The organism is Microvirga puerhi, assembly GCF_020089865.1.
GTDB classification, from domain to species: domain Bacteria; phylum Pseudomonadota; class Alphaproteobacteria; order Rhizobiales; family Beijerinckiaceae; genus Microvirga; species Microvirga puerhi.
In genome coordinates this window covers 55,193-285,878 of sequence record NZ_JAIRBM010000001.1, presented here as the reverse complement: position 1 = coordinate 285,878, position 230,686 = coordinate 55,193, and the positions used below count along the sequence as shown (strand labels likewise).

The 230,686-nt window shown below is 61.4% G+C and carries 199 protein-coding genes (2 of these 199 cut by a window edge); 91 read left to right on the top strand and 108 right to left on the bottom strand.

The features are described 5' to 3' along the window. The 4 genes from sufD to K9B37_RS01290 form a co-directional block, all read right to left on the bottom strand. A protein-coding gene (sufD, locus tag K9B37_RS01305; protein ID WP_224310985.1) for a Fe-S cluster assembly protein SufD crosses the window boundary here: on the bottom strand, positions 1-206 show its 5' end (the start). 1,108 nt of this gene lie to the left of the window's left edge; 206 of the gene's 1,314 nt are visible here — the first part of the coding sequence; it begins with the start codon at positions 204-206; its stop codon lies off the left edge, out of view. A 1-nt stretch (position 207) separates the two neighbouring features. Then, on the bottom strand, positions 208-960 hold the full coding sequence (gene sufC / locus K9B37_RS01300; RefSeq protein ID WP_224310984.1) for a Fe-S cluster assembly ATPase SufC: 753 nt from the start codon (positions 958-960) through the stop codon (positions 208-210). 129 nt (positions 961-1,089) lie between these two features. Further along, positions 1,090-2,562: a Fe-S cluster assembly protein SufB gene (sufB, locus tag K9B37_RS01295; protein WP_224310983.1), complete on the bottom strand. Its 1,473-nt coding sequence runs from the start codon at positions 2,560-2,562 to the stop codon at positions 1,090-1,092. 68 nt (positions 2,563-2,630) lie between these two features. Continuing rightward, positions 2,631-3,803, bottom strand: a complete 1,173-nt coding sequence (locus K9B37_RS01290; protein WP_224310982.1) for a cysteine desulfurase family protein — start codon at positions 3,801-3,803, stop codon at positions 2,631-2,633. Positions 3,804-4,033: 230 nt separating this feature from the next. Between K9B37_RS01290 and K9B37_RS01285 the strand changes: the two genes are divergently transcribed. After that, positions 4,034-4,690 (top strand): alpha/beta hydrolase, encoded by a 657-nt coding sequence (locus K9B37_RS01285; protein WP_224310981.1) that lies wholly within the window; start codon positions 4,034-4,036, stop codon positions 4,688-4,690. A gap of 120 nt (positions 4,691-4,810) precedes the next feature. Here the strand turns inward: K9B37_RS01285 and K9B37_RS24755 are convergent, their stop codons facing one another. Both K9B37_RS24755 and K9B37_RS01270 read right to left on the bottom strand, forming a co-directional pair. Next, positions 4,811-6,487 carry a calcium-binding protein gene (locus tag K9B37_RS24755; RefSeq protein WP_305072118.1) on the bottom strand — a complete coding sequence of 559 codons (1,677 nt, stop codon included), beginning with the start codon at positions 6,485-6,487 and terminating at the stop codon, positions 4,811-4,813. Between the two features lie 389 nt (positions 6,488-6,876). After that, positions 6,877-8,805: a M10 family metallopeptidase C-terminal domain-containing protein gene (locus tag K9B37_RS01270; protein WP_224310980.1), complete on the bottom strand. Its 1,929-nt coding sequence runs from the start codon at positions 8,803-8,805 to the stop codon at positions 6,877-6,879. A 262-nt stretch (positions 8,806-9,067) separates the two neighbouring features. On the opposite strand from K9B37_RS01270, the gene tyrS reads away from it, so the two are divergent. After that, positions 9,068-10,330 (top strand): tyrosine--tRNA ligase, encoded by a 1,263-nt coding sequence (tyrS, locus tag K9B37_RS01265; protein WP_224310979.1) that lies wholly within the window; start codon positions 9,068-9,070, stop codon positions 10,328-10,330. A gap of 65 nt (positions 10,331-10,395) precedes the next feature. Here tyrS and K9B37_RS01260 read toward each other — a convergent pair whose 3' ends face one another. From K9B37_RS01260 to K9B37_RS01250, 3 genes are all read right to left on the bottom strand, one after another. After that, the gene (locus K9B37_RS01260) at positions 10,396-10,929 is read right to left on the bottom strand and encodes an SRPBCC family protein (RefSeq protein ID WP_224310978.1); all 534 of its coding nucleotides are present in this window, start codon (positions 10,927-10,929) and stop codon (positions 10,396-10,398) included. Next, positions 10,926-11,291 carry an ArsR/SmtB family transcription factor gene (locus tag K9B37_RS01255; RefSeq protein WP_224310977.1) on the bottom strand — a complete coding sequence of 122 codons (366 nt, stop codon included), beginning with the start codon at positions 11,289-11,291 and terminating at the stop codon, positions 10,926-10,928. Before K9B37_RS01255 ends, K9B37_RS01260 begins: the two co-directional genes overlap by 4 nt. 114 nt (positions 11,292-11,405) lie before the next feature. Further along, positions 11,406-14,879 carry a DUF3971 domain-containing protein gene (locus K9B37_RS01250; RefSeq protein WP_224310976.1) on the bottom strand — a complete coding sequence of 1,158 codons (3,474 nt, stop codon included), beginning with the start codon at positions 14,877-14,879 and terminating at the stop codon, positions 11,406-11,408. A 155-nt stretch (positions 14,880-15,034) separates the two neighbouring features. On the opposite strand from K9B37_RS01250, the gene K9B37_RS01245 reads away from it, so the two are divergent. After that, positions 15,035-15,499 carry a peroxiredoxin gene (locus tag K9B37_RS01245; RefSeq protein WP_224310975.1) on the top strand — a complete coding sequence of 155 codons (465 nt, stop codon included), beginning with the start codon at positions 15,035-15,037 and terminating at the stop codon, positions 15,497-15,499. A gap of 58 nt (positions 15,500-15,557) precedes the next feature. Here the strand turns inward: K9B37_RS01245 and prfB are convergent. The 3 genes from prfB to K9B37_RS01230 all read right to left on the bottom strand — a co-directional run bounded on the left by prfB (position 15,558) and on the right by K9B37_RS01230 (position 20,637). After that, a protein-coding gene (gene prfB, locus K9B37_RS01240; RefSeq protein ID WP_224310974.1) for a peptide chain release factor 2 occupies positions 15,558-16,686 on the bottom strand; the annotation gives its coding sequence in 2 pieces (ribosomal slippage) (positions 15,558-16,616 and positions 16,618-16,686; 1,128 coding nt in all). Between the two features lie 138 nt (positions 16,687-16,824). Further along, positions 16,825-19,245: a penicillin-binding protein 1A gene (locus K9B37_RS01235; RefSeq protein ID WP_224311188.1), complete on the bottom strand. Its 2,421-nt coding sequence runs from the start codon at positions 19,243-19,245 to the stop codon at positions 16,825-16,827. Positions 19,246-19,389: 144 nt separating this feature from the next. After that, positions 19,390-20,637: an N-acetylmuramoyl-L-alanine amidase gene (locus K9B37_RS01230; RefSeq protein ID WP_439651655.1), complete on the bottom strand. Its 1,248-nt coding sequence runs from the start codon at positions 20,635-20,637 to the stop codon at positions 19,390-19,392. 602 nt (positions 20,638-21,239) lie between these two features. Here K9B37_RS01230 and K9B37_RS01225 point away from each other — a divergent pair. After that, positions 21,240-23,888, top strand: coding sequence for an Rne/Rng family ribonuclease (locus K9B37_RS01225; protein ID WP_224310972.1), 2,649 nt, complete (start codon positions 21,240-21,242; stop codon positions 23,886-23,888). An 83-nt stretch (positions 23,889-23,971) separates the two neighbouring features. Here the strand turns inward: K9B37_RS01225 and K9B37_RS01220 are convergent, their stop codons facing one another. Next, positions 23,972-25,162 (bottom strand): pyridoxal phosphate-dependent aminotransferase, encoded by a 1,191-nt coding sequence (locus K9B37_RS01220; protein ID WP_224310971.1) that lies wholly within the window; start codon positions 25,160-25,162, stop codon positions 23,972-23,974. Between the two features lie 207 nt (positions 25,163-25,369). Between K9B37_RS01220 and K9B37_RS01215 the strand changes: the two genes are divergently transcribed. The 5 genes from K9B37_RS01215 to aat all read left to right on the top strand — a co-directional run bounded on the left by K9B37_RS01215 (position 25,370) and on the right by aat (position 29,584). Next, entirely contained in the window at positions 25,370-26,146 is a 777-nt protein-coding gene (locus tag K9B37_RS01215; protein WP_224310970.1) for a DsbA family protein, read from the top strand. 175 nt (positions 26,147-26,321) lie between these two features. After that, positions 26,322-26,789, top strand: a complete 468-nt coding sequence (gene aroQ / locus K9B37_RS01210) for a type II 3-dehydroquinate dehydratase (RefSeq protein ID WP_224310969.1) — start codon at positions 26,322-26,324, stop codon at positions 26,787-26,789. Positions 26,790-26,816: 27 nt separating this feature from the next. Continuing rightward, positions 26,817-27,296, top strand: coding sequence for an acetyl-CoA carboxylase biotin carboxyl carrier protein (gene accB / locus K9B37_RS01205; protein ID WP_224310968.1), 480 nt, complete (start codon positions 26,817-26,819; stop codon positions 27,294-27,296). Positions 27,297-27,301: 5 nt separating this feature from the next. Further along, on the top strand, positions 27,302-28,666 hold the full coding sequence (gene accC / locus K9B37_RS01200) for an acetyl-CoA carboxylase biotin carboxylase subunit (RefSeq protein WP_224310967.1): 1,365 nt from the start codon (positions 27,302-27,304) through the stop codon (positions 28,664-28,666). 234 nt (positions 28,667-28,900) lie between these two features. After that, a complete protein-coding gene (aat, locus tag K9B37_RS01195; protein WP_224310966.1) occupies positions 28,901-29,584 on the top strand; it encodes a leucyl/phenylalanyl-tRNA--protein transferase in 684 nt (227 codons plus the stop codon). A gap of 10 nt (positions 29,585-29,594) precedes the next feature. Here the strand turns inward: aat and K9B37_RS01190 are convergent, their stop codons facing one another. Continuing rightward, on the bottom strand, positions 29,595-30,212 hold the full coding sequence (locus tag K9B37_RS01190; RefSeq protein ID WP_439651654.1) for a DUF2155 domain-containing protein: 618 nt from the start codon (positions 30,210-30,212) through the stop codon (positions 29,595-29,597). Positions 30,213-30,371: 159 nt separating this feature from the next. Here K9B37_RS01190 and K9B37_RS01185 point away from each other — a divergent pair, with 159 nt between their 5' ends. Next, positions 30,372-30,995: a hypothetical protein gene (locus K9B37_RS01185; protein WP_224310965.1), complete on the top strand. Its 624-nt coding sequence runs from the start codon at positions 30,372-30,374 to the stop codon at positions 30,993-30,995. Positions 30,996-31,003: 8 nt separating this feature from the next. Here the strand turns inward: K9B37_RS01185 and K9B37_RS01180 are convergent, their stop codons facing one another. The 4 genes from K9B37_RS01180 to K9B37_RS24830 all read right to left on the bottom strand — a co-directional run bounded on the left by K9B37_RS01180 (position 31,004) and on the right by K9B37_RS24830 (position 36,676). Continuing rightward, positions 31,004-31,237, bottom strand: a complete 234-nt coding sequence (locus tag K9B37_RS01180; protein ID WP_224310964.1) for a hypothetical protein — start codon at positions 31,235-31,237, stop codon at positions 31,004-31,006. A gap of 24 nt (positions 31,238-31,261) precedes the next feature. Further along, on the bottom strand, positions 31,262-31,675 hold the full coding sequence (locus tag K9B37_RS01175; protein ID WP_224310963.1) for an NADH:ubiquinone oxidoreductase subunit NDUFA12: 414 nt from the start codon (positions 31,673-31,675) through the stop codon (positions 31,262-31,264). 358 nt (positions 31,676-32,033) lie between these two features. Continuing rightward, the gene (locus K9B37_RS24750) at positions 32,034-34,667 is read right to left on the bottom strand and encodes a calcium-binding protein (protein WP_305072117.1); all 2,634 of its coding nucleotides are present in this window, start codon (positions 34,665-34,667) and stop codon (positions 32,034-32,036) included. Positions 34,668-34,975: 308 nt separating this feature from the next. Further along, a complete protein-coding gene (locus K9B37_RS24830; RefSeq protein WP_224310962.1) occupies positions 34,976-36,676 on the bottom strand; it encodes a M10 family metallopeptidase C-terminal domain-containing protein in 1,701 nt (566 codons plus the stop codon). 728 nt (positions 36,677-37,404) lie between these two features. On the opposite strand from K9B37_RS24830, the gene K9B37_RS01150 reads away from it, so the two are divergent. The 5 genes from K9B37_RS01150 (at position 37,405) to K9B37_RS01130 (ending at position 44,347) form a co-directional block, all read left to right on the top strand. Beyond that, positions 37,405-41,103: a vitamin B12-dependent ribonucleotide reductase gene (locus tag K9B37_RS01150; protein ID WP_224310961.1), complete on the top strand. Its 3,699-nt coding sequence runs from the start codon at positions 37,405-37,407 to the stop codon at positions 41,101-41,103. Positions 41,104-41,237: 134 nt separating this feature from the next. Next, positions 41,238-42,236: a BstA C-terminal domain-containing protein gene (locus tag K9B37_RS01145; RefSeq protein WP_224310960.1), complete on the top strand. Its 999-nt coding sequence runs from the start codon at positions 41,238-41,240 to the stop codon at positions 42,234-42,236. 11 nt (positions 42,237-42,247) lie between these two features. Next, positions 42,248-43,303, top strand: coding sequence for a GTP pyrophosphokinase (locus K9B37_RS01140; protein ID WP_224310959.1), 1,056 nt, complete (start codon positions 42,248-42,250; stop codon positions 43,301-43,303). Between the two features lie 114 nt (positions 43,304-43,417). Beyond that, entirely contained in the window at positions 43,418-43,729 is a 312-nt protein-coding gene (locus tag K9B37_RS01135) for an NADPH-dependent FMN reductase (protein ID WP_224310958.1), read from the top strand. A gap of 138 nt (positions 43,730-43,867) precedes the next feature. Continuing rightward, positions 43,868-44,347 (top strand): hypothetical protein, encoded by a 480-nt coding sequence (locus tag K9B37_RS01130; RefSeq protein ID WP_224310957.1) that lies wholly within the window; start codon positions 43,868-43,870, stop codon positions 44,345-44,347. Positions 44,348-44,677: 330 nt separating this feature from the next. Here K9B37_RS01130 and K9B37_RS01125 read toward each other — a convergent pair whose 3' ends face one another. Both K9B37_RS01125 and K9B37_RS01120 read right to left on the bottom strand, forming a co-directional pair. Next, positions 44,678-44,986 carry a hypothetical protein gene (locus K9B37_RS01125; protein ID WP_224310956.1) on the bottom strand — a complete coding sequence of 103 codons (309 nt, stop codon included), beginning with the start codon at positions 44,984-44,986 and terminating at the stop codon, positions 44,678-44,680. A gap of 10 nt (positions 44,987-44,996) precedes the next feature. Next, a complete protein-coding gene (locus K9B37_RS01120) occupies positions 44,997-45,371 on the bottom strand; it encodes a helix-turn-helix domain-containing protein (protein ID WP_224310955.1) in 375 nt (124 codons plus the stop codon). Positions 45,372-45,981: 610 nt separating this feature from the next. Here K9B37_RS01120 and K9B37_RS01115 point away from each other — a divergent pair. Then, positions 45,982-46,359 carry an EF-hand domain-containing protein gene (locus K9B37_RS01115; protein WP_224310954.1) on the top strand — a complete coding sequence of 126 codons (378 nt, stop codon included), beginning with the start codon at positions 45,982-45,984 and terminating at the stop codon, positions 46,357-46,359. Between the two features lie 157 nt (positions 46,360-46,516). Beyond that, positions 46,517-47,896 (top strand): ArgE/DapE family deacylase, encoded by a 1,380-nt coding sequence (locus K9B37_RS01110; RefSeq protein WP_224310953.1) that lies wholly within the window; start codon positions 46,517-46,519, stop codon positions 47,894-47,896. A 29-nt stretch (positions 47,897-47,925) separates the two neighbouring features. On the opposite strand, the gene K9B37_RS01105 is transcribed toward K9B37_RS01110, so the two are convergent. Next, entirely contained in the window at positions 47,926-48,738 is an 813-nt protein-coding gene (locus K9B37_RS01105) for an IclR family transcriptional regulator (protein WP_224310952.1), read from the bottom strand. A 350-nt stretch (positions 48,739-49,088) separates the two neighbouring features. Here K9B37_RS01105 and K9B37_RS01100 point away from each other — a divergent pair, with 350 nt between their 5' ends. From K9B37_RS01100 to K9B37_RS01080, 5 genes are read left to right on the top strand one after another with little or no spacing between them, the layout of a single operon-like run. Then, a complete protein-coding gene (locus tag K9B37_RS01100; RefSeq protein WP_224310951.1) occupies positions 49,089-50,684 on the top strand; it encodes an ABC transporter substrate-binding protein in 1,596 nt (531 codons plus the stop codon). Between the two features lie 40 nt (positions 50,685-50,724). Then, positions 50,725-51,666, top strand: coding sequence for an ABC transporter permease (locus K9B37_RS01095; RefSeq protein ID WP_224310950.1), 942 nt, complete (start codon positions 50,725-50,727; stop codon positions 51,664-51,666). Further along, the gene (locus K9B37_RS01090) at positions 51,663-52,535 is read left to right on the top strand and encodes an ABC transporter permease (protein ID WP_224310949.1); all 873 of its coding nucleotides are present in this window, start codon (positions 51,663-51,665) and stop codon (positions 52,533-52,535) included. Before K9B37_RS01095 ends, K9B37_RS01090 begins: the two co-directional genes overlap by 4 nt. After that, positions 52,532-53,350, top strand: a complete 819-nt coding sequence (locus K9B37_RS01085; protein WP_224310948.1) for an ABC transporter ATP-binding protein — start codon at positions 52,532-52,534, stop codon at positions 53,348-53,350. Before K9B37_RS01090 ends, K9B37_RS01085 begins: the two co-directional genes overlap by 4 nt. Next, a complete protein-coding gene (locus K9B37_RS01080; RefSeq protein ID WP_224310947.1) occupies positions 53,347-54,321 on the top strand; it encodes an oligopeptide/dipeptide ABC transporter ATP-binding protein in 975 nt (324 codons plus the stop codon). The genes K9B37_RS01085 and K9B37_RS01080 overlap by 4 nt, the downstream gene beginning before the upstream one ends. Before the next feature lie 140 nt (positions 54,322-54,461). Here K9B37_RS01080 and K9B37_RS01075 read toward each other — a convergent pair whose 3' ends face one another. The 7 genes from K9B37_RS01075 to K9B37_RS01045 all read right to left on the bottom strand — a co-directional run bounded on the left by K9B37_RS01075 (position 54,462) and on the right by K9B37_RS01045 (position 63,804). Continuing rightward, positions 54,462-55,409 carry an ABC transporter permease gene (locus K9B37_RS01075; protein WP_224310946.1) on the bottom strand — a complete coding sequence of 316 codons (948 nt, stop codon included), beginning with the start codon at positions 55,407-55,409 and terminating at the stop codon, positions 54,462-54,464. A 3-nt stretch (positions 55,410-55,412) separates the two neighbouring features. Beyond that, entirely contained in the window at positions 55,413-56,288 is an 876-nt protein-coding gene (locus tag K9B37_RS01070; protein WP_224310945.1) for an ABC transporter permease, read from the bottom strand. After that, positions 56,285-58,345 carry a dipeptide ABC transporter ATP-binding protein gene (locus K9B37_RS01065; protein ID WP_224310944.1) on the bottom strand — a complete coding sequence of 687 codons (2,061 nt, stop codon included), beginning with the start codon at positions 58,343-58,345 and terminating at the stop codon, positions 56,285-56,287. Before K9B37_RS01065 ends, K9B37_RS01070 begins: the two co-directional genes overlap by 4 nt. Positions 58,346-58,379: 34 nt before the next feature. Further along, positions 58,380-59,927, bottom strand: coding sequence for an ABC transporter substrate-binding protein (locus tag K9B37_RS01060; protein ID WP_224310943.1), 1,548 nt, complete (start codon positions 59,925-59,927; stop codon positions 58,380-58,382). A 262-nt stretch (positions 59,928-60,189) separates the two neighbouring features. Beyond that, a complete protein-coding gene (locus K9B37_RS01055) occupies positions 60,190-60,987 on the bottom strand; it encodes an IclR family transcriptional regulator (protein WP_224310942.1) in 798 nt (265 codons plus the stop codon). A gap of 61 nt (positions 60,988-61,048) precedes the next feature. Continuing rightward, complete coding sequence (locus tag K9B37_RS01050) at positions 61,049-62,350, bottom strand: alanine racemase (protein WP_224310941.1); 1,302 nt, start codon at positions 62,348-62,350, stop codon at positions 61,049-61,051. After that, positions 62,341-63,804 carry a M81 family metallopeptidase gene (locus K9B37_RS01045; RefSeq protein ID WP_224310940.1) on the bottom strand — a complete coding sequence of 488 codons (1,464 nt, stop codon included), beginning with the start codon at positions 63,802-63,804 and terminating at the stop codon, positions 62,341-62,343. Before K9B37_RS01045 ends, K9B37_RS01050 begins: the two co-directional genes overlap by 10 nt. A 333-nt stretch (positions 63,805-64,137) precedes the next feature. Between K9B37_RS01045 and K9B37_RS01040 the strand changes: the two genes are divergently transcribed. The 4 genes from K9B37_RS01040 to K9B37_RS01025 all read left to right on the top strand — a co-directional run bounded on the left by K9B37_RS01040 (position 64,138) and on the right by K9B37_RS01025 (position 69,000). After that, on the top strand, positions 64,138-65,637 hold the full coding sequence (locus K9B37_RS01040) for a M81 family metallopeptidase (protein ID WP_224310939.1): 1,500 nt from the start codon (positions 64,138-64,140) through the stop codon (positions 65,635-65,637). Continuing rightward, positions 65,634-66,017 carry a RidA family protein gene (locus tag K9B37_RS01035; RefSeq protein WP_224310938.1) on the top strand — a complete coding sequence of 128 codons (384 nt, stop codon included), beginning with the start codon at positions 65,634-65,636 and terminating at the stop codon, positions 66,015-66,017. Before K9B37_RS01040 ends, K9B37_RS01035 begins: the two co-directional genes overlap by 4 nt. 117 nt (positions 66,018-66,134) lie before the next feature. Continuing rightward, complete coding sequence (locus tag K9B37_RS01030) at positions 66,135-67,502, top strand: aspartate aminotransferase family protein (RefSeq protein ID WP_224310937.1); 1,368 nt, start codon at positions 66,135-66,137, stop codon at positions 67,500-67,502. 28 nt (positions 67,503-67,530) lie between these two features. Beyond that, entirely contained in the window at positions 67,531-69,000 is a 1,470-nt protein-coding gene (locus K9B37_RS01025) for a M81 family metallopeptidase (RefSeq protein WP_224310936.1), read from the top strand. A 114-nt stretch (positions 69,001-69,114) separates the two neighbouring features. Here K9B37_RS01025 and K9B37_RS01020 read toward each other — a convergent pair whose 3' ends face one another. The 5 genes from K9B37_RS01020 to K9B37_RS01000 form a co-directional block, all read right to left on the bottom strand. Further along, the gene (locus tag K9B37_RS01020; protein WP_369414198.1) at positions 69,115-69,879 is read right to left on the bottom strand and encodes an amino acid ABC transporter ATP-binding protein; all 765 of its coding nucleotides are present in this window, start codon (positions 69,877-69,879) and stop codon (positions 69,115-69,117) included. 11 nt (positions 69,880-69,890) lie between these two features. After that, positions 69,891-70,544, bottom strand: a complete 654-nt coding sequence (locus tag K9B37_RS01015) for an amino acid ABC transporter permease (RefSeq protein WP_224310934.1) — start codon at positions 70,542-70,544, stop codon at positions 69,891-69,893. Positions 70,545-70,562: 18 nt separating this feature from the next. Beyond that, entirely contained in the window at positions 70,563-71,222 is a 660-nt protein-coding gene (locus K9B37_RS01010; RefSeq protein ID WP_224310933.1) for an amino acid ABC transporter permease, read from the bottom strand. 17 nt (positions 71,223-71,239) lie between these two features. Continuing rightward, positions 71,240-72,082 (bottom strand): transporter substrate-binding protein, encoded by an 843-nt coding sequence (locus K9B37_RS01005; RefSeq protein WP_255616340.1) that lies wholly within the window; start codon positions 72,080-72,082, stop codon positions 71,240-71,242. Positions 72,083-72,519: 437 nt separating this feature from the next. After that, positions 72,520-72,987 carry a hypothetical protein gene (locus tag K9B37_RS01000; RefSeq protein WP_224310931.1) on the bottom strand — a complete coding sequence of 156 codons (468 nt, stop codon included), beginning with the start codon at positions 72,985-72,987 and terminating at the stop codon, positions 72,520-72,522. A 455-nt stretch (positions 72,988-73,442) separates the two neighbouring features. On the opposite strand from K9B37_RS01000, the gene K9B37_RS00995 reads away from it, so the two are divergent. From K9B37_RS00995 to K9B37_RS00970, 5 genes are all read left to right on the top strand, one after another. After that, positions 73,443-74,462: a sensor histidine kinase gene (locus K9B37_RS00995; RefSeq protein WP_224310930.1), complete on the top strand. Its 1,020-nt coding sequence runs from the start codon at positions 73,443-73,445 to the stop codon at positions 74,460-74,462. Between the two features lie 84 nt (positions 74,463-74,546). Next, the gene (locus tag K9B37_RS00990) at positions 74,547-75,089 is read left to right on the top strand and encodes an FAD binding domain-containing protein (protein ID WP_224310929.1); all 543 of its coding nucleotides are present in this window, start codon (positions 74,547-74,549) and stop codon (positions 75,087-75,089) included. A 1-nt stretch (position 75,090) separates the two neighbouring features. Continuing rightward, on the top strand, positions 75,091-77,367 hold the full coding sequence (locus tag K9B37_RS00985; RefSeq protein WP_224310928.1) for a xanthine dehydrogenase family protein molybdopterin-binding subunit: 2,277 nt from the start codon (positions 75,091-75,093) through the stop codon (positions 77,365-77,367). A gap of 1,098 nt (positions 77,368-78,465) precedes the next feature. Beyond that, positions 78,466-80,343, top strand: coding sequence for a DUF1254 domain-containing protein (locus tag K9B37_RS00980; protein ID WP_369414196.1), 1,878 nt, complete (start codon positions 78,466-78,468; stop codon positions 80,341-80,343). Positions 80,344-80,405: 62 nt separating this feature from the next. Then, the gene (locus tag K9B37_RS00970) at positions 80,406-80,690 is read left to right on the top strand and encodes a hypothetical protein (RefSeq protein WP_224310927.1); all 285 of its coding nucleotides are present in this window, start codon (positions 80,406-80,408) and stop codon (positions 80,688-80,690) included. Between the two features lie 102 nt (positions 80,691-80,792). Here the strand turns inward: K9B37_RS00970 and K9B37_RS00965 are convergent, their stop codons facing one another. Further along, positions 80,793-81,986: an amidohydrolase family protein gene (locus tag K9B37_RS00965; protein ID WP_224310926.1), complete on the bottom strand. Its 1,194-nt coding sequence runs from the start codon at positions 81,984-81,986 to the stop codon at positions 80,793-80,795. A 198-nt stretch (positions 81,987-82,184) separates the two neighbouring features. On the opposite strand from K9B37_RS00965, the gene K9B37_RS00960 reads away from it, so the two are divergent. The 7 genes from K9B37_RS00960 (at position 82,185) to K9B37_RS00930 (ending at position 91,185) form a co-directional block, all read left to right on the top strand. After that, entirely contained in the window at positions 82,185-82,883 is a 699-nt protein-coding gene (locus tag K9B37_RS00960) for a GntR family transcriptional regulator (RefSeq protein ID WP_439651665.1), read from the top strand. Positions 82,884-83,086: 203 nt separating this feature from the next. Next, the gene (locus K9B37_RS00955; RefSeq protein WP_224310924.1) at positions 83,087-84,655 is read left to right on the top strand and encodes an ABC transporter substrate-binding protein; all 1,569 of its coding nucleotides are present in this window, start codon (positions 83,087-83,089) and stop codon (positions 84,653-84,655) included. 52 nt (positions 84,656-84,707) lie between these two features. Next, complete coding sequence (locus K9B37_RS00950) at positions 84,708-85,679, top strand: ABC transporter permease (protein ID WP_224310923.1); 972 nt, start codon at positions 84,708-84,710, stop codon at positions 85,677-85,679. Further along, positions 85,676-86,605: an ABC transporter permease gene (locus K9B37_RS00945; RefSeq protein WP_224310922.1), complete on the top strand. Its 930-nt coding sequence runs from the start codon at positions 85,676-85,678 to the stop codon at positions 86,603-86,605. Before K9B37_RS00950 ends, K9B37_RS00945 begins: the two co-directional genes overlap by 4 nt. Next, complete coding sequence (locus K9B37_RS00940) at positions 86,602-88,332, top strand: dipeptide ABC transporter ATP-binding protein (protein ID WP_224310921.1); 1,731 nt, start codon at positions 86,602-86,604, stop codon at positions 88,330-88,332. The genes K9B37_RS00945 and K9B37_RS00940 overlap by 4 nt, the downstream gene beginning before the upstream one ends. Positions 88,333-88,350: 18 nt before the next feature. Beyond that, complete coding sequence (locus K9B37_RS00935; protein WP_224310920.1) at positions 88,351-89,805, top strand: amidohydrolase family protein; 1,455 nt, start codon at positions 88,351-88,353, stop codon at positions 89,803-89,805. Between the two features lie 102 nt (positions 89,806-89,907). Beyond that, positions 89,908-91,185, top strand: coding sequence for an MFS transporter (locus K9B37_RS00930; RefSeq protein WP_224310919.1), 1,278 nt, complete (start codon positions 89,908-89,910; stop codon positions 91,183-91,185). A gap of 19 nt (positions 91,186-91,204) precedes the next feature. Here the strand turns inward: K9B37_RS00930 and K9B37_RS00925 are convergent, their stop codons facing one another. From K9B37_RS00925 to K9B37_RS00900, 6 genes are all read right to left on the bottom strand, one after another. Then, complete coding sequence (locus K9B37_RS00925) at positions 91,205-92,095, bottom strand: 2-hydroxyacid dehydrogenase (protein ID WP_255616315.1); 891 nt, start codon at positions 92,093-92,095, stop codon at positions 91,205-91,207. A gap of 133 nt (positions 92,096-92,228) precedes the next feature. Next, positions 92,229-92,948: a ribonuclease activity regulator RraA gene (locus K9B37_RS00920; protein WP_224310918.1), complete on the bottom strand. Its 720-nt coding sequence runs from the start codon at positions 92,946-92,948 to the stop codon at positions 92,229-92,231. Between the two features lie 16 nt (positions 92,949-92,964). Beyond that, the gene (gene araD, locus K9B37_RS00915) at positions 92,965-94,701 is read right to left on the bottom strand and encodes an L-arabinonate dehydratase (protein ID WP_224310917.1); all 1,737 of its coding nucleotides are present in this window, start codon (positions 94,699-94,701) and stop codon (positions 92,965-92,967) included. Positions 94,702-94,749: 48 nt separating this feature from the next. Next, entirely contained in the window at positions 94,750-95,613 is an 864-nt protein-coding gene (locus tag K9B37_RS00910) for an ABC transporter permease (protein WP_224310916.1), read from the bottom strand. Positions 95,614-95,624: 11 nt separating this feature from the next. Continuing rightward, on the bottom strand, positions 95,625-96,386 hold the full coding sequence (locus K9B37_RS00905) for an ABC transporter ATP-binding protein (RefSeq protein WP_224310915.1): 762 nt from the start codon (positions 96,384-96,386) through the stop codon (positions 95,625-95,627). A gap of 65 nt (positions 96,387-96,451) precedes the next feature. Continuing rightward, on the bottom strand, positions 96,452-97,459 hold the full coding sequence (locus tag K9B37_RS00900) for an ABC transporter substrate-binding protein (RefSeq protein ID WP_224311183.1): 1,008 nt from the start codon (positions 97,457-97,459) through the stop codon (positions 96,452-96,454). Positions 97,460-97,606: 147 nt separating this feature from the next. On the opposite strand from K9B37_RS00900, the gene K9B37_RS00895 reads away from it, so the two are divergent. After that, complete coding sequence (locus tag K9B37_RS00895) at positions 97,607-98,329, top strand: GntR family transcriptional regulator (RefSeq protein ID WP_224310914.1); 723 nt, start codon at positions 97,607-97,609, stop codon at positions 98,327-98,329. A 161-nt stretch (positions 98,330-98,490) separates the two neighbouring features. Here K9B37_RS00895 and K9B37_RS00890 read toward each other — a convergent pair whose 3' ends face one another. Continuing rightward, positions 98,491-99,456: an ornithine cyclodeaminase family protein gene (locus K9B37_RS00890; RefSeq protein ID WP_224310913.1), complete on the bottom strand. Its 966-nt coding sequence runs from the start codon at positions 99,454-99,456 to the stop codon at positions 98,491-98,493. A gap of 439 nt (positions 99,457-99,895) precedes the next feature. Next, the gene (locus K9B37_RS00885) at positions 99,896-100,918 is read right to left on the bottom strand and encodes a PQQ-dependent sugar dehydrogenase (RefSeq protein WP_224310912.1); all 1,023 of its coding nucleotides are present in this window, start codon (positions 100,916-100,918) and stop codon (positions 99,896-99,898) included. Positions 100,919-101,522: 604 nt separating this feature from the next. Here K9B37_RS00885 and K9B37_RS00880 point away from each other — a divergent pair. From K9B37_RS00880 to K9B37_RS00870, 3 genes are all read left to right on the top strand, one after another. Beyond that, positions 101,523-102,638, top strand: a complete 1,116-nt coding sequence (locus tag K9B37_RS00880) for a DUF2778 domain-containing protein (protein ID WP_224310911.1) — start codon at positions 101,523-101,525, stop codon at positions 102,636-102,638. Positions 102,639-102,936: 298 nt separating this feature from the next. Next, entirely contained in the window at positions 102,937-104,448 is a 1,512-nt protein-coding gene (locus K9B37_RS00875; protein WP_439651652.1) for an alpha/beta hydrolase, read from the top strand. 163 nt (positions 104,449-104,611) lie between these two features. Continuing rightward, a complete protein-coding gene (locus K9B37_RS00870; protein ID WP_224310910.1) occupies positions 104,612-106,066 on the top strand; it encodes a GntP family permease in 1,455 nt (484 codons plus the stop codon). Between the two features lie 5 nt (positions 106,067-106,071). Here the strand turns inward: K9B37_RS00870 and K9B37_RS00865 are convergent, their stop codons facing one another. After that, positions 106,072-106,533 carry an RbsD/FucU family protein gene (locus tag K9B37_RS00865; protein ID WP_224310909.1) on the bottom strand — a complete coding sequence of 154 codons (462 nt, stop codon included), beginning with the start codon at positions 106,531-106,533 and terminating at the stop codon, positions 106,072-106,074. A gap of 84 nt (positions 106,534-106,617) precedes the next feature. Then, a complete protein-coding gene (locus tag K9B37_RS00860) occupies positions 106,618-107,310 on the bottom strand; it encodes a FadR/GntR family transcriptional regulator (RefSeq protein ID WP_224310908.1) in 693 nt (230 codons plus the stop codon). A 491-nt stretch (positions 107,311-107,801) separates the two neighbouring features. Between K9B37_RS00860 and K9B37_RS00855 the strand changes: the two genes are divergently transcribed. From K9B37_RS00855 to K9B37_RS00835, 5 genes are all read left to right on the top strand, one after another. Next, positions 107,802-108,815 carry an aldo/keto reductase gene (locus tag K9B37_RS00855; protein ID WP_224310907.1) on the top strand — a complete coding sequence of 338 codons (1,014 nt, stop codon included), beginning with the start codon at positions 107,802-107,804 and terminating at the stop codon, positions 108,813-108,815. A gap of 5 nt (positions 108,816-108,820) precedes the next feature. Further along, on the top strand, positions 108,821-109,678 hold the full coding sequence (locus K9B37_RS00850) for an amidohydrolase family protein (RefSeq protein ID WP_224310906.1): 858 nt from the start codon (positions 108,821-108,823) through the stop codon (positions 109,676-109,678). 167 nt (positions 109,679-109,845) lie between these two features. Beyond that, on the top strand, positions 109,846-110,586 hold the full coding sequence (locus K9B37_RS00845) for an ATP-binding cassette domain-containing protein (protein ID WP_224310905.1): 741 nt from the start codon (positions 109,846-109,848) through the stop codon (positions 110,584-110,586). Continuing rightward, entirely contained in the window at positions 110,586-111,641 is a 1,056-nt protein-coding gene (locus tag K9B37_RS00840; protein ID WP_224311181.1) for an ABC transporter permease, read from the top strand. Before K9B37_RS00845 ends, K9B37_RS00840 begins: the two co-directional genes overlap by 1 nt. A gap of 119 nt (positions 111,642-111,760) precedes the next feature. Next, a complete protein-coding gene (locus tag K9B37_RS00835) occupies positions 111,761-112,696 on the top strand; it encodes a sugar-binding protein (RefSeq protein ID WP_224311180.1) in 936 nt (311 codons plus the stop codon). Positions 112,697-113,045: 349 nt separating this feature from the next. Here K9B37_RS00835 and K9B37_RS00830 read toward each other — a convergent pair whose 3' ends face one another. The 3 genes from K9B37_RS00830 to K9B37_RS00820 all read right to left on the bottom strand — a co-directional run bounded on the left by K9B37_RS00830 (position 113,046) and on the right by K9B37_RS00820 (position 115,736). After that, positions 113,046-113,558 (bottom strand): EF-hand domain-containing protein, encoded by a 513-nt coding sequence (locus K9B37_RS00830; RefSeq protein ID WP_224310904.1) that lies wholly within the window; start codon positions 113,556-113,558, stop codon positions 113,046-113,048. Between the two features lie 179 nt (positions 113,559-113,737). Further along, positions 113,738-114,331, bottom strand: coding sequence for a Dps family protein (locus tag K9B37_RS00825; protein WP_224310903.1), 594 nt, complete (start codon positions 114,329-114,331; stop codon positions 113,738-113,740). 256 nt (positions 114,332-114,587) lie between these two features. Next, positions 114,588-115,736: an amidohydrolase gene (locus tag K9B37_RS00820; protein ID WP_224310902.1), complete on the bottom strand. Its 1,149-nt coding sequence runs from the start codon at positions 115,734-115,736 to the stop codon at positions 114,588-114,590. 186 nt (positions 115,737-115,922) lie between these two features. Between K9B37_RS00820 and K9B37_RS00815 the strand changes: the two genes are divergently transcribed. Next, a complete protein-coding gene (locus tag K9B37_RS00815) occupies positions 115,923-116,627 on the top strand; it encodes a glutathione S-transferase N-terminal domain-containing protein (protein WP_224310901.1) in 705 nt (234 codons plus the stop codon). A gap of 29 nt (positions 116,628-116,656) precedes the next feature. On the opposite strand, the gene K9B37_RS00810 is transcribed toward K9B37_RS00815, so the two are convergent. The 6 genes from K9B37_RS00810 to K9B37_RS00785 form a co-directional block, all read right to left on the bottom strand. Continuing rightward, positions 116,657-117,925 carry an ABC transporter permease gene (locus tag K9B37_RS00810; RefSeq protein WP_224310900.1) on the bottom strand — a complete coding sequence of 423 codons (1,269 nt, stop codon included), beginning with the start codon at positions 117,923-117,925 and terminating at the stop codon, positions 116,657-116,659. Then, a complete protein-coding gene (locus K9B37_RS00805; RefSeq protein ID WP_224310899.1) occupies positions 117,922-118,605 on the bottom strand; it encodes an ABC transporter ATP-binding protein in 684 nt (227 codons plus the stop codon). The genes K9B37_RS00810 and K9B37_RS00805 overlap by 4 nt, the downstream gene beginning before the upstream one ends. Before the next feature lie 2 nt (positions 118,606-118,607). Next, positions 118,608-119,048 (bottom strand): hypothetical protein, encoded by a 441-nt coding sequence (locus K9B37_RS00800; protein WP_224310898.1) that lies wholly within the window; start codon positions 119,046-119,048, stop codon positions 118,608-118,610. 65 nt (positions 119,049-119,113) lie between these two features. Next, positions 119,114-120,877 carry an alkaline phosphatase gene (locus K9B37_RS00795; RefSeq protein WP_224310897.1) on the bottom strand — a complete coding sequence of 588 codons (1,764 nt, stop codon included), beginning with the start codon at positions 120,875-120,877 and terminating at the stop codon, positions 119,114-119,116. A gap of 137 nt (positions 120,878-121,014) precedes the next feature. Continuing rightward, complete coding sequence (gene hutC / locus K9B37_RS00790) at positions 121,015-121,785, bottom strand: histidine utilization transcriptional repressor HutC (RefSeq protein WP_224310896.1); 771 nt, start codon at positions 121,783-121,785, stop codon at positions 121,015-121,017. Beyond that, on the bottom strand, positions 121,782-123,155 hold the full coding sequence (locus K9B37_RS00785) for a formimidoylglutamate deiminase (RefSeq protein ID WP_224310895.1): 1,374 nt from the start codon (positions 123,153-123,155) through the stop codon (positions 121,782-121,784). Before K9B37_RS00785 ends, hutC begins: the two co-directional genes overlap by 4 nt. A gap of 127 nt (positions 123,156-123,282) precedes the next feature. Between K9B37_RS00785 and hutI the strand changes: the two genes are divergently transcribed. The 15 genes from hutI (at position 123,283) to K9B37_RS00710 (ending at position 144,005) form a co-directional block, all read left to right on the top strand. Beyond that, on the top strand, positions 123,283-124,491 hold the full coding sequence (gene hutI, locus K9B37_RS00780; RefSeq protein ID WP_224310894.1) for an imidazolonepropionase: 1,209 nt from the start codon (positions 123,283-123,285) through the stop codon (positions 124,489-124,491). Then, on the top strand, positions 124,488-126,035 hold the full coding sequence (hutH, locus tag K9B37_RS00775) for a histidine ammonia-lyase (protein ID WP_224310893.1): 1,548 nt from the start codon (positions 124,488-124,490) through the stop codon (positions 126,033-126,035). The genes hutI and hutH overlap by 4 nt, the downstream gene beginning before the upstream one ends. Continuing rightward, positions 126,032-126,868: an N-formylglutamate deformylase gene (gene hutG, locus K9B37_RS00770; protein WP_224310892.1), complete on the top strand. Its 837-nt coding sequence runs from the start codon at positions 126,032-126,034 to the stop codon at positions 126,866-126,868. The genes hutH and hutG overlap by 4 nt, the downstream gene beginning before the upstream one ends. Before the next feature lie 12 nt (positions 126,869-126,880). After that, positions 126,881-128,545 carry a urocanate hydratase gene (gene hutU, locus K9B37_RS00765; protein ID WP_224310891.1) on the top strand — a complete coding sequence of 555 codons (1,665 nt, stop codon included), beginning with the start codon at positions 126,881-126,883 and terminating at the stop codon, positions 128,543-128,545. Positions 128,546-128,554: 9 nt separating this feature from the next. Continuing rightward, on the top strand, positions 128,555-129,157 hold the full coding sequence (locus tag K9B37_RS00760) for a HutD/Ves family protein (protein WP_224310890.1): 603 nt from the start codon (positions 128,555-128,557) through the stop codon (positions 129,155-129,157). Between the two features lie 171 nt (positions 129,158-129,328). Then, positions 129,329-130,270: an ABC transporter substrate-binding protein gene (locus K9B37_RS00755; protein WP_224310889.1), complete on the top strand. Its 942-nt coding sequence runs from the start codon at positions 129,329-129,331 to the stop codon at positions 130,268-130,270. Positions 130,271-130,377: 107 nt separating this feature from the next. Next, positions 130,378-131,154: an ABC transporter permease gene (locus K9B37_RS00750; protein ID WP_224310888.1), complete on the top strand. Its 777-nt coding sequence runs from the start codon at positions 130,378-130,380 to the stop codon at positions 131,152-131,154. Then, positions 131,151-131,942: an ABC transporter ATP-binding protein gene (locus tag K9B37_RS00745; protein WP_224310887.1), complete on the top strand. Its 792-nt coding sequence runs from the start codon at positions 131,151-131,153 to the stop codon at positions 131,940-131,942. The genes K9B37_RS00750 and K9B37_RS00745 overlap by 4 nt, the downstream gene beginning before the upstream one ends. Positions 131,943-132,178: 236 nt before the next feature. Further along, a complete protein-coding gene (locus K9B37_RS00740; RefSeq protein WP_224310886.1) occupies positions 132,179-133,327 on the top strand; it encodes an efflux RND transporter periplasmic adaptor subunit in 1,149 nt (382 codons plus the stop codon). Positions 133,328-133,338: 11 nt separating this feature from the next. After that, entirely contained in the window at positions 133,339-136,542 is a 3,204-nt protein-coding gene (locus K9B37_RS00735) for an efflux RND transporter permease subunit (protein ID WP_224310885.1), read from the top strand. A gap of 136 nt (positions 136,543-136,678) precedes the next feature. Continuing rightward, a complete protein-coding gene (locus K9B37_RS00730) occupies positions 136,679-137,179 on the top strand; it encodes a GAF domain-containing protein (RefSeq protein WP_224310884.1) in 501 nt (166 codons plus the stop codon). Between the two features lie 73 nt (positions 137,180-137,252). After that, complete coding sequence (locus K9B37_RS00725) at positions 137,253-138,479, top strand: carboxylate-amine ligase (RefSeq protein WP_224310883.1); 1,227 nt, start codon at positions 137,253-137,255, stop codon at positions 138,477-138,479. Positions 138,480-138,676: 197 nt separating this feature from the next. After that, on the top strand, positions 138,677-140,383 hold the full coding sequence (locus K9B37_RS00720; RefSeq protein ID WP_224310882.1) for a hypothetical protein: 1,707 nt from the start codon (positions 138,677-138,679) through the stop codon (positions 140,381-140,383). 28 nt (positions 140,384-140,411) lie between these two features. After that, positions 140,412-140,765, top strand: a complete 354-nt coding sequence (locus K9B37_RS00715) for a VOC family protein (protein ID WP_224310881.1) — start codon at positions 140,412-140,414, stop codon at positions 140,763-140,765. A gap of 168 nt (positions 140,766-140,933) precedes the next feature. Further along, positions 140,934-144,005: an autotransporter outer membrane beta-barrel domain-containing protein gene (locus tag K9B37_RS00710; RefSeq protein ID WP_224310880.1), complete on the top strand. Its 3,072-nt coding sequence runs from the start codon at positions 140,934-140,936 to the stop codon at positions 144,003-144,005. A gap of 9 nt (positions 144,006-144,014) precedes the next feature. Here K9B37_RS00710 and K9B37_RS00705 read toward each other — a convergent pair whose 3' ends face one another. The 4 genes from K9B37_RS00705 to K9B37_RS00690 are packed head-to-tail and all read right to left on the bottom strand — an operon-like array spanning position 144,015 to position 148,302. Further along, on the bottom strand, positions 144,015-144,905 hold the full coding sequence (locus tag K9B37_RS00705) for a GNAT family N-acetyltransferase (RefSeq protein WP_224310879.1): 891 nt from the start codon (positions 144,903-144,905) through the stop codon (positions 144,015-144,017). A gap of 15 nt (positions 144,906-144,920) precedes the next feature. Beyond that, positions 144,921-146,408: a radical SAM family RiPP maturation amino acid epimerase gene (locus K9B37_RS00700; protein ID WP_224310878.1), complete on the bottom strand. Its 1,488-nt coding sequence runs from the start codon at positions 146,406-146,408 to the stop codon at positions 144,921-144,923. Positions 146,409-146,421: 13 nt separating this feature from the next. Then, on the bottom strand, positions 146,422-147,900 hold the full coding sequence (locus K9B37_RS00695; protein WP_224310877.1) for a radical SAM family RiPP maturation amino acid epimerase: 1,479 nt from the start codon (positions 147,898-147,900) through the stop codon (positions 146,422-146,424). A 9-nt stretch (positions 147,901-147,909) separates the two neighbouring features. Beyond that, positions 147,910-148,302, bottom strand: a complete 393-nt coding sequence (locus K9B37_RS00690; protein WP_224310876.1) for a Nif11-like leader peptide family natural product precursor — start codon at positions 148,300-148,302, stop codon at positions 147,910-147,912. 197 nt (positions 148,303-148,499) lie between these two features. On the opposite strand from K9B37_RS00690, the gene K9B37_RS00685 reads away from it, so the two are divergent. Together K9B37_RS00685 and metX are read left to right on the top strand one after the other, a co-directional pair. After that, entirely contained in the window at positions 148,500-150,488 is a 1,989-nt protein-coding gene (locus tag K9B37_RS00685) for a RiPP maturation radical SAM C-methyltransferase (RefSeq protein WP_224310875.1), read from the top strand. Then, entirely contained in the window at positions 150,488-151,618 is a 1,131-nt protein-coding gene (gene metX, locus K9B37_RS00680) for a homoserine O-acetyltransferase MetX (protein ID WP_224310874.1), read from the top strand. The genes K9B37_RS00685 and metX overlap by 1 nt, the downstream gene beginning before the upstream one ends. On the opposite strand, the gene K9B37_RS00675 is transcribed toward metX, so the two are convergent. The 4 genes from K9B37_RS00675 to K9B37_RS00660 are packed head-to-tail and all read right to left on the bottom strand — an operon-like array spanning position 151,587 to position 159,347. Further along, complete coding sequence (locus tag K9B37_RS00675; protein ID WP_224310873.1) at positions 151,587-153,113, bottom strand: AprA-related methyltransferase; 1,527 nt, start codon at positions 153,111-153,113, stop codon at positions 151,587-151,589. The two genes, metX and K9B37_RS00675, sit on opposite strands and share 32 nt — an antisense overlap. Then, positions 153,110-155,899, bottom strand: a complete 2,790-nt coding sequence (locus K9B37_RS00670) for an NHLP bacteriocin export ABC transporter permease/ATPase subunit (protein ID WP_224310872.1) — start codon at positions 155,897-155,899, stop codon at positions 153,110-153,112. The genes K9B37_RS00675 and K9B37_RS00670 overlap by 4 nt, the downstream gene beginning before the upstream one ends. Further along, positions 155,896-158,091 carry an NHLP family bacteriocin export ABC transporter peptidase/permease/ATPase subunit gene (locus tag K9B37_RS00665; protein ID WP_224310871.1) on the bottom strand — a complete coding sequence of 732 codons (2,196 nt, stop codon included), beginning with the start codon at positions 158,089-158,091 and terminating at the stop codon, positions 155,896-155,898. The genes K9B37_RS00670 and K9B37_RS00665 overlap by 4 nt, the downstream gene beginning before the upstream one ends. Further along, positions 158,088-159,347 carry an NHLP bacteriocin system secretion protein gene (locus K9B37_RS00660; protein WP_224310870.1) on the bottom strand — a complete coding sequence of 420 codons (1,260 nt, stop codon included), beginning with the start codon at positions 159,345-159,347 and terminating at the stop codon, positions 158,088-158,090. Before K9B37_RS00660 ends, K9B37_RS00665 begins: the two co-directional genes overlap by 4 nt. A gap of 221 nt (positions 159,348-159,568) precedes the next feature. Between K9B37_RS00660 and K9B37_RS00655 the strand changes: the two genes are divergently transcribed. Then, positions 159,569-160,345, top strand: a complete 777-nt coding sequence (locus tag K9B37_RS00655) for a CPBP family glutamic-type intramembrane protease (RefSeq protein WP_224310869.1) — start codon at positions 159,569-159,571, stop codon at positions 160,343-160,345. A 30-nt stretch (positions 160,346-160,375) separates the two neighbouring features. Here the strand turns inward: K9B37_RS00655 and K9B37_RS00650 are convergent, their stop codons facing one another. Continuing rightward, positions 160,376-161,746: a serine hydrolase domain-containing protein gene (locus K9B37_RS00650; protein ID WP_224310868.1), complete on the bottom strand. Its 1,371-nt coding sequence runs from the start codon at positions 161,744-161,746 to the stop codon at positions 160,376-160,378. A 133-nt stretch (positions 161,747-161,879) separates the two neighbouring features. On the opposite strand from K9B37_RS00650, the gene K9B37_RS00645 reads away from it, so the two are divergent. After that, positions 161,880-162,161: a porin gene (locus K9B37_RS00645; protein WP_224310867.1), complete on the top strand. Its 282-nt coding sequence runs from the start codon at positions 161,880-161,882 to the stop codon at positions 162,159-162,161. A 33-nt stretch (positions 162,162-162,194) separates the two neighbouring features. Here the strand turns inward: K9B37_RS00645 and tolA are convergent, their stop codons facing one another. Together tolA and K9B37_RS00640 are read right to left on the bottom strand one after the other, a co-directional pair. Further along, positions 162,195-162,551, bottom strand: a complete 357-nt coding sequence (gene tolA / locus K9B37_RS25095) for a cell envelope integrity protein TolA (RefSeq protein ID WP_500796455.1) — start codon at positions 162,549-162,551, stop codon at positions 162,195-162,197. Between the two features lie 181 nt (positions 162,552-162,732). Then, the gene (locus K9B37_RS00640) at positions 162,733-163,149 is read right to left on the bottom strand and encodes a hypothetical protein (protein WP_224310866.1); all 417 of its coding nucleotides are present in this window, start codon (positions 163,147-163,149) and stop codon (positions 162,733-162,735) included. A gap of 218 nt (positions 163,150-163,367) precedes the next feature. On the opposite strand from K9B37_RS00640, the gene K9B37_RS00635 reads away from it, so the two are divergent. Continuing rightward, on the top strand, positions 163,368-163,901 hold the full coding sequence (locus K9B37_RS00635; RefSeq protein ID WP_224310865.1) for a DUF2231 domain-containing protein: 534 nt from the start codon (positions 163,368-163,370) through the stop codon (positions 163,899-163,901). A gap of 21 nt (positions 163,902-163,922) precedes the next feature. On the opposite strand, the gene ilvD is transcribed toward K9B37_RS00635, so the two are convergent. After that, entirely contained in the window at positions 163,923-165,764 is a 1,842-nt protein-coding gene (gene ilvD, locus K9B37_RS00630) for a dihydroxy-acid dehydratase (RefSeq protein WP_224310864.1), read from the bottom strand. Between the two features lie 218 nt (positions 165,765-165,982). On the opposite strand from ilvD, the gene K9B37_RS00625 reads away from it, so the two are divergent. Beyond that, positions 165,983-166,150 carry a hypothetical protein gene (locus K9B37_RS00625; protein ID WP_224310863.1) on the top strand — a complete coding sequence of 56 codons (168 nt, stop codon included), beginning with the start codon at positions 165,983-165,985 and terminating at the stop codon, positions 166,148-166,150. A gap of 19 nt (positions 166,151-166,169) precedes the next feature. Here K9B37_RS00625 and K9B37_RS00620 read toward each other — a convergent pair whose 3' ends face one another. Further along, positions 166,170-166,688 (bottom strand): Lrp/AsnC family transcriptional regulator, encoded by a 519-nt coding sequence (locus K9B37_RS00620; RefSeq protein ID WP_224310862.1) that lies wholly within the window; start codon positions 166,686-166,688, stop codon positions 166,170-166,172. Between the two features lie 124 nt (positions 166,689-166,812). Between K9B37_RS00620 and K9B37_RS00615 the strand changes: the two genes are divergently transcribed. Then, entirely contained in the window at positions 166,813-167,754 is a 942-nt protein-coding gene (locus K9B37_RS00615; RefSeq protein ID WP_224310861.1) for a DMT family transporter, read from the top strand. A 73-nt stretch (positions 167,755-167,827) separates the two neighbouring features. After that, a complete protein-coding gene (locus tag K9B37_RS00610) occupies positions 167,828-168,238 on the top strand; it encodes a four-helix bundle copper-binding protein (RefSeq protein WP_224310860.1) in 411 nt (136 codons plus the stop codon). Between the two features lie 67 nt (positions 168,239-168,305). On the opposite strand, the gene K9B37_RS00605 is transcribed toward K9B37_RS00610, so the two are convergent. Both K9B37_RS00605 and K9B37_RS00600 read right to left on the bottom strand, forming a co-directional pair. Beyond that, positions 168,306-168,827: a DUF6790 family protein gene (locus K9B37_RS00605; protein ID WP_224310859.1), complete on the bottom strand. Its 522-nt coding sequence runs from the start codon at positions 168,825-168,827 to the stop codon at positions 168,306-168,308. 136 nt (positions 168,828-168,963) lie between these two features. Next, positions 168,964-169,758: a hypothetical protein gene (locus K9B37_RS00600; RefSeq protein WP_224310858.1), complete on the bottom strand. Its 795-nt coding sequence runs from the start codon at positions 169,756-169,758 to the stop codon at positions 168,964-168,966. 415 nt (positions 169,759-170,173) lie between these two features. Between K9B37_RS00600 and K9B37_RS00595 the strand changes: the two genes are divergently transcribed. After that, complete coding sequence (locus K9B37_RS00595; protein ID WP_224310857.1) at positions 170,174-170,329, top strand: DUF1127 domain-containing protein; 156 nt, start codon at positions 170,174-170,176, stop codon at positions 170,327-170,329. A 67-nt stretch (positions 170,330-170,396) separates the two neighbouring features. Here the strand turns inward: K9B37_RS00595 and K9B37_RS00590 are convergent, their stop codons facing one another. Continuing rightward, entirely contained in the window at positions 170,397-171,155 is a 759-nt protein-coding gene (locus tag K9B37_RS00590; RefSeq protein WP_224310856.1) for a glucose 1-dehydrogenase, read from the bottom strand. An 87-nt stretch (positions 171,156-171,242) separates the two neighbouring features. On the opposite strand from K9B37_RS00590, the gene trmFO reads away from it, so the two are divergent. Continuing rightward, the gene (gene trmFO, locus K9B37_RS00585; protein WP_224310855.1) at positions 171,243-172,658 is read left to right on the top strand and encodes a methylenetetrahydrofolate--tRNA-(uracil(54)-C(5))-methyltransferase (FADH(2)-oxidizing) TrmFO; all 1,416 of its coding nucleotides are present in this window, start codon (positions 171,243-171,245) and stop codon (positions 172,656-172,658) included. Positions 172,659-172,842: 184 nt separating this feature from the next. Here trmFO and K9B37_RS00580 read toward each other — a convergent pair whose 3' ends face one another. From K9B37_RS00580 to yajC, 5 genes are read right to left on the bottom strand one after another with little or no spacing between them, the layout of a single operon-like run. Continuing rightward, complete coding sequence (locus K9B37_RS00580) at positions 172,843-173,691, bottom strand: phytoene/squalene synthase family protein (protein ID WP_224310854.1); 849 nt, start codon at positions 173,689-173,691, stop codon at positions 172,843-172,845. Between the two features lies 1 nt (position 173,692). Further along, positions 173,693-174,079, bottom strand: coding sequence for an Mth938-like domain-containing protein (locus K9B37_RS00575; protein ID WP_224310853.1), 387 nt, complete (start codon positions 174,077-174,079; stop codon positions 173,693-173,695). Between the two features lie 5 nt (positions 174,080-174,084). After that, positions 174,085-175,023, bottom strand: coding sequence for a protein translocase subunit SecF (secF, locus tag K9B37_RS00570; protein WP_224310852.1), 939 nt, complete (start codon positions 175,021-175,023; stop codon positions 174,085-174,087). A 12-nt stretch (positions 175,024-175,035) separates the two neighbouring features. Next, positions 175,036-176,643, bottom strand: a complete 1,608-nt coding sequence (secD, locus tag K9B37_RS00565) for a protein translocase subunit SecD (RefSeq protein ID WP_224310851.1) — start codon at positions 176,641-176,643, stop codon at positions 175,036-175,038. Positions 176,644-176,676: 33 nt separating this feature from the next. Then, positions 176,677-176,964: a preprotein translocase subunit YajC gene (gene yajC, locus K9B37_RS00560; protein ID WP_224310850.1), complete on the bottom strand. Its 288-nt coding sequence runs from the start codon at positions 176,962-176,964 to the stop codon at positions 176,677-176,679. A 237-nt stretch (positions 176,965-177,201) separates the two neighbouring features. Here yajC and K9B37_RS00555 point away from each other — a divergent pair, with 237 nt between their 5' ends. Beyond that, entirely contained in the window at positions 177,202-178,116 is a 915-nt protein-coding gene (locus K9B37_RS00555; RefSeq protein ID WP_224310849.1) for an ATP-binding protein, read from the top strand. Positions 178,117-178,371: 255 nt separating this feature from the next. Here the strand turns inward: K9B37_RS00555 and K9B37_RS00550 are convergent, their stop codons facing one another. From K9B37_RS00550 to K9B37_RS00485, 14 genes are all read right to left on the bottom strand, one after another. After that, positions 178,372-179,643, bottom strand: coding sequence for a M23 family metallopeptidase (locus K9B37_RS00550; protein ID WP_224310848.1), 1,272 nt, complete (start codon positions 179,641-179,643; stop codon positions 178,372-178,374). Positions 179,644-179,764: 121 nt separating this feature from the next. Continuing rightward, the gene (locus K9B37_RS00545; RefSeq protein WP_224310847.1) at positions 179,765-180,472 is read right to left on the bottom strand and encodes a protein-L-isoaspartate O-methyltransferase family protein; all 708 of its coding nucleotides are present in this window, start codon (positions 180,470-180,472) and stop codon (positions 179,765-179,767) included. Between the two features lie 16 nt (positions 180,473-180,488). Beyond that, a complete protein-coding gene (surE, locus tag K9B37_RS00540; protein ID WP_224310846.1) occupies positions 180,489-181,250 on the bottom strand; it encodes a 5'/3'-nucleotidase SurE in 762 nt (253 codons plus the stop codon). Between the two features lies 1 nt (position 181,251). After that, positions 181,252-182,613, bottom strand: a complete 1,362-nt coding sequence (serS, locus tag K9B37_RS00535) for a serine--tRNA ligase (RefSeq protein WP_224310845.1) — start codon at positions 182,611-182,613, stop codon at positions 181,252-181,254. Between the two features lie 92 nt (positions 182,614-182,705). After that, the gene (tatC, locus tag K9B37_RS00530; RefSeq protein ID WP_224310844.1) at positions 182,706-183,506 is read right to left on the bottom strand and encodes a twin-arginine translocase subunit TatC; all 801 of its coding nucleotides are present in this window, start codon (positions 183,504-183,506) and stop codon (positions 182,706-182,708) included. Next, entirely contained in the window at positions 183,503-184,081 is a 579-nt protein-coding gene (gene tatB / locus K9B37_RS00525) for a Sec-independent protein translocase protein TatB (protein ID WP_224310843.1), read from the bottom strand. Before tatB ends, tatC begins: the two co-directional genes overlap by 4 nt. 75 nt (positions 184,082-184,156) lie before the next feature. Next, on the bottom strand, positions 184,157-184,405 hold the full coding sequence (locus K9B37_RS00520; protein WP_224310842.1) for a twin-arginine translocase TatA/TatE family subunit: 249 nt from the start codon (positions 184,403-184,405) through the stop codon (positions 184,157-184,159). A 57-nt stretch (positions 184,406-184,462) separates the two neighbouring features. Then, entirely contained in the window at positions 184,463-185,584 is a 1,122-nt protein-coding gene (locus tag K9B37_RS00515) for an ABC transporter ATP-binding protein (protein ID WP_224310841.1), read from the bottom strand. Further along, positions 185,581-186,300, bottom strand: coding sequence for an SMC-Scp complex subunit ScpB (gene scpB, locus K9B37_RS00510; protein WP_224310840.1), 720 nt, complete (start codon positions 186,298-186,300; stop codon positions 185,581-185,583). Before scpB ends, K9B37_RS00515 begins: the two co-directional genes overlap by 4 nt. 1 nt (position 186,301) lies before the next feature. Continuing rightward, on the bottom strand, positions 186,302-187,102 hold the full coding sequence (locus K9B37_RS00505; protein ID WP_224310839.1) for a segregation and condensation protein A: 801 nt from the start codon (positions 187,100-187,102) through the stop codon (positions 186,302-186,304). 39 nt (positions 187,103-187,141) lie between these two features. Continuing rightward, positions 187,142-188,161, bottom strand: coding sequence for a beta-N-acetylhexosaminidase (gene nagZ / locus K9B37_RS00500; RefSeq protein WP_224310838.1), 1,020 nt, complete (start codon positions 188,159-188,161; stop codon positions 187,142-187,144). Between the two features lie 78 nt (positions 188,162-188,239). Further along, positions 188,240-189,607 (bottom strand): SPOR domain-containing protein, encoded by a 1,368-nt coding sequence (locus tag K9B37_RS00495; protein ID WP_224310837.1) that lies wholly within the window; start codon positions 189,605-189,607, stop codon positions 188,240-188,242. Positions 189,608-189,726: 119 nt separating this feature from the next. After that, positions 189,727-191,487, bottom strand: a complete 1,761-nt coding sequence (argS, locus tag K9B37_RS00490) for an arginine--tRNA ligase (protein ID WP_224310836.1) — start codon at positions 191,485-191,487, stop codon at positions 189,727-189,729. A gap of 81 nt (positions 191,488-191,568) precedes the next feature. Continuing rightward, the gene (locus tag K9B37_RS00485) at positions 191,569-192,777 is read right to left on the bottom strand and encodes a deoxyguanosinetriphosphate triphosphohydrolase (protein ID WP_224310835.1); all 1,209 of its coding nucleotides are present in this window, start codon (positions 192,775-192,777) and stop codon (positions 191,569-191,571) included. A gap of 94 nt (positions 192,778-192,871) precedes the next feature. Between K9B37_RS00485 and erpA the strand changes: the two genes are divergently transcribed. Together erpA and K9B37_RS00475 are read left to right on the top strand one after the other, a co-directional pair. Further along, positions 192,872-193,198, top strand: a complete 327-nt coding sequence (erpA, locus tag K9B37_RS00480) for an iron-sulfur cluster insertion protein ErpA (protein WP_224310834.1) — start codon at positions 192,872-192,874, stop codon at positions 193,196-193,198. An 87-nt stretch (positions 193,199-193,285) separates the two neighbouring features. Next, a complete protein-coding gene (locus K9B37_RS00475) occupies positions 193,286-195,157 on the top strand; it encodes an aq_1923 C-terminal domain (protein WP_224310833.1) in 1,872 nt (623 codons plus the stop codon). Positions 195,158-195,237: 80 nt separating this feature from the next. Here the strand turns inward: K9B37_RS00475 and K9B37_RS00470 are convergent, their stop codons facing one another. After that, positions 195,238-197,538, bottom strand: coding sequence for an NADP-dependent malic enzyme (locus K9B37_RS00470; RefSeq protein ID WP_224310832.1), 2,301 nt, complete (start codon positions 197,536-197,538; stop codon positions 195,238-195,240). Positions 197,539-197,640: 102 nt separating this feature from the next. On the opposite strand from K9B37_RS00470, the gene K9B37_RS00465 reads away from it, so the two are divergent. Then, positions 197,641-198,261: a CatB-related O-acetyltransferase gene (locus tag K9B37_RS00465; RefSeq protein ID WP_224310831.1), complete on the top strand. Its 621-nt coding sequence runs from the start codon at positions 197,641-197,643 to the stop codon at positions 198,259-198,261. Here the strand turns inward: K9B37_RS00465 and K9B37_RS00460 are convergent. The 3 genes from K9B37_RS00460 to aspS are packed head-to-tail and all read right to left on the bottom strand — an operon-like array spanning position 198,233 to position 202,025. Further along, the gene (locus K9B37_RS00460) at positions 198,233-199,330 is read right to left on the bottom strand and encodes an acyltransferase family protein (protein WP_224310830.1); all 1,098 of its coding nucleotides are present in this window, start codon (positions 199,328-199,330) and stop codon (positions 198,233-198,235) included. The two genes, K9B37_RS00465 and K9B37_RS00460, sit on opposite strands and share 29 nt — an antisense overlap. Beyond that, positions 199,327-200,220: a glycosyltransferase family 2 protein gene (locus K9B37_RS00455; RefSeq protein WP_224310829.1), complete on the bottom strand. Its 894-nt coding sequence runs from the start codon at positions 200,218-200,220 to the stop codon at positions 199,327-199,329. The genes K9B37_RS00460 and K9B37_RS00455 overlap by 4 nt, the downstream gene beginning before the upstream one ends. Continuing rightward, positions 200,217-202,025 (bottom strand): aspartate--tRNA ligase, encoded by a 1,809-nt coding sequence (aspS, locus tag K9B37_RS00450; protein WP_224311179.1) that lies wholly within the window; start codon positions 202,023-202,025, stop codon positions 200,217-200,219. The genes K9B37_RS00455 and aspS overlap by 4 nt, the downstream gene beginning before the upstream one ends. Here aspS and K9B37_RS00445 point away from each other — a divergent pair. Both K9B37_RS00445 and K9B37_RS00440 read left to right on the top strand, forming a co-directional pair. After that, positions 201,927-202,238 (top strand): hypothetical protein, encoded by a 312-nt coding sequence (locus tag K9B37_RS00445; RefSeq protein WP_224311206.1) that lies wholly within the window; start codon positions 201,927-201,929, stop codon positions 202,236-202,238. The genes aspS and K9B37_RS00445 overlap by 99 nt on opposite strands. 137 nt (positions 202,239-202,375) lie before the next feature. Further along, on the top strand, positions 202,376-202,537 hold the full coding sequence (locus tag K9B37_RS00440; protein ID WP_224310828.1) for a hypothetical protein: 162 nt from the start codon (positions 202,376-202,378) through the stop codon (positions 202,535-202,537). 447 nt (positions 202,538-202,984) lie between these two features. Here the strand turns inward: K9B37_RS00440 and K9B37_RS00435 are convergent, their stop codons facing one another. Continuing rightward, entirely contained in the window at positions 202,985-203,260 is a 276-nt protein-coding gene (locus tag K9B37_RS00435) for a hypothetical protein (RefSeq protein ID WP_224310827.1), read from the bottom strand. 322 nt (positions 203,261-203,582) lie between these two features. Here K9B37_RS00435 and K9B37_RS00430 point away from each other — a divergent pair, with 322 nt between their 5' ends. The 5 genes from K9B37_RS00430 to K9B37_RS00410 all read left to right on the top strand — a co-directional run bounded on the left by K9B37_RS00430 (position 203,583) and on the right by K9B37_RS00410 (position 209,588). After that, on the top strand, positions 203,583-204,821 hold the full coding sequence (locus tag K9B37_RS00430; protein ID WP_224310826.1) for a beta-barrel domain-containing protein: 1,239 nt from the start codon (positions 203,583-203,585) through the stop codon (positions 204,819-204,821). Beyond that, the gene (locus K9B37_RS00425) at positions 204,818-206,998 is read left to right on the top strand and encodes a peptidase domain-containing ABC transporter (protein WP_224310825.1); all 2,181 of its coding nucleotides are present in this window, start codon (positions 204,818-204,820) and stop codon (positions 206,996-206,998) included. The genes K9B37_RS00430 and K9B37_RS00425 overlap by 4 nt, the downstream gene beginning before the upstream one ends. 101 nt (positions 206,999-207,099) lie before the next feature. Continuing rightward, a complete protein-coding gene (locus K9B37_RS00420; RefSeq protein WP_224310824.1) occupies positions 207,100-207,486 on the top strand; it encodes a hypothetical protein in 387 nt (128 codons plus the stop codon). A gap of 102 nt (positions 207,487-207,588) precedes the next feature. Beyond that, the gene (gene rnd, locus K9B37_RS00415; RefSeq protein ID WP_224310823.1) at positions 207,589-208,755 is read left to right on the top strand and encodes a ribonuclease D; all 1,167 of its coding nucleotides are present in this window, start codon (positions 207,589-207,591) and stop codon (positions 208,753-208,755) included. A 179-nt stretch (positions 208,756-208,934) separates the two neighbouring features. Beyond that, complete coding sequence (locus K9B37_RS00410) at positions 208,935-209,588, top strand: hypothetical protein (RefSeq protein ID WP_224310822.1); 654 nt, start codon at positions 208,935-208,937, stop codon at positions 209,586-209,588. Between the two features lie 96 nt (positions 209,589-209,684). Here K9B37_RS00410 and K9B37_RS00405 read toward each other — a convergent pair whose 3' ends face one another. The 6 genes from K9B37_RS00405 to K9B37_RS00380 all read right to left on the bottom strand — a co-directional run bounded on the left by K9B37_RS00405 (position 209,685) and on the right by K9B37_RS00380 (position 216,647). Then, positions 209,685-210,308, bottom strand: coding sequence for a 2OG-Fe(II) oxygenase (locus tag K9B37_RS00405; RefSeq protein WP_224310821.1), 624 nt, complete (start codon positions 210,306-210,308; stop codon positions 209,685-209,687). A gap of 137 nt (positions 210,309-210,445) precedes the next feature. Next, the gene (ppx, locus tag K9B37_RS00400) at positions 210,446-211,969 is read right to left on the bottom strand and encodes an exopolyphosphatase (RefSeq protein WP_224310820.1); all 1,524 of its coding nucleotides are present in this window, start codon (positions 211,967-211,969) and stop codon (positions 210,446-210,448) included. Position 211,970: 1 nt separating this feature from the next. After that, on the bottom strand, positions 211,971-214,295 hold the full coding sequence (locus K9B37_RS00395; RefSeq protein WP_224310819.1) for an RNA degradosome polyphosphate kinase: 2,325 nt from the start codon (positions 214,293-214,295) through the stop codon (positions 211,971-211,973). After that, a complete protein-coding gene (locus tag K9B37_RS00390; protein ID WP_224310818.1) occupies positions 214,282-214,974 on the bottom strand; it encodes a P-loop NTPase family protein in 693 nt (230 codons plus the stop codon). The genes K9B37_RS00395 and K9B37_RS00390 overlap by 14 nt, the downstream gene beginning before the upstream one ends. Beyond that, positions 214,967-216,088 (bottom strand): AI-2E family transporter, encoded by a 1,122-nt coding sequence (locus K9B37_RS00385; protein ID WP_224310817.1) that lies wholly within the window; start codon positions 216,086-216,088, stop codon positions 214,967-214,969. The genes K9B37_RS00390 and K9B37_RS00385 overlap by 8 nt, the downstream gene beginning before the upstream one ends. A gap of 25 nt (positions 216,089-216,113) precedes the next feature. Then, positions 216,114-216,647: a CDP-alcohol phosphatidyltransferase family protein gene (locus tag K9B37_RS00380; protein WP_224310816.1), complete on the bottom strand. Its 534-nt coding sequence runs from the start codon at positions 216,645-216,647 to the stop codon at positions 216,114-216,116. A gap of 326 nt (positions 216,648-216,973) precedes the next feature. Here K9B37_RS00380 and purM point away from each other — a divergent pair, with 326 nt between their 5' ends. Both purM and purN read left to right on the top strand, forming a co-directional pair. Then, positions 216,974-218,041 (top strand): phosphoribosylformylglycinamidine cyclo-ligase, encoded by a 1,068-nt coding sequence (gene purM, locus K9B37_RS00375; RefSeq protein WP_224310815.1) that lies wholly within the window; start codon positions 216,974-216,976, stop codon positions 218,039-218,041. Further along, positions 218,041-218,688 carry a phosphoribosylglycinamide formyltransferase gene (gene purN / locus K9B37_RS00370; protein ID WP_224310814.1) on the top strand — a complete coding sequence of 216 codons (648 nt, stop codon included), beginning with the start codon at positions 218,041-218,043 and terminating at the stop codon, positions 218,686-218,688. The genes purM and purN overlap by 1 nt, the downstream gene beginning before the upstream one ends. Before the next feature lie 119 nt (positions 218,689-218,807). Here the strand turns inward: purN and K9B37_RS00365 are convergent, their stop codons facing one another. The 3 genes from K9B37_RS00365 to ndk form a co-directional block, all read right to left on the bottom strand. Further along, positions 218,808-219,170, bottom strand: a complete 363-nt coding sequence (locus K9B37_RS00365) for a hypothetical protein (RefSeq protein WP_224310813.1) — start codon at positions 219,168-219,170, stop codon at positions 218,808-218,810. An 86-nt stretch (positions 219,171-219,256) separates the two neighbouring features. Then, a complete protein-coding gene (locus tag K9B37_RS00360; RefSeq protein ID WP_224310812.1) occupies positions 219,257-221,416 on the bottom strand; it encodes a molybdopterin-containing oxidoreductase family protein in 2,160 nt (719 codons plus the stop codon). Between the two features lie 220 nt (positions 221,417-221,636). Further along, positions 221,637-222,059 (bottom strand): nucleoside-diphosphate kinase, encoded by a 423-nt coding sequence (gene ndk, locus K9B37_RS00355; RefSeq protein ID WP_224310811.1) that lies wholly within the window; start codon positions 222,057-222,059, stop codon positions 221,637-221,639. A gap of 202 nt (positions 222,060-222,261) precedes the next feature. On the opposite strand from ndk, the gene K9B37_RS00350 reads away from it, so the two are divergent. Then, on the top strand, positions 222,262-222,666 hold the full coding sequence (locus K9B37_RS00350; RefSeq protein ID WP_224310810.1) for a DUF2147 domain-containing protein: 405 nt from the start codon (positions 222,262-222,264) through the stop codon (positions 222,664-222,666). A 16-nt stretch (positions 222,667-222,682) separates the two neighbouring features. On the opposite strand, the gene K9B37_RS00345 is transcribed toward K9B37_RS00350, so the two are convergent. Beyond that, positions 222,683-223,390 (bottom strand): glutathione S-transferase N-terminal domain-containing protein, encoded by a 708-nt coding sequence (locus K9B37_RS00345; protein ID WP_224310809.1) that lies wholly within the window; start codon positions 223,388-223,390, stop codon positions 222,683-222,685. A gap of 199 nt (positions 223,391-223,589) precedes the next feature. Here K9B37_RS00345 and K9B37_RS00340 point away from each other — a divergent pair, with 199 nt between their 5' ends. Next, entirely contained in the window at positions 223,590-223,844 is a 255-nt protein-coding gene (locus tag K9B37_RS00340; protein ID WP_224310808.1) for a hypothetical protein, read from the top strand. A 39-nt stretch (positions 223,845-223,883) separates the two neighbouring features. On the opposite strand, the gene K9B37_RS00335 is transcribed toward K9B37_RS00340, so the two are convergent. The 3 genes from K9B37_RS00335 to K9B37_RS00325 all read right to left on the bottom strand — a co-directional run bounded on the left by K9B37_RS00335 (position 223,884) and on the right by K9B37_RS00325 (position 225,675). Next, positions 223,884-224,501, bottom strand: a complete 618-nt coding sequence (locus tag K9B37_RS00335) for a LysE family translocator (protein ID WP_224310807.1) — start codon at positions 224,499-224,501, stop codon at positions 223,884-223,886. A gap of 77 nt (positions 224,502-224,578) precedes the next feature. Continuing rightward, complete coding sequence (locus tag K9B37_RS00330) at positions 224,579-225,037, bottom strand: GNAT family N-acetyltransferase (RefSeq protein ID WP_224310806.1); 459 nt, start codon at positions 225,035-225,037, stop codon at positions 224,579-224,581. Further along, the gene (locus tag K9B37_RS00325; protein ID WP_224310805.1) at positions 225,034-225,675 is read right to left on the bottom strand and encodes a glutathione S-transferase family protein; all 642 of its coding nucleotides are present in this window, start codon (positions 225,673-225,675) and stop codon (positions 225,034-225,036) included. Before K9B37_RS00325 ends, K9B37_RS00330 begins: the two co-directional genes overlap by 4 nt. 131 nt (positions 225,676-225,806) lie before the next feature. Between K9B37_RS00325 and K9B37_RS00320 the strand changes: the two genes are divergently transcribed. Together K9B37_RS00320 and K9B37_RS00315 are read left to right on the top strand one after the other, a co-directional pair. Beyond that, the gene (locus K9B37_RS00320; protein ID WP_224310804.1) at positions 225,807-226,211 is read left to right on the top strand and encodes a DUF4345 domain-containing protein; all 405 of its coding nucleotides are present in this window, start codon (positions 225,807-225,809) and stop codon (positions 226,209-226,211) included. 149 nt (positions 226,212-226,360) lie between these two features. Then, a complete protein-coding gene (locus K9B37_RS00315; protein WP_224310803.1) occupies positions 226,361-227,773 on the top strand; it encodes an adenylate/guanylate cyclase domain-containing protein in 1,413 nt (470 codons plus the stop codon). Between the two features lie 630 nt (positions 227,774-228,403). Here the strand turns inward: K9B37_RS00315 and gatB are convergent. Then, positions 228,404-229,879, bottom strand: coding sequence for an Asp-tRNA(Asn)/Glu-tRNA(Gln) amidotransferase subunit GatB (gene gatB, locus K9B37_RS00310; RefSeq protein ID WP_224310802.1), 1,476 nt, complete (start codon positions 229,877-229,879; stop codon positions 228,404-228,406). Positions 229,880-230,102: 223 nt separating this feature from the next. On the opposite strand from gatB, the gene K9B37_RS00305 reads away from it, so the two are divergent. Beyond that, entirely contained in the window at positions 230,103-230,426 is a 324-nt protein-coding gene (locus K9B37_RS00305) for a hypothetical protein (RefSeq protein WP_224310801.1), read from the top strand. Between the two features lie 88 nt (positions 230,427-230,514). On the opposite strand, the gene K9B37_RS00300 is transcribed toward K9B37_RS00305, so the two are convergent. Then, positions 230,515-230,686: the final stretch of a DMT family transporter gene (locus K9B37_RS00300; RefSeq protein ID WP_224310800.1), read on the bottom strand. The gene runs 746 nt beyond the window's last position; 172 of the gene's 918 nt are visible here — the last part of the coding sequence; its start codon lies off the right edge, out of view; the stop codon is at positions 230,515-230,517.

Genomic DNA, 230,686 nt, shown 5'->3' with positions numbered 1-230,686 from the left:
GCGAACGGAGCGGCCTCGCGCATGAGAGAGCGCAGGTCCGTATACTTGAACTCCTCGACACGCCGATGCGGCAGGCCACGGAGATTGAACTGCTCGAAGGCCTGGGCGCGCGATTCTGCATTCCCCGGCAAAAGAGCCTTGGCGCCTTCGAATGCCTGCGCCAAGCCGGTCTCGGCCGGAGTCTTCATGAGAGTGACTTCGGCCATGTCAGGCGGCCTCGCTTTCCCGGTAATCGGCATAGCCGTTTGCCTCGAGCTCGAGCGCCAATTCCTTGCCGCCGGACTTCACGATGCGTCCAGCCGACATCACGTGCACGGTATCCGGCACGATGTGGTTGAGCAGGCGCTGATAATGGGTGATGACGAGGAAGGAGCGATCCGGCGAGCGGAGGGCATTCACGCCCTCGGAAACGATGCGCAGCGCGTCGATATCGAGGCCGGAATCCGTCTCGTCCAGGATGCAGAATGTCGGCTGGAGCAGCGCCATCTGGAGAATCTCCATGCGCTTCTTCTCACCGCCGGAGAAGCCGACATTGAGGGCGCGCTTGAGCATGTCCTTCGGGATCTCGAGCTGCGTCGCGGCTGCGTTCACGCGCTTGATGAAGTCGGGCATGGTCAGCTCCGCGTCGCCGCGTGCCTTGCGCTGAGCGTTCATGGCGGCCTTGAGGAAGGTCATCGAGGCGACGCCCGGGATCTCCAGCGGGTATTGAAAGGCCAGGAACACGCCTGCAGCCGCACGCTGGTCTGGCTCCATCTCGAGCAGGTTCTGACCGTCGAGGAGGATTTCGCCGTCGAGGACTTCATAATCCTCCTTGCCAGCGATCACGTAGGACAGGGTCGACTTGCCGGAGCCGTTCGGCCCCATGATGGCAGCGACTTCGCCATTGTTGACGGTGAGATCGAGGCCATTGAGGATTCGCTTGTCCTCGATCTGGACCACGAGGTTCTTGATTTCGAGCATTGTAGAATTCCATCCACGTCATCCCGGGTGAGCATAGCGAGACCCGGGATCATCATCCGAATTGAACTGGTTTCAGCGATCCCGGCTCTTCGCTGCGCTTCGGCCGGGATGACACCACAAGGTTGTCGATTAACCGACCGAGCCTTCGAGCGAGATCGAGATCAGCTTTTGCGCCTCGACAGCGAACTCCATGGGAAGCTGCTGCAGCACGTCCTTCACGAAGCCGTTGACGATCAGGGCCGTCGCTTCCTCCTCCGAGAGGCCGCGCTGCTGGCAATAGAACATCTGGTCTTCGGAGATCTTGGACGTTGTCGCCTCGTGCTCGAACACGGCGCTTGCGTTCTTCGACTCGATGTAGGGCACCGTGTGCGCACCGCATTGGTTGCCGATCAGGAGCGAATCGCAGTTCGTAAAGTTGCGCGCGCCGGTCGCCTTGCGATGAGCCGAGACAAGGCCGCGATAGGTGTTCTCCGACCTGCCGGCGGCAATGCCCTTCGAGATGATCCGGCTCGTGGTGTTCTTGCCCAGATGGATCATCTTGGTGCCGGAATCGACCTGCTGCATGCCGTTCGACACCGCAATCGAGTAGAACTCGCCGCGGGAATTGTCGCCACGGAGGATGCAGGACGGATATTTCCAGGTGATGGCCGAGCCGGTCTCCACCTGTGTCCAGGTGATGACCGAGTTCTTGCCTCGGCAATCGCCGCGCTTGGTCACGAAATTGTAGATTCCGCCTCGGCCCTCGGCATCGCCCGGATACCAGTTCTGGACCGTGGAATACTTGATCTCGGCATCGTCGAGAGCAATCAGCTCCACCACGGCAGCGTGAAGCTGATTTTCGTCACGCTTCGGAGCCGTGCAGCCTTCGAGATAGGAAACGTAGGAGCCCTTGTCGGCGATGATGAGGGTCCGTTCGAACTGGCCGGTATTCTTCTCGTTGATCCGGAAATAGGTCGACAGCTCCATCGGGCAGCGGACGCCCGGCGGCACATAGACGAAGGATCCGTCCGTGAAGACGGCCGAGTTCAGCGTCGCGAAGTAGTTGTCCGTCACCGGGACCACGGAGCCGAGATACTGGCGGACCAGATCCGGATATTCGCGGATTGCCTCGGAGATCGGCATGAAGATCACGCCGGCCTTCTTCAGCTCCTCCTTGAAGGTCGTGGCGACGGAGACCGAATCGAACACCGCGTCCACCGCCACCCGGTTCCGCGGCTCGACGCCGGCCAGGATCTCCTGCTCGCGCAGCGGAATACCGAGCTTCTCATAGGTCTTGAGAATCTCGGGATCGACCTCGTCGAGCGACTTCGGCGCCGGATTGTTCTTCGGCGCGGCGTAGTAATAAATATCGTTGTAATCGATCTTGTCGTACGAGACCCGTGCCCAGGTCGGCTCTTTCATGGTGAGCCAGCGCTTGTAGGCATCGAGGCGCCATTGGAGCATCCACTCCGGCTCGCCCTTCTTGGCCGAGATAAAGCGAATGACGTCCTCGGACAGCCCCTTCGGAGCCTTTTCCATCTCGACTTCGGTCTCGAAGCCGTACTTGTACTGATCGACATCGATCAACCGGACTTGATCGATCGTCTCCTGCACTGCAGGCATTTGTCTCTCCCACCTCTCACGGCTTCAAGGGCCGCGGGTTGATGACATGGAAATGCAAGCGTCGCCGGTCAGGCTGCGCTTGCCCTCCGCTTATATAGGGTGCTGACCACCCTTTCGCACGCTTCCGCGAAGCAGATCACGTCCTCTTTTACGGTCTTCCACCCCAAACTGACTCGCAACGCACCTTCGGCCAAGGCCGGATCGACCCCCATGGCCTCAAGAACATGCGACCGTCTGACCTTGCCGGAGGAGCAAGCCGAGCCGGAAGACAGGGCAATTCCCTCCAGGTCGAAGGCGATCAATGCGGTTTCGGCCTTCAGGCCGGGTATCGCAAAAGCAAAGGTATTGGGCAACCGTCCAATCTCTTCGGCGATGATCGAAACGTCGGGCGCGACCTGCCGAAGCCGGACCTGCGCCTCGTCGCGAAGGGTGGAGAGCCGCGCACTCTCGCGCTCAAGCTCTGCGCGGGCCAGTTCGGCGGCCTTCCCGAAACCCACAATGGCCGGCAGGTTCTCGGTTCCGGCCCGATGGCCCTTCTCCTGTCCTCCGCCGCGGATCAGCCGGTCGGCGATCTCAAGCTGATCCGAGGCAAGGATCAAAGCGCCGATTCCCTTCGGTCCGCCGATCTTATGGGCTGAAAGCGTCAGAGCATCGACGCCGAGTGCGGCCATATCGACGGCAATCTTACCCGCAGCCTGAACCGCATCCGTGTGGATAAGGCCACCATGGCGATGCACGAGGGCAGCAATCTCTTGGATTGGCTGGATGACACCGGTTTCGTTATTGGCAAGCTGAACGGTGACCAGAATCCGGTTCGCGTCGGCGCCCTCCAGTCGGCGGCTCAGCCAGTCGAGGTCGACAAGGCCCGAGGCGTCGACGGGAATGGTCTCCACCGCGCCCACGGAAAAGCGGTGACCGCTCAGCCCGCACGGATGCTCGGTTGCCCCGATCAGAAGGATGGTGGAGGCAGGCTCGCCGAGGCGGTGGAATGACGGCGAGAGGACCATGTTGCTGGCCTCGGTCCCACCGCTGGTGAAGATAACATTCTTGGGCCGCGCCCCGACGAGGCCCGCGACCTTCTCGCGCGCGCGCTCGATTTCGGCCCGAGCGGCCCGTCCCTCGGAATGCACGGAAGAGGCATTTCCGGGAAGCTGGAGCGCGCGCAACACCTCGTCCGCGACATCAGGGCGGACCGGTGACGTTGCGTTATAATCAAGGTAAATGCGTCTATCCGCTGCCATCCCGACCGCCGAATGCACGAATGTCTTGCAATTGCCCCTGGTTGCCATGCTAAAGCACCGCAACCACATTCTCTTAAGTTATGCCCGGCTGGCTGACGCCCTGGGCGGCAAAGAGAACACAATTACAATTTAGAACAGTTCTAAGACTTTACCGAAGTCAGGGGCCTGAAGTCAAGGCTGCAGCACTTTCGCCCTCGTTAGACGAGAGGTCGGTTGAGAGGTTCGTATTCATGCCTGAAGTCGTCTTCACGGGGCCCGCCGGCCGCATCGAGGGTCGGTACCAGCAAGCGAAGCAAAAAGGCGCCCCCATTGCCATCGTGCTTCATCCGCATCCGCAATTCGGCGGCACGATGAACAACCAGATCGTGTACAACTTGTACTACGATTTCCTGAATCGGGGCTTCTCGGTACTGCGGTTCAACTTCCGCGGTGTCGGACGCAGCCAGGGCGCGTTCGACCACGGCCAGGGCGAGCTCTCGGACGCCGCCGCTGCCCTCGACTGGGCCCAGGCGATGAATCCGGATGCCCGCGCCTGCTGGATTGCCGGCGTCTCCTTCGGCGCCTGGATCGGTATGCAGCTCCTCATGCGCCGTCCTGAGATCGAAGGCTTCATCTCCATCGCCGCCATGGCGAACCGCTACGACTTCTCGTTCCTCGCACCCTGCCCGTCCTCCGGCCTGTTCGTGCACGGCTCGGAGGACCGGGTCGCACCGGTGAAAGACGTGGTCAGCGTCATCGAAAAGGTGAAGACGCAAAAGGGCGTCAAGCTCGAACACGCGGTTGTCGAGGGAGCCAACCACTTCTTCGACGGCAAGATCGACGAGTTGATGGTCTCCGTGGATCAGTATCTCGACAAGCGCCTCGGAAAGACGGAAGAGGCGGCCTGACACTAGGCCTTTTAACGGCTCGCCCAGGAGCACTTTCTTCTTTTCCAATAAAAAGGCGCGGCCTTCCGGTCGCGCCTTTCTTCGCTTCAGTGTCGCCTGTTCCGGCGACGCATGTTCCGCTTACACGAACTGGAAGTCGGAGGCGGCGAGCGCCGACAGCTGCACATGCTTGAGCAGAATGTCGAGCCCCTGCCGGGCAATCAGCACATCGTCGCCCTGCTGCACCGCCCCGGCCTTGATCGCCGCGAAGTCCTTGAACAGGCTGGTCGAGAGCTGAATGTGATCCTCGCCATGCTTGAAGTCGTTGAGGATCGCATGCTGCGTCGTCGCCCAGATCGCAAACAGATCGTTGCCTGAACCGCCCTCCAGGATATCGGTACCCCAGTCGGCGATCAGCGTGTCGTTGCCTTCCCGGCCAAGCAGCAGATCGTTGCCGCCAAAGCCGATCAGCAGATCGCCGCCACCGCAGCCGTCGAGCACGTTGTCGTTGTTATCGCCCTCAAGCCAATCGCCGCCTGAACCGCCACTGACATTCTCGAAGCCGGAGATGGTGTCACCTTGCGCGATATCGCCGGAGACGCTGTTCGCCCACAGCTTCACCGTCACGCCACCTTGGGCATCGAAATAGCTCAAGGTGTCGTTGCCGTCGCCGCCGCTGAGCATGTCCGCGCCGGCACCGCCATAGACGATGTCATTGCCGGCCCCGCCATAGATCGCATCGTTGCCGTCGCCACCCATCAGCGAGTCGTTGCCGTCACCACCGTTGAGGCTGTCGTTGCCGGCCCCGCCCGTGACGGTGTCGTTGCCCTCCGCCGCCAGGATGAGGTTGTTGCCGCTGTTGCCGGTGAGCACGTTATTGTAGCAATTGGCAACGATGTTCACATTGCCGGAGCCGTCGAGGATGACGTTCTCGATCGCCCAGGCGGCGATGTTGAAGTCGACCGTCGAGTGCACGGTGTCGGTGCCCTCGTTGCCGAGTTCGAACACCACATCGTTCACGCTGTCGACATAGTAGGTATCATCGCCGGCACCGCCGGCCATGGTGTCGGCACCCGTGCCGCCGTCGAGAACGTCGTTACCTGCCCCGCCATCGAGGCGGTCATTGCCGGTGCCGCCATTGAGCATATCGTCGCCGGAGCCGCCGTTGAGCGTATCATTGCCGGCACCGCCTGCCAGCAGACCGCCGCCCGAGATGACATCGTTGCCGTCGGTGCCGAGCAGTGTTGTGATAACGACATAATGCTGTTGCTGCTGGTCCTGCCAGTGCGGAACGACGAGGAGTCCCTTCTGGACCGTCGTTCCGTCGTCTGTCGGTTGAAGGGCGGGGGGAATGTGATCGTCGGGAATATAGTTGTGAACCCTTTGATACTCCAGGTCTAGAAAGTCAGGAGTAAGATGCGGCAGGATGGGATCGACCTCATCATCATAGTCGAAATTATGTGTGCCATTATCATAGTTCCAATCTGGACCCACATAATAATAGTAACTAGGATTGTCTTGGGTCTGGATGACGCCTGCCGAAGGATCGAGCCATATGTGACCATCCTCGTAGACTATCCACTTGTTTCCGTGGCTGTCCGTCATGTATGTGCGCCCCTGATCGTCCGGGACGACTTCCCATCCGGCCTGGCCCGTGCCGCCATCATTGGCGCTGCCGCTTCCCGAACCGCCAGTCGGATTGCCGGTGATGGTTCCGGTCTGGCCCGTGCCGCCATACTGGACGCCATGTGTCCCGTCCGGATTGGTGCCACCGCTATTGTCGAAGTACGCTTCCAGCGCTTGCTCGATTGAGAACATCTTTACCCCCGTTTTGCCGACCCATCCCGCGATCGGTCGCGCGACCGCCCAAACCTGTCACTCAGGATAATAAATGTTATATCATGCCCTAATACGGTCAAGGTGTGCCGACACACACGCACTTGTCCGTCCAGTGCACATTCGGGCCTCAGAACGTGCGTAAGTTGCGATCGCCAAACGGCAGCTCACCGCAAGCGTTGTGCCCCCGATCGCCAACCGCTGATATTTGCCGTGTTGGTCCAACTGAGCGCTTTGCGCGTCTGCAAACAGCCTATGCGACGATGCCATCTCAGCCTGATCGATTCTGTTCCGGCACAACAAAAAGCGCGGCCCTCCGGCCGCGCCTTCGTTCATCTCAGTGTCGCCTTTTCCGGAGACGGATATACCGCTTACACGAACTGGAAGTCGGAAGCGGTCAACGTCGCGAGCTGGACGTTCTTCAAGGTGATGTCGAGATGCGCACCGGTGATCACCACATCGGCGCCGTGCTGCACCGCCGCCGCTTTGATGGCGGCAAAGTCGGCGAACAGGTTGGTCGCGAGCTGAATGTGATCCTGCCCATGCGCGAAGTCGTTGATGATCGCATGGTCGATCGTTGCCCAGATCGCAAACAGATCGTTGCCTGATCCGCCTTCGAGGATATCGGTGCCCCAATCGGCGATCAGCGTGTCGTTGCCTTCGCGGCCGAGCAGCAGGTCGTTGCCGCCAAAGCCGAGCAACAGGTCGCCGCCACCGCAGCCATCGAGCACGTTGTCATTGTTGTCGCCCTCGAGCCAGTCGCCGCCGGTGCCGCCGCTGACGTCCTGGAAGTGGGAAATGACGTCACCTTGCGCAATGTCGCCGGCGGCGCTGTTGGCCCACAGCTTGACGGTCACGCCGCCCTGCGCATCGAAATAGCTCAAGGTGTTGCGGCCCGCGCCACCGTCGAGATGGTCCGCACCGGCGCCGCCATAGATGATGTCGCTGCCGTCCCCGCCGTCGATCCAGTCGTTGCCGCCACCCCCGAGCAGCGAGTCGTTGCCGTCACCACCGTTGAGCGTGTCGTTACCTGCATAGCCTGTCAGGGTGTCGTTTCCACCGTTGCCCGTCAGCACATTGTTTGCGGCGTTACCCTTGATGATGTCGTGGCCATTGCCTCCGATGGCGTTCTCGATCAGGGAACGCGGATCTCCGTGATATTGGAAGGCATTGTAGACATTGCCGTTGACGTTGATGTTCGCCGATTTGAGCGCGAGCTGGTTCGGCGAAAAGCGCACGAAGCCACCAGGAGCAAGATCGATCTCGGCATTGCTGGAATAGTTGGAGAGGTCGTATGTGTCGGTTCCGCCGCCGTCCCAGATCGTCAGGAAGATCTTGTTCCCGGCAGTCACGCCCTGGCCGACTCCATTGACGAAAGTTTCGCCCGACGTCGACCACTTATAGACCGTATTGCCGCTATTGGTCGTAAAATCGGCCCCATAGAGTTCCTGAAGAGCAGCAATATCGTACTGCATGTATGTCTGCGGATAATCGATCATATCCCCATACGACATCACCGTATATTCAGGAGAATCGTGCGCGCTGCTCATAGTGGGCAACGTACCGCCGTAATCATGCGGATGTTTGAGACCGAGCGAATGACCGAGTTCGTGAAGCACGATCATGTAACTGGCGGATCCGGGAGCATCGGCAGATGTCTTTTCCAGCCAGACATCGCCGTGATAGACGGGAACACCCGGATAATAGCTGTGGCTCCTATTGATGACCGCTCCGGGCGTGAAGCCGGAGATCTGCAATGTTCCGGAATCGGTGCCCGAATAAACGAGCGAGAGATTGGTGAGTCCCTCGACCGAACTCAGGCTCATCTTGGTGGGTCCACCCGCATAGGGGCTATACCCCTCGAGCGCATAGCGGACGGCCTGCTGGGCATTGAAGTTCAACGAACGATACCCGTTGGCACTCGGATTGAGCACCTCGTAGTCCCACCGCGAATCCGGGAGACTGTAGGTAATGGTCCCGCTCGTCCATTGAGACCCCGATAGGAGGGCAAGGACATCATGATCAAGCCCGGATGGAACCGAGAAACGGACGCCCGGCATGATATTGGGCGCCGTCTGCGCCAAGGTCGTGAAATAGCCGAGCGGCACCGCAGAAACATTTCCGGTCACCAGGCTATAGACGCTGCTGTAAACATTCTTGGCCTCCGAAGAGACCCAATTCCAAGCATCGCTAAACGGCGAACCCGCCGCCATTTGAGCATAGAAATCGTACTGCTGAAACGTTGTCCCTTCGGAATAGCTCTGCCCTACCGACCATTCCGCCGGCGCTGAGCCATTCATGCCCATGCCTGATGCGTCATGATCGAAGCTGGACCAAGAGGAAACGCTCTCACCCGACAAACAGAGATAGCACACATCTTCCCCCTATCGTTTACGATATATAGTAACATAGTTTGCCTCTAAACCTTTCCTGTCAAGCTTCCTTGTCGTCGAAACCCTGCCGGAAGTTGCTACCTGGCATTGCAGATGAAGAGGATGAAATAAGTGCATGAACCTGCTACAGGCATCGCCTGATATGGTTGCCTAAAAACGAGATCATGCGATGAGCGCCCCGAAATCCGAGTTTCTAAGAGTCCTGACGGAGCGGGGGTATATTCACCAGACCTCCGACTTCGAGGGCGTCGATGCGGCCGCGCTAGAGGGTCGCCTTACGACTTATGTGGGCTATGACTGCACAGGCCCGTCGCTTCATGTGGGCCACCTTCTGTCGATCATGATGCTGCACTGGCTCCAGAAGACGGGGGCCGGCAAGCCGATCACTCTCATGGGCGGCGGCACCACCCGTGTCGGCGATCCATCCGGCAAGGACGAGAGCCGAAAACTGCTCACGCCGGAGCAGATCGAGCAGAACAAGGAGAGCCTGAGAGGCGTCTTCTCCCGCCTGATCCATTTCGGCGACTCGCGGCATGACGCGATCATGGTCGACAATGCCGAATGGCTCACCAAGCTCAATTACATTGACTTCCTGCGCGATATCGGCCGCCATTTTTCGGTCAACCGCATGCTGTCCTTCGACAGCGTGAAGCTGCGCCTGGACCGCGAACACGAGCTGTCCTTCCTGGAATTCAACTACATGATCCTCCAGGCCTACGATTTCGTGGAATTGCACAAGCGCTATGGCTGCGTTCTGCAGATGGGCGGCTCAGATCAATGGGGCAACATCGTCAACGGGATCGATCTCGGCCGACGGCTCGGCACGGCGCAGCTCTTTGCGATCACCTGCCCGCTCCTCACGACAGCGTCCGGCGCCAAGATGGGGAAGACGGCCTCCGGCGCGGTCTGGCTCAACGCGGACATGCTCAGCGCCTATGATTACTGGCAGTTCTGGCGCAACACCGAGGATGCGGATGTGGGCCGCTTCCTGAAGCTGTTCACGACGCTCCCTTTGACCGAGATCGCCAAGCTCGCATCGCTCCAGGGGGCCGAGATCAATGAGGCCAAGAAAGTGCTCGCCACGGAGGCGACAGCCCTCATCCATGGCCGCGAGGCAGCGGAGCGCGCCGCCGAAACGGCCCTGAAGACATTCGAGCAAGGCGCTCTCGCCGAGAGCCTTCCGACGATCGAGATCCCTTCGTCTGCATTGAAAGACGGCCTCGGCGTTCTGGCAGCCTTCGGCCCCAATTACGCAAAGCTCGTTCCCTCGACGAGCGAGGCACGGCGGCAAATCAAGAGCGGTGGATTGAAGGTGAACGATCAGACCGTCACCGATGAGAACGGCACCCTCGGCCTGTCCGACATGACGGTCGAAGGAGTCATCAAGCTCTCATTCGGCAAGAAGAAGCACGTGCTTCTACGCGCTGTCTAAGGCGCGTGTGATTGGCACACATGTTCCGCCCGGCTCGACCCGGGCGGAATCTTGCAACAGAAGTGTTAGACCGGGATCCGGCTGTCGTATTCCGCCTTCAGGCGGCTCCAGCCCTCCCAGAACGGTGCCGGCTCCCTGCCTTCTGCAAGCGCAGCGAGCAGGTCGAGATGCATATGCCAGCCAGCGCTGACGTTGAGCAGAGTCGAGCGGTCGGGCACGCGGCGATGAATGATGGTGAGCAGCACCTCGCCATCCCGTGGTTCCAGCTCGAAGGATACCCCGCCGGTGCTCCCCCAGGTGATGGTGAGTCTGTGGGGTGGATCGAGCTCGGTGATCCGACTCTGCATCCGGTGTTCCTCGGGAAAGCCAGCCGGTCGCGGGCTCGTCGGGCAGGACAGTTCGTCGTTGCGCCAGACGAACTCGAAGGTCGCGCCTTCCTTCAGCTCCATCTCACCGGCGGCCAGCCAGCGGCGGCGCAGATTGCTTTCCGTGAGATAGGCCCAGATGCGTTCGATCGGTCCCGGCAGAAGCCTCTGGATCGTCAGGGTGGTCGGCTCCGTTAATACGCCATAGGCGTCCAGGGTCGCGAGATCGGTCATTGGTCGTCTCCTTTGGGGGCGGGGGGATTGCGGACATCCTCTTCGCGGAGGAGCCGTTCGAGGACATCCAGACGGTCGGTCCAGAAGCCTTCGTAGAAACTCAGCCACTGATGCGCACTGGCGAGCGGCCCAGGGGCAAGGCGGCACAGATGGGTGCGACCGCGGATTTCGCGATGGATCAGTCCTGCATGCTCCAACGCCTTGATGTGCTTCGAGGCCGCCGCAAGCGAGATCGCGAACGGTTCGGCAAGCTCGCTGACCGTCCGCTCGCCCCTGGCAAGCTCGCGAAGCATCCGACGGCGCGTAGCATCGCCGAGGGCGTGAAAGACTGAATCCAGCTGAGGTGTTTCTAATTCAACCATGTGGTTGAATATAAGCGCATGCCTTGAGATAGTCAACCGATTGGTTGAATGATTAACCTCATCTGCCAGACAAGGGCGCCGCGACAGGCAGTGCGGACATTCTTGGGGGAGCGCCTATCGCTCCGGCGTGGCAGGCAGGTCGCCCGCTTGCGCCTCCCCTCCTCCGCCTGCCCCGAAGAGCTTGCGCAGGAAGCCAGGCGCGACTGCGGAGAGCGGATTAACCGTCAGCGTCGGCGAGTCGCTCGGGCCGGACACGCGGAAATTGACGGCGAACAGCCCCTCATATTGGCTTCCGCCGAGCAACGGCCCGAACAGCGGCACCTGAGCGAAGGCGTTGTTGAGGCCGTAAGCTGGAACGAAGGTACCGGAAATGTCCATGCGTTCACGCGCATTGTCGATGTAGCCGCCGAGCGTGAAGCCGACCTGATTGCCGAAGATCGCCGCATCCTTGAAATCCAGTCTGCCGCCCGTTCGCGTGAAATCGACCCGTGCCTTGGTGAAGACGACTTCATTGACATCCATCCGAACCGCTTGCGGGTTCCCCGCCTGATCCCGACCTGTCACCATCTGGGTCTGTGTCGGGATGATGCGCCTCAAGGCAGGTTCGTTCTTCAGGGCGAAATCGCGCAAGGTCAGCGTTCCGGTCTGCGGCCCGTCGCCGGCAGCCATCTGGAGCACAAGGTCGCCGCCGGTCATGCGCTTGTAGATGTCGAGGAACCGCAGGAGCGAACCGGCGTCCTGTGCCTGGAGTACGATCGTCGGCCCCATTGCGCCCTGGTTGACGGTCTTTGCCACAATGTCGGTTGCCCCAAGCCGCCCCTTCATATCGAGCAGCCGGATATTGTCTTTGCGCACCGATACTTTCAGCGATGCATTGGTGATCGCCTCGCTGTTGTAGCCGGCGAGAATGTTGAGCACGACATCGAGATCAAAATCCTTGGCATCACGTTGCGCTGGGCTCCCGCGTCCATTGGATGGGGGCGAAGATGCCATCGCCTTCGAGAACGGTCGTGCATCGCCGACATTGCCGCGCACGACGACCTTGTAGGCCCCGTTCACCCGATCGATCTGAGCGCGCATGTCGTCGCCGGGAGAGAGCTTGAAGGTGGATAGATCAGCCTTATCAAGCCCACCGTCTCCCGACAGCACAGCACTGCCGTGGATCTGGACCACTCCGGCGTCGAGCTGAAGATCACGGATCTCCGTGGCGGCGCCGTCCATCATGACAAAGGACAATTTGCCGGGCCGCCCTGCCGCCTTGACCCAACCGGGGATCAGCTGGTCCACGCCTGCCTTCGTCAGATCCGCCTCGACCCGGATCCCCTGCTTGGCAGCAGTCCCGAGCGGCATGCTTGCCTTCAGTGCGAGCGTTCCGGTCAACTGGGAGCCGAACGACAGACCGCGCCGTGCACGCCCCGCCTCGTCCAGGCTGAAGGCCACATTCGCCTCACCGCCATCAGGAGTTTTGTGGACATCGATGGCGGCAGGGCTGCCACCCATCTTTCCATCTCCCTTGATGGCGAGGTTGCCACGATCGTAGGCGATCGTCAGGTTCGCACTGTCGAGCCGGTCCTTGCCGAAGATCTTGTCGATGCTGAAGTCACTGACCGTCCCAGCCACTCTCAGCGGCAAATCCGCAATTGCAGGCACCCTGTTCACGGCAAGGCCAATGCCGACACGCAGGTCGGTCTTGCCCTTCATGGTTGCCGGATCGACATCGAAGCCAGCGATTTCGTGCACGAGCGGCGTCTGCAAGAGTGCGCCGAGTCCATCCGCACTGCCGATCAGACGAAAATCAATCTTCGCCAGCGCGTCGTCGTCCCAGTAGTTGTCGAGTTTGAAGGTTCCCTCCGAAGCACTGAGGCTGCGATCACCCGGCAAGTCGATCCGCCCCACCGGAGCCTGCAGCATCACCCGCCTGCCGGAGACTTGCCCGGTGACGTTCATCCCTGCAACAGGGGGCAGCCCTTCCGCCGCCTTGAGAGTGCCGTTCGCGATGGAGAAGTCGATCGTCACCGAATTATCGGGAATCGGCCCGCCCGACACCGCCTTGACAATATCGTCCCCCGTCATCGCTACATTGAGAGCGAAGGCTTCGAGAAGTCCGCCTTTAAGGTTCGCCTTGAGAAATTTACGCACCGGCGGCGCTACCGCCTCCGGCCAGATCCGCATCGCGCTCCTCACGGCCGTCTTCGAGGCGCGGACATCCAACCGAAGACCATGGGGATCCGCCGAAGCGCCCAGAAGGCCGCTGATTTCGGCCGATAGGTCTGGGCCACTCAGCTTGATGCTTTTGAGGGATACGCCATCCGGCCCCGAGAGTTCTGCCGCCAGCGCCCCTACCCTGACCGGTTGATCGCCTTCAGCGGCACCAGAAAGGATCAAATCGCGGCCAGAGAGCGACAGATGCCACCCTTCCACGTTGACGGCCGTGAGCAGGCGCCCCTGCAGGCGCACTTGGTTGCCTCCTCCGACAAGCTCCAGATTGGGCAGATTAAGGGCGTGTGCCTTTTCATCCCATCCGGCTTCGATGGTTGCATGCTCAATTGTCAGGGGCGAAGTGTCCTTATCGTCCACCTGGATAATGCCGGCATTGCCGTCGAGGCGAGCCTTGAGTTCCGTGACACGGCCATCGGCATAGGCAACATCGACGCGCCCCGAGAAATCGAGATCCGTCGTCGCAGGCAGAGCCGACATGCCCGCGAGCAGGAGAATATCCTGGATCGGTGCCTCGTCCGCCGCGACGACGGCGCGGTAGGCTCCCTTTCCCTCGATGCTGGCATCGCCGCTGAGCTGCCAGCTGCCCTTCGGGCCCTCGACAGTGGCGGCAAAACGTCGTCCTCCGGACTCGGACCAGTCAAATGTTGCATCGAAACGGTCGAACGTGCCCCGCTGACGTCCATCGGCATCGATGAACATGAGCTTGGCATTCGTGACCTGGGCTTTGTCGAGTGAACTCAGAATACTCTGAGGCCCGACGATGAGATCGAACAACGATCCGACGACGCCCGAAACGGCAGATCCGCCGGCCGATGCATGAGCCATTGCAGCGGCGGCAGCCTCGTGCGATGGGCTGCTCCCCGCTAGAGGCGAAGTCGCACCATCGCCGGCCTCTCCTGTTGGAACTGAGCTGAAGGTCAGCGACCCATCACGATTGACGAGAACGCGCATCTGAAGATCGCGCAGCTCGATCGATTTGGGCTGGAGATTTCCCGTGAGCAAGGACACGCCATCGACGCTCACCAGAGCCGTAGGAGCCCGCAGCACCAAGGCTCCGTCGGGTGCTCGGATGTCGAGGCCATTGGTCATGAGCACCGGAGAGCCGCTATGCAGGCCGATCGCCGTATTTCGCAACGTCACAGTCCAGCCAGGCCCGATTCGCGCTGCCAGCGCCTCAGCGACTCTCTCCGGCAGCCGGCCGAAATTCAGAGGCCCGGCCGACAGGCGCATGTAAAGAATGCCGAACGCAATGCATGCGAAAACGACGAGGCCAAGCTTCAGATAAAGAGCGCCACGGAGCACCCGCCGAACGGCGCTGCGCTTCGCCGGCTTCTGCCGAGGCGACCTTTTGCGAAGAAATGGCTTCATACTTTTGGTGTCGGATGGCCTGGGTCTTGAAGTCTGATCGGGATGCAGGAATCAAATGGGACCTTAACCCTCTTGCGCGCCTGTCGCGACCATCTCTTGCGACCAATCGTGCGGGCGTGTCCAACCACCACATTCGGACGAAAGGAAGGCGAGCGATGACGATCATGACGGGAACCGGGGCCCCCTCTTTCTCCCTTCCTGGGACCGACGGTCGGCAGATCAGTCTTGACGGGCTGAAGGGACGTAAGGTCGTCCTCTATTTCTACCCGAAGGACGATACCAGCGGCTGCACGCTCGAGGCTCAGAACTTTCAGGCATTGCGAAAGGATTTTGCCGCAGCTGATACGGAAATCATCGGCATCTCGCCCGATAGCCTCAAGAGCCATGACAAGTTTCGTGCCAAATATGGCCTGGACTTCACTCTCGCCTCAGATGAGGAGAAGTCCATGCTCGAAGCTTATGGAGTCTGGGTGGAAAAGAGCATGTACGGGCGCAAGTACATGGGTGTGGAACGGACGACGATCCTCATCGACCGGAACGGCAAGATTGCAAGAATTTGGCCGAAGGTGAAGGTGGATGGACACGTCGAGGAAGTCTTGAAAGCCGCCCAGGCTCTCTAAAGCCGTTCTCAGACGGCCTGACAGGTCGCGCTACTGCAACCGGTCAGGCCATGGGAAATCAGTCGATATCCTCGACCTCGGCTTCGCCGCCATAAACACGCTGGGCCAGCGAGGCCTCCATGAAGGGGTCAAGCTCGCCGTCGAGGACCTCCTGAGGGCTCGTCGATTGCATGCCGGTGCGCAGGTCCTTCACCATCTGGTAGGGCTGCAGCACATAGGAGCGGATCTGATGACCCCAGCCAATATCGGTCTTGGCCGCGGCCTCGGCATTGGCCTTTTCCTCACGCTTCTTGAGCTCAGCTTCGTAGAGGCGAGCGCGAAGCATGTTCCACGCGGTGGCCCGGTTCTTATGCTGAGAACGCTCCTGCTGGCAGGCCACGACGATGCCGCTCGGAATATGTGTGATGCGGACGGCCGAGTCGGTGGTGTTCACGTGCTGACCGCCGGCGCCGGATGACCGGAACGTATCGATCCGGCAATCAGACTCCTTGACCTCGATATTGATGCGATCGTCGACCACCGGATAGACCCACACCGACGCGAAGCTCGTGTGGCGCCGAGCGTTGGAATCGTAGGGCGAGATGCGGACAAGACGATGCACGCCCGACTCGGTCTTGAGCCAGCCGTAGGCATTGTGTCCCTTGATCAGGAGGGTCGCGCTCTTGATGCCGGCCTCTTCGCCGTCGGTCACTTCAAGAAGCTCGACTTTGTACTTCCGGCGCTCGGCCCAACGAGCATACATGCGCTGAAGCATGTTGGCCCAGTCCTGGCTTTCCGTGCCGCCGGCGCCGGAATGCACCTCGAGATAAGTGTCGTTCTCGTCGGCCTCGCCCGACAAAAGCGTCTCGACCTGACGGCGAGCGGCCTCTGTCTGCAGGGCGCGGATCGTCCCCTCACCTTCCGTGACCGTTGCCTCGTCGCCTTCGGCATCACCGAGTTCGATGAGTGTGATTGCGTCCTCAAGCTCCTGCTCGAGACGCTTGATGGCCGTGATCTGATCCTCGAGGCTCGTACGCTCGCGCATGATCTTCTGCGCGGCTTCAGCGTCGTTCCAGAAATTGGGATCTTCGGCGTTGGCGTTCAGTTCCGCGAGGCGTCGCTGGGCATTGTCCCAGTCAAAGATGCCTCCTCAGCAGCCCGACTGACTGCTTTGTCTCTTCTACGAGATGCTCGATTTCGGCGCGCATTGTCTCACTTAAGCTTCGTGCCAAGGATTGCTGGCGGTGTCTTAAGGGCACCGCCGCCTTGTGTAAAGGAACCCCTCAGGCATCCGCTCTAGGGCAGGTTTACACCGGAAGGGTTCGCTTGATGTAGGAATAGAGAGATCAGTACAATCCGCCGATCCCGACCCCGACCGCCCGCTGGGCCTCTGGCGAGATCTCCGCCTGAGGCACCTCGGACTCGGGTGGCACGTAGGATTCGGGCGGTCCGGTCCCAGGCTTGAAAGCCTCGACGATGACGCCTCCGCTCTCGCCAGCGCCAGCTCTGGTACCAGTCGAGGCATTGACGCGGATCAGCTTGATCCCGGCGGGCACGCGGAACGGCGTAGCCGGCTTGTCCTTGAGCGCCATCTGCATGAAGTCGCGGAAGACCGGAGCAGCGTATTGGGCGGCTGTCACCGCACTCCCGAGGGACTGGGGCTTGTCGTATCCGACGAATACTCCGACTGCGAGATCAGGCGAGAACCCGACGAACCAGACGTCTTTGGCATCATTGGTGGTGCCGGTCTTACCTGCGAGAGGCTTGCCGACCGCCTTGACCGACTGGGCGGTTCCGCGCTGAACGACACCCTCGAGGATCGAAGTCATCTGGTAAGCCGTCAGGGGATCCAGAACCTGCTCGCGGGTGTCCGTCAGCTTGGGCGGCCCGTTGCCATCCCATGAAGCAGAATCACAATTCTCACATTTGCGATCGTCATGGCGATAGATCGTCCGGCCCGTCCGATCCTGGATGCGGTCGATGAGAGTTGGCTTGATCCGCCGTCCGCCGTTCACGAACATAGAATAAGCCGCCGTCATGCGCATGACGGTCGTTTCGCCCGCGCCGAGTGACATGGAGAGCAGCGGCAGCATGTCGTCATAGACGCCGAAGCGGCGTGCATACTCCGCGATGGACGGCATCCCGACCTCGTTCGCCAGGCGGACGGTCATGAGGTTCTTCGAGTGCTCGATGCCATATCGCAGGGTCCGCAAACCTGATGACTTGCCGTCATAGTTGGACGGTGCCCAAGCAGCCTGTCCGGGTCCCATATCGAGAACGAAAGGAGCATCCAGAATCTGGCTCGACGGCGTATATCCCTTGTCGAGAGCCGTGGCGTAGACGATTGGCTTGAATGACGAGCCCGGCTGGCGCATCGCCTGGTTGGCGCGGTTGAACTCGCTCTGGTCGAACGAGAATCCGCCGACCATGGCGAGCACGCGTCCCGTGTAAGGGTCCATCGCTACGATCGCGCCGGAAATCTCCGGGATCTGGCGCAGCCTATATTCGTCTTTGCCATCGACCGGCTCGACATAGACGACGTCGCCCGTAGAGAGAGCCTTGTCGACGTTGCGGCGGGTCCACTTCACGCCTTCGGCGGTGATGACGCCCGTCTCACGATCCTGCACCACGCGGCCCGCAGCATCCTTCTTCGGCTGAAGGCCGATGCGGGCCCGACCGCCGGAAACCTCCAGCACGACCGCCATACGCCACGGCTGGACGTCTCCCAGGGACGGGACTTCGGCGAGAGCAAGCCCCCATTCGCGACCGGCAAGATCGATCTTCTGCTGTGCACCGCGCCAGCCGCGCGCCTGGTCGAAGCGGACGAGGCCGTCCACCAGAGACTTGCGCGCCATGGCCTGCATCTGCGGATCGAGCGTCGCACGGATGAGGAGGCCGCCCTCATAGAGCTTCTCCTCTCCGTAGCGCTCGGCGATGTCGCGACGAACGCCCTCGGCAAAATAGCCCGATGCGATGCTGTTCGGAGATATGACGCGCGGATTGACGTTGAGAGGTTCCTTCTTTGCCGCGTCGGCCGCCTCGCGGGTGACGTAGCCGTTCTCCACCATACGGTCGATCACCCAGTTGCGCCGGTCCAGCGCCGCCTGGCGCTGGCGGAACGGGTGGTAATTGTTCGGCGCCTTCGGAAGCGCAGCGAGATAAGCCACCTCGGCAATGCTCAGTTCATGCACCGACTTGCCGAAATAATTGAGCGCTGCCGCAGCGATCCCGTAGTTGCCCAGGCCGAGATAGATCTCGTTGAGATAAAGTTCGAGGATCTTGTCCTTGGAGAAGGTGGTTTCGATCTTCAGTGCCAGCAACGCTTCACGGATCTTGCGTTCATAGGTCCGCTCGTTGGTCAGCAGAAAGTTCTTCGCCACCTGCTGGGTGATCGTCGAGGCGCCCTGCTCACGCTTGCCGCCGGACCGGAGGTTGGCGAGAATCGCGCGGACCACGCCCTCTGGATCGATGCCGGCATGTTTGTAGAAATTCTTGTCCTCTGCGGACAGGAAGCCGGCGATGACGAGCTTCGGAACAGCCTGAATCGGGACATAGAGGCGTCGCTCGCGCGCATACTCGGCAATCAAGCTGCCGTCAGCCGCGTGGACACGCGTCATCACCGGCGGCTCGTAGTTGGCGAGTTGAGCATGGTCCGGCAGGTCCTTGGAGAAGGTCCAGTAGCCGTAGACGAGGCCGACGGCGCCGATCAGGAAGAAGATCGCTCCGACACTGAAAAGAAATCCGAAAAATCGTAGGACGAAGCGCATCCGAAAGAATTCCGTTCCCGGCGCCTGCGGCGCCCCCATTCACCTGATCTGCAACGCTGCCCCGCCTGGACAGCAAAGCCTTTCATGCCTCACTGTCCTGTTACCCGAGGAATCACGCTCCCGCCATCGGTATCCACACCGTTTCTATGGTAAAACTGCGGCAGCACCCTGGCGGGCGAGCCGCGGAGCGAAGAAGCGGTCAATCGCCACGGTCATGGCCGAAACAGCCTTGCCGCGCCAGTCCTCCGACATCAGCAAATCCAGGTCCTGGCGGCTCGACAGGTAGCCAAGCTCTAAAAGAACGGACGGCACGTCGTAAGCCCGCAGAACGCGGAAACCAGCCTCGCGGCGGGGATTCTTGTTGAGTCGAGCGATCGACTCGAGCTCGCCGACCAGACCACCGGCAAAGCGATGGGAAAACCCTCTCGTTTCTCGAAGGGTGAGATCCTGCAGAATATCGTTCACGTCGTCCGGGCCATCGCCCGCCTCGACGCCGGCCACAGCATCGGCCTTGTTTTCGCGATCGGCCAATTGTGCAGAGTCGGCGTCCGATGCGCGTTCCGACCCGGTATAGACCGTCAGTCCGCGAACTTCCTGCCCACCCGAGATGGAATCCGCGTGGATCGAGATGAACAGGTCCGCACGGGCGGCCCTGGCCGCCCTCACCCGATCTCCGAGGGCGATGAAAACGTCGGTGTCACGGGTCAGCACCACCCGATAATGCCCCCGCGTCTCAAGCTTTTTCTTCAGCGTCTGCGCAAAGGACAGAACAATATCCTTCTCGACGGCGCCGGTTAGAGCATTGGCGCCTGGATCGATCCCCCCATGGCCAGGATCGATCACGATCACGGGACGGTTGTCCGCTGGAGCTTTAGCAATGGCACTCTCAGCGGCTGCGCTTGTCGCGCCTACTGCGTTGAGGGCCGCTGCCTTGCGAAAATCCTCCCGGTCCGCCTTCGCCAACTCGATAACCAGAACGACGGCCCCGCTGAATGCGCCCGGCTCGGTCCGGACAGCGGAAACGATCGCCGGTTGGGCCAAGTCCATGACGACGCGGGAGCGTCCCGGCGCGAATAGACCGTAGCGGTAGGAAGAGATTAGTCCTGTAGCCTTGCGGCCCGTGTCGGCCGGCAAGTGAAAAGAGACCTCCGGAAGATCGACGATCAGGCGATCCGGCCGCTCCATGACATGGGTCTGAACCTGAACCTCACGAGACAGGGTGATCTTGAACCGGGTCCGAGCGGCCTCTGTCTCTACCGCGACATCGGCGGCGACCACACCAGAGCCGGTCGGGGCCGGCGCACCAGCCGCCCAAGCTTGGCCGTATCCGGTCGACGCCAGCGTGACCAGAACAATAAGGCCAATAAGGCTTGTGAAGCGCGTCAAGAGCATTGCGTCCGCCGGCTGAGTTCGTGCGCCCCTCGTACTCCATAGTCGCGACTTCGTTAATGAAGGCTCACCAACCCGGCAGCATTGTTGCGGACCTGTTGCAGGGATGGCACAGTGTCTCAACACCTTGCCAAACGCATAGTTCAATCTGTAATGATGATGATCCCGTCCGGCATGGCCGATTCTGACGGCGAGCCCGTGGAGACGGTTGTGTTGACCGGTCCACCGGCCCCGTCATCCTCGACAGGCTCGCGGACAGGCTCAGATGGCGATGATTTTCGCCTTATATGCCGGTGGCCAGGCTATTCTGGCTCATCGATTTCGAAAGGGCCGTCGTTGAATGGTTGCGCAAGCGAAGTCAATCCTGACTCTCGTCTCAGCACCGTTTGATGCGCGCGAAAGGTTTCGCGCCCCATGCTCTAATCACTCTGGCATGGCGTCGGCCCGGTTTAACCCAGAATGCGCCCCTTTGAGGCGCACGATGGCGACCGAACGCAATCCGAACGCAATTTCAGCCCGCCGTTCTTACAGGCGGCGCGGTCACCCGCCTTCAGCGCGGCTCATGCCTCAGGCTCTGCCCACGGTCGCCATGTCGAGAGTTCAACATGGCAAACAAGATGCTCATCGATGCCTCCCACCCGGAAGAAACCCGGGTCGTGGTGGTACGTGGTCAAAAGGTCGAGGAATTCGACTTCGAATCCGCTAACCGGAAGCAGCTGCGAGGCAATATCTACCTCGCGAAGGTCACGAGGGTAGAACCCTCCCTTCAGGCAGCCTTCGTCGAATACGGTGGAAACCGCCACGGTTTCCTCGCTTTCAGCGAAATCCATCCCGATTATTATCAGATCCCGGTTGCGGACCGGATCGCCCTCCTCGAAGCGGAAGCCGAAGCGCAACGCGAAGAGGAAATGGAAGAGGAGCGTCGCCGCAACCGTCGCCGCTCATCCGCAAAGCGTGCCCGGTCCGATGAGGCCGTTTCCTCTTCAGAGCCTGAGGCCAACGACGAAAGCACCGCTGAAGGTACGGAAGTATCCAGCGAGCCCGGAGAGGTCGAGACGGTCAACGCTCACACCCTTGAGGGCGAGGCCGTTGGGGAGCCACGAGCCGCCGAGGATGGCGAAGGCACCTCGGAAGATGCCGACGAGACAGAGGTCGCCGCATCCGACGAGGAGCACGGCGAGGTCGAGCACGATGCCGAGGAGCATCACGACGACGAGGACGACCACGAGGATACGGTCGAACAGCTCGGCGGCGGCGATGCCCTGGAGGACGTCCCCCAGCGTCCCCGCACACCGCGCAAGCAGTACAAGATCCAGGAAGTCATCAAGCGCCGGCAGATCCTGCTCGTTCAGGTCGTAAAGGAGGAGCGGGGCAACAAGGGCGCCGCTCTCACGACCTATCTGTCGCTCGCTGGCCGTTATTCGGTCCTCATGCCCAATACGGGACGTGGCGGCGGAATTTCCCGCAAGATCACGAACGCGGCCGACCGCAAGCGCCTCAAGGAAATCGCTCAGGATCTGGCGGTGCCGGAAGGAATGGGCATCATTCTGCGGACGGCTGGCGCCTCCCGGACGAAGCCCGAGATCAAGCGTGATTACGAATATCTCATGCGCCTCTGGGAGAGCGTGCGCGAGCTGACCTTGACCTCGTCCGCGCCAGCTCTCGTCTACGAAGAAGGCTCGCTCATCAAGCGCGCGATCCGCGACCTCTACAATAAGGATATCGACGATATCCTGGTGTCGGGCGATGACGGCTATCGCGAGGCGAAAGACTTCATGCGCATGCTCATGCCGAGCCATGCCAAGATCGTTAAGCCCTATCGAGAACCGCAGCCGCTCTTCGCCAAACATGGCGTCGAGGCCCAGCTCGATGCCATGTTCTCCAACCACGTTACGTTGAAGTCGGGTGGCTATCTCGTCATCAACCCGACGGAAGCTCTGGTCTCCATCGATGTGAACTCGGGCCGCTCGACCCGTGAACACAACATCGAGGATACGGCGCTACGCACCAATCTCGAGGCCGCGGAGGAAATCGCCCGGCAGCTTCGCCTTCGCGATCTCGCGGGCCTTGTGGTGATCGACTTCATCGACATGGAGGAGAAGCGCAACAACCGCGCTGTCGAAAAGAAGCTCAACGAGTGCCTGAAGAACGACCGAGCCCGTATTCAAGTCGGCCGCATCTCGCCCTTCGGCCTTCTCGAAATGTCGCGCCAGCGCATTCGCACCGGTGTGCTGGAATCCTCTTCGGTCCCATGCCCGCACTGCGCCGGCACCGGTTTCGTCCGCTCGACACCGTCCGTTGCCTTGCACGTCCTGCGCTCGATCGAGGAAACGCTGATCAAGAACGCTGGCTTCAACCTGATCGTCCGTACCCGGATGGAAGCCGCCTTTTACATTCTCAACCAGAAGCGCATTCACTTGCGTGAGCTGGAGAGCCGCTTCGGTGTCTCCGTCACCGTGGTGGCGGATGAAAGCTTGATGGGCACCACCACCTACGCCATTGAGCGCGGCGAACCGGCCCTGAGGATCGAGCAAAAATCTGCCGCCACCGGCATCCAGATCGACGCGATCATGCCCGTCGACGAAGTCGAGGAAGAGATCGAGGAGGAAATCTCCTCCGAGGAAGAAGGCGATGAGGCTCATGCGACCGAGGAGCGGTCCGAGGACGGCGACGCCAATGGTCGCCGTCGCCGGCGGCGCCGTCGTCGTCGCGGACGCGATCGGGATGGCGTTCGCGCCGAACAGCATGCCGATGGCGACATGGAAACTGAATCCGCCTCTGGAACTGAGGCCGAGGAAGACGAAGAGGGCGAAGGCGAGGGCGTATCCGAGGCCGGCGAGCCCGTCCATGAAGGGGCTGAAACAGTCGAGGAGCATGGAGAGGAGCGCGGTGGCCGGCGCCGGCGCCGGGGCCGTCGTGGCGGTCGTGGCCGCAGCCGCGAGGAAGCGGCGGTCGAGTTCGCAGTCGAGGAAGGCTTCGTCGGACCGAGCGTCGAGGCCGTGGAAGCGGCTCTCGCCGAAGCGATTGGAAGGCCGGATGATGGTCCAGTGAAAGCGGAGGAGCCATCAGCGGAAGCCGCACCTGAGACCCCTGCCCCGGCAACGGTGGCTGAAGAGGCTCCAGCAACTTCCGCCCCGGTCGCTGCCGAGCCCGAACCGGAGCCAGTTGCGGTTGTTCTGACGCCACCCGATCCGGATCGCCCGAAGCGCGCCGGCTGGTGGTCGAAGGCGAAATCGGTCCTGAGCGGCCACTGAGAAACGAAAAATCCCCGGCAAAACCGGGGATTTTTTATACGTAAGAGGCTCAGTTACCGAGCCCATCATTGAAGAAGCGATGATTAAGTGGAGCGAGCCATCCACGGCCTCAGGCGTTGAATGGCCTCGCGACAATCCGCTTCCGAGCCCGCGAATGACAGGCGCAGGTAATGTGCGCCTTCGATCGGATCGAAATCGAGGCCAGGCGTTGCGGCAACACCTGCTTCTTCCAGCATGCGCTTGGAAAAGCCGATAGAGTCATTCGTGAAACGTGCGATGTCGGCATAGATGTAGAATGCGCCGTCTACAGGGTGCATCTCGGTGATGCCAAGCCGCGGGAGCTCTTCCAGCAGCATGGCGCGGTTACGGGCGTAGTTCGCTTTCACCGCCTCCAGCTCGTCGATGGCATCGAAGGCGGCCAGAGCCGCAACCTGAGACAGATAGGGCGGCGAAATGTAGAGGTTCTGCGCCAACCTTTCGATCGGCCGGACAAGTCGCTGCGGCACGACAATCCAGCCGATACGCCAGCCGGTCATGCAGTAATACTTCGAGAACGAGTTGATCACGACTGCGTCGTCATCGCTGGCGAGTGCCGTCGTCGCTGGTTCGTTGTAGGTGAGCCCGTGATAGATCTCATCGGAAACGAACCAGAGCCCGAGCCGGCCGCAGGTCTCGCCGAGTTGCCGCAGAGCATCGCGCCCGATCATGGTGCCGGAGGGGTTGGCCGGGCTCATGGCCAAGATGCCGTGAAGCGGCTTTTCCGCGTGGGCCTTCTCGATCGCCTGCGCCGTCATGATCCAGCCATCCGCCTTGGTGAGCGGAAGGACCTCCGGTTGCAGGTCGAGTGCTTCGAGAATGTTACGGTAGGCGGGATAACCCGGCGCGGTGATGGCAACCCGTTGTCCAGGATCGAAGAGGCTCAGGAAAGCAAGCACGAAACCTGCCGAGGATCCGGTGGTGACGACGACCCGCTCAGGCGACAGGGTAACGCCATAGGTGTCGCGATAATGGCGCGCGATGCGCTCCCGTAGAGCCGCCATGCCGAGCGCTTCGGTGTAGCCGATCCGACCGTGTTCCAGAGCCGCCTTGGCAGCCTCGCGGGCGGGCCGCGGAGCAGGTGCGGAGGGCTGGCCGACCTCCATGTGGACGACACTGTCCCCTCGCCTCTCCTTTGCGGCAGCGGCACTGAGGACGTCCATGGCGAGGAATGACGCCACGCGCTCCATGCGACGGGCGATCAGCGGCTGAGGAAGTTCTGGCAGGGTTTTTGTCATGGCCGGGTCCTATCGCCTCCCATGTCCGGCCTCAAGACGCTTCGCGTCAACGAAGGCGTGAATTGACGCTCCGGTGGCAAAGCCGTAACTCTCGCCACAATAGAATGGCTCAATAGCCTCGATTTCCCGCCGAGGGACCTCAACAATCTACCGGCGCCCCTACCTTATGATATTCGGGCACCAGCCAAGCTCCGCAAAGGACGACATATGCGCTTTTCCCTTTTCAGGTCCTGCCAGGCTGCACTCGTCCTCGCAGCCATCGCCTTCGGCTCGCCGGCCCTGGCCCAGAAGGCCGAGTTTTCCGACCAGCAGCGCCAGGCGATCGGAGAGATCGTCCGGGACTACCTCCTCAAGAATCCAGAGGTTCTGCATGAGGTGATCGCAGAGTTGGAGAAACGGCAGGCGGAAAATCAGCGCGTGGCCCAGGCCAGTGCCCTTAAGGAAACCCGCCAACCCCTGCTCAATGCGCCCCACTCTCTCGTGGTCGGCAATCCTTCCGGCGACGTCACGCTGGTCGAATTCTTCGATTACAATTGCGGCTATTGCAAACAGGCCCTTGGCGACCTCCAGACCCTCGTCAAGAGCGATCCGAAGCTTCGGGTAGTGCTGAAGGACTTCCCGGTCCTTGGGCCGGACTCGGTTGAGGCCAGCCGCGTCGGCCTCGCCGTCAAGAACCAGCTGCAGGGTGACAAGCTGTTCGACTACCACATCAAGGTCTTGGGCACCCGCGGTCGCGTAAACGGAGAACGCGCCCTCGCCGTCGCAAAGGACATGGGTCTCGATATGGCACGACTGCAGAAAGACATGACAGGCAACGACGTCCGAGCCGCTCTCGAGGAGAATGCCGGCCTCGGTGACAAGCTCGGCCTGACCGGCACACCCGCCTTCATCATCGGAGATGTGGTCGTCCCCGGCGCTGTCGGCCTTGAGCCTTTGAAGCAAGTCGTCGCCAACGTCCGTCAATGCGGCAAGGCCAGCTGCTGACGTCAAGAGCCTCCTAACCTCCTCGGTCGCCGGAGCCATCGAAGCGGCTCCAGCGGCCAAACCGTAAAGCTAAGCTTTGGAAAGGATTGGTTTTCCCCTTTCCCCGGCTCCACCTTTTGGCTAAGAGGGCGTTTCGGCTCCATCTCCCGGAGCTTTCTGGAACGCTCCACGCGCGATGATCAACATCCACGTCCTCAACGGACCGAACCTCAACCTGCTCGGACGCCGGGAACCAGAGATATACGGCCGACTGACCTTGGCCGATATCGAACAGCTCGCCCGCGAGAAGGCGAAGAGCCTGGGCGCCTCTGTCACCTTCCGTCAGTCGAACCACGAAGGCCATCTCGTCGACTGGATTCAGGAGGCGGGAGCACAGGGTGCCGGGATCGTCATCAACGCCGGAGCCTATACCCACACCTCGATCGCCTTGAGGGATGCCATCTCCGGCAGTGGCGCTCCGACGATCGAGATCCATCTTTCCAACGTTCATGCCCGCGATAGCTTCCGGCATCGCTCGCTGATCGCTCCGGTTTGCCTGGGCGTGATCTGCGGTTTCGGCCCGATGAGCTACGTGCTCGGTCTGGAGGCCATCCACCGCGTCATGGTCGAGCGGACTCAGGAAGCCAAGTCATCAACCCATTGAAGTCCTCAAGAATAAGAGGTGAGCCCCATGTCCAAGGACAACCCTTTCGATCCAGATCTCGTGCGTGAGCTGGCCTCCCTGATCGCCGACACGGATCTGACCGAGATCGAAGTGGAGAAGGGCGACCTCCGCATCCGCGTGGCGCGGACAGTGAGCGCAGCCATCAGCGTGCCGGTCGCGGCTCCGGCCTTCGCAGCAGCCCCGGCCGCTGTCGTTGCCCCTCCCCCGGTCGTTTCGGAAACAGCCCCGAGCGCCAAGTCCCTGACGGGTCACCCAGGCGCTGTTCTGTCGCCGATGGTCGGCACGGCCTATCGACGCCCCTCGCCCGACGCCAAGCCCTTCGTCGAGATCGGCTCGAAGGTGCAGGCTGGCGACAAGGTCCTGCTCGTCGAGGCCATGAAGACGTTCAATGAAATCACTGCTCCGCGCGCCGGCACCGTAACGGCAATTCTCGTCGAGGACGGAACGCCGGTCGAGTACGGTGAACCGCTGCTCGTGATCGAGTAATGGCGATGTTCGATAAGATCCTCATCGCGAATCGCGGCGAGATCGCTCTGCGCATCTTGCGCGCGGCGAAGGAGCTCGGGATCGCCACCGTGGCCGTGCATTCGACGGCCGATGCCGATGCCATGCATGTACGCCTGGCCGACGAGAGCGTCTGTATCGGTCCGCCGGCAGCCCGTGACAGCTATCTGAACATTCCGGCTCTGATCGCCGCCTGCGAGATCACCGGCGCCGATGCCATCCATCCCGGCTACGGCTTTCTTTCCGAGAACGCACGCTTCGCGGAAGTGCTGGAGCATCACCGCATCGCGTTCATCGGCCCCAAGGCGGAGCATATCCGCACGATGGGGGATAAGATCGAAGCCAAGCGCACTGCCAAGCGTCTCGGCATTCCCTGTGTCCCCGGTTCCGAGGGCGGCATCAACGATGAGACCGAGGCCAAGCGGGTCGCCAAGGACATCGGGTATCCGGTCATCATCAAGGCCGCAGCCGGCGGCGGCGGTCGCGGCATGAAGGTCGCCCGCAACGAAGACGACCTTGTCCATGCACTCCAGACCGCCAAAACCGAGGCCAAGGCCGCCTTCGGCGATGACGCCGTCTACATCGAAAAGTACCTTGAGAAGCCGCGTCATATCGAGATCCAGGTTCTTGGTGACGGCAAGGGCAACGCCATCCATCTCGGCGAGCGCGACTGCTCGCTGCAGCGCCGCCACCAGAAGGTCTGGGAAGAAGGCCCCTCGCCGGCCCTCAACGTCGAGATGCGCGACCGGATCGGCGGCGTGGTCGCGAAGGCCATGCAGGAGCTGCAATATGCTGGCGCCGGCACTATCGAATTCCTCTACGAAGACGGCGAGTTCTACTTCATCGAAATGAACACTCGTATCCAGGTGGAGCATCCCGTCACCGAGATGATCACCGGCATCGATCTCGTAAACGAGCAGATCCGCGTCGCGGCTGGGGCGCCTTTGTCGGTGAGACAGGAAGACGTCAAGATCGAAGGCCATGCCATCGAATGCCGCGTGAACGCAGAACACCACGCAACCTTCCGCCCCTCGCCAGGGACGATCAGCTACTTCCATCCTCCCGGCGGCCTCGGCGTGCGGGTGGATTCGGCGGCCTATCAGGGCTACCGCATCCCGCCGCATTACGACTCCCTCGTCGGCAAGCTGATCGTGCACGGCCGGACGCGTAACGAGTGCCTCATGCGCCTGCGCCGCGCCCTGGACGAGTTCGTGGTCGACGGCATCGACACGACCCTGCCCCTGTTCCGGACCCTCGTCCGCAACCCGGACATCCAGAACGGCCAATATGACATCCATTGGTTGGAGAACTTTTTGAAGACTGGCGGGCTGGAAAGCGCGGAGACGGCATAAAGCTCCGCGGTGATCGAGTTACCGATCCTATGGACCGTGTCGTTCGTACCGACTCCCACGATGATCCAGCCGAGCGTAAGGCTCAGCTGGATTTTTCGTTTCTGCTCCTCCAGCCTCACAGCATGGTAATAGAGGCGTATCTTCCCCAGATCACGCCGGTTTTGCTCGTTCAGTCATGACAATCACAGGCAGCCGCCCTATCTTGAAAGAGATCCATCTCACCAGGTCTGATGAATGAGCAGGGCTTCGGATCGCGCTCTTGAGATCACCCCCGAGATCCTCCTCAGGGCCTATGCCGCAGGGATCTTTCCCATGGCGGAGGACGCGGACGATCCTTCCCTGTTCTGGGTCGAGCCGCGTGAGCGGGGGATCATCCCTCTCGATGGCTTCCACATCTCAAAGCGCCTGGCACGCACCATTCGGTCGGACCGGTTCGAGGTTCGGATCGACCAGGACTTCGATGCCGTCATCACCGGCTGCGCCGCGCCGGCCATGGACCGGGAAAAGACCTGGATCAGCCGCCGGATCCGCGATCTCTATGGTGAGCTCTTCGATGCCGGCTATTGCCATACGGTCGAGGTCTACGATGCCGGCCGCCTCGTTGGCGGGCTCTACGGCGTACGCCTCCGCAGCGCCTTCTTCGGCGAGAGCATGTTCCATATCGAGCGCGACGCATCGAAGGTCGCGCTTGCGCATCTGGTGGCACGCCTCAAGCGCGGTGGCTTTACCCTGCTCGACACCCAGTTCGTGACACCGCACCTCGCCCAGTTCGGCGCTGTCGAGGTACCAAGGCGCAGCTACAAGCAGATGCTTCGCACGGCCATGGAGCTGGATGCCGAATGGAATGCCTGGCCTACGGGCATTCCTGTCCGCGGAGCCGATGTCCTGGCAGCGCTGGGCGAACCGGACAAGCCCTGACGGGACGCCTCTAGCGGTCGTTCGAGCGATCGTTGCCGAGCATCGGCGGAGCTACCGGCGCACGACGAACAGGCTGCTGGCGTGGCAGAGGCGCGGCCTCCACGGGAGGTGGTGGGGGCGCAGCCTGAGCCGGGGCAAGCGGCGACGTCATGATGTCGCCCTGGCGTGAAGCCTCGGTCGGACGTCGTGGATCCGGCTCGAGGGGCGGCGGCTCCTCGGCCACGTCCTTCGGCTCAGGGATCACTTCCGTGCCGCCTTTGCAGTCGACAAGCCAGATGTCGTAGACCGGGTGCTCGACGCCATGAAGACCGGGACTTCCCGCAAACATCCAGCCTGAGAACACGCGATGCGGTTTACCGTCCGTCCCCGTCTCGCTGACTTCGACGAAGGACGTGGTGTTGGGGTTTTCCGTTGGCGGCTTCGTGAAGCAGACGTCGGCCTTCATCTGGAGCGATCCGAACTGAACCGTTTCTCCGATTCCGACCTCGAAGGACACGATCCGGCCCGTAATCTTGTCGAGCCCGGAGAAGACCCCTGTCGGGTTCTTGATTCTGTCCGCATGGGCAGCATTCATGCCGCCCATTACCATCGCAGGCAGCAGAGCTGCCCGCATCCAACCGAAATTCATCGTATGCGCCCACGCCCTTTGTCGGGCGGCCGCACGGCCACCCCTCGCGTCGTTGTCACGCGTTAACACGGCAACGGTGTTGGAAAAAGGGCAAGGCTAGGAAGATTGCCCCCAACCGCGCATAATTCAGTTCATCTCGTCCCACGACCCCAAATGAACATGAACATCTCCCTTACCGGCAGTGACGCCGCCCGCCGAAACCTGGGCTTTCTCAGTGTGACTGAAACCATCGCTCTGGCAGATGGCGGGATCATCATTCCTGCGCCGGAAACGGTCCTGATCTCTCCTGGGATCGTCCTGAAAGAAGGCATCGTTCTCTGGCCGGGCGTGGTCTTGCAGCGTCTGGGGCGAGGAGATCTTCTGGTCGGGGCAGGCACGTCCCTTTTCCCAGGGACAAGGATTGTCGCCTACGGCGGCCTCATCACCATCGGACCGAACGTGGAAGTCGGTGAAGAAGGCGGCTTCACGATGAAGGCCGGAAATGGCGAAGCCATAGAAATCGGAGCTGGCGCCCGCCTGCTTGGAGGCGGATCTCTCACATCATCGAACCAGATAGGAGGGGGTAGCCAGATTCTCGGCCCGATCCGCTGCCAGAACTGCCGTCTTGGCGATGGGGGCACCTATCGTGATCCAGACCCAGATTCACGGGGCGGCGTTCTAAAGGGAACAGGCGTTGCCCGCGATCTAGAAGTGCCGCAAGGGCACGTGATCCAGGCCTTCGGCCTGTTCAAGGATGCGCCCTTGCGACGCCAGTCCTTTTTCCACCCGCCCGTCAAAGGCTGAGAGAGGCCTCAATCGAAGATCGAGCGCTTTCGGAAGGGATTCGGTGCCGGTTCGGTCATGGGCTTGCCCTGCGCCTCGCGCCGAACGAAGTGGGCTGTTGAACAGGCGTGGGAGCACAGGATTCCCTGATCGGACCAGTAGGCTGGCCCCTTCTGCACCTGTCCGGCATGATAGGCAAAATCGGGATGCCCGAACGGCAGGCCACATTCGACACAGGCTTTGGGGCTCTTGCTGTTCAGCATGTTCGTGCGGAAGCACTCCGCTCCCTACTCTCCAGGTGTCCAGGGAACATAGTCACCTGTGGCGGATGGACGCTTGCCGGTCGACAGCATCGAGCCGCGCGGACGATAGGCCATCGCGGTACCGGTCATGTTCGGAACAAACGGCTTTTCCCATTCGCGCGGCGTATAGGTTTCTTCGCTCGGAGCGATATCGCCATTATGGCACAGCCAAGCGCGCCAGCCGGGAGGCACGCGAGACGCATCAGCATCACCGTTATAGACGACCCACCGGCGTTCCGCGCCCACATTCGAGTCGATCGGCTGCGGCTGGGTATAGCGGTAGTACTTGTTGCCGAATTCATCCTCTCCCACGAACTGGCCAAAGCGCCACGTGTGGAACCGGGTCCCGAGGGTCGTCCCGTTCCACCAGGTAAAGAATTGAATCCAAAACTGTTTCATCGCTGTAGCCAGGGGTCGGTGAATTTGCGCGGAATATGGCGTCGGAGTTTAGAGAAGTCCAGGAAAACCTTAATGGGTCCGGAGGCTTGAAAGGGGGGATACATCCTCGCAATGCCCTCTCCCATTGTTTCGGCTTGTCTGGACGTACCTAAGGCGCTGAGGCCAATCTCGCAGGATTAAATGGACCGAAAACGCCGCATTCGGCGATCTTTTGTCTCTGTGCCGCGCTCTCGGGCCAGAGCGATGCGGCCGCCCAACGAACGGGAGTCCCTGACTGACGATAAAGGCGCAGCATGAGCTGCGCCTTCATTTTGCATGCTGTTGGGCTTCAAGACTTCATGCGGTGACAGCGGATGACTTACAGGCCGATGCCGGCGCCAGCGGCAAGCACCTGGAAGGCGTCGGCGCTCAGCGCAGTACCGGCCGTCACAGTGGCAAACTTGATCGCCGCCGTCGCTCCCGAGCCGTCCGCATCATAGTAAAGCTCGCCCGTCGTCTTGTTGTACAGGATACGCTGATCGACGCTCGTGGCTACACTCCCGAGCTTGAACGCCGCCGCAGTCAGAGTTCCGGTCGCCAGCCCCTTGAAGATCGAGCCCGACAGCTGGATCCTGTCTACTCCCACCTCGAAGTCCTGGATCAGGTCCACATTGCTCGCAGCGCTCAGTGCTGCGCTGAACACGAACACGTCCGCCCCGAGACCACCGGTCAGCATATCGCTGCCCGCTCCGCCAGAGAGCGTGTCGGCTCCGTAGCCGGACCCACCCATGAGCGTGTCCGCTCCGTTGCCACCCGACAGAAGGTCGTTGCCACCCGCACCGTCGAGCACATTGGCACCGTTGTCGCCGCTGAGCTGGTCGGCATAGGACGAGCCCGTCAGATTCTCGATCCCTGTATAGCTGTCGCCGGCCGCGTCACCGGTGTTCATGTAAGGCGACGCCAAACTCGCCACTACAGCGCTCTTGGCGCTTGAATACAGCACCGTATCGATCCCGGCGCCACCATCGAACGCATCCACTCCCGCGCCACCGTCGAGCCGGTCGTCGCCAGCGCCACCCTGCAAGGTGTCGGCCCCGCCATTACCAGCCAGATAATCCTTGCCGTCACCGCCCGCCAAGAAGTTGTTCGCCTCGTCACCGGTGAGTTGGTCGGCACCGATCGAGCCGATCACCCCCTCAATGCTCACGAACGTGTCGCCCCAGGCCGTACCGGTTGCCAGATTGACGATCACCCCACTGATCGAGGAGCCTTCTTCTGCAAAGGAGGCGATGTCGAAGCCGTCGCCACCATCGACCGTATCGGCCCCTGTACCGCCGATCAGAAGATCGTCGCCTGCCCCGCCGATGAGCTGATCGTTGCCGTCACCGCCCGACAAGGTGTCGGCTCCGAGATCGCCGATCAGGGTATTGGCATAGATGTCGCCGGTGAGCTGATCCGCGAAGTGCGAACCGTGCAGGCCCTCGATGCCGTCATAGGTGTCGCCGGTTGCATCGCCGCCGGTGCCGCCGCTCGCCAGGCTCGCGACGATCCCGGCTGCCGCGCTCTCGTAGGAGATCAGATCACTGCCTGCCCCGCCGTGGAAAGCGTCCGTGCCGGCCCCGCCCTGGAACAGATCGTTGCCATCGCCACCATCCAGGCTGTTCACGCCAAGCCCACCCGAAAGCGTATCGTCGCCTGCGCCACCAGCGAGCACATCATTGCCGTCGCCGCCCGCAAGCTGATCGTTGCCGGCGCCACCTTGGAGCAGATCGTCGCCCGCCCCGCCCAGAAGCTGATCGTCGCCGTCGTCCCCATTCAGCACATCGTTGCCGTCATCGCCACCCACGACATCATTGCCGGCGCCCCCTGAGAGCGTGTCGGCGCCCGATCCGCCCCAGACGTAATCGTCGCCGGCATCGCCCTGAACGAAATCGTCGCCGTCATCGCCGCGGACCACATCGTTGCCGTCGCCGCCTTCGACATGATCGTTGCCTTCGTCGCCGACGACCCAATCGTTGCCAGCCCCGCCTTGCAGGCTGTCATTGCCAGCCCAGCCTTCGATGCTGTCGTTGCCACCATTCCCGATCAGGATGTTGTGGCCGGCATCGCCGATCAGATGATCCGCATAGGCCGAACCGCTCAAGCCTTCGATGCTGTCGAAGCTATCGCCATCGTCGCTGCCGCTGAACGCGAGCTCCGCCGACACGCCAGAGGCTGCATTCTCATACGATGCAATGTCGAACCCGGCGCCACCGATCAGAACGTCCGCACCAGAACCGCCCTTCAGAACATCGTCCCCAGAACCGCCATTGAGGATGCCGCTTCCCGTCAGGACGTCATTGCCCGATGTTCCGAGCACCAGCCACGGTACGACGATGGTCAGAGAGCCGGCCTCAGTCTCGATCTTGATCCTGATGATGTCATGATTAGGCGTGATGACCGGCGGTACAGGATCCAGAGGTGCAGGAAGGCCGTCATTCGATAACCGAGGGGCGCCTTCCGGTGTCAGGTACCAAGGTAAAGGCTCCGGCAAGACCTGCTCAAATTGTCCAGGAATGGGATTGTTATTTCCGTCGAACAATGGCCTCCAGAGAGTGCCATCGTATCTAAGGAAGTACCTAGTGCCGTCCGGATAAATGAGGTAGCTCTCCCCGTTGGGGAAGATGAGGAGTTCGGTCCCATCTTCGGCGATAATACCCTCAGGGATGAAATCGACGACGCTTCCATCAGGGCTTGGATCCCACTGCCCCTCGGGGAGCTCTGGAACCATCATTGCGTCGAGCATGCTGTAAATGCTCGCCCACAGGTTTGTGGTCGTAACGGTAAAAAGTTGGTGGAACTCCTCATCGGTCAATTCCTCATCGTCACCGCTGCCGGCAGAGCCGCCGCCTCCCGAGCCAATGCTGCTCGAATCGACCCCCACAAATCCGATTGAGAGAACGTCCGACGGCAAGGCCCCTCCCAGGACCATGGCCTCCAGCATTTCCAATTCCCATTCGAGATTGACCGCCATTTCTATCTCCTATTCTGCTTGACGAATGGAGATCGCCCCCCCCTTTGCGGTAACTTTGTAGCTCCGCGAGCGCCCCACGGCGATTCTGTTACATTATTCCTAAATGCACGCAAGAGATGACCTAATGAGATCCGCCCTCTCATTGGTTGCAGCGGACGAGCGGAAACGGACAGGTCCAATCTTTACCGGGAAAAGCCCAAGCTCCCGAGCTTCATGCTGGCTGAGCCCACGTGTTCGCCCAACCGCATCGAGCCGAGGCCCTGGAGGACCTCGGCTCCTGTGATTACAGCCGGCAATTCGTTTATGGCCTACACGAACTGGAAGTCGGAAGCCGTGAGGGTGGAGAGCTGGACGTGCTTAAGGAGGATGTCCAAGCCGGTCCGGCTGATCAGCACATCGTCGCCTTGCTGCACCGCCGCTGCCCTCAAGGCTGCAAAGCCGGCAAACAGGTTCGTCGAGAGCTGGATGTGATCTTCCCCGTGCTTGAAGTCGTTGAGGACAGCATGTTGCGTCGTCGCCCAGATCGCAAACAGATCCGACCCCGAGCCGCCTTCCAGGATATCGGTGCCCCAATCGGCGATCAGCGTGTCGTTACCCTCTCGGCCGAACAGCAGGTCGTTGCCGCCAAGGCCGAGCAACAGGTCACCACCGGCACCGCCATCGAGGATGTTGTCGTTGGCATCGCCTTCGAGCCAATCGCCGCCGGCGCCGCCGCTGACGTTCTCGAAGCCGGAGATGACGTCGCCTTGCGCGATATCACCCGAGACGCTGTTCGCCCACAGCTTCACCGTCACACCACCCTGCGCATCCAAATAACTCAGAGTGTTGCGGCCAGCACCACCGTTAAGACTGTCCGCACCCGCGCCGCCATAGACGATGTCGTCGCCGGCTCCACCATAGATCGCATCGTTGCCGCTCCCGCCGATTAGCGAGTCGTTGCCGTCACCGCCGTTGAGGCTGTCGTTGCCATCGCCGCCAAAAAGCGTGTCGTTGCCATAAGAACCGTCCAGCCGATTGTCGGCCACGTTGCCTGATATCTTGTCGTTGCCAATGGCGCCGATGGCATTCTCGATCAGAGAACGCGGATCACCGTTATACTGCAGAGCGTTGAAAACGTTGCCACGTGCTAGATGACCGTCACCAAGTGGCGCGAGCTGGCTCGTGGAAACGACGGACCACGCTCCAGGATTAAGATCAATCGTCATGTCCTGATCAAAGCTGCTGAAATCGTAGGTGTCGATGCCACCGCCGTCCCAGATCGTCTCGAAGATATGATAGTCGTAGCCGACCTCCACACCGTTGACAAAAGTCTGCCTTTCCGGCGTCCACTTGTAGACGGTGTCCGTGTTGTTCGTATTGAAATTGGCCCCGTAGAGATATTGAAGTGCCGCGATGTCGTACATCATGAAGGTTTGTGGTCCGACCGCATCGCCGAAACCTTCCTTCATATCGCCAATATAGGTGTGATAGGTCATGACCGAGAATTCGATCGAGTCGCGATCGGCACTCAGGACGAAGGGGTTATGCGTGTCGCCCTGCTCGTGACCGTGCTTTAATCCGAGCGCATGCCCCAGCTCATGCAGAGTAGAGTGATATCCGAAACTTCCGAGTTGTGCGCTAATGATATCACCGCTTAGCCAAACGTCTCCGGCACGCACATCGGACCAGGTCGGATCCGGATAATAGGCCATCGGCCTTTCCAGCAACGACGACTGCCCGATCGCAATGTCGGAGAGGCTATTTCCCGTCGAATAGAATGTGAGATTTGCGACAGCACTGGCTGAGGTTAGTGTCATGTAGTCGCCGGAGGACTGAAGGGACGTGGGCCCCTGAAGGATATTGCGGACCGCTTGCTGAACCTCCCCTCCCACGGGCTGAAAGCCGTCCATGAAGGAATCGGTGTACCGATAATCGTTCGTGGAATCGGCGAAGAAGTAGCCGAGAACAGAGGAGGACCAGTAATGGCCCGACAGGAGGGCATAGGTGTTGTTCTGCACTGGAATAGACACGGCGTTTCCTCGACGACTCACTTGATAAAATGTTATTTTATTTCATAAATTCATTCGCAACTAGTCTTGCTGGGAAATTAATCTGCGGGGTCATCCCTACCCTGCGATTCGTGGAGCTCGGTTGCCGATTCGCATCGGGCGACTTTCGCGCCCTTCGATTCGGCTTTCGGGACCTTGAGAGTTCTTTCCTTGGTTTACCGGCGTTTGAGCTGCGTCGCGTCCTCCCGAGCCTCAAAATTCCTGCTCGCCCCAGGGTACAGCAAATGGTGCAACATCACACCGATCGGATGGCTTCGTAGACGACTAATTGAGGAGGCTAAGTTTGCCTGTTCAGATGGAAGCCCCGGGATTCTGAAAGGATTCTCCGAGGGTTAGTGACTTTTCCACATTTTTAACATTTGCCCACTATATGTAGTTGGAACAACGGCCGTCGCTACAAGTTCTTGACGCAGGGCTATCAAGATGACTAGCTTGCCGGAGTGCCGATCTGAGACCGGCAGCCCCCCTGAAAAGAGGGGTTGGAATCTCCCAAGAGTCAGCGTCAGAGCCGCGTGGCGAATCGTTTGCCGCGTGGCCTGTGGTGTCCGAAGGAGGCGTGGCTCGGGCGTGCTGCGTGGCGGTTCGACAAAGCGGACCGTGGGGGCGTCAAAAAATTTTCGTGGGGCAATTGCTGCGGACAAGTTACGCAGCCCGGAGGCTTTTTGTCTCCGAACCGAAGGATCAGACCGATGCGGATCGAGCGGCGTTATACGACAACTGGGCAGTCACCTTATTCCTCCCTCGCCTTCCGGCTCGCCACGAGCGAGATCCGCAATCCGGACGGCTCGGTCGTGTTCAAGCTCGACAATATCGAAGTGCCGGAGACCTGGAGCCAGGTGGCGTCCGACGTCCTGGCGCAGAAGTATTTCCGCAAGGCCGGCGTGCCCGCGCGCCTGAAGCGCGTCGAGGAGAACGACGTTCCGTCCTGGCTGTGGCGCTCCGTGCCCGACGAGGCGGCTCTGGCCGGGCTGCCCGAGGAGAGCCGCTATGGCTCCGAGATTTCCTCCAAGCAGGTCTTCGACCGCCTCGCCGGCTGCTGGACCTATTGGGGCTGGAAGGGCGGCTATTTCTCGTCCGAGGAAGATGCCCAGGCCTTCTTCGACGAGCTGCGCTACATGCTCGCCAACCAGATGGTGGCGCCGAACTCGCCGCAATGGTTCAACACCGGCCTGCACTGGGCCTACGGCATCGACGGGCCGAGCCAGGGCCATTTCTATGTGGATTACAAGACCGGCAAGCTGACGAAGTCCAAGACGGCCTATGAGCATCCGCAACCGCATGCCTGCTTCATCCAGGGCGTCGAGGACGATCTGGTCAACGAGGGCGGCATCATGGATCTGTGGGTCCGCGAGGCGCGCCTGTTCAAATACGGCTCGGGCACCGGCTCCAACTTCTCGAAGCTGCGCGGCGAGGGCGAGAAGCTCTCCGGCGGCGGCCGCTCCTCCGGCCTGATGTCGTTCCTGAAGATCGGCGACCGCGCCGCCGGCGCCATCAAGTCGGGCGGCACCACCCGCCGCGCCGCCAAGATGGTGGTGGTCGATGTCGATCACCCGGATATCGAGGCCTATATCGACTGGAAGGTGAAGGAGGAGCAGAAGGTCGCCGCTCTCGTCACCGGCTCCAAGCTCGCCGCCAAGCACCTCAAGGCGATCATGAAGGCCTGCGTGAACTGCGAGGCCGAGGGCGATTCCTGCTTCGATCCGGAGAAGAACCCGGCTCTGAAGAAGGAAATCAAGATGGCCCGCCGGGTGCAGATCCCGGACAACTACATCAAGCGCGTCATCCAGTTCGCGCGCCAGGGCTACACGGAGATCGACTTCCCCGTCTACGACACGGACTGGGATTCGGAAGCCTATCTCACGGTCTCGGGCCAGAACTCCAACAACTCCGTCTCGATCACCGACGACTTCCTGCGCACCGTCGAGAAGGACGGCGAGTGGAAGCTCACCGCCCGCAAGGACGGCAAGGTGCTGAAGACCCTCAAAGCCCGCGACCTGTGGGAGCAGATCGGCTACGCCGCCTGGGCCTCCGCCGATCCGGGGCTGCACTTCAACACCACCATGAACGACTGGCACACCTGCCCGGCAGGCGGCCGCATCCGCGCGTCCAATCCGTGCTCGGAATACATGTTCCTGGACGACACGGCCTGCAATCTCGCCTCCGCGAATCTACTGCAGTTCTATAACCGCGACACGAAGACCGTCGATGCGGACGCCTTCGAGCATGCCTGCCGCCTCTGGACGGTGGTGCTCGAAATCTCGGTGATGATGGCGCAGTTCCCGTCGCGGGAGATCGCGGAACTTTCTTATGAGTACCGCACGCTCGGCCTCGGCTACGCCAATATCGGCGGCCTGCTCATGACCATGGGCCTGCCCTACGATTCCGATGCCGGCCGCGCGCTCGGCGGTGCTCTCACCGCGATCATGACCGGCGTGTCCTATGCGACCTCCGCCGAGATCGCGGGCGAGCTTGGGCCGTTCCCGCAATACAACAAGAACGCGAAGCACATGCTGCGCGTCATCCGCAACCATCGCCGCGCGGCGCATGGGCTGGCCGAAGGCTATGAAGGCCTGAGCGTCAATCCCGTGCCGCTCGATGCCGCCTCCTGCCCGGATCAAAGCCTGATCGCCCACGCCAAGCGCGCCTGGGATCAGGCCCTCGAACTCGGCGAGAAGAACGGCTACCGCAACGCGCAGGCCACCGTCATCGCGCCGACCGGCACGATCGGCCTCGTGATGGATTGCGACACCACCGGCATCGAGCCCGACTTCGCCCTCGTGAAGTTCAAGAAGCTCGCCGGCGGCGGCTACTTCAAGATCATCAATCGGGCCGTGCCGGATGCGCTGCGCGCTCTCGGCTATCGCGAGTCGGAAATCGCCGAGATCGAGGCCTATGCGGTCGGCCACGGCTCCATGAAGCAGGCGCCCGCCATCAACCCGGGCTCGCTCGCCGCCAAGGGCTTCACGGATGAGAAGATCGACGCGGTCGAGAAGGGCCTGAAATCGGCTTTCGACATCAAGTTCGTGTTCAACCGCTGGACGCTCGGCGAGGATTTCCTCACCGGCACGCTGAAAGTGCCGGCGGAAAAGCTCAACGATCCGTCCTTCGACCTCCTGTCCTTCCTCGGCTTCTCGAAGGCCGATGTCGAGGCGGCGAACATCCACATCTGCGGCGCGATGACCCTCGAGGGCGCGCCGCACCTGAAGGTCGAGCATTATCCGGTCTTCGATTGCGCCAATCCCTGCGGCAAGATCGGCAAGCGCTATCTCTCGGTCGACAGCCACATCCGCATGATGGCGGCGGCGCAGCCCTTCATCTCGGGCGCGATCTCCAAGACCATCAACATGCCGAACGATGCGACGGTCGAGGACTGCAAGAACGCCTACATGCTCTCGTGGAAGCTGGCGCTGAAGGCCAACGCCCTCTACCGCGACGGCTCCAAGCTCTCGCAGCCCCTCAACGCCGCGCTCATCGCCGACGAGGACGAGGATGCGGAGGACGCTGCCGAGGCCCTCACCGCCCTCCCCGCCGCGGCAAAAGCCGCGAACCTCTCGGAGAAGATCGTCGAGAAGGTGGTCGAGCGCATCGTGAAGGTGCACGAGCGTGAGAAGATGCCCGACCGCCGCAAGGGCTACACCCAGAAGGCCGTCGTCGGCGGACACAAGGTGTACCTGCGCACCGGCGAATACGACGACGGACGCCTGGGCGAGATCTTCATCGACATGCACAAGGAAGGCGCGGCCTTCCGGGCGATGATGAACAACTTCGCCATCGCGATCTCGCTCGGCCTGCAATATGGCGTGCCGCTGGAGGAATACGTGGAGGCCTTCACCTTCACGCGCTTCGAGCCGGCCGGCTTCGTGCAGGGCAACGAGCGGATCAAGAGCTCGACCTCGATCCTCGACTACGTGTTCCGCGAACTCGCCATCTCCTATATCGGCCGCAACGACCTCGCCCATGTGGACCCGTCGGAGGCCGGCCCCACCACCATCGGCTCGGGCGAAGCCCAGTCGAAGGCGCCGGAACCCGCGCCCGCCACGCCCTACATCTCCAAGGGCTTTGTGCGCGGCAATTCGGACCGTCTGATGCTGATCCCCGGCGGTGCCAACGGCTCCATCGGCGGCGGCCAGCGCACCGGCACCACGGGCCTCACCATGGGTGCCACCGCGCTGAAGGAAGAGCCCGCGACGAAGGCCGAGGAAAAAGTAGGCGAAGCCGACCTCACCAAACTCGGCTTCACCGCCCCCTCCCTCGCCGATCGGCGTGCGGAAGCCAAGATGAAAGGCTATGTGGGTGAGGCCTGCCCCGAATGCGCGAATTTTACGCTCGTGCGGAACGGGACGTGTTTGAAGTGTGACACGTGTGGATCAACCACCGGATGTTCCTAAAATAAAGAGCCCCGGAAGCGCATCGTTTCCGGGGTTTTTCTTTATCCAAAGCCAAACCAAAAATTGCAGTTACCGACTTCGGCAAAACTTCCAATGTGCAAAGCCGTAAGTTACCTGGCCTCAGGAGTCGTCACATGAGCGACAGCAATACAAAAAACACGCAGATAGTGAGTCTGCAGACAAATAAGATTAATATCTTAGCACAAAGTGCCGCTTCGAAAGCCGCTGACCCTAAGCAAGGAAATCTCGATCTAGAGATTGAGAAAGATATCGGTGGTATCGGAATGGGGGTGCTCTCCGATGGCACACCATATCTAAATCAAAGAGGTCTAGCTGCATTATGCGGAGTGGAAAATGCGCATATCGGGACGATAAGCTCTCAATGGAATGAGCGAGAGCAGAAGCCTCGCATTACAGCAATTAAGAACATTCTTGCCAAATCCAACTTTTCTGCTGCCACTGCACATATTGAGATTAAGCACGCGGGCCGAGTTCATTATTGCTATCCCGCTGACGTATGTCTCGCCATTTTAGAATACTACGCATTTGACGCGGGGACGAACTGCCAACCACAGGCCAGAGACAATTACCGACTGCTTGCTGGATCCAAGCTGCGTGAAATGATTTACAGCCAGGTTGGATACGATCCAACAGGCCGCAACTCAAGTCGGTTCAAGAGCTGGCATGAGCGCATTGCTCTCAACTATCAATCTGCACCAAAAGGATTCTTTCACGTCTTTAACGAAGCTCACACAATTATCTATGAGCTAATTCAGGCAGGCGCCGAGATAGGCGATAAGTTCGTAGTAGATATTTCTATCGGGCAGCACTGGTCAAAATATTGGGTAGATAGCAGTCTCGAACTTATATACGGCGACAGGTGTAAATATCCCCATTGCTATCCTGATAACCATCCGCAGTCGAAATCTAACCCGCAAGAGTCCTGGTGTTACCCTCTAGCGTCGCTCGGGCATTACCGAGAATGGCTTCAAGACACATATATCGAAGGTGGAAAATTTAGTAGCTACTTGAAAAACAAGGTTTCGAAGGGCGAACTTCCAATTTCGGTTGCGCAGCTCGCGATCTCAGCTCTTGTACCGCCTCAAATCGAGGGGCCAGCGCCTAATAGCTAGGTAGGATGTCTATGAACCAAACATCGAATAGGCATTGGCTAATAGAGATCCTGCCTCGCCATACTAGGTTAACCGTCGCAGTCAAATCACTCCTGGAAAACATCTTAAGAGAGAGGCAGATTGAATATCTGGACATCAATGGAAGAGTAAAAACCCTTGATTCAGCCCTCGAAAAGATAAAAAGGAAGAAATACAGCAATCCAAAATCGCAAATGACCGATCTCTCTGGCATTAGAGTAATAACTTATCTTGAGAGTCAAGTTCTAGAAGTCACAAGCGCTATTAGAGAGCTATTTTCAGTTGATGAGGAAAACAGCCTAGACAGATCTACAGTCTTGGGCTCTGATCGAATTGGATATAGGTCTGCCCATTTTGTATGCTCTCTAGGAGAGGCTCGCTCACAGCTTCCTGAGTATGTCTCATTAGGAGATCTCAAGTTTGAAATTCAGGTCAGGACGGTACTGCAACATGCTTGGGCTGAACTGGCGCATGATCGCTCATTCAAATTCCAAACTGGGCTTCCAACCGGCATTCAACGGAAGCTAAATTTATACGCCGGAATGCTAGAAATCGTGGATAGTGCATTCGACTCGATAGCTCAAGAAATTGATGAATATACCGTTCAACTAAACAATAAATCCCTTAATCAACTCTCCGAAGTAGAAATCAATTCAATATCTATTTCAAAATTCATTAAAGAACTATTACAACATACATATATTAATATCGAATACAAAGATCTAGACGACGATATATTGAAGGAATTGGCTGATTTTGGGGTAAAAAACATAGGACAACTTGAAGCAATGGCTACAGATGATTTCATAAGATGGTACGAATCCAACAAAGCCAGCACCACTACCTTCAGTCTCTTGAGAGATATGATGATATACACAAATTTTGATTTATATTTTAGCAACGACGTGAATTGGGGTGCAATAGATTTACAGGATTATGAAATATTTGCGTCGTCTTTTGGTAAAGACAAGGTAAAAGCGGCGTTAAATGAAAATGAGATCGATGTATTAGACGGGAATAATAATATAATTGATATAAACGCTCTATAATATCTAATCCGGAGTTCCTAGCAACCAGAGATCAAGTCCAAGGGGGCCGAATAGTGATTCCAAACAATTGCCCCCGCTGGATCCTGCAATGAGTAGACGGCCCATCCCATCCATATGCACCTCCTCGCCCTTTCCGGCAGCCTGCGCGCGGGCTCGTTCAACACCATAGCCCTGCGCACCCTGCAAAAGCTCGCGCCAGAAAGCGTCACCATCAAGCTCTACGAAAACATCGGCGCCCTGCCCCATTTCAACTATGACGTCGAGATGAGCGCGTTGCCGGAGATTGTCGCGCAACTGCGGCAGCAGGTGGCGGATGCGGATGGGTTGGTGATTGCCTGTCCCGAATATGCGCATGGCATTCCAGGCTCCTTCAAGAATGCGCTCGATTGGCTCGTCGATAAAGGGCCGAAATGGACACGGGTATAAGTTCCGCCACGTTCGATTTTGTCGATTTTACTCACCGTGAAAGGTGCCATTCCCTTCTGCCGTCCACCCTAAGGATAACTCGACTTCGATCGGACGGCGGCTAAACGTTCCCTAGCGTAAAATCGCTGGGGGACTGCCATGAAACAACTTCTTATCCTGCTTCCGCTTGCGGGAGCCCTATCCGCCTGCGCCGGTGCACAGGCCACAAGGACATCTGCAAACACAATGATCATCGACGCGGGAGCGGCTCCCGCCTGCGGAGCTATGGGAGCCGCTAAAGTCGCACAGAAGAGTGCGGCCGTCGAAACGATCCGGGCTGGATACGACCGCTACATCATCACTGGCGGACAATCGCAGAACAACGTCTCCGTCTCGCAGATGCCTGGGCACTTCCAGACCTCTGGCACTGCCACGTACAATCGCAGCTTCGGCACCTATAACGCCACAACGACTTACGTACCGGGGCCGACTATCGTCAGCGGGAGCCATGATCGCTCGCTCGGCGTTGTGATGTTCCGCAATGGCGAGCCTGGCGCTGAGAACGCTCTTGATGCACGGCAGGCGCTTGGCCCCGAATGGCAGGATATCGTGAAGTCAGGCGTTCACACCTGCCTCTAATTTTGTCAAAGGGTGTGTTCAGTCGCCCCACCGTCATGCCCGGACTTGATCCGGGCATCCACGTCCTGCCTACCGGCGCTGAAGAAAGGCGTGGATGGCCGGGACGAGCCCGGCCATGACGGCGTGGGAGCCGGGGCGAGTGGAGTGCGAGCCCGGGATCCATAACCATCAACGGTGGAGAAGAGGGCAGGCGCATGTTGCGGTGCTCCTCGGTGCGATGCGGGTATGGATCCCCGCCTTCGCGGGGATGACGGTGGGGAGGTTGTGGGTGGCAGCGGAGAGGCTTTGGATGCCCGGATCAGGTCCGGCCTGACGGTGCAGAAGCCTGCTTTATCCGCGACGCATGTCTTCGTTCCGAAGGAAAGGCGTGGAGCCCCGGCTTAAGATCGGGGATGACGGTGGAGGGGTGAGGATGGGGAGGCCGTCTCCATCCGGGTATCGTGTCCTTGCCGGCGGCCATGGGCGCGCCCGCCCCTCCCCGCGCGCAGCGAGAACGATTTCGCGCAGGCCGCGCATGACGATCCAGGCGAGGCCGAGCACCGTCACCGGGATCGCGATGATCCAGAGCGCCTGGATGAGTTCCGGCGCGGTGTGAAATTTCGAGAGCCAATCGGCCGCGAGACTGTAGGGCTGGTCCATGGCCGTGTCCTCACTTCTTCACCGCCGCAAGCGTCTGCACGAGGGCCACCGCCTGTTTCTGCAAGCCGGGATCGCTGATGGCCTGATAGGCGCGTAGCAGCGATTGGCTCTGCGGGCTGTCGGGCATGGGGAATGTGGCACCCTGCCCCGATGGCTTCTCGTCGAAGAAGAACATCACCGGCACCTGCAGCACCCGGGCGATCTCCTGCAGGCGGCTGGCGCTGACCCGGTTGGTGCCGCGCTCGTATTTCTGGATCTGCTGGAAGGTGATCCCTAAGGCTTCCGCGAGGGCCTGCTGGCTCATGTCGCGGGCGAGACGTTGCAGGCGGATGCGCTCGCCGATGCGGCGGTCGGCGCCGTTCGGCGATTTGGCGGTTTCGGTCATCGGGCACTCCCCTCATCGTGTGAACGACCACCAGGAGCCCTGGTGGTCGGGGAGTTGAGAAGCCGCCTACAGACGACCGCATTGGCCTTTAGGCTTTCGCCTTGGACATGCGCCAATACCTCCCCGACCATAACGGTAGGGAAGGCATCATTAGCGGCGGATGCTTGCGCCGCTGTAGGAGGGGTTCTCACGCCCCGGAGCCGGGTAAGGCCCGTCTCCGCTTCGAGGCTTAGCATGGGGAAGGGTCGGCTCAAAGCCACGGTGTCTGTGTGTTGTCCAGCGCCCGCCCGGGCAGCATGGAGTCGCACCTCCCGAAGATCCTTCGGAGCAAAGCCCGCGCGGCGTATAATGCGCTGCCCCTCCAACAGGAGGGACACCTTCCAACAGGAGGGACATGGGTGAGGCTCACGGCAGCGCAGGGCTCGTTTGGAGCTGTCCTGCGCCTGGCTCGGCCACAATCCGGCCCGTCATGGCGCTCCCGCGTTCTCCAGCCCTGAAGACCTGCCCGTGACCGCGCTCTTTGCGTGCCGCTGATGAGCGGCCTGGCGGTTCGTGCCCATCCGCGCCGCGCCGCCGGTCGCCCCAGAACCTCGAAGGCAAGGAGAATCCTATGACATCGATCGCATTGCGCTATGCCGCCTTCGCTGCCCTTGTCATCGCCGGCCTGCCGACGATGGCCGCCGCACAGACATCGCCCCCCGCCGCGACAACGGCGCCGGGTATGACGACCCAGGGTACGGGAACGCAACCCGGCACGATGATCATGATGCATCCCAGCATGATGGGCCGAGGCATGATGGATCAGGGCATGATGGGCCCGCCCGCGCCGATGATGAAGATCATGTTCGCGATTGCCGACACGAATGGCGACGGCGCCCTCTCCTTCGATGAGGTGACGGCCATCCACAAGCGCATCTTCGACCGCATCGATGCCAACAAGGACGGCAAGATCACGATCGAGGAAGTACAGGCCTTCTTCCGCGATTAGAGCGTTTTCCGGCGACGTGAACCTCGTTCGCCGAAGAAAGGAGCTGGTTCGACGCCCGCGGAACCAGCTCTGTTTGCGTTCGTCGAGACACCATGGGGCACGGTGGGTAGACCGGCCGGGCCCGGTATGCTGAACTCCTGCAAATCATAAGGCCCGGGTGTCGATCAGGACCCAGCTTTCCCATCCAAAGGTACTCGCATTGACGACTGCAGTTTCAAACACGGCATTCCCGCCGACGAGCCCCCTGTCCGAGGCCGAGCGAGATCGCATTCTGGCCGCCGTCGATGCCGCTTTCGAACGCCAAATCGGGTTTTTGTCGGACCTCGTCCGCTGCGCCTCGCTGCGGGGACAGGAAGCCGAGGTTCAGGAATTCGTCGAAGCGGCGCTTCTGGAGCGCGGATATGACGTCAGCCGCCAGTCGATCGATCCGACCCTGTTTGGACGTCATCCGGCCTTTTCCCCGGCGACCATCAGTTACGACAAAACCTGGAATGTCCTCGCGGATCACAAACCCGTTGCCACGCAGGGCCGCTCCCTCATCCTGAACGCCCATGTGGATATCGTCCCCACGGGTGATCCCCAACGCTGGCAGGATCCGCCCTTCACGCCGACGCGGCACGGCGAGTGGCTGTATGGTCGCGGCTCCGGAGACATGAAGGCGGGTCTCTCCGCCGCGATCTTCGCCCTCGATGCCATCAGGGCCGCAGGGCTCGAACTGACGGCCCCCGTTCAGATCCAGTCGGTCGTGGAGGAGGAGATCACCGGCAATGGCGCCGCGATGGCGCTGGCTTCCGGACATGTGGCTGACGCGGTGCTGATCCCGGAGCCGACCGACGAGAAGCTCGTTCGGGCCAATTCCGGCGTGATCAAGTTCGCCATCACGATCCACGGCACTCCTGCGCATCCGCGCGAGGTCAGCAGCGGCGCCAGCGCCCTTGAAGCGGCGATGCGGCTCATCGCGCGCTTGCGTGAGCTCGAGACACGCTGGAACGCGGAGCGGGCGACGAAGCCGTTCTTCGATGAGGTGGACAATCCCGCGGCTCTGACGATCGGCACGATCAACGGCGGCGAGTGGATCGCCTCGGTTCCCTCGTCCTGCCGTTTCGAGGGTCGCATAGGCTTCTACCCCGGCGACGATCCGCAAGACCGCGTCAAAGAATTCGAGGCCTTCGTCGCATCGGTTGCCGCCGAGGATGCCCTGGTGCAGCGCTGCCCCGCGCCCATCGTGGAGTGGGTCGGCGTCATGCATGCGGGCTATACCCTCACGCCCGGGTCGGAAGCCGAAGCCGTCCTTGCCGAAGCTCACGCCAGCATTCATGAACCGGACAATGCGCCGTTAGAAGCCTATGTCATGGCATGCTATCTGGATGCCGCCGTCTATGCCGTTCACGCAGGCATCCCGTCGCTGGTTTACGGGCCGATCGCGGAGAACATCCACGCCATCGACGAGCGGGTCTCGCTTCTCTCGTTGCGGCGCGTGACGAAGACGATTGCCCTGTTCGCGGCATCGTGGTGCGGCGTTCGCCCTGCAAGATAGGCGTCGTACATCCCCGCCGCGAGGCTGCCCTAAGTCTCTGTTTGACCGATCAGGTCTGCGGTGACGCGCGGCAGATGGGTCAGCAGCACCTCGCCGTAATGGGTGATCGTCGCAGGATCGAAGCGCGCCGCCGGCCCCGCAATGCTGACCGCCGCAACCGCCTCGCCGGAGGCTCCGAAGATGGGAGCAGCGATACAGGCGCTCCCCAATTCGTTCTCCTCCATCTCGACGGTCCAGCCGTCGCGGCGGCACCTTTCCAGCACCTCCTCGAGCTTTTCCGGATCGGTGATGGTGTGCCGCGTCGACGGGGTGAGTGCGCTGCGGCCATAGATGAACTTGCGGAAGCTCTCCGTCTGCCAAGCCAGCAGCGCGCGGCCGCACGCGGTCGAATGATAGGGCGCGCGCGTGCCCGAATAGGACGACACGCGTAAGGTATGGCTGCCTTCGAGACTGTCGACGATGACCGCATCGGCCGGGCCCGGCAGCGCAAGATTGACGGTCTCGCGCGTCGACGTGCACACAGCAATGAGATGGGGACGCGCCACCGCGCTGACATCGAGCCTCCGCTCGACCGCGCGCCCATAGATGAGATGCTGCAGACTGAGACGATAGGCGCCGGCCTGCACGTTCCGCTCGGCAAGCCCGGTATCGACCAGCGCCTTGACGAGATTGAAAGCCGTGGTCTTGGCAAGCCCCGTGCGCACCGCAAGATCTCTCAGCGACACCCAGCCACCATCCGCCATCACATCGAGCAGCGCCTTCGCGCGCGCAATCGACTGGATGCGGGCTTCTCCGACCGCGCCCTGCGCGGCAGCATTCTCATCAGCCTGTCCGGAAAGCACGCTTCCCTCCCGATGCATGGTTCGCAACATTGCCACGTTCAGTACCACAATATTGAACGCTGATCGACCATGAGGTTGAAAAATTCAAATCCAAAAGTCGATACAACTCCGGGCGCATTGACGACGCCAGTTTTTTGAACCTAATCTCTCAGACAACAGAAAAAGAATCTCATTCTACCATATAGAATGAAACAACAGAGGGTTTCACGCCTCAAGCCCGCTCAGGGATGCGCGAGAAACGACCATCGGCGGACACGCGGTAGAGACGGCGGTCCGAGCCAGTCGAAGTGGGCATCGTGCCGGCTTCCCGCCGACAGGATGCGCAGCAAAGCGAATGAAGGGGAGCTCGTGTGAAGAACGATCAGGATTTTCCGACCCTGCCGGATGAAGCGCTCGCGCTCGACCGCCGGCATCTGCTGCGCCTCTGGTTGACAGGAAGCATCCTGCTGGCCTGTCCGCCCGGCCTTGCCATGGCGGCTGGCGCCGCGGGCGCATCGAAAGCTGGCGGCACGCTGCGCATCGGCGCCGACGCCGACCCGATCGGCCTCGATCCGACGATCGTGACGGCCTTCTCTTCCAACGATTTCACGGCACTTCTCTATTCCGGGCTTCTGCGCTGGAACGCGAAGATGGAGGTCGAGCCCGATCTCGCCCTCTCCTATGACATGCCCGACGAGAAGACATACGTCTTCAAACTCCGCCAGGGCGTAAAATTCCACAACGGCAAGGACTTCACGGCCGAGGACGTCAAGTACACCTTCGATCGCATCCTCGATCCGGCGACGGCCAGCCGCCTGCGCACACAATATGCCAGCATCGACAGCGTCACCATCGTCGATCCTTTCACCGTGCGCTTCGCGCTGAAGAACCGCGACGCCGCCTTCCTGAGCTACCTGGCGAGCAATCCGGACGGTGCCATCGTTCCGAAGGAGGTAGAGGAGCTGGTCACCAAGCCGGTCGGCACTGGCCCGTTCGTGTTCGAATCCTACCAGCCCAATCAGCAATTCACGCTGGCCCGGAACCCGCACTATTTCGAGGATGGCCTGCCCAATCTCGAGAAGGTCGTGTTCAAGTTCTACAAGGATCAGGCGACACTCTCTTCAGCTCTGCGGTCCAAGACCATCGACATGACCTGGCTGAAGGATCCGAAAGTGGCGGCACTCATGGCGCGCGCCTCGAAAGACTTCATCTCCGCGCCCGGACAGACCTCCCGCACGTTCCCGGTGTGGCTCAATATGAAGGCCCCGCCCCTCAACGACGTGAGGGTACGCCGTGCGCTGAGCCTCGCGACGGACAGGCAGGCCTGCCTGCAGACTGTGCTCGGCGGCTCCGGCAAGGTGGGGGCCATGATCCCCGAAAGCCAGGTCGGCGGCTATGACGGCGTCGGCGAGATGCCATACTATAAGCCCGATCCCGCCGCGGCGAAGGCTTTGCTCGCAGAAGCAGGCTTTCCGGATGGTATCGATCTTGGCGACTACATCGTTGTTGCGGCCAACCCTCTCGATGTCGCGTGCGCGCAGATTCTTCAACAGCAATGGCAGGCGGCCGGCATCAAAGTGAAGATCGTGCCGATGGAAACGGCACCGCTCCTCAATCAGTGGAGCTCGGGCACCTGGGCGACGCTGCTGTCGGTCGCTCTGTCCTGGACGCCGGACTCGGACGCGATCCTCCAATACCTCAATTCCCAGAGCAAATTCGGCAAGGCGATGGGCATCACCGACGAGGGCCTCGACCGGATGATGACCGAAGCCCGCGCCGAGACGGACAACACGAAGCGCGCGGCAAAAAATCTCGCCATTCAGAAACACATCGCCGATCAGGCCTATGTCCTCCAGGTCTACCAATACCCTCTGCGCTGGGAGATCTGGTGGAACTACGTCGAAGGCTATGTGCCGCTGGCAGCGAACATCCGCTCCTTCGTCCGAAACACGTCGTTGAAAGGCTAAAAGTCTTGGCGATGGAAGCCTTGCGCGCCGGAGCGGCGTGATGAAGCGCGTCATACTCGTGCGATCGATGTGGATGGCGGCGATCCTTCTCGGGGTCTCCTTCGTTTCTTTCATGCTCATGAGGGCGCTGCCGGGGGACTTCGTGCTCGCGGCAGCCGGAGCGCAGATGTTGCAGCCCGAGGTTCTGGAGGCCATGCGCCGGGACCTCGGACTGAACCAGCCGCTTATCGAGCAGTACCTTTCATGGCTCGGCGCCGTGCTTAAGGGTGATTTCGGCACGTCCTTCGTGACGCATCAGCCGGTTCTGCACGAGTTGTGGCCTCGCTTCCTCGTGACCCTGGAACTCGCGTTGATCGCGGCTTTCATCGCGCTCGTCATGGGCGTCAGCACCGGTCTTGTCTCTGCGCGGCTACGCGGCGCGGCCGACTGGATCGTCCGGCTTTACAACGGCTTCATCCTGGCCGTGCCCAACTTCGTCGTCGGCACGCTGATCGTGCTCCTCGTCGGGCTCTATTTTCCGGAACTCGCGGTGCTCAGCTACACGCCTTTCCTTGAGGATCCTCTCGGCAACATTGCCGGCATGATCCTTCCTGCCTTCGCCCTCGCCCTTGCCATCTCGGTCACCATTTCCGAGAACACGCGCGCGGCGGTGCTCGAAGTCTCCAATCAGGATTTCGTGATGGTGGCTCGCGCCAAGGGCCTGTTGCCGCGCACCATTCTCTGGAACTACCTTATGAGAAACGCCCTGACGCCGATCATCACCGTTACGGGGCTACAGGTGGCGACTCTGCTCGGCGGCAGCATCGTGATCGAGACCATCTTCGCCATTCCTGGGATGGGGCAATATCTGTTCGATTCCATCACGAGCCGCGACTATCCGGTGATCCAGGCCATCGTCCTGGTCGCGGCGGCCTGTGTCGTCTTCATCAACACATTGGCTGACATCGCTTATGCGACTGCAGATGCGAGGGTCGAGGCATGAGCGATGCGGCGATCTTCTCCCTCGCCGGCGCGGAGCCAGCCCCTAGGCGCCGTCTGCGGCCGACAGCGGGCCGTCTCCTGCTCGGTCTCGGCCTTGTCATGCTGACCATCCTGGTACTGATCACGCTCCTTGCGCCGCTTGTCGCACCCTTTGATCCTTCCGCCACCTCGCCCCAGTCGCTCGAAGGGTCGAGTTCGCAACACTGGCTCGGCACCGACGCGATCGGCCGCGATGTGTTGAGCCGCATCATTGTCGGCGGGCGCACGACTCTCTTCATTACCTTCACGGCCGTTTCGCTCGCACTGCTCGCCGGGCTCGTCCTCGGCCTCCTCAGCGGATATGTCGGCGGCTGGGTCGACGAAGTGATCATGCGCATTCTCGACGTGATCTTCGCCTTTCCCGTCTTTCTCCTTGCCATCGCGGTTGTCGCCGCGCTCGGACCGACGGTGCCCAACCTCATCCTGACGATCGCCATTGTCTATACGCCCGCCATGTCACGCGTCGTGCGCGGACCGGTCTTAAGCGTCAAGAAGTGGGACCACGTGGAAGCAGCCCGAAGCATCGGGATGAGCGAGTGGCGGATCGTCACGCGTCACGTTCTTCCCATGGTCGTCTCACCCATCGTGGTGGCAACGAGCCTGACGCTGGCGCAAACCATCTTCACCGTCACGGCGCTGTCCTTCCTTGGACTTGGCCCTCCGCCACCAGATCCCAACTGGGGCGGCATGCTGGCCGATGCACGTCAGTTCATGGAACTCGCCCCTCTTACGGTCGTCGGCCCCGCCGCCGCGATCGTCTTCGCAACGCTCACTTTCATCGTCCTGGCCAACGGGCTGCGAGAAGTGCTCGACGTGGGGAGCGAAAGGTGACTGCGAGCGACCCCATTCTGAGCGTACGGGACCTGACGGCCCGCATCGTCTCCCGCAAGCAGATAGTGGATGCAGTCAAAGGCGTGTCGTTCGATATCGCACGCGGCGAAGCCGTCGGTTTTGTCGGTGAATCCGGCTGTGGCAAGAGCGTGACGGCACGTGCCATCATGCGTCTTGCGCCAGAAGGTACGCGGGTCGAACTCGGCGGATCGGTGCACTTTGATGGGCAGGAGCTGCTCCCGATGAGCGAGGCCGCCATGCGGGACGTTCGCGGGCGTCGCATCGCCATGGTCTTCCAGGATCCTATGACCTCGCTCAACCCGGTCATAACGGTGGGAGCGCAGATCGACGACATCCTGCGGCGCCATACGGGCCTGTCTGGGCGCGCCGCGCGGGCGCGTACGGTCGAGCTGCTCGATCAGGTGGGCATTCCCGCCCCTGCCCAGCGTGCGGACGATTATCCCCATCAGTTCTCGGGTGGCATGCGTCAACGCGTGCTCATTGCCATTGCGATCTCCTGCGATCCGGATCTTCTCATCGCCGATGAGCCGACGACGGCGCTCGATGTCACTGTGCAGGCCCAGATCCTGCGTCTGCTGCTGCGATTGAGGGAGGAACGTGGCATGTCATTGATGTTGATCACGCACGATTTCGGAGTTGTCGCCGGCATGGTGGAACGGGTCAACGTCATGTATGGCGGCAGGATTGTCGAGGCAGCGTCCGTGGACGACATCTTCCGGGCGCCGACCCATGACTACACCCGCGCTCTCCTCGCCGCCGTTCCTCGTCTCGATCGGCACGGAGTGGCTCCATGATCATGGGAGCGTCACAAACGGGCGATGACTCGCCGCTGGTCGAGGTACGGGATCTCACCGTTACGTTTCCCGCGCGCAGTCGCCATCCCGCATTCACGGCCCTCAATGGCGTCACCTTCGATATCGCAAGAGGCGAGACCCTCGGCCTCGTCGGCCAGTCCGGTTCCGGCAAGACCACGACGGGGCGCGCCGTCCTTCAGCTTCAGAAGATCTCGCGTGGATCCGTGAAGTTGCACGGACGTGAGCTCACCGCCATGCGGGCCGATGAACTAAGGCGGATGCGGCGCCATATGCAGTTCGTATTGCAGAATCCCTATTCGAGCCTGCATCCGCGCATGACGATTGCTCAGACCCTTACCGAGCCGCTCATCGTGCATCAAGCGGTGACACCGGCGCGTTACCGGGAGCGCGTCGCGGAGTTGCTGGAACTTGTCAGCATGGATCCTGCAATCATGGACCGCTATCCGCACGAGTTCTCCGGCGGCCAACGCCAACGCATCGTCATCGCCCGCGCGCTCGCCGTAAATCCGGATTTCGTGGTCTGCGATGAGCCGGTCTCGGCACTCGACGTGCGGACCCAGGCACAGATCGTATCGCTGTTGCACTCCCTGCAGGAAAAACTCAAACTCTCCTATCTGTTCATCGCCCATGACCTCGCAATCGTGCATGAGGTCTGCCGTAAGGTCGCGGTAATGTACCGCGGCGAGATCGTCGAGAAGGGCAGCGTATCGCAGGTCTATGATAATCCAACGCATCCGTATACGCAGATGCTATTCGACTCGGCGCCAGTATTGGATCCGAGTCTGCAGCGCCAGCGCCTCAGGATGCCGCCACCCGAACCTGCGACCCTTGCCGCTGGTCATCCCGACAGTGCTTGCGCGTTTGGAGAAATTCACGCCGTTAGTAGCACTCCTGCCTGGCACGAAGTCGCGCCAGGTCACGGCGTCTCCTGCCGCTACCGGCCCGCATGAGGTCCTGCCCTCTTTCATATTTCAGTGAACGTCAGAATTGAGCTGTTTCCACATCAGTGGAGTCAGCTCTCGTTCTTGGTGGCTGCACTTTTGACGGCGAACCGGATCCACTTCGCGGAAGGGCACTCTAGGCACGTAAGCTACTTATACTCAATCCGTGGGTCGATATAAGCGTAGAACACGTCAACTGAGAGGTTGATGAGAATATAGATCACCATGATCACGATGATGCACCCCTGGATCAGGGGATAATCGCGTGTACTGATCGCCTGAATGAGCAACCGGCCGAGCCCTGGATAGGTGAACACCGCCTCGGTGACGACGGCACCGCCGATGAAATTCGCCATCATCAATCCAACGATGGTAACGAAAGGCAGCAAAGCGTTCCGCAGGATGTGAACACCGACCACCTGCCACTCCCACAGGCCCTTTGAGCGAGCCGTGCGGACATAGTCCGAACGCATTTCATTGACGAGCGAGGCGCGTAGGAACCGTGCCAGGACACCAGAGACATAGACGCCAAGTGTCACGGCCGGAAGGATCAGGCTACGCAACGCCGCTACAGGATCCTCCCACAAGGGAATGTAGGTCGAGGCCGATGGGAGCCAGCGCATCTCCACCGAAAACCACAGGATGAGCAAGATACCGAGCCAAAATGTCGGTACGCCGAGAGTCAATGCGTTCCAGAGGGACAGGATGCGGTCGACCCAGGAGCCCGGTTTTAGCGCGCTTGCGATGGCAACGGGGATGCCGAGCACCAACGCCACGATGGTCGCCAGAAAAGCAAGCTGAAACGTGGCTGGCAGCCGCTCGAGGATGAGCTTGAGAACGGGTTCGCTGGCATGAATCGAGGTGCCGAGGTCGCCATGCAGCGCGCGCCAGAGCCAGTCGGCATATTGGACGAGGGCCGGCCGATCGAGGCCGTACTTCGCCGTAGCGGCAGCGATCTGCTCGGCCGTCGCGTTCTCACCGACGAGCACCGAGACCGGATCACCAGGCACCGCATAGATGATGGCCCATACTGCGGCGGAACCGAGCAGAAGTACGGGGATGAGGTGCAACAGCCGTCTCAGGACATAGCCGATCATGGGTTACGCCGCCCCCTCGGAACCGGACTTGCGGATCTCGTAGCGCTCGCCGAGCAGGTCGGCCATTGCTCGCCCGAGCGCGTCGAAGGACAGGATCGTGAGCGTCAAGATCAGCCCGGGCAGAACCGCATAATACGGAGCCTCGTGGAGATAGGACTTGCCCGAACGCAGCATCTCTCCCCAGCTCGGCGTCGGCGGCGCCACGCCGACACCGAGGAAAGCCAGTGCCGCCTCGAGCAAAATGGCAACGGAGCACAGCACAACCACCTGTACCAGAATCGGGCTCCATGAATTCGGCAGAATGGTGCGGAACATGTTGTAACGGGCGCTGCCGCCGAACGCCTCAACGGCAACCACGAAGTCGCGGCTTCGCAATGTCAGCGTCTGAGCGCGGGTGATGCGCGCGAAGCTGGGAATGCCCGTGATACCCACGGCCACGATCGCTGCAATCTGGCTGCGGCCGAGAATCGCGATGAGCGCCATCGCAAAAAGAATAGCCGGCAGTGTCATCATCACGTCGACAAAGCGCATGAGGGCTGCGTCCCGCCAACCGCCGAAAAAGCCGCTCACGAGCCCCATGGGAACCCCGACAGCCGCCGCGATGGCAACGGCTCCGGCTGCGGTCGTCAGCGAAGTCCGTGCGCCGTAGACCACGCGGGCGAAGATATCGCGGCCGAGTTCATCCGTACCGAACCAGTGCGCTTGCGACGGCCCCTTGAGAGCATCCACCAGCCGCTGACGGAAAGGGTCGAAGGGCATGAAATCAGCAAACGCCGCGACAAGAGCGACCACGGACAAGAAGGCGAGTGCCGCTGCGGCCCCTTTGTGCCGGAGGAGCGCGCGGCCGAAGGCACTTAGCTTTCCGAATGTGAGTTTCATTCCCCCGCCTCCATCGATTGTTCCCGAACGATCGATGGAATCATCGGATCGCTGGGATGATGACAGGCGACATAGATGGAGGCACCTGGATAGCTCACGACGCTCGGCGCTACGCGGCGACAATGCTCATCGGACCGGAAGCAACGGGGATGAAAGGTACAGCCGGCCGGCGGGGCGGCAGGATTAGGAATTTCACCTTCCAGAATGATGCGTCGACGCGTGCGGCCGAGCGTCGGATCGGGAACCGGCGCAGCGGAGAGCAAACTCTGCGTATAGGGATGCGTCGGCGTGCGATAGATTTCGTCGCGTGCTGCCTGCTCCACGATGCGGCCGAGATACATGACCGCGACTCGGTCGGACATATGCTGCACGACGGAGAGGTTGTGGGAGATGAAGAGATAGGCGAGCTTCAGCTCCTTCTGCAGGTCTTGAAGCAGATTGAGCACCTGCGCCTGAATAGACACATCGAGTGCGGATACCGGCTCGTCGAGGATAAGGAGCCGCGGGTTGAGGGCGAGCGCACGGGCGATGCCGATGCGCTGCCGCTGACCACCGGAGAATTCGCTGGGATATCTGCCGAACATCCTCCGCGAAAGGCCCACCATCTCGAACAACTCGGCAATGCGCGCCGCCCCTCCCGCCGTTTCATAAAGACCGTGCAGGCGCAACGGCTCCGCGACGACCTCCTCCACCGGCAGCACCGGATTGAGGGCCGCATAGGGGTCCTGAAAAACGTACTGCATCTGCCGGCGCGCCTCGCGCATCCGGCTCGAAGACAGTTTCAGAAGCGAGCGTCCCTCGAAACGGACATCGCCACCGGTCGCCGGAACGAGGCCCATGATCGTACGGGCGGTCGTCGTCTTGCCGCAACCAGATTCGCCGACGAGACTGACCGTCTCTCCCACCCGTACGGTGAGGCTGACGCCATCCACCGCGCGCACCCATCCTACGACCCGCTTGAGAATACCGGCTCGCACAGGGAAATGGACCTTGAGCGCATCCACTTCGAGCAGCGAATCGCCTGCCTTCTCTCCTGCTGGCCCCGAAAAGTCCGTCCTACGCGCCTCTGCCGGCAGTAGCTTCTCTTCGGCAAAGTGGCAGGCAGCCTGCTGATCCGCGCCGATCGGCCTCAGCAGTGGCTCCGTCGTACGACATTCCCCACGTTCCTTTCCGATCACGCAGCGCGGATGGAAGGGACAGCCCGCCGGCAGAGTCTCAGGGGTTGGCGGTTGACCTGGAATGGCATCCAGCCTCGCATGAACGGCATCTCCGCGCGGAATGCTGCGAAGCAAAGCGCGTGTGTAGGGATGACGTGGTGATGAGAATATCTCATCCACTGTTCCCGTCTCCACGATACGCCCGGCATACATCACCGCCACGCGGTGGGCGATCTCGGCGACGACACCGAGATCGTGGGTAATGAGGATGACGGCGGCGGCCGTTTCTGCCTGTCGCCGCTGAAGGAGCGAGAGGACCTGTGCCTGAACAGTGACATCGAGGGCCGTTGTCGGCTCGTCAGCAATGATAAGCCGCGGCTTGCCCGCCATGGCCATGGCGATGACCGCGCGCTGACGCATCCCACCCGAGAACTGATGTGGGTATTGTTGCGCCCGGCTGACGGGATCGGCAATGTCGACCTCGCGCAGCAACTCGGCCGCACGGACCTGAGCCTCGGAGGGCCTCAAGCGACCATGAGTGACTTCGCCTTCCACGATTTGTCGGCCGACCCGCAGGACGGGATTCAATGTCGTGGCAGGATCCTGGAAGATGAAACCGAGATCCTGGCTCCTTACATGCCGCAGCACAGCCGCGGATGCTCCGACGATCTCCGTATCGCCGATGACGATTGATCCGGAGACATCGGCCGTCTCAGGCAGGAGGCCGGAGACGGCAAGAGATGTGACGCTCTTGCCGGACCCGGATTCGCCAACAATGCAGAATACCTCGTTCGCAAAGACGTCGAAGCTGATCCCACGGACGACCGGCACCGGTTTCCCGGTGCCGCCGAAGGCGACCGTGAGATCCCTCACGGACAGGACCGGTTTCGCTAACGGCACGCCGGACGCTCTCGAAGATTCACGGGTGTCTGCATCATTTCTTCAACCCGATAGTGCGGGCGACGAACAGATTGTCCATGTCGGGCGTAAAGCCATCGAGCTTGGACGAAGACACGATGAGCCCTACATCGTAGGAGTTTGTCGGAATGGCGAAGGCGCTTGTGACCAAAACCCGATTGAGGTGATCATAAGCAGCCTTGACCTTCTCTTCCGATCCATAGGTGGAGTTGACCCGCTCGATAGCCGCCACATAGTCCGGGAACGGATGAGGCTCTTTCAGAACCGGATTATCCTTCGTCCGATAGATGCTATTGGTCGCAACGCGCGAGGGGAACTTCTGTACGTTACCGACGCCTCCAAAGGTTGCGGAATAGTCACCGGCTAGCTGCGCCTTCACATATTCGGAGCCTTCCAGCACATCGAGCTGAATGTTGATCCCGACTTCGGCCAGCGTGCTCTGCACGATCTGGCTGATGACGACCGTCGGCTGGTCGGTTCCGTAAACAAGAAGCTTCCAGTTGCTCATCTCCTGCTTCGAGAGCCCAGATTCTGCCAGCAGTGCCTTGGCCTTATCGAGGTTGTAAGCGAACTCCTTGAGATAGGCAGGATTCGAGGCGGGGCTTGCCGGCGCCCAGGGAAGCGCCACGGGCTCGCCCAGGCCCGCATAACCGACTCGCAGAATGCCGTCGCGATCCATCAGGTAGTTGAAGGCCTGACGGAACTTCTCGTTGTTGAAGGGTGGACGGGTTGTGTTGATGCGGAACACCTGCACGAGGGGCCCTGGCCCGCGTGTGACGGTATAGCCTGCGTCGCGCAGCCGAACTGCACTTCTCGCGCCGCCGCCATAAATGATATCGGCTGCCCCCGACTCCAGCGCAGCGCTCGCGGCCGCATCATCACTGAAGACCGTAAAGCGGATCTCAGGGCTGACCGGCTCACCCGTGCGCCAATATTTAGGGTTCGCCTTCAGCGTTACGCTTTGACCGACTGCGCGACCGGCCAGCGTGTACGCGCCAGTTCCTGCGGGCTTCGTCTCGACCGTATCGATGCCGGCCGCTTCGATAGGCATGGTGAACTGAAGCAGGTCGAGAATCTGGCGCTCCGGCACGGGCGCCTTGAAGTTGATGACGATGGTATGCTCATCCGGCATCGTCCAGTCCTGCACGATGCCCATGGTAGCGTAGACGTTCTTGCCTTTTGCGGGATCGGAGGCCTTCTTCAGCGTAGCCGCCACGTCCGCCGATGTCAGCGGCGCTCCGCTGTGGAAGAGAACATCTTTGCGTAGCGTGACACGAACGGACTTATTCCCCTCGCCGATCTTCCACTCCGTCGCCAAGCTCGGCACAGCCTTTCCGTCTGCCGTGTACTCGATAAGACTGTCATAGAGATTCTTGATCAAGTGGAAATTGACCAGAGAGAACTGCATCGGATCGAAGTTCGTCATGTCGGCAAGAATTGCAACACGCAGTGGAGTACCTTGCAGCTTTTGTGCACGAACATGCCCGGGAATGGCCACAGTGGTGATAGCCGCAAGGACGATAGCCCCCAGCACTCTAACGAATGCGATACGCCTGTTGTTCATGGCTCACGCTCCTGATCCTCTGGTTTATGGAACTTGTCATATCTTGGGCCGGCCAGGGCGATGCCCAAGACGACCAGAAGTTTGGCTGCTTGTGGCAGCACCATGGCTCGTCTTCAGTTCCGCCTCCCCGTGACGTGCCGGGCTTTCCCGATTGCGACACGACAGAACCCATCTTCGAAGATGCATGACGAGCAACGTAACTACGCTAGGGTCCCGCCGCGATCATCGTCAACGCCGCGACGTTCCATCTTGAGAAACAACGTCAGGCGAGCAAGGCTCTGTCGGCCTGCGTAGCGCCGTAGATCTTGGCGACGACGCGATCGACCGATGTCTTCAATGCTTCGGCAGCCTCCAGTCGCCTATCTGGCACAAGCCGGGCCTCCGGCGCTGACAGGCTCATAGCCGCAACGGGTCGTCCGCAATCATCCAGAATCGGAACACCGATACACATATGGCCATCTTCATTCTCACTCATATCCATCGCGTAACCTTGATGGCGGATGTTCTCGACCTGCCGGCGCAGGTATCGGCCGTCGGTGAGCGTATGGATGGTCCGGGCCGGCAGGAGAGGCATGCAGAGGGCTTCCAATTCCTCGTCCGGCAAATGAGCTGCGATGGCCTTGCCAAGTGATGTGGAATGAATCGGATGGCGTTGGCCCACACGCGCTTCGGTCCGTGGCGTACGGCCACGGTCGACGATGTCGATGTAGACGATCGCCTTCTCCGCGAGAATAGCGAGATTGACGGTTTCTCCGAAGCGCTCCGATAGATCGTGCATTTCCGGCTGCACCACCTCGCGCAGCTTTTGCAGGCTGCGGTCGATCTCGGCAGCACGACGAAAGCGCGGACCTGCGCGATAGCGATCGCGCCTGAGATCGTAGTCAAGAAAGGAAGCCGCGGAGAGCGTCTGGAGATAGCGGAAGACGGTGGTCTTGGGCAATTTCAGCTCTTTGACCGTCTCGGTCAATGTTACGTCACGCCCTTGTTTGACCACATAGTCGAGCACCTCAAGTGCCTTCATCACGGGCTGCACGATGTAGCCTTGGCCATCCTTACGCATCGGTCCCCCTCTGCATTGAGGCCGGAGCCACTCCGGCCTTACTAGATCCCCCTGTCGGGCTTTAAAAAAACGTCTTTATTGCCCTTACCACTCGATATGTCTCGTCAACCATCATAAGCAATGACCAGCGGTCGAAGGTCGTGCAAGGATGGCCGATCCCGAAGCCTACGAGATCGCCGACCTGAAGGTCGCTATCGACGGGCAGCTCAAGATGACAATGCTGGTCGTTGAGAGCGACGGTCTTGTATCCCTGCGACATCGGTTGAGGTCCGGCCATATCCGAGCCGGGCCTATACCAGTATTGGGGTATCGGCAGGCCGGCATCGAAGCCGACATCCCGCTTGCCCATGGTCAGGAGAGCCCGCCCCTTCTCCGGCACGGATTGGACCTGTGCCCACACTTCAAGTGCCGGAACGAGCCCGCCCGGCGGCAGCGCGAGCTGCGTTTGACGGCAGATGCGCTCGAAAGCAGCCGCATAGCCCATGCAGTCGTGTGTCAGATAGCATCCAGACCGCAGTACCCGCAGAACCGGAAATGGGAATTCGTGGGCGTTGAAACGCTCTCCGACCCTGTCGAAGAATGCCGATCCTCCAGCGCTCACGACAATGGGGTGGTCGCGCGAAAGGAGGCCCTCCTCGATAGCGCGACGCGCAAGTGTGGCGACTTCATTCACGAGTCCGTCCGCGGCTTCCGCCGTCGGGAGCAGGCCCTCGAAACATTCGAAGCCGGACAGCATGAGTCCGTTCGTTGCCGCGATCGCGCGCGCAAGCGTCAGTGCCGTCTCACGTGAGCGCGCACCGGTGCGGCCGCCAGAGAATCCAACTTCCACCAGCACTCGTAGCGGATTGTCCTCAGGAGGTGGATTCAAGCGCGCTCCTTCAGCGAGCTGCGCCAATCCTTCGTCGCCGTCGACCAGGCAGTAAAGTTCGAAGCTCGTATCCTGCAAGGCAGCGAAGCAGGCCTTTACTGCCTGCAGGCCAATCGGTTGATTGGCCATGAGCACGCGGCGCACGCCGAAGCGACGACACACCTGCATCTGTTGCACGGTGGCAACTGTGATTGCCCAAGCCCCATCCGCGATCTGCAAATCGAAGAGATGTGGCGACATGGTGGTCTTGCCATGCGGCGCGATGAGAAGGCCGTTCGCTTCAGTGAAGGCCGCCATCCAGGCGCTGTTGGCCTGGACGCGCGCTTGACGAATGACGGCAACCGGCATCGGCAAATCACCGTCTAGTACGCTCCAGTCCTGAACTCCCACATCTCCGACACGCATGGTCGGACCATCGTATGGCAAACCTTTGGTGAGCGGATCGAGCGGCAGTGCGTCTAGAGCCGCGACATCGAGACGAGGAATTAAAGCCATGGATTGGGATCCAGCGGTGCGAGCGGGCGGCGTGCCTTATGATAGGTGACCTTGGTCGCATCATAGGGATAGGGGCCGCCAGTATTGAGATAATGAACTTTTGCCGCTATGGGCGCGAAGGCAGCATAGAAATGGTTCGATGACTTGACGACAACCATCTTCTTTTGCGCCAGATCGATACCCAGCTTGGTAAAGGCGGGTGGACTGAAGGTCTGTGCACGGCCGCTGACGAGCACGATATCCAGCTCACCGATCGTGATGGCTGCTGCGGGGCCGAGAGAGACGACGCTTTCCTCGAATGGGATGGTGAGTTCCTCGCTTAAGCCCCGTACGACCACCTCGGCATCAATGGGGCAACCGGATTGCGGTGTTGCCTTACCGCAGAAGCGGAGTGAAATGCGTGCGCCGGCACCCGCTGCACGACAAAGGGAGACGGCGACCGGATCCCATAGGGCTCCGATTGCAGCCGGAAGATCCGGATGCTTTAAAAGGGCCTCAATCATGACGGTCGAATCCCCTGCGACGCCTCCACCTGGATTGTCCCATCGATCCGCGAAGACGATCGGCTGCCCCGGTTCGGCGCGCGCCTGCGCAATCGCCTCCTCCGGTGGATAGTGATATGGTCCTGGAGCCGTGCGCTGCCAGCTTAGAATTTCCCGGCCCAGCGCCTCCGCAAGTGCGGAGGCCTTCGCACGGTTCTCCTCGCCATTGGCGATGACAAGCACCTTCGTGCCGACGTCAAAGACGTCCGCGGCCTGGAAGCCATGAGCGACGGAGATGCTGAGAATGCCATCCTTTCCTTCCATGGCCAGGATGCGATCGACGAAACTGCGACCCGGCTCGATGCTCGTCATGAACCCTGACAGAGAGTGGCAATCGAAGACGGCAGAAACCGGGCTCACCTCCCCTCGCGCCGTGCGCAAGCACAGGTCTACGAGGTCCTCCGCCCTATCGAGGAAATCGATGTGAGGGAATTCCTTGAAGGCCACTAGCACATCGGCGGCCGAGACACGCTTCTCGGTAAGATGACAATGCATATCGAGTTCTGCGCCGATCACACAGTCCTGTCCTACGATTTCGCGCACTCTGGAAAGAAGGTCTCCCTCGCAATCGTCGTAGTCACGGGCGACCATTGCACCATGGAGGCCGAACAGCGCAATATCGACAGGCATCGCCGCTTTGAGCTGACCGAGGATCTCATCGCGCAGGGATTCATATGCCTCGCGCGAGACGAGACCGGCGGGTTCGGCCCACGTCGCGGTACCCTCGATCAACGTGAAACCGTCAGCTTCGGCTCGTCGGCGCGCAGCCACCATCGGCGCAGAGCAGAGAGTCGGTGTCGGCGGATGTGTCCCGGGCCGACAATAGAATGCCTCCTCGAAGGCGCGGCGATCGACGAACAATGGCGAGAAGGTATTTGTCTCGGTGGCGAGCGAGGCTACGAAGACGCGCAAGTCTGACCCTCCAAAGCGACATTCTATATTGTAGAATGCTGGTTCCAAATATCGCTTGAAGATTAACGGCCAGGATTCTTGATCTGTCAACTGCCCGTCATTGGTACATAGCGTTTTCTTTAGAGATGCGACTTGCATGATCGGCGATGTTGATGTTCACTTCGTTCGCCAACATCCACTTTCTAATCTCACAATGTAGAATGGCACATAGGTGAGCGTAGCGCACAATGTCACGCTGCAGATGTGGGAGCAGGATAAGCCGACCGTCGCGACGGGAGGAAAGCCAGTCGGGCGACCGGCAAGGAATACAAACTTCAGCCTGGAAACGATCAAATGACCAAGCGCAGGATCCTGTTTGCAGGTCTCTTCCACGAGACCCATACCTTCGTCGAGGAAGTCACTGGACTTAGCGACTTCACCATCTATCGCAGCGAAGACATCCTCCGTCGGCGCGGCGATGGATCGACCACGGACGGCTTCCTCGAGGTTGCGGAGGTGGAGAACTGGGAAGTGGTTCCGACGTGCGAGTATGCAGCGTTGCCATCTGGCACCGTTGACCACATCGTACTCGAGCAGTTCTGCAATGAGGTCGAAGAAGGCCTGCGCAAGGCTCTCTCTGAAGGCGGCCTCGATGGTATTTGGTTAGGACTGCATGGCGCCATGGTGACAACCGAGTGCGAAGACCCCGAAGGGGAGCTGCTCGCACGACTGCGCGGCGTCAAGGGCACTGAGTCCCTCCCCGTCTTCGGCGTATTCGACCTGCATGCGACCTTCACCGCCAAGATGGCCCAGCATGCCAACGGTCTCGTCGCTTATTGCAAAAACCCACATTCGGATGCGCGCGAGTGTGCCATGCGCTCTGCTCAGCTTCTTGCACGTGCGCTCAAGGAAGAGGCTATGCCGCGCATGTATGCGCGCAATGCCCCCATCATGTGGCCGCCCCCGGGCACCGGAACCGCAGATCGGCCCATGCGCGACCTTGAAGCGCTCGCCAGACAGATCGAAGCTGAGAGCCCTGACATATGGATTGTCAACGTGGTGGCGGGCTACTCCTTTTCGGACGTCCCGGACGCAGGCGTTGCCTTCTCGGTAGCGACAGTAGGGGATCAAGACGGCGCGAGGGCGGCTCTCAACAGTCTTGAGGCGCTTGCCATATCGTTGCGCGATCTCGGCATCCCGCACGAATGGGACCTTGACACGGCGCTGGCCGAGATTGCCACCCGCGAGGACGGACCATGTATTGTCGTCGAGCCCGCCGACAACATCGGCGGAGGCGCTCCCGGGGACGACACGGCGGTGCTGCGCGGCTTCCTTCGCCACGGATTGCGGAACTGCGCAGTGGCGATAGCTGACGCTGCGGCGGTTCAAACTCTCGCTGATGCAGAGCCCGGAGAAAAGCGACGCCTGTCTATCGGCGGAAAGGGCAGCAGCCTCGGCGCAGGCCCGCTTGACGTCGAGGCGGAATTCGTCAGCCGCAGCGACGGACACTTCACGCTCGAGGATCGGCACAGTCACCTCGCCGCCTCCCGTGGGATCCATTTCTCCATGGGCCCATCGGCAGTCATTCGCGTAGAAGGTGTCACCGTCCTGCTCTCGAGTCGCAAGACACCGCCCTTCGATCTAGCGCAGTTTCGATCTCAGGGGATCGTGCCGGAAAACCTCTTCGCCATCGGAGTTAAAGCAGCCGTCGCTCACCGTAAGGCTTATGACCCGATCATGAAGGCGAGTTACACCGTACGCACTGCGGGTCCTTGCACCAGCGCCATTACAACGCTGGATTATCGACGGCTACGGGAATCCGTCTTCCCAATCAACGATCGGAACCCACAATGACCATCGAGTATCCGAGCAGATCCGACACACCGCGCTCTCACCTGCCCTTCAGCCCTGCGACACGCGTCGGCGATCTGATCTTTGTCTCGGGCCAGGCTTCTGTGGACCTCACGGGCAAGATCGTATCCGACACTTTCGAGGGCGAAATGCGCCGCTCGATCGAGAATTTGCGAAAGGTTCTGGAGGATGCGAACAGCGACCTTTCACATGTGGTTCAGACGCGCAACTACGTCCGCGATTCGGAAGACGTGATCGAGTTCAACCGGATCTACCGGGAATATTTCTCTGCGCCATTTCCGGCACGCACTACCATCACCAACTGCCTTGGCCCGAATCTTCGCTATGAGATCGACTGCGTCGCCGTAGTCAGGAAGGATTGAGGATGAACCTGCTCCCGTTCTGCGACGGGTTTCCGTCTCATGGAACGGGCAGGCATTTACTTTGCGGGCCGCCTCGGGCCTGTTGCTGCAGAAGCCCATGAGGAGCCCTCAAGACCCATGTCCTCCCTCGCCGAAACGACGCACACCCGACGTGACAATCTTCTGTCCTTCGACAAGTCTGCAGAGCTGATCGAGCGTAATGCTCAATGGATGGCAGGCGGCGTCAATAGCAACTTCCGCCTCAACATTTCTCCAACACCGCTCGTCTTCGAGCGTGGCGAAGGACCTTGGCTCTACGATGCCGATGGCAATCGACTGATCGATTACTATCTCGGCATGGGCCCGATGATACTCGGGCATAAGCCCCAAGCGTTGGTCGACGCGGTGAAGCAGGAGATCGAAAAGGGCTTTCTCTTTGCCGGTCAAACTGCTGTCGAGGCAGAGGCCGCCCGTCTGGTATGTGAGCTGGTGCCGTCTGCTGAACGCATGCGGTTCGGTTGTTCAGGCTCGGAAGTGGATCAAGCGGCGATCCGTCTCGCTCGCGCAGCCACAGGTCGCAAGAAGATCATCAAGTTCGAGGGCCATTACCACGGCTGGTTCGACAACGTGCTATGGTCGACCGCACCTGCGCTCAATGCAGCTGGCCCGGAGGATGCTCCTGTCCCCGTGGCGGGCAGCAAAGGTCAGCTGGAGGAAACCGCGGAAACACTCGTCGTCCTGCCGTGGAATAACCTCGAGCTCCTCACCACGCGGCTTGCACAGGGAGATATCGCCGGTGTCATCATGGAAGCCGCGATGTGCAACGCAGGAGCGGTACACCCTGCACCGGGTTATCTGGAAGGCGTGCGCAAGGCCTGCACACAGTATGGCTCCATTCTCATCTTCGATGAGGTGATCACCGGCTTTCGTCTGGCCGCTGGCGGTGCGCAGGAGCGTTTCGGTGTCACACCAGACCTTTCTACCTTCGGAAAGGCCATTGCCAATGGTTTCCCCGTCGCCGCCATCGCCGGACGGGCGGACCTCATGGACATGTTCGCCACCGGCGGCGTCGTGCATGGTGGTACGTACAATGCTCAGCCGATTGCCATGGCTGCGACCGCAGCGACATTGAAGTCGCTCAAGCCGTCGCTCTATGCAACGCTTGAGGAGCGCGGCGGTCGGCTCATGGCTGGGTTCCGAGAGATTTTTGCCCATGCTGGCGTGACAGCGCAGGTTGCCGGCTTCCCGCAAATCTTCCATGTCGCCTTCGGACTGGAGAATCCAGCCCGCGACTACCGTGATCTTGCTCGCATGGACCGGGCAGCTTACATCGCGTTCACGACGGCCCTGTTGCGCCGCGGCGTGCGTGCTTTGGAGCGCGGCGCATGGTTCCTCTCCATCGATCATACGGACTCAGTCATCGACGAGACCCTGCTAGCCGTAGAGGATGCTGTGCGCGAGCTGACAGCTAGCGGGACGCTTCCGACGGCCGGAAAACGTTCATGACGGATTGTTGAACGGCAGAGTGAACACCATGCGCCTCTTCGTAGCCACGCTCGGTACCGAGACGAACACCTTTTCGCACTTTCCTACAGGCATCGAGGATTTCAAAGATACGCTCTGGTGCGAGGGCAATATCGAGTCGGTGCCGCCATCACCGTGGTCTGCCCCGGGGCAAATTTGGGTCGGGCACGCACGTAAAGAGGGCTGGGAGGTCATTCAGAGCCTCTTCGCCTTCGCCTCCCCCGCGGGCATCACGACTCGTGCCGCCTATGAGTCAATGCGCGACCGCATTCTAGATGATCTGCGTGCAGCCGGCCCCGTCGATGCCATTCTGCTCTTTCTGCATGGGGCAATGGTTGCGGATGGCTACGACGATTGCGAAGGAGACCTCGTGTCTCGTATGCGTGCCATTGTCGGCAAAGGAACGAAAATCGGAGTCGAGCTCGACCTCCATGCTCACATCGATCATCGTCTCGTCGATGCGGCAGATCTCATCACAATCTATAAGACATATCCGCATATCGACCATTCCGAGCGAGCCGAAGACCTATTCAATCTTATGAAGCGCACACTGGCCGGCGAAATTGCTCCGAAGATGGCCTTGTTCGACTGTCGAGCCATGGGGTTATTCCCAACCACCATGGAAGGTCCGATGATCGCCTTCACCCAAGCAATGTTTGATGCAGAGGGCAAGGATGGTGTCCTCTCGCTCTCGCTCAACCACGGCTTCCCATGGGCCGATGTGCCGCTGGCTGGTGCGAAGATGCTCGCTATCGCTGACGGAGACAAGGTTCTCGCGGAACGTGCCGCACAGAACTTCGGTGAGCGCTTCTATCGCATTCGCGCCGGCGCGATGCTACCATTCACCCCCTTCGAGGAGGCAATCGAGGAAGCCAAGATCAAGGGGGACAAGCCACTTCTGATCGCCGACACAGCGGACCAGATCGGCAGCGGGGCGCCGGGCGATACCACTCATGTGCTACGTGCTTTCGTCGAGTCTGGTATCCGCAACGCAGCCATCGCGCCGTTCTGGGATCCATCGGCGGTCCGCATCTGCTTTCAGGTCGGCGTCGGCGCACGAATTAAAATGCGCATCGGTGGCAAGTTCGATCCGAATTCGGGCCCGCCCTTTGATGCCGATGCCGAGGTCCGGCTTCTGAAGCGGGATGCCTATCAGGAACATATCAATGACGAACGCATCGCGATCGGCGACGCTGCTGTCATACGCGTAGAAGGCATTGATATCCTACTGACCACTCAGCGCACAAACCTCTATTCCCTCAGCCTGCTGACACTCCATGGCATTACGTTCGACGACAAGCAGGTCGTGGCTATCAAGAACCTCTATAAGCATAAAGACCTGTTCCTGGAGAATACGCGCAAGCAACTCTTCGTCGCGACACCTGGCACCAGTGATCCAAATTGGAAGGCCCTGCCCTTCAAACGTCTCCAGCGGCCGATCTGGCCACTGGATCCGGACCCTCTCGGCCTCGACGGCTGATGAAAGATATCTGGCGTAGCCCCGGAAACGGATCGGCAGAGGGCTAGTGGGACCCCTTGTATCGATCGGGGCCGACCTATCGAGAACCGACCCACCGCTCTCGAAAGATCTTTATTAAGTACGAGTGTTTCGCAAAAATTCTGCAAGGCGTTGGCTACGTGAGTTCCCGAATATTTCGGCTGGTGGCGCATCTTCCACGACCTGGCCTTGGTCCATGAATACTACTCGGTGAGATACGTCCCGTGCGAACCGCATCTCATGTGTCACGATGAGAAGTGTGGCTCCGTCGTCCGCAATACCTTTGACCGTATTCAACACTTCTTGAACAAGCTCCGGGTCGAGCGCTGATGTGACCTCGTCAAGCAATACGAGCTTCGGATCCATGGCGAGTGCGCGGGCGATAGCGACTCGCTGCTGCTGTCCCCCCGAGAGCTGGCTCGGATAATGGTCCGAGCGAGAGGCCAATCCGACCCTGGAAAGCCAACGCTCCGCAATGGACCGTGCTTCCTCTTTGCCAAAGCGACGGACTTTACGCAAACCCAACATTACGTTGCCGGCGGCCGTGAGATGGGGAAACAGATTGAAACTTTGAAAAACCATTCCGGTCATGGATCTCTGGCGTGACAACTCCCGGTCGCGAAGTCTATGCCGGCGTCCGTTCACGATGCTGTAACCGATCGTCTCGCCATCGAGCACGATATCACCGTCCTGAAACTCCTCGAGCAGGTTGACACATCGCAGCAGCGTCGTTTTGCCGGAGCCGCTCGATCCGATGATCGAGACGACCTCGCCCCTCCGGAGAGTGAGATCGACGCCCTTCAGCACTTCCACTGAACCGAAGTGTTTGTGAAGTCCCCGAATCTCAAGCAAAGGCTGCACGTTTTCCATATTCAACGTCCCTGCACGCGACGTTCGATCATCTTGCCTAGTTGATCGAGAGAAATATTGGCAGCAAGGTACAGAAGACCTGCGAAGATATAGAACTCTATCGTCATGAAGGTGCGCCCGATCACTTCCTGCGTCTTCAACAGCAGTTCTCCGACGCCGATGATCGACAATAGGCTGGAGCCTTTGATAAGTTCAACGCCCGTATTGATCCAAGGCGGCAAGGCGCTCCGCAAGGCCTGCGGCAGGAGCACGTAGGTGAGCGTTTGCGGAAATGTAAGCCCGATGCTGCGCGCGGCTTCGGCCTGACCAGGCGGTATGGCCTGCAAGGCACCCCGCAGCAGCTCGCCGATATGCGCCCCCGCGAAGAGAGAGAGGGCCAAGATTCCGGCCTGCGTGGCATTCAAGCTGATGCCGACAACGGACGGTATATAGAAGGCAGCGAGGATAAGAACGAGTACTGGCGTGCCTCTCATCACGTCGACATAGAGACGGAACAACAGCCGAGAGATTGCTGGCCCGAAGAGCAGTTGAATGCCACAAATGCAGCCGACAACCGTACCCAAAACTATCGCGGAAATCGCGATTTCGATCGTGAGGAGGAAGCCATCCCATAGCGGCCATCGCGCGATCCAGACTTGATCTAGAAACGTTTGCATGAACCGCCGTAACCTCTCTTAGAATTTCGGGAAGCGCCGTTCGAGGCGCCTCAGAAGGGAGGCGATAGCGAAGCATGCGGCGATATAGAGCCCGCTCGCCACGATCCATGTTTCGACGACTCGGAAGGTGTCCACGTTGATCTTGCGGGCCTGGAACGTTAATTCAGGGATAGCGATCGCTGCCGCGATAGAGCTGTCCTTGAACATGCCGATGAAGGTATTTCCGAGGGATGGCAATGCGTTGCGCAACATGATGGGCGCTGTCACGAAGACGTTGGTTTGAATTCGTGTGAGGCCGATAGCGCGTGCAGCTTCAACCACACCTTTCGGCACCGCCGTCAGGCCAGCTCTGAACACCTCCGTCAAATAGGCCCCTGAATAGAGTGCAAGAGCTCCGATGAAGCTCTCGTACTTGTCCAGGCGAATGCCAGCCTGGGGAAGCGCGAAGTAAACGAGCAGTACCAGGACGAGAAGCGGCAGGTTTCGGATGACCATGACATAGCAGGTCACAATCATCCGTCCGATACGGGAGAGGCCGACACTGGCGAATGCGGCCAAGAGACCGAAACAAGTACCGATGGCCACTGCCGCGATCGCCAAACCAAGCCCAATGGCAAGCCCCGACATAAGCTTGTCGAAGCTTGCCCAAATCGCGCCGAACTGAAGCGTGTAACCCATGAACGTAGGCGACGATCTTAACGGAACTCCGACGGGAAGCCGATCTTTGGCTCCGGAGGTGTCTCGCCAAACCAGCGCTCGTACGCCGCCTTATAAAGGGGGAATGTCGTGCCGGTCATCGCCTCACGCATCGCGACATTGACGAAATTGAGCCAGTCCGAGTCGCCCTGCTTAACGATGCAGGAATAGGTCTGCGGATTCCAACTGAAACCGGAATCCACATATCGGCCGGGGTTCTGCTTCATATAATAGCGCAGGGACGACGAGTCGGTGGCCGCGGCGTCGGCACGGCCCGAGTTCAGAGCCTGGTACATGAGGTCTACACTCTCGAATTGATCGACTTTCGCATCGGGAAGCGCATCATGCACCATCTTCTCCGCAAAGACATTCTGTAGGACCGAGACTGTTACTTTGCTTCCCGCGGCTTTGAGAGCAGCATAATCGGCGTAACGACCGCCTGACACCAGCATCAGGCTGACGCCCTCGCGGTAGTACGGGACCGTGAATGCTACCTGCTGAGCCCGCGCCGCGGTGACCGTCACAAACTGGCACGCGATATCCACTTTTCCCGTGACGATATTTGGAATCCGGGCATCGGATGCCTGGTTAACGAATTCGATTTTGGTCGGATCGTCGAACAAGCCCTGTGCGATGATCTTTGCAATCTCAATATCGAACCCTACAAGGTTTCCTTTCTCGTCACGAAAATGCCATGGCGGATTGGTGCTTCCCGTGCCTACAATAAGTTTTCCACGGCTGAGAACTTCTTGCAGCTTACTCTGAGCGGAGGCGGCCTGTGCCGAGAGTAATCCCAGCGCACATAGGCCAATCCCAGCAACAAACTTGATTGTTTTGTTCAACACGCAATTCCCCTCTTTTCGACTTATTGGATTCCGCGATGTCTCATACCGTCTGTTATGCGGGTATTGTCGAAAGGACATATCATCCCGCGCTTGCCGCACCTCCGTCCTCCCGGGCACTGACTTGTTAGCGTCGTCGGTGGCGTCGTCCATCACATAGAAAAGCGCAGCATTTTGCAGTTTTCACCTCACGACAAGCGCTCCGCGTTTCGTGAGGCGAAACCATTTAGAGGTGCACCGGAAGGAATCTCTTCTAAAGCGTCTGTCCCCGGGATCATAAGGGGCCCGAACAGCCGAACTGAATGGCTAAGGCGTAGAGCGTTCACCCAGTTGACGATCATCGGCGCCGCTATCCGTGAGATAGCCGAAGCGCCGCCCCCGGAGACGAAGGGACCTGCCTGCCACCCCTCGTTCGATGGGGCGGTAAATGTGGTCAATCACTCACCGATGGGCCTGCAGCCGATCTTGACTGGAGTTTGGGCAGCCACTGAAATCTCGCCCTCGAAAATATCGCAATCGAGAATGTTGTCCGGTCCCTTGCGGCATGCCGAGTAGACATTGGTGGGAACCTGGACCTTACGGCCCTGAACCCATTCGAGGCGGTTCCGAGGGACCACCTTGCCTGTTATCGGCACGGACCGGACGGAGCTGTCGACTGTGATCCGCTCGCTGCCTAGGAAGATCTGGCCGAACTCGTCCGCGTGCGTTCGAGCCGTAGGCGCCGGAGCGCCGGAAAAGAAGGCCGCGATGACGATGCCTTCCGAATGTGCCGCGAGCCCAGAGGCTGCCTTTGGCGATAGTGACAGGTCAACCACGAAGCCGAACGTTTCGGCGGCCCCCAGGCGTGGTACGGCCAACGTGGTCGCTAGCCCCGTTGCAGCGCAAAGGCGCAAGATCTTACCCATAGCCCTATCCGGTCACGCATAAGCCCTGTGCTCCAGTAGCGATGTGCTCCCAACCGTCAAGATGCGTCATTGTGCCGAAGGCTACCGCCCCGGCATTATTGCTCGATACTCGCCATGGATCGTCCCGTCCTATCGGTTGCCAGGTCGCGGCCCGATACCTGAGAATGAGTCTCTTGGGTTTTGGACCGATCGTCGCGTAGGGCAACTCTAAGATTCTGGGATATAAGATCTCCAATGGATTATCGGAATCGACAATAAAGCTCGATTCCGAGTACGGTCTACCTCTTCCGGCCCTGGCAATGTCCTTCGGGCTGGCGCCAAAGGCACTGCTTATGGTCCTAATATCTGCCAAGTTTCATCAACGGCGGATGTACATCCCCTCACCACCCGGGCGCAGCGAACACTTATCCGCACATTTGAGGGAACCGGTACTCTCCAAAAGGTTTGCGTGATCGATGCAGCAGGCATTCTTCTATGGCTTCTGGACGCGAAACTGGCCGGTTTGGGCCCGCTACCTCGGCGCCACGCTCGTTATCGTTCTGACGGTGGTCCTACACCTCAGCCTGACTAATTATCTGCCCCCCTTTCCCTACTTGCTTTTCTTTCCGGCGATTGTCATCAACGCCGTGCTCTTCAACCGGGGGACTGGCATCTATTCGGTATTCTTGAGTGCAGCCCTGGCGCGCTTCTTTTTTATCGAGCCGGTCGGTAGCTTTGCTGTCGCGGATGAGCGCACCAATCTCGGCCTACTGTTTTTCCTAATGATCGGCCTTGTCTCAAGCGCCATTATCGAGGCCCTTCACGGTACGGCGCGCCACCTGATGGACGCAAACGAGCGCCTCGCTGCAGCGGAGCGAGAAAAGGCCCTTCTTCTCGAGGAGGCTGCACATCGTATGAAGAACGACCTTGCAACCTTGGCGGCGTCAGTCCGACTTCAAGGACATACCGTGACCGATCCGGCGATCCAGGACATGTTCACAACGACCGCGAACCGGATCCAGGTTCTGAGCCATGTTCAAGATCGCCTCCGGCCGGGACAAGGGGCAAGCTCAATCGTCGACATCGCGGACTTCATCAACGATCTGTGTGACGACTTGAAGGTCTCCCTGATCGGCATCCGTCCGATCGCAATTCGCGTGAAAGTCGAGCACCACTGGCTTCCCCAAGAGCGCAGTGTTCCTGTAGGAATCATTATCAATGAGCTGGTAACGAATTGTGTAAAATACGCATTTCCTAGCGATCGCAGCGGGACCATCGCCATTGTTTTCCTGCGCCAGCAAGACTTTTATGAGCTTAAGGTAAGCGACGATGGCGTCGGCATAGCTTCGACAGCACGCCCCAACGCCGCGCCCGGCCTTGGGCAGCGTCTTGTTCGATCAATGGCTACGCAATTGGGTGGTGAAGTTACCGTCACCCCAACTCACGATCTTGCAGGAACCTGCGCTATGGTCCGCTTTCCAGCCGCCATCGGTTGAACCGCGGACCGCTGGAGGCACCTTAATCTCGTCTATTGGCGGTGATCCGACTGCGTGGGAACCACCGGCAGTTAGAGCCGCGCGGTGCTCGGTACGAGCGAACACTGCATTGCAGCCTATCCTGGCGACTTCGCACAGGCTTTAATCGCCCTCGACGCGTCCATTGAGACCCTGGGGTCGAACGGCATCCGTACCATCGCATTTGCCGACTTCCATCAGCTCCCCGCCGATACGCCTCATGTTGAAACGGTACTTGAACCTAGTGAACTGATCACCGTCATCCACATTCCAGCAGGTCCATGGACACGCCGCTCCTGCTACATCAAGGTCCGCGACCGCCAATCCTATCAGTTCGCATTGACATCGGCGGCTGTAGCTCTCGATCTCGACGGCGACACTGTGAAGGAGATTCGAATTGCCCTTGGAGGGGTAGCGACGATCCCATGGCGAGCGCATGAAGCCGAGATGTTCCTTGCCGGGAAGAAGCTCGACGAAAGCACGGCAACGGCATCAGCCGACGCCGCCTTTGCTGAAGCCAAGGCTCGCCAACACAATGCTTTCAAAATTCCGATTGGCAAAGCGACTCTCATCCGGGCGTTGCTCGAAGCCAAGACGATGGAGATCTGAGATGAGCGTCGCAGCGCCTAATCCAAGGGAGAACCAGGGCGCTCCTGTTCCCCGGATCGATGCTCGGCTCAAAGTCACCGGTGAGGCTCGTTATGCCGCCGATGTGCCGCTCAACAATTTGGCCTATGGCGTGCTGGTGACAAGCGACATAGCACGTCGCCAAGTGCGCGAAATCCATCTAGAGGATGCCGGGGCCGTGCCGGGCGTGCTCGACATCATCAGTTACGGCGAGATTGATGGCATTCAGAAGCCGCGCTTTGGCAACGCGAGTGCAACTTCGCTCGGGCCGTTGCACGAAAAAGCTATCCGACACGATGGCCAGATCATGGCTCTCGTGGTCGCCGAAACCTTCGAGGCGGCACAGGAGGCTGCGGCGAAAGTCACAGCTGATTATCAAGTCGATCAAGCGAGCGCCTCCTTCGTCTCCCCCGGCACGGAGACTATCCCAGCCAAGGGCAACACAGAAAGGGTCCGGGATGATCCGGCGGTCGGAAACTTCGAAACCGCATTTGCGGCCGCCCCTGTGAAAATCGAAGCCGAGTACGCGACGCCCACCCAGCACCACAATCCGATCGAGCTTTTCTCGACAACAGCGATATGGGCGGGAGATCAGCTCACCGTTTATGAGCCGTCACAGAATGTCTACGGCTTCCGGGCAGAGATCGCACGGCAGCTTCAGATGCCTCCCGCGCAAGTACGTGTGATCAGTCTCTATACCGGAGGGGGCTTTGGCTCGAAGGGTCCGATGTCGCCAAGAACGGCTATCGTGGCACTCGCCGCACGCCGACTGAACAGACCTGTACGCTGCGTCGTCTCTCGTATGCAGGGCTTCACGATAGCGACTTACCGTGCTCCGACTCGGCACCGGATCCGTTTCGGCGCGACGACGGACGGCCGGATCACCGCTTTCAGCCACGAAGGCTGGGAGCTGACTTCGCGCGTCGATAACTACGTCGTGGGAGGCACATCAACAACAACACGCCTTTATGGCTACGGCGCAGTCCATAGCAAAGTGAATCTCGTCAAGGCCGACCGGCAGACACCCGGCTATATGCGCTCTCCGCCGGAGGTGCCCTATATATTCGCCCTGGAAATGGCCATGGACGAACTTGCCGAGAAACTCGGCATGGATCCGGTGGAGCTTCGCCGTATAAACGATACCTCAACGGAGCCGATAGGCAGGAAGCCGTTTACTAGCCGCTCACTGATGCGGTGCTTCGATGAAGCGGCGAAGGCTTTCAACTGGTCGGCCCGGAATCCTAAACCGGGCTCGATGCGGGATGGGGATTGGTTGATCGGCTTTGGTTGCGCCACCGCCGTCTATCCCACTAACGTCGGCGCCGCGACTGCCCGCGTTCGCCTGAGTGCCAATGGTAGAGTGCTGGTGCAGAGCGCATCGCACGAGATCGGCACCGGCGTGCGGACGGTGGCAGCTCAAATGGCTGCTGAGCAGCTCGGTGTCCCCTTCGATGCTGTTGAGGTGATGATGGGCGACACCGATCTTCCACCCGCGCCCGTATCGGGCGGTTCGAACAGCACGGCGAGTGTCTGCTCTGCCGTCTTGAAGGCCTGTCAGCAGCTCCGCGCCCGGCTATTCGAGGCTATATCCAAGTCCGGCAGTGGCCCACTTGCCGGCAAGGCTCCTGCCGATCTCGACATCGCGAACGGCATGGTCGTTGGAGATCGCGGCTCGCTAGCGTTAGGGGACGTGTTCAAAGCGCTGGGTGCCGGCGTCATAGAGGAATATGCAGAGTTCATTCCCGAGGGCGCGCCGCCCGATGCCGCTCAGAAGCTCTATGACGGTACGAGCACCCTCGTGAACGGCTCGAAGCGCGGCAAGGTGCAATTCGCCTTCGGGGCGGAGTTCGTCGAAGTGCGCATTAATGTACGCACTCGCGAGATCCGTGTCCCCCGCCTTGTCGGAGCGTTTGCGGCCGGGCGTATCATGAATACGCGGACGGCTCGCAGCCAGCTTATGGGCGGCCTAATCTGGGGCATGAGCTCGGCACTCTTGGAAGAGACTGAGCTCGACGAACGCAATGCTCGCTACGTAAATCGCGACCTCGCGGAATATTACGTGCCCGTGAATGCTGATGTTCAGGATGTCGAAGTCATTCTCGTGCCGGAGGTGGATCACGACGTGAACCCGGCCGGTGTCAAGGGATTGGGGGAGCTTGGCAACGTTGGCACAGCGGCCGCGATCGTAAATGCCATCTACCATGCGACGGGAAAGCGTATTCGCAACCTTCCGGTCCGGCTGGAGGATCTGATTGCCTAGGCAGCTTGTGTGACGTCCTTCGAAACTGAAAGTGAAAGCCTCTGGATGTCCAGAGGCTTTCCATCAGGCCGGGCCGCATGTTTGCCGCCATTCGGGTTCACGTATCGATCACCGGGCGCATTCTATCGGAACCCTGGTATTCGTACCTTCGACAAGGACCGTTCGACAGGGCACCCCGTTGATAATCTGGATTTCATTGGGCGCTGCATAAGGAAAAATTGCATCTGGCGTACCTGAGATCGGCCTGCCCGAAATAGCACGGCCCATTCCCTCCTCGACGCGGATGCTTCCCGTGGAACCCGGCTCAAATGTACCACTCGCAACCGGACCGGCACATTCTACGGGAACCCGCATATTCGTGCCCTGGACGAGGACGGTCCTGCAAGGCACACCATTGATAATTTGAACCTCGTTGGGCGCTGCGTCCGGAAAAAGCGAACCAGGAGTACCCTGGATTGGATTGGGTTGTGCAGATGCGGCAGTCAGGCCCCCGACGGTCATAAATCCGGTACTGATGAGAATGGCTAGAACCCTCATAAATGCCTCCGCTCAATGGCTTGTACGGATCAAAGGCTTCCCTTCTGAAGCCGCGAGAGAGACAGCAGACGAGAGCCTGACGCAACGTGCCCAAGGCACTTGCGCAACCAAGGATTCTAGATGAACGGGAGGCTCATGCTTGATAGGAGAAGACAAACGTTAGACAGTTTCGGACATCACCATATGTCATCTTTTCCCGCAATGAACCCGTGTCGGAACACTTTTTGCCTATCCGGCATGCTCCAGCATGGCCCCATGTTTGGTATCATCGCGCGGCTCTGATTTGTCGTTGGGAGCAGGTGTTAAGGTACTATCAGAACCATACTAAGCGTGTGTGCTGCCCACGCCAATGCACAGCCAAGCTTCGGGGCTACGTAACCTCTGCAATTTTGCAGTGGCCGATCGAGCATTCTGCCACGAAGGATTATCCAAACGGAAATTCCTTCCACGTCAGATGTCTAAAGACGTCAAGCAAATGTCCGCATCAATCAAGCACGCAAGCTACGATGCTCCAGAATGGTCGGCAGTACTGCCATGGCTGGCAAGAGAGGAGCTTGTCTCATGTTTCGAACCCATCTGTTGCGAATCTCCACTGCTGGCCTGATAGCAATCGCCCTCATCGCTCTCAATAGAAGCGACGGCTGGGCGCAACCCACGGACGCTGGCCCCGGGCTGTCAGCGGCAAACCTCAAAGAGCAGGAAGCCTTTGCCATTGCCAGGGACGCCTATGTTTACGGCTACCCGCTAGTAACTATGGAAATGACCCGACGCGTCATCACCAACGTGGCGCAGCCCGGTGGAAGTCATGCGCCGATGGGCCAACTGGTGAGTCTACGTGAATACCCGACCGCAACATATCGGGATGTGACCGCCCCCAACGCCGACACTCTCTACACGTCTGGCTTCATGGATGTGGGCCAGGAACCCTATATGCTGTCCCTGCCGGAGATGAACGGACGTTACTTCCTTTTCCCAATGCTTTCCGCTTGGACAAACGTCATCGCCAGTCCGGGCAAGCGCACCACCGGCACAGGGCCTCAAATTTATGGGATCACCGGACCGAACTGGCACGGCACATTGCCGGACGGCGTCAAGGAAATTAGATCACCTACCGACATCGTCTGGATCATCGGTCGGATCTACTCCACCGGTACGCCGGAGGATTACAAGTTGGTCTGGGCACTCCAGGATCAGATCACGCTTACGCCGCTAAGTGCGTACGGTAAGCCTTACACGTCCCCGCCCGGAAAGGCGGATCCCGGCGTCGACATGAAGACGGCCGTACGGACACAGGTCAATCGCATGGAGCCCGGCAAGTTCTTCAATCTGCTTGCACAATTGATGAAGGACAACCCTCCTCCACCGGAGGACGCTCCGATGCTCGCCCGCCTAGCGAAGATTGGCATTGTGCCTGGTCATACCTTCGATACCAGTACGCTCGATCCGGAGATTGCCAAAGGAGTCGAACGTGCCCATCGGGCAGGTTGGGAGGAAATCGCGGGAGGTGTCCGCGCCATGGGCAGCTTGGAGAATGGCTGGATGGTTGCCACCACTCTCGGGCGCTACGGAACGGACTATCCCAAGCGCGCCACCGTCGCGGCCTTCGGGCTCGGTGCAAATCTGCCGCAGGATGCGGTCTATCCCACGACGAGCGTGGACTCGTCGGGTCAGAAACTCACCGGAAGTGAGAAGTACATCATCCATTTTGCCAAGGGACAATTGCCGCCCGTCGATGGCTTCTGGTCCCTCACGATGTATGACGCCAACTACTTTTTTGTCGCAAACCCGCTCAACCGCTACACGCTGAGTCAGCGCGACAAGCTCATGCCAAACCCGGACGGATCGGTAGACCTCTATATCCAGAACGAGTCGCCAGGAGCGGATAAGGAAGCGAACTGGCTGCCTGCTCCGAAGGACGACATGGTCCTTATGATGCGTCTCTACTGGCCTAAGCAAACAGATCCTACGATCCTGAACGGCACTTGGAAGCCGCCGCAGATCGAGCGTACTGGTGACCGCCAGGCCAACGCCGCCGTCGATCCGACTAGATCCGTATCTACATCGACGAGCGCGGGCATTCCAGCTGTTACGGGGAGTGCTGGAGTAGGTCCGGTTGCCGGCTCATCGATGGCAGCCGTCGCTGTTGTGGATATGCGGACGCTCTACACCGGCTACAGCGTAAAGGATCAGATCCTCGGTCGAGAGGTCTTCAATGACCAGGGGGCGCGGATCGGTCATGTCGAAGACTTGATCGTTGCGCCTGACAAGATGGCCACCTACGCCATCGTCGGCACGGGCGGCCTCCTCAACATCGGCGACCGTCTGACGGCGATACCCGTCGACCGATTCACCTTAAGAGATGGACAGATTGTACTGCCCAACGCAACGCGCCAGTCTCTGGAAGCCATGCCGCGCTTCGTGCGTGCAGGCAATGAGTAGTGGAGCGCAGAGCGATATCCCGGGCAATCCCGACCTCGAACGCCCGCAAAGGAGAGAGCATCATGATGCGTGTGACCGCTATTGTAGCATTCACCATCGCGACAACGGCAGCATTGGCGCAGGCTGGCCCGTCGACAGCGGAGCGTCCCTGCGCAGCGGATCGGGCGCTGGTGAATTCGCGCGGAGCCGTCGTTCTGAGCACAGGCCAGTACACCTATAATCGCTTCGTGCGAGATGGCCGCTACTGCCAAGTCGATCAGTATCCGGAGGTGGCATATGTGCCGAGCCTCGATACGGCCCAGTGTTTCGTCGGCTATCGCTGCCAGGATGGAACCGAGGACTTCTGACGGCGATATCGTCGATTGAGCTCTCGTAGCTCCAGGCTACCCAGCCGCAGGAACGCTTGCCTGTGAACCCACAGGGCGCTCAGCAGCAGCTTCTACCTACTCTTATGGAGCCTTCGAGCACGTATGCCCATCGCGGGCGACCACGTTTCCGCCTTTGACGACGAGTTGGCGTGGTGCTCGACTGACAATCGCCTCTGCAAGGGTCTCGCCATCGAGCAGAACAAAATCTGCCTTACAGCCGGGCGCAAGGCCGTAGTCCTTCAGGCCCATGAGTCGGGCGCCCCCAGTCGTGCACGTTTCGAGGGCCAGCGCCACCTCGTCATCTCGCCTAAAATTGTTGCGCAGGCCCACCAATACGGCGCGCTCGAGCATGTCCGCATTGCCATATGGGCCCCAGGTATCGCGCACACCGTCGGAGCCCGCTGCTATTACGACGCCAGCCTCCATGAGGCGCTTGACGGGCGGCGCCGGACGCCCGGCAGGTGCCGTGGTCAGAATGTGAACCTTTGCCTCGGCGAGAGCGTCGATGAGATTCGCGACATAGTCCTGATCGGCCATGCCAAGACAAAACGCATGACTGATGGTGACCTCCCCCTGCATACCAAGCGCGCGCGTGCGTTCGATGATCAATTCCATCGAGAACGCACCCAATTCCGCCGGCTCGTGGAGATGAATATCCACCGGCACGCCAAAGCGCTCGGCAAGGCCGAAGACCACGTCGAGATGTCCTTTGGGATCGCGATCGATGGCGGAAGGATCAAGGCCACCAACCACATGAGCGCCGAGCCTCAGGGCCTCCTCCATCAGTTCCACCGTGCCGGGTCGGATGAGCATGCCACTTTGCGGGAAGGCGACGATCTCGATGTCGACGATATCGCGATAGATCTCGCTCGTGCGTAGGACGCCCTCGACCCCGGCAACCCCAGCCTCCGTGTCCACGTCGACATGCGACCGGATGGCCGTGGTTCCCTTAGAGACCGACAGGATCGCTTGCCGGGCAGATTGCCGTGCAGGATCTATCCTAAGGCGCTTCTTCTCGGCACGCTCATTCTCAATCTTGTCAATGAGCCTTGGCCCTACCTCATTGCGATACCAGCCCATGCCAAGCAGAGTTTTGTCGAGGTGAGTATGAGCCTCAACGAGGCCAGGGATGAGAACCGCATTCCTCCCATCGATACTTTCAAATCCGGCTGGCGCAGGCTCCCCATAAGCGGTGATGCGACCGCCCGTCACGGTCAGGCTTGTGGCTGCCTTTCCCATGGGCCGAATCCGGGTGACATGCAAATTGCCATTCATATCTTGGTCCTCACGAACTCGGCAGAGGTGCCTTGCCGCCAAATATCCAGCCGCTGAGGGCGAAAGAATCGCTTCTCAAATCGAGCCTATTGTATACAATGATGGATGCAAATACTTTTTCAAATTGGCTCTTGGTGCGAGATCGAAATGGATACTAAATGGTGGCGAGCTCATCTTGCCCCCTCAGTCCCGTCGAGCATGCCCAACCATCCTTCGAAAACCTCCGGATCCAGGAGCGAATCCGTCTATTCCGGACTGCGTCGCGCCATCATCGAGCAGGCCCTGATGCCTGGAGACAAGCTGACGGAGGATGTGATCGGCGAGCGGTTCGGCGTCAGCCGGACTATCGTCCGCGCTGCCCTTGCCAAGCTGAATGCGGAAGGTCTTGTGGACCTCCAGCCCAACAAGGGGGCGACCATCGCCCAGCCAAGCCTGTCGGAGGCGCATGACGTCTTCGAGGCGCGGATGTGCCTTGAACGGCAGGTGCTCGCGCGTCTGGCTGAACGGATCACCGATCGGGACCTCGCCATGCTGGAACAGCATGTCGCCCTGGAGGCGAAGGCTGGCGCCCATGATGGCCCGGCTGCGATCCGTCTCGCAGGCGAATTTCACATTCTCCTGGCAGAGCTGTCGGGCAACGGAGTGCTTGCCCGCTATGTGGACGAGGTCGTCTCTCGCTGCTCCCTGATCCTGGCGCTCTATAGCCGCCCGCATTCATCGGATTGCTCGATCAACGAGCATCAACAGATCGTCGACGCTCTGCGCGCCCGTGACGCCGACCGCGCCACGAAGGCAATGGACCATCATCTCCAGGCCGTGACGGAGAGGGCCCTTCTCTCCTCCAACTCGGACAAGCACCGCGACATCCGTTCGATCCTCGACCGCTACGCGGGCTAAAACGCTCTCCAGCCAGCCATCTGAAATCCCCTTCGGACCTCCTGCGGCCTGTCCAGCCGCTCAGGAGAGCTGCGCCCTGCGCGCCCTTCGGACGCAGCCACTAGCATCCTAACGAAGCGGAATTGACGCCCCCACTATTGTATGCAAATTTTATTTTTATTGGATACAATAAATCCAAACAGAGGGTTCAACGGAGGCTTAGAATGAAACGAAGGCTCGCCTTTAGTCTGACCGTAGCCATGGGAGCATTGCTGGGCTTCGCGGCAGATGCGAAGACCCTGCGATGGTCCTCGCCGACCGACATTACGACGCTCGACCCGTATGCACACACAGAGAGCTTCACCACGAGCATGCTGCACCACGTGTTCGATCCGCTCGTACGCCGCGGCCGCAACCTGGAGATCGAGCCGGCGTTGGCGGTGAGCTGGAAAACGGTGAAGCCCGATACCTGGCGCTTCGAGTTGCGCCGAAATGTAAAGTTTCACAACGGCGATCCTTTCACCGCCGACGACGTAGTCGCCTCGATCAACCGGAATCTCGACCCTGGCGCGCGGGCGCGGAGTAACATCGCCACGGTGACCGGGGCACAGAAGGTCGACGATTACACGGTCGACATCACGACGAAGGGTCCCTACCCGCTCCTCCTCAACGACCTTGCGGGCGTCTACATCATGGACAAGAAGTGGATGGAGGCGAATGATTCCCTGAAGCCCGGCAATATCGCAACCGGCGTCACCACGGCCGCCTCGACGACCGCCATCGGCACCGGGCCGTTCAAGATAGAATCCTACAAGCCGGATGCGGGGACCGTCTTCGTGGTCAATCCCAATTGGTGGGATAAGCCCCAGCACAATCTCGACCGCATCGAATTCAAGCCGATCAAGTCGGACGCAACCCGGGTTGCTGCGCTGCTCTCCGGCGAGCTCGACCTGATCGCTCCCGCGCCCCTGCAGGATCTGCAACGGATCGGCAGCTCCTCCGGCTTCAAAGTGATCGAGGAGCCGTCGCTTCGCCTCATCATGCTATCCTTAAGCTTCCGGCCAGAGCTCAAGGCGATGCCGGGGCAGAAGAACCCGGCGCTCGACCTCAAGGTGCGCCAAGCCATGTGGCACGCCATCGACTTCGAGGCGATCAAGAAGCGCGTCATGCGAGACAAATCCCGTAACACAGGGACCCTCGTCGCACCGCCGGTACCCGGCTATTCCAAGGACAATGACCAGACCTTCGGCTACGACCCAGAGAAGGCTAAGAAGCTTCTCGCTGAAGCAGGCTATCCGAGCGGGTTCAAGACCAAGCTCAACTGCCCGAACGACCGCTACATCAACGACGAGCAGATCTGCGTCGCCATCGCGTCCATGTGGACGAAGGTCGGCATCCAGACCGAGCTGCAGACGGAATCCCGTGCCACCTACTTCCCTCGCCAGGACCGTGGCGAATTCGATGTCTCCATGGTGGGCTGGGCAACGCTGCCTCCCATGGATGGGTTCAGCGTCCTTGCATCGCTGCTGACCGAGCAGAAGGAGGGCTATGGCGGCTCGAATTCTGGCGCTTACAGCAATCCGAAGATCGAGGAACTGACCCGCAAGGCGGCAGTGGAACTCGATGAAGAAAAGCGCCGGGCCATGCTGGTCGAAGCCCTGAAGGTCGCGCGCGACACGGTGGCCTATATCCCGATTCACCAGCAGCCCGTGGCCTGGGCCGTTCGTGACGGCGTCGAAGTGCCCCAGTTCCCGGACGAATATGTCCGTCTCTGGTTCGCCAACGTGAAATAAGCCTTCTCCCGATACTTGTGCGGCCCGTCCCGGCGGGCCGCAGGAGGCACCCATGTTGAAAGTTCTTCTGTCCCGTCTCGGACAAGCGGCACTGGTGATGCTCGTCGTCTCGGCGTTGTCCTTCGTCATGTTCCGTTATGTAGGCGACCCGGTGGCTTCCATGTCGCGGGAAAATGCCAGCGCCGAGGAAAAGGCGGAGCTGCGCCGCTCGCTGGGCCTCGACCAGCCCGTCGTCGTGCAGTACGGCTGCTTCCTGGAGAACACCCTCTCCGGTAATCTCGGCATCAGCTACCGCAATCAGCGCCCCGTCACTCAGCTCATTGCCGAGCGACTACCTGCCACCCTTGAGCTCGTTTTCGTCGCTACGGTTCTATCGCTCGCATTAGGGATCCCGCTTGGAGTCTTATGTGCCTTGAAGCCGAACGGGGCAGCTGCGCGGCTCGTACAGGCGCTCTCTCTCATCGGCATTTCCACACCGACCTTTGTTACCGGTATCGTGCTGATCCTGGTCTTTGCCGTCAGTCTCGGTTGGCTGCCCTCCTTCGGTCGTGGCCAGGTGGTGGATCTCGGATGGTGGAGCACCGGCCTTCTCACCTTGAGCGGCCTCAAGGCGCTGATCCTGCCGGGCATCACGCTCGCGCTCTATCAGCTCACCCTGATCATGCGTCTCGTGCGCGCCGAGATGATCGACGTGCTCTCCAGCGACTATATCCGCTTCGCCAAGGCCCGCGGCCTGCCCAAGCGCTACATCCATTTTCATCTGGCGCTCCGCAATGCCCTGATGCCGGTGATCACGGTCACCGGCCTGCAGATCGGCTCGCTCATCGCCTTCGCCATCGTGACCGAGACGGTGTTCCAGTGGCCAGGCATGGGCCTGCTCTTCATCCAGGCCGTCAGCTTCGTCGATATCCCCGTCATGGCCGCCTATCTCCTGTTCGTCGGTCTGCTCTTCGTTCTCATCAACACCGTGGTCGACATCCTCTACGCGGTCGTCGATCCGCGCCTGCGTGCGAGGTCCGCATGAAAACGCTCGCTTCCTCCCCTCGTCACACATCGCCGAGCCTGATCACCCGGATCGGTGCTCCGATCTCCGTGATGATCGCCGCGCTCCTGGCGCTCGTCATCGTCGGCTGCGCCCTGATGGCCTCGTGGATCGCGCCCTATGATCCGACGGATCTCGCCAGCTTCGAGTTGATCAATGCGGAACTGCCGCCGGCCTTCACGGCCGAGGGCGATAGCCACTTCCTGCTCGGCACAGACAACCAGGGCCGCGATCTCCTCTCCGCCATGCTCTATGGCGCGCGCGTCTCCATCGCCATCGGCGGCGGCGCGGTGTTCGTGGCGGCGACGCTCGGCGTGATCCTGGGCCTGCTCGCCGGCTATTTCGGCGGCAAGGTCGATGCGGTCATCATGCGCGTCGCTGACGTGATCCTGAGCTTCCCCACCATCCTGCTCGCACTACTGGTGAGTGGCATTGCCCGCGCGCTCTTTCCCGGCGCGGCGACGGCCCAATGGGCGCCCGTCATCCTGATCTGCGCCATCGCCATTCACGAATGGGTGCAATATGCCCGCACGGTGCGCGCCGCGACCATGGTCGAAACCGCCAAGGACTACGTCCGCGCCGCGAAGGTGATCGGCCTTCCGCCGGGGCGGATCATGCTGCGCCACATCCTGCCGAATGTGATGAGTCCGGTCCTGGTGATCGCTACCATCAATCTCGCAGCGGCAGTGCTGACGGAAGCGACACTGTCCTTCCTCGGCGTCGGCATGCCGCCCACCTATCCGTCCCTCGGGACGCTAATCCGCATCGGCAACGAGTTCGTCTTCTCCGGGATCTGGTGGATCGCTCTCTTTCCGGCCCTGACCCTGGTGATCCTGGTCCTGGCGGTTAACATCGTGGGCGACTGGCTCCGCGACCGCTTCAATCCCAAGCTGCGGGTGAAACGATGAGCACCCTCCAACCTCCCGTTCTCGCCATCGACAATCTGCGCGTCGAATATCCGCTCGCCAACGGCAGCACCTTCACGGCGGTAGAGAACGCCTCGATCGTCATTGAACCTGGTGAGATCCACGCCCTCGTCGGCGAATCGGGCGCCGGCAAGACCACCATCGGCAATGCCGTGATGGGTCTCCTCGAAAAGCCCGGCCGCATCGCCGCTGGGACGATCCGTATCGGCGGCAAGCTGTTCGATCCCCTGACCGGCTCAGCGGAAGGCGTAGTGCTCGGCCGCGATATCGGCGCGGTGTTCCAGGACCCGATGACGAGCCTCAACCCGCTCTTCACCATCGAGAGCCAGCTCACCGAGACGATGCGGACGCATCTCAAGCTGGACAAGGCGGCGGCACGCGCCCGCGCGCTCCAGCTTTTGAAAGCGGTCGGTATTCCGGAGCCGGAGCGGCGCCTCAAGGCATATCCGCATCAGCTCTCGGGCGGTCAGCGCCAGCGCGTGGTGATCGCTGCAGCTCTGTCATGCGATCCGAAACTCGTTGTCGCCGACGAACCGACCACCGCCCTCGATGTCTCCGTGCAGGCGCAGATCCTCACGCTTTTGCGCGATCTCCCCGATCAGCGTGGCATTGGCATTCTTCTCGTGACGCACAACATGGGCGTCGTGGCGCAGATCGCCGACCGGGTGACAATCATGCACCGCGGCAAGGTGGTAGAGACCGGCCCGACCGCCGAAGTGCTGCGTCACCCGAAGGCGCCCTACGCAAAGGCCTTGATCGGGGCGGTGCCACGCATCGACGCGCGGCTCGACCGCTTCCCGGTCCTCGGCCAGGAAGGCAAGGGCCGCGCCGAGGATGCCCGCACTGCGCTGCGGGCGAAGGCGGAGCGAACCGACACGATCGCGGACGGAACTCCGATCCTCTCCGTCGAGAATCTCTGCGTCGACTACGTGACCGGCGGCTGGCTGCCTGGATCGACGGGACACCGCTTCCGCGCCGTAGACAAGGTCAGTTTCGCGGTGCGCAGCGGCGAGGTCTTCGGCCTCGTCGGCGAATCCGGGTGCGGCAAGACCACCATCGCCAATGTCGTCTCCGGCCTCGTTCGCCCGACATCCGGGCGCGTCGTCTATCGCGACGCGGTCGTCGCCGGAGAAGGTGGCGCCCGCCGCGCCGGACCGCTGCGGCAGGCGATCCAGATGATCTTCCAGGACCCCTATTCCTCCCTCAACAGCCGCCTGCGGATCGGCTCCATCCTCGCGGAACCTATCCTTTTCTATCGCCTCGCCGCAACGAAGGCGGAAGCTGCACGGGACGTGGATCAGCTCATCGAGGCCGTCGGCCTTGAGGCGGAAGCGGCGCAACGCTTCCCGCATGCCTTCTCCGGCGGCCAGCGGCAGCGCCTGTCCATTGCCCGCGCGCTCGGCGCACGGCCCAAGCTCATCGTCTGCGACGAACCGACTTCCTCCCTCGATGTCTCGGTGCAGGCCCAGATTCTCAATCTGCTCAAGGATCTGCGCGATGCCACAGGCCTGACGCTACTGCTCATCAGCCACGACCTCGCGGTGGTGCGCCAGATGTGTGACCGCGTCGCCGTCATGCAACGCGGAAGGCTATTGGAAGAGGCCGCATCCGAGACGTTGTTCGCGGCACCCCAGCATCCCTATACGAAGGAGCTCATCTCCCTCGTTCCGACCCTCGACCGCATTCGCGGCGAAATCCAAGCTGCTTGACGACCGGAGTTTTGTTCAATGGCCGATATCATCATCACCCATGGCATCGTCGTGACGATGGATCCGCAGCGGCGGGTCATCGAGGACGGCGCCGTCGCGATCGACAGGGACAGGATCGTCGCCGTCGGCACGACCGAAGAAGTGCTGGCAAAGCACCAGGCGCCGACCGTGATCGATGCAAGTCGCAAGATCGTCATGCCGGGCCTGATCGATGGCCATGCTCATGCCGGACACGGCCTGATAAAGACCATGGCCGGCGGTGACAGCGAGCAATGGTACGAGGCCTGCGGCAAAGCCTACACAGTAGCCTCGACGCCAGAGTTCTGGCGGGCGGAAGCGCGCCTCGCCGCGCTCGAGCGCCTGCGCTTCGGTGTCACCACAGGCGTCTCCCTGCTCGGCGGCGGCGACACGATTCTGCGCACCGATGAGCCAGTCTACGGCGATGCCCATTGCGAAGGCGTCCGGGAGGTCGGCACACGTTCCGTGGTCGCCGTCGGCCCGACACGGCCGCCGCATCCGCGCACCTATGCGCGGTTTGTCGATGGCAAGGCGGAAGAGAGACCGGTCACTTTCGAAGAGCAGTTCGAAACCTGCCTGACCCTGATAGAGACATGGCATGGTCGCCATAATGGCCGCCTCAACATCGCCCTCATCACCCCGACCCTGCGTCCCGAGCATCTTGAACAGCTCGGCGCGGCAAATCTGGACGAGGCCCGGCGTCAGGCGCGGATGACCGCCGATCTCGCCCGTGAGGCCGGCCTCGTCTTCACCCAGGACGGTCACAACAAGGGCAGCGTCGCCTATGCCAAGGAACTCGGGATCCTAGGCCCCAACGCACTTCTGTCCCACTCGACTGATCTGACTGACGAGGAAATCCGCATCGTCGCCGACACGGGAACGCATATCGCCCACAATCCCAGCGCCATCGCGTCGATCCTTGGACGTTGCCCGGTGCCGGAACTGCTGGAAGCAGGCGCCAATGTCTGCCTCGGGTCGGACGCGACAGCACCGGACCGCTCCGCCGACATGTTTCGCCACATGCAGCAATGCATGCATTATCACCGCACCTATTTCAAGGATCCTACTTGGCTGCCGCCGGGCCGGGTGCTGGAGATGTGCACGATCGATGCCGCCAAGGCGCTTGGCATGGAAAAGGACATCGGCTCCCTCGAAGTGGGCAAGAAGGCGGACCTGGTGTTGCTCGATCTGCGCAGGCCGCATCTCTATCCCCTCAACATGCCAGTATTCCGGCTCATCTATTTCGCCAACGGCAACGACGTCGACACTGTCATCGTCGATGGTCGCATCGCTCTTGAAGGCCGCAAGGCAACCTTCGTGGACGAGGATGAGATCCTCGACGATGCGCAACGTGAGACGGAGGCGATGCTCGACCGCACCGGCTTCCGCTTCATGCTGGAGACACCGAAGATGTTCTGGCGGCACGTGCGAGCGACGGATCAGATCGAACACTGACGCTCTGGAAAGAGGCCAGCTGCCGCCTCTCCAATCTTCGGCACGACAATTATGAACAGTGGCCGCTCCACCAGCGGCCGTAAAAGACGAGGCTTTGCTCCCTTGAACCGCTTTAAGATCGAACAGACATCCTATGTCGCAGCACATCCCAAAGTCCGGCAGGCTTCCCTGACGAGGCTGCTGCTGCTCACGGGTCTGTGCCTTCTTCTCGGAGCGTTTAACATGCGGCCGGCTCTGACGAGCCTTGCCACCGTGCTGGCCGATGTGGACCAAGATCTCGGCGCAGGCCGGCTTTGGTCGGGCATCATCACCACCGCCCCTGTCCTATGCTTCGGGATCTTCGGCCCTATCGCTCCATGGCTCGCGGGGCGGCTTGGCCTGGAGCGTACGATTGCCCTGCTCCTTCTGCTGCTATTCACAGGCCTCGCCTTGCGTAGCCAAGCCTCTGCCGGGGGGCTCATCGTCAGCACGTTGATTGCGGGCGCCGCGATCGGCATGGCGGGTGTCCTTCTACCCGTAGTCATTCGCCGCGACTTCCCCGACCGGGCCGGAATTGCTACCGGGCTCTACACTATGGCGATGAGTATTGGTGGTGCGAGTGCTGCCGGCTTCACCCCGACGCTTGAGCGAATGACAGGTAGCTGGACTTCCGCACTCGCGATCTGGTCCTTGCCGGCGCTCGCAACGGCACTTGCCTGGGGCGGTCTGACACTCGTCTCACACCGCGCCGCTCGGATGGCCAGACTCCCACATTTCTCTACGCTATTGCGCGATAGGATGGCCTGGAACGTGACGGCCTTCATGGGCCTCCAGGCCGGACTTGCGTTCATCGTCCTCGGCTGGCTGCCGACCCTCCTACGGGCACGCGGGTATGGTGGAACGGAGGCGGGCGTGGTGACCTCCATTTCGATTCTCGCGCAGACGATCACCGCCCTGCTCGTGCCAGCGATGGCGGCCCGCCGGATCTCGTCCGCCCCGTTGGTGCTCTTGGTACTTGGAGCCACAATCGCCGGATTCCTCGGCCTGCTTTATGCACCGGTGGTGGGGCGCATCTTCTGGGCGCTTGTGCTCGGCCTCGGCCAAGGGGGCCTCTTCGGTCTTGCACTGCTCTTCATTTCCCTACGCTCGCCTTCAGCTGAGGCGGCAGCTATGCTCTCAGGCATGTCGCAGAGCATCGGCTATCTTGGAGCTTCGCTCGGGCCTTTCGCGATAGGCATTCTGCGAGGCCTCGGCGAGGGCTCGGAAGGACCCATCACGTTCTTTCTCGCCATTGCCGCCTTATGCACTATGTTTGGATTGCGTGCCGCAAAACCGAGCTTCGTGCTCACTCGATCAGCAGACGTGCGCCAGCGCCCGCGCGCAGTCGATGCATTCCGCTGATCAAGCCCGTGGGTTCGCTCTATCCCGGGCCGAGCACTATTTCATTCTGTAAGGGTTTTCCCTCGAAGAAGGCCGCGATGTTGGTAAGAACCGTGTCCATCTTGCCTACCAAGGAATCCCAAGTTCCGGCCGCGATGTGGGGAGTAAGAACGACATTGGGCAGTCTCGTCAAAGGATGACCGGGAGGTAGTGGCTCGGTTTCAAAGACGTCGATTCCCGCCGCACCTGGCCGGCCCTCCTTTAGAGCTTCGACAAGCGCCATCTCGCTTACAATCCCTCCGCGTGCAGTGTTTATAAGGATGGAGCGTGGCTTCATCCGCGCAAGTTCCTCTTGGCCAATCAAATCGCGCGTCTCTTCCGTCAGTGGCAGGTGGAGTGTTACCACGTCCGCCTCCTCCAAAATTCGGTTAAGAGAGGCTGGTTCGAGATTCAGCGCCGCCTCGCGATCGGGCGAGAGACGCACATTGGGATCCGAATAAAACCCCTTGGTCTTGAAGCCGCTGAATCGCTCGGCCGCGGCGTATCCGATGCGGCCCATGCCGACATAGCCAATGGCCTTCCCAGCCAACTCCATTGAAACCGGTCGCAGGCTATTGGCATGCCATTGACCGACTCGAAGTTCCGCATCGGCAAATGTGACGCGACGAGCGGCGGCCAACGCCAGCATCACCGCGTGCTCCGCCACGCCGACGGTTCCAGCCGTGCTGACCGCAAGTCTGATCCCGCGCTCAATGAGCGCCGAAACATCGACGGTATCGTGATAGCCGACACCCTGGTGCTGAACCAGCTTCAGCCGTGGTGCTGCATCGATAGTGCGTCGGGTCAGTCGTGTTGCCGCGGCGATGATGGCATCGCAATCATGCACCTTGGCGACGCGCTCCTCGTCATCGTCATTTTCGAGCAGCACCAATTCGATGCCCGGAGGCTTTCGGCGCTCCATGAGGTCGTAGATCTCATGAGTCCGCTTGCTATTATAGAAGACCTTGATCATGGATGCCACGCTCCTTGCGCTCCTCAAGAGGTCATCTCATTGAAGGCTTCGGTCAGCGATTGTTCGCTTTGCGCCATGCAGCGAAATCGATCGGAGTCTGTGGATCGGTTGCGGGGTAAAGGCCGAGGATCGAGCGACCTTTCAAAACTTCTTCCTGGACGAAATCCTCAAAAGCCGTCATCTCGACTGCTTCATCCGCGATCTCGTCAGCGAGATGTGCCGGAACGATCACGACGCCCTCGGCATCGCCCACCACTACGTCGCCGGGCCACACCGGCACGTCGCCGCAACCGATCGGCACGTTGATGTCAAGTGCCTGATGCAGGGTGAGATTGGTCGGCGCTGATGGACGGGCGTGGTAGGCCGGCATGGCAAGCTGGGCGATTTCCGGCGAGTCTCGGAAACCGCCATCGGTGACGACACCCGCAACGCCGCGTTTCATCAACCGTGACACCAGGATTCCGCCGGCCGATGCAGCGCGGGCATCCTTGCGACTGTCGATAACCATCACAGCGCCCGGAGGACACTCCTCGACGGCCTTTCGCTGAGGATGCCCACGATCTTGAAACACGCTGATCGGGTTCAGGTCCTCCCGGGCTGGGATATAGCGAAGGGTGAAGGCCTCGCCCACCATGTTGCCGAGATTGGGATTGAGCGGCCGGACCTCCTGAATGAACTGATTCCGCAGACCGCGTTTGAACAGTGCCGTGCAGAGCGTCGCAGTGCTGACGCCCTTCAGCTTTTCACGTGTTTCAGACTTGAGCTTCGTCATGATCGTCTCCAGAATTTCAGAAGATGGCGGGCTCGCCAACGGGAGCACCGAAGCCCGTTTCCAGAAAGTCGAAGTCGCAGCCCTCATGGGCCTGCTTGATATGTCGCGTGAACATCCAGCCATAGCCACGCTCATAGCGCGGCCCCGGCGGAATCCAGGCTGTACGGCGGCGCTCCAGCTCGACGTCCGATACATCCAAATTGATCGTGCGCGCTGCGACATCAATCGAGATCATGTCACCGGTCTGCACCAGCGCGAGAGGCCCACCGATATAGGATTCCGGTGAGACATGCAGAATGCAGGCACCGTAACTCGTGCCGCTCATGCGGGCGTCAGACAGGCGCAACATATCGCGCACGCCCTGCTTCACGAGCTTCTTCGGGATCGGCAACATACCCCATTCGGGCATGCCTGGACCGCCTTGCGGGCCGGCGTTGCGCAAGATCAGAATATGATCGGCGGTCACGTCCAAGTCCTCATCGTCGATGGCCGCCTTCATGGAGGGGTAATCGTCGAATACCATGGCAGGACCGGTGTGCTTCAGATATCGTGGATCACAAGCGCTCGGTTTGATCACGCAGCCGTCGGGGGCAAGATTGCCTTTGAGAACGGCGAGAGCTCCTTCCGCATAGATCGGCTTGTCGACCGAGCGGATGACATCGTCGTTATAGACTTCGGCTCTCGCGATATTCTCGCCGAGGGTCCTGCCGTTCACAGTGAGCGCATCGAGGTGCAGATAATCCTTGATGCGTGTCATCAATGCAGGTAGGCCACCCGCATAGAAGAAATCTTCCATCAGATATTTATCGCCGCTCGGCCGCACATTTGCGATGACGGGCACCTTGCGGCTGGCGATCTCAAAGTCATCAAGCCCGATATCTTGTCCGGCGCGGCGCGCCTGGGCGATCAGGTGGATGATCGCATTCGTCGAACATCCCATGGCCATCGCAACCGCAATACCGTTCAAGAAGGCTTCCCTCGTCTGGATCCTGTCGGGCGTCAAGTTTTCCCAGACCATCTCGACGATCCGGCGGCCGCACTCGGCGCTCATACGGACATGGTTGGCATCCGCTGCCGGAATCGAGGAGGCCCCTGGGAGCGTCATCCCAATAGCCTCGGCAATCGCGGTCATGGTGCTTGCAGTTCCCATGGTCATGCAAGTTCCATAGCTTCTGGCGATACCTGCCTCCATGTTCAGCCAGTCGGCATCCGTGAGTTTGCCGGCGCGGCGCTCGTCCCAGTATTTCCACGCATCGGAGCCAGAACCGAGAATCTTGCCCTTCCAGTTGCCGCGCAGCATCGGCCCCGCCGGCAGATAGATTGCCGGCAGACCGGCGCTGGTGGCGCCCAGGAGGAGTGCAGGCGTGGTCTTATCGCAGCCACCCATCAGCACCACACCGTCGACCGGATGGGATCGCAGAAGCTCTTCCACATCCATGGCGAGCAGGTTGCGGTAGAGCATCGTCGTCGGCTTGACATATTGCTCGGCAAGGGAAATCCCGGGCAATTCCACCGGAAAGCCCCCAGCTTGGAACACGCCTCGTTTCACATCATCGACGCGCTGCTTGAAATGAGCATGGCATGGATTGATATCCGACCATGTGTTGAGGATCGCGATAACGGGTCGCCCGACCCAGTCCTCTGGCGCATAACCCATCTGCATCATGCGAGAGCGGTGGCCGAACCCCCGTAGATCGTCGGGTGCAAACCAGCGCGCACTCCTGAGTGTCTCAGGCCTCTTTTTGACGGTCATAACATCAATATCCGTTGAAAGTCGGAAAGGTCAGAGCCGGACACATGCTCAGCTCTGGAACCCCCATTTTCGAATAGTTTTGCGTTCGATGGTCTTGAAGATCAGATTCTCGACGACGAGACCGATCACTATCACGGTCAGAAGACCTGCGAACACGGATGGAATGTCGAGCAAATTTCGATTCTCGAAGATGAACCAGCCAAGACCGCCCTGCCCCGACGATACGCCAAAGACGAGCTCCGCTGCGATCAGCGTGCGCCAAGCAAAGGCCCAACCTATCTTCAATCCCGTCAAAATCGACGGGAAGGCAGCCGGAACAAGGATCTTGAAAACGTAGGAGAGTCCTTTCAGGCCATAGTTACGGCCAACCATGCGCAAGGTCTGCGACACGCCAAGAAAACCTGAATGGGTATTGAGCGCGACCGCCCACAGGACTGAGTGAATGAGAATGAAGACCAGGCTGCCGTTGCCGAGCCCGAACCAGATCAGGGCCAGCGGAAGCAAAGCGATGGCTGGCAGAGGGTTGAACATTGCCGTCATCGTTTCGAGAAAGTCAGTGCCAATGCGGGTATTTATGGCGAGGATCGTCAAGACCGCGGCAAGCGTCACGCCAGACGCATACCCCATTAGCAACACCTTGAGAGATGTCCAGGCCCGCGCCGGAAGAGTACCATCGACAATCCGGTCGACCATTGTGGACAGCGTATCGCTCAGGGTCGGGAAGAGGAGTGGGTTGTCGAGATAGCGACCGTAAACCTCCCAGACAATTCCGAGAAAGATGATAATCGCCGCCTTGCGGACGAACCCACTGCCCCAAATGAGCTCCAGAGTGCTGAGCTTGCGCTCCACTTCACCCACGTGCTCCTGCGCCGGTCCCGTGTCGGCGCGCATCACGATCTGTGCATTGCCCATGAGCGTCATCCCTAGTGTGCGGCATGTTCCGCGAACAGAAGTTCGTGGATATGTTTCTCAAGCTGGCCCGCACTGCCATCCGTCGGCGAGACGCGATCGACGTCGTTTACCTCCGCCTTAACACGGCCGGGATGGGGCGAAAGAAGCAGGATGCGATTGCCTATCTTGATCGCCTCGGCGATCGAATGCGTGACAAAGAGAACCGTGAACTTGGTCTCCTCCCAGAGCTGTAGAAGCTCGTCCTGGCAGGTGCGGCGTGTCAAGGCATCGAGCGCTGCGAAGGGCTCGTCCATGAGCAGGATGTCCGGCTCCATCGCCATGCCTCGCGCAATCGCGACGCGTTGCTTCATGCCCCCGGAGAGCGTGTGAGGATAGGCGTCGAGCGCACGGGTGAGATTGACCTTCTCGATATAGGCGCGTGCTTTGTCCTCTGCTTCCTTGCGCGGCAGCTTGCGGGCCACGAGAAGCGGGAACATCACGTTCTCGAGAACCGTCTTCCATGGCAGAAGCTGATCGAACTCCTGAAAGACCATCATCCGGTCGGCGCCGGGCTCCGCGACTTCCCGCCCCTTGATGCGGATCTTGCCCTCGCTCGGATTGAGGTAGCCGCCGACGGCCTTAAGGAGCGTGGACTTGCCGCAGCCGGAAGGCCCAAGCAGCACGAAACGGTCCGACTGATTGACATGAAAGCTGACACGATCGGTCGCTGTCACAAGGACGCTGGGCGTCTTGTAGCGCAGAGTCACCCCGCTGACATCGAGAAGAGCGGACATGAACGGATACCTGAAATGGAGAATGCGATGTGCGCCCCGTTCCTTTCGCGGGGCGCACGGCCCGATCAGCTGCCGCTGAGATCGTGCGCGATCGGCAGGTAGAAGTCCTTCCAGGACTTCGGCTGGGTCTTGAGCGTCCCGATCTTATAGAGATGTTCAGCGAACTTCATCGTACCCTGCGGCTCAAGGTTCCATTCCATCATGCCGGGCTCTTTGAGCCACGCGAGCAGATCCTCGGCATTGGTTTTATCGCCGGTGATTTCCTTGTAGATATCCACCGCATCCTTAGTGTTGCTGCGAATGAAATCCTGCGCTTCCTTGGAGGCCGCACGAACTGCCTCGACAACCTTCGGGTTGGCCTCGGCGAACTTAGTGGTCGTAAAGAACTGGCCCTGGGTCAGCGGGCCGCCGATAATGTCGGGCGATTGCAGAATGATGCGCGCGCCGGGAACTGTCTTCATCTCGATATACTGGAAGGGCGGTGCAGCGAAATGGCTCTTCACCTCGTGCTGAGGGTTCGTCATCGCTACGACCGCGTCGGGATGACCGAGCTGGACCGTATTGGCGTCGAGCTTCGACCACTGGTCGGCGCCGAACTCCTTGGCGCTTGCCATCTGGAGCAGAATGGCCTGGGTTGAAACCTTTACGGTCGGCACTGCGATCTTGTCGCCGGATCCGAAATCCTTCAGCGACTTGATCTTAGGATCATGAGTCACGAGGGCGAGTGGCTGGGCCGAAGTGGCGACGATGCCCTTCACGCCGCCCTTGGTGCGATCCCACAGCAGCAGCAGGTTGCCAACGCCGGTATTCACCATGTCCACGCCGCCGGACAGAAGCGCATCTGTCTGAGCGCCGCCGCCGCTGAAGGTGACCCATTTGGTCTTCAGCTCCGGCAGCCCGAGGCGGGCGGCATGTTTTTCGATAAGCTGCTGTTTCTCGATGATGTGGGTCGGCAAATAGAGAATGCCTGGTTGGCGAGTGATCGAGATCTCCGTCTTCTGTTGGGCTGATGCCGTACCGGCCAAGGCTATGAGCCCGACGACGGCAACAATCCCAGCGCCGAGACGCCTCATCTGATTTTTCATGGTGCTTCCTCAATGACCCCTCTTGGCGGAGGTTCTGGTGATTACCGGATGTCCAACCGGCATCTCATACACTAATGCATTAGTGCATCTACGACAAGTATGCTATAAGAGCTTCATAAGATATTAGGTCTCTGCATGACGTCATCCCGACAAGCATTGAAGCAGTCGCATCCTCTCCAGAGCACGGAACGCCTGGAGCGTCGCCGCCAAGCGGCACCGCAGGTGTTCGAGCGCCTGCGGGATGCTATTCTGTCCCTGGAGCTTACACCCGGTACCGCGCTCTCGCGCACCACCCTCGCAAACCAGTTTGGCGTCAGTTCTACCCCGATCCGCGATGCTCTCATGCGTCTGGAGGAGGAAGGTCTCGTCGAGGTCTTCCCACAGCATGCCACTGTAGTGAGCCGGATTGATCTCACCCTCGCCCGTCAGGCACATTTCCTCCGGCGCTCCTTAGAACTTGAGATCGTCCGAAGCCTGGCCCTCGCGCCAGAGCCTCGCCTGATCGCACGACTGAACGGCATCCTGGCCCAGCAGCAAGTTCTGATGGATGCACAGGATCTACGAGCGTTTGAAGCTGCCGATCAAGACCTTCATCGTAGTCTTTATGAAGCGGCCCATATGCAGGATCTCTGGCTGCTGGTACGCAGCCGCAGTGGCCACATCGACCGTCTCCGCCGGCTCAACCTCCCCTCCCCGGGCAAAATTCAAGGGATCATGCAGCATCACAAGCTGATCGTCCAAGCCGTCGCTGACGGCAAGCCCGATGCTGCCCAGCAGCATCTTCGCGATCATTTATCGGGCACACTCTCTCACGTCGACGAGATCAGCGCGCGATATCCTGGCTATGTAAGACAGTAGACGCCAAGTAGGATCGATGCCTCCGACATTCTCGGAGGTACATTCCCCTGAGGCACTAAGTCATAGATCGTGAGGCGAATACCCGACGCTCTAGAGCACGATCGGCTGGACATGGCGATGATTTTGCCACCGATAACGGCACTGTCCGCCAAGCATCTTCCTTACAGTGGCAGGTACACTCCGCGCCTTGTTCGACGGGCCTCGGCGACGACCGCAGCAGCGACGGCAAGATCGCCGAGCGCGAGGCCGGGGAAAAGGAACATGGCCCGCTGCTCTTCGGTCCGACGACCCGCAGCAGTCCCAGATACTAGAGATGCCAGGTCCACATCAAAAGGTCCCTGGTGACGGAGCCGGGCGCGATTGGCTGGATCGGCGGCCTGAGCATGATCGTCGGTGGCCAGAATATCGATCATGCGCAAGCTTTCGCCGCGCCAGGGGTGCCCGAGGTCGACCGCTGAGACGAAGCATCCAGGCTTCAAGAGAGTAGCATCGACGAAGGGCTCGAGCTCAGGCTGGGCCGGAACTGTCGTGACGACAACATCGCAAGCAAGCACTTCGTCAAGGTCCATCGCGATCTCGGCCTCGAAACCCGCCTCCCTTGCAAACCCGACGAATTTTTCCGCCGAGACGCGACTACGCGAACGGCAGACGACTTTGCGCAGTTCCGGAAGCAGGTCCCGAAGACTTTCCAGATGGCCGTACGCTTGTGCACCGCAGCCGACGAACCCGATAGTCGTGCTGTCGGGACGCGCGAGATATTGAGCCGCAAGGGCCGACATGGCCGCGGTACGCAGCACAGTAATGCTGGTGCCATCCAGCATTGCAACTGGAACACCCGTGCTGAAATCACTCACGACGATCAAGCCATTGACGTTCGGCAGACCGCGCGCGCTGTTATCTGCAGCGACTCCGACCCATTTCGTCATCGCAAACGGCGGATCAGGCATGGCAGCGCAGAGAGACTGGAAAAAATGTCCCGCGCCGATCGGCACCGTGAGCTTCGGCTGAACGTGTGTCTTCCCCGCAGCATGGAGTCGGAAAGCGTGTGCCAGCGCCTCACGCGCAGCCCGCGGGCTTATGCCCAGCGCGGCTATGTCATCCTTCGAAAGATAAAGCAGCTTACTCATGGCCTTCGTACTTTAAGAAAAATAGAGGGCGCTGGCGCATCGAGTTCACCGGCCGGTTTATCGAAAATATGAGCCGCATCAACCACTTAATGGGAGACTAGGCCAGTAGGCCGACTACAAGACAGGAGGCTTGATTTTGATCAGGGGGCTTGAGAAGCGCGGCCCACGGACCAGGCTCTCATGTCCCAGAGCCAGACGCACCTGGTTCCGGCGATGAGATAACACGGGAACAATGCGCGGGGTCAATCGCCTGCTCAAGGCAAAAAAAGAGCCGTCCTGAGACGGCTGAGGTCTGCAGCTCAGGGAGAGACCGCTCCGGGGGCAGGAGTTGCGCTGCAACAATCACTCTAACCGCGGCGCGCTTCCTGCCAATCCGGGTTAACCCTGAAATCAAGGAGGATGATTCCGCAATGCACCATTGGGTGTCCCAAGAGCCCGATCAGCGTCGCACGCGCCAGATTCGCCCACCCGTATCGTCGGACACGACGATCGATCCGTCCGGTAACTCCTTGACATCGACAGGACGGCCAATGCCACTCAGGAAACTCTGGCCATTACCCGAACGCCCGCTCCCGAGGCGCAATCGTACGACCTGATATCCGACGGGAACACTGCGGTCCCAACTCCCGTGCTCGGCAATCAGCGCCTCGCCCTGGAGATCGGGAAACATGCTGCCGTGATAGAAATGAATACCGAGGGTCGCAACATGAGCCTGAAACTCATAGATCGGCGGGGTCTGCTCGGCCGGCGGTGTTGCGTTCTCGAAGCCCTTCAGCCGTACCCGGCCACCAAAGTAAGGAAAGCCGTAGAAGGCACCTGACCGGAGTTCGTTTAACTCATCTGGCGGGATGTCGTCGCCCATCCCATCGGCGCCATTGTCCGTAAAGTACATGTTGCCGCCGCTCCAGTCGAACCCGACCGAGTTGCGGACGCCCCATGCGACCCGACGCAGATCCTTGCCGTCAGGGGTGAGGCTGACAATCGTCCCCTGTATGCCCTCCGGCCGGCAAATGTTACAGGGGGAGCCGATGGACACATAGAGCCGCCCGTCCGGACCTGCCCGGATATAGCGAAGGCCATGGTGGGCAATGTCCGGCAGCCCGACATAAACGTCGACCCGATTGGCAAGATGGCCGTCGGGCGAGGGCGTAAATGCCGAGATCCGATCGCGCGAGGCGACGTAGAGCCTGTCCCCCAGACACGCGACGCCATTGGGGGCGATAAGCCCGGAAGCGGCCTGGACAGGGCGCCCACCAGATATCGGTAAGCCATAGACCGCTTTGCCCTTGGTGCCGACATAGAGGGCACCGCCGCAGACCGAGAGCGAACGGGCCTGCGGCACCTGAGCGAAGACCTCGACGCTGGCCCCCTGCGGACCGTTGGCCGCAATGGACGGGGCCGACAGGAAGGCTGCAAGGGCAAAGCCAGCGGCCAAGTGATAGGGCGACCTCGCGAAACGCATCGTCACCTCCGGATTTACGGGAACTACGTCTCGGCGACGACGGTTCCCAGGATTCCGCGCTTCATAGGTATCCCTACCCCTCCCGAGGGATTTTCACCTGTCGCTGTGCGGTAGAGCACATCAGCCGAGCCGCCCCAGGCTCACCATGGGTCACGTTCTCTTCCGGAGGCCGCCATGACCCAGCGGTTGTCGTACTGCACGGTGAGTCTATTCTTGCGTGGGCTGCTGCCTCTCGGCGCGTTTAAACCTCAACAGCCTATGGCCGCGAATGAGAACGACCCTGTGGCCTCATTTCCCAGCGCTTGGACGTAAGAGGCAAATTGTCGCCTACCTTCCGAAGAGATCAGCCCCGAGCATCGCCATCTTCTGCTTCCTCCCACGCAGAAGTCGAAGCCTTGAGGCAGTCGAGATGTCGCAGATCCTGCGGCATCGGGTGCCGATGACATCGCCGGTTATCCATAATTTAACCACGCCGTCCTTTAATGGCGTCGTGTGTATTTTTCCCTCCTGCACGGCGACCTCAATCCTCTGAGCGGTTCGCTGCTCGCTCCCACCATTGGTTGGGGCGCGTCGTGCGCTGTCTTGGTGTTGCGTAGAGTCCACTATGGTGCACAACGTCTATCCATCCGGCGGCCGCGCCCGGCGCCGGAATCGGTCCCCTCACCTTCTGACGGCCATCTTCTTGGCGGCTCTAGCAAGTCCCGTCGCGTTCTTGATCGATCGCCCGGCGCGCGAAGAAGCGCCCGACGCGAGCAATGTCGCAGTCCCGATGGCTACGCACCAACCCGCTGCGACACCTTCCATCGTGATCTATGACCAGGCATTCATCGATCCTGCGCCCATCCTGGCTCCCGGAGCACGCGACTTTTCGCACAACGCGCCACTCTCGGCCACATTCAGGGCGCCGCCCACCCTGCAAGAAGCGAGCCTCGCGCCTTCCGCGCAGCCGATATCAGAAGAGCCTGTACTGCCACTGCCGCCGCTCCCGCCATTGCGGACTGCCCAGACGCTGCAGCCCGTGCCGCTCCCTGTGCCACGACCCGTCGATCTGCGCGCTCCTAAGCCTGTCGCAGCCCTGCAGGTGGCCAGCGCGGCACCGCCTACCGCTACAAGCGCAGCGACGCCAACCACGCCGCCCAGCAATCCCTCCCTCATAGAAAAGCTGTTCGGCATCAAGCCAGCGTCTCCACCGCCCTCCGCATTGAGCTACGCCGCTCTGGAAAACGGTACCGGCAGTATCGCGCCGAGCGCCCGCTTCGGCTCCAATCCCGGCGCAGTGCCAAGCGATGGAACCGCCGTATATGACATCAGCGCGAAGGTCGTCGTCATGCCGAATGGCGAGAGGCTCGAGGCTCATTCCGGCCTTGGTGACAAACTCGACGACCCACGTTACGTCCATGTACGGATGCGTGGTCCGACGCCGCCTGGCACTTACGTCCTCACGGAACGCGAACAGCTCTTTCACGGCGTCCGTGCCTTGCGCATGAATCCGGTGGGCGGCAGCTCCGCGATCCATGGCCGCGATGGCATTCTGGCCCACACATACATGCTCGGACCAAACGGAGACTCGAACGGTTGTATCTCCTTCCGAAACTACGACCGGTTTCTCCAGGCCTATCTTCGGGGCGAAGTCAGGCGCATCGTCGTCGTAACCGGATACAAGCAGGATACGCTGCCGCGCATCGTCAACAATCGCGCTGGTACGCGACGCGACGGCTGAGAATAGCTTTGACCTAGCACAACCTTAAAGAAGCGCTCCAATCCGTTTATGGTCGGAGCTGCAGAGACGCGCCGCGATCATACGATCGTTCGCCGCAAATTGAGGCTATGGATGCGGGCCTGCTCAGCCGTGGGCACCGACGCCGAGACGCCTGCCAGAGGTCGCGTCGACGATGGCACTACACGGCCATTCATTCCACGGAGCATGACGTCCTTCGGCTGAGGCGTTCACTTCCATGGTGGCACCGGGCTCCAGGCAGTGCAATAATCCTGACCAAGCGCAACAAAATGACATGGTCATGAGCCCCCAGCCCTACCGTCGCGCCACGCGTTTCATCACCAATTCTCTGCTGAAATGGATCGTGGTCGGTGTCGGCATCGTAACGGTCATGGTCGGACTGCTTCTTGTGGTCGGCCTTTCCTATCGCGCCTGGGATGCCTTTCGCTCTCCGCCTCTCGAGCCCTGGCACACATTCATCCCGGGCGAGCTCAGTGCAAAGGAGATCGATAATGCGACCTGGGCCGATTATCTTCGTGCTGAGGAGCGCATTTTTGCCGAGGTAGAGCAGGAGGTTAGCCAAAAGCTTGATGATGACGAACGGGTGCCGTTCAACCGTTATTTCCCAGGCAGCCCTGTTTATCCAGGGCACTTTTCGGCCAATTGGAACCGCTCTTACATCATGGAGCCAGACGGCCCACCGGCCGGAGCGGCTGTGTTCCTGCACGGCCTCACGGACTCCCCTTACAGCCTGCGGCATCTCGCCAATCTGTATCGTCGTAAAGGCTTCGTCGCCATCGGGATCCGTCTGCCGGGCCACGGCACGGTCCCTGCCGGCCTGACCGAAGTGCAATGGGAAGATTGGATGGCAGCGACCCGTCTGGCCGTTCGAGAGGCGCTGCGGCGCTCGGGCCCGCAGCATCGACTGCATATCATTGGCTTCTCGAATGGTGGTGCACTCGCCGTCAAGTACGCGCTCGATGCCGTCGACGATGAACGCCTTCCCCGACCAGAACGGCTCGTGCTCATCTCGCCGATGATCGGCATTACGCAGTTCGCTCGATTTGCCGGCATTGCTGGCTGGCCGGCCTTCTTTCCTGCATTCGCCAAGGCGGCCTGGCTCGATATCCTGCCGGAATTCAACCCTTTCAAATACAATTCCTTTCCGGTGAACGGCGCCCGACAATCGTATCTCGTGACCCAGGTCCTTCAGGGACAGATCAATCGCGCAGCGGAGACCGGCTCCCTGGGACGCCTTCCGCCCATCCATACGTTTCAATCGGTTGTCGACTTCACCGTAAGCACGCGCGCCGTCATTTCCGGTCTCTATGCCCGCCTCCCAGCCAACGGAAGCGAGTTGACGCTCTTCGACATCAACCGATCTGCCAAGCTCGGCCCCCTGGTAAGCCAGTCTGCGGAGACCGTCATCGGTCGGCTTCTTCCCGCCGCACCGCGTGCCTTTCGGACCTCCGTGATCACCAATTCAGATCCCTCTTCGGTCACGGCGATCGAACGCACGACCGAGAGCGGCAGTACGACCGAGATGATCGCTCCGCTCGATCTATCTTATCCTCCGACGTCGTTCTCCCTCTCTCATGTGGCACTTCCCTTCCCCGTGACGGACCCACTCTATGGCTCCGAGCCGGATATGCGGGAGAGTTATGGAGTCAATCTCGGCGCCTTAAGCCCACGTGGGGAGCGTGGCGTCCTGGTCGTCCCTCTGGACGCCATCGTGAGGATCTCCTCGAACCCGTTCTATCCTTACATCGAGCATCGCGTATCGGAGGCGATCGACGCCTCTCGTCCTCAATGAGGGGGTCACAACAAGCTAACCGTGCTTCGATCGTCACAGACATCTCGGTTGCGTTTCCATCGCAATGGGTCTGGAATAGAAAGGTCTAGCGCTTCGGTTGGTCGCCATATCGGATCACGGTCGACGCTTGATATCGGCCGGTTGCTGGAGAACGTATGATCCCATGGGATTTCTCGGCATCCTCCTCGGTCTCGGTTTCCTCGTCTGGCTCGCCTTTCGCGGCTGGAGCGTGTTGTTGCTCGCGCCAGCTGCTGCTCTCGTCGCGGCCGCCTTCGCGAGAGAGCCTCTGCTCGCAAGTTGGACACAGACCTTCATGGGCAGTGCTGCAAGCTTCCTGGCGCAGTTCTTTCCACTTTTCCTTCTCGGGGCGCTGTTTGGAAAACTCATGAACGATAGTGGCGCGGTGACCGCCATCGCCGATTTCATGACAGTGCGGCTCGGGAAGGATCGGGCGGTCCTCGCCGTCGTGCTCGCGGGTGCATTGGTGACCTATGGCGGCGTTTCCCTGTTCGTGGCCTTCTTCGTACTTGTCCCGATGGCGCAGGCTCTGTTTCGCGCTGCGGACATTCCGCGCCGACTGGCGCCAGCTGCGATCATCCTCGGCTCCTCGACCTTCACCATGACGGCGCTGCCCGGTACACCGGCAATCCAGAACGCGATCCCGATGCCGTTCTTCGGCACGACGCCGTTCGCCGCTCCTGGACTCGGCCTTATCGCCGCGGCGATCATGTTCGGCGTGGGGCTATGGTGGCTTCGCCGGGCCGAGGCATCGGCCCGCCGTGCCGGCGAAGGATATGGCGAGGGGACAGATCCTGCTCTCGGTGTCGTCATCCACGACGAGACGGTCCGGGAGCGCGTGACGACGGCGCGTGAATTCGATCCCGCTGAGATCCGCCACGGCCGGTCGAGCCCCGCGCCTCCTCCGATCTTCCTGGCGGCATTGCCGCTCGTCGTGGTGGTTTCGGTCAACCTCCTGATGTCGCTCGTCATCCTGCCCCGGCTCGACGTCTCGTTCCTGGCGGAGGAGCGCTGGGGCGGCGTCTCTCTGTCTGCCGTCGCAGGGGTGTGGTCGGTCGTGGTTGCTCTTGCAGCAGCGATCCTCGTTCTCCTCGGCCTTCACCATCGCCGCATCCCCTCCCTTCGTGAAAGCATGGATGCGGGTGCGAACGCATCCGTGCTCCCAGCCCTCAGTATTGCGAGCCTCGTCGGATTCGGAGCCGTCATTGCCGCGCTTCCCGCATTCGCTGCAGTGCGCGACTGGGTCTTGACGATAGAAGGCGGCCCTCTCGTTTCGCTGGCCGTCGCGACGAATATACTCGCGGCCTTGACCGGCTCGGCATCAGGCGGACTGACTATTGCGCTCGATGCGCTCGGCGATACCTATTTGACAATAGCGTCCGAACTCGGAATCGATCCGGCGCTTCTCCACCGCATTGCTGTCCTCGGGTCGGGCACGCTCGACATCCTGCCGCATAACGGCGCCGTCGTCTCCCTTCTGGCCCTATGCGGAGCAACGCATCGCGAAAGCTATTTCGACATCGTGATGGTCGGTATCGTCAGTTCTTTGCTGGCTCTTGTCGCCGTGATCGCGCTCGGGGCAACATTCGGCTCTTTTTAGCCCAGTCATATCTTTGGCGCATCACCTGCGATGACACCCTTGCGGAACAGGAAGCAGCCGTAAGGCCGCGGATCGCCCACATGGACGACCGCGAAGGCCGATTTGGCAGCATCATAAAACGCGAAGCGCTCGATCCCCACGAGAGGAAGAGACTTAGCGGCTGCACGATCGATCTCGGTTTGCACTTCCGCCTGCACAGCTGGAACAGCCGTCTCGTCATCCACTACCTTCATGCGCCGCACAGGATCCGGTACGAATGTATCGAGAGGCAGGACGCTCAGGATCGCGCGGGCGACTCTCGCCATAGGCAAGCCGGGCAGGACGATCAGTCTGCCGGAAGTGGTCGCGCGCGAGATCGTTGCGGACGGGTGATTGGCATCGACCAGCGCCAAGTCATCACCATGCCCCATGGAGGCGAGGACCCATAGCAGGTCTGGAGAGAGAACCGGATCAAGCGATTTCAGCACGACGAGTTCCTTGTGAGTGAGGCCATGGACGTAGTCGAGAAAGGCGCCGCTTAGCGACCACAATCGCCTTGGACGGGACCGCGATCAATCACCGACCCATCGCCTCCTCGATGCCTGAAGGTGCGTATGCACCGCAGATTGCGCCAGAAGGGGATCCGATGCTTCCAGAGCTGCATAGATGACCTCATGTTCTGCGAGAGCGATCGACCAGGTATTGCGGTTGTCGAATCTCACGCTGAGTTGTGTCGAAAGAGGGCTGTGACGTTCGTCAAACAGGTCACGGACGATACGCGCGAGCACCGAGTTGCCAGAGAGCTCCGCAAGCGTGAGATGGAAGCGGCGATCGTGCTCAAGCGGATCGCGGCCGCTCGCAATCTCCGTCCGCATCGCCGTAATGGTTTCCCGAACGGCCGAGAGTCCCTCTGGCGTCATGCGTGCGCAGGCAAGCATCGCAACGACGCCTTCGACGACGGCGCGGGCCTGCATGAGCTCCGAGGGACTTTCCCCCATGGAACCCATCATGCTACCAGCCCGTCCGGCCATGGGGCAGACATAGACGCCGGAGCCTGACCGGATCTCAACGGTGCCGTCGATCTCAAGCGCGATCAGCGCCTCTCGAAGCGACGGCCGCGAGACACCAAGCTGCTGCGCGAGCTCACGCTCCGCAGGCAGGCGGCTTGCCGGCGGGAAATGCCCGCTCTGGATCAGCCCACGGATCTGATCGGCGATCTGCTGGTAGAGGCGCCTGGGCTCGACCTGCTTGATCTGACTCGACATGGCCAATGGTTGCATGCGGAAGGAATGGTTACAATTGGCCTTACCATAGATAGTTGCACTTGGCATGACAATTGGACTTATCGAGAGGCATTGGCACACCTGGCCAATACTCAATCGGGCCCGACTCGTCCGTGCCGACCAAATTGGCTTGACCAATTTGACGATGGGGACATAATCCCCCTGTTCGGACGGCCTGATCGCCTCCGAACCCGAAGAAGCCCGCGCAGAATGAGCTGGCCTGGTGACACCAGAGCGAAACCGGGAGGAACGATGCAGGATCGTCTCGCCTGTCTCGGCCAACGCCTCGAGCCATCGGCAACGATGATCGAGAACACTCCATGCTCGTCCGAAGGTCGAAGAGATCGTGACACTTATCATTGCGGACATGATGCCGACTATGGAGGCGGAACGCGAAGGACCCGGAGCGGCCGGCATCCCTCTCCACACCTACCCTATCCCGCGTGACGCACACTCTTCCAACAAGGCAGTCCATGAAAGCCTCCGACCGCCGATCCCTGCCCCGTAGAAACCTGAGCCTCACCGTCCTGGGTCTCGGCACCGCACCGATGGGCGGCCTCTATCACACCACCAGCTTTGCCGAGGCCGAGGAGACGATCTCCGCCGCATGGGATGCCGGCATTCGCCACTTCGACACGGCTCCCTATTATGGTTACACGCGCTCCGAACGACGCCTTGGCGCCCTGCTCTGCGAACGGGAGCGGGGGGACTATGTCGTCAGCACCAAGGCCGGTCGGCTCATGGTACCGGACGAGACAATCAGCGCGGACGAGAACGGCTGGATCCGGCCGCTGCCCTTTCGCCCCACTCCTGACTACACCTATGATGGCGTCCTACGCTCCTTCGAGCACAGCCAGCAGCGCCTCGGCATCATCAAGATCGATATTCTCTACATTCATGATATCGGACGCTATACGCACCGGGATCGGCACGAGCATTTTTGGTCGCAGCTCACGAAAGGCGGGGGGTTCAAGGCGCTCTCCGAGCTTCGAGGTGACGGCCGTGTGACGGCCGTGGGCCTCGGCGTCAACGAGACGGAGGTCGTTCATGATGCCATGCAGGAACTCGACCTCGACGTCACCATGCTGGCCGGCCGCTATACGTTGCTGGAGCAGGCAAGCCTTCCACTGCTCGACGAATGCGCCCGCGCGAGCAATGCCATCGTCATCGCCGGACCCTTCAATTCCGGCCTCCTGGTTGGCAATAACAAGTTCAACTACGAAGACGCCCCTGCCGATATCGTCGAACGATTTCATGCCCTGAAGGCCTTCTGCGCCGAATTTGCCGTGCCTTTACCCGTAGCAGCCCTTCGGTTTCCGATGGCTCATCCGGCCGTCATATCCCTCGCCACAGGCGCCCGCACGGCAGATCAGCTTCGGATGAATGTCGCCTGGTTTGAAGGCTCGGTTCCGACGCAGCTCTGGAAGACTCTGAAGGAGCAAGGTTTGCTGGCGGAGAACGCGCCTGTGCCGACCGAGGAAGGATGAACCTCATGCGGATCGATTCTCATCAGCACTTCTGGCTGATGCGCAATCGCATCGGCCAATGGCCTCCGCCCAAGCTCGCGGCGATCCATCGTGATTTCCTGCCAGCCGATCTCGAGCCTCTGCTAGCGGCCAATGGCATCGACGGCACAGTACTGGTCCAGTCCCTCTCGTCTCTCGACGATACGGAGTTCATGCTGCAGCTTGCGGATCAGCATGCGTTCATTTTAGGCGTTGTCGGATGGGTCGATCTAAAAAAGGAAGAGGCCCCGGCCCAGATCACGCGCCTTGCTGCACATCCAAAGCTCAAGAGCCTCCGTCCGATGCTGCAGGACATAGCGGATATCGGATGGATCGACGATCCCGCGCTCAATCCCGCGATCGCGGCAATGAAGCGCCATCAGATCTGCTTCGATGCACTGGTGATGCCACCGCATCTGAGAGCACTGACGGCGTTTGCCAAGCGGCATCCGAACCTCCCCATCGTGATCGACCATGGTGCCAAGCCGCTGATCGCGAGCGGTCACATGCACGACTGGCGGTCCGACATGGCGCGGCTCGCGGCCCTGCCGCACGTCCATTGCAAGCTGTCCGGCCTGTTGACGGAGGCGGGACAAAGACCGGAAGCGGCAGCGCTTCGACCCTATGTGGAGACCCTCTTCGATCTTTTCGGGGCAGATCGCATTCTGTGGGGCAGCGACTGGCCGGTTCTGCGCCTTGCGGGCGAGTATGGCGACTGGCTCGCCATGTGCATGGACTTCGTTCCAGCAGAATATCACGAGGCCGTTTTCGGCCTAAACGCCCTTGCCTTTTATCGACTTGGCGAGAACCGACAGCGATATCAAGATCGAGCTATGCGATGCTGACGATCATACATGAGACGCCCGGAATCTTCGTCGCTCGCGATCGAAGCTGGCTTGCGACTGCCGCGGCCGAAGGCGCAGATGATGCCATCCTTCGTCTCATACTCATATCCGGTTGCGCGCAAACGCTTTGAAGATCAAGAATAAGCTTTCAGGGAAGGGAACCGGCCTTGTCACTCCTTATCCTAGAAAATGTCGGAAAGGAATTTGGCGCCATTCGGGCCTTGTCGCAGGTGAACCTGACGATCAGGCCCGGTGAAGTCGTCGGTTTAATGGGGGATAACGGCGCAGGAAAGTCCACGCTCGTGAAGATCATTGCGGGCAATTTCCCGCCTTCCCATGGCAGGATCCTGTTCGAAGACCGCGAGGTGCATTTCGCGAGGCCCATCGACGCCCGCTCGGTGGGGATCGAGGTTGTCTATCAGCACCTTGCCCTTGCGGATAACCTGACTGCCTCCGCAAATGTCTTTCTCGGCCGGGAGCTCAAGCGAAGGGTTGGACCGTTCGCGTTCCTTGACCATGCGGCGATGAACCGACGAACGGCAGAACTCTTTCGCGAACTCAAGTCCGAAACACGACCTGACGATCTTGTCAGAGCCATGTCCGGTGGCCAGCGGCAGGCCGTGGCCATCGCCCGCACGCGATTGGCAAAGGCCAAGCTGATCCTTATGGACGAACCCACGGCCGCAATTTCCGTCAGGCAGGTGGCAGAGGTCCTGGATCTGATCCATCGGTTGAAGGATGCAGGAATCGCCGTCATTCTGATTTCGCATCGCATGCCAGACGTCTTCTCCGTTTGCGAACGCGTCGTGGTGATGCGGCGTGGCGTAAAGGTCGCCGACAAACCGATAGGCGATTCGAGTCCCGAGGAGGTCACGGCTCTGATCACAGGCGCCAAGGAGGCGGCATGATGAGCGACCTGTCTTCCGTGACCAACGCTAAAGCCGACGACAACGATTTTTCGAATGTGGGACGCGCTCCATGGTGGCGCCGTGGCTTCTTCGCCAGCCAGACGGCCTACGTCGCGACTGCTCTCGTAGTGATCATGGTCGTCATGTCGCTCCTGAGTCCGGCCTTCCTTAGCTCAGGCAACCTCGCGAATGTGGCGAAGAACTTTTCGTTCGTGGGCATTGTGACGCTGGGCGTCACGCTTGTGATCGTGACGGGAGGCATCGATCTATCCGTCGGGTCGACTATGGCCCTCTCGGCAATCATCTGCGCCATCGTCATGCAAGCCGTCAACGGGACTGTGCTCGACAGCATTCCTCTGGCTGGGATGCTTTTGTCCTTGGGCGCGGGCCTCGGTGTCGCTCTCCTGATCGGCTTGGCCAACGGATTTCTCATCGCCCGCGTCGGTCTCTCTCCCTTCGTCACAACACTTGGCATGCTGTCGATCGTGCGCGGTCTTGCCTATGCGGTCACCGAAGGGCGCGGACAGGCTCCAACCGGGCCCGATGTCGACCTTTTCTATGCGATTACCGATGGCAATTTGGGCGGCATCCCCGTCGCAATCATCTATCTTCTCGTTCTTGCCGTGATCGTCGGCGTTGTGCTGCATCATACCGCATTCGGACGTCATATCTTTGCACTTGGCGGGAATGAGCGGGCGGCTGCACTGACGGGCATCGCCGTCGAGCGCGTGAAAGTTGCGGTCTACGTCCTATGTGCTCTCTCGGCAGGTTTTGCGGGAATTCTCATGGTGGGATGGCTCGGTTCTGCTCCGGCGAACCTCGCTACGGGCTATGAACTGACGATCATCGCGGCAGCGGTCATCGGGGGCGCGAACCTCACCGGAGGCGTCGGCGGGCCGGCCGGCGCGGTGATCGGCGCCCTCCTCATCGAAGTGATCCGCAACGGCCTCGTGCTCGCCGGCATCAATGCTTACTGGCAGATCGTGCTCGTGGGCTGCATCATCATTCTCGCGGTGCTCGTCGATCGCCTGAGGACCATGCGGATGACGCCTTGACCCCCGTAATCCTCGCCCAAGCAGGGTCCTGCCGACGAGGATAACGAGGCATAGCGGCCGCCAGAAGCCGACCATGAGACTCCGGTCGCGGAGCGAAGCCAACCAGGAGGAAGAACATGTTGAAGCGACTGATCTTTGCTGCTGCCACGATTGCAGTGCTGACCGCCCCCGCGATGGCACAGCAGACCTATAAATTCGCCATCGTTCCGAAGGCGATGAACAATCCCTACTTCGACCTCTCCCGCGACGGATGCATGAAGCGGGCGAAGGAGCTCGGAAATGTCGAGTGTATCTACAAAGGTCCGGTCGAACACGAGCCTGCGAGCCAGGTGCAGATCATTCAGGATCTCATCAGCCAGAAAGTGGACGGCATTGCCATCTCCGTCTCGGATGCAGCAGCGGCAGTGCGCGTGATCAAGGCGGCTCGTGACGCTGGCATTCCGGTCATCACCTTCGATGCGGACGCTCCCGGCTCAGTGCGCCAAGCGCATGTGGGCACGGACAACCGTGCCATGGGCCGGGCTCTCGGCGAGGAGCTCCTGAAGCTGCGTCCCGACGGCGGCAAGTATGCGATGGTGTCGGGTGGCCCCGCCGCTGCCAACCTGAAGGAGCGCGTCGAAGGCGTGCGGGATGCCCTGAAGGGTTCGAAATGGACAGAGGTGTCCGGCTCGCCGACCTACTGCAACGACGATCTCGCGCTCGCCGTCCAACAAATGCAGGATCTCAAGACCGCCAATCCTGACCTTGGGGCAATCATCCCCGTGGGCGGCTGGCCGATGTTCGTCCCCGAGGCCTACAAGAGCTTCGTGAACAAGAACAAGGCTGCCATGGATCAGGGCAAGTTCACCCTTGTGGTGGCCGACACCCTGAAGGTGCAGTTGGAGCTGCTGCGGGATGGCTACGCCAATGCGCTCGTCGGGCAGCGCCCCTACGAGATGGGCGAAAAGGCCATGGATATTCTCCTGAAGCTCAAGAAGGGCGAGAAGGTCGACGACATCGTCTATGCGGGCATCGACCGTGTCACGAAGGAAAACGTCGCCTCGATGCTGAAATAGCAGGAGGTTCGGGAAATCGGACCGACCTGGAAAGGAAAAGCCCAGGCTCCGGGGCGAACGGGCGGGACGCTTTCCACGTCTCACGCCGCGCCTGCTACGGGCCTGGGCTGATTGGATACCAGACGGGCGCTCGCATCGTCAGGCGAGCGCAGGAACAGGCCGCGCCGGATTACATCCGTCCTGGCACGACCGCAGCGAAGCTTGGCGGTGACGCCCACCGCTCCGCAGTCCACAAGAATGTCCGCTGGGATAGGGCTGATATAGGGACGCCCTCCCCGGTGTGCAAGTGCGGGCCGGCGACTTCTCGTCGAGTAGGGCCGAGTCGGCCCAATCTCCGGATATTGGCCCTTTACAGCGGCGGTTGCCCGCTCGTGAGAGTACCTCGTGCATCTCGCAGTGGCGCGAGTTCGTCTCCGGTCAGGACGCCGTCATGGTTGGTGTCGAACTTGTCCCAGATGGCTCTCGCCACCTGTCCCATCTCGCGAACGGGGATCCTAGGGACCGAGCGACTGCCAAGCTTCTCCGGTGTGTAATAGTCATGGAGATAAGGGACGCTCAGATAATAGTGGATTTGCGCAGCGCGGGGATCGTCAGGAGGAAGCTTTCCGGCGTCGGTCTCTGTGAGAACACTATCTTTTCCAGCACTTGCCCGTGCGAATTCAACAGTCGTGGCGACGAATTGCTTGCGGTTCTTCGCGTTCAGCAATGCATTCAGAATGGGAGCCGGCAGAGTCGCCGCGATCTGCTCGCGCGACGCGTCCCTAATGGACTTCGGCAGAGCCGGAGCCTCCTTAGCGGTGACCTGAAAGGGAACGAGCACCATGACGAGAGCGGCGAGACGGATCGGGCGGAATAGGGTCATCCACTGCTCCTCCTTCGCGCCATGGAACCTGCGCGAAGTCATTCAACGGCTTGCCCTATCATAGAGGGGATTCTCGCGGCGACAAAGGTGCCAGTCGATGCCCGGATACAGTTCAGCCCGACACCTCGCGCCAGAATTGGCGCCCATCGTCGGGCGCCAATTCCGGGACTTTGGCCTGTCTAGGCCCGTACGAGGGGAGTATCGACCAGGTGCTCGACGAGGAACCAAGCCTGGAGCTCATTGGTGCGGATCACATTCGAGACGATAAGATCGTTCGTGCCATCATCTCCGAGATCCATCACGCGCTTCGCCGCATCATGGGCATTGATCAAAATGATCTCATGCGCTTCGAGCAATCGCGAGAGCATCGCCGGAACCTCTTCGCAACCGTTTGGCGCCCTCGGAACGTGCGTGATCTCGGCAACTTGCCTGGGATCGCCGATGGCAATGCCGCCCAGGGTCTGCACCCGCTCGGCGACCTCATCGATCAGCTTGTTCTGCTCCTCCGCATGCTTATCGAGCAGCAGATGGAGCTGGTAGAACGTCGGCCCACGCATCAGCCAATGATGCTTCTTGTAGAGAGCATAGAGAATTTGCGAATCGGCGAGGATCCGGTTCAGCCTTTCGCAGGAATAAAGACGCGTATCGTATGACAGGCCAATCGGGAACTGCCTCACGGTTCCAAACGCCTGGATCTCCCGCCCATGCTGATGAAGCCAGGGTTGGCTGCCCTGAGGAGCCGGGGCTTCATTGGTCCGTTTGGGTGTCGTCATGGCTGCCATTCCTTTCGACATCGACGCGCCGGATCTTCGGGGCGGTGCCCCGGCAACGTCACAGCTCGGTCAAGAGACGATTTCAGGGGCGGTCGCCACGCTGCAGGCGTAGACGACCGCAAGATCAAGCCGATTGAGGGGATGCGTGTTCCCACTCTTCGAGAAAATTGTTGCGGAAGATCGGGATTAATCCCGCGGCGCGTTGCAGCTGCCGCCCCTCTTCCTCGGCGATAAATGCTCTTCGAAGGCTGCCGCCCTATCCCAGCAGGTCGCGGATCGCGCGCATGAAGACGCGAGCACCGATCTCGATCAGGTCATCCGGGAAATCATAGTCCGGATTGTGGAGGCTCGGGTGGCCTTCCCCTGCCCCCAGGAAGAACATGGCGGCCGGAGCATGATCGCCGAAGCGCCCGAAATCCTCGGAAGGCCGCATCGGCAGATCCCCACGGTCGTGCTTCACACCTTCAGCGTCCAAGGCTTGCCGGAGACACGCCACGGCCTCAGGCGCGTTCTCGCAATGCCGAAACACATCACGATAAGCAATATCGACGCCAAGACCGGCTGATTGGGCAACCTTCAGAACTAAGTCCTCGGCCCGGCTCCGCAGATCATCCATGCGCGCATCGACTAAGGTCCGCAACGTCGCCCAGATCTCGGCATGGCCGGGCGCTACCCCGAAGGCGGGCTCGCCGATCCGCGCGTGCGTGACCGTCACCATCGAGAAGATGTCGTCCAAAGGGCCACCGCTGCCGAGTGCCGTCAGGGCCGGCATCAGCTGAGCGACGGCATTGACCGGCGAGAGCCCGAATTCCGGCATGGATGCGTGAGCTGTCTTTCCTGTGAGGGTGATCCGTATGCCCCTCGACGCGCAGGCGACTGGCCCTTCGGTGAGGGCGACTCTGCCGAGGGGCATCCCAGGCAGATTATGAAGTGCAAACACCATATCGGGCATGATTTCCCGAAATTTGGGGTCGTTCACCACGGCCGCAGCGCCGGACCCGTCCTCTTCGGCTGGCTGAAAGATGAGGATAGCCCGCCCACGCTGGGGGCGTTGCCGACCCAGTCCACGCCCGAGTGCCGCCAGGATCGCCATATGGCCGTCATGGCCACACAGATGAGCTTTGCCGGGAACGGCCGAGCGGTGGGGGAATGCCGAGATTTCCTCGATCGGAAGGGCATCGAGTTCGGCGCGGACCATCACGGTCGGCCCGGCCTCGTAGCCTTCATAGACAACCGCCACGCCATGTCCGCCGAGGCCTGTCACGATGCGGTTCGGCCCCGTCGCCTGCAAAAACTCCCTTACCTCGCTTGCGGTCCCGGCCTCCTGACCGGAGAGCTCGGGCATCCTGTGGAGCTTACGACGCCATTCCGCCAGCTCGACCATGTCTTGGTTTGTCAGGAACATGAGCACCCCACTCCATACGGGCCGACCATTTCCCGGGCGGACCCAGTGCTTTCCTACGATCTCAAGCCCTCGCCGAAAAGCCCGATACCGATCAGTCGAACCAGCATAGCTGCCCTGTGCTTTTCTTCTCTTGACGGCAGCGCCTTGCTCGGTCCCGATGGCGCCCACCAACAACCGGAGTCTTGGATGTCAGATCTCTCCGCCTTTCCGATTACCTCCCGCTGGCCGGCCCAGCACCCTGATCGCCTGCAGCTCTACTCGTTGCCCACGCCGAATGGCGTCAAGGTGTCCATTGCGCTTGAGGAACTCGGCATTCCTTACGAGCCGCACACCATCAACATCGGCCAGAACGAGACATGGACCCCCGAATTCCTGTCTCTCAATCCGAACGGAAAGATCCCTGCCATCATCGATCCCAACGGCCCCGGTGGCAAGCCGCTCGCCTTGTTCGAATCCGGCGCGATCCTGCTCTATCTCGCCGAGAAGACCGGCAAGCTCCTGCCGTCCGATCCCGCGCTCCGCTACGAGACCATCCAGTGGGTGTTCTTTCAGATGGCAGCCGTCGGCCCGATGTTCGGCCAACTCGGCTATTTCAACAAATTCGCAGGACGCGAGATCGAAGATAAGCGCCCTCTCGAACGCTACCGCGCCGAATCGCAGCGGCTTCTTGGAGTCCTCGAAACCCGCCTTACTGGCCGCCAATGGATCATGGGCGACGAGTACACCATCGCCGACATCTCCCTCCTGGGTTGGGTGAGAAACCTGATCGGCTTCTACGAAGCCCGGGAACTCGTCTCCTTCGACTCTCTCGTTCATGTTCCAGCCTGGCTCGAGCGTGGTCTTGCCCGTCCGGCCGTGCAGCGTGGCCTCGATATCCCCAAGCGTCCCTAGGGACACGCGGCATGTCTTGCGGGCACTGTCTATGCCCGCAAGGCCACCGCAGTGGATTGGCGGTAGGCCATGACGCCGGGGATGGTCGCCATGATGGCCGCAATGGCAAGAAGCCCGAATGCGAGCCACACATCCTGCATTGTGAGCATCACCGGTCCCACGATACCGCTGGCCTGCGAGAGCCATTGTGCAAAGACCCGCGCGCCTACGTAGCCCAGAGCCACACCTGATGCGACGCCGACCGCTACGAGCGCGAGCAGCTCACTCCATACGAGAGCGAAGATGGCCGAGCGCGGGGCACCGAGAGCGCGCAAGGCCGCGAGCTGCCGGCGTCGCTGCGCCAGATGCACGACGCAAACCAGCACAATGGCGGCGGCAACCAGCGCCTGGGTCGCCATCGCAATGACGGAAAGAACCTTGCGTACGTCCCCGAGGGTCGAGAAAAGACGGGTCAAGACCTCTGCGGGAAAGACCCCCAGCGTCGTATCCTTCCGGTATTCACTCCGCAGACGATAGGCATCTGCGATGGTCTTCGCCTTCACGATGATGGCCGGAATGCCTGGCGGGTTCACCCAGGGTGGTCCTATGCGTCCCGCTCCATGAGCTTCCGCATCGTCGGCGTCATGCTCGTGATCATGATCCGCGGCATCCGCGTGCTCGCTCACGGAGGCTCCCTCGTGTCCCTCGCCCAGATGGTGAATGCGCCAAACGCCTTCTATTGGCACGAGAATGGCCCGGTCCCACGGAGTACCGGTCTCCCGCATGCGGCCGACGACGGAGTATGAAAGCTCCCCATGTGTGTGGCCGCCTTCTCCCGGCAATCCGTGCAGAGGCTTGACTTGGTCCCCGATGGCAAGCGGGACGTTCGCGCCAATAACGGCTTCCGGCACAGCATCGAAGGCGCGTCCCTCCAAAAGCGTCTCGCGGCCATTGTCGAGAACGAAGGCTGCCGTGGTTCCCACCACAGGCATGCCATCGAAAGAATCGCCGAAGCCGACCGGCGCGGCCATGGCAACGCGCGGATCCGTCGTCAACGCCTGCAATACCGAGCCTGGAAGCAGCGTCAGCGGCGATGGCTGGAGAAACACAGCCGAGAGCACGAGTTGCGTATCGCTACCGGCAGCACCGATCACGAGGTCGAAGCGCTCAGCCGCCCGCGCACTTCCCAGACGCAGTGCCCTCTCCTGCAGATTCACGGCCATGCCGAGAGCCGTCGCCCCGGCGATCAGGAGCACGACAACGAGAGAACCGACCCAAAGGCGACGAAGATCGGCGAGGATGAATCTGAAAGGGATCATGCAGCCCTCGCGGCGGGCATCACAAGGCGTCCACGATCGAGACAGATGGTCCGGTCCATTGCCTGCGCGAGGTTCCCATCATGGGTCACGACGATCAGCGTGGTTCCCAGGCTTGCCGACAGGTCGATCAACAGGGAAATCACGCCCTTCGCACTCTCCGTGTCGAGACTTGCCGTCGGTTCGTCCGCGACGAGGATGCCTGGTTCCTGCTGGAGAGCGCGGGCGATGGCGACGCGCTGCATTTCCCCGCGTGACAGCGTCTCAACGCGCTGATCATGTCGTTCGATGCCGACACGCCGGAGCAGGCTTTCAGCCCGTTCCCGGCTGCCAGGAGGGAGGCGGAAAGATCGGAGCTGCTGAGGAAGCAGCACATTGTCACGCACGCTTAAGCCCGAAAAAAGATGAAAGTCCTGGAACACGATACCCACATGCCGCGCACGCCAAGCGTCGCGCTGCGCCTCCGACAACCTCGCGATATCCGTTCCACTCCAGAGAACCTGACCCTTACTGGGGCGCTCAAGACCCGTGAGTACATTGATGAGCGTCGTCTTGCCCGCGCCGGAAGGCCCCGTCACCGCGACCTTCTCACCGGCTGCGATGGAGAGAGACGGGAGATCAATGACGGGCTCGGCCAGTCCACGAACACAGACCGTCACGTCTCGAACCACGACGCCTAGCATGGCTAGACGGCCCTGAATTGGGCGCGCGTGAGACGCAGAAGGCTGACGAAGCCGGTCTCCGGGTCGGTCCAGGAGCCATATTCCAGGGTACCCTCTACTTCGATGGTGGCGTTCGACTGAACGAAGGTTTGCTTTTCGCCTAGATAGACGACCACGATGTCGCTTGGCCAATCAGCATCCGACGAGCAGAACGGACACAACGCCATAGGAATTTTGGTCAGCACGAAGAAGTCGGCTTCGGCCTTGAGTGGCGGCGCCATGAAACCGCGCATGCGCACCGGCAGCCCACTGAGCTGCTTCACTCGATCGGAGATGGTCATTCCGAGCACACCCACGGCGCCGTAAAGCTGCTCGAAGGTCAGCTCTGGAGAAGCAGCTTTCACCCCTCTCACGAAGATCGGAGCAACTCCGAGACCCGCGAACATATGACGGCGTGTAATCATTCTTGAGCGCGCCTTCCGAATATTGGGGGAGCTGGAGCGACCGGAGCCGCTCCAGCTCTGTTTCGCTACTTCTGGGCCTTCTGCACGGACGGGCCATTGCCGAGAGCCAGGGCCTCAGCCATCACGCGGAACACGTCCGTATTCTCCATATAGCCGTGGAACTTCTCGGAACCGGGTCCCTGAGCCTGCAGAACCACGTCGTCTACCGCATGCACGCCGGTATCCGCGTCCTTCGGCAGGTTGCCGACCCGGAGAACCGCACCGGGAACGCTCTTGTAGGCTTCGTTGGCGACGTACTGCTTCTTTTCGTTCTGAACTGCCGGGACGAACGGGTCATCGAGCTTCGGCCGGAAGGTCTCGTAATAGTCCGGGAAGTTGTTCGCGAACATGGCGAGGCGGCGGGACACGTCGACACGATCGGGATAACCGTCACCGTCGCTATCCGTGTAGTTCGGGAATCCGGCCTCGGCATAGGTGCCGACCTTTTCGCGCATCTCTTCGCCGGGCTTGTTGTCGTCAATGGTGCCGATGATCGACACACCGTGCGTATGATCGCCCGTCACGATGATGAGCGTATCGGGATGAGACTTGGCGAAATCCTGCGCAGCAGCGACAGCCTTGTCGAACTCGATGGTATCGACCAGCGCGCGTTCCCAATCGAGCGGATGGGACATCTTGTCGATGGAAGCGCCCTCAACCATCAGGAAGAAGCCTTCCGGATTGCGCGACAGCACATTCAGCGCCGACTGCATCATCTCCACCGTGCCCGGCTGGTTCGGGAACTTGCCGACGGTGCCCTTCTTCAGGAACTTCCGATCCAGCGTCACGTCCATATTGCCGGGATGGAAGAGACCGAGCAGCTTGCCGGTGTTGGATTCAAGTGCTGCTTTGGTCATTTCCTCCTCGGTGGTCGCAACCGCGTAGCCTGCTTCCTTGAACTTGGCGACATAGTCGATGTCGTCCTTGCGTTTGGAACCGGCAGTCGCCTTCGGCAGGAAATAGGCCGAACCGCCGCCCAGGAGAACCTCGGGCTTCACGTTGAAGAAGTCGGCCATCAGCTCGGCCTTGTCGGCGCGGCGACGGGTATGTCCGACGACTGCGGCGGGCGTTGCGTCCTGCAGCTCCGAGCCGGAGACGACGCCGATGGACATCTTCGTGTTGCGGCGAATGATTTCCGCGATCGTCTCTTGCTTGGGATGTTCAAGGGTGTTCTTGGCACGGCTGGCATAGACGCCGAGAGCATTCACAGCCGACTTGTGGCCAGTCATATAGGCGCTCATGGTATTGGCGCTGTCGGAGGCGATCGCATCCGTCGAGGAGGTCCCGATGAAGGCCATGGCGGGAAGGTCGTCCATGGCGAGACGGCCGTTCGCCTTCCCTTCCGTGTTGCCCTTGGACATGATGCGCGCGCCGGTGCGGTGCGCCACCGACAGGCCGTCGCCCAGCAGGAAGATGACATTCTTCACCTGCTTCTGGGCCGGAGTGCCATACACCGCCCACTTGACCTTCTTCGACAGGTCGCCAGCCTTCACCTCGATCACGTAGTCACCTGCGGCGCCAATGGCGGCATTCCGGATGATCAGGGATGAGGCGTCGGCGCCATCTTCTTTCTCAACATACGTGAGCGGCGCGCCAAGAACCTTCTCGGCATCCTCGCCGTTGATCGTCACCTTGACGTCTTTCTGGGCGACGACCTTCGGCAACTCCACCTTGAAGTCGAATTTCGAGCCCGACAGGATCGTCGCGCGATCGATCGGATAAATGGCCTGTGCATGGGCGACGCCCGGCACAGCCACAACGGCGAGTATCGCCAACCAACCATATTTCATTAGGGAGCCCTCGTGCATCCGCCACGAACAGTCTTGAACCAGTTCACCGCCGCATGAGGAAGCACGAGCGACGGCTTGATCCGGCGGATTACGCAAGTCCGGTGTCAGTTGGATGACAGGGCAGGCCGAAAGCAGCGTCAGATAAAGGAGGCGGGAACGGGTCCCGGTGCCGCTGGCGAGAAGCGGCCAACAAGGTGATGCCTCTCGCCCGGATAGGTGATGCGGGCTTCGGTCACGAAGGCGCCGGCCTGCCAGGTCCGGCGCTCCAGGACGAGGCAGGCTGCGCCGGTCTGAATCTGCAACCGCCGCGCGAGGGCACTATCCGCATTCACGGCCCTGACGACGTGCTGGGCGTCTGTCCACGGCACCCGCCGCAGCAGCCATGTTCCGGGGGGATCCGTATCGAAGGGCTCGTCAGCGGCCTCGGGAACCGTTCCGAGGTGGATCAACCGCTGCTCGTAGGCCCCAGGTAGTTCGTCCATGAGATGTAAAGTCGTCAGGGACAGCATCTCGGTCCCCACCGGCAAGCCGGTGCGCTGCGCACCCGCCGGATCGAGCTTCTCGATGGCGCGCTCGAGGATCTTGAAGCGATAGACCATGCCGGCCCGCGCAGCCTCGAGCGCAAAGTCCTGAATTTCCAGCACAGCCCGCTGTGTGCTCGGCTCAGCCACGACTGACCCGGCGCGTCTGCGCCGCGTAATGAGGCCATTGGCGGCCAAGGTCGACAGCACCTTGTTGACCGTCATCCGCGAGCAGCCATACTCGGCCATCAGCTCATGCTCGAAGGGGACGCGATGGCCGGGCGGCCATTCGCCGGACATGATACGCGCCTCGATGTCGTCACGGATGCGCTGATAGACGTGCTTTGCGCTGGAGGAGCCCTGTTTCGCCGCGGCCGTGGCGCTCATGATCGTATCCTTGCCACTGTGTGGGCATAACGCTCAGCGATCTCGCCCCGCAGGACATGCCGTCCATTTGCGACGACGGTTCTGCCGCCGACGATCACCGCGTCGATGGCAGCCCTGTCGGCGACGAAGACATAAGCGTCGATCACGGCATCCTCTGAAAGTCCAGCCAGGTCGGGATGGGCATCGTCGAGGATGACGAAATCAGCGCGATGGCCCGGTTCGAGGCGACCGATGCGCCGGCCGAGCGCCTGCGCACCACCGGCCAATGCCTTGTCGTAGAGGCTCCTCCCGGTCGACTGCCCCTCACGTTCAGCAAGCAGATTGCGGCCGCGATGCTGGAGGCGCTGGCTGTATTCAAACTGCCTGAGTTCGCCTGAAGCCGTGATCTGAACGTTCGAGTCCGATCCCACCCCAAAGGATCCGCCTGCCGCGAGGAAATCTACGCCAGGAAAGATTCCATCTCCGAGATTGGCCTCCGTAATGGGACAGAGACCCGCAACGGCACCGGAATACGCGAAATCCCTGATCTCGGCTGCATCGAGGTGGGTCGCGTGGACCAGGCACCAGCGGCGGTCGACATGAGCATGGTCGAGAAGCCACGCCACCGGCCGGTGTCCCGACCAGGCGAGACAGTCCTCGACCTCTTTCATCTGTTCCGCGACATGAATGTGGACAGGTCCGTCCTCCGCCAAATTCAGCACCGCATCGAGGCTCTCCGGCGTCACTGCCCGAAGGCTGTGAGGCGCAATGCCGACGACAGCATCGTCCATCGCACGCGCTATCTGTCGGGTGCGTTCGAGCAGACGGGCATACATGTCGACGTCGCAGACGAAACGCTTCTGGCCCTCATTCGAGGCGGCGCCTCCGAAACCTCCCTGGGCATAGAAGACCGGGAGAATCGTCAGGCCCATATTCACCTTTGCCGCCGCGGCGACAATGCGACCAGCCAGTTCGCCGATATCGGCATAGGGTCGGCCGTCCTGATCGTGATGCAGATAGTGGAACTCGGCCAGGGCCGTAAAACCGCCTTCGAGCATCTCCATCATGGCATACGCGGCCACGGCCTCGACGTCATCCGGCGTCAGATGGGCAAGAAAGCGGTACATGACCTGGCGCCATGTCCAGAAACTGTCGCCCGTGGGGCCGCGGGTCTCCGCAAGACCCGCCATTCCCCGCTGGAAGGTGTGACTGTGAAGGTTCGGCAGACCGGGAAGCGCAATGCCGGCGATCCGATCACGTCCAACGGGCGCGGCGCCGGGTGTTACGGACACGATTGTCCCACCTTCCACGTCCACCGCGACATCCTGCGCCCAACCGCCTGGCAGGAGCGCCCGTTCGAGAAGGAGCCTGCGTGTCCCTGACTCTGTCATCGGTCGATGCTTCCCCTCGTCTTCCCGCCGGATCTTGGCAAATCCACCGCAGGCAACAGAATAAGTCTAGACAATAAATTTTATTCGCGTTTATGTATAGACATTATTTGATGACCGGAGCAGGACCATGCGCTTCGACCGGATCTGGCTTAACGCCCGGCTGGCAACTCTCGCCGAGGGCTCTGGCGGCCTTGGCATCATCGAGAATGGCGTCGTCGCCGCCCAAAACGGACGCATCGCCTTTGCCGGGCCGCAAAGCGAGCTACCCGCTTCCTGGGATTCCGGGGAGCGGATTGACTGCGCGGGCCGGTGGATCACGCCGGGCCTGGTCGATTGCCACACCCATCTCGTCTTCGGCGGCGACCGGGCGCATGAGTTCGAGCTTCGCCTGAAGGGCGCGAGCTACGAGGAGATCGCGCGCGCAGGCGGCGGCATCGTCTCCACCGTCAGGGCCACACGGGCGGCCACAGAAGACGATCTTGTCACCAGCGCCCTGCCCCGCCTCGACCACCTGATCGCCGAAGGCTGCACGACGGTGGAGATCAAGTCCGGCTACGGCCTCGACGTGGATACCGAAGCACGCATGCTGCGCGCTGCCCGACGCCTCGGAAGGGAGAGGCAAGTCGCTGTGACGACGACGTTCCTTGGCGCGCATGCCGTGCCGCCGGAGGCGAATGGGGACAAGGACAGCTATATCGACAATGTCTGCAGAACGATGCTGCCGGCTCTTGCACGAGAGGGATTGGTGGATGCCGTGGATGCCTTCTGTGAAAGCATCGCATTCACACCGGAACAGACCGAGCGCGTGTTCAAGGCCGCTAAGGAGCTAGGTCTTCCTGTAAAGCTCCATGCGGACCAGCTGTCAAACTTGCATGGGGCCAAGCTCGCTGCCGATTATAGGGCTCTTTCAGCCGATCACCTCGAATACACGGATGAGGATGGCGCGGCAGCCATGGCGCGGGCGGGAACCGTCGCGGTGCTTCTCCCTGGTGCCTTCTACATGCTGCGGGAAACGAAGCTGCCGCCCGTCGAGGCGTTCCGCCGGCACGGCACGCGCATTGCTTTGGCGACCGATTGCAATCCCGGCACTTCACCGCTCACGTCGCTCCTCCTGACCATGAACATGGGGGCGACGCTCTTCCGGCTGACGATCGAGGAATGCCTCGCCGGCGTCACGCGCGAAGCAGCGCGCGCCCTTGGGCGCCTTAACGAGATCGGCACTCTGGAGCCCGGCAAATGGTGCGATCTCGCGATCTGGAACATCGAGCGTCCGGCGGAGCTCGCCTACCGCATCGGATTCAACCCATTGCATCATCGCGTCTGGAGGGGACATTGACCACATCTGTCACGCTTAAACCCGGTTCGGTCACACTGGCCGACTGGCAAGAGATCTATCGCGGCGCAGGTGTTATCCTTGATGAGCAGGTACGGCCCAAGATCGAGGCGGGCGCCCGCACCATCGAGGCGATCGTCGCCAAGGGCGAGCCGGTTTACGGCATCAATACCGGTTTCGGAAAGCTGGCCAGCGTCCGCATCGACTCGTCCGAACTGACGACACTTCAGCGCAACATCGTCCTGTCGCATGCAGCGGGCGTCGGCGCGCCTTTACCGCAACAAGTCGTGCGGCTCGTCATGGCGCTGAAGCTCGCGAGCCTCGCGCAAGGTGCGTCAGGGGTGCGTTGGTCGACGATCGAACATCTCCGGGCCTGCCTGGATGCCGGTCTCGTGCCGTTGATCCCGGGCCAGGGCTCTGTCGGCGCGTCGGGTGATCTCGCGCCGTTGGCCCATATGACCGCTGCCCTGATGGGCGTGGGAGCATTCCTCGTGAACAGCGAGCTAGTCCCGGCGGAGAAAGCTCTGCGTGCTGCGCAATTGGAGCCTCTTGTACTTGGTCCCAAAGAAGGCCTTGCGCTTCTCAATGGCACGCAGGTCTCCACCGCGCTGGCTCTAGCCGGCCTCTTAGAAGCAGAGAGGGTCTTCCAGGCAGCCCTGGTTACGGGGGCTCTTGCGACGGACGCGGCGAAGGGCTCGGACGGCCCCTTCGATCCGAGAATCCAGGCGCTTCGCCGCCATCGCGGACAGGCGGAGGTTGCCACCGCCCTGCGGGACCTGATGAAGGGCAGCGCCATTCGCGCGTCCCATCTCACCAACGACGACCGGGTGCAGGACCCCTATTGCCTGCGCTGCCAGCCGCAGGTGATGGGCGCTGTGCTCGACCTGCTGCGGCAGGCGGGCGACACCCTGGAGACGGAAGCCAATGGCGTTTCCGACAACCCTCTCGTTTTCGCGGAGACAGGAGAAGTCATTTCTGGCGGAAACTTCCATGCAGAGCCCGTCGCTTTTGCTGCCGACATGATCGCGATGGCGTTGTGCGAGATTGGATCGCTTGCGGAGCGGCGCATCGCCATGCTGGTGGACCCGGCCCTGTCGGGTCTTCCTGCCTTCCTCACGCCGAAGCCGGGCCTGAATTCCGGTTTCATGATCCCACAGGTCACCGCCGCCGCTCTGGTATCGGAGAACAAGCAGCGGGCTTATCCCGCGAGCGTCGATTCCATTCCGACCTCCGCTAACCAGGAGGACCACGTGTCGATGGCCACCCATGGAGCGCGACGTCTCGTTCCCATGGCGCAGAACGTCGCAAACGTGATCGGCATCGAATTGCTGGCTGCGGCACAAGGCTGCGATTTCCATGCTCCCATGCGGTCGAGCGTGCCGCTCGAGAACGCCCGGTCTGCCTTGCGCGCCAAGGTACAGCATCTCGACGACGACCGGCACATGGCGCCCGAGATGGAACTGGCCACTGCTCTCGTGACATCGGGAGCTCTTGCCGCAGCGGCAGGCGCCGTGATTCTACCATCGGTAGCAGCGAGGGCGGAATGACAAATTCCGCTGATCTTCCCTGGCTGACGATCAGGCGTGGCGACGCTCCATTAATCGTCAGCCTCCCACATACTGGAACCGATATCCCGGCGAATTACGAAGGTGACCTCGTCTCGCCATGGCTGTCCCGCAAGGATGCCGATTGGTGGATCGAGCGGCTCTATGATTTTGCGGCCAATCTCGGCGCCACCACGATCCGTACGGCGATCTCCCGGACCGTGATCGACGTCAACCGCGATCCCAGCGGCGCCTCCCTTTACCCGGGCCAGGCAACCACGGAACTTTGCCCCACAACGACGTTCGACGGAGAACCGCTCTACCGGCCGGGATCTGCGCCGACGGAGAAGGACATCGCAGTACGGCGGGAGCACTTCTTTGATCCCTACCATGCAGCGCTCCATGCGGAGGTGACGCGTCTGCGCGCCAAGCATTCGCATGTCGTGGTCTATGATTGTCACTCCATCCGCTCGGTCATTCCACGGCTGTTCGATGGCCCCCTGCCCCACTTCAACATCGGCACCAATGGCGGATCGAGCTGCGCTCTGGAACTCACCGAGGCAGTTGAGGCCATTTGCGGGGAAAGCGATTTCAGCCACGTCGTGAATGGGCGCTTCAAGGGCGGCTACATTACCCGAAGCCTCGGCCAGCCTGCGTCCGGCGTACATGCGATTCAGATGGAGCTCGCGTGCCGGGGCTACATGAATGAGCCTCTCGGCCCGGTGACGGAAAGCACTTGGCCGACGCCTTACGACGAGACCTATGCAGAACCGATGCGCGCCGCTCTCGCGCGTATTCTAAATGCCTGCCTCACATTTGCACAGCATAAGGCCTGAACGAGGAACGCCATGCACCGCATCGACAACGCCCGCGTGATCCGCGCTGCTCACGGAACCGACCTCTCCGCCAAAAGCTGGCTGACCGAGGCGCCCCTGCGCATGCTGATGAACAATCTCGACCCTGATGTCGCGGAAAAACCCGGCGAGCTCGTGGTCTATGGCGGCATCGGCCGCGCTGCGCGCGACTGGGACAGTTTCGACCGCATCACCTCGGCGCTCAAATCGCTCGAAGCGGACGAGACACTCCTCGTGCAGTCCGGCAAGCCGGTGGGCGTCTTCCGCACCCATCCCGACGCGCCCCGTGTGCTGATCGCCAATTCCAACCTCGTGCCGCACTGGGCCACCTGGGACACGTTCCACGAGCTCGATCGCAAAGGCCTCATGATGTACGGCCAGATGACTGCGGGATCCTGGATCTACATCGGCAGCCAAGGCATCGTGCAGGGAACCTACGAGACGTTTGTGGAGGTCGGCCGCCAGCACTATGGCGGAGACCTTGCGGGACGTTGGATCCTTACCGCAGGCCTCGGGGGCATGGGCGGCGCGCAGCCGCTCGCCGCGACCATGGCCGGCGCATCCTGCCTTGCCGTCGAATGCCAGCCGAGCCGCATCGAGATGCGGCTAAAGACTGGCTATCTCGACCGTCGCGCAGATTCCCTCGACGAAGCGCTTGCCATCATCGAACAATCCTGCCGGGACGGAAAACCGCTTTCCGTTGGCCTTCTCGGCAATGCAGCCGAAATCTTTCCGGAGATCTACCGACGCGGCATCCGTCCGGACGCCGTCACGGATCAAACCTCCGCCCACGACCCGATCAACGGTTATCTTCCCAAGGGCTGGACGCTGGCGGAATGGGAAGCCAAGCGCGAGACGGATCCGAAGGCTGTCGAGCGTGCCGCCAAGCACTCGATGGCCGAGCACGTGCGTGCTATGCTCGACTTTCACAAGGCCGGCGTGCCGACACTCGATTACGGCAACAACATCCGCCAGATGGCGAAGGAAGAGGGCGTGGCTGACGCCTTCGCATTCCCGGGCTTCGTGCCGGCCTATATCCGGCCGCTGTTCTGCCGCGGCATCGGTCCGTTCCGCTGGGCTGCGCTCTCGGGCGATCCGGAGGACATCTATCGGACAGATGCCAAAGTGAAAGAACTACTGCCGAACAACAAGCACCTGCACAACTGGCTCGACATGGCGAAGGAGCGCATCAAGTTCCAGGGACTTCCGGCGCGCATCTGCTGGGTCGGCCTTGGTGACCGCCACCGCCTCGGCCTCGCCTTCAACGAAATGGTCGCAAAGGGCGAACTCAAAGCACCGGTGGTCATTGGCCGAGACCATCTCGATTCAGGCTCGGTGGCAAGTCCGAACCGCGAGACCGAAGCCATGAAGGACGGCTCCGATGCCGTGTCCGACTGGCCCCTTCTCAATGCTCTGCTCAATTGTGCCTCAGGTGCCACGTGGGTATCCCTGCATCATGGCGGCGGTGTCGGAATGGGCTTCTCCCAGCATTCGGGAATGGTGATCGTCTGCGACGGCACGCCGGAAGCGGCGAAGCGCATCGAGCGGGTTCTGTGGAACGATCCCGCGACGGGTGTCATGCGTCATGCGGATGCGGGCTACGAGATCGCCATCGACTGCGCGCGTGAGCATGGCCTCAACCTCCCGAGCCTGCGCTGAGGCTGACCGATGCCGGTGCATGTGATCCGCTCCACCGATCTCACGAGAGTGCCCTGGAAGAATGGTGGCGGCACGACGGCGGAGATCGCCGTCTTCCCCACAGGTGCCGGATTCGAGACGTTCGGCTGGCGCGTCAGCATGGCCGATGTGGCGTCCGACGGGCCCTTCTCGGCCTTTCCAGGCATTGATCGGACGCTCATCGTCATGGAGGGCAACGGCATCGAATTATCCGTGGATGGAGTGCCATATCTGCTCGACGGGCCTTCCACAAAACTATCATTCCCAGGAGACGACCCGACGCTGGGCCGCCTGCTGTCCGGACCTATTCGCGACCTCAATATCATGACCCGCCGCGGTCAGTTCCGCCACCGGACAAGGATCGTGGAAGCGGGAACCGTCCTTCTCGCGGAGGATACTCAGGCCACGTTCATCGTCGTTCTCGATCCGCCCCTGGACGTGACCGTGAACGGCGAAGTCCACGCTCTTGGCCGCCTGGATACACTGATGCTCCAGGCCACACAGGACCTCATCCCGCTCTCCGGCAACGGCCGGGCAATCCTGATCGAGATCGCGCCCGCGGATGCGGCACGAAAGGGTGACATTCGGTCATGATGCGGAAAGTTGGGGCACCTCATCATGTCTATACATTTGACATCGACACGCAGGCGTGATGGCATTCGCTGACGCTCTTGCAAGGACCTGAAAAGATAAGAGACACGAACCAATCAGAGGGGTGTCGATGGGTCTTTCCGGCAAGGCGACAGGGTGACGTGGAGGTCAACAATGAAAGCGATCATAGGTGGTATGGCGTTGCTTGCGCTCGCGGCTGGCTCAGCCTCGGCGCAGGACACCAAGGTGGCCATCGGCATCTCGGGCTGGACAGGCTTCGCGCCGCTGACGCTCGCGCAGGAAGCCGGCATCTTCAAGAAGAACGGCCTCGACGTCACGTTGAAGAAAGTCCCACAGGCGAGCCGTCATCTGGCGATCCAGTCCGGGGATATCCAATGCGCCGCGACCACCGTTGAAACCTGGATCGTCTGGAACGCGAACGGCGTCCCCACGAAGCAGATCTTCCAGCTCGACAAAAGCTACGGCGCGGACGGCATGGTCGTGCGCAACGGCGTCGAGTCGATCAAGGACATCAAAGGCAAAACTGTGGCGGCCTCGGCGCCTGGCACTTCGCCCTACTTCGCGCTGGCTTGGATGCTCAAGAAGAACGGTCTTTCGGTGAAGGACGTCACGGTGGTGAACATGGAGCCGGGCCCTGCGGCCCAGGCTTTCATTGCCGGGCAAAACGACGCCGCGATGACCTACGAACCGTATCTCTCGTCCGTTCGCGCCGCACCGCAGGCCGGCAAGATCATCGCGACCACCCTCGATTACCCGATGGTGATGGACACGTTCGGCTGCACGCCGAAGTTCCTCAGCGACAATCCGAAGGCGGCCAAGGCACTGGCGGACAGCTATTTCGAAGCACTCGACATGATCGTCAAAGAGCCCGCGAAGGCAAATGAGATCATGGGCGCCGACGTGAAGCAGACGGGCGAGGCCTTCGCCGCCTCCGCCAAGTTCTTACGCTGGCAGGATCGCGAGGCGAACAAGAAATTCTTCGACACCGACTTCAAGACCTTTTCGAACGAAGCGGCCGATCTGTTGCTCGAAATCGGCATCATCAAGCAGAAGCCGGATATGAACGCGCTCGCCGATACAAGTTTCATTCAATAGGCCTTCGTTTCGCGGCAGCCCAGGACCTGGCGGCTGCCGCATCTCCATCTTCCTCCGTTACCGCTTGATGAAGGCGTCGCTCCGGCGCGGGCGGTAGGATCATGTTCATGAACCGTCCTCTCGAACCCGTCAGCCAGAGCGCACGTATCGTTCTCGGCATATCCTTCTTCGTGCTCTTCGTCGCAGCCTGGGCCTTCGCAACCCTCGGCGGCTACGTGTCCCGCACGTTCCTTGCCGACCCGATCACCATGGTCCAGGACGGCTGGCTGCTGTTGACCAAGTTCGGGTTTCTCACCGATATCGGCGTCACCGTTTGGCGTGTCCTCGGCGGCTTCGTCCTTGCAGCCATCGTCGCCGTTCCGCTGGGTATATTGATGGGGGCCTACAAGCCTTTCGAAGCATTCCTGGAGCCCTTCGTCTCGTTTGCCCGCTACCTTCCTGCGTCTGCTTTTGTGCCGCTGCTCATCCTGTGGGCGGGAATCGGAGAGATGCAGAAGCTGCTCGTCATCTTCATTGGCTCCGTGTTTCAAATCATCCTCATGGTAGCGGTGGCTGTCGGCAACACGCGTCGAGACCTCGTCGAAGCCGCATATACGCTAGGGTCGAAGGATCGTGGTGTCGTGCGGCGTGTGCTCATTCCGGCCAATGCACCGGAAATCGCCGAGATCCTTCGACTCGTGCTCGGCTGGGCCTGGACCTACGTGATCGTCGCGGAACTGATCGGCTCATCCTCCGGCATCGGGCACATGATCATCGACAGCCAGGCGCTTCTCGCAACCGGACAGATGATTTTCGGCATCATCGTCATCGGCATCATCGGCCTGATCTCGGACTTCATGTTCAAGGCTTTGAACCGGTCCCTCTTCCCATGGCGCCTCGCATGACCGCACCGATCCTGACCATCGAGAACGTCTCCCGCACCTTTCCCGGCATGCGCGGCGCGGCTCCCGTGCGGGCACTCGAGCCGACCAGCCTTGCTGTCGCAGAGAACGACTTCATCACCATCCTCGGTCCGTCGGGCTGCGGAAAGTCCACGCTTCTGCGCATCGTTGCCGGCCTTGATCGCCCAACGGAAGGCAAGGTCGTTCTCAAGGGCCAGGCCATCAAGGCGCCCGGGGCAGACCGGGGCATGGTCTTTCAGTCCTATACCCTATTCCCTTGGCTGACGGTCGCGGAGAATATCGCCTACGGCCTGCGCGAAAGGGATGTTCCGAAAAACGAGCGTCGGGAGGTTGTCGCGTCCTATATCGACAAGGTTGGACTGCGCGGATTTGAACAGCACTATCCCAAACAGCTCTCGGGTGGCATGCAGCAGCGGACCGCCATCGCGCGTGCCTTGGCGAACGACCCGGCGATCCTGCTGCTGGACGAGCCGTTCGGAGCGCTCGACAACCAGACCCGCTCGCTCATGCAGGAGCTTCTCCTCGGCATCTGGGAGCGGGAGCGCAAGACGGTCCTTTTCGTAACTCACGACATCGAGGAAGCCATTTTCCTGGCCTCCCGGGTGATCGTCATGACTGCGCGGCCCGGCCGCATCAAAGCCGACATAACGGTCGAACTGCCGCATCCGCGCCATTACACCATGAAGACAAGCTCTGCCTTCTCCGATCTCAAGGCCCAGCTTACAGAAGAAATTCGGATCGAAGCGATGCGGGCCAGCGAAGTTCATTGAGGCGAATTGCAACGTTGTATAGATGCGAATAGCCAAGTGCTCAGAACAAAGGCAATTGCGTGCGCAAACACACGCGCACGTAAAATGACTGTCTTGTTCGCACCCGCGAAGCGAGCATAACATGGTCGCCCGACTGTCACGTCGACCTGGCATGTTGGGTTCGCGGGAGGCACATGGCAGCCCGTGTTTCGGGCGGAGGCCCAGAATGGCTGCCGCCAATCCGGACGGAGGACGCCATGACGTGTCTGCGAGCTGCCGCTGTTGCCTCTGCGTTGTCGCTGTTCAGTTCCGCCGCACTCGCTCAGGCCCCGCCACCGCCGCAGGTGACGGTTGCTAAGCCGGTGGTCAAGGAGATCATCGAGCGTGATGACTTCATCGGCCGCTTCGAAGCCATCGACCAAGTCGAGATTCGATCACGAGTGTCGGGTTACCTCGACAAAATCCATTTTACCGACGGCGCAATGGTCAAGACGGGAGATCCGCTCTTTACCATCGATCAGCGTCCCTATCAGGCTGCACTGGAACAGGCCGAGGCCACCGTCGCCTCCGCACAAGTAAAGGTGGAGTTCGCCTCAAACGACTTGGACCGTGCAGAGCAGTTGCGCAAATCGGGCAACATCGCCGAGCAACTCCTCGACCAGCGCCGCACGAACTACCTGACCTCCCGCGCGGAGCTCGACCGGGCACAGGGCGCTCTCCGCAATGCGCGCCTGGACATTGAATTTACCGAGATCAAGGCCCCCATTGCCGGGCGCATCTCGCGCAAGCTGGTTTCTGTCGGCAATCTCGTGAATGCCAACGACACTGTGCTGACGAACATCGTGTCGCTCGACCCGATCCATTTCTATTTCGACGTGGATGAGCGCTCCTATCTTGCCTATACGCGTCAGGCGAGCGGCGGCACCCGCACATCCACCCAGGAAAATCCCAACCAGGTCCAGCTCACCATGACCGACGAGCGCCTGGCGCAGCGGACTGGCAAGCTGGACTTCCTCGACAATCGCCTCGACGCCGCAAGCGGCACCATCCGCGCCCGCGCCATCTTCGACAACAAGGATCTGTTTCTGACCCCTGGTCTTTTCGGGCGCGTCAGCCTTGCCGGATCAAATCCCTATATGGGCGTTCTCGTGCCGGACGAGGCCGTCAGCAGCGATCAGGATCGTCGTGTCGTCTATGTCATCGGGGAGAACGATACAGTTGCTCTGAGGCCCGTCCGCCTCGGACCGAAGATCGATGGATATCGGGTGATCAGAACTGGCCTGAAGGGCGACGAGAGTATCGTAATCAACGGTCTGGCACGCGTCCGCCCGGGCATGAAGGTGAACCCTCAGGTCTCCACGCTACCGCCAATCCGCGAAGCTCAGAACCGTAACCTGAACGAGTGACGGAGCGCCCCATGCGGTTCGCCCATTTCTTCGTCGACAGGCCGATCTTCGCGACAGTCCTGTCGATCGTAATTCTTCTTGTCGGTGGGATTGCCTACACGACCCTTCCGATTGCCCAGTATCCCGAGATCGCGCCGCCCACCATCGTGGTTCGGGCGAGCTATCCCGGGGCAGACGCGCAGACCGTCGCAGCCACCGTTGCAACTCCGCTCGAGCAACAGGTGAACGGCGTCGAGAACATGATCTATATGTCCTCGTATTCAAGTTCCGACGGCTCGATGGCCCTGACCGTCACGTTCAAGCTCGGCACGGACCTTGATACCGCACAGGTGCTCGTTCAGAACCGTGTCGCCATCGCGACTCCGCGTCTTCCACAGGAGGTGCGCGCCCTCGGGGTGACGACGACCAAGAGCTCGCCGGACTTGATGATGGTCGTGCACATGCTCTCGCCGGACAACACCTACGACCAGCTCTACGTCTCCAATTATGCACGGAACAACGTGCGCGACGTCCTGCTGCGCCTTGATGGCGTCGGCGATCTCATCCTGTTCGGGGAACGCCAATACAGCCTGCGGGTCTGGCTCGACCCCGAGAAGCTTGCCGTCTTCGGGATGACGTCGGGCGACGTCGTGAAGGCTGTCCAGGAGCAAAACGTTCAGGTCTCCGGCGGTGCGCTTGGGGCCGAGCCGACGCCGATGGACAACGCGTTTCAGCTCATCGTGAAGACGCAAGGTAGGTTCGAAGATCCGCGTGAGTTCCGCCAGATCATCGTGCGGGCAACACCGGATGGGCGGCTGGTGCGTCTGCAGGACGTCGCTCGGGTCGAGCTCGGTGCCCAGGACTATGTCACGAACTCCTATCTCAACGGCAAGCCCGCGGTCGCTCTTGGCATTTTTCAAAGGCCGGGCACGAACGCTCTCGCCTCCGCCGAACAGATCATCTCGACCATGAAGGAGCTTTCGAAGGACTTTCCACCGGGCCTTGAGTACCGGATCGTCTACAATCCGACCGACTTCATCGCGCAAAGCGTGCACGAAGTGTACAAGACGTTGTTCGAGGCGGCGCTTCTCGTCGTCCTGGTGGTCATTGTCTTTCTGCAATCCTGGCGGACCGCGATTATTCCGATCATCGCCATTCCCGTATCGCTGATCGGCACCTTCGCCGTCATGTCTCTTCTAGGGTTCTCCATCAACACTCTCACCCTGTTTGGCATGGTGCTCGCCATCGGCATCGTCGTGGACGATGCCATCGTCGTCGTGGAAAACGTGGAACGAAACATCGCTCTCGGCCTTTCGCCGCGTGACGCGGCCCATACGACCATGGATGAGGTCGGGAGCGCCGTGGTCGCGATCGCTCTGGTGCTCAGCGCAGTCTTTATTCCGACGGCCTTCATTCCCGGCATCTCGGGGCAATTCTATCGCCAGTTCGCCCTGACCATCGCGGTCTCGACACTGATCTCCGCCTTCAACTCGCTCACGCTCTCACCTGCGCTTGCGGCGTTCCTTCTCAAGCCGCACGGCGAAGAAAGACCACGCAACCCTCTTGTCCGCGTCGGCAGCTGGGCGGCGGGCAAGTTCAACCGCAGTTTCGAAGCGACGGCCCACGGCTATGCTCGGGCCGTCGGAGGCGTCGTACGCTACCGGCTGATCACCCTCGCGATCTATGGCGGGCTTCTTGCTGGCACCGTCTGGATCGCCGACAAAGTACCTCGCGGCTTCATTCCAACCCTCGACCAGGGTTATGCCATCGTCGTCGTCCAGCTGCCCGAAGGAGCTTCCCTGTCGCGCACGGACGACGTCGTTCAGCGCGCATCGAAGATCATTCAGGAAACGCCTGGCGTCCAGAATGCCGTCGCCTTTGCCGGCTTCTCGGGAGCGACCTTCACGAATGCCTCGAATGCTGCTGCGATCTTCGCGGCCTTCCGTCCGTTCGAAGAACGCATCCCGGCCGGTCAGTCGGGTCCCGCGATCATCGGACAGTTGTTCGGCCGGCTTCAATCGATTCAGGAGGCCTTCATCATCGCGATCCCTCCCCCTCCCGTCCGCGGTCTCGGCAATAGCGGCGGCTTCCGCCTCCAGCTCCAGGAGCGCACGAGCGACGATGTCGATCGAGTCCTTGCGGCAGCGTACGAGATCATGGGCCGGGCTCGCCAGAACCCTAATCTCTCAGGCGTGTTCACCACCTTCTCGGCCAATTCTCCCCAGGTCTATTTGGAGATCGACCGAGCCAAAGCTCGCATCCTCAACGTGCCGATTGCCAACATCTTCGAGGCGCTGCAGGTCAATCTCGGCGCTGCCTATGTGAACGACTTCAACTTTCTGGGCCGCGTCTGGCAGGTCCGGGCACAAGCCGATCAGCGCTTCCGCGTGGAACCATCCGACATCAATCGTCTGCGCGTGCGGTCTTCGACCGGCGCACTCGTGCCGTTGGGCACCTTGGTCGAGATGCGGGAGATCTCGGGACCGAACCTGATCCAGCGCTACAACATGTATACGTCAGTCCCTGTCCAGGGCGAAGCTGCGCACGGGATCTCATCCGGAACGGCACTCGATACGATGGAGCAGCTTGCACGGGAAGTTCTCCCGCACGGCACAAGCTTCGAGTGGACGGAGCTTGCATTCCAGGAGAGGCAGACTGGAAATACGGCGATCCTGATCTTCGCCCTCTCCGTTCTCTTCGTCTTCCTGGTCCTGGCGGCTCAATACGAGAGCTGGTCGCTGCCGCTCGCCATCATCCTCGTCGTGCCGATGGCCGTCCTGTCGGCGCTCATCGGTGTCATGGTTCGCGGAATGGACAACAACATTCTCACGCAAATCGGCCTCGTGGTGCTGGTCGGTCTCGCGGCCAAGAATGCAATCCTGATCGTCGAGTTCGCCAAACAGGAGGAACAGGAGCATGGTCTCGACCCTGTCGCGGCCGTCATCGAGGCTTGCCGGCTCCGGCTGCGCCCAATCCTGATGACGGCCTTTGCCTTCATCCTCGGCGTTCTGCCGCTCGCGATCGCCACCGGGCCCGGCGCGGAAATGCGCCAGGCGCTCGGCACGGCCGTCTTTGCCGGAATGCTGGGTGTCACGATCTTCGGCCTCTTCCTGACGCCCGTCTTCTACGTAACGGTCAGGAAGATCGCCGACCGCCTCAGCTTGGGTCGCCGCCGCAGGCGGTTGGCGAGAATGGCAGCTCAGTCGGCGGGAGCGGAGGGGACACCCGCGGAATGACCTGATGAGTGTCTGACGGTACATTCCCAGACAAGCCTGTCTGGTGTAACACTTCGGGGGAACCTGTCAGCCGACGGTGCTCGTGCCTGTCAGATTTCTCAGCACGCCATTTCCGAGTTTCCTCGGACAGCCACCCATGGACGAGACGATGACAGATGCGATGCAATGGGCCCTGAAAGTTCAGGACACATGGGCTCTCCCCCGGCAACCCCAGGCCCTTTTGGAAGCTGCCGGAGAGGCTTTTGCCCAGACGGTTGGCTATCGTCTCTATACCGTCACCCGTATGCTGGCCGGCGGGCGGGAAGTGGAACGCATTCATTCCACCAATCCTGACGTCTATCCGGTCGGCGGCCGCAAGCCCATTCTTCCCAACGCCTATACGCAGCAGGTGCGGAACGACATGAAGCCGTTCCTGGCCAAGACACCGGCTGGATTTGCGCCCCTTTTTCCCGATCATGAAACCATCACCGGCCTCGGTCTCGGCTGTGTCATGAATCTTCCGATCGTTTTCGGAGGAGCGGTGCTCGGGACCGTCAATCTCCTCGACCGCGAAGGCGTTTATGACGAGCGCCACGTCGACCTTGCCATGTTGATCGCGAGGCAGATCCTGCCGTCGCTTCTCGAACCGGCGACCTAGACTAGAGAGCGTCCGCCGGCAATTGGTCCTGGCCTCTGCGCCAAACTGAAAACAGACACGAGCTTTGCATCGGATGAGCCGGATCTATGATGCGTTCACAGTCTGCGGGATCGAAATCGAGTATGGCATCGTCGACAAGACCACGCTGGATTGTCGCCCCATTGCCGATCAGGTTCTGATCGACCCCACGGGAGCCGTCGCGAACGAGATAGCGCGGGGGCCCTTCGCATGGTCGAACGAATTCGCCTGGCATGTTCTTGAAGTCAAGACACGCGAGCCCGTTGCGTCCCTCGACCAGATGCTGGACGGCTTTCAGGGTGAAGTCCAAGCTCTCAATCAGCGGCTCGACGGTTTCGGTACGCGCCTGATGCCGACGGCAATGCATCCTTGGATGAATCCGTCACGGGAAGCCATGATGTGGCCAAACGATCCCGAGGGGATCTACGGGACCTATAGCCGGATCTTCGATACGCGCACCCACGGCTGGGCGAACCTGCAAAGCGTCCATGTAAATCTGCCCTTTGCGGATGAGGCCCAGTTCGTCAGGCTTCACGAAGCAATCCGCCTCATCCTGCCCATCATCCCTGCCCTTGCGGCAAGTTCACCCGTGGCGGATGGGAGGCTGAGCGGCGTCGCCGACTACCGCTTGGTCGCTTATCGCAACAACGCTCCAAAGCACCCCGCCATTGCCGGCCGCGTCATCCCTGAAACCGTCTCCGGTCGTGCCCAATACGAGGAGACGGTTCTGGCGCCCATGTACCGTTCGATCGCGGCATCCGATCCGGAAGGAGTGCTTCAGGACGAATGGCTCAATTCACGCGGGGCGATTGCACGTTTCCAGCGGCAATCGATCGAGATCCGCTTGATCGACGCGCAGGAATGTCCCCTCGCGGATCTCTCTGTCGCAGCCGCGGTCATCGCGGCCGTGCGCCTGCTCTACGACGAAGGAGCTTTTGCTGCGCCCCCGGCAACCGAAAGCCTTGTCGACATCTTCGACGCCTGCGTGGCGAAAGCCGATGAAGCGACCATCGCGCAAACCGCATACCTCGACCGGCTTGGCTATTCCGGCCGCTCCTGCTCTGCCCGCGATCTCTGGCAGCATCTCATCACAAGGGCGGAGGAGAGCCGGGTTCTCACCGATGGCTTCTGGAAGGAGCCGCTCGGCATAATCCTGAAACAAGGCTCTCTTGCTCGTCGCATCGAACGCGCGCTGGGCAGAGGGATATCGCGGTCCCACCTGAAAGATATTTACGGCGAGCTTTGCGATTGCCTGCACGAAGGCAAGATGTTTCTGCCCTGAGGGCTATCGACTTCCGTGAGCCCCTCGCAGAGGGCGGTGCCGAAGCGGCATCACGGTGCAAAACCCTGTCGAAGCTTGCGCGGAGCTGTTGCCACATCAACGAAAGCCTAGCCATCGTGTCTGCCCACGTGTCAAAAATCCTAGAGGCACGAGGACAGTGCCGTTGCAATGAAGCCAATTTCCTGGGGCATAGGGTGATGGGCAGGCTCAATATCGTCTCAATCTTAACGCTGCTGGCGACGCTTGTCGGCCTTGCCACGGCACAGGCACAGGCTCCTCAGGCGCCTACCCGTCCAGATCAGATCGACTACGCTATGTTCCCCCTCGCCGAGGCGAAGGACTCGCCGCAGTGCCGCCTTCACGTCACGGGGGATACGTTTGCGTTCGATCCTGCGGTCTCCAATCCCTCGATGACCTGCCCGGACGCCTTTGCGTGGACACTCTTCGTCCGCAGCGTCCGCGACAATTTCTGGGAGGATTGGACCACGGACCGTCAGATGTGGCCCAGCGATCCCTGGCCGCGCTGTCGGCCTGGAACCGCGCCGGATCGCTGCTGTCCGGCGATTGAGATCTCGAATACAGGCGCTCCCGAGCACTGCCCGGCCTATCCCGGGCCGACACCGGGCGTGCCGAGCCATCAAGTTCGGGCCCCCGTGACAGCTCACCAGATGAGCATGGAGCAGGCGCTCGGAGTGCTGGGCAAGAGCGATGGGCGTTGGGACAATGTCCCGGCGATCCTGAAATCTCCGGTCATCGGAGCGCTTCAGGACGAGCTGATCTTCCGCAACAAGCCGATGGTCGATTATGTGTTCGACAACGAGCTTTATCATACCGAAGGTCTGATCAGGGTCTTCGACAACTTCGTCACCGCGCTCGGAAGCGCGGCGCCGCGCCGCCCCGCTGCGCCGAACCCGGCGAAGAGCCACGACGCTCCGCCTTTCCTGACCAAGATCGATTTTCCGATCGCAGCCCTCATGGTCAAGGCCAACTGGCTTGCAGCCGATCGCGCTGCCCAAGTCGGAATTAATCCCGACGACCAGGAGCATCCCTACATCGTCATGAACTTCGTTCCTCGGTCGCCTCCCGGAGACGCGACGCCGGCTTCGCCGAAGCCATATCTCCTTTTGTCCATGCACATCTCCAGCAAGGACGTGCCGAACTGGACCTGGGCAACATTCGAACATGTGAACAATCAGGGCCGGTGCGACTGGACAGGTTGCAATGACAGCTTTGGCTATCCGGTTCAGGCGAAGGACACGACTTCGGCAGGATCGGCAGCGCTCGCCTCAAACTATATCGGCCCAAACAAGACGAGGAATATCGACGGCTCCGGCGTCGACGCCTTCGACCTGGCCGGAGCCTATCCCGATGGCGGTGAGATCAGTCCTGTTCTCGGAGCGCTGTTCGCACAGGGGGATATCGGCACCGGTAACGGAATCAATCGATCGGGCCGCCCGACCCGCCAGGATGCCGCGTGGCGGTCCTACCGGCTCAAGGGCACCCAGGTGGATTTCGTCACGGCGACAGGTGTCCCCACGAAACTGGGCAACTCCGTCACCGAAGCAGGCTTCGTGAACAGCGCCTCCTGCCTGACCTGCCATAGCCGCGCGGCCATCACCCGCGAGGGTGTCCCAGCTTTCGCGATCTTCGCCGATCGCATGAGCGACGCGGGGCTGGCTGAGAGCGTCAACGGAGCGCCCAACCCAGCCTGGTTCTCGGTCAATGCGTTCTTCGGTGTCGGTACGCAGCGCGAAGCGCCACAGGTTATGGCCGTGCAAACGGACTTTGTGTGGGGCTTCCGGTTCGCCTGCCCGATGGACCCCCGCCCGCTGGGACCGGCCTGGTGCAAGAATCTGACGACGAAGGGCTATTCGGCCCCTGTTCCGACCCGAATGATGCCTTGACCGGAAACTCTTGCCCCAGAGATCAGCCATGAAGGTGCAGCGGATCGTCGCGAACATCGGAGCCGAGAATATCGCGGCGGCCAAGCGCTTCTACCAGGATGTTCTTGGTCTCGATCTGCTTATGGACCATGGCTGGATCGCGACCTTCGGCCTTCCCGGTCTCATGAACATCCAGATCAGCGTTGCGTCAGAAGGAGGCTCGGGGACGCCCGTTCCCGATCTCTCGATCGAGGTGGACAATCTGGATGAGGCGGCACAGCGCATGCAGCAGGCCGGATTTCGGATCGAGTATGGGCCAGCCGACGAACCTTGGGGCGTACGACGCTTCTATGTGCGGGATCCCTTCGGCAAGCTCGTGAACATCCTGGCTCACAAGAGCTAGCGCCATCGGCAGGCCACCGGTGAGATGGGATCGTTGTCTCCGGGCCACAGCTTGGAAAAAACAAGCCCTTGTCCGCCAGATTTGAGGATCCTGTCGTGCATGACGGGTAGAATATTGACCTAACGGAAGGCATGGCTTTGGGACCTGTTGCGATCACGAGGGATCCTCATGAGCCGGTCGAAGCGCGCCCTCCAAGACCATCTGGTGGGTAGTACCACATTGGCCGGCGCAGCGCGCATCGCCTTGATCCCGATCAGCGTCTGCCTTGGCCTTGCGACGACGGATGCCGAGGCACAGATCTGGACGGGTGCGGCCGACAATGATTATGCCAACGCCGCCAACTGGACGCCGGCCACAGTTCCGAACGCAGCGACCGCCAGTGCGACCTTCGATGATGGTCCGTCGAGGCTGTCCATCAACCTCGGTCAGGCAATCGACATTGCCAGCTTCGTGTTTGACGCGAATACATCCGCCTACATGATCAATGTCTTGGGACCCGCCGGGGTTCTGACGGTTGGTGGCACTGACCCTGTCCAAGGGTTCATCAACACTGTCCCAGGCCAGATGCAAACGGTTCGCATCGGCTCCGGTGCGAGCCTGATTTTTCAAGATGACGCGACGATCCAGGATACGACCGTCCAGGTTGATCGATTGGGCACCTTCACGCTCAACGACAATGCCTCCGGTGGGAACGGCCGGATCATTGTGGACGGCACCGCCATCCTTTCATCGGGCATGGGGTTTGTCATGTTCGGCTCGCTCGAAGGCTCCGGAACGGTGCAGATCGCGTCAGGCGCAACTTTGGCGACCGGCGGAAACGACAGGGACGCAACCTTCTCAGGTACATTCTCCGGAGGCGGATCTCTGGAGGTCGAGGGAGCGGGCACATTCACCGTTACCGGAAATAGCACCCTGGGAGGTGACCTGACGATCTGCTGCTCGAACCTCGTCATCAAAGGCGGTTTCGATCTGGGCGGCGACGCCATCGTGAACGGCGGAAGCCTCACGGTGACGGATGGCGGATGGCTCCGAGCCGTGGGCGCCGCCGGCACCCTGGACGGTGATATCATCGTATCAAACGGCGGCAGGCTCGATGCCAGCGCTTTTGCAATGCTCTTGGGCGGCTCCTTCACGGTTACGGGCAGTGGATCGGTTGCAACTTCGGACGTTGCCTCCTTCGCATCGCTCCTGACTCCGGGAACTCTCACTGTCTCGAATGGGGGCCGGCTTGTCACGACCGGCGACGCAGAGATCGGCATCAACGTCACAGCGAATGTCGACGGCACCGGATCGTCATGGAGCGTAGGACATACGCTCTTCGTCGGGGACGACAGCATCGGTCCCGGATTTCTCTCATTGACCAACGGCGGTCAACTCTCCGCGGGTGCGGTATCGATTGCGGAGGATAGCACACTTCAGGTTGGTTCAGGTGGCCGGGCCGGCATTCTATCGACGCCAACCGTGACGAACCTCGGCGCTCTCGTTTTCAATCACTCCGATAACACCTCCTTCGGAGGGGCGATTGCAGGCACCGGCACCCTGACGAAGCAGGGCACAGGAAGCCTGACCCTGTCGGGCGCGAGCACCTATACAGGGGCGACGCAGGTCGAAGCAGGAACGCTCCGCGTGACGGGTTCCCTGGCGTCGCCAGTGAACGTCGGTCCGGGTGCGACGCTGGCAGGATATGGGACGGTTGGCGGGCTCATAGCCCAGAGCGGAGCCGTCGTGGCGCCCGGGAACCTCACCGATCCCCTGAACGTGCAAGGCAACGTCCTCTTCTACGCCGGCTCGGCTTTCGCGATCGGCGTCAATCCGGCGGGGCAGGCAGACAGAATCGACGCAGACGGCGCAGCGACCTTGCAGGGTGGCACGGTGCAAGTGCTGGCGGAGCAAGGGATCTACAATCCTTCGACGACCTATACGATCCTCACGGCAAAGGGCGGCGTTACGGGACGTTTCGCTAACGCCACGGCAAACTTTGCTTTCCTCACACCTTCGCTCGACTATGGCACGAACAGCGTCACGCTCACTTTGAAGCGAACCGTTTCGCCCCCGACGCCTATCGACCCAGTGCGCCCGATTGCCTTCCATACGGCAGCGGTCACGCCAAATCAGTACAATACCGCCGATGCCGTAGAGGCCTTGGGACAGAAAAATCCGCTCTTTAAGGCCGTGCTGAGCCAAACGATCGCCGGTGCGCAGGAGGCCTTCGATGCGCTCTCGGGAGAGATGCATGCATCTGCAGTAACATCCGCATTTCACGATGCAAACCTGCTGCAGAACATCCTCCTCGACCATTTGAACCGCCCTGCCCGACCCGGGGGCGCGGGCGATGGGCCATCAGTTCTGGCCGACTATGCCGCGGACCGGCCCAGCGCTGTACCGCAGGCCATGCCTCTGCCGGTTTTCGATCAGCGGCGCTTTGCCCTGTGGGGCGAAGGCATCGGCGCCTGGGGCAGGACCCGTTCAAACGGAAATGCCGCGAGCATCGACAGCTCCACCGGCGGCTTCATCATCGGAGCCGAAATGCGCCCCGACGCGGCTTATCGGTTCGGCATCGCAGGAGGCTATATCCACACGAAGACGGATGCCGATTCCCGGTTCTCGTCGGAGACGAACGAGAGCATCTTCGGAGCACTCTATGGCTCCGCCCAATGGGGCGCAGTGGCACTTCGCCTCGGCACGTCGTATACGAGTCACGATTTCAACAGCACGCGAAACGTGGTTTTCCCGCTCTTTTCGGATACGGCAACCGCGTCATACGGTGGCTCGACGCTGCAGGCCTTCGGCGAGTTGGGCCATCGCTTCGGGGGAGCATGGGGTCATGTCGAACCGTTTATCGGCGCATCCGCCCTGCAGCTTCGGACGAACGGATTCCAGGAGAATGGCGGCGCGGCAGCCTTGACCGGTTATGGCCGCAGCTACGATCTCGGCACCACGACCCTTGGCGTCAGGGCACAGGCGCGCGTCGGTGCTGACAATGCGGTGATCCTTCATGGCATGGCCGGTTGGCGCCACGCATTCGGGGACGTGGATCCCGTCGCGCTCGTGGCATTTGCTGGTGGTGCCTCCGCCTTCACGGTTTCCGGGATTCCGCTTGATCGCGATGCCTTCGTCGCAGAGGCCGGCCTCGATTGGCAGATCACGAATGCGGTGAGCCTTGGTGCCACCTATTCCGGTCAAATCGGACAGCGCTCCCAGGACCATGCCGTGAAGGGCAACTTCGTCGTACGGTTCTGACCCGCCGGATCAAGTTTCCGGCGAAGGCAACCGCTTCGTCGTCATGCAGGAATAGGCAAGGCTGGTCAGCCACGGCCGCATGTAACGCGTCGCGAACCGGACCATGCGAGGTTGCGTCAGGGGCACCGTGAAGACGAAGTTTTCCATTTCCGCAAGCTCTCGTTGGCGCTGCGCAACTTCAAGCCATAGCGGTAGAATGCGGCCGCTTCCCTGAATCGCAGGATCCACGAAAGAGCAGGTCCAACGCAGCGTGGATCCGTCAAGTCGATGTGTCAGGACCCATCCGGCAACACGGCCTTCGCTCTCCTCTCCGGCCACCAGGGCGATGCTCGTACTGTCATCATAGTCTGCCTCGACATCAAACGGATCAAGTTCCCGTGGAATCCAATTGCCGATCCCGGCAGCGATCGCATCCCGCTGAGAAGCAGCGAGGTTGCTCCAGGATATGACACGATGGTGGGCGGGCATCTGCGCGCGCACGAGCCAGGGCGTCTTGAATGCCTGTTCCATGGTGCTGCGGCAGATCAGCTTCACGATGACGGGTTTTGCCCACCCTTCCCTCATCAGGAAGCGGACGGATCTCTGATCGGCCGGATCGACGGTGAGAAAATGGACGCCGGTTTGATAGCCCTGGCTTGCGAACTCCCCTTCGAGCCGTCGGAGCAACGCGCCGCCGATGCCCTGCTCGCGCAGAAGATCCATCACAAAGACGGAGAGAAGCTCCCATTCTGCATGTGGCCCTCGGACGCCGAGGGCGAGGCCGACTGCGTCGCTCCCGCTATAGGCCGCGACAGCGATAGTTTCGGAAGCGAACCGATCGCGGACGAGCTTTTGCACAGCCGGGAAGGTCAGATGGCCAATGGCCGCAAGATCGTGCAACCCGACCCGCTCGATCCGCATGAATAGGAAACCGTATTAGATTGCCAAAGATGCTGGCGCGACATCCACAGTTCCCGGGAGAGGCTCGCCGGAATCGGAATCCTCGATCAGGCCAGACTGGAACAGCTTTTCCAGGAGATCCGCCACCACCAGGACGCTCACGCCACTTTCCACAAGACGTTCGATCACGTCCGCAACCTTCAGATCGCCGCGGGCAAGCAATGAGCCGGCGGCTTCGCCGCAGATGGTGTTCTGGATGGTGTGCTCGGTGGAACGGGAATGGAGCTTGAAACCTCCAGCCATGGCTTCGAAGCGAAGGTCCGAACGGAAGCGTGCCGGCCAATCGCCCGAAAGACTCTCGACCATGTGCTCGTCGATGAGGCCTTCAAGACATTGCTGGAATTCCGCACCGGTTGAGAACTGCCGCTCGCCGAAGACGCGATAGCCGAGAGGCCAGCGTTCGCTGCCGGGAACAGGCGTGACGAGCTGCACCGTCTTCTTCATCATGTTGACGAGAAAGCCGGATACGCACGCAATCGTCGTATGATCGCGGGACAGTTCCGAGATCTTGTCAGGCTTGCCGGCGGCCCGCAGCTTGGCCTGACGCTCGCGCGCACGGCCCGCATCCGCCTTGGCGGTCAGAGATTCCCGGTTCTGCATAACAAGCTCGACGCCCATCAACTCTTCAGGCGTAAAGGCGGCGTGGATCTTGTCGAGATGCTTCACGGTGAGCACCGAGAAGCGGTTCGTCACGGTCCGATATTTGTCGAAGAGAGCGAGAATGCGTCGGGTGAGATCCGGATCCTTGAGCGGAGCCGCCGTCGTGGTCTGGGGAAGAGCGCCGGTGATATGATAATAATCGGCGATGAAGCGGTCGTAATCCGGATTGTCGCAAGGGTCCGTAGCCCAATAACAGAACCCGGTGCGGGCGGCAGTGCCGAACATGCCATGCACTGTCTCAAGCATTTCGCGCCAGAGACCGGAATTCTCTTCCGTGTACGGGAAATAACCGCGGAAGCGCTCAGCAGAAAGACCGCAGAACCAGCAGCCGACCGTGCAACCTTCGCTCAACTCGAAGGCCACGATTGGATGAGTGATGGATGGGCCGGAACCACCCAGTTCGCTCATGGAGCGGCGGATCTGCCGCTCGCGCCATGCATGAAAGCGCGGGTGAATATCTTCCATGCTTCCTTCCTCGCGCAGAAGATCGCGATGGCGGAACATGTCTTGCATATACCCGTCCCAGGCCATGGCCAGGGGCCAGCGCGCCTCTTCCTCCGTGAAGCGGTAGCGAAGATACCTGCGATGATAGAGCGGCAGCATCTCATTGGGATCGATACCGATCCCATAGCGCTCCGCCACGCTCTTCGAATCGTCTGGGTTATCGGCCAGCGCCTGGCGGAAACCGGGATCGGCAACGAGGCGCTCCATGAAGCGCTTGATGTGCGCGAGCGTCCTCATCTCGTCGGGCGTCCGCCTCTCGAAGATGCTGCGGTAGTGCTTCGTCGCTTCCGTCGTGTTCATCTCGCGTCTCGATTCACGCTCGCAGCACCATCGGCCGCGCAGGCAAGGGGTGGAGCGGCTCGATGAGACCGCTGTCGTAAAGTTCGGTCAAGAGCCCGTGTACGTCAAAGAAGTTCGCGCCAGAGGCGACCATCGCCTCGATCGTCGCCCCAACCGAGCGTGGATCGTCCGTCAAGAGCGAAGCAAGCTGCGGCAGGAACGGATAACCACTGACCGTATGGATCGAGGCATCATTCTCAAGGCGAATGGCGCCTGCCTCTACTCGCACACCCAGGTCATGCCGAAAGCCCAGTGGGAGCGAGCTGGGGAGTTCTTCAGGCATATGATCTGCGATCAGCGCGTCGAGAACGTCGGGCAACTCCGCAGCATCCGCGAAATGCACATCTGCGAACGTCCTGTAACCGTCCGGGCAATGTGTATCGGCTTTGCAGGGAGCTATGAGGCGAATGCGCCGCTCGGGAAGATTGATCAGAAAACCGGAGACACAGGCAATCGTCGTCGCAGCCTCGCTGAGGCTGAGGTCTCGCTCTGGCTGAGCAGTCTCTCGGGCAAGCGCCCGTCCGGCCCGAGCCTTGGGCATCAGGGAGCCGCGCATTTGCGGAACGAGCTCCACCAGGAGCAGATCCAGAGGCGTGAACGCCTCAAATATCTGGTGAAGCTGGCGTGGGGAGAGCACCGAGAAACGATTGAGGACCGGCTCACCCGGCGTGGAGAGCGACAATACCCGGCGCGTCAGTCCGATATCGCGCAGAGGAGCTGCGGTGGTGGTCTGCGGGATCCAGCCTGTGACGCGCCCATGATCCGCAAGGAAACGGTCGTAGTCAGGAGTATCCGCCGGATCCGTGCCCCAATAGCAGAATCCCGTCCGGGCGGTAGGGCCGAGCTGGTCGGTCACCGCCGCGAGAATCTGACGCCAGAGCTGGCCGTGTTCTTCGTAAGAAGCGCTTTCCGAGAAGGATTGCGCAGAGATTCCGCAGAACCAGCATCCCACCGAGCAGCCGCTCGCCAACTCGTACGCGACTGCCGGGTGCGTGATCGCCACATGCATGGGGCCAAGTTCGCTGGCCGCCCGAGCGGCCTGTCTTTGCCGCCAAGCGGTGAAAGCAGGCTGCGTTCCATACCGCGACGGATAGGCCGTCATTAGATCGCGGAAGCGAACGAGATCCTCATGCCACGCCTTCCAGAGGCGCACTTCGGGCCACCCGTCGAGCGCCTCGGAATGCCAAACAGAGTGACCGAGCTCCTGATCCCAAAGGGGTCGGTACCGCTCATAGTTGTGGGCAAGAGCAGAGCCCTTGCTGCGAAGCGCCGTGCGAAAGGCCGCGTCGCCGATCAGGCGCTCGCGAAAACGCTTCGCCTCGGCAATCGCCGACAGCTCGTCCGAATTTCGCCGGCGTACCGCCTGCGCAAGAAATGTACGCGGGTCATGGAGATCCACCGCCGCATCTTCCCTGCTTCGTGCCTCAATGAGGCCGTCGAGTATGTCGGCCAAGGGCAGAGATCAGGTTAGGACAGCTGCGACCACGGCGACGACTTCGGCCGCTGCCGCCACGTCGACAGCACCCTCTGCAACCTGCACAGCGCTCGTTGCGACTTCAGCCGCCTCGACGGCACTGCTGGCCACATAGGCCGTCTGAGCAACTTTAGTGCTCGTCGCGACGCTGGAGTGATGCTTCTTACCGCCGGCGATCGCATCGAGCTGTTGATCCGTCAGCTCCTGCGGGCTGCGCGACTGGATGTACTTCTTCGCCTCATCGATCGTGAAGTTGTAGCCATGCTGCTTCGCAACAGACACGACGGATGCAAGGCCCGTTGCATGCTGCTTTACTTCGGCAAGCAGGTCCTTGTTGCCAACAAGGTCGTTCGCAAAACGCTCAGCGTCTTCGACTGCCATAGATCACCTCTGGAGGGGATATACACTGATGAAAGGATTCAAAGCGTGGAGGGTATATCCCTGGAAGGTGCGGAAACCTTGCGGAATATATTAAAGACAAGGTAAGCTGACGCCCGAGAGGCAGTCAAGCATCTTGGAATGTTCTTAAGTAATTTCGGCCAACATTTGGTCATCTGCCGCAACAGGAGCCGGAACGAGTGACTGTCTCCCTCGAGGATTGCCCGGCTCCAGGGGTTGACGTTTGCCTCGTCAACATGCCTCTTTCCGGCGTCGAGCGCCCCTCGATCGCTCTCGGCCTTCTCAAGGCGCTTCTGACTGATGCCGGCATCTCGTCGAAGGTTCTCTATCCGAGCCTGTGGTTCCTGGAATATGCCGGCATCAAGAATTATCGCGCCCTAGAGAGCATCAGGCCAGAGGAAGCCGTCGTCGACTGGCTCTTCGGAGCCGCCGCCTTCCCGGATTTCCATCCCGACCACGATCGCTTCCTACAGCGCCTCGACGAGCGCAACCCACGTCGCGGTCGCAAAAGCCTTGATCGTGACCAACTCCTCTCCCTGCGCGAGCAGATGGTCGACTTCATCGATTGGGCGGCGTGCAAGATTCTTTCCCGCAATCCACGCATCGTGGGCTGCACATCTACCTTTCAGCAGCATGTTGCGTCGCTGGCGCTCCTGCGCCGCGTCCGAGAGCTTGCCCCGGATGTCGTCACGATCATCGGTGGCGCGAATTGCGAATCCGTCATGGGGCGCACGACCCATAAGCAATTTCCCTGGGTCGATTTCGTCGTATCCGGGGAGGCCGACGGCTTCATGGTTCCTCTCGTCGAGCGCATGCTCATGAAGGGCCGTAATTTAGGGGAGGAAGATGTGCCGTTCGGGGTCTTTGCGCCTGTTCATCGAACGGTCGGTTATCCTTCGACCTCTACAGGTGATGGCACGCCCAGAGCCGTGACGGACGACATTCGCGCGCTTCCCCTGCCCGATTATGACGATTACTTCGAGGAACTGTCACAATCGCTCTACGCACCGCAGATCATACCCGGCCTTCCGATGGAGTTTTCGCGAGGATGCTGGTGGGGAGCAAAGAGCCATTGCACGTTCTGCGGCCTCAATGGGGGCACCATGTCGTATCGGTCTAAGCCAGCGGAGACAGTCGTCGACGACATGGTCAGCCTCTCAGAGCGCTATCAGGTGCGCCGGATCGAGGCGGTCGATAACATCCTCGACACGGGCTATTTCGACAAGGTGATGCCACGCCTCGTCGAGGAAGGACATGATTTCTCGATCTTCTTCGAAGTGAAATCGAACATGAAGAAGAAGCAGATCGAGACACTCGCGGCGGCCGGCGTCCGCTGGATCCAGCCCGGGATCGAGAGCCTCGACTCCCGCGTTCTGCGGCTTATGCGAAAGGGCTGCACGGCAGCGCAGAACCTCCAGCTGCTGAAATGGAGCCGCCAGCTCGGCGTGAGGGTCAGCTGGAGCCTGCTCTGTGGTTTCCCCGGCGAGGAGGATTCCTGGTATGCGGAAATGGCCGAATGGCTTCCGCTGATTTCCCATCTTCAACCCGGCGCCGCCGTGACCTTAAGATTCGACCGCTACAGCCCTTATTTCACGAATCCGTCATCCTATGGTCTGCGACTGACACCGTCGGAACTCTATCGCTATGCCTATCCGCTCCCTGACAGCGCGCTACAAAACCAAGTCTACTTCTTCGAAGATGAAGTCGCGCGCGATGCCGGCGCCGTAACCGCCATCGACCGGCCCGGGCTCGCTGCTGCGCGGCAGGCCATCGGGACGTGGTTTCGGGCCTGGACGCAAGGAGCACTGCCGATGTTGTCCATGGTCGAGGAGGATGGCACCCTCATCGTCGACGATACGCGGGCGTGCGCCGTGGAGCGTCAGCACCGCATCAGCGGGCTCGCCCATACGATCCTCAAGCTCGCCGACGACGCGCTTCCGGAGGTTCAGCTCCGTGGCCGACTGACCGAAATGGGCTGCGATGAGCCATCCATCGACCGCTCGGTCGACGAACTCATCGATCGCCGCCTCATTGTCCGTCTCGACTCGCGCCTGATCAGCCTGCCCCTCTGGCGTCCTCACCGACTTCTGCCCGCGCCAAGTGCCTTTCCAGGCGGCTACTTCATGCAAGGCGAAGATGCCGTCGAACAGCTTCTGGCCGCCATCTGATGAAGATCGTCCGAGATCGCCTGCGGCTCGCCGGGGCCTTGACGCTTGCTTCCGGCCAAAGCCTCTCGGAAGTCGACATCGCGTTTGAGACCTATGGCGCACTATCGCCGGCGCGAGACAACGCCATCCTGCTTCTTCATGGATTGACCGCGGATCAGCACGCGGCCGGTCCACCCTGGCACGAGAAGGGTCGGGCCGGCTGGTGGAACCAGGCCATCGGCCCGGGCCGGGCCATCGATACGGATCGTTTCTTCGTCATCTGTCCCAACGTGCTCGGAAGCTTCGGCGGGAGCACGGGGCCGATGTCCCGTGATCCGGCAACGGGACGGGCCTACGGCATGCGCTTCCCCGTGATCACCATCGCCGACATGGTCGCCGCACAGCGCCAATTGATCGCGGCGCTCGGGATCGAACGGCTTCATGCGATCGTCGGCGGCTGCATGGGCGGCTTCCAGGCGTTCGAGTGGATGTCGCGGCATCCCGAATGTGTCGGCAGTGCGGTTGTGATCAGCGCCACGGCACGGACCAACACACACAATACCGCCCTCTGGAGCGTTCTGCGTGCCGCCCTCATGAGCGACCCGGCATGGAACGACGGTGACTATTATGACGGGCCCTCCCCCGATGCCGGGCTCGGTCTCCTTGCCATGACGGGCGCTCTGTTCTGGATGAGCCGCGAGGCTCTTCATGAAAAGTTCGGGCTCAGAACGATCGAAAACCGGCCACTCCGCTATACGCTCGAGCCGGAATTCGCCATCGAGGAGTTCCTTGCCCGCGTGCGTCGCAATGCGGGGGCGGGCAATCTCGATGCCAATGCGCTCATCTATCTGACCCGCGCGATAGACTATTTCGATCTCTCGCGAGAATACGACACGGTCGCGGAGGCCCTGGCGCGCTATACCTCCCCTCTCCTGCTTGTGAGCTATGCAACGGACTGGCGCTATCCATCGCAGGAAATGAACGAGATCCGGGAAGCTCTCGAGCCTCGTTCGGTGCCGGTCCGGCACGAAATTCTCGACAGTCCCATCGGTCACGGCGCGTTTCTCTACGACTTCAACGGGCTGGAGCCTATCCTAAGGACATTCTTGAGCGGCGATTTCAGCGGCGGACGAGGTGATCGACCGACATGATCGGTGCGCCGACCATGGCGCTGCCGACGTCGTTCTGTGCGCGTCTGGTCAACCCGGCATAATCCTGCGCCTTACGATGGACGTCGATTTCCACGAGATACTGACCTGAATATCCGTGTGCGGCATCGAGCAGCGTGATGAGATTGCGGCCGATACGGGCAGCAGGCAGTTCAGGCGCGACCGTATGCGCTTCGATCGAGATCATCCCGTGCGGTCCAAGGAACGGCGTCCAATCTGCAAAGAATGAGACGAGATCGGCGAAGAGAGCGTTCGCAGGAATGCATTCGCCATCCGGCCCGACAAAAACTGCGGACGTCTCCGGAACGGCGTAGCGTTGCTTCGGCTGTCGGAACGACCTGTTGTGAATGACCGACTTGTTGACGTGCAGCACCTGCATCGGATCGATTCCGATGCTGCCAAGCGCCTCGGCAATGCTCCGAGGGTCTCCGATGTCTCCCAGAATGGCCTTGGACGCTACGCCGAGACGCGCCAGGCGTTCTTCGGTCGAGCGACGCGCGACCTCGTTCACCTCTACGCCGATCAGAATGATGGGATGTCGGTCCAGCATACGGCCACGGCGTGTCCGGTCGCGGATTGCCTCGAACAGGGAGGCGAGCACGGTTCCGTCCCCCGAGCCAGTATCGACGATAGCGACGGGCTGATCGGCGATGTCGGCATCGAGGAGCGGCAATGCGAGTTTCAGGAACGGCTCTCGACAACTCTTGGCGAAGACGGCTCCGCTGAAGGCAATATCAAGGGATCGGTCGACATGGGTCTCGTCGCCACCCACGCGAGGAAGCCGTGAACCTGTCTTCAGGAGATCCGGGACGGATGCGAAGGTCGGCAGATAGCAGAGCGGATAGGCATATTGCACGACAAGGTCGGCAGCCGCGGATCCGACCTCGGTGAGGCGGACAGAACCGTCTTCTTGTTCCTCCGTCCATCCGATCCGGTTCAGAATGCGGAAAGCCTCTCGTTCGGCACTATCCTCGGCCCGGTAAGAATGATCTCCCAAGCGACGAAGCACACCCCGCCGGTCGAGACCAAACCACGCCGCGGCGGCGAGCGGTCCGAGCGCCTGTTGGCGCCAACGTTCCGCCATGGATCGGTCAAAAGACGTGAGATCGATATCCTGTGATCCTCCCGGAGAGTTCCCCAGAACGAGCGCTCTCAGGAGGTCGGCCGCTTGGCCGATACGGACCTGCGCTCCGCGAAAGATGGATGGGTCCGCGAGGACGTCCAAGCCGACTTCGGTTAAGCGCAGCATGCCTCGATCAATGTCGGCCAACCCCTGGGACCGCAGCAACTTACTTGCGAGAGCGACATAGCCGGACATCAATCCGCAGGCCTCGGCCAGGAATGGTGCCGACATGGGCTCGCGGCGGAGCCGGTCGAGCGCGCCGGCGCGCTCCAGCGTCTCGATAGTCGTGCCGATGGCGATCCCGTCGCAGTGGTGGCACAGGCTGGTCCAGGCTGACAGAAGCGCTGTGGTCATTCGACCTGACGCTCGACAAGCCGCGCGAAGAGACCATTCTTTGCCACGAGGTCTATATAGGTGCCCGTCTCGACGACCCGACCGGCATCGAGGACGACGATCTTGTCCGCATCCATGATCGTCGAAAGCCGGTGAGCCACCACGATCTGGGTGCAGTCCATCGCCTTCAGGTTTTTCGTGACCTCCATCTGAGCCACATTGTCGAGGGCGCTCGTGGCCTCATCGAAGATAAGCACTCGCGGCTTGCGGATGATGGCCCGTGCAATCATCAGGCGCTGGCGCTGGCCACGAGAGATTTCGGACGAGCCGTCGCCGACCACCGTCCTCAGTCCCATCGGCCAAGCCTTTATGTCCTCTTCGAGGCCGGCAGCGCGCAAGGCTTCCGTTACCTCCTCGGGAGAGAACGGCAGGCCGGCAGCGACATTGTCATAGACCGACGCGCTCAGGAGGCCGCCATCCTGGAGCACGACACCGTATTGGCGGCGAAGATCCCAGCGATTGATGAAGCGGATGTCGTTGCCGTCAACGAGCACCGAGCCCGTTTCCGGCATCTCGAAGCCGAGGAGAAGACGCACGACCGAGGACTTCCCCGCACCTGACGGGCCAACAATGGCCGTCACCTTGCCGCGTTCAGCGGTGAAAGAAAGCTGGCGCAGAACCAGGGGCTCTTCTGGACCATAGCGGAAGGAAATGTCCCTGAACTCGATATCTCCTCTGATCGGCGCCAGATGCCCATGGCTGATCCGTTGCTCTTCCTCGGCCACGAGAATCGGTTTCACCCGGTCATAGAGCGGGCGCAGCATCACGAGGAGCAGCGTGCCGCGGGTCGAGGAAAAGGCGGATGCCAGGAACTGGCCAAGCGCGACGTTGAAACTGACGAACTGCGCGGTGCTCAGAGGCGGCGCCGTCGCAGTTCCGGACGCTGCATCATCCCAATGGAAGAAGGCCAGCAGAATGCCCATCTGATAGCCGATCACCACGAGCACGATCAGCGGGATCACGTATTCGAACATGGAGCGGAAGATCAGCAGCCGATTGTTGAGAATCCGCTGCCTCACGCCGACCTGGACGCTGCGACGATAAAGATCGAGCCATTGCAGGAAGGCACGCCGTTCGGCACCGGCGACCCGCAATTTCCCGATGGATCCAAGCATTTGGAGAATGAGGCCCTGGATCCGGCCGCCCATGTCGAGCGCCAGACGGTTATAGGCCAGGACCTGCCGCCCCACCGTAAAGGTGACGATCCCGAAGAGAATGCAGACGACAAGTACGATCAAGGCGACATGCCAGTCGTAATAGAACATCAGCCCGAAACTGAACACTGCGCCGATGCCGCTCACCAGGAACAGGCTGAGCGACTGCGCAAGGATCTGGCGCATGTTGTTGATGCTGTCGGCACGATTGGCGAGGTCGCCCGCCGTATAATCACGGAAGAAGGCCGCCGGAAGGTTCAACAGGCGGATCCACACGGCGGCCTGGATCCGGTTGTCCATACGCCCTTCCAGGCGAAGGGTCGCCAAAGATTGGATGATCGCGGTCAGCGCCGCCGAGATCCCGGTGGTCAGGAGCAGCAGCATGACCACGTAAACCTGATCGCGCTCGGCGCCCGGAATGATCGGGCTCATCAGCCAGCCGATGGCGAGAGGAGGAATGAGGGACAGGAGGCCGGCGACGACCATGCAGACGATCGTGTTGCGAACGTCCAAGCGACCGCCGCCAAGGCCGAACCTGAAGATCCGCCAGGGCGTCAGCAATCCGGTCGGCAGCGGAGGATAGAAGGCATAAGCGGCCGGATCGAGGCTCTCGGCGACCTTCGCATCGACGAGGGTGCGCTTATTCCCGGTAGAGACCCAATAGCCATCGCTTGGCGCCGGCAAGAGCACGCAGGGACGACGGCCCGGGTTTTGGAAGGCGAGGAGCGGCCCGTGGTCCTGCATCCACCATTCGTCGTTGAGCTCCACATTCCGCGTCTGGAGCCCGTTATCTTGAGCGAAGACCTGTATGGCTTCCGGCTCGGGCAAGGTTTCCATCGCATCAGGTACGATGACATCTTGATCGATGCTCAGATGGCGGACGACGGTCGCGGCGGCTTCCGCAAGACTCATCTGGTCGGTTTCCGAGACCGTGCTTGCATCGGGGTCGAAGATGCCCGCGATGCTGCCGAGGCCCTTTGCGAAATCATGCGCCGTTGCGTTCTGAGACTGCCGGACGCGCTGCAGGCGCGCGCGCAAGACCTTGTCCCGCGCAGCCATGGCGCTCGCTGCCAGCGTCGCATTCAGCCGGTCCAGAGGTGCGTCCCAGGTGGATGCCGGTGACTGCCCATCCGCAGGCGGCTGAACCATGGTTCCGCGTTGCAGGAACCCCTTCAAGGCCGAGAGCCAGATGCTCCATGCCTGGACGAACTGGTCGGAATCCTTCTGCGCCATATGCAGCGCATAGAGATCTGCCCGTGTCGTCTCGACGATTTCTGCATCTTCGCTCGGCACCGCGAGGACACGACCTGCCCCATCCTTATCCGTCACGGCATCAAGAAGGCCGCCCGCCTCGATTTCCGCGAGAAACAGGCGCCCGACATTGTCCTCCCAGAACAGATTGATGGATCCGGAAAGAACGAGCCAGCAGCGCCCAGTTCGAACCAAGGGGAAGGCGTCCTTGCCGCCGAGGATCATCCGCTTGCTGGCGATGCCAAGCGCCTTCGCGAGGCCGGCTGCGGGATCGACCCAGTCTTCGGAAATGATTTCGTCGAGCTTGTCCTGCCCGCCCAGGAGATTGTCGAGAATACTCATGAGGAGGCAATCAATTCGGCATATTCGCCGTTCTTCGCGACGAGTTCGTGGTGCGTGCCCTGCTCGACGATGGCGCCATCCTTGACCACCAGGATCAGATCGCTGTCGCGCACCGTACTCAGGCGATGGGCAACGATCACGCAGGTCATGCCTCTGCGGCGGATACTGCTGTCGACGAGTTCCTCCGTGTAGGTATCGAGAGCCGCCGTCGCCTCGTCGAGCACCAGGATCGACGGTTGGCGCGCAAGCGCCCGAGCGATTTCCAGGCGCTGCCTCTGGCCGCCGCTGAAATTGCCCCCTCCTTCCTGCACTTTCCCATCATAGCCACCGGTACGGCTCATGATGGTGTCGTGGATACAGGAATCCTTGGCGGCCTGGACGATCGCCTCCCATGGCGTGGCCGGATCCCAGAGCGTCAGATTTTCGGCAATCGTGCCCTCGAAGAGATAGATGTCCTGATCGACCCAGGCGATGGAGCTTGTCAGCACCTCGCGGGGAATGTCCTCGATCCGTCTGCCATCGAACAGGACGGCACCGGCACCCGGACGATAGAGCCCGAGCAGAAGGCGCAGCAATGTCGATTTCCCGCTCCCGCTGCGACCGACGATGGCGACCCGCTGCCCCGGCTGGATCTTCAGGCTCAGATCCTTGATGAAAGGCTGATCGAGGCTGCCGAAGGCGAAGGACACGCCTTGCAATTCTATATCCCCGCTCAGAAGCCGGGATGGTCCGTCCTGAGCCAATGAAGGATCGGGCAGAGCCTTCAGCATCGGATCGAGCGGGTTCTTCAGCACATCGTCGAGGCGGCTCATGTGACCGCTCGCCTCCTGAAGCTGAGACGCGAACCCGATGAGCTGCTGAATGGGGCCGACAAAATAGCCCAACAGCATCTGGAAGGCGACGAGACCTCCGATGCTCAACCGCCCGTCAATGATCAGAAAGGCCCCCGTGCCGAGAACCATCGCCGTGGTTACATGACTCAGAATGGACGGTATGGCGCTCAAGGCAACCGACGTCCGCCCCAGCTCCTGGGAGGTGTTGAGGCTGTTGGTCTGATAACCGGCCCAGACACGGAAGAAGTCGTTCTCCGTGCCGGTCGCCTTGATGCTGTCGAGAGACCGCAGCCCCGCCATCGCGGCACCAGAAGCCTTCGCACTCGTATTCAGAAGCGATGCATTGAGATCGCGCAGGCGACGCTGGAGCAGACTCACCGCGACGGCGTTCAGCGCCGTCAGCCCGCCTGCAATCAAGGTCAGCGGCAGGCTGTAGAGGCTCATGATGAGGGCATAGCCAACCGCGGTCATGGCGTTCACAGCCATGGTGGGAAGCGGCCCTGACAGGAGGGATGCAAGGTGGTTTGCCGATTGCACGCGCGAGGCAATGTCTCCGGCATAGCGGTCATTGAAGAACGTGATCGGCAGACGCAGCATATGCCACATGAACCGTGTTGCGATAGTGATCGCGAACTTCGTCTGCAGCTTCAGAAGCATGGTCTGCTGCAGCCATGTGAGCGCGCCGCTCAGGAGGGCAGCCAAGGCGAAGCCGATCAGCAGCGGAAACAGCCAGGTGCTGAATCCCCTGACCAGGATCTCGTCAATGAAGACTTTGAGAAAAGCTGGCAGAAGGACGCTGGGCAGAACAAGCAGCAGGGTGACGGCCGCGATGACGCCGAGAGCGGGGCGCGAGCCGTCCGTCCAGGCATAGAGCGTCGTCAGGAGATGACCGCGGTGTCCGCCTGGCTTGAAGTCGGGTCCGGGTTCGAGGCGCAGGATCACGTTTGAGAAGGAATCCGTGAAGTCCTTGCGACCGATGCTGCGTCGGCCGAAGGCCGGATCGTTGATGAAAACTCGATGCGCGTTGGCGCCTTCGACGACGACGAAATGGTTAGCATCCCAATAGGCAATGAACGGTGGCTTCAGCTGGAGCGCCTGATCGGCGCTGAGCTGCAAGCCGCCCCCCTTCATGCCGTATTGGGTTGCCGCGCGCAGAATATTGCTGATCCGCACGCCGTCGCGCGAGACGCCGCAGGCCACCCGCAATTCTTCGAGCGGCACGAACCTGCGATAGTAGCCGAGCATGATGCCAAGGACAGCGGCGCCGCACTCCATCGACTCCATCTGCAGCACCGTCGGCGTCGTGACGCGATCGGAATGCTCGAAGAAAGGCAGTCTTGGCAGAATTCCGGCCGTCATAGGTCAAGCCAAGTCTGAGCCAGCGGGATGACGAGACCAATCGGCCGCTCCCGCTGCACCCGGATCATGGCTTGCGCCGTCGTGCCCGGCGTGATTTGCAGCGGCGGCCCGGAGGAAGAGGTCCATTTCAGGCGGCTCGGCGTATTCGGGTCGCTTTCCAGCGTCATCTGCACTTCAATCGGTGCGCCCGCTGCCATGAGCTGAGCCACGAGGGCCTCGTCGCCGATGACGTTCATCAAGCCCTGGCGTGTCACTGGCAGAGCGCTGACACTCGTCACGCGACCGCGAAGCGATCCGTAGATATCGCGCTCGACGGAGGTCGGGCTGATCTGCGCCTCCATTCCGACCGCGACGCGCTTCCCGCCGGAGATCGGCAGATAGGCGTGAACGACGAGCGCCTCCTCCCCGGTCTCGACCACCGCAAGCTGGCTCGACGAGGACACGATGGCGTTCGGTTGGGTAGAGATCTCGGTGACGAAGCCTTTCGAGGGGCTGCGGATCGATCCGCTGAATTCGAGCTGCACGTCGAGATCCTGCAGGGTTCCTTGAGCGGCCGTCACCTTCATGCGCAGATCGGCGAGGGTGCGCGCCACATCGTCCTCGAACTCGATCTGTTGCGTCTGGAGAGACGCCATCTTGTCGTTCATGTCGCGGATCGAGGACTGGGCGCTCGTCATGCGATCGAACGCTGCCTGAACCTGCGGGCGCGTGGTGTAGCCCCGCTGAAGCTCCTGCTGAAGTCCCGAATAGATATCCTGCAGCTGCGCGAGATTGCTCTGCGCGTCCTTCAGGCTCGATTGCATGGATTGCAGCTGCTGCTGGAGATTGGCCTTGCGCCTGGCGATGTCGGCCTGGGATGAGGCCTGATAGGTCGCCAGCGCGTCCTGCTGCTGCTTGAGTGCCTGAGCCGCCGCTTGGCGCCGTGCAGCGAGTTCATCTTGCTGGATCGTGAACAGCAGATCTCCCTTCCCTACCTGCTGGCCCACTTTCACGTGGATGGTGCTGACGGTCCCCGTCGAGGTGGCGGCGATGTCAAACACCACGCCCCGCTGCATCAGGATGATGCCCATGCCCTGTGTATAGAAGGACAGGCGCCCGAGGATGCCCCAGCCAAGAATCGTGATCACGCAGAGCCCAAGAATGGCAAGGGCAATCCAGGTCGACGGGGATGTGAGGTGAAGGGCGCGGTTGAGCTGCTCCGGATCCCGAATAGGCTCTTCCCTCACTCCGAAAGGGGGAGATTTCGTTTCAAGCATTTCCAACCGCGGCGAATGAATTGCGCGAATAATAAGTGTATTCGTTACAGAGTAAAGATTTCACTTTACTGAACCGGTCAGTATACTTTTGTCGACGGCACCATTGTAATATTGGATCATCGATCCGCCTGCTCATGAGGAATGCGGGTCAAATCAGCGGCAGGATACGAAGTTTTGGCAGGAGATCTGAACTTTCGTCGTCATTCACCGGAATGCGAACCTTGAGCCGCCCCCTCGTCCTGCATCTGCGTGCGGCGGCCGTCCTGGTCGGGCTCTGTCTCCTCGGGTCCTGGAGCACTCTCCCCCTGCTGATCACTGCACGGGAACACGCGGGCCAGTCCTATACGGTCGGAACTCCAGCACTCATGGCAATTGCGGCGCTTCAGACGATCCTTCTGTTCGGAGTCACTGCCTTTCTCGGGCTGCGCGCGGCCGGTGCCATCCGTCTTCCGGGAGCCCCTCTCGTCTTGCAGGCTGTCGGCGGCGCCAAGGCGTCACCTCTCGGTCGGCCGCTGGCGGTTGCCGCAGGTCTCGGCGTTGCGGCGGGGGTCATCGTCGTGCTCGCCGATCTCCTGATATTTCAGGGCAAACCGATCTCATTTGCCGCCCCGCGGATCGACACGGCGTTGGGCCTCAGGCTCCTGACGGGCTTTCTCTATGGCGGGATCAACGAGGAGGTTCTAATGCGCCTCTTTCTCGTATCCGGTCTTGCCTACCTGCTCGTCCGCCTGTTCACGAAGGATCGTACGCCTTCGCCCTGGATGACCTGGGGTGCAATCGTCGTTGCCGCGGTCATCTTCGGTATCGGCCACCTGCCGTTCACCAGCCTTCTGACGGCCATCACGCCGATGATCGTGCTACGCGCGATCCTGCTCAACGGCATCGTCGGCATTCTCTGCGGAAGGCTCTACGTTCTCTTCGGGATCGAAGCCGCCATGGCGGCCCATGCAGCCGCCCATCTCCCGCTGCAACTTGCGGCCAGTGCCTTCCAGCCCTGACCGAAACCATATCCTCTGCATTGCAATGAGTCAGCGCGGCTCGTATCGGTCGAGCATCTCTTTCCGCAACGCCGCCTCATCGATGAGGCGACTGCCGCCGATCCAGACTTCGCGCACCTTTCCCGCCTCGTCCCGAACGCGTCGCAGAGGCTCGTGAATGCTGTTGAATCCTGAGCCTTGCACCAAGACACCATTGTCGCGGTCGGTCATCTCCGCTTCGCTCACTTCTCCGAAGGGCCAGAACGTATAAGGAGAAGCTGCCAGAACGCGCTCTCCGAGGGCCACCAGATCGGTGGCGCCCCAGATGCTCCACCAGCGCCCGGTCCAGTCGGCGATCTCCGGTCCAGGCGCTCCCTTCTGCGCGAAGGTCTTTAGGATATGCGCGATCCCGTCGACCCAGAGCGATGCCGGCGCGTCTATGGCGTTGGCCAGAACGGTAATCGCCACGCCATGCGGCACATAGACGGCGGTTCTGGACAGAAAGCCTTGGAGAGATCCGGAATGGCCGAAGGATGCCCATTCCCCAGGCGGTCCCGATATGGTGCCCAGTCCGTAATGACGCTCCTGAGCACTCCCCTCATCACGCCATCGTCGCCGAACCATTTCGCGGCGGCTCGCTACGGACAGGATGCTGGTCTCGGCCGTCGGCGAGAGTTGAGCGAAGAACCGGACCAGGTCGCCGGCCGTTGCAACGAAGCCGCCGGCTGGCGCGATCGCATTGGCAGGCCCGTTTCCGGGAATGACGACACGGCGGCCGAGAGGCAGTCTCGTGCTGTGCCCGCGCGCCAGAGGCGCTTCTTCCACATAAGGGACATCCGGCGCGATCCCAGGTACGCCCGCAGCCTCGAGGATCTCGCGCTTCATCCATGCAGCGTAAGGCTCGCCCGTCACGGCCTCGATCACGAGACCGAGCAGGCCGTAGCCGTGATTGGAATACTTGAAGCTCTCTCCAGGTTCGAGAGGTTGTGGCATTGCGAGATCGGCGCGCAGCTCATCGACCGACAGATAGGCGCGGCGGTCCGTGAACTGACCACTGTCCTGGCCATCGCGGGTAAGGCCTGCGCTATGGGTGAGGAGCTGTTCGAGAGTTGCCGCTGCCGCCTGCGGGTGAAGACCCGTTACGAACTGCCCGACCGTGTCATCGAGCCGAAGCTGCTCCCGTTCGCGCAGCTTGAGAAGCGCGGCCGCCGTGAAGGTCTTGGAATGAGAGGCAATGCGAAAGGCGTGCCGGGGCGTTAGATCTTCTTCCGTCGAGAGATCGGCACGGCCGAAGGCCTCATTGAATACGACCTGCCCCTTGTACGAGATGGCGATCGCACAGCCCGGCTGGTCGAGATAACGAAGCTGGAACGGAATCCAGGATGAGACGTAAGACATCGCCGCGCCGAGCCAGTCTTCCATCGCGCCTTCTCCTCCGGCTCAAATGCTGAGCGCTCGCTTCCTCGACAAAGGCCCGACGTCGCGGCGATAACAAAGAGCGCGCAATCCGCTCTCGTTTACTTTATGATCCGTCGAACGAACGCCAGGGGTGCCAATGCATTCAAGCCTTCTTGTTGCCGCTGCGGCAAGCCTGATTTCCATCCTGGGGACAGGTGCGGCTCTCGCCTGCCCGCCTGGGTTCTCGACGCTTCAGGGCTCGGACACCTGCGTTCGCGTGAGCGGGCGCGTCCGGGCTGAAACCGTGATCGGATCCCCCAAGACACGTTCGTCCGATGGGGTTCGGACAGGCGCCAGCGGACGCGTCCAGCTCGATGTGCGAAAGCAGACGGAGTACGGCCCCTTGCGGGCTGTCATCCGCGCCGAGGGCGTGCGCTAGATGGCATTGCCGACGCGCCTGAAGGATCTCACTCTATGACGAGAAAACGATGCGCAACGTCTTCCAGAATGGATATTGCGGAGCGAAAACGGCAGGGATCTTGAATGGCGTACAGCGGCGCAGGGCTCTGAGAGCAGCTTGCGTGACTGGCGAATTTGGATTGCCATCAAGGGCGACCGGTCCCTGTGCCAAACTCCCATCGGGCTTGAGGCGGACCTCGATCGTTGCTGATGGCGCACCCCTGCTCGCTATCGGCACCACATAACAGCGCTGAACCTGACCATGCAGTAGCATGGTGAGCTCGGCCCGTTCGCTGCGAAGGTTTGTACTGTCAGGGACCGTATTACAGGCAACCAACGCCGGAATGAGGGGAACCACGGCAAGGGCCATTAAAGGGCATTTCATGAAAGCTACCGTCTGTTCCCTAACACGTCAGCAATGGCCAGGAACGGCACCCAATCATCGTGCGTAACAAAGTTCAACGCGATACATTCCATGTACAGCGTTTACTCACAACAAAGCCCCACCCGGAGACCGGATGGAGCTGTAAAAGACGAGACGATAAAGCGGCTTAACGCGGAAGCGTGTCGCCGTAGGTCATCGGATTCGTGACCTGCGATCCGCTGGCGTTGGGGACCGGCACCGACTCGTATATCGGCGCAGTCTCATACATCGGCGCGGGCTGCACGATGATCGAACCCGTCGCGAGAGGCTCATTCCCCGGCGTCGTACCGGCATTGTTGTAACCGCAAGGGTTTGTCGTCAGCGAACCGCTGGCATTCGGCGATGGCACGCAGGTGCCGACGGACAGGCCCTCAACTGGAGCGGGCACGAAGCCTGGCCGCGCCGTATCGCCATAGGTCAGCGGATCGGTCGTCTGGGAGCCGCTGGCATTCGGCACCGGGGCAGGATAGGGCTGCGCCATCGCTCCAGCAGCACTTATCAGAAGCGCGCCAAGAGCAGCCGTCAAGGTTATGCGTCGCATCATAAACTCCTTTGGTGGCAAAAATATCCCATCGGCCAACGCCACCGCGGCGCTAAAGTTTCGATCCAACGTCATGGAGATTGCAGCACCGGTTCGTCCGCCTCGGTTCAAACCGGCGCCAGCGACGCGTTTCGAGCTCTCCACATCGGCAGACTTGCCGCACCAGGAACGAAAGCCGAACCGCAGCATTCTCTCAAGGAAGGCCTCGGACGGAGGATTTCATGGCTCGTTATCATCGGCATGGCGTCGAGAGCACGGCCGCTATCGCCGGACACCCGATCCATCACATGCTCGTTGTCTTTCCGATCGCGTTTCTCATCGGCGCCTTCGCGACCGACATCGCATTTCGCAGCACGGCGGATACGTTTTGGGCGCGAGGGTCCTACTGGCTCCTAAGCGCCGGTATCGTCATGGCTCTTTTGGCCGCTATTCCCGGCTTCATTGACTTTCTGACCATCGACCGGGTGCGCAACGTATGGGTTTCGTGGGCGCACATGATCGGGAATCTGGCGGTCGTTGTGCTGGCCGCGATCAATTTGTGGCTGCGATGGGCTGATCCCGTAGCCGGAGCGCAGGGCTGGGGCTTCTGGCTCTCGCTCGTCACGACCGCGCTGCTGATCTTCAACGGCTGGCTTGGCGGCGAACTCGCCTATCGCTACCAAGTCGGAGCGATCCCGGACGAAAGCCCCGACGTGGAACAGTTCCACGTCGAGGTCGAACGGACCGCGACGGCCGGGGCACGACGCGTAAGCTAGGCAGTCCGAAGGTGCACCCGACTATTCGGGCAGGACCCGCACAGCGCCCTTCGCGGCGCTCGTCGCCATCGCGGCATAGGCCTTGAGGGCCGTCGAGACCTTGCGGGTCCGTCCTTGCGGCTTCCAGGCCTTTGAGCCTTTTGCCTCCTCGGCGGCCCGACGCCGGGCAAGCACTTCGTCCGACACGGCGAGACGGATCGAGCGGTTCGGGATATCGATCTCGATGCGATCCCCCTCTTCCACGAGGCCGATCAGTCCTCCCTCGGCGGCTTCCGGGGAAGCGTGACCGATGGAAAGGCCGGACGTGCCGCCCGAGAAGCGCCCATCGGTGATCAGCGCGCAGGCTTTCCCAAGTCCCTTCGACTTCAAATAACTGGTGGGGTAAAGCATCTCCTGCATGCCGGGACCACCACGTGGACCTTCATAGCGGATGACGACCACATCGCCGGCTTTCACAACTCCGCCCAGAATGCCTTTCACGGCATCGTCCTGGCTCTCGAAAACCTTGGCAGGCCCGCTGAACACGAGAATGCTCTCGTCGACGCCGGCCGTCTTCACGATGCAGCCGTCTACGGCAAGGTTGCCGGAGAGCACTGCCAAGCCGCCATCCTGGGAGAAGGCGGCGGACTTCTCGCGGATCACGCCCTTTTGCCGGTCGAGGTCGAGTTCCTCCCAGCGCCGCTCCTGGCTGAACGCAACCTGGGTCGGAACGCCGCCCGGCGCCGCCTGGAAGAAGGTGCGAACAGCCTCGCTGTTGGTGCGCTTCACGTCCCAGCGGTCGAGAGCATGGCCCATGCTCTCGCTGTGTACGGTCGTCACGTCGCGGTGGATGAGACCCGCGCGGTCGAGCTCGCCGAGAATGCCCATGATGCCGCCAGCGCGATGGACGTCTTCGACATGCACGTCCGCTACGGCCGGTGCGACCTTGCATAGGACCGGCACATGGCGGGACAGCCTGTCGATGTCCTTCATGGTGAAGTCGACCTCGCCCTCATAGGCCGCTGCCAGAAGATGAAGAACCGTGTTGGTGGAACCGCCCATGGCGATGTCGAGCGTCATGGCGTTCTCGAAGGCCTGGAAGCTCGCGACGGAGCGCGGCAGCACTGAGGCATCGTCCTGCTCGTAATAGCGCCGTGCCAGATCGACGATCAGATGACCGGCTTCGACGAACAGCCGCTTGCGGTCGGCATGGGTAGCGAGCACCGTGCCGTTGCCCGGCAGCGCGAGACCGAGCGCCTCCGTGAGGCAGTTCATGGAATTTGCGGTGAACATGCCGGAGCAGGACCCGCAGGTCGGGCAGGCGGACCGCTCGACGGCCTTCACTTCCTCGTCGGTATAGCTGTCGTCGGCCGCCACCACCATGGCATCGATGAGGTCCATGGACTTGAGCTTGCCGCGCAGGTTCACCTTGCCGGCCTCCATCGGCCCGCCGGACACGAACACCGCAGGAATGTTGAGGCGCAGAGCCGCCATCAGCATGCCGGGCGTGATCTTGTCGCAGTTCGAGATGCAGACCATCGCGTCCGCGCAATGGGCATTCACCATGTACTCGACGGAATCCGCGATGATCTCGCGGGACGGCAGGCTGTAGAGCATGCCGTCATGGCCCATGGCGATGCCGTCGTCGACGGCGATGGTGTTGAATTCCTTGGCGACGCCGCCGGCCTTCTCGATCTCACGGGCCACCATCTGCCCGAGATCCTTCAAATGCACGTGGCCTGGCACGAACTGGGTGAAGGAATTGACGACCGCGATAATCGGCTTGCCGAAATCCTCGTCCTTCATGCCCGTGGCGCGCCAGAGCCCGCGAGCGCCGGCCATATTGCGGCCATGGGTGGTAGTGCGAGAACGATACTGCGGCATAGCAAGACCTAAAATTACGAAAGAAGCCGTGAGGGTGGAGGTTTATTACACAGGCCCGGCGGCCAGTCCAACCCTAAGGATGGTCGCAGTACGATGCGACGGGTTCGAAGCTGGCATGTGAGCGATTCATGCCTTGTGTGCCCAAGCACAGTAAACGGGCTGCCACTCGGTTAACCACTTGTTACACACTTTGGGAAGCACGCTTAAGAGGTGCCACCATGACGTCTCATGCCGCATTCTCTCAGGTCCTGACTTCCGGGTTCGACCATCGCGCGCTTCGGGAAATCCGGCTGGCCATTCGCATCGTTCAAATGAGCCATCCCACCAGCCACCTTGTGCGCCTGGCCCTAGTCAAGCTTTCGGCGATGGAAGCCGGGCCGCAGTGAAAGCCTCAAATGAGGCATCTCAGTCGCAATCGGGAACTGGCTCTTTTGCCTTTGCATCGCGCTTCAAGTGCGAGAGCGGCAGCGGGGCATCCGACTTGGCACGGGTCAGCACGAAATTCGACCTGATATCGCCGATCATCGGAAGCGTCAGGAGCTTCTCCGTCAACAGGCGTTCATAGGCCTTGAGGTGTGGAACGACGATCTCAGCGATAAAGTCGGCCGTGCCGGAAACCATGTGGCAGGACACAACTTCGGGCATCGCCGCCAGAGTGTCCTGTAGCGCCTTGGCATTGTCGCGAGAGTGCCTCTCGACCTTGATCTCGACGAAGATCGTCAGGCCGAGCCCGACGGATTCCCTTTGGAGCACGGCCCTATAGGCCTGGATGAAACCGTCCCGCTCCAGACGGCGGACCCGTCGGAGGCACGGAGATGGCGACAGCCCGACCTTGTCCGCGAGCTCGTTGTTGGTCAGCCGCCCGTCATCCTGCAGCGCGGCCAGAATCTTAAGATCGATGGCGTCCAGATTGATGTAGGGCATTTTAGCTCTCTTGCGCGATCTTGCGCAATTTTCTGCCAAGAGAACAGCATGGAATGGCCGAACTTCGCAAGGACATGCTCTGGCTGTCTGAGGCATGCTGATGCTCTCGATCAAGGAGCCTTTCATGACCGACGCGTTGCACGGAAACGCCCTCTCCTCCCGGCCCTCGGTCGATCGAAGGGCCCTGTTGGGCTGGAGTGCCGGTCTTGTGACCGTCATTATCTGGGCTTTCTGGATGGTCGGCACACGCCACGCCGTGACCCATCAGCTGCCGCCGGCCGCCGTCGGCATCGTGCGTTTTGCCGTCCCGGCCGTCGTCCTCGCGCCGTTCGTCTGGCGCGTCGGCCTGTGGCCGAAAGGACTGCCCGTGAAGGTGGGTCTGGGCCTTCTGTGCTCCGGCGCACCCTTCTTCCTCATCGCCGCGACGGGGATGCAATATGCTCCCGCTGCGGATATCGGCCCCTTGCTGCCCGGTACGATGCCCCTGTTCGTCGCTCTGATCGGCTGGCTGGTCTTCGGGGAAAAGCTCGGCGGCCTGCGCCTTCTCGGCTTCGCGCTGATCCTCGCAGCCGATCTCTGCGTGGCTGGGCAGAGCCTGTTCCAGACGGGAACCGGCGCCTGGCGCGGTCACCTGCTCCTGCTCTCGGGCGCATGCCTCTGGGGGATCTACACCCACGCCTATCGGCGCAGCGGCCTGACGGCCCTCCAAGCCGCAGGACTGATCGGCCTGTGGTCCGTCCTTCTCCTCCTACCGTTCGGAGCGGCTCCCCTCATTCAAGCGGCGTCCAATGGGCTATTGGGAAGCATTCTCATTCAGGCCCTGCTGCAGGGCTTCCTCTCCGGTGTCGTCGCAATCGTTCTCTACGGCTATGCCATCGACCGTCTGGGCCCATCCCGGGCAGCGGCACTCTCGCCGCTTGGACCGGTTCTTGCGGCGCTTCTCGCCATTCCGATGCTGAACGAGATTCCGAGCCTGGCTGCCACGGTCGGAATCGCCTTCGCGGCCTTGGGCGTCGTGCTTGCAAGCGGCATTCTGGCTCCAAAAGTGAGGGCAGCCCGGCCCTGATCGTGAGGAACCATTGCGGCCTCCCGGCTTTGCCCAACAGGCTGGGCGTTCCTCAATCCTCAGGAGACTCGCAATGCACGCACAGGAGATGATCCGCTCACACCCTGAGATGCGCGGACAGACGAACGATGTGCTGATCCGCTGCATCGAAGAATGCTACGATTGTGCGCAGATCTGCACCTCGTGCGCAGATGCCTGCCTGGCCGAGGACATGGTGCAGCAGCTCAGGCAATGCATCCGGCTCGATCTCGACTGTGCCGATATCTGCATGACCACCGGGACCTTGGCGACTCGTCGGACAGGCACGAATGAGCAGCTCTTGAATCGGATGCTCGACACCTGCGCCATGGCATGCCGCCTCTGCGCGGAGGAATGCGAGCGTCACGCGCGGCAACACGAGCATTGTCGGGTCTGTGCCGAGGCCTGCCGCCGTTGCGAGGCTGCGTGCCGGGATGCCATGGGCAGCATGGGTGCGCGTCACTGAACATGCCGCTCAAGAACATACGGGCCGCCCTTCCGGCCCGTATGCGCGACGTCCAGTTCCGCCGTTGTCACGCGGCGCGCAAGTGCGCAGGCTCACGCTTCTCGCTCATCCACAACAGCACGAAGCCGAAGAGCGGCAGCAGAATGTCGGTGTAGAAGATCACGCCAGCATTGCCGGGCGAATAATTGTGCGCCTCGACCATCTGAATCGCGTGACCGACGGCTGCACCCCAGAGAAAGCACGCCGGACCGAGAATGGCCGCCAGTCGAAGTCCAGCGCTTCCCTTGAAGGCGAGGAATCCGACCATCGAGAACCCGAGGCTCGCAAATCCCACCTCTTTCTGGAACGGGCTGGTCTGCCAGCCGATGAAGGATGCCGCGACTTCGGAAAAGAAGACGTGCATGACGAAGTTATAGAAGAAGCTGACTCCGAACGAGAAAAACAGAAACCAGGATAGGAACGCCTCAACCACGACCGCCCTGCTCCAGGGTTTGGGTTGCCGCGAAAGGGCAATCAACGATGCGATCAGCCCGACGACAAAGAGCGTCAGCGTAAAGTTGCTCAACAAAAAGACGATGATTTGCTGCATGTTGCCCCCCGGCAGGTTCTCAATCTGGCGCGCACTCTGCCGCCTCAGCAGCGCCGCCGCAAGCTGGTGCACACTCTCAGACACATAAGAAAAGGGGCCGGAAAACCGGCCCCTCAGGTTACGCGGGACGCAATCCTTACTGATTCATGTTGCTGCTGCCACTGGACGAGGACCCGCCCTGCTGCTGGAGGCGCAGATTGGTCGAGCCACTCTGGCCACCTCGCACGGCGCCGTTCGTGTTGACACGGCTGCGCGTCGTCACGGAGCCCGTCGCTTCCGGTGCGGAGGAGCGCTGGCGAACCGAGGTCGACACGTTCACGTCGCTCGACGGACGAACGCTCATTCGACGCTGCTCGATCGACACGCCGACGCGCGGAGATGCTTCGTGAACGTGGCGGACGGTTCGACGGGTAACGGACACGCTCGGCTCATTCACCTCGTAGCGACGCACGGTCTTGCGGCGAACCTCGACCGGCTCATGGACCACATAATGGCGACGCTTCTTGACGACGACTTTGGTCGACGGCGATTTCTTCGTCTTCACTACGATCTTCTTGGCGACGGGTTTCTTCTTGACGACTGTGCGATGGACCACAGTGTCAGGCTCGTCATAAGTCGTGACCGTCCGATGGCGGGTCACGGAAACGCTCGGCTCTTCCACAGCGTGGATCGAACGTGTCCGATGGACGGTGACATCGCGACGCTCGCCGGTCTCGACTCCTGCGCGGATGCCGCCATCGACACGGGTGCGAATACGGGTTTCCGATCCCGTGGAGGCGCCGCGCTCGCCCATGTGCTGACGAATGGTCGTGGACGATGAGGAACCGGGCCGAATCTGCGTATTGGCGGACGTATCAGGTGTTGCAGGCGTTTGGGCGTAGACCGTAGTGCCCAGAAGGGCCAGCCCGAGACCAAAAGCGATTTTCTTCATCGCGTTATCTCCTCCAAAACAATAAGTGGGGAGGAAACGCGACCTCTTTGCGCAGGTTCCTGATGAGGCAAATATTACGATCTCGTTATACTTCGTGAATACAGATGAATATCTGTTCAGGAAAGAGCGTAGGCAGCGAGATCGATCACTGGGCTGCGAAGCTGGAGCATTCTGCGTTCGGTATTGGGTGCATGTACAGCAGGACCGCCACCACATGCATGGCCCTAAGCGCCACTTTTGGATGCACTGTCGACATGACTCGTTAACTTGGCCTTAGGGTGTCATGCTACTAAAGCATAACAGACCTACAATATTACCACTCCTCTTCGGCATCGCACTCCCTTATATGCTGCATTGCACACGCAAGAGCAAAAGCCGCCGGTCACCCCGGGCCGGCTAACTTCAGGAGCTACCAATGTTCGTCACCTACATCCTCTCTAAGGTCCGCGCCTACCTTCGTTATCGCGAGACCGTCCGCGAGTTGTCGCAGCTGTCCGACCGCGAACTCGATGATCTGGGCATCTCCCGCTTCCAGATCGACAGCATCGCTCGTCAGCACGCTGTCGCGTAACTGATTGCTGCACTGCAGCGAAGGCCCTCGCCCGCCCTCCGGCGGGCGTTTGCTTGTCTGGACCCCTCTATCGCCCGCCCGAGACCGATACATTGGTGCCGGTGATGTAGGATGCGGCGTCCGACATGAGAAACAGGATCGCCTCGGCGATTTCCTCGGGCTCGCCGATTCGGTTCATCGGAATCTTCGCCCGGAACCGCTCGACGCGCTCCGCATCTCCGGTGCTCTTCTCATGGATCTCGGTCCGCGTGATTCCAGGCGAGACCGCATTCACCCGCACCCCCTGCCCTGCCAGCTCCTGCGAGAGGCCGATCGTCAGCGCATCGACGGCAGCTTTCGATGCCGCATACCAAACGTATTCACCAGCGCTTCCGAGGCGCGAGGCGACGGAGGAGATGTTGACGATCGAGCCTCCTGGTCCGCCATTTTCCTTAGAAAGGCGTCGGGCGGCCTCGCGGGCCACCCAGAGCGCACCGAGGACATTGATATCGATACAGGCACGGATGGTCTCGTCGGACGCGCTCTCGAGCCGGCTCGAACGCCCCGTGATCCCGGCATTGTTGACCACATGCGAGACGGGCCCGAGGCCCGCCTGTGCTTCATCGAAAACACGGATCACATCTGCGGACACGGCCATGTCGCCCTGGCATATGACAGCAGCGGCTCCCGCGTCGCGACAGACCCGCGCCACCAGCTCCGCGGCATCGCGCTCCGAACGGTAATTGATCGCCACGTCATAGCCGCGCTGGGCAGCCAGTTGCGCCACCGCAGCGCCTATGCCGCGGCTCGCCCCTGTTATAAGCACGATGGGTCGCTGTGAGGCCATGATCCTGAATCTGTCCGTGAATGGGAATGGCTTAGCTTGACCCGGACCGCCCGTAGGGTCAACAAAGCGCCGTACGAGAGGAATACGATGAGCAAGCTTCAACCGATCCATGTGGTAGGCGGCGGCCTCGCAGGCTCCGAGGCGTCCTGGCAGATCGCCCAGGCCGGTGTTCCCGTGGTTCTGCACGAAATGCGGCCCGTGCGCGGCACCGATGCGCACAAGACCGATGGTCTGGCCGAACTCGTCTGCTCCAACTCCTTCCGCTCGGACGACGCCGAGACGAACGCGGTCGGCCTGCTGCACCAGGAGATGCGTTCGCTGGGCTCTCTGATCATGGCGAAGGGCGACGCCCACCAGGTGCCCGCCGGCGGCGCTCTGGCTGTGGACCGGGACGGCTTTTCGGACGCCGTCACCGGGGCCCTGGAAGCGCATCCCCTGGTAACCATCGAGCGTGGCGAGATCGCCGGGCTGCCGCCGGAAGACTGGTCTTCCGTGATCGTCGCGACCGGCCCCCTCACCTCGCCCGCCCTGGCCGAAGCCGTTCTGTCGCTCACGGGGGAGAAGGAGCTCGCCTTCTTCGACGCCATCGCCCCGATCGTGTACCGCGAATCCATCAACATGGACGTGGCGTGGTTCCAGTCGCGCTACGACAAGGTGGGACCAGGCGGCACAGGAAAGGACTACATCAACTGCCCGATGACGAAGGAGCAGTACGAGGCCTTCGTCGATGCGCTGCTGACCGGCGACAAGACCGAGTTCAAGGATTGGGAGAACACCCCTTACTTCGACGGCTGCCTGCCGATCGAGGTCATGGCAGAGCGCGGCCGCGAGACCCTTCGCCACGGCCCCATGAAGCCGGTGGGCCTCACCGATCCACGCAATCCCGACGTCAAGCCCTATGCCATCGTGCAACTGCGCCAGGACAATGCGCTGGGCACCCTGTTCAACATGGTCGGCTTCCAGACGAAGCTGAAATATGGCGCACAGACCGGCATCTTCCGCATGATCCCGGGCCTGGAGAATGCGGAGTTCGCCCGTCTCGGCGGCATCCACCGCAACACCTACCTCAATTCACCAAAGCTGCTCGATCCGACGCTTCGCCTCCAGGCCATGCCGCGGCTTCGCTTCGCCGGTCAGATCACGGGCTGCGAAGGCTATGTGGAAAGCGCGGCCATCGGATTGATGACCGGACGCTTCGCGGCAGCGGAACGCCTTGGGCGGGCATTGCCCCCTCTGCCGGCAACGACGGCGCTCGGCGCCCTCATCAACCACATCACCGGCGGCCATATCGAGACCATCGATGAAGGTCCCCGCTCCTTCCAGCCGATGAACGTCAATTTCGGCCTCTTCCCGCCGATCACGTTCACGGCCAAGGACGAAAACGGCAAGCGGCTGCGCGGCCCAGCGAAAACCATCGCCAAGAAGCGTGCCCTGACCGACCGTGCCCGGGCGGATCTTGCGGCCTGGAAAGCCGGGCAGGATATGCCGGCGGCGGCTGAGTGAGCGGTAAGTCCTGGGTGATTGGCGGCGCACTGTCATTCCGGGACAGCGCACAGCGCTGGGCCCGGAACCCATAGCCGCTAGCGTTTCAGAATTGAGAGCAGCGGCTATCGTCATGCTCTATTCTTCAACGTTGGAGTTTATCGGCCCCGTGCTCCGCTACGCGGCTCCGGAATGACGAGTGAAATCAAAATCCTCCCCGCCATAGCACCCAGATCTTGCGCCAACGGGGCAGGTCGACCTCCGTGTGGAAGGGGTCGTAATCCGGGCGCTCCATGGCTTTAAGATAGGGCTCCACGAGGGCGAGGACACGGAAGGCCGGCTGAGCCTCCGATGGAATCGTGGGGCGCAGGGTTCTGACCTGATCGAGATGACGGCGCACGACGGCGCGGAGATCCGCAAGCGCCCCTCTCAGGCCGGGCCCTCCCCGTCCGGTCACGATGTCCTCCCGCACGACGCCGTGACGCTCCAAAATGTCGGCGGGGATATAGATCTGGCCGTGACGGGCGTGCCATGGAAAAGCTCGCAGCAGGCCAGTCACCGCATAAGCAACGCCCGCGTGCCCCGCTGCATCGGCGTTCCGCGGATCGACTCCGTTCATCAGCACAATGCTTGCCAGACGAAAGAGGCTCGACGCGGTTTCCCCGCAATATCCTTCGAGATCGTTGAGGGTCGGCATCAGGTCGTCGTAGAGATCGAAGATCCGGGCGTCGATGAGGTCGACAAGGGCCGCGCGTGGCAGCTTGAACTTGACGATCGTGTCGTCGAGGGCGGCCACGATGGGATTGGCCCTGACATCGCCCCGCGCCTCGCCCTGCAGCGCATCGCGCCACCATTGCAGGCGGATCTCGCCGAGCATCGCCTCGCGCACGGAATCCCTCACGCGGGCGATTTCGTAGCTGAAAGCGTGCAGAGCATGGAGATGTGGCCGCTTGTCGGCCGGAGCGAACTGGCTCGCCCAGAACCGGTCCGGATCAGCTTCGCGGACGAGCGCCTCGCAGTGGGAATAGGCGAAGATCAGGTCGTCGGAGGCCATTTCAGGGTACGGCGATAAGCGCTGCCGCAACCTTGCGGTTCTCGGCGAGCAGGATGTTGTAGGTGCGCGCAGCAGCGCCGCTCTGCATCACGTCGAGGCCGATGCGGCGCTCCCGGAATTGCAGGCGCAGGCTCTCCGGCAGGGCTGCGACATCAACACCGGTGCCGAGGAGAAAGAACTCGATCTCCTCCGCCTCAGCGAAGACAGGCGCGAGAGACTCAACCGTGATCTCGGCGACCGATGAAACCGGCCACGCCCTGATGCCCGAAGGCAGGATCAGGATGGAGCCACGATGAGACATGTCCGCGAAGCGGAAGCCACCGTTGCCGTAGGCGTCGATGGGATAACGCCCCGGCACGAAGCCGTCGTAGGTACGACCGCCGCTCATGCGTCTCACTCCGCCGGAGCGACCTTGCCCTCTGGAGCTTTGACCGTCTCGGAACTGCGAAGACCGATATAGATCAGCATCGGCGACGAGATGAAAATCGCGGAATAGGTACAGATCACGACGCCGTAGAGCATCACCTGCGCGAAGCCTTCGATCGCCCGGCCGCCGAAGATCACCAGGGCCAGCAGAGACAGCGCCGTCGTGGTCGCCGTCATCACCGTGCGCGACATGGTGGTGTTGATCGACAGGTTCAAAAGCTCCGTCACCGGCATGGTCTTGTAGCGGCGCATGAGCTCACGTGTGCGGTCGAACACCACCACGGTCTCGTTCAGCGAGTAGCCGACGATCGTGAGGATCGCGGCGATCGACGTCATGTTGAACTCGTGCCGCGTGATGACGAAGAAGCCAACCGTCAGCACGATGTCATGCAGGGTCCCGACGATGGCACCGATGGCAAGCTCGCGCTCGAAGCGGAACCAAAGATAGAACAGGACCGCGATGACCGACAGGATGATGCCGATGGTGCCCGATTGGACGAGCTCACCCGACACGCGTGGGCCGACGGTTTCGACACGCTGGAAGTCGTAATCGTTGCCGAAGGTGTCGCGCGCCTTCTGCACCACGGCGCTCTGGGCAGCCTCGCCGCCTTCCTGGATGGGGAAGCGCAACGACAGGCCGCCGGCGGTGCCGAATTCCTGCACCTCCACATCGCCGAAGCCGAAGCCCTGTGCCGTCTGGCGGATCTGGGCGACGTCCGAATGGCCGGACTTCGACTGCAGCTCCATGAGCGTTCCGCCCTTGAAGTCGATGCCGAAATTCAGCCCGATCGTGAGCAGCACAAGGATCGTCAGGAGCGACAGGGTCGCCGATAACGGGAATGAGAAGCGCCGAAGGCGCATGAAGTCGAAATGGGCGTGTTCGGGCCAGATGCGGATGAGGCGCACGATATAAATTCCTTAGAAAGGAAGGGCTTTCGGACGCATCCAATGATACCAGAGCGCAATCATCATGCGCGTCAGGGTCACGGCGGTGATCACCGTCGTCAGGATGCCGAGAATGAAGACCACGGCGAAGCCGCGCACCGGCCCCGATCCGAGGAAGAACAGGATGACCGCGGCGATCGCCATGGTGCTGTTCGAATCCACGATCGTGGCAAAGGCACGCTCGAAGCCGGCCTGAATGGCGGACGGAATCGAGCGTCCGGCGTGCTGCTCCTCGCGGATGCGCTCATAGATCAGCACGTTCGAGTCGACGGCCGTACCGATGGTGAGCACGATGCCGGCGATGCCGGGCAAGGTCAGCGTCGCCTCGAGGACGGACATCAGGCCGAAGATCAGGCCGACGTGAACCAGGAGTGCGATGTTCGCGAAGAGGCCGAACAGGCCATAAGTCGCGAACATGAAGATCATGACCAGAATGGCCGCGACGTAGGTCGCCTTCTTGCCCGCTTCGATGGAGTCCTTGCCGAGGCCTGGGCCGACGGTTCGTTCCTCGACGACGGTCAGCTTCGCCGGCAGGGCGCCGGCGCGCAGGAGAACCGCGAGGTCCTGGGCCTGCTGCACCGTGAAGCGGCCCGAGATCTGGCCCGATCCGCCGGTAATCGCCGTCTGAATGGTCGGGGCCGAGATCACCTCGTTATCCAGCACGATGGCGAGTGGACGGCCGATGTTCTCGGATGTCGCTTGGCCGAAGCGCTGAGCGCCGCGGATATTGAAGCGGAAGTTGACGATCGGCTCGTTGGTGCGGCTGTCGAAGGCCGGCTGGGCATCGACGAGGTCGCCGCCCTCGACGATCACCCGGCGCTCGACCGGCACTTTCTGCCCGCCGGCATCGCGCATGGGGAGCATGTCGACATCGGTGGCGCCCTGCTGCCCGAGCATGCGGAATTCGAGCTTGGCGGTCCGGCCGAGAAGCTCCTTCAGGCGCTGGGGATCCTGCAGGCCGGGGACCTGGACGAGGACACGGTCCGCCCCCTGGCGCTGAATGCTCGGCTCGGTGGTTCCGCCGAAGTCGATACGCTTGCGGATGACCTCGATCGATTGATCGACGGCGCGGCGCACCTTCTCGTTGGTGCCGGCATCCGTATAGGTGAGCGTGATCAGCCCATCCGGCGTGGTCGTGACGTCGAGGTCCCGATTGCCGCCCTGGCCGAGTACCGTATTGCCGATCGGCTGGGACAGCTCACGCAGGCGCGGCAGGATCTTGTCCCGGTCAGCCTGATCCGGCACCCGGATCTGGATGCCGCGTGGATTGAGCTGGATGCCGCCCTGCGGGTTGACCCGAGCCTCACGGAGCACCCGGCGCACGTCATCGCGAAGCTGGGTGCTCTGCGTGCGCAGAAGATCCGGGACGTCAACCTCGAGCAGGACGTGAGAACCGCCCTGCAGATCGAGGCCGAGCACGACGGCACGGGACGGGATCAGCCACGAGGGAACCCAGTTCGGCACGGAGCGCAGGAAAGCTTCGCGCTCCTCGCGACCCATCAAGCTCGGAACGGCGAGAAGAAGGCCGATCAGGATGACCGCCATCGTGGCGATGATCTTGGTTCTCGAGAAGCGCAACATCGTCAACTCAACCTTTTCTGGGAGCGGCCGCGATCAGGCCTTGACCGGCTCGCTCTTCGCCCGGACCTCGGAGATATTAGCGCGGGCGATCTTCACCTTTACGCCATCGGCGATCTCGACCTCGATATCGGAGCTGTCCTCGAGCACGCGGGTCACCTTGCCGATGATCCCACCGGAGGTCACGATCGTGTCGCCGCGGCGCACATTCTTGATCATCTCCTGATGATCCTTCACCCGGCGCTGCTGCGGCCGAATGATCAGGAACCACATAATGACGAAAATGAGGATGAAGGGCACGAGATTCGTGGCCAACGACATCATGTCTGACCCGGCGGGGGCCCCTTGCGCGAAGGCGGGCGTAATGAACAAGCGGCTCTCCATGGAGTAAGGCGCGTGGCAGGCTCTTTCGGCCCACCCGCGCCGGACAGGGTTGGAACGCGGCGGACTATACCCATCGACTTCACGAAATCAATGAAGTTGCCGGGATTTCCAGAGCGCGCCTCCATGGACGATGCTCTGCATCCGCGTTAAGCAAGGCTTTTATTCAACGAAAGCGCCATGGCCAAGCCTCTTTCCGACCCATCGACCGTCCCGCCTGCATCCTCTCCCCTCGCCGCGCCGGAGGCTGTGGACCTGTTACGACGCATCGCAGACGCCTTGGATCGCCTCTCGCCGGCGGGGCGGGTTCACGCAGATTTTACAGCTGCAGACGCATTCGTATGGCAGGCGGCAGCCCGGCGGCTGGCTCCGGTGCCGAAGGTGAACCGGGTCGAGATGAGCCTCCTGCGCGGAATCGACCGCGTGCGCGACACCTTGGCGGAGAATACCCGCCGCTTCGCCTCGGGTCTTCCGGCGAACAACGCGCTGCTCTGGGGCGCGCGCGGCATGGGCAAGTCCTCCCTCGTGAAGGCGGTCCATGCGGAGATCAATCACGTTCGGGCGGCCGAATCGCGCGCCCTCAAGCTGATCGAGATCCATCGCGAGGACATCGAGACCTTGCCAGACCTGATGGCCCTGCTGCGCGCCGATCCGCATCGCTTCGTGATCTTCTGCGACGACCTTTCCTTCGATTCCGACGATACCTCGTACAAGTCCCTGAAAGCGGTTCTGGAAGGCGGCATCGAAGGCCGTCCCGACAACGTCATCTTCTATGCCACGTCGAACCGTCGCCACCTGCTGCCGCGCGACATGATGGACAACGAGCGCTCGACCGCGATCAACCCGGGCGAAGCCATCGAGGAAAAGGTGTCGCTGTCGGATCGCTTCGGCCTGTGGCTCGGCTTTCACAAATGCAGCCAGGACGAGTATCTCGACATGGTCTTCGGCTACGTGGACCATCTCGGCCTGGGAGAAGACCGCGACACCATCCGCGCCGAGGCGCTCGAATGGGCCACCACCCGCGGCGCCCGGTCGGGCCGCACGGCGTGGCAATACATCCAGGACCTCGCCGGACGGCAGGGAAAGGCGATTTGAGCCACCATTGTCATTCCGGGGCCGCGTCAGCGGAACCCGGAACCCATAATCGCTGACGCTTCAGGAAGAAGCGCAACGGGCCTGGATGTTTTCTATCTAAATCGTTGGCGATTATGGGTTCCGGGCCTGGTCCTTTCGGACCATCCCGGAATGACGGCAGCGGCGCCGATAAAAAACAAAGGGACGGCGGCTGAGCTCCGCCGTCCCCTCACGCGATCGGTTCGGGTACCGAAATCCGATCAAGCTGGAATTGGATCAGCCGCCGAGATGCTTGAGCGGGTCGACCGGCGACGCCCCCTTGCGGATCTCGAAGTGGAGCTGGGGCGACGTCACGTTGCCGGTCTGACCGGAGGTCGCGATCACTTGGCCGCGTTTCACCTGCTCGCCACGCTTCACGTTGAGCGAACCGTTATGGGCGTAGGCCGAAACGAAGCCGTTCTCGTGCCGGATCAGGACCAGGTTGCCGTAGCCCTTCACCTCGCTTCCCGCATAAGTGACGGTTCCGGCCTCGGCGGCCTTGACGGGCGTTCCTTCGGGAACTGCGATATTGATGCCTTCGTTGCCGCCATTCGCTCCGAATCCCGCGATGACGCGGCCGCGGGCCGGCCAACGGAAATCGCCTGAGGAATCGGCGACGCTAGCGGTCTGATCCGGTTCCTGGACCTTTGCAGGCTGGGCCACCGGCGCGGCGGCAACGGCCGGCGCCGCGGGCTGGGGCTGAGGCACTGCTGCGACCGCTACTTTCTGCGGCTCGACCGGCTTCGGCGCGGAGACGAGCGGCTCGGTGCCGGCCGTCGCGATCTTGACTGGAGCAGGCGCAGGAGCGGCCCTCATCGGGACCGGAGCGACGGGCTCGGACTTCGCGACAGCCATGCCGGGCCGGACGCGCTTGGGAGCTTCCGCAGTTTCGTTAGGGACAGCCTCGCCCTTCTTGTTCTCGACGAGACGGAATTTCGGCTGACCCGCGGGGGCAGCAGGAGTCGGTGCAACCGGACGGGCCGGAGCGGCGGAGGCCACTTGGGTGCCCGACGCGCTATAGACCGGGATCACCAGTTGCTGACCGGGCCGAACCTGGCTCGGGCTCGACAAGCCGCTCGCTGCCAGAATCGCGTTTGAAGGCACGCCATAGCGCTGGGAAATCGCATTGAGGTTATCGTTGCCGCCGACCGTGATGGTCGTACCGCCCGCCGCCGACCAGCCCGCCGGTCCGCCTGCCGGCGCCCTGACGGGTGCCGCGGCGACCTGGGCCGGTTGAGACAGGGGCTGTGCCTGGACAGGAGGCAAGGCCTGCGACTGGATGGGAGCGGTCGGCATGGCCGATGCCATCTGCTGCGGCTGGGCCGCCGGCGCCGCGGCGACGCTCTGACCGGAATCGAAACGATCGCTTGCGGAAAATGGGTTCGAGAACGGATTATCCGCGAACCGCACTGTGTCCGAACTACAGGCTGCGGCGGCGCTGCCGATCACGCTTACAAGAGCAATTCGCGAAATCGCGACCCAATGCCCGGAACTCCTACGCTGCCGCATCACTCAAAACCCCAACCGACGCAACTCGATGGCGGCATTAAAAGCCTATTGAGGTTAAGCAACCGTTTCCGGCCCGAATTTTGTCGTAACCGTAAGCAGAAATTTTCAACCTGGTGCCTGTTTACAGTGTCTTGGCGACACCGCGCATCAGCGGCGCCAGACGCAAGGTCGGGCCAGGATCCTGCCGGAGCGCGCCATCCTCGGTCCGCTCCACGCGGACGAGACGCGGCACGCCATCGATCGTCAGCGCGCCGACAAGCCGCCCACCGGGCCCCAGATGAGCTGTGACGGCTTCGGGGATCTCGGACACGGCCCCGTTCAGCAGGATACGGTCGAACCGTTCGCGAGGGCGGATCTCCAGCCCGTCGCCGATCTCCATCCGCACGCGACCTGCCTCGACGATCTTGAGATGTTGCCTAGCGCTTTCGGCCAGGGTGTTGAAACGTTCGATGGTGAAGACCTCAGCTCCGAGCCGGGCCAGGAGCGCCGTCACGTAGCCGGTGCCCGTCCCGATTTCGAAAACACGCTGGCCGGACGCGACGCCGAGCCCCACCAGCATGGCGGCCACCGTCCTCGGACCGGTCATAGTCTGGCCGCAGGGCAGCGGCAGGGCAATGTCTGTTCGGGCAAGATCTGTGAAGCGGCGCGGCGCGAAGACCTCGCGCGGCACGAGCTCCATCGCGCGCAACAGCGCCGTATCGCGAATGCCTCTCGCCCGAAGCGACAGGATAAAGGAAGCCGTCTCGACCGCCTCGTCCTCCGCACGAAGATTCTCACGCCCGTCCGGCGGCAGATCGATCGGCTCCGGTCGCGGCGTGACATCCTTCATCGGATGGCGGGCCTGTTCATTCGAAGGCCTGCGCGTATCGGGTCAGGCTCGGCTCATCCGTCATGTCGAGGCGAAGCGGCGTGACTGCGATGCGGCGGTTGGCGATGGCCCAGAGATCGGTGCCGTTCCCCGGCGTGAACGGCTTCCGCTCGAAGGCGATCCAGTAATAGGGAATGCCGCGGCCGTCCTCGCGCTCGTCGAGACGCAGAAGTTCCTGTGTCCGCTGACCCTGGTTGCAGAGAGCAATTCCCTCCACCTCCTCCGGCTCGCAACCGGGAAAGTTGACGTTGATCAGAATTCCCTTGTCGATCCCGACATCCAGGATGCGCCGGATGACCTTCGGCCCGTGATGCTCGGCGCATTGCCACTTGAGATCGTGGCGGCGCGTGGGTCCATAGGCCTGGGAGAGCGCGATGGACGGAATGCCTAAGATCGTTCCCTCGATCGCGCCGGCGACGGTTCCGGAATAGCTGACATCCTCGGCGACGTTCTGGCCGCGATTGACGCCGGACAGAATGAGGTCGGGCCTATGATCCCGCATGAGATGGCGCACGCCCATGATGACGCAATCCGTGGGCGTTCCCTTGACCGCATAATGCTGACCGCCCACCTCGCGCAGGCGCAGCGGATCATTCAGCGACAGGGAATGCGCCACGCCGCTTTGATCCGTCTCCGGAGCCACGATCCAGACATCGTCGGACAAGGCGCGGGCGATGGCCTCCATGACCTTCAGGCCCGGCGCGTGAATGCCGTCATCGTTGGTGCAGAGGATCCGCATCTCAGTCCTGCCGTTCCAGGCGTGTCATGCCGCCCATATACGGCTGGAGTGCCAACGGAATCGTGACGCTGCCATCCTCGTTCTGATAGTTTTCCAGCACCGCCACCAGCGTGCGGCCGACCGCGAGGCCGGATCCGTTGAGGGTATGCACGAAGCGCGGTCCCTTCCCGTCCGCCGTGCGATAGCGGGCGTTCATGCGCCTCGCCTGGAAATCGGTGCAGACCGAGCAGCTCGAAATCTCCCGGTACATCCCCTGCCCCGGCAGCCAGACCTCGATGTCGTAGGTCTTGGCGGAGGCAAAGCCCATGTCGCCCGTGCAGAGGGTCATGGTGCGGAACGGAAGATCGAGCTTCTTCAGCACATTCTCGGCGCTGGTCAGCATGCGCTCATGCTCGTCGCTAGAGGTCTCCGGCGTGGTGATGGAAACGAGCTCGCATTTGACGAACTGGTGCTGGCGGATCATGCCGCGCGTATCGCGTCCGGCCGCACCGGCCTCCGCACGGAAGCTCGGCGTCAAAGCCGTGAAGCGCAAGGGAAGCTCTTCTTCGGAGAGGATCTGCTCGCGGACGAGATTGGTCAGCGAGACTTCCGCCGTCGGGATCAATCCGTAACGCGCTTCTTTGATGGCGGCCAGGAGCGCATCCTTCGTCGGTCCAGCGGCGGCTAGGGCGACTATGTTCTCCAATGCAGAGCCGGGAAGCGCCCAGAACTGATCGTCTTCGAATTTCGGCAGCTGCGCGGTGCCGAACATGGTGTTGTCGCGGACGAGCAGCGGCGGATTGATCTCGGTGTAGCCGTGATCGTTCACATGCAGATCGATCATGAACTGGCCGAGCGCCCGTTCAAGCCGTGCGAGCCCCGATTTGAGAACGACGAAGCGCGAACCGGAAATCCGGGCCGCTGCCTCGAAATCCATCATGCCGAGCGCTTCGCCGATCTCGAAATGCTGCTTCGAGCTGTTCTGGGTTCGCGGCGCTCCGATGCGGTGGCGCTCGACATTGCCGTTCTCATCCTCACCGAAGGGCACCTCGTCCTTCGGAATGTTGGGAATGGCCGCCAGCGCATCGAACAGCACCTTCTCGGCGTCCCGCTCCTCCTGCTCCAGCTGGGGGGCGCTTTCCTTGAGGCGCGCCACTTCGGCCATCAGCTCCTGGGCCCGGGCCTCGTCCTTCTTGGCCTTGGCCTGCCCGATCTCCTTCGAGAGCGCATTGCGGCGCTCGAGGGTCGTCTGGAGGGCAGAAACCGCAGCCTTGCGCCGGTCGTCGAGAGCGATCAGGGAGGCGGACAGAGGCTCCATGCCCCGACGCTGGAGGCCTTTGTCGAAAGCCGCGGGATTGTCGCGAATGGAACGAATGTCATGCATGGGACCGACCGTGCTGCGAGAGGTGGCCCATCTTGGAATCGGCCGCCCTGTTCAGAATGCCAAGGGTGGCGGCCGACGGGAAGGAACAAGACCTATCCGGCAGCCGCGCGTGCGGCCTCGGCTTCCGCACGCTGCTTCTCCACCCAGCGGACGGAGAAGATGGACGCCTCGTAAAGAAGCAAGGTGGGGACCGCAAGGGCGAACTGGCTGATCACGTCCGGCGGCGTCAGGACAGCGGCTAGGATGAACACCACGACGATGGCGTAACGGCGCTTGCTCTTGAGGAAGTCCGAGTCGATCAATCCGGCCCGGGCCAGGAGCGTGAGCACCACGGGCAGCTGGAAACAGATCCCGAAGGCGAAGATCAGGGTCATGATCAGCGAGAGATATTCGCTCACCTTGGGCAGGAACTCGATGCTCGGCGAGTTAGCGGTGGCCAGCTGCTGCATTCCAACCGAGAAGCGCATGAGCAGCGGCATCGCGATGAAGTACACGACCGCCGCACCGATGGCGAAGAGGATCGGCGTCGCGAACAGATAAGGCACGAAAGCCTTACGCTCGTTCTTGTAGAGGCCGGGCGCGACGAACTTGTAGATCTGGATCGCGATGACGGGGAAAGCCAGGAAGCCCGCTCCGAAGGCTGCCACCTGGATCTGCGTGAAAAGGAATTCCAGGCCGTGCGTATAGACGAGGTGCGCCTTCTCCGGCGAGCCGACGGCGATCACATAGGGCCAAACGAGGGCGTTGTAGATGTATCTCGCCCCTGCGAAGCAGATGAAGAACATCAGCACAAAAGCGACGAGCGCCTTGATCAGGCGGGCGCGCAACTCGATCAGATGCTCGATCAGGGGCGCGCGCGACGCCTCGACCTCGTCCTCTTCGGCGGTCGTCATTCGGATTTCGCGTCAGGTTTGTCTGTCGCCGGCGCAGCCGGAGCGGTCGAGGGCGGCTGGGCCGCTCCTGCGTTGGCTTCGGCTTCTTGCTTCAGGACGGTGGCGATGGATTCCGCCGGATCGACGATAGGCGGAGCGGAAGGGATGGGAAGAGCAGCGAGCGGATCGACAGGCGCCGGCGGATTCGCCTCTCCGCGACCTTGGGCCATGGCTTCCGAGACGGCAGCTGTCGGGCTCGGCTCCTGGGAAGCTGGCGGAGAAGCGGGGCTGGCGCCAGGGGTGGCAGGAGTCTCGATGGCGCCCTTCAACTCGTCCCGGATCGTCTGTATCGGGTTGAAGTTCCCGTTCATGGACGTCACCGAATCGTTGATGCCCTGCAACTGACGCTTGGCATCGTCGAGATCCGCCTCGCGCATGGCCTCCTGGAACTGGCCCTGGAACTCCGCCGCCATCCGGCGAAGTTTTCCCGTCACCTGCCCGACGGTGCGCAGCGCCCGCGGGAGATCCTTCGGACCGATGACGATCAGCGCCACGGCGCCAATGACCATCACCTCACCCCAGCTCATGTCAAACATGGCGCGGACCCAACCCTGCCTGGACGCTACTCGTCACCGCGAGGCACGCGCCTCGCGGAAAGCTCTATTCGGCGCTCAGCCAACCTTGTTGTTGGTCGTGGCCGTAGTGGTGGCAGTCGGCGCCGCCGCCTGATGGTCGATGGTCCGGACAGGCTCCGTCGGCTCGACGGGCTTGGAGGCGGTGTCGTCCTCGGCCATGCCCTTCTTGAAGGCTTTGATGCCCTTCGCCACGTCGCCCATCATGTCGGAAATCTTGCCGCGTCCGAACAACAGGACGACGATCAGACCCACGACGATCCAATGCCAGATACTCGCGCCACCCATGGCAATCCTCCTGCGCCTCTTCCGGGCGCGGCTCCTCAACTGAAACGTGCCGCCAACCTAGGGATCGGAGGCGGCGAAAACAAGGACATCCTTCGGATCGATCTCGATTCCCACATCCTGTCCTTCCTTAACGGGAACGGAATCGTGAATGCGAGCCTGCAGAGGCCTATCGACGCCCTGAACATCGATATGAATCATATCGACCTCTCCGAGGAAGCGTCGCGACGCCACACGCCCCGGAAGACAGAAGCCGGGTGGCTTGAGGCGAAGCCCCTGGGGCCGCACGCAAATCACCGCCGGACCATCGGAAAGACCGGGCGCCGGGAAGACGCCGACCGGACAAGATGCCTGCCCCCCTCTTACCACGCCCGGAATCTCGTTGAAATCACAGAAGAAGCGTGCGGCAAAAAGGCTGACCGGATGCTTGTAGATCTCCTCGGAGGTTCCCTCCTGGATCACGGCGCCGGCCCGCATGAGCACGATCCGATCGGCAATGCGCATCGCCTCCTCAGGGTCGTGGGTAACGACGATGGTGGTGGCGCCCGTCTCGCGCAGGATTGCAACGGTCTCGTCACGGATCGCATCGCGCATGCGACGGTCGAGGTTCGAGAAGGGCTCGTCCATGAGGAGAACCCCTGGACGAGGCGCGATGGAGCGCGCCAGCGCCACCCGCTGTTGCTCGCCGCCCGAAAGGGTATGCGGGAACTCGTCCGCATAATGGTCGAGCCCAACGCGGGAAAGGGCCCGGTGTGCCGCGACATTGGCTTCGGATGCCGAGAGGCCCCGCAGGCCGAACATGACGTTCTGTAGGATCGTCATGTGGGGAAACAGCGCATAATCCTGGAACATCAGCCCGATGCCGCGCCGCTCTGGTTCGACATAGGCATCGGGGCCGCTCACCTCGCGGCCGTCCATCAGGACACGGCCGGAGGTCGGGGTTTCGACCCCGGCCGCAATGCGCAGCAAAGTGGTCTTGCCGCAGCCGGAATGGCCGAGAAGACAGACGAGTTCTCCCGGCTCGACCGTCAGGGACACCCCATCGAGGGCCCGCATGTCGCCATAGCTCTGGACGATGTTCTCGAAGGCAAGCTGGGCTGGAATCGAGGCGCCGGCCGTTCCGCGCTGGCCCCAGAGGGGCAGACGGAACCGGTCCCGCACCTGAGCACGCTTCTGCATCATTCGCCGCCGGTCCCACCCTCATCGATGGAGAGCGGCTGAAAAAGCTCGTCGTGATCGAGGGGATCCTCGTCCTCCCGCAGGGCCTGGTCGTCGGACGGCACCGGAACCGAGAGGTCCGGCGGCACCCTGCCCTCGAGGAAGCCGGCGCCCTTGAGCTCTTCGAGGCCCGGAAGGTCCTCGATCGCATCGAGGCCGAAATGCTCCAGGAAATGAGGCGTCGTTCCATAGGTGACCGGGCGCCCGGGCGCCTTGCGACGGCCCCTCAGGCGGATCCAGCCCGTTTCGAGAAGCGTATCGAGAGTCCCCTTGGAGGTCGCGACGCCGCGGATCTCTTCGATCTCCGCCCGCGTCACCGGCTGGTGATAGGCGACGATTGCCAGCGTCTCCATGGCGGCACGGGACAGCTTGCGCTGCTCGACCACGTTGCGGGCGAGTACGAAGGCGAGATCACTGGCGGTGCGGAAAGCGAAGCGCCCGGCCACGCGGACGAGATGAACGCCCCGATCGGCATAAAGGGCCATCAGGTCTTCGAGGATCGCGCCGACATCGGCTCCTTCGGGCAGCCTTCCTGCGAGATCGTCAACGCTCAGCGGCGCGGCAGATGCGAACAGCAGCGCCTCCGCAATGCGCGTCGCCTCCCGATGATCCGGGACGGATGGGACATCGTCCTTCGAGACCTCCGGGGTCTCGTCGACAGTATCTTCGGTATCGTCCATGTCAGGCTCCCGCCTCCGCAGTGTCCCTGATCGGCTTGACCCAGACCGGCGCGAAGGCTTCGTCCTGACGGACGGTGAGCTTGCCTTCGCGAACCATTTCCAGGGTCGCCGAGAGAGCGGAGGCCAGCACGGTCGGGCGCATGGAAGGCTCGACCATATACTGCATCAGATAGGTATCCAGGGTGGTCCAGTCGCTCAGATGACCGACGAGGCGCTCGAGGGCGTCGCGCGCATCCACCAGTGACCAGACGTTGCGCTTATGAAGGGAAACCTTGGCATTGAGCTTGATTTGCCGCTGGCGTGCATAGGCCTTGAGCAGATCGTACAGGCTCGCCTCATAATGGGCGTCGCGGCGGATCATGACGGGTTCCGGCGCGCCGCGGGCAAACACTTCGCGACCGAGCCAATCGCGTTCGCCGAGCTTCTTGGCCGCTTCGCGGATCGCTTCCAGACGGCGCAGGCGCAGGGCGAGGGCCGTCGCCAGATCTTCGGCGCTCGGCTCCTCCCCCTTCGGCGGCTCGGGCAGGAGCAGGCGGGACTTGAGGTAGGCGAGCCAGGCCGCCATGACGAGATAGTCCGCCGCCAGTTCGAGGCGCATGCGACGCGCCTCCTCGATGAAGGTGATGTATTGCTCGGCGAGCGCCAAGATCGAAATCTTGTGGAGATCCACTTTCTGACGGCGCGCAAGCTCGAGCAGGAGATCGAGCGGCCCCTCGAATCCGTCCACGTCGACGTGAAGGGCGGGCTCGCTCTCGGCCCGCTCCACGGGAGCGACATCCTCGAAGGGTAAGGCTTCTGCCATCAATAATACTCTACGCGACCAATTCGCAGCATTGACCGCTTAGGCAACCATCGCAAGGGCGGCGTCAAGCCTTGCGCGGGCATCCACAGGATCGAAAGGCTCGGCCTCATGGGCGATGCGGCGAAGAGCGGCATCCGCTCGCCGCAGGGCATCCCCCTCGAGCAGCGGAGTAGCCTCGGCCACGGCCGCCATTTCCTCCATCTTGCCGTTGCAGTGGAGCGCCATGTCGCAGCCCGCCGCAAAGGCCCTCTCGGTCCGCTCGCGATAGGACCCGGACAGGGCCTGCATCGATAGATCGTCCGTCATGACGAGACCGTCATAGCCAAGATGACCGCGGATGATCTCCGACATGACGATGGCCGAGGTCGTGGCCGGGTTGTCCGGATCGAGAGCCGTGTAGACCACGTGAGCCGTCATGGCGAGCGGCATATCGGACAGGATCCGGAAAGGGACGAAATCGTGCCATTCCAGCTCGTCGCGGGAAGCTTCGACCACCGGCAGGGCGAGATGACTGTCCGCCCCTGCCCGCCCATGGCCGGGCATATGCTTGATCACGGGCAGGACGCTTCCGGCCAGGAGCCCTTCCGCGGCCGCACGCCCCAGGACGGCAACCTGCTCGGGCGTCCGCCCATAGGCCCGGTCACCGATGACGTCGTGAGCGCCGGAGGTCGGCACATCCAGGACAGGCAGGCAATCGACCGTAATGCCCACGGCACGGAGGTCGTGGGCGATCAGTCGGGCGCCGAGACGGGTAATCTCGCGTCGTACCAGAGGGTCGTTGGCATGAATCTGCCCATAGGTCCTGCCGGCAGGATATTTGGGCCAATGCGGCGGGCCAAGCCGTTGCACGCGCCCGCCCTCCTGATCGATCAGGATCGGGGCATCGCTCCGCCCGACCGTCTCCCGAAGCGCGTCGCACAGAGCCTTGACCTGAGCGGGGCTTTCCACGTTGCGCTTGAAGAGGATGAATCCCCACGGAGCCGCTTCGCGAAAGAAGGCGGCCTCGTCGGGAGTCACGGAGGTGCCGGAGCAGCCAGCAATAAAGGCGCGGGTCATCATCCCCGCGCCTTACGTCCCCTGCCTTGCAGGGTCAAGGACCTCCCGCCGCATAACGTTGCGGGAGGATAATCTCGATCGTCAGTTCTTCGCCACAAAGCACTGGCCGCCCTGCCCCTGTACCTTTGAGCACAGAGTGGAGGCCTCGTCCCGCGCCATGGGGCCGACGCGGACGCGGAAGATGGTGTTGCCATTAACTTCGGCCTTGCGGATCAGCGCGGGCTGCCCTTCCAGGTCCGGATACTTCTTCTGGAAGCCAATGAGGACTTTCTGAGCGGCAGCCTCCGAATTGGCGAGGCCGAGCTGGACAGCAAAGCCGCCTGTGGACGCGGTTTCAGCCGGCGCCGCGGGAGCGGGAGCAACCGGGGTCGGCTGGGCCGAGGCCACCCTCTGCGGCTGCGCCTTCGGCTGTGCCACCGCATCGCTCGGTACCTCGGCAACGGGAGCAGGCTTAGGCGTCGAGGCAGCTGGCGTCGCAGGGGCCGGCTTGGGCTGCACCGCTGCTGGCTGGGGCTGAGCGGCCGCCGGCATGGTCATTGCCGGAGGAGCCGAAGCGACGGCCGTCGGCTTGGCGGCGCCCCCATCAGACTGGGCGGAGGACCCGTCCGGTCGGATCGTCACGGTCCGAACCTTTCGCGGCTCACCGAGATTGAGCCCGTTGGCCGGTGCGCCCGAAGTTGCGCCGGTCGCCTCCGTGGCGGCGTTCATCCGAACGGCCTGATTGACGTCGACGGGCTGCTCGGTGCGGGTCACCACCTTGGTCTCGGCGTTCTGGTTAGAGCGCTCGTAGATCTGTTTGTTCTGGTTGGGGATTTCCACGCCGCCGGGGTTCTGCGGCTGGACCTTGATCGGCTCGTTCGTCGCCTTGATCAACGGCGGCTCGCCGCCACCGATGGCCGAGTGGGCGCCGCCCATGAAGAATGCGGCACCGCCTCCGATCACGGCCGCGCCCAGGACCGCTCCGATAGCGATCAGGCCCTTGCGCGAACGGGGCTTCTCATAGGCTTCGTAAGTGTCGTTCTCGTAGCCCTGGGGCGCTTCCTGACCCTCGTAATAGGCCTGCTGCCCGTAAGAATCGTCTGCATAGGCTTCCGGCGCCTGGTGGCCATAGGCCTGAGAGGCGGGCTGCGCATAGCTGCGCGTATCGTAGGCTGTATGATCGAACCCGCCGAGATCGCCATGATCCTGCTGAGGTGCGCGTGCCACCGGGGCGGCCTGCGGCGAAACCGCGAACAGATCATCCATGGAATGAGCACCTGCCGGACGGGCCCGCTGGGTCGCTTCGTTCGCCAGGAGAGACTGGAAGGGATCGTCCTGGCCCACGATGCGGGCCAGTTCCGCCAGCGGATCGTTGCGGCCGCCGGACGCGGCGGGCTGCGCGGGGGCGCTCTGCGCCTGGGCGATTTGCCGTTCGATCTCGTTCAGATCGACCGCAAAACGGGGCTTCATTGATTCGCTCATCGCGCCGGACCTCCGGGTACTACGACGCGGACGCCCATCGCCCGCATCGGCACAACGTTAGGGAACCTCGGACGAGCGCTCGGAAACGGATATCCCGCCTCAGAACATCAACGCATCTCGTCGGGAGCCGTAACGCCCAAAATTGCAAGCCCGGCAGCCAAAACTCCCTTGAGAGCATGAACAAGCGCGAGCCTCGCTTGAGTTGAATCTTTATCAGTTTGATTAACAAAGCGTAATTGAGGCAAGTCTTTCCCTTTGTTCCACAAACTATGGAAGGCGCTGGCCACGTCATACAGGTAGAATGCGACTCGGTGAGGCTCATGAGCTTCAGCCGCCGCTTCGACCATCCGCGGGAACTGCGCGATCCGGTGGATAAGATCCATCTCCGCCTCGTCTTGAAGCAGAGAAAGATCGGCTTCCGCAAGCGCCTGCGTCGAAAAGTCCTGGCTCGGAAAGGCCTCGCGAGCCTGCCGGAACACGGACGCGCAGCGAGCGTGAGCATATTGAACGTAGAAGACCGGATTGTCCTTGGACTGCTCGACGACCTTGGCCAGATCGAAATCCAGAGTCGCGTCGTTCTTGCGGAAGAGCATCATGAAGCGGACAGCGTCGCGCCCGACTTCATCCACCACATCACGCAGCGTGACGAAGTCCCCGGCCCGCTTGGACATTTTGACCGGCTCGCCGCCGCGCAACAGGCGGACCAGCTGGCAGAGCTTCACGTCGAGATCGCCCTTGCCGCCGGTGACGGCCTTCACCGCCGCCTGCATGCGCTTGACGTAGCCGCCATGGTCGGCGCCCCAGACGTCGATCATCGAAGCGAAGCCACGCTCGAACTTGGATCGGTGGTATGCGATGTCGGAGGCGAAATAGGTGAAGGAGCCGTCCGATTTCAGGAGCGGTCGATCGACCTCGTCCCCGAATTCGGTCGCCCGGAACAGCAACTGCTCCCGGTCCTCCCAGTCCTCGTCCTTCTGGCCCTTGGGCGGCGGCAGCCGGCCCATATAGACGAGACCCCGCTCCTGAAGCTCGGCAATGGTCTTGGCAACCTCGCCGCCATTGTCCTGCTGCAGGGACCGCTCGGAGAAGAACACGTCGTGATGGATGTTCAGGGCGGCAAGATCCTCACGGATCATGTCCATCATCGTGTTGATGGACACTTCCCGGACGAGCGGCAGCCACTCGGCCTCGGATTTGTCGAGGAGGCTTTTTCCATGCGTCCGCGCGAGGGCCTCACCTACCGGCTTGAGGTAATCGCCGGGATAGAGCCCCTCGGGAATGGTCCCGATATCCGCGCCCAGGGCCTCCCGGTAGCGGAGATAGGCAGACCGGGCCAACACATCGACCTGGGCGCCCGCATCGTTGATGTAGTATTCGCGCGCCACCGCGTGGCCGGCAAAGCCGAGCAGGGCTGCAAGGGCATCGCCGAAAACCGCACCGCGGCCATGGCCCACATGCATCGGACCGGTCGGATTCGCGGAGACATATTCCACGTTGACCGCAATGCCGGCACCACGCCCGCTTCGTCCGAACGCCTCGCCCTCCGTGATGGCAGCACGAAGAACGTCATACAGCGCCTCGGGCACGAGCTTGAGGTTGATGAAGCCCGGCCCGGCCACCTCGCCCTTGGCGACCTGCGGGTCCTCACGGAGTTCGGCAACGATGAGATCGGCCAGCGCGCGCGGGTTCATGCGCGCCTCCTTGGCGAGCACCATGGCGGCGTTGGTGGCAAGGTCCCCGTGGGAAGGATCCCGCGGCGGCTCCACGACGACGCGGCTCGCGTCGAGGCCCGAAGGGATCTTTCCCGCCTCGGCCAAACGGCCAAGCGCATTCGCTACCCGCTGCTCAAACAGTCCGAAGATGTTCATGGTACTCTGTCTCGATCGGGCGAACGGCCCTGGAAAGCTTTGGCGCGCTTCAAGAGCGCGGTCGGCAAACTGGATCGTGCGCTAGCGCAACTCCGGGGTCACGTCAAACAGACGTCGGTGCTCGAGGATCGCATATCCGTCGGTCATGCCCGCAATGTAATCGGCAACCCGGCGCGCAAGACGGGCCTCATCGTCCCGGGTGAGCCCGGCCCGCCACTCCTCGGGCATCGTGTCGGGCGCGGCCTTGAACCGCCCGAACAGGTCGCGGACGATGTCGTCGGCCTGGCGGCGCACGCCCATGACGGACGGGTGCCGATACATATGGGCATAGAGGAACCGTTTGATCGCGGCATCCGCGTCCTGCATCGCCTTCGAGAAACCGATCACGGGCCCGGGCGCCTGCCGGATCTCGTCTGCGCTCTTGGGATCGAGCGCTTCGAGTCGCCTCTCCGCATCCCGCACCACGTCCTCCACGAAACGGGTGATGACGCGCCGCGTCAGCTCGTGGATGCGCCGGGACAGTTCGAGATGGGGATACTGCTCGTCGATCTCGCGCAGGAGGCCGTCGAGGAACGGGACCTCCCGCAACTCCTCGATCTGGAACAGCCCAGCTCTCAGACCATCGTCGATGTCGTGGGAATTGTAGGCGATGTCGTCCGCGATGGCGGCCGCCTGGGCCTCCCCGCCCGCATGGGTCGCAAGGTCCATGTCCTGAATGACGTTGTATTCGAGGATCGCGAGAGGCACGCCGCGCTCGGCGTAGCGCAGGGTGGGCCTCCCAGTGGCATCAAGCAACGGGCCGTTGTGCTTGACCAAGCCTTCCAGCGTTTCCCATGCCAGGTTCAGCCCGTCATAGGCCGCATAGCGGCGTTCCAGGCGGGTGACGATCCGCAGGGCCTGCGCATTGTGGTCGAAGCCGCCGAATTCCGCCATACAGGCATCGAGGACGTCCTCGCCCGTATGGCCGAAAGGCGTGTGTCCCAGGTCATGGGAGAGCGCCAGGGCCTCCGCGAGATCCTCATCGAGGCCCAAGGACCGGGCCAGCGCCCGGGCGATCTGGCTGACCTCGATCGTGTGGGTCAGGCGCGTCCGGTAATGATCGCCCTCATGATAGACGAAAACCTGAGTCTTGTGCTTGAGGCGCCGAAAGGCGGTGGAATGGATGATCCGGTCGCGGTCGCGCTGGAAGTCGCTGCGCGTGGGCGAGATCGGCTCCGGGTAAAGGCGGCCGCGGCTGGACTGCGGGTCGCAGGCATAGGGCGCTCGCCATCTCTCGCCAAAGGGCCGCACGCGTCTTCCCCGGGTTGAAGCATTGTCAGCGGGCACTTACCTTGCTCTATAGATGTTGTCCAAGGTTACGTTCTTCGACGAACTGGATTCACGAATGGCCGAGATTACCCTCACTTCCAGCGCTGCGCGCCGCATCAACGAGATCATGGCAGCCGAACCGGTCGGTTCGATGCTCAGAATCAGCGTCAACGGAGGGGGTTGTTCGGGGTTCCAATACGCCTTCGACGTGGAAACACGCCGCCAGGATGACGATCTGCTGGTGGAGCGGGACGGCGCGGCCGTTCTGGTGGACCAGGTCTCGATCCAGTACATGGACGGATCGGTCATCGACTTCGTGGACGATCTCATCGGCCAGTCCTTCAAGATCGAAAACCCGCACGCCACTGCGTCCTGCGGCTGCGGCACGTCGTTTTCCCTTTAAGGTTTCTCAACCGATCCCGTATCCTCTTTCGGCCTGGGCCAGTCGGCCCGGGATCAGCGGGTTGCTGTCGCATTTTCGGGGACCACCATGGGTTTTGTTTATCGTTCGAGCATCGGGGCCCTGGCGCTCGCGGCAGGCGCCATCGGTCTCCAGATGGAACCGGCCGTCCTGCGCAATCTGGTCGCCGCCACGCCGACCTCGCAAGTCTCCGTAGAAGCCGTACGGGCGCCGCTCTGGAGCCTCGCCTTCGCGCAGTCGCCCGCAACCTTCAGCCTCGACAATGTCCGGATGACCTTCGGCTCGGCCTCCTATGAGGCCAAGACCATCCGTTTCGACGGCGTGACCACGTCGCGGGCGGAAATCGAGGCCCTGTTCGCCGCCCAGACCAGCGACCCCTGGGCGGCGCGCCTGTCCCGCATCAATGCGGCGCAGGTCACGATCCCCGAGCTCAAGGTCGAGCAGATCTTCGGATCGAAGACCCAGGTGACGACCTACCGTGACCTGGCCCTGACGAACATTCGCGCCGGACACATCGCCGAAGCCGTCGCCGCCACCGCCGGAGCCGAGGTTTCGGACGGCAAGCGCCGGACGACCGTGAGCTACGGCCGCATGGCGATTTCCGATGTGGATGGCCCGGGCATCGCCAACCTCTTCGAGGCCAAGGCGGAGAATCCGGCTGCTCCGCTCACGCGCCTTTATGGCTCCTTCTCCATCGACGACGTGAACTTCGTGGACGACCAGAACGGGACCAATGTCGCCATTCCCCACATGGTCGGGCGTGATTTCATGGCCCGTCCGACCGCGGATTCGTGGTCCGGCTCCATGTCGGTTTTCACCGAGCTGGCCGACCGCAGGGACCTCTCGGAGGACGAACAGAAGCGCCTCCTGACCACCTTCGCGGATGTCTTCGGAGCGTTCGGCATCGGCTTCATGGAAGCCCGTGACATGACGGTGAAGTTCCGCCCGGACGAGGCGAAGGGGCAGGATACGGCGTCGATCCGGCGCATGGCCTATACGGGCGCAAAAGGCACCCAACCCGCCGATGCCCGCGTCGAGGGCGTGGACATCCGAACGGAAGACGGACGCATGGCGATCGGCACGATCGCCTTCACCGGCTTCTCCTTCGCGTCGACGATCGAGGGTCTGAAAACCCTGGGCGACAAGCGCCTCAAGGAACTCGATGCCACGACCCTTCGCGGGCTCATGCCGAAACTCGGCACCATGACCGTCGAGGGTATCGATATCGACATGCCGAACGCGAAGCCGAATGCCGACGCACCGGACCGGGTGAAGGCGAGCCTCAAGAGCTTCGAGGTAACGGCGGATCAACCGGTGAGCGCGATCCCCACCAATCTCCGCGTCAGCATTCGGAACTTCGCGATGGCCGTGCCGGAGAACAGCAAGGACGAAGGCATCCAGAGCCTGACGAGCCTGGGCTACAAGGCGGTCGACATGTCCATGCTCGTCGCCGCAGGCTGGAACGCGGGGACGCAGGAGCTGAACCTCAAAGAGGTCTCCGTCGAGGGGAAGGACATGGGCCGGATCTCGCTGACCGGTCTCTTGGGCGACGTGAGCCAGGACGTGTTCAACCCGGACACCGCGCTTGCCACCGTCGCGCTGATCGGCGCACGGGCAAAGACCCTCAATCTCGTGGTCGAGAACGGCGGCCTGTTCGAGCGCTATCTGAACAAGACGGCCAAGGAACAGAAGACCACACCGGAATCGCTGCGCAGAACCTTCGCCGCCGGAACCGCTGTGGTGATACCCTCGATGCTCGGCAGTTCGGGAGGAGCCAAGACGCTCAGCCAGGCCATTGCGCGCTTCATCGCCAAGCCCGGACGGCTCGTGGTGAATGCGAAGGCCAAGGATCCGGCGGGCCTCGGCGTCGCCGACCTCATCACCGCCGCGGACCCGTCCGCCGTGATCGAGAAGCTCGACATCAGCGCTACGGCAGAGTGATGCCGCAATCATTCCGGGACCGCGGAGCGGCGCCCGGAATGACGATGTTCGTCATATCGGAAAGACCGGTATCCGGTCCCTCAGATCATCGTCGGCTGCGTTTCCGCCGCCTGGGCCTCGACCACGGCGATGGCCGTCAGATTGACGATGCCGCGGGCCGTCACGGACGGCGTCAGGATGTGGGCGGGCTTGGCAGGGCCGATCAGGATCGGACCGACGGGCAACGAATCCGCCAGCATCTTGGTGAACTGGAAGGCGATGTTCGCGGCATCCAGATTCGGCATGACCAGCACGTTGGCCTCGCCCTTGAGACGTGAACCCGGATAGACCCGCTCGCGGATCATGTCCGAGAGCGCCGCGTCCGCCTGCATCTCTCCGTCGACCTCGAGATCGGGAGCCCGCTCCTGGATCATCTCCAGCGCCTTGCGCATCTTCAGCGCGGAGGGCGTATCGGCGGACCCGAAGTCGGAATGCGAAACGAGCGCGATCTTCGGCTCGAGGCCGAAGCGGCGCACGTGGCTCGCGCAGGCGATCGTCATGTCGGCGATCTCCTCCGCGTTCGGATTGAACTGGACATGAGTGTCGGCGAGGAAGAAGGCGCCTTTGGACGTGATGACCAGGGACAGGCCCGCCATTTCGTGAGCACCCGGCGCGAACCCGATGATGTCCTTGATATGCTTGAGGCGCGACTGGAACCGGCCCTCCAGGCCGCAGATCAGCGCATCCGCATCCCCTCGCTTCACGGCCAGCGCCCCGATCACCGTCGAATTGGTGCGCACCAGGGTCTTGGCGGCATCCGGCGTGATGCCCTTACGACCGGCCGATTCCACGTAAGTGGCGACGTAGTCGCGATAGCGCGGATCGTCTTCCGGGTTCACGAGATCGAAGTGGCGGCCGATCTCCATCGACAGGCCGAAGCGCTTGATGCGCGTCTCGACGACGTTGGGGCGGCCGATCAGGATCGGCTTGGCGATGCCCTCCTCCACGATCACCTGGACCGCCCGCAGAACCCGCTCGTCCTCGCCCTCGGCATAGATGACCCGTTTCGGGTTCTCCTTCGCCTGGGAGAAGAGCGGCTTCATGATGAAGCCGGAACGGAAGACGAAGCGGGTGAGCGAATCCGCATAGGCCTCGATATCGGCCAGAGGCCGTGTCGCGACCCCGCTCTCCATCGCAGCCAGCGCGACGGCAGGCGCGATGCGCAGGATCAGGCGCGGATCGAAGGGGCTCGGGATCAGTGACTTGCGGCCGAAGGGATGGGCCTCACCGCCATAGGCGCGCGCGACAACCTCGGACGGTGCCTCGCGGGCAAGACCTGCGATGGCCGTGACGGCCGCCGCCTTCATCGCCTCGTTGATGGTGGTCGCCCCGACGTCGAGAGCGCCCCGGAAGATGTAGGGGAAGCACAGGACGTTATTGACCTGGTTCGGATAGTCGGACCGGCCCGTGCAGATCATGGCGTCGGGCCGCGCAGCCTCCGCCTCCTCCGGCATGATTTCCGGATAAGGGTTCGCCAGGGCCAGAATCAGCGGACGCGGCGCCATCTTCTCCAGAAGGGCGGGCTTGAGCACGCCGCCGGCCGAAAGGCCGAGGAAGATGTCCGCGTCCGGAATCACATCAGCCAGCGTGCGGGCATCGGTCTTTTGCGCATAGACCGACTTCCATCGATCCATGAGCTCATTACGACCGTCGTGGACGACGCCCTCGATATCCGTAACCCAGATGTTCTCACGCTTCGCGCCCAGGGACACGAGAAGGTTGAGACAGGCGAGCGCGGCGGCGCCGGCGCCGGACGTGACGATCTTCACGTCCTCGATGCGCTTGTCCGCGAGTTCGAGGGCATTCGTCACCGCGGCGGCGACGATGATAGCCGTGCCATGCTGGTCGTCGTGGAAGACCGGAATGCCCATGCGGCTCTTGAGCCGCTCCTCCACCTCGAAGCATTCGGGCGCCTTGATGTCCTCCAGGTTGATGCCGCCGAAGGTCGGCTCCAGCGCGGCGATCACCTCGACGAGCTTGTCCACATTCTTCTCGGCCACTTCGATGTCGAAGACGTCGATGCCGGAGAATTTCTTGAACAGGACGGCCTTGCCCTCCATGACCGGCTTCGAGGCCAGCGGGCCGATGTCGCCGAGGCCGAGAACGGCCGTGCCATTGGAGATGACGGCGACGAGATTCTGGCGCGATGTGAGGTTGGCGGCCTCCGACGGATCGGCCGCGATCGCCTCGCAAGGCGCGGCCACGCCTGGGGAATAGGCGAGCGCGAGGTCGCGCTGGTTGCCGAGCGGCTTGGTGGGCTGGATCTCGAGCTTTCCCGGACGCGGGTAGCGGTGATAGAAGATCGCTCCCGATTTCAGATCCTGCGAGATGTTGTCAGCCATCCCTTACGCTCCTTACGCCAACGCGCATCGTTTCAAGTGGGCGCACTTGTGCTCGCCTTGCCTGTCCGCGTCAACGCTCTTATCCGCAGATGAGCAATGCAGATGAGACTGCGTCATCGCCTCAAGAACTGGCGCAATCCGCACAACCAGACGAAGCTCCATCTCGCACGGCTCGTGGACCGGTATGGATACGATGTCGGCGAGTTCTCCTACGGCCGACCGAAGGTCCGGTTCCCGGAATCAGGCAAGAAGCTGACCATCGGCCGCTACTGCTCCTTTGCCGACAAGGTCGAGATCCTGCTCGGCGGCAATCACCGCACCGACTGGACGACGACCTATCCGTTCTCGGCCCTGCGGGAATTGTGGCCCACGGCTCCGCATACGGAAGATTACCATACTTCCCGGGGGGACGTGACCATCGGCAACGATGTGTGGCTGGGATCGGGCGCGATCATTCTGTCCGGCATCACCATCGGTCATGGGGCGGTGATCGCCGCCCATGCAGTGGTCACGAAGGACGTTCCGCCCTACGCCATCGTCGGCGGCAATCCCGCGAAAGTCATCCGCTACCGCTTCGACGAGGCGACGATCCAGGGCCTCCTGGAATCAGCCTGGTGGGAATTGCCGCGGGAAAAGATCGCGGTCCTCATCCCGCTCCTTCAGAGCGACCGGCTCCGCGAGCTGATTGCGGCCGTCAAGGTGCTGCGGGCTCAATCGTCTTGATCGTGCGCCGGCCGAGCGCCTTCGCCTTGATGGCGAGCGCCGGTTTCTCGATGCCGTACCAGGACAGTGCCGCGACGACGAGCGCCGCGACGAGCGAGGGGCCGAGGAGCACGATCGCGGCGGTGGCCGGGAAAAGCGTGTGGAGCGCCTGTTGCGCCGGCCAGCCGTAGAGATAAGTCCCGTAGGACAGATCGGCTTCCGGTTCCCAGGTCCGGCGTGTCACGACCGGCGCGAGGGCCAGCCAGATGACCCCATAGGCCGACGTGACGAAGAGCAGCGCCTTGTAGAGAAACGTTCCGTGGGCGAGGCCCGTGGCGAGCACGAGCCCTAGAAGTAGGATTCCGGACAGGCGGGCGCGGTTGCGCCAGACATAGAGGGCACCGCCGAACGCGAAGATCAGCGGCAGGCGCAGCGCCGTCTCCAGCCCCTTCGGAGCGTCGGGCCGGAACAGATCGAGGGCAAGCAGCGCCACGGCCAGACCCGCTACGAGGGCGAACGCTGCAGGCCGGAAGCGGAGAAGGCCGATGAAGCCAAGGGCCAGCACGCCAACATAGCACAGGACTTCATATTTCAGGGTCCACACCGTCCCCATGGGAAACCGGAACGGATTGCCGTCGAACACGCCGGGAAGCGCGATGTTGCTCTTGAAGCTCGTCAGCGTCGCGACGATGAAGCGCCGCAGTGCATCGCTCGTCAGATAATCCATCAGCGGCAGACGCGTCATGGCACCGCCGAGCAGAAGCGCGACCGCAAGCGTCGCCACGATGAGGCCCGGCGCGATGCGCAGCGTCCGGGCAATGACATAGTCGCGCCAGCCGCGCCGGTCGAAGCTCATGGTGACGAGGAAACCGGAGATCGCGAAGAAGCCGTTCACTGCGTGCTCGCCCAGCGTAAAGCCCGTCCAGCCAGCGAGGGGCTCGTCCATGACTTCGCCGGTGGTGACGCTGAAGGCGTGGGACACGACCACGGCCAGCGCCAGGAGCAGCCGGATCAGCGTGAAATTGTTCCGCTCCTGGCCCATGGCGGTCGACACGGTGGGCGCAGCGATGACGAGAGAGAATGGCCTCATGACAATCCCTCCTGCCGCAAAGCGCTTCGCCCACGCAGGAAGGCCAGGGCGCCGGCCGCCGAACCGCCATAGCGTTCGATCAGGCTGCGCCGGAACGACAATCCTGCCGCGAGCGTCTTGAGGGCGTTGACGGCGAACATGGACGGCGCCGGATCCGGCAGCCCGTATTTGCGGCTCACATAGGCGCGAGACCACGCCTGATGCCAGCGGGACTTGAAGACGAGGCCCGGCTTCGGCCCGCTGGAACGGCCCCGTCCGTGGCCGACGCGCGCCTGAGGTACGTAGATGAGTGCCGCGCCGGTATCGGCGATCCGCCGGCAGAGATCGTCGTCCTCGTAGAACAGGAAGATCTTTTCGTCGAAGCCGCCGAGATCGAGGAAGAAGGAGCGGCGCATGAGGAAGCAGGCGCCCGAGAAGAACGGCGCGCAGGCTTCACCTTCGGGCAGGACCAACTTGCCGCCGGGATTGGTGAGATGCTTCGCCAGGAGCGATCGTGGCTGAAAGAACACCCGCCCGCTCGGCTCGACGATCTGCGGCGCGAAGAAACCGGCATCGGGATAGCGCTGAGCCGCATCTACGAGGGCTGCGACGGCGCCTTTCTGGACGATCACATCGGGATTGACGATGAGCACGAATTCCGTGTCGGCCGCGCGTACGCCGGTGTTGTTGGCGCGACCGTAACCCTCGTTCCGACCGTTGCGGATCACCCGTGCGCCTCGCCGTTCGGAAAGGGCAGCGCTGTCGTCGGTCGAGGCGTTGTCGACGACGATGGTCGCAATCCCCTCACCCCGTAATGCGTCGAGGCAATCCGGCAGCGCATGGGCGCTGTCGAAAGCCACGACGATGGCGGTGACCACGGGCGCTTCCCCGTCCGGAGGCCTGCGGCTCATTTCTCCGGCAGGTTCAGGCGGATGTGGAGTTCACGCAACTGCTTCGGTGCCGGTTCGGTCGGCGCGCCGAGCAGCAAGTCCTCGGCCTTCTGGTTCATTGGGAACAGCGTGATCTCGCGCAGATTCTGCGCGCCGCAGAGCAGCATCACGATGCGGTCGATGCCCGCCGCCATGCCGCCGTGGGGCGGCGCACCATACTGGAACGCGCGATACATGCCGCCGAAGCGGTTCATGATTTCCTGTTCGCCATAGCCGGCGATCTCGAACGCCTTCACCATCCGGTCAGGCCGATGGTTGCGGATAGAGCCGGAGGCCATCTCGTAGCCGTTGCAGACCATGTCGTACTGGAAGGCCGTGATCTTGAGGATCTTGTCCTTGTCGTTCGGGTCGAGCGCCATGAAGGCGTCGTGGTCCATGTTGCCCATGGAGAACGGGTTGTGGGAGAAGTCGATCCGCTTCTCGTCCTCGTTCCACTCGTATTGCGGGAAGTCGACGATCCACGCGAAGGCGAACTGGTCCTTGTCGCCGATACCCAATTCGTCGCCGATGCGCACGCGCGCCTTGCCGGCGAGGCCGGCCGCCTTGTCCTCGACACCGGCCGAGAAGAACACCGCATCGCCCGCCTTCAGGCCCGTCTTCTCACGAATGACCGCCTGAGCCGCGTCCGGAATGAACTTGGCGATCGGCCCCTTGCCGGTAATCTGGCCGCCCTCTTCCTCGAACACAATGTAGCCGAGGCCGGGCGCGCCTTCCGAGCGCGCCCAGTCGTTGAGCTTGTCGAAGAACGAACGCGGTTGCGAAGCGGCGCCGGGCGCCGGGATTGCGCGGACCACACCGCCCGACTTGATGACGTTCTTGAAGGCGTTGAACGTCACGTCATCGCGGGTGAACACCTCCGACACGTCGGCGATCACGAGAGGGTTGCGCAGGTCCGGCTTGTCGGAGCCGTACTTGAGCATGGCTTCGGAATAGGGAATACGCGGGAAGACCTCCGTCACCGGCTTGCCGTCGGCGAATTCCTTGAAGGTGTCGCGGACCACCGGCTCCATGGTGCGGAACACGTCTTCCTGCGTGACGAAGCTCATCTCCACGTCGAGCTGGTAGAACTCGCCCGGCAGGCGGTCGGCGCGCGGATCCTCGTCGCGGAAGCAGGGCGCGATCTGGAAATACCGGTCGAAGCCGGAGATCATGATCAGCTGCTTGTACTGCTGCGGTGCCTGCGGCAGCGCATAGAAGTGGCCGGGATGGATGCGCGAGGGAACGAGGAAGTCGCGCGCGCCCTCCGGCGAGGAGGCCGTGAGGATGGGCGTCGTGAACTCGAAGAACGCGCTCTCCTTCATGCGGCGGCGGAGCGAGTCGATGATCGCGCCGCGCTTCATGATGTTGTTGTGCAGCTTCTCACGGCGCAGGTCGAGATAGCGGTACTTGAGCCGGGTTTCCTCCGGGTACTCCTGATCGCCGAACACGGGCATCGGCAACTCGTCCGCGGGGCCCAGAACCTCCATGTCGGTGATGTAGACCTCGACCATTCCGGTGGGCAGCTCCGGATTCTCCGTGCCCGCCGGGCGCTTGCGGACCTTGCCGTCCACCCGGACGACCCATTCGGACCGGACCGTCTCAGCCAGCTTGAAAGCCGGCGAATCCGGATCGATGACGCATTGGGTCATGCCGTAATGATCGCGCAGGTCGAGGAAGAGCACGCCCCCATGGTCGCGGATGCGGTGGCACCAGCCGGACAAACGGGCCGTCTGGCCGACGTCGGCTTCGCGCAGGGCGCCGAGGGTATGGGAACGGTAGCGGTGCAGAGAGGCGGACATGGAAGCCTGCATGAAAGGAGACTGTTCGGACGAAAGGCGCACCATTCATGGGCGCACGAGGATGTCAAGGCGGAATGGCCGGCTCCCGAGGGATCACGGCCTCTCGCAGGCGCTCGTCCTGGCGCCGTCATCGATGGCGTTCCAGGCAACAGGCCGCAACGATACCCTGCCCTGCGGCTGAAGGTCGAAGGTCTGCTTTGATCCCCACATCCTCAAGTTGTTTGACCAGATCATTGTCTGATATAAAGTAACATTACTCCGCAGCTCTCTGCTCGGAGCCTCCTCGACGGCGCGACTCGTCGAGGTGATTGCAGACGATAAGGATCAAGGGGTCAGTCATGTCTGAGATCAAATTGGACGCAGAGCATCTCGAAACCTCCCAGATGACGAGCCGTATCGACGAGCAGGACGCGGGCGTGCCGGTCGTTCTGGACGACGAGGAGCTTGGCTGGGTCGCCGGAGGCCGGAAGGTCAACGAATATGAAGGACAGCATCGATAAGAGCTGGCCTTACGCGAGATCAAGACCGCCGGAATAAGCATCGGGCGCTTGCCGGCGGCAACAATATGCCCTTCCAGAGGGAGACGGCCGTTTGCTGGCGGCCGTCTCTTCATTTGAATTTTTAGGGCGCGATGAATTCAGACGAATTCCTGCTTAGGCACCATGAGGTGGACAAGACCAGCGCACCGCCGACATGAATGCCTCGAAATGCACAACCGTTTTGGGACGGTATCAAAGAGACACAACAGATCCTTCAGCCAAGCCGCCGTGGTCTTCGATCGACCGGGACCAGCGCAGGCCTTGAGCGGCGACTTGACGCTCTTCCTTCAAACCGAAAGCGGAAGCAAAAAATCGTAGCCTTCGAAAGAGGCGGTCAGGCGACCGAAGCCGATCTTCCAAGTCGGCTGGGATCGCCACAGAGCGCGATCCCAGCCCTTCCGTTAACGCCTACGGCTCAGTCACGATATCCCACGCAGACTTTCCGCCCCGGATGATTCTCGCGTAGCGCTGAATCACAGGATTCACGACCGTTCTAGGCGGCGCGCCCGTCGGTGTGTTGTGTATGACACCGCCTGCTCCGATGCCGGTCGGCGCGCCAGCCGATCCGCCAGAGCTCAGCGAGCCGCCCATCCCGACGGAAACATAGACATCCCATGGAATGTACATCCCGCCCGACACCAGCTCCAGATCGTCCAATCGCAGTTCGGAAATCTCTGTCGTCATCTTGTGGTCCTCCGGAAAAGCTTTGACGCCCCCTCAGGTCGTAAAGCTCCGACATTCCAACTCGCTATAATATAACAGTCTACCAACCAACGGTTTATCTCCGAACAATCCTGGCCTAAACGAAGCAAATGGAATTTGCGATTTTGCATGCAACTTCCGTCAGGCGCGTGCTTGTCCGCACACGAAGCGGTACCTGTCTTGCATAGACGCATAGCTTTTCGCGGAACTGACGATTGCTGGCAGCACTAATGCGAGTGGCATCTTCCTTGCCATCGACGAGTCAATGAAACATGATTGCGTTTCATTGGAGGCCTCGCTTGCGTTGAACCAACCGCTTTTCAGACCTGCCGTCTCCCACGCCGCCGAACGCTCAGCCGCGATGCCGGCTTCGCCAGTGTCTTGGCGCGTATTGGGTTGTTTTCTGACATTTGCGGCGATCCTCGTCATCGTCTTCATTGCCACTGCCGGCTATGCGCGCAAGGAAACCGCTGCGGGTGCCCTGATATCGACCGGCGGCATCGTTCGGGTCTCGGCCCGACGGGATGGCATCGTGACGGACCTGAAGATCCGCGACGGTGATCGTGTCCTTGCGAACCAACCTCTTTTCAAGGTCGAAACCCAGCAGGGGCTGGAGGGTGGGCGAACGCTGGGAGCCGCGGTTCTGGCGAACCTCGACGCGCAAGTCCAGCTCATCAAGGATCAGATCGTCTCGGACCCGGCGCGCGTTGCCAATGAAACGGTGCGTCTCGATGCGACGATCGCAAGCGTCCGCGCCCAGCGCGATGCCATCACTGCACAACGTCAATTGCAGGCTCAACGCGTAGAAGCAGCCGAAGAGCGCCGACAGACACTCGGCGAACTATATCGGAAAGGAAACGGCACCAAGGTCGCCCTTCAGGACCAGGAGGCGATGCTTCTCGGCAGCCGTCAGAACCTCGCCGATCTCGATCGACAGCTCGCCGCAACCGATCGCGATCTGCAGCAGGTGCAATTGCAGCGCGAGCAATTACCCGTTCAACAGAGCGAGCGCCTGTCGCAGTTGCGTTTAAATCTCGCCGACAAGGAACGGGAACGCACGGAGGTCGAGGCGGCTGGATCCCAGATCGCACGGGCCCCCATCGACGGCCACATCACGGCGCTGCAAGTCACACCCGGCCAGATGGTGGACGCCAACCGCCCCGTTCTCACCATCGTCCCCGAAACTTCGGATCTGCGCGCAGAACTGTTCGTCACGCCAAGGGCCATCGGCTTCGTCCGCCCGGGACAAAAAGTACGCCTCATGGTGGACGCCTTTCCGTATCAAAGGTTCGGGACGTTGTCCGGAACCATCGAAACCGTTTCGAACGCGGTCCTCACGCCGGGCAACGTGTTCGGTTCTCTCGCCCTGAAGGAAGCAGCTTATAGGGTTGTAGTCGCGCTCGATCAGCAGGACATGAATGCTTTCGGCAAGCGGGTTCTGCTTCAGCCGGACATGTCGCTCCAGGCCGACATTATTTTGGAGGAGCGATCTCTTCTCGCTTGGCTCATCGAACCTCTCCTGAGCGTACGGGGACGCATGTGAGCGCGTCACCGAACGTCTTGCGCAAGATTAATTTCTGGAACGGCTCGCGCCTTCCCGTGCTCCTTCAAACCGAGGCCGCGGAGTGTGGCCTCGCCTGTCTTGCCATGATCGCGAGTTATCACGGTCACGAGGTCGACCTCATCTCCATGCGGCGGAAATTCTCCGTTTCTCTCAAAGGGACCAGCCTGAAGGACGTTCTCACGCTGGCGCAGCGCATGGGAATGATGGGTCGCGGACTCCGCCTTGAACCGGAGCAGTTGAGCAGGATTCAAACACCCTGCATTCTCCATTGGGATATGAATCACTTCGTCGTGCTCAAGGAAGCGCGTGGAAAGAGGATCGTGATTCACGATCCGGCAAGCGGGGAGCGAACCTACACGCTTGACGAAGTAGGTCGTCGCTTCACCGGCATCGCACTGGAACTGTCGCCGACGTCTCGCTTCGAAAAAAAGAAGGAGAGCGTCAAACTTCCGCTTTCCACGCTCTGGGGTCGCTTGAGGGGCGTCCATCGCGCCCTGGGCCAAGCGCTGCTTCTGACGGTGATCCTTCAGCTCGTCGTCCTTGTCGGGCCCTTCTACATGCAACTCACGGTCGACGACGCGATCATGAAGGGCGACAACGGCCTTCTCAGCGCACTTGCCGTCGGCTTTGCCCTTCTTCTCGTGATTAATGTCGGGGCGACGTGGTTGCGCGCTCAAGTGCTCATGTTTCTCGGCAACGCCCTCAGCTTTCAGATGGGTGCAAACCTTCTGAACCACCTCTTGCACCTGCCTCTCGATTGGTTCGAGAAGCGTCATATCGGGGATGTGGTGTCACGCTTCGGCGCGACCGGGCCGATCCACAGCCTGTTCTCCCAAGGATTGATCGGAACCATCGTCGACGGAATGATGGCCGTCCTGACCCTCGTGATGATCCTGATCTACTCTCCGCCCCTTTCGATCCTGGTTTTCGGCGCTCTCTTCTTCTACGCTCTCTTGCGGATCGTTTCCTATCGCCTGGCGCGGCAGCTGCAGGAAGAAGTCATCGAGGCAGAAGCCAAGGAAAGCACGACGTTCATCGAAACCGTCCGGGCCGTTCAGAGCATCAAGATCTTCAACAAGGAATCCGAGCGGGAAGAACTCTGGCAAAACAGCCGCGCCACTACCATCAACAGGGGCATCCGACAAAAACGGCTCTCCAACGGCTTCGAAGCCATCAATCAGCTGCTCTATGGCTTGGAGAACATCCTCGTCGTCTATCTCGGGGCCCGCTTCGTGATCGCCGGTGAGATGAGCGTGGGAATGCTTTACGCCTTCATGTCTTACAAGGAACAGTTCCTGGACAGGGCGACCCGGCTCGTCGACACGGCGCTGCAATACCGCATGCTCGAACTCTATGTCGCGCGGCTATCGGACATCGCCCTCACCGAGAAGGAAGCAGGATACGATCACCAGCCTCTGATCATTCAACCGCTCGCGGGAGCGATGGAGGTGCGCGATCTGTATTATCGCTATGCCGATACGGAGCAGGACGTCTTAAACGGAGCCAGTCTCTCGATAACGCCTGGCGAGTTCGTGGCAGTTGCGGGTCCGTCAGGCGGCGGCAAGACCACCCTTCTGAAGACCATGATCGGCCTTCTCAAGCCACAGCGCGGCCAAGTGCTCATCGACGGTCGCCCCCTCGATCATCTTGGGCCGCAGCATTTTCGCGCTCAGATCGGTGTCGTCATGCAGGACGATCACTTGCTGTCGGGCAGCATTGCCGAGAACATCACCTTCTTCGATCAACGCATCGATCTCGACTGGATGCGTCGTTGCGCTGAAATGGCAAGCATCGACGACGAGATCATGGCGATGCCCATGAACTACAACACCCTCGTCGGAGACATGGGCACAAGCCTGTCCGGAGGACAGCGCCAGCGCGTCCTTCTCGCCCGCGCTCTATACCGCCGGCCGCGTATCCTGTTCATGGACGAGGGAACCTCGCACCTCGATCTGGACAGGGAGCGGGAGGTCAACCGGGCTCTCGCAGCGCTCAACATCACGCGGGTCGTCATCGCGCACCGGCCGGAGACGCTCCGGGCTGCCGATCGCGTGGTCGTATTGCGGAACGGCATTCTTGGCGACGCAGACGAAGCACCGCTTTCCCTTAAGGCCAAGATCCGTCCTGCCGACGCTTTGAAGGCGGCTGACGCGTAGGACTTATCTCTCCTGGCCACACCAGGCCCACTCGTCCGCTGCGGTTTTCGGCAACCACTCACACGAGCGGTCACAGCGAGGTAATCCTTGCAGAACAAAGCGTGAATCACCATATCCTGCCTATGATTCCCGCTCATGTCACATCCCTCTTGAGGCCTGCCCGGAATGCTCCCGTCGAGGAGCGGATCGAGGGCGCTTGGCACGTCTATCCCATGGAGGGCGCGCTGGAGCTTCACTATACGGACCAGGCCGGCAATCCGAGCCGGCGCTGGATCATCGCGCGCGAGCTGAAGGTCGGGCCTGGCAAGACCCTCCTCGGGGGCATCGACATGGCCGACGACGGCTATCGCGGCTTCCGGGCCGACCGGATCGAACGCCTCGTCGATGCGGAGACCGGCCTCGTGGTCGACCGCAACATCATCGATTGGCTCATCAAGCGGGCCGAGCGGCAGGCCAAGGAGCGCCGGAAAGCTCAAGACCAGCCCTAGCGCCCAGGATGCGTGTCAAAAACGGATTCCAAAAGTGGAATCCACCCAATGTTCTTAAGACAAGAGTCGCCGGATCGCCAAGCTTCGGCTAAAAACCCCCTTATGGACCTGATCACTTCGACCGACGCCCTTCGCCGAGCCTGCGATCGCCTTGCCGCCCATCCGTTCGTGACCGTCGATACGGAGTTTCTGCGCGAGACGACCTATTATCCCAAGCTCTGCCTGATCCAGATTGCGGGACCCGATCCGGCGGATGCCTATCTCATCGACCCTCTCGCTCCGGAGATCGACCTCGAGCCGTTCATGGCGCTCATGGCAAACCCGGGGGTCGTCAAAGTCTTTCACTCCGCCCGGCAGGACCTGGAAATCGTCTGGAACCTCGGCCGGATCGTCCCCGAGCCCCTGTTCGACACCCAGGTAGCTGCCATGGTGTGCGGTTACGGCGATTCCGTCTCCTATGAGCAGCTCGCCAACGATCTCGCCAAGGCGCGGATCGACAAGTCCTCCCGCTTCACCGACTGGTCGCGCCGCCCCCTCACGGATGCGCAGCTCACTTATGCCATCTCCGACGTCACCCATCTGGTGAAGGTCTATCAGGCTTTGGCAGCGCAGCTGGAGAAGAACGGCCGCCTGCCCTGGCTCGGCGAAGAAATGGCCATCCTGTCCTCGCCGGACACTTACCAAGCCGATCCCGAGAACGCCTGGAAGCGGCTTTCCGGACGCCTGCGCAAGGTCAAGGAAGTGGCGGTGCTCATGGAGATCGCGGCTTGGCGGGAACGCGAGGCGCAGAGCCGGGACGTTCCGCGCGGCCGGATTCTCAAGGACGATGCGCTGATCGACATCGCCATCTCCGGCCCGCGCAGCGTGGAAGCCCTGGGGCGGCTGCGCACGATCCCGAACGGTTTCGAGCGCTCCCGGACCGGCGCGGACATTCTCGAAGCCGTGGAACGCGGCCTCGCCCGGGACCCCGCCACCGTGCCGATGCCCGAGCGTAGCCGCGGTCGCGGCAGCACCGGCGCCGTGGTCGACCTCCTGAAAGTTCTGCTCAAGGCGGTCTCGGAGCAGGAGGGCGTGGCGCCGAAGATCATCGCCACGGTGGACGACCTCGAGGCTATCGCCGAAGATGACAACGCGGACGTCCCACCCCTGCATGGCTGGCGGCGGGCCTTGTTCGGAGAGAAGGCCCTAGCGCTCAAGAATGGCCAGCTCGGAGTGTCGGTTCGCAAGAACAAAGTTTTCGTCCATCCGATTCCAACGTCGGCAGGCTGACGCCTGGGCTCTGATCATCGCGCTGCCGTGCGGGGCCGCGACGCGACGCCCGACCCGAAGGGCCTGCGAAGCGGAAACCTATAACCGCTTTGCTTCGTAATCTGGCTACGTGACAACTTTCTTTATGATATATAGGATCATCTATCCCTTGCTAAGCTAGCATCAAAGTATTCTCATCGATGTCAAAAGCTGCCTGGACAGTCCTCGCCTTCTGCGTCGCTCTCCTGACCAGTGCCAAGATTGATTCCGCCATAAGTGGTGAAGAGGTCTGGGAAAAGCATCAGCGAAAATTGAAACAAGAAGCAGTAGAATTGTTTCAAGCTGTCCTAAGCGAAATCGAGTACAAACCAAAGCGTTGTGAATTTCAGATCGACTGGCATGACTATGCCGTTCCAGAAGAGGTGGCGCGTTCCTATCTCAAATCGACGATTCACGCCGATCTCGTGCCACCCCATCACGCGACGACCCCTGCAGAAATTCTTGACCCAGCAGGAGCTATACGCGAGGCCTTTTGTACTGAAGAAGAGGAAAAGAAGTGGCAATCATCGCTTGTAGAAGAGCTTAGTGCGAAGGATGTTGCCTCTAAAAGCGGCGACGGCCCTGCATCGTCTCAGTTTTCAACATTACGCCGGGAATATACTTTTCCGATATTCGATAAGAATTTTCGAAGGGCCGTCATTATCGTGAGCGGTATAGAGCGCTCGTGGTCTAGAAGACCCAATGGTCAGATCGGGAGATGGATGCATCTGATGGGAGGCGCTTCAATCTACGAGAAGCGCAATGGTCAGTGGCGATTTCTCAAACACGAAAACCTTTTCCACGGTAGTGGCTGAACGACCCAGGTCGCCTTCGTCCTCAAAACAGCAACGCCACGATGACATATGATCATCGTGGCGTTGCTTTGTATAAAACGATAACGACTTGATATCTTATCGCCCAAAGATCCCCTTGAAGAACTGGGCGACCTTGTTGTGCTTCTTCTTGCGGTCCACGTCGGCCTGGCTCTTGACCCAGGCGATCTGGACCACGCGGCGCTCGCCGACGAAGGGGCGGTGGCCGTGCCAGGAATTGTCGGACCGCAGGAAGGCGAACATGGTGCCCATCATCGGCGGGACCTCAAGAGCGTAGGGCTCGAAATTCTGGCCGTCGTAGAGCACGCGCAGGCGTCCGCCGTCGCCCTGGTTCCAATCGTCGTTCATGTAGACGAGCATGGTCATGACCTTGGAAGGGCCGTCCGTGTGGATCGCGCCGTATTTCGGCTGCGAGCGCTTCATGATCGTGGTGAGGCGGGGATACTGATGGAGATCGATGCCGAATTTCTTCGACAGCTCCTCAGTCAGTTCCGGGCCTTCCAGCTCGTCGATCAGGGTCTTGAACCGGCCGTGCAGCTTGACCTCGTCGACCGTCAGGTATCCGGGCTTGTCGATTTGCGGGAAGTCGCGCCGCAGATCGTCGATGACATCCGCCTTGAGAATGTTGTCGGTCAAAAGGAAATCATAGGGCTCCTTCGACGTCTTGGCATTGCGGACGGCGTTGAGATCGATGGTTTGCATAAAGGTCTCCCTGGCGACAAGGCCACGATTTCTACTCTCATTAGAATAAATCGTCAGCCTGTACCAGTCGCCTGCCTCGCCCCCTTTCGTCTTAAGGGGGCGAACCTGGATGAGACGACGTCTTCTGATCGGGGCGGCTAGATGATCTCGATCACCGGCTCCAGGTTGAGGAGCTTGGCCAGGGCCCGCACACGCCCGACGAGCCGCTCGTTGGCGAGGTCCGCCCGATGGCTCGGGAGCTGGAGGACGACGCTCCGGCCCCGCGCGATGAGCGGCGTTTCGGGCAGAACCCCTTCCATGGCGACCGAGACCGGGAAGGCGACGCGCATGATAGCCGCCAGCAGCCGGGCCCGTTCCATGAGCCGGGTACCGGCCAGCGCCACAATCCGGGACCCGACCTTGTCCGGAGAAAGGCCCTCATGCCGGAAGAAGATCGACAGGGCCAGATAGGCCCGCCCCGGATGATCGAGGCCCACGAAGGCCCCATAGGCGATGAGATTGAGGCTCTGCTCGCCCCGGTAGTCAGGATGCGCCCGCCAGCCGATATCGGCCAGGAGACAACCGGCTTGGCGCAGACGGCGCTCATACTCGGTCTCCGGCAATCCGAGCGACTCGATGAACCGGCTCGTCCACTCCCAGAGCTCTTCACCATGGCGCGGCGAGCGCGACCGGAGCAGGTTCAGGTCGCTCGCCGCCCGCAGCAGCGGGTCGAGATGGCGCTTCTCGTTGTCTAGTTTGTCGTAGAGCAGCCCCTCGCGGACGCCGAGGGCGGAGATTGTAATCTCCTGCGGTTTGCCGAGGCGGATGATCTGCTCCAGCAGGATCGCGCCATAGGCGAGCAGCGGCCGCCGGGCTTCCGAGATGCTCTCGATATCCTTGAGGGTCTTGGCATCCGCATCCTCGACGAGGTGCAGGAAGTCGATGCTGTCGTCGGGATTGATGACGTAGTTGTGCATCACGTGGAGCGGGTAATCGATCACCGCTTGGTGCAGTCGCGCCAGGGCGCGCCATGTCCCGCCGACCGCATAGAAGGTCCGGCCGTGCAGGCTTTCCAGCTGATCGGCCGCGCCCTCCAGTGCCGTGCGGATGATCCGCTCGGCCTTGCGCAAGGAGCCGCCGCTCAGGTCCTGGAGCGCAAGACCGCCGAGGGGCATGGTCACCCCCTCCCCGACCTGATCGTCCTTTACGTCCACCAATTCGAGACTGCCGCCGCCCATATCGCCCACGACGCCGTCGGGACGGAAAAAGCCGGACACGACTCCATAGGCGGAGAACCGCGCCTCGGTGGCGCCGGAGAGGAGCTGAATAGTGCAGCCGCATGCCTTTTCGGCAGCCTCCAGGAAGGCCGGGCCGTTCGACGCGTCGCGGGCGGCAGCGGTCGCCAGCACATAGATCTCCGAAACGTCCATGGTGTCGCAAAGCACCCGGAAACGGGCGAGAGCCCGCAACGCCCGCTCCACCGCGTCGTCATCAAGCCGCCCGGTGGTCGCGACATGACGGCCGAGGCCGCAGAGCACCTTCTCGTTGTAGATGGGCGTCGGCGCGCGCGACACGCCCTCATAGGCGACGAGACGGACCGAGTTCGAGCCGATGTCGATGATCGCGACGGGACGGCCGATCTTGAGACGTCCCTGCGCTTCGCTGCGCTCCGCGAGAACCATCTCAGCGCTGCCCGCGCTTGGCGAGCGCCTTGGGGCTCGATGTCTTGAGGGACTTGCCGCGACCGGACAAACTTGGATTGGTCATGAAGTACCTATGGGCGTTGAAAGCTTCTTCGCCTTTCCCCGGCACGATCCGCCGGCTGGTGCCGTCGGGAAGCACCATCCAGCTCTGCTCGTTGTCGAGAAGATTGGCGAGCATGATCTGGTCGAGAACCTGCTGATGCACCGTGGGATTGAGGATCGGCAGCAGCGCCTCGACGCGCCGGTCGAGGTTGCGCGGCATCAGGTCCGCCGAGGAGATGTAGACATGGGCTTTCGGGTTGGGGAGGCCCTGCCCGTTCCCGAAAGCATAGATGCGCGTGTGTTCGAGAAAACGCCCGACGATGGATTTCACGCGGATATTGTCAGACAGGCCCTGGATGCCGGGGCGCAGGCAGCAGATGCCCCGGACGATGAGGTCGATCTGCACACCGGCGGCACTCGCGTCATAAAGCGCATCGATGATGACGGGATCGACGAGCGAATTGCATTTGCCCCAGATCGCCGCCGGACGCCCGGCCTTCGCATGGGCGATCTCCTCCCCGATGTGCTGGAGCAGGCGCTGCTTGAGGTTGATCGGCGAGACCGCCATGCGCTCCAACTCGGCCGGTTCCGCATAACCCGTGACGAAGTTGAAGATGCGCGACACGTCGCGTCCGATCACCGGATCGGCGGTGAAGAAGGAAAGATCCGTATAGATACGCGCCGTGATCGGGTGGTAGTTCCCCGTGCCCACGTGGCAATAGGTGATGAGCTGCCCGCCTTCGCGGCGAACGACCATGGACAGCTTGGCATGGGTCTTCAATTCGATGAAGCCGAACACGACTTGCGCGCCAGCGCGTTCGAGATCGCGCGCCCATCGGATATTGGCTTCTTCGTCGAAGCGCGCCTTCAGTTCGACAAGCGCCGTTACCGACTTGCCCGCTTCCGCCGCCTCGGCCAGCGCGGCGACGATGGGGGAATTCGACGACGTGCGATAAAGCGTCTGCTTGATCGCGACCACATTCGGATCCCGCGCCGCCTGATGCAGGAACTGCACCACCGCGTCGAAGGACTCGTAGGGATGGTGGACGATGATGTCCTTCTCACGGATCGCCGCGAAGCAATCGCCGCTATGTTCGCGGATGCGTTCGGGGAACCGGGGATTGTACGGCTTGAATTTGAGATCCGGCCGGTCGAGGCTCACCAGCTGGGAGAGATCATTGAGGCCCAGCATGCCGTCGACGACGAAGAGCTCGTCCTCGGCGATCTCCAGCTCCTCCACCACGAACTGCCGCAGATCCTCCGGCATCGCGCTCTCGACTTCAAGACGGATGACGCTGCCGCGACGGCGGCGCTTAAGGGCGGTCTCGAAATGGCGGACGAGATCCTCCGCCTCTTCCTCCACTTCCAGGTCGGAATCGCGGATGACACGGAAGGCGCCCTGCCCCTGGATATTGTAGCCTGGAAACAGGCGGCTCGTGTAGAGCACGATCGTCTGCTCGAGAGCGATGAAACGCGTCGAGCCGGTTTCCGAAAAATCGGGAAGCCGGATGAAGCGCTCAGCCTTTACCGGAAGACGGATCAGCGCGTTCAGCACCTTCCCGTCGCTCTGCCGCACCAGCTTCAGGGCAATCGAGGAGCCAAGATTAGGAATGAACGGGAACGGATGGGCCGGGTCGATAGCGAGCGGCGTCAGAACCGGGAAGACGTGGTTGAGGAAGTAGTCCTCGAGCCAGGACGCTTCCGGCTTCGTGAGACCGCCCCCGTCCACGAGAACGATCCCTTCCTCCTGCAGCGCGACTTTCAGCTCCCGCCAGCGCCCCTGCTGGTCGGAAGCCAGCTTCGAGACCTCAACGGCGATCTTCGACAGCTGCTCCTGCGGCGTAAGCCCATCCTGAGAGCTTGTCGCGACACCGGAACGGACCTGGCCGCGAAGACCCGCGACCCGGACCATGAAGAACTCGTCGAGATTATCGGCGGAGATCGAGAGGAACCGCAGCTGCTCTAGGAGCGGATGGTTCCTGTTGGAGGCCTCCTCCAGAACCCGGCGGTTGAACTGGAGCCAGGACAGCTCGCGATTGATGAAGCGCTGGGGGAACTGCCTCAGGATGGCGCCATCGAGCTCGATGTCCGGCGGCGCCTTGGGAGCCGGGACCTCGCTGACAATTTCGACTTCGTCCAACACCAGGGCGCTGCGCACGTCTGTCTCCGTCACCTTTCGCGACGTCCGTTTTGGTTTGGACTTCGTGACGGTTTCACGACGGTTCGGTGTCGAAGTCTTCACGTCGTCGTCAATCGATCTCATCAACGTCCTGAATGGCCCCGAGAAGTTCCGATGCGATGGCGCGCGATACGCGGCGTCCCCGACTTAAGGCCTCCTTGTCGAGGAGCGTCACCACTTCGGCCGCCTTGGCGAGCGACCGTTCGATGCGCAAAGCAATGTAATCGACAACGCTGGTGTCGACCACCAGTTGCCGGTCCACGAAAAGCTTCACCAAAACAGCCTTGAGGAGTGCGTCGTCCGGCGGATCCAGCGGAACGGTGGTCGCGAGGCGCAGGCGCGACAGCAAATCTGCCGTTCGGATTCCCCAGGAATCAGGCAGCGTCGTGCAGGTCATGAGCACGAAAGCCTGCCGCTCTCGGGCCAGATTAAGCAAGTGGAACAACGCAGCCTCGTCCCGCTCGGCCTGATCGATATCCTCAATCACCAGAGCCCCATTGGAGATGAGATGCGGAACCTTGTCCTGCGTCACTTCGAAGGCATCGACCGTCCAGGCATGGGCCATCTCCGCCCAGATCGCCGCCAGATGGCTCTTGCCGCTGCCAGGCGGCCCGACGAGCAGCAGGACGGTGTCCGGCCAGTCCGGCCAGCGCTCGATGAAGGCATAGGCCTGCTCGTTCGACGGGCTGACCAGGAAATCCTCCCGGCCGAATCGCGGATCGAGCGGCAGGTCGAAGGCGAGCTGCTTTGGCCCCTCACGCATCGAACTCGATCCGTTTCTTGTCCGTGTCGGGTGCCGGCATCAGGATGACCGGATCCGTGCCGCGATAGATCGGGCTCGCGAGATACTGCTTCAGGGCGAAGCGGGCAATGACGCCGATGGCGGCGGCGAGCGGCACCGCCAGAAGCAGGCCGACGAAACCGAAGAGCGAGCCGAAGGCAAGCAGTGCGAACATCAGCCAGACAGGATGCAGTCCGACGGAATCGCCCACGAGCTTGGGCGAGAGAATGTTGCCTTCCACGAACTGGCCGAACACGAAGACGCCGAGGGTAGCGAGGATCCAGGTCCAGTCGGGCCAGAACTGCACGATGGCGACGCCGAGCGACAGGATCAGCCCGGTGAGCGAGCCCACATAGGGGATGAAGCTCAGAATGCCGGAGGTCATGCCGATCATCACGCCGAAGTTGAGGCCGACCAGGGAAAGACCCACTGCATAGAAGGTGCCGAGAATGATGCAGACGAGCGCCTGTCCGCGCACGAAACCCGCAATGGCCGTATCGATATCGCGCGCAATGACGCGGATGGTCTCCCGCTGCCGCAGGGGCATCCAGGAATCGACGGTCGAGACCATGCGGTCCCAGTCCACCAGCATGTAGAAGGCCACGACCGGCGTCACAACCAGAAGAGAGACGATGCTTAAGAGAGCCTGTCCGCCGGACCAGAGGGACTGGAGAAAGGCGCCGAGCCAGGCGATGCCCTGGCTCAGGAGGTTGCCCACGGAAGTCTGCATCTCGGACAGCGCACTGGAGCCGCCGAGCTTCTCGACGAGAGGGCCGCCCTGCTCGACCGCAAGCTGCTGCAGGCGGGCCACGTAGCTCGGCAGCCGTTGAACGAAGGCACCGACCTGTTGCGCCGCCAGGGGTACGACGACGACCAGCAGGACGATGAACAGCAGGACGAAGAGGATCAGGATCACAAGGCTGGCGCCGAGGCGGCCGATGCCGATGCGCTGGAGCCGATCGGCCAGGGGATCGAGCAGATAGGCAAGCGCGAAGCCTGCCACGAACGGCAGCAGCACGGTGCGCAGGACCAATAGCAGCGTCACCGTGACCACGAGGGCCACAAGCCAGAATGCGATCTGCCGCTGGAACGTCATCGCAGGTTTTCGTCCCTCTTACGCCCTAGCCGCTCATATGCCGGAGCCATCCTCCGAGATAGGCACCCGCGGAGGCAACGGTCAAGGCGGCGACGCCTCCCATCATGGCAAGCCGCAGTGTCTCGTCGATGCCGATCCCGAAAGCGTTGGCGCCGAGCGCAATGGCCGCAAACGCGATCTGGGCGCCGGTATTCAGCTTGCTGATCCAGATCGGCTTGATTTCCACAGGCCGAGCCATGACCCAGGAGAGAAGCACCGCTCCCACGATCATCGCATCACGGGACACGATGGCGATGGCGAGCCAGCCCGGGATGGTCCCGACGATCGCCAGGGTAACATAGATCGAGACCAGCAGCGCCTTGTCAGCGATCGGATCGATATAAGCGCCGAATTCGCTGCGCATATTGAAATGCCGCGCGATGAACCCGTCCGCCGCGTCGGATACCCCCGCCAGGACGAAGAGTACGAACGCCGTCTCCCATCGTCCCTGCATGATCATCACGATCAGGAACGGGACGATGATGAGGCGCGCGATGGTGATGAGGTTCGGGATCGTCATCGTCCCGGAAGGATGGGGTCTCGTGGGAACAATCGCAACGGCAAAGCTTGATCGCCTCCGTGATCATCCCCGTCCCGTCATTCCGGGACAGCTCGTAGAGCTGGGCCCGGAACCCATAAACGCTGAGGTTCACGGATAAGACGCAGCGTTATACGTTGCTCCATATCTGGTATCGTTAGCGGTTATAGGTTCCGGGCCCGGCTCACAGGGCCGTCCCGGAATGACAATGGTGAGCTTTCCCACTCGGGCTCAGTCCACCCGATCAGAAATGCCCCTTGCCTCCGGGGCCCTCTCGCCTTACTGCCCCGCATGAACGGGGACTGCCGATGACCGAGAAACAGCAGAACGGCCTCACCTATGCGCAAGCGGGCGTCGATATCGATGCCGGCAATGCCATGGTCGATCAGATCAAACCCCTGGTGCGCTCCACCCGCCGGCCGGGAGCGGACGCCGAGATCGGCGGCTTCGGCGGCCTCTTCGACCTGAAGGGGGCCGGTTTCAAGGACCCGATCCTGGTCGCCGCCAATGACGGCGTCGGCACCAAGGTGAAGATCGCCATCGATACGGGCATCCACGATACGATCGGCATCGACCTCGTGGCCATGTGCGTCAACGACATCATCGTCCAGGGCGCCGAACCCCTGCTCTTCCTCGACTATTTCGCCACCGGAAAGCTGGAGCCGGAGGTGGGCGTCGCCATCGTGAAGGGCATTGCCGAAGGCTGCCTTCAGGCCGGATGCGCCCTGATCGGCGGGGAAACCGCCGAAATGCCGGGCCTCTACGCTCGAGGCGATTATGATCTCGCGGGCTTCGCCGTAGGCGCGGCCGAGCGCGGCACCCTGCTGCCGAAAGAGGTGAAGGTCGGCGACGTGCTGATCGGCCTGCCCTCCTCCGGGGTCCATTCCAACGGCTTTTCCCTGGTGCGCAGGATCGTCGAGATGTCCGGTCTCGCCTGGGACGCCGAGGCTCCCTTCGCGCCGGGACGCAGCCTCGCCCAGGCCCTTCTCGAACCGACCCGGATCTATGTGAAGACGCTTCTTGCCGCTCTGAAGGCCGGCGAGGGCATCAACGCGCTCTGCCACATCACCGGCGGCGGCTTCCCCGACAACATTCCCCGGGTCCTGCCGGGCGGCGTCGGCGTCAGGCTCGACCTTGCCGCCATCCCGGTCCCGCCGGTCTTCGGCTGGCTCGCGGCGACCGGAGGCGTCGCCGAGACCGAGATGCTGCGCACCTTCAATTGCGGCATCGGCATGATCGTCGTCGTGGCGCCCGACAAGGCGGACGACGTTGTGCGCCGCCTCACGGAGGCCGGCGAAAAGCCCGTACGGATCGGCGGGACCATCGTCCATGACGGCGGCGAGCGGGTCCAGACCTCGGGACGCCTGGCGCTCTGATGCCCCGTCGCCGGATCGCCATTCTGATCTCCGGGCGCGGCTCCAACATGGTCTCGCTCATCGAGGCCGCGCAGGCCGCCGAATTTCCCGGCGAGGTCGCCCTCGTCCTGTCCAATCGCCCGGATGCGGGCGGACTCGAGCGGGCGAAGGCCGCCGGTATCGAGGCGCTCGCCATCGACCACAAGGCCTATTCCACGCGCGAGGGTTTCGAACAGGCCCTCGACGCAGCGCTCCGCGAGCGTGACATCGATTTCATCTGCCTTGCCGGCTTCATGCGCGTGCTGACCCCCTGGTTCGTGGAACGCTGGGAAGGCCGGATGATCAACATCCACCCTTCCCTGCTGCCGCTGTTCCGCGGAACGCACACCCACCAGCGCGCTCTGGAGGAAGGTGTGCTGGTCCATGGCTGCACCGTGCATTTCGTCGTGCCGGAACTGGATGCCGGCCCAATCGTGGCACAGGCCGCCGTTCCGGTCGTCCCCGGCGATACGGAAGAGAGCCTCGCGGGGCGCGTCCTCACGCAGGAGCACCTGCTCTATCCGCAGGCCCTGCGGATGATCTGCGAGGGCCGGGCGAAGCTCGACGGCGGGCGGGTTGTGTTCGCTCAGGGCTGGAGCGCGGACGGAGCTTTGCGCTCGCCGCACTGAGGCCTCTCCCCAGCGGCGAGAGGAGGAAGAGCGCCATCCTCTCGCCGGAGAGAGCTGGCGGTGCATCCATATGCATCTCATACACAGGCCATGGACACATCGCGACGCTGCAGAAGCCCTTAGATCTGCGGCCGCTGCAGCTTGCAGGCGTCGATCGCCGTGACGGCCTTTGCGCGGGCGCCGTCGTTGAACACGCCAGTATCGCGATAGGCCTGCACTTCGTCGGTGCTGAGCGTTCGCATCGTGCGACCGGCATAGCAGTCGCATTTGCGTGACAAGGAAGCTTCGCTCACGTTTTGCAACTTCGCTTGCGTGACGGAGCAGGCTTGGCGCACGCGGGACTGCAATTCGCTCATGCTCGCCGTCTTGAGGGCCGGATCCACCTCGTACTGCGTGGGAGTGTTGGAAGCGGAAGCGAAAGCGGCATGCGTGGAGGCGGCGATGGCGAGGGCGGCCAGCACCGGACGAAGAGCGGATCTCATGGGGGCTCCTGGAGAAAGAAGGGATCAAGCTTAAGGATAGGCTCATTCCGCCAGGGTCAAGATCTCTCCGTGCACAGCCTTAAGACTTAGACAATGACGGCCTCGGCCACGCCGTTGGACGAAGCCTCGGCGAGAGGCAGGACGAAGTCCCTACCCGGCTCCGCCTTGAGAAGCGCAACGCGATTGTCGTGGAAGGCCGCGCCACCATAAGGGGCGGGTTGGTCCGCTCCGGTCAGCGTGTTGATGCCACGCCCATGGGGATGCGCCTCGTTCGGCCAGAGCCCCTCGGCGATCAGGACGCCACGCCGAACTCCATCGAACAGGCGTGCCCGCAGGTAGACCTCGCCGCGATGATTTTTCAATGCCACCCAGTCGCCGTCGGCGATAGCGAGCGGTGCCGCGTCGCGCGGGTGAATCATTACCTCGGGACGCCCCTCCTTCGCCCGCGAGGTCGGCGTCTCGTTGAAGGTCGAGTTGAGGAATTGCCGGGCGGGACTGGTCGCGAGGCGGAAGGGATGCTCATCCGTCGTCTCCTCGATGACCGCCCAATGATCCGGAAATGCGGGAATGGCCGACCACGGCCCCATCGGACCGTTATTGCCGGACGGCAGGTGCGTCCAGTCGGGCTTGAAGCGGAACTTGCCGTCCGGATAGGCAAATCCGTCGAGATAATGCGCTTCGCGGAACGGCGGCTGCGCGTCCACATGCACCTTCGCTTCGAGATCGCTAAGCGAGTCCCAACCGGAACTCTTCAAGGTCCAGTCGATGATCTCGCGCGGCTCCATGTCGAAACCGCGATGCATGGCGCCGACACGTTTCGCGATGGCGCCGATCACCTCGTGGTTCGAGCGGCATTCGCCAGGCGGCGCGATGAGCTTCGGACCGAGCTGAAAATGCTGATGACCGCCGGCCGAATAGAAATCGTCGTGCTCCATGAACATCGTCGCCGGCAGCACGATGTCGGCCATCCGCGCCGTCTCGGTCATGAACTGCTCGTGCACGCAGACGAACAGGTCCTCACGGGAAAAACCGCGCTTCACGACGTCCTGCTCCGGCGCCACGGAGACCGGATTGGTGTTCTGGATCAGCATGGCCTTGACCGGCGGGCCATGGAGCAATGCTTCTGGATCGCCTGTGAGGACACGGCCGATCTGCGATTGGTCGAGCCGACGGATGGTCGTGTCGACCGTCTCGTGCGCCTCGATCAGCGCCTTGTTCCAGTGATAGATCGCGCTGTTGCTGTGAAACGCGCCGCCGCCCTCGTATTGCCATGCGCCCGTCACCGCCGGGATGCAGGACACCGCATGCATGTTGATGGCGCCGTTGCGCTGACGGGAAAAGCCGAAGCCGAGGCGGAAATAACTGCGCTTGCGCTCGCCGACGAGGTGCGCAAAAGCTTCGATCTCCTCGACCGCCAATCCGGTGATCGCCGCCGCCCATTCGGGCGTGCGGCTGCGCAGATGCGTTTCGAGTTCGTGCGGATGATCCGTATAGCGGGTCAGATAATCCCAATCCGCATAGCCATCCCGGAACAGCACGTGCATCACGGCGCAGGCGAGCGCTCCATCCGTACCGGGCTTGAGAAGCAGCGCCATGTCGGCCTGCTTCATGGTCGCATTCATGTAGATGTCGATGACGACGATCTTCGCGCCGCGCTCCTTGCGGGCCCGCAGGGCGTGGGTCATCACGTTGACCTGGGTGTGCACCGCGTTCGTGCCCCAGATCACGACGCAGTCCGACACCGCCATCTCGCGCGGATCGGGCCCGGCGAGCTTGCCGGTGCCGGCGATGAAGCCGGGATAGGACGTGCCGGTGCAGATGGTGGAATACTGACCGGAATATTTCTTCACATGGCGCAGCCGGTTGATGCCGTCGCGTTGCACGTAGCCCATCGTGCCTGCGTAATAGTACGGCCAGACGGATGCGGCGCCGAAATCATTCTCCGCTTCGAGAAACTTCGTGGCGACGACGTCGAGCGCCTCGTCCCACGAGATCCGCTCGAACTGGCCCGATCCCTTGGGACCGACGCGCTTCAAGGGATGAAGCAGGCGATCCGGATGATGGATCCGCTCCGCATAGCGCGCCACCTTCGCGCAGATGACGCCGGCGGTATAGTTGTTGCTCTTCGCCCCATGGACGCGGCCGATGGATCGGCCATCCAAGACCTCGACGTCGAGGGAGCAGGACGAGGGACAATCGTGCGGGCAGACGGAGGGGCGGCGCTCGATGCGGGGACTATGATTCATGGCGCCGCATCTTCGGGCAAGTTCACCCGAATGGAAAGCACCGACCTACTCTCCTTCCCCTTGCGGGGAGGAGTTGGAGGTGGGGGTGGTTTGGCTGGGTGAATACTTGGGCTGTTGAAGCGCGGGTATCAGTCGACGCACTACGATTGTTTCGAATAGCACTTTGACTTTTCGACCCCCACCCTCAATCCCTCCCCGCAAGGGGGAGGGAAGAGCGCCGTTAGCCGACGATCTCGTTGCCCGAGAAGAACTGGCCGATCTCGGCCTTCGCGTTGTCCTGGCTGTCGGAGCCGTGGACGGAATTCTCGCCGATGGACTTGGCGTAGAGCTTGCGGATGGTGCCCTCGGCGGCGCTCTCCGGGTTGGTGGCGCCCATGATCTCGCGATAGCGCACGACGGCGTTGTCGCCCTCGAGCACCTGCACGACGACCGGACCGGAGATCATGAAGTCCACGAGCTCACCGAAGAACGGACGCTCCTTGTGGACGGCATAGAAGGTCTCGGCCTCGCGGCGGCTCATGATGATGCGCTTCTGCGCCACAATGCGCAGGCCGGATTTCTCGATGACGGCATTGATGGCGCCGGTCAGGTTACGCTCCGTCGCGTCGGGCTTGAGGATGGAGAAGGTGCGCTCGGTGGCCATGAAACTCACTCTTGAAGAGAATTAAGGGAAGAGCCGCGCTTATACCGGCGGGGTTTCGAGGCCTCAAGGGCATTTTTGCGCCTGCGAAGACAGGATTCCGGCTCGGATCATCCGGATTTCCCGGACCTGAGTCCATTTTTCCACACAATGCCCTAGTGTCACCGTACAATCCGCCTGAAGGCCGCGTTCCCGGGAGAGAAACATGACGCGCATCGCCCTTGCCACCTTCGCCCTGCTCGCCCTCGCCGGAACATCGCAGGCACAATCCACGGACCCAAGCGGGACCTGGCTCACTCAGAGTGGCGATACCCGCGTCAGGATCGCCAGATGCGGCGCCGCCTATTGCGGGACGATCGTGGCTTCCACCTATGTGAAGGACACGAACAACGCTGATCCCGCGCTGCGGAACCGCAACATCGTGGGCGTTCGGATGATCTGGGACGCCAAGCCGGAAGGCGACGGCTTCAGCGGCCAGCTCTACAACCCTCAGGACGGCAAGACCTATACCGGCAAGCTCAAGGTGATGAGCCCAACGGCCCTACAGCTTTCAGGCTGCGTCCTCGGCGGCCTGATCTGCCGGTCGCAGACCTGGACGAAGACGAATTGAGGGAGGATACGCTGCCCTACCGCGCTCTTTGTCCGAACAGAATAGCTTGAACGGCTGGATCCTTCAGGTCGGTCTTGGCCTTCTCCTCCGAGCTGACCGCAATCGCGCGGGTGACGGCCGGGCGGGCGAGGATCGTGGCGAGCCAGCGCTTCACGTGCGGGAACTCCTCGATATTCTGGCCCTGCCGCTCCCACAGCTTCGCCCAGGGAGCGATGGCCATGTCGGCGATGGAATATGCGCCGGCGACGAACTCACGGTCCGCGAGCTGTTTGTTCAGCACGCCGTAGAGACGGTTCGCCTCGTTGGTGTAGCGGTCGATGGCATAGGGGATCTTCTCCGGCGCATAGATTCGGAAATGGTGCGTCTGGCCGAGCATGGGGCCGAAGCCGCCCATTTGCCAGAAAAGCCACTGATCGACTTCGACCCGTCCGCGCTCGTCCTGCGGATAGAACTGCCCGGTCTTGCGGCCGAGATACTGCAGAATGGCACCGGATTCGAAGACCGAGATCGGGCGGCCGTCCGGCCCATTGGGATCGACGATGGCCGGCATCTTGTTGTTGGGCGAGATCGACAGGAACTCGGGCTTGAACTGGTCGCCCTTGCCGATATTGATCGGATGGACCGTATAAGGAAGCCCCGTTTCCTCGAGCATGATGGTGACCTTCCAACCGTTCGGGGTCGGCCAGTAATAGAGATCGATCGGTTCTTGGGCGGTCCCCGCCATGACATGCCTCTCCTGGTCGTGAACGAAACATTCGTTACGGGACGATAAGACATAAGATTGTGACGGTCGCTAGCATCCGCAACGAAATCCCGTGGACAGGGCGCATGGGAGCCCCGCTGAGCTTGCATGTTTCATAGTTTCATATGAGATGCTTGCAGCGCCTTTTTTCCTAAAAGCATGGCGCCTCAAGGGGGATCCCATGACGAACCGTATCCTGCGCACCGCCTTCGCCGCCGCAACGGCCCTCACCCTCGCCGCGCCGCTTCCGGCCATGGCTCAGTCGATGCCGAAGAAGGAGCCGACCGCCGGCCAGCTCGCCACCCGCGAACGCATGAGCAAGTGCAGCGCCGAGTGGAAGCAGATGAAGACCGACGGCAAGGTCACCAAAGATATGAAGTGGCCAAAGTTCTGGAGCGACTGCAACAAGCGCCTGAAAGGCGGCGACAAGGCCTAGGGCTGTCGCCCTGTCTTGCCGGAGCGCGCTGCGCTGTCCTTACCGTGCGGCGATGACCGCTCCGGTACCGACCATGGCGCCTCCGGCGATCCGGTTCATCCAGCGCATGCGGACGGGGGTGCGGAACCATTGCGAGGCCCGCCCCGTGATAGCCGCATAGACCGACATGGTCACGATATTAACCGTACCGACCACAGCCAGCACCGTTCCGATATCCGCCCATGTCAGGGCGTTCACGTCGAGGAGAAGCGGCATGAGGCTGGCGTGGAACAGAATGGCCTTTGGATTGCCGAATGCAATCGCGGCGCCCAGGGCGATGGAGCGAACACCCCCACCCTGCTTTGCAGGAAGATTCTCAAGGGCATTGGCAGCGCTGCGCCACATCTTGATTCCGATCCAGATCAGATAGGCCGCGCCGACATATTTCACGAACGCGAAAATCCATCCGAAAGCGGCGGCGAGAGCCACGAGGCCGATCATGGCCAGGGACACGAGCGTCATATCGCCGATGGCCACTCCGAAGCCGACGGCCATGCCGGCCTTCGCCCCTCGGGACAGCCCTGTCGAGATCACCGCGAACATGGCCGGCCCCGGTGTGGCGGCGGCAAGGGCATGAGCGGCAAGGTACGCGAAAAAAGCGGTCAGCGTGATCGTCATGACAGAACCCCTTCGGCGAGGGACCTTATCCTTGCTTTCTTTCGCCTTGCAATACGCCAGCCCGGCAACGAGGCCTGTCAGAACTTCTTCTTGAAGCCCTCGTGGCTGCAGGCGAAGCCGAGGCGCTCGTAGAAGCGGTGCGCATCCTTGCGGGTCTTGTTGGAGGTCAGCTCCAGCATGCGTGCTCCGCGTCGCTGCGCTTCCTGCTCCGCGAATGCCATCATCTGCGCCCCGATCCCTCCGGAGCGGCGGGCGGCCTTGACCTTCACGCTCTCGACCTTGACCCGCAGCGCTCCACGGCTCGTCAGACTGGGGATGAAGGTCAGCTGGAAGGTGCCGACCACCTCGTCCCCGTCCAGTGCCACGAAAAGGCTGTTTTCCGGACTTGCGGCAATGGCCGCGAATGCAGCCTCGTAGGCCGGCTTGGTCTCAGGCGTCCAGGCGTCGCCGTGGGAGCCGAGTTCATCCTCCTCATGAAGGCGGATGATGGCCTCGAGGTCCCGTGGCGCGGCTTCGCGGATCGTCAGGGCGCTCATGCAGCCTCTCTGGAGCTCTTCGGCAGAAGCTCGCCCGTCGCCTTGAAGCCGGGCAGCGCCTCGACACGCTTCGCCCAGGCCGCAACGTTGGGATACTCCGCCAGATCGATTCCCGCCGCGTCGGCAAAGGCGATGACGCCGTAGATGTCGATGTCGGCGATCGTCGTCCCCTCTCCGACAAGCCAGTCGCGCCCGGCGAGATGGGTGTCGAGCACTTTCAGGGCCGCCTTGGCCGAGGCGAGATGATCCTCATAGACCTCGGGTGGCGCCTGGCGGATGCCGATCTTGATCACGCGCGCCTTATAAAGCGGCCCGGCCAGACGGTCGAAATCCCAGTAGAGCCATTCGCGGACCTGGAGGCGCTCGTCGAGGGTGGCGCCGCCGAACTTGCCGAGCGTATCGGCCAGATATTCGAGGATGGCCGCCGATTGGCAGAGATAGCGTCCGTTCGAGCGGTCGATCAGAAGCGGAACCTGTCCGTAGCGCTGCTTCGACAGATAGGCGGGCTGTTTATGCTCGCCCTCCATCATGTTCAAGTGAGCGTAGTCGAAGGGCTCACCGACCAGGGACAGCATCAGCCCGACCTTGTAGGTAGGACCAGAGACAAAAATGCCATGGAGTTCGAAACGAGCGGGCATCCATTAACCTCCGCAGGAAATTTGGCGCGGACCCTAGAGGATTCTCCGCCCGGACAAAATGGGAAAGTCGGACATGGATTGATTCATGGACCGGAAAGGCCAGAATGTCCTCAGCGGGGCAGTAGGCGATCATGGACAAGGAACGGAAACTTCTGCAGCAGACCGTGGCGATCATCGCCATCATTCCGGTTGCGGTTGGTCTTTATGGCGTGCTGTTCGGCCAAGCCCTGACGGGCGACACCGTCAGTGTCTCGGCAGAGAGCTACTTTCGGTTCCTGTCCGGAATCCTTTTAGGCATCGGCCTGTGCTTCTGGAGCACCGTGCCCGGCATCGAAGTGAAGACGAACCGTTTCCGAATTCTGACACTGCTTGTGGTCGTCGGAGGCCTTGGCCGCCTCGTCGGGCTTTTTATGACCGGCTTGCCTTCGTTCTTCATGATCGGTGGGCTGTTCCTGGAGCTGATCGTCACGCCCGTCCTCTGCCTGTGGCAGACCCGCGTCGCCAACCGCTACGCCGACGCGTACGGCGTCGCCTGATACTGGCTGGCGAAAGAGCGAGCGAAGACGGTCGGTTGATGCTATAATCGCGCCTTGTTGCGCCACATCCCGTGATGAGACCTGTTGCATCGTGGCCGTCCTTCGACGGACGCCGCGGCGTTGCCGGGTCTCTCCAAGGAGGCTGCGCCATGGATGAAGACGAGAAGCTTCTGAGCCTGCTGCGCCAATCGGCCGATTCCGCCGCCGTGGACATCATCGAGCGACTGATCCACGATGGGCAGGATCGCGATCTGAACCACGTCAACGTGCTGGCTCTTGCAGCGAAGGAAGGATTCGACGAGGAGCGGTTGATTGCCACCTTCCTGCAATCTGCACGCCTCGGTCTCTTCGAATTGTCGTGGAGCGTGCTGTGCCCCGGCTGCGGCGGCGTGCTCGATGCAGGCACCAGCCTGAAGACCGTCACGCACGAATCCTATCACTGCGCCCTGTGCGGCGCAGGCTACGAGCCCACCCTCGACGAGATGGTGGAAGTCACCTTCACGATCAGTCCGCGCGTGCGCCGGATCGCGGCACACGATCCGGATACACTTCCCATGTGGGATTATGTCCGTCAGTTCTTCTGGAGTTCCGGCGTCGATCTGCCCGACGACGAGACGTTTCGAGGCATCCTCGACGATATCGTTCTCGACTCGATCGATCTGCCGCCGGGCGAGCGCGCCTCCCTTTCTCTCCAGCTTCCGGCTGGGTTCATCATCGTGTTCGAGCCGGTAACGCACGAGGCCCAGTTCATCGAGGTCAAGGGCGAGCCGACGCGCGAGCGGCAGACCTTGTCGATCATCTACAACGGAGCCCATACGCATAACGAAACAATCATTTTGCATCCTGGCCCATTGCGCCTGTCGCTGGAAAACCGCTCATCACGGCGCGTCCTTCCCGCAATCTGGATCGCCGACGATCGGCTGCATGCTCTGCTCGGCCGTCGCCGTCCGTTCCTCACGGCCAAGCGGCTGCTGTCGAACCAGACTTTCCGCGATCTCTATCGCACGGATACGCTCGATATCGATCAGCGCCTGAAGATCACGAGCCTGACCTTTCTGTTTACGGACCTCAAGGGTTCGACGGAGCTCTATGAGCGTGTCGGCGATCTCGTGGCCTATGACCTCGTGCGTGAGCACTTCCGCGTTCTGCACGAGATCGTCGCAGCCGAGGCGGGAGCCGTGGTCAAGACCATCGGCGATGCCGTAATGGCGACCTTTCCGACGCCGGACCATGCCTTGGCAGCGGCCCTGCACATGCGTGAGGCCATGCGGTCCCTCAACGAGCAATACGGGCGCGAGGACCTCCTGCTCAAGATCGGCATCCATGAAGGTCCCTGCCTCGCCGTGATGCTGAACGACCGGCAGGATTACTTCGGCCAGACGGTGAACATCGCCTCACGGGTTCAGAGTCTTGCTCTGTCACGGTCGATCTTCGCCACCGGAACCGTCGTGGAAGACCCAAACGCCTCGCGGATCATTGCCGCGCAGGGCCTCCATCCAACGCTTCAAAAACGGGCGCTTCGGGGCATGAGCGACGAATTCGCCATTTATGAAATCCCGTGACGCGGGTCACGCCACGGGAGCGTCACTCCCCCTGTCGCGATCGAGCCCGATATCCCTCAGGAGATGCGGACTGAGGCGAGCCCGAAGGCTCTCGACCATTTCAGGAGAGGAAGATTGTCGAATTGTCTTGTGAGCCGACCGGCGATCGAGAGCCGCCGGAATGATATCAATGCGAACGGTCAACCAGACCAAGGATAGCGTTATCTGCTTCATCAAAACCTGCAGCATGATGGGATTGAAGGGTTACGGCGTAAGCGCATGGGGCAAATGCAAGGGCCATGTGACGCCTCCTTCGGCTGAGGTTGATGACAAGCGGCCGACTCGGGCCGCGGGCGGAGATTACAATAGCTGCGGTGATTTCGCCAGGACGGCGAAAAGTCGGGACAAATCCACCGTCATTCCGGGACAGCGCGGAGCGATGGGCTCGGAACCCATAACCGCGAGTGCTGCAAGACGAAGAGCCGGGACAGCCGCTGCGCTGATCCTGACACGTCGTATCTATGGGTTCCGGGCCCGCGCCGAGGGCGCGTCCCGGAATGACAGCTGACGAACAATCCCAAATGTCGCTGGGATCGCGCTGCCCAGCTTAGAGAAAATAGACGGCCACGCGGACGTGCCCGTCCATCGCGATCACTCAATACCGAGCTTCGCCTTCAAAAGCTCGTTCACCGCCTGCGGATTGGCCTTGCCGCCCGTCTGCTTCATGACTTGGCCGACGAACCAGCCGAGCAGGGTCGGCTTCGCCTTGGTCTGCTCGACCTTGTCCGGATTGGCGTCGATGACGGCGTCGATGGCGGCCTCGATGGCGCCGGTATCGGTCACCTGCTTCATGCCGCGGGCTTCCACGATCTGCCGCGGATCCCCGCCTTCGGTGAAGACGATCTCGAACAGGTCCTTGGCGATCTTGCCCGAGATGACGCTCTCACCGATCAGGTCGATGATGCTGCCGAGCTGTTTCGCGGAGACCGGCGAGGACGCGATGTCCTTGCCTTCCTTGTTCAGGCGCCCGAAGAGCTCGTTGATGACCCAGTTCGCAGCGGCCTTGCCGTCGCGGCCCTTCGCAACATCCTCATAAAAATCCGCCGAAGCGCGCTCGGCCACGAGCACGCCGGCGTCATAAGCCGGCACCCCATAGCTCGCCATGAAGCGGGCCTTCTTCTCGTCCGGCAATTCGGGGAGATGCTGCGCGAGATCGTCCACATAGGCCTGATCGAATTCGAGCGGCAGCAGGTCCGGATCCGGGAAGTAGCGGTAGTCGTGCGCTTCTTCCTTGGAGCGCATGGACCGGGTCTCGCCCTTGCCTGGATCGAAAAGGCGCGTCTCCTGCTCGATGACGCCACCGTCCTCGATGATGCCGATCTGACGACGCGCCTCGACCTCGATGGCCTGGCCAATGAAGCGGATCGAGTTGACGTTCTTGATCTCGCAGCGCGTACCCAAGGGATCACCTGGGCGGCGCACGGAGACGTTCACGTCGGCACGGAGGTTGCCCTTCTCCATGTCGCCGTCGCAGGTGCCGAGATAACGCAGAATCGTGCGCAGCTTGGTCACATAGGCGCGCGCCTCGTCGGCGGAACGCAAGTCCGGCCTCGACACGATTTCCATGAGGGCCACGCCCGACCGGTTGAGGTCGACGAAGCTCATTGTGGGATGCAGGTCGTGGATCGACTTGCCCGCATCTTGTTCCAAGTGCAGGCGTTCGATGCCCACCGTGATCGTCTCGCCCGTCTCGATGACGTCAACGATGACCTCGCCCTCGCCGACGATCGGGCTCTTGTACTGGCTGATCTGGTAGCCCTGCGGCAGATCCGGATAGAAATAGTTCTTCCGGTCGAAGGTGCTCTTGAGATTGATCTGCGCCTTCAGGCCGAGGCCCGTGCGGATCGCTTGGCGGACGCATTCCTCATTGATGACGGGCAGCATCCCCGGCATGGCAGCATCGACCAGGGAGACATGGCTGTTCGGATCGCCGCCGAAAGCCGTCGAAGCGCCGGAGAACAGCTTGGCTTGGCTAGTCACCTGGGCATGGATTTCCATGCCGATGACGATTTCCCAATCGCCTGTCGCGCCCTTGATGAGCTTCTTTGGATTGACCGGAGCGTTCATGCGGCCTCGCGCCTTCGAATAACGGTGACTTCGAACCGGAGTAAGAGCCTCGGGCGGTTCTGGTCAACCTTTTTTGAATCTGAACGTTCGTTCAGATTAAGGCAGAGTATCGTTAAGTTCATTCATAATTTGTGCACAGTTATTTAACCATAAAGCCGAGCCTCGATGAAACCACGACCGATATCAAGCGTTGTTCGGCAGGTAAATGGTCAAGGAGACAACAATGGCTGTAGATCCGATGGATCGCGATCCTAACCTATACAACCGCGAGAGCGAGGTCTACGACAGCGACGCTCGTGGCTCGAATACTCTTGCTTACTTGATTGGCGGTCTTGTTATCGCTCTCGGCTTGCTTGCCTTCCTGTTCTATGACGGCGGCAACCGCGACGTGAGCACGACCGGTAGCACCACGGCGCCGCAAACCCAGACCGCGCCTGCTGCTCCGAGCTCGCCGAATCCGAGCACACCCGGAAGCTCGACGACCGCGCCGACCCCGGCCGCCCCGGCTTCGCCGACTGCTCCTTCGACCGGTTCGCCGAAGCCGTAACCTCACCCAGTGAGGACGAGTTTATGGGCCTGGCTTCGGTCAGGCCCATTTTCTTTGGCGAAGACGGTGATCCTGCGGATGCCCGACGTCACGTCGTCTTCAGAGCTGGCGCAGGGCTCTTCTGCGGCAGCGTCATGAGGCTCACACCGATGAGGATGCAGACGAGCCCGATCCATGCAGAGGCATCGAGCCGCTCGCCCAGAAAATAGGCGCCGATAGCGACCCCGATCGGCGCCCGGAGATAGGCCTGCGCCGTCGCA

Coding starts and splice junctions, on each gene's coding strand:
- aat (WP_224310966.1), top strand. CDS start 28,901: ATGAGCAGGGCTTCGGATCGCGCTCTTGAGATCACCCCCGAGATCCTC.
- K9B37_RS01250 (WP_224310976.1), bottom strand. CDS start 14,879: ATGAAGCCATTTCTTCGCAAAAGGTCGCCTCGGCAGAAGCCGGCGAAG.
- hutG (WP_224310892.1), top strand. CDS start 126,032: ATGACAAATTCCGCTGATCTTCCCTGGCTGACGATCAGGCGTGGCGAC.
- K9B37_RS00825 (WP_224310903.1), bottom strand. CDS start 114,331: ATGACGACACCCAAACGGACCAATGAAGCCCCGGCTCCTCAGGGCAGC.
- K9B37_RS00675 (WP_224310873.1), bottom strand. CDS start 153,113: ATGACCACAGCGCTTCTGTCAGCCTGGACCAGCCTGTGCCACCACTGC.
- hutU (WP_224310891.1), top strand. CDS start 126,881: ATGCACCGCATCGACAACGCCCGCGTGATCCGCGCTGCTCACGGAACC.
- sufC (WP_224310984.1), bottom strand. CDS start 960: ATGCTCGAAATCAAGAACCTCGTGGTCCAGATCGAGGACAAGCGAATC.
- metX (WP_224310874.1), top strand. CDS start 150,488: ATGAAGATCGTCCGAGATCGCCTGCGGCTCGCCGGGGCCTTGACGCTT.
- K9B37_RS00985 (WP_224310928.1), top strand. CDS start 75,091: ATGAGCGTCGCAGCGCCTAATCCAAGGGAGAACCAGGGCGCTCCTGTT.
- K9B37_RS00635 (WP_224310865.1), top strand. CDS start 163,368: ATGGCTCGTTATCATCGGCATGGCGTCGAGAGCACGGCCGCTATCGCC.
- K9B37_RS01215 (WP_224310970.1), top strand. CDS start 25,370: ATGCGCTTTTCCCTTTTCAGGTCCTGCCAGGCTGCACTCGTCCTCGCA.
- tatB (WP_224310843.1), bottom strand. CDS start 184,081: ATGTTTGACATGAGCTGGGGTGAGGTGATGGTCATTGGCGCCGTGGCG.
- K9B37_RS01090 (WP_224310949.1), top strand. CDS start 51,663: ATGAGCGATGCGGCGATCTTCTCCCTCGCCGGCGCGGAGCCAGCCCCT.
- K9B37_RS00700 (WP_224310878.1), bottom strand. CDS start 146,408: ATGAACACGACGGAAGCGACGAAGCACTACCGCAGCATCTTCGAGAGG.
- K9B37_RS01220 (WP_224310971.1), bottom strand. CDS start 25,162: ATGACAAAAACCCTGCCAGAACTTCCTCAGCCGCTGATCGCCCGTCGC.
- sufB (WP_224310983.1), bottom strand. CDS start 2,562: ATGCCTGCAGTGCAGGAGACGATCGATCAAGTCCGGTTGATCGATGTC.
- accB (WP_224310968.1), top strand. CDS start 26,817: ATGTCCAAGGACAACCCTTTCGATCCAGATCTCGTGCGTGAGCTGGCC.
- K9B37_RS00745 (WP_224310887.1), top strand. CDS start 131,151: ATGACCGCACCGATCCTGACCATCGAGAACGTCTCCCGCACCTTTCCC.
- K9B37_RS00620 (WP_224310862.1), bottom strand. CDS start 166,688: ATGCCCTACATCAATCTGGACGCCATCGATCTTAAGATTCTGGCCGCG.
- K9B37_RS01235 (WP_224311188.1), bottom strand. CDS start 19,245: ATGCGCTTCGTCCTACGATTTTTCGGATTTCTTTTCAGTGTCGGAGCG.
- K9B37_RS01075 (WP_224310946.1), bottom strand. CDS start 55,409: ATGATCGGCTATGTCCTGAGACGGCTGTTGCACCTCATCCCCGTACTT.
- tolA (WP_500796455.1), bottom strand. CDS start 162,551: ATGGCCCTTGCCGTGGTTCCCCTCATTCCGGCGTTGGTTGCCTGTAAT.
- K9B37_RS00690 (WP_224310876.1), bottom strand. CDS start 148,302: ATGGCAGTCGAAGACGCTGAGCGTTTTGCGAACGACCTTGTTGGCAAC.
- K9B37_RS00665 (WP_224310871.1), bottom strand. CDS start 158,091: ATGACGGCCGGAATTCTGCCAAGACTGCCTTTCTTCGAGCATTCCGAT.
- K9B37_RS01070 (WP_224310945.1), bottom strand. CDS start 56,288: ATGAAACTCACATTCGGAAAGCTAAGTGCCTTCGGCCGCGCGCTCCTC.
- K9B37_RS01285 (WP_224310981.1), top strand. CDS start 4,034: ATGCCTGAAGTCGTCTTCACGGGGCCCGCCGGCCGCATCGAGGGTCGG.
- K9B37_RS00795 (WP_224310897.1), bottom strand. CDS start 120,877: ATGAAATATGGTTGGTTGGCGATACTCGCCGTTGTGGCTGTGCCGGGC.
- K9B37_RS00475 (WP_224310833.1), top strand. CDS start 193,286: ATGGGTTTTGTTTATCGTTCGAGCATCGGGGCCCTGGCGCTCGCGGCA.
- K9B37_RS00970 (WP_224310927.1), top strand. CDS start 80,406: ATGATGCGTGTGACCGCTATTGTAGCATTCACCATCGCGACAACGGCA.
- hutI (WP_224310894.1), top strand. CDS start 123,283: ATGCGCTTCGACCGGATCTGGCTTAACGCCCGGCTGGCAACTCTCGCC.
- K9B37_RS00960 (WP_439651665.1), top strand. CDS start 82,185: ATGCCCAACCATCCTTCGAAAACCTCCGGATCCAGGAGCGAATCCGTC.
- K9B37_RS00670 (WP_224310872.1), bottom strand. CDS start 155,899: ATGAGTATTCTCGACAATCTCCTGGGCGGGCAGGACAAGCTCGACGAA.
- K9B37_RS00875 (WP_439651652.1), top strand. CDS start 102,937: ATGAGCCCCCAGCCCTACCGTCGCGCCACGCGTTTCATCACCAATTCT.
- scpB (WP_224310840.1), bottom strand. CDS start 186,300: ATGGACGATACCGAAGATACTGTCGACGAGACCCCGGAGGTCTCGAAG.
- K9B37_RS01245 (WP_224310975.1), top strand. CDS start 15,035: ATGACGATCATGACGGGAACCGGGGCCCCCTCTTTCTCCCTTCCTGGG.
- K9B37_RS00365 (WP_224310813.1), bottom strand. CDS start 219,170: ATGAGATCCGCTCTTCGTCCGGTGCTGGCCGCCCTCGCCATCGCCGCC.
- K9B37_RS00715 (WP_224310881.1), top strand. CDS start 140,412: ATGAAGGTGCAGCGGATCGTCGCGAACATCGGAGCCGAGAATATCGCG.
- K9B37_RS00645 (WP_224310867.1), top strand. CDS start 161,880: ATGCATTCAAGCCTTCTTGTTGCCGCTGCGGCAAGCCTGATTTCCATC.
- K9B37_RS00840 (WP_224311181.1), top strand. CDS start 110,586: ATGAGCGACCTGTCTTCCGTGACCAACGCTAAAGCCGACGACAACGAT.
- K9B37_RS00465 (WP_224310831.1), top strand. CDS start 197,641: ATGAGACTGCGTCATCGCCTCAAGAACTGGCGCAATCCGCACAACCAG.
- K9B37_RS00980 (WP_369414196.1), top strand. CDS start 78,466: ATGTTTCGAACCCATCTGTTGCGAATCTCCACTGCTGGCCTGATAGCA.
- gatB (WP_224310802.1), bottom strand. CDS start 229,879: ATGAACGCTCCGGTCAATCCAAAGAAGCTCATCAAGGGCGCGACAGGC.
- araD (WP_224310917.1), bottom strand. CDS start 94,701: ATGACCGTCAAAAAGAGGCCTGAGACACTCAGGAGTGCGCGCTGGTTT.
- K9B37_RS00890 (WP_224310913.1), bottom strand. CDS start 99,456: ATGAGTAAGCTGCTTTATCTTTCGAAGGATGACATAGCCGCGCTGGGC.
- K9B37_RS00390 (WP_224310818.1), bottom strand. CDS start 214,974: ATGCGTGAGGGGCCAAAGCAGCTCGCCTTCGACCTGCCGCTCGATCCG.
- serS (WP_224310845.1), bottom strand. CDS start 182,613: ATGCATGACATTCGTTCCATTCGCGACAATCCCGCGGCTTTCGACAAA.
- argS (WP_224310836.1), bottom strand. CDS start 191,487: ATGAACATCTTCGGACTGTTTGAGCAGCGGGTAGCGAATGCGCTTGGC.
- K9B37_RS01000 (WP_224310931.1), bottom strand. CDS start 72,987: ATGGGTAAGATCTTGCGCCTTTGCGCTGCAACGGGGCTAGCGACCACG.
- K9B37_RS01035 (WP_224310938.1), top strand. CDS start 65,634: ATGACCATCGAGTATCCGAGCAGATCCGACACACCGCGCTCTCACCTG.
- K9B37_RS00545 (WP_224310847.1), bottom strand. CDS start 180,472: ATGAAGGATGTCACGCCGCGACCGGAGCCGATCGATCTGCCGCCGGAC.
- K9B37_RS00590 (WP_224310856.1), bottom strand. CDS start 171,155: ATGGCCTCACAGCGACCCATCGTGCTTATAACAGGGGCGAGCCGCGGC.
- K9B37_RS00755 (WP_224310889.1), top strand. CDS start 129,329: ATGAAAGCGATCATAGGTGGTATGGCGTTGCTTGCGCTCGCGGCTGGC.
- K9B37_RS01010 (WP_224310933.1), bottom strand. CDS start 71,222: ATGGGTTACACGCTTCAGTTCGGCGCGATTTGGGCAAGCTTCGACAAG.
- tyrS (WP_224310979.1), top strand. CDS start 9,068: ATGAGCGCCCCGAAATCCGAGTTTCTAAGAGTCCTGACGGAGCGGGGG.
- K9B37_RS00905 (WP_224310915.1), bottom strand. CDS start 96,386: ATGTCCGCTCTTCTCGATGTCAGCGGGGTGACTCTGCGCTACAAGACG.
- K9B37_RS00305 (WP_224310801.1), top strand. CDS start 230,103: ATGGCTGTAGATCCGATGGATCGCGATCCTAACCTATACAACCGCGAG.
- purN (WP_224310814.1), top strand. CDS start 218,041: ATGCCCCGTCGCCGGATCGCCATTCTGATCTCCGGGCGCGGCTCCAAC.
- K9B37_RS00815 (WP_224310901.1), top strand. CDS start 115,923: ATGTCAGATCTCTCCGCCTTTCCGATTACCTCCCGCTGGCCGGCCCAG.
- K9B37_RS00445 (WP_224311206.1), top strand. CDS start 201,927: ATGGTCGCGGATGCGGTGGCACCAGCCGGACAAACGGGCCGTCTGGCC.
- K9B37_RS00920 (WP_224310918.1), bottom strand. CDS start 92,948: ATGACGAAGCTCAAGTCTGAAACACGTGAAAAGCTGAAGGGCGTCAGC.
- tatC (WP_224310844.1), bottom strand. CDS start 183,506: ATGACGACCGCCGAAGAGGACGAGGTCGAGGCGTCGCGCGCGCCCCTG.
- K9B37_RS00885 (WP_224310912.1), bottom strand. CDS start 100,918: ATGCGTTTCGCGAGGTCGCCCTATCACTTGGCCGCTGGCTTTGCCCTT.
- K9B37_RS01150 (WP_224310961.1), top strand. CDS start 37,405: ATGCGGATCGAGCGGCGTTATACGACAACTGGGCAGTCACCTTATTCC.
- K9B37_RS00335 (WP_224310807.1), bottom strand. CDS start 224,501: ATGACGATCACGCTGACCGCTTTTTTCGCGTACCTTGCCGCTCATGCC.
- K9B37_RS00740 (WP_224310886.1), top strand. CDS start 132,179: ATGACGTGTCTGCGAGCTGCCGCTGTTGCCTCTGCGTTGTCGCTGTTC.
- K9B37_RS01080 (WP_224310947.1), top strand. CDS start 53,347: ATGATCATGGGAGCGTCACAAACGGGCGATGACTCGCCGCTGGTCGAG.
- K9B37_RS00350 (WP_224310810.1), top strand. CDS start 222,262: ATGACGCGCATCGCCCTTGCCACCTTCGCCCTGCTCGCCCTCGCCGGA.
- K9B37_RS01180 (WP_224310964.1), bottom strand. CDS start 31,237: ATGCTGAACAGCAAGAGCCCCAAAGCCTGTGTCGAATGTGGCCTGCCG.
- K9B37_RS00660 (WP_224310870.1), bottom strand. CDS start 159,347: ATGCTTGAAACGAAATCTCCCCCTTTCGGAGTGAGGGAAGAGCCTATT.
- K9B37_RS01290 (WP_224310982.1), bottom strand. CDS start 3,803: ATGGCAGCGGATAGACGCATTTACCTTGATTATAACGCAACGTCACCG.
- K9B37_RS00950 (WP_224310923.1), top strand. CDS start 84,708: ATGTTGAAAGTTCTTCTGTCCCGTCTCGGACAAGCGGCACTGGTGATG.
- K9B37_RS01030 (WP_224310937.1), top strand. CDS start 66,135: ATGTCCTCCCTCGCCGAAACGACGCACACCCGACGTGACAATCTTCTG.
- K9B37_RS00610 (WP_224310860.1), top strand. CDS start 167,828: ATGCACGCACAGGAGATGATCCGCTCACACCCTGAGATGCGCGGACAG.
- K9B37_RS00320 (WP_224310804.1), top strand. CDS start 225,807: ATGGACAAGGAACGGAAACTTCTGCAGCAGACCGTGGCGATCATCGCC.
- K9B37_RS00580 (WP_224310854.1), bottom strand. CDS start 173,691: ATGGCCTCCGACGACCTGATCTTCGCCTATTCCCACTGCGAGGCGCTC.
- surE (WP_224310846.1), bottom strand. CDS start 181,250: ATGCGGATCCTCTGCACCAACGATGACGGCATTCACGCGCCGGGCCTG.
- K9B37_RS01050 (WP_224310941.1), bottom strand. CDS start 62,350: ATGGCTTTAATTCCTCGTCTCGATGTCGCGGCTCTAGACGCACTGCCG.
- rnd (WP_224310823.1), top strand. CDS start 207,589: ATGGACCTGATCACTTCGACCGACGCCCTTCGCCGAGCCTGCGATCGC.
- K9B37_RS01255 (WP_224310977.1), bottom strand. CDS start 11,291: ATGGTTGAATTAGAAACACCTCAGCTGGATTCAGTCTTTCACGCCCTC.
- K9B37_RS00995 (WP_224310930.1), top strand. CDS start 73,443: ATGCAGCAGGCATTCTTCTATGGCTTCTGGACGCGAAACTGGCCGGTT.
- K9B37_RS00785 (WP_224310895.1), bottom strand. CDS start 123,155: ATGACAGAGTCAGGGACACGCAGGCTCCTTCTCGAACGGGCGCTCCTG.
- K9B37_RS01130 (WP_224310957.1), top strand. CDS start 43,868: ATGAAACAACTTCTTATCCTGCTTCCGCTTGCGGGAGCCCTATCCGCC.
- K9B37_RS00440 (WP_224310828.1), top strand. CDS start 202,376: ATGTCTGAGATCAAATTGGACGCAGAGCATCTCGAAACCTCCCAGATG.
- K9B37_RS01135 (WP_224310958.1), top strand. CDS start 43,418: ATGCACCTCCTCGCCCTTTCCGGCAGCCTGCGCGCGGGCTCGTTCAAC.
- K9B37_RS24750 (WP_305072117.1), bottom strand. CDS start 34,667: ATGGCGGTCAATCTCGAATGGGAATTGGAAATGCTGGAGGCCATGGTC.
- K9B37_RS00850 (WP_224310906.1), top strand. CDS start 108,821: ATGCGGATCGATTCTCATCAGCACTTCTGGCTGATGCGCAATCGCATC.
- K9B37_RS00725 (WP_224310883.1), top strand. CDS start 137,253: ATGAGCCGGATCTATGATGCGTTCACAGTCTGCGGGATCGAAATCGAG.
- secD (WP_224310851.1), bottom strand. CDS start 176,643: ATGTTGCGCTTCTCGAGAACCAAGATCATCGCCACGATGGCGGTCATC.
- K9B37_RS00325 (WP_224310805.1), bottom strand. CDS start 225,675: ATGCCCGCTCGTTTCGAACTCCATGGCATTTTTGTCTCTGGTCCTACC.
- K9B37_RS01185 (WP_224310965.1), top strand. CDS start 30,372: ATGAACATCTCCCTTACCGGCAGTGACGCCGCCCGCCGAAACCTGGGC.
- K9B37_RS00940 (WP_224310921.1), top strand. CDS start 86,602: ATGAGCACCCTCCAACCTCCCGTTCTCGCCATCGACAATCTGCGCGTC.
- K9B37_RS00315 (WP_224310803.1), top strand. CDS start 226,361: ATGGATGAAGACGAGAAGCTTCTGAGCCTGCTGCGCCAATCGGCCGAT.
- K9B37_RS01140 (WP_224310959.1), top strand. CDS start 42,248: ATGAACCAAACATCGAATAGGCATTGGCTAATAGAGATCCTGCCTCGC.
- K9B37_RS01225 (WP_224310972.1), top strand. CDS start 21,240: ATGGCAAACAAGATGCTCATCGATGCCTCCCACCCGGAAGAAACCCGG.
- K9B37_RS01190 (WP_439651654.1), bottom strand. CDS start 30,212: ATGAATTTCGGTTGGATGCGGGCAGCTCTGCTGCCTGCGATGGTAATG.
- K9B37_RS01175 (WP_224310963.1), bottom strand. CDS start 31,675: ATGAAACAGTTTTGGATTCAATTCTTTACCTGGTGGAACGGGACGACC.
- K9B37_RS00640 (WP_224310866.1), bottom strand. CDS start 163,149: ATGATGCGACGCATAACCTTGACGGCTGCTCTTGGCGCGCTTCTGATA.
- K9B37_RS00520 (WP_224310842.1), bottom strand. CDS start 184,405: ATGGGTGGCGCGAGTATCTGGCATTGGATCGTCGTGGGTCTGATCGTC.
- K9B37_RS00800 (WP_224310898.1), bottom strand. CDS start 119,048: ATGATTACACGCCGTCATATGTTCGCGGGTCTCGGAGTTGCTCCGATC.
- K9B37_RS00710 (WP_224310880.1), top strand. CDS start 140,934: ATGAGCCGGTCGAAGCGCGCCCTCCAAGACCATCTGGTGGGTAGTACC.
- K9B37_RS00385 (WP_224310817.1), bottom strand. CDS start 216,088: ATGACGTTCCAGCGGCAGATCGCATTCTGGCTTGTGGCCCTCGTGGTC.
- ndk (WP_224310811.1), bottom strand. CDS start 222,059: ATGGCCACCGAGCGCACCTTCTCCATCCTCAAGCCCGACGCGACGGAG.
- K9B37_RS01230 (WP_439651655.1), bottom strand. CDS start 20,637: ATGCTCTTGACGCGCTTCACAAGCCTTATTGGCCTTATTGTTCTGGTC.
- ilvD (WP_224310864.1), bottom strand. CDS start 165,764: ATGCCGCAGTATCGTTCTCGCACTACCACCCATGGCCGCAATATGGCC.
- K9B37_RS00410 (WP_224310822.1), top strand. CDS start 208,935: ATGTCAAAAGCTGCCTGGACAGTCCTCGCCTTCTGCGTCGCTCTCCTG.
- accC (WP_224310967.1), top strand. CDS start 27,302: ATGTTCGATAAGATCCTCATCGCGAATCGCGGCGAGATCGCTCTGCGC.
- K9B37_RS00605 (WP_224310859.1), bottom strand. CDS start 168,827: ATGCAGCAAATCATCGTCTTTTTGTTGAGCAACTTTACGCTGACGCTC.
- K9B37_RS00855 (WP_224310907.1), top strand. CDS start 107,802: ATGAAAGCCTCCGACCGCCGATCCCTGCCCCGTAGAAACCTGAGCCTC.
- K9B37_RS00820 (WP_224310902.1), bottom strand. CDS start 115,736: ATGTTCCTGACAAACCAAGACATGGTCGAGCTGGCGGAATGGCGTCGT.
- K9B37_RS00760 (WP_224310890.1), top strand. CDS start 128,555: ATGCCGGTGCATGTGATCCGCTCCACCGATCTCACGAGAGTGCCCTGG.
- K9B37_RS00505 (WP_224310839.1), bottom strand. CDS start 187,102: ATGGCAGAAGCCTTACCCTTCGAGGATGTCGCTCCCGTGGAGCGGGCC.
- K9B37_RS01125 (WP_224310956.1), bottom strand. CDS start 44,986: ATGGACCAGCCCTACAGTCTCGCGGCCGATTGGCTCTCGAAATTTCAC.
- K9B37_RS01095 (WP_224310950.1), top strand. CDS start 50,725: ATGAAGCGCGTCATACTCGTGCGATCGATGTGGATGGCGGCGATCCTT.
- K9B37_RS00955 (WP_224310924.1), top strand. CDS start 83,087: ATGAAACGAAGGCTCGCCTTTAGTCTGACCGTAGCCATGGGAGCATTG.
- K9B37_RS00615 (WP_224310861.1), top strand. CDS start 166,813: ATGACCGACGCGTTGCACGGAAACGCCCTCTCCTCCCGGCCCTCGGTC.
- K9B37_RS01270 (WP_224310980.1), bottom strand. CDS start 8,805: ATGAATGGCTCAGCGCCGGCGGAATGGTCGGTAGGGCAGAGCTATTCC.
- K9B37_RS00515 (WP_224310841.1), bottom strand. CDS start 185,584: ATGATGCAGAAGCGTGCTCAGGTGCGGGACCGGTTCCGTCTGCCCCTC.
- K9B37_RS00805 (WP_224310899.1), bottom strand. CDS start 118,605: ATGCTAGGCGTCGTGGTTCGAGACGTGACGGTCTGTGTTCGTGGACTG.
- K9B37_RS00595 (WP_224310857.1), top strand. CDS start 170,174: ATGTTCGTCACCTACATCCTCTCTAAGGTCCGCGCCTACCTTCGTTAT.
- K9B37_RS01260 (WP_224310978.1), bottom strand. CDS start 10,929: ATGACCGATCTCGCGACCCTGGACGCCTATGGCGTATTAACGGAGCCG.
- hutC (WP_224310896.1), bottom strand. CDS start 121,785: ATGAGCGCCACGGCCGCGGCGAAACAGGGCTCCTCCAGCGCAAAGCAC.
- K9B37_RS01015 (WP_224310934.1), bottom strand. CDS start 70,544: ATGCAAACGTTTCTAGATCAAGTCTGGATCGCGCGATGGCCGCTATGG.
- K9B37_RS01025 (WP_224310936.1), top strand. CDS start 67,531: ATGCGCCTCTTCGTAGCCACGCTCGGTACCGAGACGAACACCTTTTCG.
- K9B37_RS00575 (WP_224310853.1), bottom strand. CDS start 174,079: ATGAGCGGCGGTCGTACCTACGACGGCTTCGTGCCGGGGCGTTATCCC.
- K9B37_RS00460 (WP_224310830.1), bottom strand. CDS start 199,330: ATGAGGCCATTCTCTCTCGTCATCGCTGCGCCCACCGTGTCGACCGCC.
- K9B37_RS01145 (WP_224310960.1), top strand. CDS start 41,238: ATGAGCGACAGCAATACAAAAAACACGCAGATAGTGAGTCTGCAGACA.
- K9B37_RS00550 (WP_224310848.1), bottom strand. CDS start 179,643: ATGCGGCAGCGTAGGAGTTCCGGGCATTGGGTCGCGATTTCGCGAATT.
- K9B37_RS00495 (WP_224310837.1), bottom strand. CDS start 189,607: ATGAAGCCCCGTTTTGCGGTCGATCTGAACGAGATCGAACGGCAAATC.
- K9B37_RS01120 (WP_224310955.1), bottom strand. CDS start 45,371: ATGACCGAAACCGCCAAATCGCCGAACGGCGCCGACCGCCGCATCGGC.
- K9B37_RS24755 (WP_305072118.1), bottom strand. CDS start 6,487: ATGTTCTCAATCGAGCAAGCGCTGGAAGCGTACTTCGACAATAGCGGT.
- purM (WP_224310815.1), top strand. CDS start 216,974: ATGACCGAGAAACAGCAGAACGGCCTCACCTATGCGCAAGCGGGCGTC.
- K9B37_RS01115 (WP_224310954.1), top strand. CDS start 45,982: ATGACATCGATCGCATTGCGCTATGCCGCCTTCGCTGCCCTTGTCATC.
- K9B37_RS00935 (WP_224310920.1), top strand. CDS start 88,351: ATGGCCGATATCATCATCACCCATGGCATCGTCGTGACGATGGATCCG.
- K9B37_RS00705 (WP_224310879.1), bottom strand. CDS start 144,905: ATGCGGATCGAGCGGGTCGGGTTGCACGATCTTGCGGCCATTGGCCAT.
- K9B37_RS00870 (WP_224310910.1), top strand. CDS start 104,612: ATGGGATTTCTCGGCATCCTCCTCGGTCTCGGTTTCCTCGTCTGGCTC.
- ppx (WP_224310820.1), bottom strand. CDS start 211,969: ATGGTTCTCGCGGAGCGCAGCGAAGCGCAGGGACGTCTCAAGATCGGC.
- K9B37_RS00345 (WP_224310809.1), bottom strand. CDS start 223,390: ATGGCGGGGACCGCCCAAGAACCGATCGATCTCTATTACTGGCCGACC.
- K9B37_RS00720 (WP_224310882.1), top strand. CDS start 138,677: ATGGGCAGGCTCAATATCGTCTCAATCTTAACGCTGCTGGCGACGCTT.
- K9B37_RS00965 (WP_224310926.1), bottom strand. CDS start 81,986: ATGAATGGCAATTTGCATGTCACCCGGATTCGGCCCATGGGAAAGGCA.
- K9B37_RS00600 (WP_224310858.1), bottom strand. CDS start 169,758: ATGAAGAAAATCGCTTTTGGTCTCGGGCTGGCCCTTCTGGGCACTACG.
- K9B37_RS00340 (WP_224310808.1), top strand. CDS start 223,590: ATGACGAACCGTATCCTGCGCACCGCCTTCGCCGCCGCAACGGCCCTC.
- K9B37_RS00625 (WP_224310863.1), top strand. CDS start 165,983: ATGACGTCTCATGCCGCATTCTCTCAGGTCCTGACTTCCGGGTTCGAC.
- K9B37_RS00810 (WP_224310900.1), bottom strand. CDS start 117,925: ATGATCCCTTTCAGATTCATCCTCGCCGATCTTCGTCGCCTTTGGGTC.
- K9B37_RS00650 (WP_224310868.1), bottom strand. CDS start 161,746: ATGGAAGACTGGCTCGGCGCGGCGATGTCTTACGTCTCATCCTGGATT.
- K9B37_RS00405 (WP_224310821.1), bottom strand. CDS start 210,308: ATGCAAACCATCGATCTCAACGCCGTCCGCAATGCCAAGACGTCGAAG.
- K9B37_RS00750 (WP_224310888.1), top strand. CDS start 130,378: ATGAACCGTCCTCTCGAACCCGTCAGCCAGAGCGCACGTATCGTTCTC.
- yajC (WP_224310850.1), bottom strand. CDS start 176,964: ATGATGTCGTTGGCCACGAATCTCGTGCCCTTCATCCTCATTTTCGTC.
- K9B37_RS00730 (WP_224310884.1), top strand. CDS start 136,679: ATGGACGAGACGATGACAGATGCGATGCAATGGGCCCTGAAAGTTCAG.
- K9B37_RS00910 (WP_224310916.1), bottom strand. CDS start 95,613: ATGGGCAATGCACAGATCGTGATGCGCGCCGACACGGGACCGGCGCAG.
- K9B37_RS00330 (WP_224310806.1), bottom strand. CDS start 225,037: ATGAGCGCCCTGACGATCCGCGAAGCCGCGCCACGGGACCTCGAGGCC.
- erpA (WP_224310834.1), top strand. CDS start 192,872: ATGGCCGAGATTACCCTCACTTCCAGCGCTGCGCGCCGCATCAACGAG.
- K9B37_RS01060 (WP_224310943.1), bottom strand. CDS start 59,927: ATGAACAACAGGCGTATCGCATTCGTTAGAGTGCTGGGGGCTATCGTC.
- K9B37_RS00555 (WP_224310849.1), top strand. CDS start 177,202: ATGGCCAAGCCTCTTTCCGACCCATCGACCGTCCCGCCTGCATCCTCT.
- K9B37_RS01040 (WP_224310939.1), top strand. CDS start 64,138: ATGACCAAGCGCAGGATCCTGTTTGCAGGTCTCTTCCACGAGACCCAT.
- K9B37_RS00860 (WP_224310908.1), bottom strand. CDS start 107,310: ATGTCGAGTCAGATCAAGCAGGTCGAGCCCAGGCGCCTCTACCAGCAG.
- K9B37_RS00380 (WP_224310816.1), bottom strand. CDS start 216,647: ATGACGATCCCGAACCTCATCACCATCGCGCGCCTCATCATCGTCCCG.
- trmFO (WP_224310855.1), top strand. CDS start 171,243: ATGAGCAAGCTTCAACCGATCCATGTGGTAGGCGGCGGCCTCGCAGGC.
- K9B37_RS00900 (WP_224311183.1), bottom strand. CDS start 97,459: ATGAGGCGTCTCGGCGCTGGGATTGTTGCCGTCGTCGGGCTCATAGCC.
- nagZ (WP_224310838.1), bottom strand. CDS start 188,161: ATGATGACCCGCGCCTTTATTGCTGGCTGCTCCGGCACCTCCGTGACT.
- K9B37_RS01055 (WP_224310942.1), bottom strand. CDS start 60,987: ATGCGTAAGGATGGCCAAGGCTACATCGTGCAGCCCGTGATGAAGGCA.
- K9B37_RS00470 (WP_224310832.1), bottom strand. CDS start 197,538: ATGGCTGACAACATCTCGCAGGATCTGAAATCGGGAGCGATCTTCTAT.
- K9B37_RS00945 (WP_224310922.1), top strand. CDS start 85,676: ATGAAAACGCTCGCTTCCTCCCCTCGTCACACATCGCCGAGCCTGATC.
- K9B37_RS00880 (WP_224310911.1), top strand. CDS start 101,523: ATGGTGCACAACGTCTATCCATCCGGCGGCCGCGCCCGGCGCCGGAAT.
- K9B37_RS00830 (WP_224310904.1), bottom strand. CDS start 113,558: ATGACCCTATTCCGCCCGATCCGTCTCGCCGCTCTCGTCATGGTGCTC.
- K9B37_RS00895 (WP_224310914.1), top strand. CDS start 97,607: ATGACGTCATCCCGACAAGCATTGAAGCAGTCGCATCCTCTCCAGAGC.
- K9B37_RS00735 (WP_224310885.1), top strand. CDS start 133,339: ATGCGGTTCGCCCATTTCTTCGTCGACAGGCCGATCTTCGCGACAGTC.
- K9B37_RS00435 (WP_224310827.1), bottom strand. CDS start 203,260: ATGACGACAGAGATTTCCGAACTGCGATTGGACGATCTGGAGCTGGTG.
- K9B37_RS00395 (WP_224310819.1), bottom strand. CDS start 214,295: ATGAGATCGATTGACGACGACGTGAAGACTTCGACACCGAACCGTCGT.
- K9B37_RS00360 (WP_224310812.1), bottom strand. CDS start 221,416: ATGAATCATAGTCCCCGCATCGAGCGCCGCCCCTCCGTCTGCCCGCAC.
- K9B37_RS00455 (WP_224310829.1), bottom strand. CDS start 200,220: ATGAGCCGCAGGCCTCCGGACGGGGAAGCGCCCGTGGTCACCGCCATC.
- aroQ (WP_224310969.1), top strand. CDS start 26,322: ATGATCAACATCCACGTCCTCAACGGACCGAACCTCAACCTGCTCGGA.